Origin of the sequence: Faecalicoccus sp. LCP19S3_E2 (genome assembly GCF_052121255.1) — a bacterium.
GTDB lineage: Bacteria > Bacillota_I > Bacilli_A > Erysipelotrichales > Erysipelotrichaceae > Faecalicoccus.
The window spans coordinates 1-230686 of the sequence record NZ_JBQKEP010000001.1 but is presented as its reverse complement, the minus strand read 5'-3'; the positions used below and the strand labels follow the sequence as shown (position 1 = coordinate 230686).

The following is a 230686-nucleotide window of genomic DNA, read 5'->3' as shown; positions in this document are numbered from 1 at the left end:
TTTTGAACATCTATGGAGAAAAAGAACAGATTTTTAGTTAAAAAAATCGTTCTGTTCCTTTTCAAATCGTTTTTTGTACTTTCTTACCGTGTGATCAAAGCCAAATAACATGCCACCTTCAAAAATCAATGCACAGCCGATGATCTGTAAAATGAACGCAACCGACTGTAATGGACGAAGCCATAAGATAACGCCTACGATTAAAGCAAATACCGCAATACCTGCCGTAATCTTCCAGTTGTCAAATCCATAGTCTCGTAAAAGAAAGGCTTTTTGGAGTTGGATGATGGAGTTGATGATCAATAGAATTCCAGCCAGAATTGGTAGAATCGCAATGATGGATTCCGGAGATGCGATCATCAAGATCCCAATCAGGACACTGGGCAGTCCGGCAAACAAAGGGCTGGCGTCAACAGATAGACGTTTTCCGAAATAAGTATATAATAAAGTGCCGCCAATTGCGATCAAGATTACACCAAATATGCGTACCGCAATCATTAAAAAGTCATTATTTAAGATAAAGAGCAGAATTCCGGCAATAATATAGACCAGGGCCATGATTCTGACTTCTTTAGAATTGGGATTCATTAAGCGATTCATATTCATTTCCTTTCTTTAAAATGTAGGTATCAAATAAAGCCTGATTATATGCATCTGCACCATCTGTGTTACTGGAGCGAAATACAGGTGCATCCATACCATTTTCCTTTAGTTTTTCTACCATGCTTCCTATCATGCACTGGCTTAAAAAACAACCTGTGATCGTACTGACCGGTCCCATAGTTATGTTTTCGTCAATGGCTACGCCGGCATCTCCTAACGGAGCTTGATTATCTAAAACGATATCGGCCAGCTCAAACAAGCGTTTTTTACTTTTATGTCGGCTTTCTGTGTTTTGAGAATGTTTCAGCGAGGTAATCGCAATGATCTTTACGCCTTTTTTACGCAGTCGTAAAACATATTCGATTACTAAGGCGTTTCTTCCGGAGTTACTGGTTACGATTACGACATCGTCACATCGTACATCATATAAGTGCTCCAACACATTGGCATATTCAGCCATACGCTCGATTTGCGTGCTTTTTGTCGGATGTGTCGCAAGACTCAGTTCGATTTCATCAATCGGATAGATCTTGGCATAACCACCGGCGCGCGCATAAAGGTCTTGTCCGATCATATGGGAATGACCGGTGCCAAAAGTATAAATCGTATGGTTGTTACATTGTGTCTGATAGAGAAGATCGGCTGCTTCTTGAATGTGATCTTTATTGGATTGATACACATTTCGCAGCGTTTGTTCTAAAAAGTCATAATATCGTTTGGCAAAATCCATACAGAGTACCTCGGTTTTCTTTATTGTATCATTTTCTTGCGGATATGGAAATCTGTTCAAACAAATTGTCTATAGGAAGTCTTCGTTATATACTTTACCTGAGGTGATTACGATGAAAGTATGTGTTGTCATGGATAATGGTTTTGAAGAATTAGAAGCCATGGGTCCTATTGCGTTATTGCGCAGAGCCGGAATCGATGTCGATCTGGTTTGTATAGAAGGTCATGAAGTAACAGGTCGCTTTGGAGTTACGTATTCTCCGGCAATCCCGTTTGATTCTTATGATTTTGATCAGGCCGATTGTCTGGTGTTACCAGGTGGTCCACATTGGCAAAAGATAGAAAAAAATGAGAAGGTGTGTGAACAGTTAAAAGCTTTTGCGGCAGACAAGGTTTTGGCAGCTATCTGTGCTGCACCGACGATTTTAGGGAAACTGGGACTTTTAAAAGGAAAGAATTATACTTGTTTTCAGAGCATGAATGAAGATTTTGGTGGAACGTATCAATATGCTTATACGGTAACAGATGGCAATTTGATTACCGGAATCTCGGCAGCCGCCAGCATTGAATTTGCGTTTGCGATTATTGAAAAGCTGCTGGGACAGGAAAAAACAAAGGAAGTAAAGCAGTCAATTTATTATGATGCCGTTCACTGAATACTTTAAACAAGGTTGTAAGCCGAACCTGACCGGTTCGATTGGCTTGGAAGTGGAACATTTTTTGATTTCGCGCAACGATGGCCGTCCTATGCCTTATGATGGAGAAAATGGTATTGGACAATTGTTAGAATTTTTGCGCAAAGATTTTCCGCATGCTTATTATGAACAAGATTTACTGATCGCATTAGAATCTGAGGATGTGCTGATCACACTGGAGCCGGGATGCCAGCTTGAAATATCATTACGATGTATGAACAATCTTCAAGAGATGATGGAAATTTATCTGAGGACTGTTTCTTCGATCCTGGCGTATATTCATCCAAGAGGCTACGATCTGATCTATAGCGGCGGCCTTCCTACGATTGGACAGGAAGACGTTGTCCTGATTGATAAAGAACGCTATCGTCTGATGGCTCAATACTTTAAAAATGTGTCAACCAGAGGACTGGAGATGATGAAGGCTACGGCTGCCGTCCATGTCAGTGTGGATTATACAGATGAAAAAGATTTCATTCAAAAGTATCGCATGGCCAATATCTTACATCCATTGTTGGCATTTCTATCTAGTCATACGCCAATGTATGCCGGAAAGAAAAATGAGGATGTTTTGTTGCGAGATTCAATCTGGTCACATACCGATCCTGCACGCTGCGGTATCCTTCCATCGTTATTTGAAGAAAACTTTGGCTTTGATGCCTATGCTCGATTTTTAGAACAAGTGCCTTTGATCGTTATGAATGATCATGGAAATTTTATTGATGTAAAGGATCAAACTTGTGCCCAGGTAGCAGGGATATATGGATATGGTAAGACAGAAATCGCACATTATCTTTCCATGTTGTTTTTGGATGTGCGTTTAAAACAGTTTATAGAAATTCGCAGTGCCGACAGTATGCCGCCTATTTATACACAGGCTTATTGTGCATTAGTTAAAGGTCTTTTCTACCAACAGGAAAATATAGAAACTTATTCTTCTTTGACACATTCTATCGAAACGATTTTACAGGCAAAAGAAGCATTGCGTAAGGATCGTTATGATACGATCGTGTATGGAAAGCCGGTTCAGAATTTGTTGAAAGAAATGATTTTTGATGCCAAAAAAGGTTTGACGGAAAAAGAAAAATCTTATCTTCTTCCATTGGAGGAATTGGTCAATACAAAAAGTTTGATACCCAATCTTTCGATCGAAGAAACGTACCAGAAAGCTATTTTGATGCATCCGCTGGAATCTAAGGAGAGCGCATTGCGCATAACCGAAGCCATTCAAAAAAGCGAGTTGAATCTGGGTGGAAATATGTACACACGTACGCTGCATATCCCAAAGATCTTTACCCAGGAAGATAAACATCGTTTTGAAAAAATCGTAGATACGACATATTCGATTTTTACCAAAGTGATTCAGGCATATAAAACCGATGTGCAAATTCGCAAACTGTTTGGTTTTTCTCGTGAATTGGAAGAATTAATCTTATGTGAGCCGGCATATACAAGTCCGATTCCAATCTGTCGAGTGGATATCTTCTATAACGAACAAACCAAAGATTTCCATTTCTGTGAGTTTAATACCGATGGTACATCGGCTATGAACGAAAACAAACGGTTAAATGATTTCTTAGCTTTCAATAATATCTTCCAACGTGATCCGGAGGATTATGAGATTCCGGAACTGGTACAAAGCTGGGCGAATGCGTTTATCCAGACAATGAAAGAAGACCCTAAGGTTTGTGAAAAGGCAAGAATTGGAATTTGTGATTTTTTGGAGAATGCGTATTATACAGAGCTCTATGTTTTTGAGGATGTATTTAAACAAAAAGGGTACGACTGCGAAGTGGTTGATATTCGTGATTTAGACTATAAAGATGGAAAGCTGTATTCCCAAAAGACCGGTAAAGTCATCGATGTCATCTATCGAAGAGCGGTTACGCGGGATGTGATGGATCACTATGAGCAGGTTCAGCCTTTTATTCAGGCATATCTGCATCATGATGTTTGTTGTATCGGAGCCTTTCAGACACAGCTGGTACATCATAAACAAATTACCCAAGTATTGATGAATCCTGTTATGCAGAAGTATTTTACACCGGATGAAGTTTTTTTTATTGAAAAACATTGTCCGATCACGTACGATTTGACACAGGATGTCGTCGAGAAGATTCAGGATAAAGATCATTGGATCATCAAGCCGAAAGATTCCTATGCATCCAAAGGCGTATGGGCCGGCATTGATCTTCATCAGAATCAGTGGAATCAGGTTGTATCCCAACATTTAGATGCGAATTATATCGTACAAAAGTATATTACACCATATAAGACAAAGAATATTGATCTGGTCAATTTTGATGAACTTAAGGACTATTCCAATATGAGCGGTCTGTATGTATATAACGGACACTTTGCCGGTGTGTATTCACGCTGCAGCGATGGCGGAATCATATCGACCCAATATAATGAAAAAACGATTCCGACGTTGTTTCTTCGTTGACAAAGTGCGACACCTTTTTTAAAATATAGGAAATACAAAGAAAAGAAAGAGTACATAAAGAGGAAGGCTTAGAGAACTTCTGGCTGGTGAAAAGAAGAACGGAATCTTTATGGAATACGTCTTGGAGTAGGATGCCGAAATAAGTAGGTGGTTCCGGGTACACCCGTTATAGTGTTAGAGTATGTTGGTACTCGATAAGGAAGAAACTGTGAGGTTTCTTTGAACTAAGGTGGTAACGCGATCGTCCCTTTCGCCCTTATGGTGGAAGGGACTTTTTATATAGGAGGAAACACGATGATCATTGTATTTAAACAAAATGCGAAGGAAAATGAAGTAAAACGCGTATTAGACAAAGTTGAAAAGCTGGGATTAAAAACTCATATTTCTCAGGGAGAAGAGACTTTGATCGTGGGTTTAGTAGGCGATACGACACGTGTCGATCCAAAACGCATTGAAGTCGAAGAAAGCGTTGAGCGAATCATGAAGGTCAGTGAGCCTTATAAGCTGGCCAATCGCGCCTTTCATCCGGAAGACTCTGTGATCGATGTAGCCGGTATTCCGGTAGGCGGCAAGGCCTTGACTTTGATTGCCGGACCTTGCTCGGTAGAATCGAAAGAACAAGTATTAGAAGTGGCCAGACGAGTTAAAGCCAGTGGTGCCAATCTGTTAAGAGGCGGCGCTTTTAAGCCAAGAACATCACCATATTCTTTTCAGGGAATGGGATCTACCGCTTTAGACTTATTGGTAGAGGCAAAAGAAGAAACCGGATTGCCGATCGTTACGGAATTGATGTCCGAAAAACATATTGATGAGTTTAATGATAAAGTTGATCTGGTACAAATCGGGGCAAGAAACATGCAGAATTTTGATCTGTTAAAAGAAGTGGGACAACGTATTAAAAAACCGGTTCTTTTAAAACGCGGTTTATCCAATACGTATGAAGAATGGCTGATGTCTGCCGAATATATCATGGCCAACGGAAACCCAAATGTCATATTGTGTGAAAGAGGCATTCGTACCTTTGAAACATACACACGAAATACCCTGGATCTTCAGGCGATCCCGATCTTAAAACGATTGACCCATTTGCCGGTTATTATTGATCCCAGCCATGCTGGTGGTAAATGGTGGTTAGTAGAACCAATGGCCAAAGCGGCAGTTGTAGCCGGATGTGATGGTTTAATGATAGAGGTGCATAACGATCCGGAAAATGCCCTTTGTGATGGGCCACAGTCTTTAAAACCAGACCGCTATGATAACTTATTAAAAGATATTCGCAAGCTGGAGGCAGTACGATAAAAAAAGCAGGCATTTGAAGCGAACCCCAAAGTCTGGACACCAAACAAAAGGAGGTTCGCTTCAATTTGCCTACTTTAAGAAGAAATGTATCATTTTATCATAGATGCTTTTGTATGGTTGATAGCGCATAGGAAGATCGATCCATGTCTTTTTATCAACTATGCTTTTTTTATGCGAGAAAGTATCAAATCCGACTTTACCATGATAACTTCCCATGCCGCTGTCACCGACACCGCCAAATCCCATCTGTGTCGTAGCTAAATGTATGATCGTATCATTGATGCAGCCTCCGCCAAACTGACAGTGTTGTTTGATTTTTTCAATATTTGTCTTATTTTGCGAGAAAATGTACAGGGCTAAAGGATGCGGATGCGATTCGATCGTGCGGATTGCTTCGTTTATGTCATGATACGTCAGTATCGGCAACAATGGACCAAAGATTTCTTCCTGCATGATGGCATCTTTCCAGGTGATCGAATCAAAAACAGTGGGTTCGATCTGTAGCGTTTGATGATTGGTTTGCCCACCATATACGCACTTTTCTTCATCCATCAAAGAACAAAGACGATGAAAATGTTTCTCATTGATGATTTTTCCATAATGGGCATTTTCCAGTGGTTTTAAACCATATTGCCTTTGAATCTCACGGATCAATGCTTGAATCAGACGATCTTTTACTTTTTCATCACATAGAATATAGTCCGGTGCCACACAGGTTTGTCCGCAGTTTAGATATTTTCCAAAGATGATGCGCTTGGCGGCCAAATCAATTTTTGCACTGTCATCAACGATACAGGGACTTTTTCCACCTAATTCTAAGGTGACCGGCGTTAAATAGCGGCTTGCTTTTTCCATGACGGTACGACCGACATTTTTAGAACCTGTAAAGAAAATGTAATCGAACTTCTGCTCCAGTAAAGCCTGGTTTTCTTTTCTTCCACCGGTGATGCAGGTGACACATTCCGGATCAAAGGCAAAGCGAATGATCTTTTCGATGATGGCACTGGTGTGTGGAGAATATGCACTAGGTTTTAAAATGACAGTATTACCGGCGGCAATCGCATCCGCTAATGGATCGATTGTCAACATAAACGGATAATTCCATGGCGACATAATCAGTACGACTCCATAAGGAGAAGGCTTGATAAAGCTGCGGGATACATATTGTGATAGTGGGGTACGAACTCTTTTTTCACGAGCAAATTTTCGGGTGTGTCGTATCATATAGGTCAATTCGCTTAACGCAAGACCCACTTCACACATATAGCTTTCCGTATTGCTTTTTCCTAAATCTTTGCGCAGAGCTTCTTCAATTTTATCCTGATTGGCCAAAATGGTATTTTTTAATCGCTGCAGACTTTCAATACGCTTTTCTACCGGTAATGTGACACCGCTTTGAAAGTAAGCGCGTTGTTTTTGTAGTATGGCTTGAATTTCTTTAGTTTCCATGTCCGTCCTCCATCAATTTTCTACAATACTGTTCCAGCTCTTTGGCATTCATTTCCTTAGGGACCGGATAGAGTGGGTTTGCCTCATGGGCTGCCTGTTTGGCAAGCATAGGAATGTCCTCTTCACGAATCTCTTTGAAAGTATCCGGAATCGAGAATACGGATTTCATTTCTTTGATGGCTTGAATAAAGGCTTTGGCTCTTACTGCTGGATCGGGGTCTCTACTGGTACCGGAGACGATGGCCAGCTCAGCCAGCTTTTTGGTCGCATGTTCGCCATAAGCTTCCAGGATCATTGGCAGTATGACGGCATTGGCATACCCGTGGGGCACATTGTATTGTCCGCCCAGGGAATGTGCAATCGCATGTACATAACCAACATAAGATTGTGAAAACGCATTACCGGCTAAAAAGGCGGCTTCCAACATATTTTTTCGGGCATCCAGATCATTTCCGTCGTGTACCGCTTTGGCAAGATTCATAAAAATAAGCTCGATAGCTCGTTTGGCATCCGCCCTTGTTTCCTTTGTGGTCGAATTTCCAATATAAGCCTCTATGGCATGGGTTAAGGCATCCATTCCGGTTGTTGCGGTCAAAGAAGGCGGCAGTGTTTTTGTCAAATACGGGTCTAATACGGCATAACGAGGAATCAAAGGAAAGTCATTGATCGGATATTTATGACGCGTTTTAGAATCTACGATCACAGCCGCCAATGTGGTTTCACTACCAGTACCAGCGGTTGTCGGAATAGCTACCAGTAAAGGAATCCTTTTTAGTACCTTTAAGATGCCTTCCATTTTGGCCAAACTCTTTTTAGGTCGGGCAATTCTGGCGCCTACCGCTTTGGCACAGTCAATGGAGGAACCACTGCCAAAACCAATCAAGGCTTCACAGTGATGATCGATATAAAGCTTACGTGCTTCTTCTACATTGTCGCTGGTTGGATTAGGTACGGTGTCATCATAAATGATACATTCAATATCTTGATTTTTAAGCTCCTGTTCTAAAGGAAAGCTTAATCCAAAGGAGCGGATGCTTTTATCGGTGATCAATAAGACGGTCGAAATCTTTTTTTCATGAAATAAATCCGGCAAGGCAAAGATACTGGAAAGTATTTCCGGTTTTCGATACGGTAAAAACGGTAAAGCTAAATGCAGTACGTTTTGATATATACGACAGTAGAATTTCTGGATCGGATTCATAAGAACTTCCCTTCTTTGATATTCAAAGTTTCCAAACCACGTTTTATCACGAGCCATACATCGTGTCAATAAAAAAGATGTCGCAGGACACCTTTTAAGATTCTTCGTTGAGAAGATGAAGTTTTTCAAATGCGTAGAACAGTAATGACATCAACATTCCGGTAATGCAGGCAAGTACCATTCCGGATAAGGAGATACTTCCAATGGTGATGGTTACACCGCTTAAACCTACAACGAAGACAACGCTGGTCAATACCATGTTTACGCTCTTTCCATAATCGACTTTATTGTCAACAAGGATGCGAAGGCCACTGGTACCGATCATTCCATACAATAAGAAACTGATACCGCCGATAACAGGGTTGGGAATCGTCTGAATCAATGCGGCCAATGGTCCGATAAAGGAACATATGATGGAAAGAATGGCAGCACCGGCAATGACTTGAACGCTGTAAACACCGGTAATAGCCATAACGCCAATGTTTTCTCCATACGTTGTGGTAGGAACGGAACCAATTAAACCAGAAAGCATACTGGAAAAATTGTCGGCAAACAATGAACGATGCAAACCTGGATCTTTGATCAGATTGCGTCCGATGATCTTCCCGGTAACGATCTGATGCCCGATATGTTCACTGGCGATGACCAACAACACCGGAAGCATCATTAAGATCGCATTGATATCAAATTTTGGGAAAGAAAAGTTAGGCAGGGCAAAGAAGCTTGCCTCAACAACAGGTGTAAAGTCGATCATTCCCACGCAAACAGCTGTGATATAGCCGGCAACAACGGCAATCAAAATAGGAATGACACTTAGAAACTTCTTAAAGCAGACGCTTCCGATTACGGCAACGCCTAAAGTAACACCAAAAACCAGAACATTGTTGAATTGAATGACTTCATCCAATAATCCGGCGGTACTGGCAGCACTGGAAGAAAGTTCCAGACCGATCAATGCGACAACAGGTCCCATGGCAGCACTTGGCAGCACGACATCGATCCATTTTGTACCAAATTTATAAATGATACCGGCAAGCAAACAACCACAAAAACCAACCGCAACAAATCCTCCAAGGGCATACTCATATCCCATACTGGCAATGATGGCATTTCCCGGTGCGATAAAGGCAAAGCTGCTTCCCAAGTAAGCTGGCGCTTTTCCTTTCGTGATAAAGATGAATAGTAAAGTACCGATACCATTCATGAATAGAACAACTGCTGGGTTGATTCCAAACATAAACGGAACCAGCACACTGGCACCAAACATCGCAAACATATGTTGAATACTCAGTGGCAGCAATAACTTGCCGGGAACTTTTTCATCAACTTGTATAATTCTTTTGGCCATATATCCTCCTCTTAAAAATTTTCTTTTCCCAATATACCATAAAACAGAAGTGGAATTCTACTGATTTTGTTGTATAATGAATAGGCAAATGCGCCTGTAGCTCAATTGGATAGAGTACTTGATTCCGATTCAAGCGGTTGTAGGTTCGAGCCCTGTCAGGCGCGCCATAAAAGAAAAAGACATTCACTGGGTAGTGGATGTTTTTTTTGTCCTTAAAAAGAAAAATGTAAAACATAGTAAACAGGATCTCAACCACATGGATGAAATCCTTAATCTACTTTATTTGAAACAATTTAAGATGAAACATGTGTAGAACAACTCTATTTTGATTTCAATGTATAGTACTGAGTTGGATCACTTTTATTACTTCCATGCCATTCGATAATGTCTAATTCTTCTAAATGTTTTAACTGTTTTCTAGAGAAAGTGTCTCCCTTATGAAGAATATTTTTAGCAGTTTTTATTGTGATGGATTTGTTGTTGGTTAAAAACTGAATGATTGTCGTTTCAAATTCGTTTAATTGTCCTAATATTTCTTGATCAAACATTGAGGAGATTTTATCGTCTGTTCTTAACTGTCTAGAGGTAATGCTATTTTCCAAAACCAATAGTACAGAGTTCCCGTTAGGCTCTGAATAGGTTGGGGATTTAAGAAAGTACATTTGCATTTCATCATAAATTCTTTTTACTCCTTCATTAAGCTCTTTCACCCAACCAAATTCACCTAATACACGTGCTATTCTAGGATTCCTAGAATATCTAGTATTTAGCATGTTATCTAAAGTGACAATATTGGGAAGTTTACCGGGGCTTAATATTTCTAATCGATTATCGTATAAAGATACTCGAATATGATCACCCATAATAGAATAATTACGATGTGTCAAACTGTTAACTATACCTTCAAACCAAGCAAATTCAGGATATTCTGGGATTACTTTAAAAACTCCGTTTTCATCGAGATATTGAAATTCTCGTAATTGTAAGGTTATTGCATTTTTAACTTGCTGAATTATCTTAGGAATTGCATCTTCATAATTTATTTCTTTAATGATATTTAATCGTTGCCCTGTTTCGAAGCGCGTTCCATCAAATTTTAACAATCGTAATCGAGCATTTGGCAAAAATTTGGTAGGATGCTTTGCAAAAAGAAGAATACCTGCATTTGTTAGATGGCCTTTTTTTAACAAACCTCGTGCATCCAAGATTTCTTCATAAGATAATGATGTACCTAACTTTTCTTTGTACTGTTGAAGTAATTGTAAATCTACATCATCTATTGAAGAATCTTCAACAATAATGTCCTCAAATATTCTCTCACCTTTATCATATTCAAGTTGCGTTACTTGCTCATGATTTAAAAGTTTAGATTTGTCACCAACACGAAGGTACACTTTATCATCACTTGTTTTTATTACAGCATCTTCACTTGGTTCAATAAAAAGTAATAATATTGAGTCTTGTTTTGAATCAATAGTTACTTTTCGAATTTCATGTTCAACTTTTAATCTTCCTTTACATGAAGAAAATGGAACATTTAAAAAGTCATTTATTGACTTTGAGTCTTTATTGTTGAATCCGGTTATTTCTCCATTATCTTCAATGCCAATAGCAAGAACACCACCATTTGCATTTGCAAAAGCTACTATATGCCTCGCGATATCACTTGGTTTTATTCTTGCACTTTTTCTATCAAGATACTGTCCTTCTTTTTCATTTGATAAATACTCTAATGTTAAGATTTTTGGTAGCAAAATAGACACCTCTTTAGCTTTCTATGAATATTTTATCATTATGCATATTAGAAATACTACCCCGTTCTACCCCTCGCGAACCCCGTTCTACCCCTCGCGAACCCCGTTCTACCCCTCGCGTAATAAACTGTTCATAGGAGTAAGAGTGATTATACATCCTCTGTTTATTTAAGTTTTTTATAGAATAAGCTATTTTATTCGATATCCTCTATCATGCAAGATCAATTATAAAATGTCTTGTTTTCTATAATTTACGAATATCTTGAATTTATGTATAGAATCATTGCGGATTTTTAGAAGTTATTATCGAATATTGGGTTTAAACCAATGATGAATCTAGCCTATACTAAGTATAGAAACAAAACGTTTTGTCAAAAAGGATGAAAATTTAAATTCTATATGGAAACCGGTTCAAATATCATACATGCATGCAATTATTCCTATTCTTTACATGGAAAGGATAAATGAAATGTATGTAAACATTCACTTAAAAAACAAAGAAGGGAGATGTACAGTTAGAAATACTGTACAAATAAAATCATGAAAAAATTTGTGACATCATCAATTTTAGCAGCTTGTATGGCTTGTGCATTGGTTGGTTGTTCCGGACAGGAAGAAAAGGATAATACATTGGTTATCTATTCGCCGAATTCCGAAGGATTGATCGAAGCAGTCATTCCGGCATTTGAGGAAGAAACGGGTATCAAGGTTGAACTTCAACAAGTTGGTACGGGTGAATCGATCAAGAAGTTGGAAGCGGAAAAAGATGATCCGGTTGCGGATGTAATGTTTGGTGGACAAAATTCACATTATTTGACCAACAAAGATTTATTTGAGGAATATGTTGGTGAAAATGATGATCTGGTCATTGAAGAATATCAAAACAAATCCGGTATTGCTTCAAGCTACACACTGGATGGCAGTTGTTTAATTGTCAATACGAATTTAATTGGGGATATTAAAGTAGAATCTTATGAAGATTTATTAAATCCGGAACTAAAAGGAAAGATCGCAACGGCAGATCCATCCAATTCATCCAGTGCTTTTGCACAGTTGACAAATATCTTGTTGGCAAAAGGTGGTTATGAAAGTGATGAAGCTTGGAAGTTTGTAGAAGATTTGTTTAAGAATATTGACGGTAAAGTATTATCAAGTTCCAGTTCTGTTTATAAATCAGTAGCAGATGGAGAAATGGTCGTTGGTTTATCTTATGAAGACCTATGCGTAACGTTAGAAAAGGATGGAGCACCTGTTAATGTGGTTTATCCAAGTGAAGGAACGGTATATCTTCCAGCTAATGCCGGTATCATTAAAAATGCCAAACATATGGATAACGCAAAGAAATTCATCGATTATCTGCAATCACAGGATTGTCAGGATAATTTGGGATTGACCACAACCAACCGACCGGTATTAAAAGATGTTCAGATTGGAGATATCATGAAACCAATTTCTGAAATTAAAACATTGAAAGAAGATAGTGAGTATGTCATTGCGCATAAAGATGACATTGTAGATCACTATAAAGAAATCTATACAAGCATTTCTTCTGAGAAGTAAAGGAAAGTTGTTATGAGCAAGATTTCAATTCAATCAGCGGTTAAGAAATATGGGGATGTGACAATCATCCCCAATCTTAACTTGGAAATAAAAGATGGAGAATTCTTCACACTGTTAGGCCCTAGTGGTTGTGGGAAAACAACATTGCTGAGAATGATTGCGGGATTTAACAGTATCGAAGGTGGAAATTTTTACTTCAATGAAGAACGAATCAACGACAAAGATCCCAGCACACGAAATATCGGAATGGTATTTCAAAACTATGCGATATTTCCACATTTAACAGTTCGACAAAATGTAGAATTTGGTTTGAAACAAAGAAAGTTACCTAAAGAAGAAATCAAAAAATATACGGATAAATTTTTTAAATTGATGAAAATTGACACGTATCAAGATCGCATGCCGGAAAGATTGTCCGGTGGGCAGCAACAGCGTGTAGCTTTGGCTAGAGCTTTAGCCATTATGCCGGATGTATTATTGATGGATGAGCCACTTAGTAATTTGGATGCGAAATTGCGTGTGGAGATGCGTGAAGCGATTCGTGCCATCCAGGAAGAAGTAGGGATTACTACTGTTTATGTAACACATGACCAGGAAGAAGCCATGGCTGTCAGTGATCGTATTGCCATCATGAAGGAAGGTGTGATTCAACATATTGGAACACCGAAAGAAATCTACCATCGCCCAAACAATGTGTTTGTAGCTACTTTTATTGGAAGAACCAATATTTTAGAGGCTCATGTTCAAACCATTGGCAATGAAACCATGTTAAAGATCAATGACGATAACTGGATACCGATTACACTGGCTAAAATCATTCCAGATCAGGAAGTAAAGGTTTCCATTCGACCGGAAGAATTTGAGTTTACCACGGAACCGAATGGTATTCCGACAGCAATCGAAGATAGTATTTTCCTAGGGTTATATACTCACTACCATTGCCGTCTAAAAGATGGGACACAAGTGGAAGTGGTCAGAGAATCGGATCTAAAAGAGAACATTCAAAAAGGAAGTATAGTTCATTTGTCTATCAAAACGCATAAGATCAATGTGTATGATACAACAGGTGAAATCAACTATACGTTGGGAAATGAAGCATGAAATCAAAGAAGATAAAAATAGATCCGTGGAAGACCATTACGATTGTTGTCATTGCCCTATATACGTTGTTTCTGATTTATCCGGTGGGAAAACTATTACTGCAAGCTTTCTTTGAGTCGGGAACGCATCAGTTTACATTGGATTATTTCACTAAATTCTTTTCACAGTCGTATTACTTTGATACGTTGATGAACAGCTTTAAGGTTTCCATTTGTGCAACGATTTTATCTTTAATGATCGGTACACCGTTAGCTTATTTCTTTACTTTGTATCGAATCAGAGGCAAAAAGCTGCTGCAAATCTTAATTATCGTAGCTTCCATGTCTGCACCGTTTATCGGCGCTTATTCCTGGGTGCTTTTATTAGGAAGAAATGGTGTGATCCTGCGCTTTTTCCAGGATGTATTGAATATTCAACTTCCGGATATTTATGGATTTGGCGGTATTTTATTAGTATTTACACTCCAGTTATTTCCTCTTGTATTCTTATATGTACAAGGTGCATTAAGAAATGTAGATAATTCCTTATTAGAGGCAAGTGAAAACTTAGGCTGTACCGGAGCCAGACGATTTTTTAAAGTCATTATTCCTTTAATCGTTCCGACTTTACTGGCGGCAGCACTCTTAGTGTTTATGCGATCATTAGCCGATTTTGGTACGCCGATGTTGATTGGAGAAGGATATCGAACTTTCCCGGTATTGATTTATACAGAGTTTGTCGGGGAAGTCGGAGGAAGTGAGGGCTTTGCGGCTGCTATTGCGATCATTGCTATTTTGATTACAACAATCGTATTCTTAATTCAAAAATATATTGCGAATAAGAAAAGCTTTACAATGAATTCGCTGCATCCTATTGTAGAAAAAGAGGCCAAACCATTTGCCAAAGCAGGGATTTATATCTATAGCTATGGTGTTGTTGCCTTAGCTATATTGTCACAGCTTTATGTCATCTACACTTCTTTCTTAAATACACGAGGAAAGATCTTTGTGGATGGGTATTCGTTAAATTCCTATCAAACGGCATTTTCACGAGTAGGAAATTCTATACAAAATACCATTTTTATTCCGGCAGCTGCCCTAGTCATCATTATTTTGTTGGCTGTATTGATTTCCTATTTAACAGTACGTAGAAGAAATACCGCAACCGGATGTATTGATGTGCTCAGTATGATTCCTTATATCGTGCCAGGAACTGTTTTAGGTATTGCCCTTTTGACATCGTTTAATACAGGTATTGCCAATTCAGGAATCTTAGCGATTGCGGGAACTTCATTGATTATGATCATTGCGCTGGTCATTCGTCGTTTGCCTTACACGATACGATCTTCAACAGCAACGCTACAACAGATACCGATGAGTATTGAAGAAGCAGCGTTAAGCTTAGGTTGTACGAAGCTAAAAGCATTCTTTACCATTACTGTGCCTATGATGGCCAATGGAATCATTGCGGGTGCTATTTTGAGTTGGGTTACTATGATATCTGAACTGTCAACAGCCATCTTGTTATATACGGTAAAAACGCAAACATTGACAGTTTCGATCTACCAACAAGTATTGAGAGGAAATTATGGGGTGGCCGCTGCTCTATCGACCATCTTAACGATATTGACAATTATCTCACTGTTAATCTTTATGAAAGTATCAAAAAGTGATAATCTAGAAATATAATATGTATTATTGGTGATGTTACATTGAGAGCCAGATGTAAATAGAAAACTAAATTCATTAGAAACATAGCTTGTCTAGAGGTATAGAGGTCTATATCTCTAGTTTTTCATATGAAGGGAAGATATTTATGAGCAAATATAAGATGAAATTGTACCACTCGATGGAAAAACTGACCAAAATATACATTCTTATATTTGTAATGATCTTTATCATCATTCTTATCATCAGTATGTTTATCACACAAGTTCAAAAGAATGAGAGAGTCATACAAGATTATATAACGATCTTAGATACTATTTTTACAAGCTTTGAAGAGAATATATCGTTTCATAACCACAACAATAATTTATTAGCTTATCTTGCGCATCCGGAAAATGAAGAAAAAGTATTTCAAACGTATTATCATTATAAGTCCTCCGTTCCGATTGAATGTGAGATGTTGTTGTTTGATGATCAGGGTCATCTGATTTTTTCTTCCACCGGTGATATGCATAGTGTAAGGAAAACACCAAATTTCAATAGAGATGAATTAAAAGAAGGCGAATATATCACAAGTACGATTCGGGAAAAAGAAGAAAAGTCAAAATTAGTTTTAACGACAGGCGTTTTTCAGAATAATGTATTAAAGGGTTATGTCTCTTACTATTACGATCCCAATTCATTGAATTATGAATTGAGTTTATTGGAGGATAAAGGCTCCATTATCGATAAATTTGGCAATGTGATCGCAACAAGTACGCCGGAATATATTTCCGGATATTTAAAACGATTGGATCATGGATTAGATTCATCCGGTTATCATATCCGAAATGGTGATTTATTACGGATTCAAGTCAAAGGCTATAAAGACGGAATACAAATCGTATCCATTGTTTCTTTCCTGGATTATTTGATTTTATATCGGTCGGCGATTCTATTTATCCTATTGTTTTCCCTTGCGACTTATTTGATCAGTAAAAGAAATATTATGATGTTAGCCAAAAGCAACAGCAGCAGTATTGATAAGTTAGTGGAGCAAATGGAGATCATCAAAAAAGGAGATATCGATCATCTGGTGACCATTGATACCGATGATGAATTTCAGATGTTGTCAAAAGATATTAATAATGTTGTTGTGGCGATTGAAAAAGTAGGAAGACGGAATGGTGAATTGTATTATTTAAATAAGATCAGCGAGATGAAACGACTGGAAGCTCAGTTTAATCCGCATTTTCTCTATAATACGTTAGAAACGATTCGATCGGCAGTCCTATTTGATGCCAAAGCCGTAGATCGTTTGATCTTGAAACTAACTTCCATTCTCCGCTACAGCATGGATAATTCCATTTCACAAGTATATTTTATAGACGATTTAGAAATCATTCAGGAATATTTAGATATTCAGAATTATCGCTATAAAGATCGTTTACAAGTTACTTTTGATATTCAGGAAGAATGTGAAAATCAAATTATTCCACGTTTAATGATCGAACCACTTTTAGAAAACAGTATTAAAAACGGTTTTCGATATCACCAGACTTTGTGTATCCATGTAAAGGCTTATATCGAAGACGATAAAATGTATGTCAGCGTTCAGGATAATGGAAATGGAATCGCTCAGGATAAGCTGGAGGAAATCCGTTACAATTTAGAATCTGATCAAAACCAGATGAATCATCATGGGTTGTACAATTTAAATAGACAGTTAAGTTTGATGTATGGCATCGACAGTAAATTAAGAATTGAAAGTGTTCTTGGAGAAGGAACAACGGTAACGATCTGTATTCATCTAAAGGGGGCAAAATATCATGTATAGAGTAGTAGTCATTGAAGATGAAGAAGCAATTCGCAAGGGAATTATCATGTCCATTGATTTTTCCGCTTTGAACTGTATCTTAATCGGTGAGGCTAGTAATGGTGTAGAAGGCATAAAACTGATTCAAGAAAAGAAACCAGATATCGTAATAACCGATGTCACCATGCCTTTAATGAGTGGTATAGAAATGATTGAACAAACTCTAGAGTACAATTACACCTCGATCATCATTTCCGGTTATGATGAGTTTTCCTATGCGAAAAAGGCGATTAAATTAGGTGTATGTGATTATTTGATGAAACCTATTGATAAGGAAGAATTGAACAATGTGATTCAAAGTATCGTTTCCGGTTTTGATTTATCCAGTAAAATTAGCGGATTGTTGAAAGAAAAAAATCAGATCGAACATATTCAACTTCTAGAAACTTTAAATAAAGAAGATCATCTGGTTGATAAAATCATGGAATACATCCATCTTCATTACTCAGAAAAGATATTTTTATCCGATATAGCCGATGTTTTAAATTATAGCGAATCTTTATTATCAAAGCGATTTCGAAGAGTTACACAGATGACCTTTAATGAGTATTTAAATCGTTTCCGCATTCAAAAGTCTATTGAATATATGAAAAAAGGAACTTATGGTTTAACGGAAATTTCGGATATTTGCGGATTTAGTGACTATAAATATTTTAGTACGGTGTTTAAGAAGTACACTGGTTATACGCCGAGTCAGTTTACCAATATGATTGTATTGTAGATATAACTGAAAATTTATGAATCATAGAATAATAAAGAATGTTAAATAGATATCAGGAGATCGTGCAAGTTTCGTACACAACTTATATGATCTCTTTATTTTTTTATAGAAGCGTAAGTTTTACTGCGATTTTACCTATCTATTGCGATAAAACCAGAATTGATCGTTATACTGAATATAAACAATTTAGTAAATGTAAAGAGGTATGAATATGTATAAAACGATTGTCATAGACTATACACCAAAAGCGAATGATCTGGCACAAAAGATAGAAGAAAAGGCAAATGAGATGGCGCAAAAAGGTTATACGTTGATTACTTTTTCCATAACAGGTTCAGCTAAATCTATTTTGGTGTTTGAAACAAGTAAAACATGATGGGATATTCACAATCGAATATCAGAGAGAATGGAAGAAGAGGAAAACGAGTATGAACATCATTCTATATGGTTCTCGTTATGGAACAGCTCAAAGATATGCGGAAGAACTTTCTAAAAGAACAAATATAAATGCTGTTTCTTTTGAAAATGTTCAAGACATAAATATGTACGATAAGATCATTTATATAGGCAGTTTGTATGCAGGCAGTGTTTTAGGATTGGCTAAGACATTTAAAAAGATAAAAGATGCTTCCGGTAAAACAATTATTCTTGTCACGATTGGTTTATCAGATCCTTTAGATGATAAGAATATTCATGCTATAGAAAAGAATATGCACAATCAAATACCAAACGAAATTTTTAAGTCTATAAAAAAGATCTTTCATTTCAGAGGTGCCATTGACTATAACAAGTTAAGTTTTGGACATAAGACAATGATGAAATTGTTATATAATGCGATAAAAAACAAACCAAAGGAAGCATTAACGGCCGTCGATCGAGCCATAATAGAGACCTATAATAAAAAAGTGGACTTCACAAACTTTCAAGATCTCGAAAAAATAATTTGTGAAATGTAAGAAATAGAGCTTTTTTCTATATTTCTCATGCAACGAGAATGAATCTTGTGACATGTCATTTTATAACTCCGTTCCATAACTTATAGTTTTATCGAGAGGAAAGATCATGAACCAAAAAAAGATTGGTGATTTCTTAAGAAAATTAAGACATGAAAAAGAACTAACACAGATACAATTGGCAGATATTCTATTTGTATCCAATAAATCTATATCAAGATGGGAAAAAGGAAAAGGTTTACCGGATATTGATATTCTTATTGAGTTAGCTCGTTTTTATGGTGTGAGTCTTGAGGAATTGTTAGATGGTCAAAGAAATGAAATGACAGATAATGTGGAAAGTACAGTTTTAAAAGTTGCTGAATTAGAGAATGAAGAAAAGAAGAAAATGAAAAAAATTACGCAAATACTCGTTCTCTTTAGCATGGTGCTGATGATTATTAGTTATATTTTATCAAACTATCTGAATCAAAATGATATCATTGATTTTATTTATGGATTTTGTAATGGGGTAACTTTTGCGACATTAGCTTTAATTTTGATTGTTACAGGACGATGGGGATTAAAAATAAGAGAGTTTAAAGAGCGTATTACCAATAGAGACTAAGTTCAGAGAATACAATATAAAACGTGTAAAGAAAGAGCAAATAGCTCATCTTACACGTTTTATTTCTTCAGTATCCGATTAAAGGAACACACCTAAGTCACTAATAATTATTTTAATCTGTAATAGCAAATGTTTTTTCCAGCGCCCTCTCGTTTTAATTCTCCGGCAGCGACTAATTTCCGTAAAGCTCCTTCAATAGAGCTGATACTGAGAGAAGGGCAAAGTTCACGGATGTCCTGTTTGGTAAAACGACCGATTTTTTTCATTGTAGCCCGATGCACAGTTTCCAGTGCAGATAGTTTGGTTTCTACCAAGTCAAAGCGATCTTCAAAGTCTTTATAAGCAGAAAGAATGATTCCCAGCAAACACTTGATAAAAGGAACAATATCTTCAGTACCTTCATGCCATCCAGTCTGTACCTGACCTAGGACATCGTAATAGAGATCCTTATTTTTTGCGATTTTAGCCTCTAACGAGATATATTTACCTACATAAAAACCACAGCGATAGAGCAAAAGCGTGGTCAGAAGACGGCTCATTCTGCCATTTCCATCATTGAAAGGGTGAATACAGAGAAAGTCGTGGATGAACACAGGAATGATAATCAGTGGTTCTACTTCCATGTTTCCAATGACACGATTATACTCCTTGCAAATGCTGTCTAGTGCTTTTGGCGTTTCATAAGGGGCCAAAGGCGTGAACAAGGTTTCTACATGACCATCAGGATAGGTAGCGCTGATATAGTTCTGCACGCTTTTGGTTCTGCCTGCCATGGGATTGTTCATGTGGTTGTATAGAATCTTGTGGAGCTGCAGGATGTAATTTTGTGTGACAGGGATGGCATCAAAGTTCTCATAGATGAGGTTCAGTACATCTCGATAACCTGCAATTTCCTGCTCGTCTCGATTTCTTGGAGTTGTCTTCTCTTCTACTAATTGTCGGATACGGGTGTTTGTAGTTCTGATACCCTCAATGGCATTAGATGCTTCAGTGCTCTGTATTTTTGCAATCTCCACTAGCTTCTCCAATTCATCTGGTCTCTGCTTTAAATATAGCTCCTGTTTTCCGGCTTCTTTGTAGATTGCCGCAATCAGACCCAGAATATCTGAGTCCCACTTTTGTTCTTGAATTTTGGAATAATTAAATATACGCATTCCCTTATAATCTCCTTTATTCCCTTAAATATTAGCATAAAATAAGGGAAAATTAAATCTTTGGGAGAAAATCCCCTTATTTGTCAAGTAAATTTAAGGGATTTATGCAATTATAAGGGCAAATTACCACCTTTTTATTATAGGTTTTCATGAACAGGTGATAAAACTACCACTCTTCTTAGTTTGTCCAGTTTCTTTAGGCAGGTGCTTTCTGTGCATAATCTCTATTTTTCAAGCCGTGAGGCTGAAAGAAGCAAATAAAAACGCTGCCAACCAATAAACAATGGTTGGCAGCGATAATTTCTGGCGTCCTCGAATGGATTCGAACCATCAATCTACCGCTTAGGAGGCGATTGCATTATCCGTTATGCTACGAGGACAGAGGATGAATTGCTTTCTGATTATACCATGATATTTCATAATAAACAAAAAGCAAGTCTATAAGATCAGTTAGCCATGCGAAAGGATGATTCGTTCTTTATCGGAAGCTCTTCTTTTATCACAGAATCAATTTGAAATCGGGGTACTTGATATAAATGGTTGATCAGGTACTCTATTTTTTTGTTTGTACCCTGTACTTCACAAAGTACACTTCCATCCATTTCATTTCGAACCCATCCGGTCAATTTTAATTGAGTGGCAATCTGGTAAACTTCATAGCGAAATCCCACACCTTGCACGATGCCCTCAAAGCGAATTTTATAACGCAAAATGGTTCCATCTGCAAAAGAAGGAAGCTCTTTTCTTTGTGGGGAGTTGAATTGTTTGTGTAGTTTTTTGAAAAAGTTCATGGTTATACCTCTATTTTAATCGTAATCAATTTCATCAAAAAAAGCCAGTTGTTGTTATTTTACATTCTGTAAGTTATAAACATTTATTTTTCAATTTATAGCTTGATCATTAAGAAAACATAAAGAAAAGTTTTTCATAAAGCCGATATTTAAAGAATAATATTCATATGTCTATGAATAATGAACAATTTCTTTATAAAACCTTAATTTTACGCAGTCTTATCTTGATTCCTTTTATGAACGCGACTACAATGGATATACTGTTTGATTCGCAAGGAGATAGATATGAAAATTGCAATTGTAGGTGACGGAAAAGTTGGCTTTGCGCTAGCTTGTCAGTTGAACCAGGAAGGACACGATGTAACGATCATCGAAAATAAACAGAAGGTATTAGAAGATACAGTTAATCGGTTAGATATTATCGGTGTCTTGGGAAACGGTGCCAGTGTGGATGTTTTGGTGGAAGCCGGCGTCAAAGAGTGCGAGTTGTTGATTGCCGTAACCAGCCAGGATGAAATCAACATCATCTGTTGTATGATGGCAAAGAAGCTGGGAACGAAAAATACGATTGCACGAATTCGAAATCCGGAGTATGTCGCAGGTTTGAATATGATGAAAGAAGATCTGGGCTTGTCGATGCAGATCAATCCGGAAATGGCAGCCGCCCTGGAGATTGTTCGCTCTTTACGCTTTTCCAGTACGATCAAGGCAACCTCTTTTGCCAAAGGACGAGTAGAGCTGACGGAAATCAAGATTCGTGAAGGAAGTCCGTTGATTGGAAAAAACCTGATGGAAATCAGTTCTCGATATAAATCAAATGTTTTGTTCTGTGTCGTACAAAGAGGTTCACAGATCATCATACCGGATGGACAGACGATCATTCAGGAAAATGATAAAGTTTCATTGACGGGTTCTATGCGTGAGCTGGAACAATTCTTTAAAGAAATCAAGCTGTTAAAAGATAAAAAGGTTGAAGAAGTCATGATCGTCGGTGGGGGACGAATCAGTTTCTATCTGATACGTCTTTTACTGCATCTTGGCATTGAAGTCAAAGTTGTGGAAATGAATAAAGATGTCTGCCTGCAGCTGGTCGAGAAATTTCCATCGATTACAGTTATTCACGGCGATGGAACGGATCACGAGCTTTTACGGTCAGAAAATCTGGAGGACATGGATGGTTTTATCGCTTTAACGGATAACGATGAAGAAAATGTCATTATTTCCATGTTTGCTTCCAGCTTAGGTGTGCAAAACGTATTGCCGAAAGTGAATCGTGTATCGCTGGGCTTTTTATTAGAGAAACTTGGTTTGGAAAATGCGATCACACCTAAAAATATTACGGCCAACCAAATTTGTCAGTATGTCCGCGCTATGCAGAATAGTGTAGGTTCCAATATCGAGTCTTTGATCAAGATCGTAGATGATCAAGTAGAAGTGCTGGAATTTAGAGTGCGAAAGAACTGTAAGTTTATCGGGGTACCTTTAAAAGATCTGACCTTTAAGAAAGAAATGCTGGTGGCTTACATCACACGAAGAGGAAAACCACAAATTGCACAGGGCGATTCGTATGTAGAAATTGGCGATACATTGATCTTGATCAGTAAGATTGCCGGATTGAGGGATATCAACGATGTATTGGCTTAAACGAAAAATGAAGAAAGTCAATTGGCGCTTGATTGCCAATATGAACGGATATGTATTGATCTGTCTTGGATTGTTGATGGTATTGCCACTGATTTGTTCGTTGTTGTATAAGGAAAAAGTTGTTTATGACTTTTTGATCACGATTGCGAGTTGTCTTTTGGTTGGGTTTGCCCTATCACGGATTCGTCTGGATCGTAAAGATTATTTCGCAAGAGATGGTATGATTGCCGTAGGTCTTTGTTGGATTACCGCCAGTTTGTTTGGTTGTCTTCCTTATTTTATATCACAGGAGATTCCCAGCTTTGTAGATTGCTTCTTTGAGGCAGTTTCGGGGTTTACTACAACCGGTTCTTCTATCGTACCTTCGGTTGAAGAATTATCAAAAGGAATTCTTTTCTGGCGGAGCTTTACGCACTGGATCGGCGGTATGGGAATTCTGGTATTTATCTTAGCGTTTTTCCCGAAATCGAATGATCGATCAATGCACATCATGCGTGCCGAAGCACCCGGTCCTGTGATTGGTAAACTGGTGCCACGCATCCAACAAAGCGCTATGATCTTATATGTGATGTATATGGGGTTGACCTTGTTGTGTATCGTGTTTTTGTTGGCAGGAGGTATGCCTTTATTCGATACCCTTTGTTATACATTTGGAACAGCCGGTACCGGCGGCTTCAGTATTTCTTCTTTAGGGTTAGGTCTTTACAACAGCGTTTATTTTGAAGTCGTCATTACGGTTTTTATGTTGTTGTTTGGCATAAACTTTAACTTGTACTATTTTCTGTTTTTAAAAAACTTCAAACAGATTTTTAAAAATGAAGAATTACGCATGTATGTATTTATAGTTTTCAGCTGTATCATTTTGATTACCTTGAATATATCACATATGTATGGAGGCATTCTGGAAGGCTTACGCTATGCTTCTTTTCAAGTGGCTACGATCATTTCGACAACCGGTTATGCGACGACCGATTTCAACCTCTGGCCTATGTTCTCAAAGGGAATCTTGTTGCTGCTGATGGTATTGGGGGCCTGCGCCGGATCGACGGCTGGTGGTATTAAAGTCTCTCGTTTTGTGATCATCTTAAAAAAAATTCGTTTGGATATTCAACGACTGGTGCATCCGCAAAAGGTGGAAGCGATCACGATGGATGGCAAAGTCGTCGATGATAGTGTAGTATCGCAGATCATGGCTTATTTTGGCTGCTTTATGTTGATCTTGTTTTCCTGTATCTTCTTAGTTTCTTTAGATAATCTGGATTTTGAGACAACAGTCAGCTCGGTCTTTACCTGTATCGGTAATGTTGGGCCGGCCTTCGGTTTGGCAGGGCCGATGGGAAATTTTGCCATGTATTCGGATTTTTCCAAATTAGTATTAAGTTTCGCCATGCTGGTAGGACGATTGGAAATCTATCCGATTTTGATTTTCTTGTTTCCGTTGTTTAAATTACCGGATATGTGCCGCCGAAAAAAATTCAATAAAATGGACTAAAAGACGGGGAAACTCGTCTTTTTTGGTATAATGATAGAGCTATATGATTCTTGAGGGGACAAGGATCAAAAGGGGGATATAGAATGGCTATTTATGTATGCAGTGATATTCACGGCTTGCGTGAAAAATACGATGCTTTATTGGAAAATATAGATTTAGATCAAGATACTTTGATCATCTTAGGCGATGTGATCGATCGAGGGCCTGATGGATATTCTATCTTAAAAGATGTGCTTCAAAGAGAGAATGTGCATCTTTTGATGGGCAATCATGAATATATGATGTTAGAGCTGTTAGAGGAGTATCATGGCAAGATTCCTAATGATATCCATGTATTAAACTGGATTCTAAATGGTGGAGCACCGACTATGGCGGCTTACAATAAGGCCGATGTACAGGAACAAAGCTTCATCCTACACTCTCTACAAAAGCTTCCTTTTGCTTATACGAATTTCAAAGTAAATGAGCGTACATTTTATTTGTGTCATACGGCACCTGGAAAGGCCAAACGAAAGAATATCTTATATCGAGATGACATCATAGATCCTTTACATTTTGTATGGGATCGCATGGACCCGAATGGGCCTTTTTTTCGCAATAAGACGATCATCGCCGGTCATACCATTGTGTTAAACTATCATCCAGACCTGCAGGTGTATTCAGATACCGGCGATTTAAAAACGGCGCATTATATCGATATCGATTGTGGTTGTGCCATGCAGGACGAAAGAAGCAAGTTAGCTTGTTTATGCTTAGATACGATGGAAGTTTGTTATTATTAGTTTGTGCCATAAATAATGACTAAATATATGCTAGTTTGAAACCAGAGGTGATGGAGATGCTTATAAGTATCGATAAAAAGGAAACGGGGAAACAGATCCGACGTATCATGGAAGAAACAGGATATACCTGTAAAGATATTCAAAATTATTTATCTTTAAGCTGTGTACAGACCGTATATCGATGGTTGGATGGAACCAACTTGCCGACATTGGATAATTTGTATGCTTTATCCAAATTGATGGGAAAGCCATTGGATGCTTTTGTGGTTGGTGTGTATGCACCGGATTATCCATCGATTCATATCAAAGAGAAACAGATTCAATTTTATTACGCATAAGAAAAACCAAGGGTCGCCTTGGTTTTTTAGTGTAAATCTTTGATTTTGATATAACCGACACTGCTGCGATACGATGCGCTTACATCGATTTTCTGATCGGATACCGGTGCTTCACTGGCAATGGTGTACCAGTCATCCTCTTGTTTTTCAATGACAAAGCTGGCAATTTCCTTTGCCGGGATAGTGTACAAGATGGAACTTTCTTTTTTATCGGCATACACAGGAATATCGTTTTGCACAAATTGCGTTTGGATGGTTATGCTTTTTTGATCCTTTTGATGGCTTCTTGTATCTAACTGATAATAAAAATGAGCTGCTTTTTCACCCCAGTATGGATCACTGGCATATTGCACATTGATGCCGCTTGCCTTATTGCCAAACCAGGAGCCATGATAACGACTGTCATCAGGATTGGCATATCCATTCTGAATAAATCCATAGGCATGTTGATAGATACAGTCTTCTAAAGATTTGTAGGTTGTGGCACTGTCCGGATTTTCATCATAAGCCGCATGACCAAACAGATTATAGTTGGTCAAGGCATATTCACTTTGACCATAACCACTTTCATTTAAGGCTACCGCAAACATCATGGAAGCATTGACACCAGTCTGATTTTGTACATCGATAAAAGTCGATCCTAAATCATAAAGAACGCTTTCATTATCGGCACAAGGATAGGAGGTGGCTGTTTGCGTGATACCCATTTCTTCTAAATAAGCGTTATAGTTGGCGTTTGTCAGTTGTGTATTTGAACGATGCGGTATATATTGATAGAAATTAAAGTAAACATCTTCGTTTACGGCATTATCATGGTCCTGGTCCAGAATATCTTCCCGCATGGCTGAAAGATCGGTATAGAAGTAGTTTCCATCATACGAATAATAAGTAGTATCTTCTTTCATAAAATCCGGTGCCGGGCCAATCGACAATGGATTTACAACACCCTGAAGAAGATTGGCGGATATTGTATGAATCAAAGAATCATTTTGCACCGTATAGTGCGATAGGTAAAGCGAATCATCCAATAAGTAAAGCTGTATGTCTTCTACCGATACCCATCCCTTTACGCCGCTGATCTGCATTAACACCTGTGTTCCATCCATAGAAGTATCCAGATACAAGGCATCCGCACCATAGCTGCCATTGGTATAGCCTTGTTCATCGGTGCCATCTATCGTATATAAAGTATTTTCATTAACACTTTTCGTATTTAAATTGACGATTCCTTTTGATAACGCAACGACTTTTCCATCTTCTCGTTGAATATAGGCATCCTGTGCATCCAGACTGTTCATTTTAAGCTGGGCAAACCAAAAGTGTTTGTACACACCTTCCTCCAAAGTTCCATTTTCATTGACAGAAATAACAGTAAAAACACCATTTTCAGTAAGCTTTAATGCCAGAAATCCAAGAGCTATTATAAGTACAAATCCCATAAGGAATAACCGCAGCTTGTGTACTTTTCTTTTTCTTCGTCTTTTGTTTGTATAGGTTCTTCTTTTTCGTGCCATAGTAACAGTGTATCATAAGCATATTAAACTGTCATTTCATGGGGTTCTATGTTACACTGAATGGGTTGAAAGGATGTTGGAAATATGGCAAAAATGGAAGAAAGATTAGATTCGATCGTCAAGCGATATAATGAGATCAATGAAGAAATGATGAAATCGGATGTCGTATCCGATCGAAAGACTATGGCCAAGCTGGGCCGTGAACAAAACGAACTGACACCCATTGTAGAAACATATCAGGAATATAAACAGGCAAAGAGCGAATATGCAGATGCCCAAGAACTGTCTAAGGAAGAAGATAAAGAGTTAAGAGAATTGGGACAGGCCGAGATTGAAAGACTGGAGCCTTTGATGCAGGAATATTTGGATAAATTGGAATTGTTGCTGGTGCCAAAAGATCCAAACGATTCTCATAACTGTATCCTTGAAATACGAGGAGCTGCCGGCGGCGATGAAGGAAATATCTTTGCGGGTGATTTATTCCGTATGTATTCAAAATATTGTGAATCCAAAGGTTGGAAGATCGAAGTCATTGAAGCAGAAGACAGTGAAGCCGGAGGGTATTCATTGATTTCCTTTAAGGTTAATGGCGACGGTGCTTACGGAACGCTAAAATTCGAATCCGGATCCCATCGTGTACAACGTGTACCAAAGACAGAAGCACAGGGGCGTATCCATACCTCAACAGCTACAGTATTGTGTATGCCGGAAATCGAAGAGGAAGATTTTGACATTGATATGAATGATCTGGAAATCGAAACGATGCGTGCTTCCGGTGCCGGAGGACAGCATATCAATAAGACAGATAGTGCTGTACGTATCATTCATAAGCCGACAGGAATTATCGTAAAATGTCAGGATGGACGTTCGCAACATGAAAACCGTGCCACGGCTCTGATGACGATCCGTGCCCGTGTTTATGAAGAACACCAGAGAGAATTGGATGAGAAAAACGATGCGGAACGTCGTACCAAGATTGGTACCGGAGATCGTGCCGAAAAAATTCGTACCTATAACTATCCGCAAAATCGTGTGACTGATCATCGTATCGGTTATACTGTCAACCAGCTGGATCGTATCATGGATGGTCGTTTGGATGATTTGATGAATGCTTTACAGTTGGCCGATCAACAGGCTAAGCTGGCAGGAGAAAAGAGCTAATGCGTTATCGCGATTATATCCATGAAGGAAAAGAGCGATTGTATAAAGCCGGGCAGGGCGAACAGGCAGCACAACTTTTTATGGTAGAGCTATGCCGACAAAAGGGTATCAACCTCTATATGGACATGGATGAAGAAATCGACGATGAAATTCGTGTTGATTATCTGGAAGGCATCCATGACATGGAAAAAGGGAAACCATTAAGCTATGTACTAGGCTATGAATCCTTTTATGGTTACGATTTTATCGTAAATGAAGATGTTTTGATTCCTCGTCCGGAAACAGAAGAATTGGTTGGTTTAGTGCTGAGTTTATATGATGAACATTTTGGAAACAGAGAACATGTCAATGTGTTTGATGTGGCCACAGGTTCCGGAGCGATAGGAATCACATTAAATCTGGAAGAACCTAAACTTGATGTGATTGCCAGTGATATTTCAGAAAAGGCGGTGCAGGTTGCCTTAAAGAACAATGAAAAATTAGGTGCGCATGTGAATTTTATTATTGGGAATATGTTAGATCCTTTTATAGATAGAAATCTGCATTGTGATATTTGTGTGTGCAATCCACCCTATATTCCTTCGGATGAAAAAATGGAACATAGTGTTGTCGATTATGAACCACATGTAGCCTTGTTTGGAGGCGAAGATGGTTTAAAGTTTTACCGGGATGTTTTTGAGAAGGCCCATTTTGTACTAAAGGAGAAAGCTTTTTTAGCCTTCGAAATGGGATATGATCAAAGAGAAGCTTTAAGTGCTTTAGCTAAAGAGTATTTTCCGCAGGCTAAAATTTGTGTTCACAAAGATATGTCCGGAAAAGACAGAATGTTAACGATTGAAATTGGATTCTAAAACATATTTTACTTGTATGTATTGGAGCAAGTGTTATAATAAACATGGAAAAAGACAGGTCAACAAGAAGTCCTGGATTTGATAGTATATAGGAAGACTACCTAAGTTTCCGAGGCCCAGGTAGTCTTTTTATATGTCATTTACTTCGAATCATTTCAATCAGAAGTATCACGACTATATGAAGCATCATTAACATTATATACAATGTTTCAAATGATGTCATAGCGCTCACCTCCTTATAGGCCGTTAAAACAGGCCATCTATGTTAACGAGGTTTAACGCTCCCCGGTCTAACGACCAGGACTACCTGTGTTGATCTGTCCAGATTTATTTTAACATAAATCCTATACAACAACTATGAATTCAAAATTCAACTTTTTCCATTATTCTGAGGGATTATTTTCACTAAAATCAGTGAACACATCTAAACTTTTATCTTCTTTTTGTGCAATTTCATCTAATACAAATGTGTCTTTGTTTCGCAAAAAACGCCAATATTCAATAAATTCGCTGGGTTTGGTGGAACCTTCTTTTATCTCTCTTGTCTCCATATCCACTGTATAATCAATCATCTTTCCTTTAATATAAACCCAAAAACTATCTTTTTCATTTTCTTGAAAGTCGTGCACACTGACGATTTTGTGATCAAGTAATTGAATGTTTTTCAAAACGTTTTCTTCATGTCGAAGATCCATGAAATTTAATTTGATCAGCCATCGATCATATAGTGGAGGACTTAAATATTTCTGAAGCGTAGAAAGATCTTTTTTGCTCCAGGCTTTTTGTACGGAATAATAAGTCTCCTCTATGCGTTGATCTAGTTGATCTTGATTCCAGGATTGATCCAGATCATCGATCTTATTTAATAAGTTTTGCGATTTTCTCTTTTTCTTATAGAGATTTATCGAAAAGATGATACCGCCTGCTCCGGCAACCAGGCAAAATACTCCGGTTTGAATGACACTAGCCAAAGGGGAATAGGGGCCGGGCGATCTTTGTGAAGTCGATGAATGACCGGAAGAACCGCTTCCGCCTCCACCGCTGCTTCCGCCACCGCCACCTCCGGCACGTGCATATACGGGGGTTGGCAAAATGAAACAAAACAATAATAGAAAGATACACAGATTTCTTTTCTTCATAGAATTACACTTTCTATATGAATGCATAAGCATTGTTATGTATATTGTACGCAATTTTAGAGAAATGAGGTATTACTTTTGAATGATCGTTGAAAAAGTGTATAATGATTCAGTAAAACAAATAGGAAGTGATAGTGTGATTAGTAAAAATATGCCTTGCTGGTGTGGGTCCGGCAAAAAGTATAAACATTGCCATCAGGAATGGGATGACAATATCAATGTTTTAAAATTACAGGGGAAAATTGTACCTGGTCATGACTTGATCAAAAATGAGGAAGATATCAAGTGGATCAAAAAAGCGGCTAAGATCAATAATGAAATCTTGGATATGGTTGGTGAAAAGATCCATGCCGGTATGTCCACAGAAGAAATTGATCAGTTAGTCTATGATTATACGGTGAGTCATGGGGCCATTCCGGCCTGCTTGGATTATATGGGATTTCCGAAAAGCTGTTGTACATCCGTAAACAACGAAATCTGCCATGGTATTCCGGATAAAAATGTAATTTTAAAAGAAGGCGATATCGTCAATGTGGATTGCACAACGATCGTACATCGTCATTATGCCGATGCCAGTCGTATGTTTTGTATTGGGAAGGTTAGTGATGAGGCTAAACGATTGGTTGATGTGACAAAAGAGTGTTTACAAATCGGTATTGAAGCGGTACGGCCATGGGGTTATTTCGGTGATATCGGTGCTGCCATTCAAGAACATGCTCATAAAAACGGATACAGTGTGGTCACTGATTTCTGCGGTCACGGTGTAGGAAATGCCTTCCATGAGGATCCTTATGTGCATCATGTAGGAATCAAGAATACAGGCATGGTCATAGCGCCGGGCATGGTCTTTACGATCGAACCGATGATCAATCAAGGTGTCAGTACATTATATATCGATAAACAAAACGGATGGACAGCTTACACCAGTGATGGAAAGCTTTCTGCACAATGGGAACATACCATTTATGTAACAGAAAAAGGAGTGGAGATTCTAGCTTATTAGAATCTCTTTTTTAATTTATGTTGGTAAAACTATCGTATATAATTATTGTAACGGATAGGCTTGTTTTCACTTGATATTTATCATACAGATACGATTATTTAGGAATTCCATAAAGAGGTGATACTTATGTTGTTTGTGGCGGTTGTGATTTTGGCAATTTTAATCTTATTCATTCTTTGGCTGTGGTTATCATCGATCCGTGATGAGATTCGTAAAACAAATCAATTATTGGAAGCTTTACTTCAGGAAAGTAAGAAAACGAGTTAGTTTTCTTGTTTCTGAAGGAGGAATCTGCCATGGTTATAGAATAGCCTATCCATGGATCTTATTAGGATTGTTTGTGGCAATCTCCTGTGTATTTTTTCTGATAAAAGAAGGATTAAATCGTGATGTTTTTTGCCCGGTACTGTTTTCAGATGCCGGGCTTTTATAAAGCCGAGAAGTTCACATAGAACTCTTTTGAGAAGATCAAAAATACCTGTTATAATAAGAACTCGACAAGGAGAAAATATGGAACAAACAATTATTGAACAAATCGCTAAGGAACATCACCTGCAACCGGAACAAATCTATAATACATTGGAATTATTGGAAGAAGGCAGTACCGTTCCTTTTATTGCCCGTTATCGAAAAGAAAGAACAAAAGGACTGGATGAAGAACAAATTCGTGTGATTCAGGAACAGTATGAATATCAAGTGCATCTTCAAAAACGAAAGGAAGAGGTTTTGGAACGTATTGAAACCTTAGGTAAGTTGGATGATACGATCAAAAGCAGCGTTCTTTCCTGTACCAAACTGGCAGAAGTCGAGGAATTGTATCGCCCTTATAAACAGAAAAAGAAAACAAGAGCCGGTATTGCCATAGAAAATGGAATGCAGCCACTGGCTGATCTGCTTTTACGCTTTCCTCGTTCTTTTGATGAAGCTGGCGCAAGTCAATTCTTAAATGAAAAAGTGGTCGATGTAAAGGATGCCATACAACAGGCAAAAGATATCATTGCGGAAAAGATCAGTGAAGATCAAAAGATACGAAATAAGATTTATGACTCCATGGTACAATATGGAAGAATTCAAACGAGTGCCAGGAAGAATCATAACGATGAAACAAAAGTGTATCGCATGTATTATGATTATTCAGAAAAAGTATCAACCTTGGCGGCACATCGAATCATGGCTATCGATAGAGCCGAAGATCAAAAGGTTATTTCCGTTTCGATTGTATTTAATGAAGAATATATAGAAAACTGGGTATGTAAAAGAGTGATTCGATATCCTTCATCACCAACTGCCGTTTATGTGCAGGAAGCTGTGTTGGATGGCTTAACGCGTTTGGTCTATCCTTCGATAGAACGCCTGGTACGCTCGGAACTGACACAAAAAGCACAGGAAAGCAGCATGGATGTCTTTTCTATGAACCTGGAAAAACTCTTATTACAGCCACCTATGAAGGATAAGATCATCCTAGGATTTGACCCGGCTTTTCGAACGGGATGTAAATTAGCGGTGATCGATGCATCGGGAAAGAAGTTATATGTCGATGTGATCTATCCTCATCAACCTAATGCTCGCATACCGGAGGCAAAGAAAAAATTGGTGCAGCTATGTAAGGGCTATCATGTCGATCTGATTGCGATTGGCAATGGTACAGCCAGTCGTGAGAGTGAAGCCTTTGTGGCAGAAGTAATCAAAGAATATGATCTTTCGGTAGCTTATACGATCGTCTCGGAAGCGGGTGCCAGTGTATATAGTGCCAGTAAGCTGGCCATTGAAGAATTTCCGGATTTAAAAGTCGAACAACGAAGTGCCATATCGATTGCGAGAAGATTGTTGGATCCTTTATCAGAATTGATCAAAATCGATCCACAATCGATTGGGGTTGGTCAATACCAGCACGATCTTCCTAAGAAAAGACTAGGGGAACGCCTTTCCTTTGTCGTGGAGAAGGCTGTTAATCTTGTCGGAGTCAATATCAATACTGCCAGTCCGGTATTATTGACAAATGTATCAGGACTCACAACATCCATGGCTAACAGTATTGTTTCTTACCGTCAGGAGCATGGCAAAATCACATCCAGAGAAGAAATTAAAAAGATTCCCAAGATCGGTGCAAAATCGTTTGAACAGGCAGCCGGCTTTCTTCGCATTGAAGATGGTATCGAACCACTGGATCGCACGGGCATTCATCCGGAGTCTTATGAGATAGCTCGTCAGGTGCTGCAAATTTTAGATTTGCACCCAGAGGATATGGGCACAGACAAGGCCAAAAAAGCATTGGAACAAACATCCCTTCAAAAGATACAAGATCAGGTTTTGTGTGATACTTATACCTTAAAAGACATTTTAGATGCGATCAGCACACCTTTACGCGATTATCGCGATCAAAATGATGCGCCTTTATTACGTAAAGATATTCTTACCATGGAAGATTTGCATGTGCATGATCAACTGGAAGGAACTGTTCGAAATGTTGTGGATTTTGGTGCTTTTGTCGATATCGGCTTACATGAAGATGGACTGATCCATATTTCACAGATGTCAAAGAAGAGGATCCATCATCCTAGTGAACTTCTTTCCGTTGGTGATGTGATCACGGTTTGGGTATATAAGATCGATGAAGAAAAACAGAAAGTGCAGCTAACGCTGATTCCTTAATTGTATCTATGAAAAAACCAGAAGATTCTTCTGGTTTTAAATATAGCTTTTCTATTTCTTGTGTTGATTCACAGCTTGTTTCAAAATGTATTCAATTTGTGAATTGATGCTTCTTAAATCTTCTTCCGCCCAAATCGCAATATCTTGCCATAAGGAAGCTGGAAGTCGCAGGATGAGTTGTTTTTTCTGCTTTTCTTTGAGTTTTAATGCTTTCTCTTTTTCGAGAATTTCCTGTTCCAATTGCGCTAATCTTTGTTGTCGTTCCTGAAGCTTTTTTTCTTTTTGATCTAAATCCATTAGTAGATCGATCCGCTGTTGACGATAGGCTGTGTATCTTTATTGGAACAAAGAACGACTAACAGATTGGAAACCATTTGTGCTTTTCTTTCCTCATCTAAAAGAACGATTTCTTCTTCTCCTAATTTATCAATGGCCATTTTCACCATGCCGACGGCACCATCTACAATTTTCTGACGTGCAGCAATGATGGCATTGGCTTGTTGTCTTTGCAGCATGGCAGCTGCAATTTCTTCGGAATAAGCTAGATGTGTGATACGAATTTCTTCGATATCCAATCCGGCACAGGCCACACGACGATCTAATTCTTCTTTCATATCGTTGGCAATTGCCACAGAGCTGCCGCGCAGCGTTCTTTCTGTATTATCTGCATTTTCTTCCTGATCCAGATCATCATAAGGATACAATCTTGCGATATTACGAATCGTACTGTCCGCCTGAATGGATAAGAATTCGGCATAATCTTCTACGTTAAAGACGGCTTTGGTTGGATCGACAACTTTCCAAATCACAACGGCACCGATGATGATCGGATTTCCCTGTACATCATTAACTTTTTGAACACCGTTATCCAAGGTCATGCTTTTGAGGGAGACTGTCTTTTTCCCTAAAGTCATACCGCTAACTTCAATCGAGTTTTCCTTGATACCTACTTTTTTAGTTTGTGAAGTGATGTGGTTTTGATAAACCGGGTTGACGTAGGAAACAAATGGATTTACGAAAAAGAAACCAGGCTTTAAGATCGTACCATAATAGTTACCAAACAAAGTTAAGACCAGCGCTTCATTTGGTTTTACTACTTTTAGACCGCATAATACGATCAAAAATACGATAAACAGAATCACACCGCCAATGATAAAGGTCACACCGAGTCCGACATTGGTTTCTTCAGCAGCCATAATGCAGCCCCATACGAATAAGAAGATGCTTCCAATCATACCGACCAAACCAATAAACAACGTTATAAATCCGTTGATGGGATTTATTTCTTTTTGAACAACTTCCTGATGCATAACTTGTCCTCCATAAATATCTATTTGATATCATTATGATATCATAAAACGATGAAAAGTAAAGGATAATGCATAAAAATAGGACCTATGACCACATTGGTCAGTCCCCAAATCTTGTCTTATAGGGTGTTTAGGAGTAAAATGAAAACGAAAGGAAAGGAAGTATCAGCATGGAAAAATGGACTCAGGAACAGTATGCAGCCCGTTTACAGGAAATGAAACAAGAAGCACATGACAAGATGTGGTTGTACATTGAAGTCAATGCCAAGGAATTCATGAATGAATGTGAACCAGGTGTAAAAGGTAACACGACTACCTGCTGTAAAGCTATGTTAGATGCGATGTTAGAAGGGGACGGTTTTATCGTTGAACCAAAAGTTAAAACGAAAGTAGCAGGAACATTAACGATCCGCTATTATGTTGACAATCTGCATCCGGGACGTAGAAAATATTCAGAAGTTAATAACTAGTTATAGCATTACAAAACTCTTTGAAAGAGAAAGAGGGATCTTGAGCCTTTGTGCTTTGGATCCCTTTACTTTCCGTTTTTCCTGGTAGCTTTCCAGATAAATCATGTATAATATAAACAAAGGTGCATCATATGAATAAACATGTAATTATTACTATTTCTCGACAGTTTGGATCGAATGGAAGAGAGATAGGAAGACAATTGGCAGAGTATTTAGACATTGGCTATTATAATAAAGAAATCATGGAATTGATTGCCAATGATTTTGGAATCAATCCAGACTTTTTCCGTGAAGAAAACCGAAATGAACAAGGCTTATTTTCGGTAGCCGGAAGACATAAGATTTCAGCAATTACAGAGCTTTCTATAAATTCTGAAGTGTATGAAAAAGCCTGTGAATTGATTCAGGGGATTTCCCAGAGAGAAAGTGCAGTGATCGTAGGGCGCTGTGCTGATTATATCTTAAAAGATCATCCCAATACGATAAAACTGTTTATCTATTCAGATTTGGAAACACGAATCAATTGGAGCATCAGCGAATATAAGGTGCCGGCTCGAAAGGCAAGAAAGTTTGTTCATGATAAAGATGAAAGACGTGCCGGTTTCTATGAGTTTTATACCGGTCAGAAATGGGGCGCCAGTTCCAATTACGATATGATGATCAATACCTCTTATATGAATACGGAAGAAATTGTGAAAATGCTGGCCAAACTTTATGATATAAAAATAGGCACAACCAGTATTAAGGGGGCATATATGAATCAATATCTGGATCATAAAGATATTACGATTACAGAAGTGGAATAGGATTGAAGGATGTGATGGATGACATCCTTTTTTTGAATGTGTTAGTATCAATGATGTCGATTTATAGATGAAATTATGTCAAAATAAAAACATACAAAAAATGAACAGAAATATTCCTAATTTCTGATGAATGTGATATAACGATTTAAATGATTGGAGAGAAATATGGGAGTCTATAAGATAAAAAAAGGTTTTTTTGGAATGTCTTTAATCAAAGCTCTAGAAAATGCATCTTTAGATGATGTATTTGTTTTAGAGGAAAACTATTGTGAAAATATTGGTAAAGTAACGATTCGACAAGATATAACGATCATTGGAACGCCTGCCAGCATCCCCGGAGAAGAACAACAACGACTTACGAATACTTTAACTGGTCAAATTTTTGTTGCAGATGGGGCTAATGTTACATTACAAAACTTGACTTTGAATCATTTACAACGTGTTTCGGGAACCCAAAGCAATGCGATCAATGTGAAACAATCCACATTGAGATTTGATCATTGTATTCTAGTCTCGGATGTACCTGCATCAAACTATCCATTATTGTATATTGAAAATAGCGATTTAGAGATGTTACATTCTAAATTTAAATCGAATGGACAAGGAGATATTGAATTTTATATACCGAATTCAAACTTTGAAATCTCTAATTCTATCTTGGAAAATATACGCATACATAGCCTAAATTCGAACGGAATCATGATGGATACAAGTATGGAAAATGATTATAATTGTGTACATGCTGTTGATTCTACTTTGGAAATCTATAATGGTACCCTGAACGGCAAGACCATCGTAACCGAGGAAGGGACAGCTTATCCCACCGTGATGCTTGATCATGCAGAATTGACGAGTGAAAATTCGGCATATTATCAGGAAGTTGTATCAAAAAACTCTTAGGTTTTTATACAAGGGCATAATCATAAAACACAACAAAACCGAGCCAACCTACACTAAAACGTCGCTATTTCTTTGTGAAAAGCGACGTTTTTTTATGGCCCGGACTGAGAAAGGGGGGAATATTTTTAAGCTGGCCGGGCCGGGAGGTCTGGCCTTTTTTCATCTCATAAAAAAGGAGGTTAGCAAATGGCCGATGAAAAAGTGAATATGGGCCCGGAGGAAAACAAGGCCCAGGAAACCCTATCCCCACCCGGCCAGGGTGAGTTGCCCCCGCTGGAGGAAAATAATACACCTGCTGTTTCTGGCGAAGATAAAGCGGCCCCCGATCATGTGGAGCCCGATCCGCCGTCTGCCGACAAGCACACACAGCAGACTGTTCTTCCCGGCATGGGCGAAGATACACCCGCCCCGTCCGGCAAGGTGATCAACCTCTCGGACATCCAGGCCGCTGATAAGGGCGGCAAGGAGGCTCCTGCCCCCGCCCCGGAAAAGAAAGCGCCGGAGGCAGAACAGCCGAAAAAGCGCCGGGGCCGTCCCCCGAAAGAGCAAGCCGGGGTGCCTGCGGGAAAAAAGGAGAAAGTAGCGGAGCCCCGCGCAGGCCGCCCGTCCAAGGTTGACAAGGCGGCCCGTGAGGAGGCTCCGCCCTCTGTTCTGGACAAAGTGTCCAGAGGTAAGAAAGCAGACAAGGGCAAAGAAACGGGCTCCGGCGGTGCGCCTGCGTCTAAATCTGCTAAGGCTGTAAAGCCGGGCAAGGCCGCCCCTGTCAAGGAGGCTGCCGCCGTTCCGATGCCAGAGATCAAACTGCCGCCCACGCCGGAAGTCCCGCCCCGTCCTGTGGAAGAGGGAAAAATCGTCTATCTGAAAATGACGGAGCTTCATCCGTTTCACACATTCCGAGAGCACCCCTACAAGGTGCAGGACGATAAGGCGATGGACGATCTGGTGGGGACGATCAAGGAACACGGCATTATGACCCCCGCCACCGTCCGCCCGGAAAAAGACGGCAAGGGCTATGAGATTATCGCGGGCCACCGCCGACACCATGGCGGCACACGGGCCGGGCTGGAGGAAATGCCCTGTATCGTCCGGGAGATGACCGATCTTGAAGCTGTCCGGGAAATGCGGAACAGCAACAAGCAGCGCGGCGACCCTCTCCCCAGCGAACTGGCAAAGCTGTTGGATTTGGAGCTGGAGGCCATTAAACGCCAGGGAGCCCGGCCCAAAAATGACAAGGAGGCGGAGGCCCTGGGTAAGCTCTCGGTGGAGATTGTGGGCAAGGAGCATGACATGAACTATAAAAAGGTGCTCCGTTATGTCCGGCTCAACCGTCTTGTCCCGGAACTTCTGGAAAAGGTGGACGCAAAAAACATGGGCTTTATGCCCGCCGTGGAGCTGTCGTATATCAAGCCGGAAAACCAGCGGCTGATTGCCGTGTCCATTGACGGGGAGCAGTCCTCCCCCTCGGTCAAACAGGCAAAGCGGCTCCGGGAGCTGGATCAGGAGGGATTGCTCAACGGCGATGTGATTGATGGTATTTTGAGCGAAGAAAAAAGGGAGGTTGACAACGTGATTATCAGCACCGATGAACTCAACAAGTATTTCGGCAAGGAGGTCACTCCTGCCAAAATGAAAGAACAGATCATGGCCCTGCTGGACGAGTGGAAAGAGAAACAGCCGCCCGAACTGGCAAAGCCGGAGAAAAAGAACGAGCTCGACAAGTGACCGAGCCCCGCTTCTGGACACTTTGTCCAGAGGTAAACGCTCCCCGTTTGGGATGGGCTCGGTGGTGATATATCCCCCGTCGCCGGGTATTTTTTAGTACAGCCGGGAACGGGCCGTCAAGGGGCGGAACGCCCGCCGTATTATGCGGCGGCTTGCCCTTTACGGCCTGCCCCGGCTGTGCTATTCCCGGCAAGGCGGCGGGGGGTATATCCTCCAGAGCCGCCCCCTTTCCCATGAATGGGAAAGGGCGGGGGATAGGGTTGACCCTACCTTATTATATAGGGAAAAGAAACGGAGGTTTTGATTATGAAACGACCCCTTGCGTATGTGACCGCTGCATGGCGCGGCGATGCGTGCGAGGTTACGGAACAGGCAGCTAAATACTGTCGCATTGTTTATGACGCAGGCTATTCCCCCATCTGCCCTATGCTCTACCTGCCGTTGTTCCTCAATGACGCAGTGCCGGAAGAACATAAAAGCGGTATTGATATGGGGCGCGATCTGCTCCGGCGTTCCCGTGTGCTGGTGGTGTGCGGGAATTATGTCAATGAAGCAGTGAAGAATGACATCGCCGTTGCCCAGCGGCTGGGGATCACCGCCACCACCTTGGAGGGCATCCTGACCGTCAAAGGCCAGAGGCGCTGACATGGCAGTAATTGAGGCGTATGTAACCAACCTGGGGAAATATAACGAGGGCGAGCTGGCAAGCGCACTTCTGAAATTCCCCACCACCAGAGAGGCGGTGCAGGAAGTCCTAAAACAGATCGGCATTGATAATATCCGCTATGAGGAGATTTTTATTGCCGATTATGACGGCGACCTGTCGGAGCTTAACGCCTGCCTGGGGGAATATGAAAGCATTGACGAACTCAACCACTTGGCCTGTCTGCTCTCCGAGCTGGATAAAAGTGATTTGGAGAAGTTTGAGGCAGTTGTTGCCAGCGGCGAGCATACCTCCGGCGTGGGCGACCTCATAAACCTTGCGGAAAATCTGGATTGTTATGATTTCTATATCGGCGTGTCCGATGATGAAACCCTGGGCCGCATTTATGCGGAGGACATGGAAATGATCGACATTCCCGAAAACCTGCGGAATTATTTTGATTATGAGGCGTATGGCCGGGATATGCGGATCAATGAAGATGGCAGCTTTGTCAAAGGCGGTTTTCTTCTTCCCAACGGCAGCCAGTTTATCGAATACTACCACGGGCGGGAGGACATTCCCGACGAACACAAGGTTTTTGCCTATCCACAGCTCTCCATCCGGGAACAGATGGCGGCTTATAAAGAAGTCATTGACCGTTTTCCTCAGGCGGCGGAACGCCCACACCCAGAGCAAAGCCATACAGACCGATAGCGGCACTTCTGGACACTTTGTCCAGAAGTGCTTTTTTTCATGGAAGGGAGGGATTTGGCTGGTAGATGAAGATATTTCCAGAAGAACCATAGCGGTATCGATCAAGGCAAGCAAACTCACGGCGCGGGGGCTTGCCTATGTGCTGGGAGCGATTGCCCGGAAGATTGGCAAACACCACCGGGCCAAACAGACGCCCCACGGCAGGCAGACGGTGCGCCAGCTCATGGGCCACGGGGCCGCCACAAACAGTATTGAAGTGGAAGCCCCCGCCCTCTTTGACCGGGTAGCCCGGAAATGGAATGTGGACTATGCCTTTTATCAGGTCGCGCCGGATAAACACCTGCTGTTTTTCAAGGCGGGGCAGGCCGATGCGATTACCGCTTGTTTCTCCGAGTATTCCAAACGGCTGCTAAAGCGCACAAAATCCACAAAAGCACCGATCCGGCAGCAGCTCAAAGAGGCCGCCGCTGAACTGGCCCGCCAGCCGTCCCGCCAGAAAGAACGCGCAAAGGAGGCGGTGCATGAGGACAGATAGCGTCAAGAAATATGTAATACCAAACATCCCGTACCTGTTCATTGGCTGGGCCTGTCTGAAGCTGGGGACGGCCTACCGGCTGGCCCCCGGCGTGGATCTGCCCCATAAGCTCATGGGCCTGGGGCAAACGATAGGCCCGGCTTTTGCCGACTTTGCGCCGGGGCTTGATCCTCTCGATTGGCTCATCGGCATTGTGGGTGCGGTGGGATTCCGCCTGCTTATTTATGCCAAAAGCAAAAAGGCAAAAAAATACAGGCGGGATGAAGAATACGGGTCGGCCAGATGGGGCGGGCCGAAAGATATAGCCCCATTCGTCGATCCCGTCTTTGAAAACAATGTTATTCTCACCGGGACGGAATTTCTCACCATGAACACCCGCCCGAAAAACCCGGCCAACGCCCGCAATCTCAATGCCTGTGTGATCGGCTCGTCCGGCTCCGGCAAAACCCGGTTCTGGCTCACCCCACAGATTTTGCAGGCCAGCGCGAAGAAAAAGGACGGATGCAGCTATGTGGTGGTCGATCCCAAAGGCGGGGTGCTCTCCCAGGTGGGAGCCTTTCTACAACGCAGGGGGTATAAGATCAAGGTTTTTAACAGCATTGATTTTTCAAAATCCATGCACTATAACCCGTTGGCGTATATCCGCAGCGAGGCCGACATTTTGAAATTTGTGGACGCTTTAATCAGCAACACAAAGGGAGAGGGCAAAGAGGGCGATCCATTTTGGACGAAGGCGGAAACGCTTTTGTATTGCGCCCTGATTGCCTATATCATTTTCGAGGGCCCCGCCGAGGATCGGAATATGAATACATTGGTGGATATGATTTCCGGCATGGAGGTCAAAGAGGACAACGAAAACTTTATGAACGCGGTTGACTATATGTTTAAGGGGCTGGAAAAGCGAAAGCCGGATTGCTTTGCCGTGAAGCAGTACAAGAAATATAAGCTGGCAAGCGGCAAGACCGCGAAAAGCATTTTGATTTCCTGCGGCTCCCGGCTGGCCCCCTTTGACATCCCCCAGCTCCGGGAGATCATGGCCTACGATGAATTGCAGCTTGACCGTATCGGGGATCGGAAAACAGCGGTTTTCTTCACGATTTCCGACACCACGCCCACCTATAACTTTCTGGTGGCTCTGGCCTTTTCGCAGATGTTCAATCTGTTGTGTGAACGGGCGGACAATGTTCACGGGGGCCGCCTGCCCCATCATGTGCGGGTGCTGTGGGACGAGGCGGCCAATACGGGCCAGGTGCCCCAGCTTGAAAAGCTGGTGGCCGTCATTCGTTCCCGTGAAATATCGCTGACGCTCTTTTACCAGCAAATGGCGCAGTGCAAGGCCATTTATGACAAGCACGCGGAAACGATTTTAGGCAACATGGACAGCGTGATTTTCCTGGGCGGACGGGAAAGCTCCACCATCAAGGAGATTTCCGAGAACTGGCTGGGAAAAGCAACCATCTATATGCAGACGGACGGGCGCTCCAAAGGCCAGTCGGAAAGCTACAACCAAAACACCCAGCGGCTGGGCCGGGAACTGATGACCCCTGCCGAGCTTGCTACCATGCCCGGTGACAGGTGTATCTTGCAGCTCCGGGGCCTGCCCCCGTTCTATTCCCCAAAATACGATTTGAAGCAGCACCCGAACTACAAATATACGGCTGAGGCCGATAGAGTCAAAAACGCTTTTGACCTGGATAAGCTCATCAACCGCCGCAGGCGGCCTGGGCTGAACGAGGTTTGTGAAGTGTACGAGGCGGACGGGACAGATGCAGCGCCCATAAGCGAGGACGAGGACATCCTCAATTATGACGATGTGGACGACCCGGACGCCTTTGTATAAATCCCACTTCTGGACAAAGTGTCCAGAGGTCGTAACCTGCCGCCTGTATGGGCGGCTTTTTTTATGGCCGGGGAAAACCCCGGAGAAATGGAGGCTATATGCAGTTCTTTTCTTCCGCTATTGATACTTTGCAGACCCTTGTTGTGGCTCTCGGCGCTGGCCTGGGCGTGTGGGGTGTCGTAAACCTGCTGGAAGGTTATGGTTCCGACAATCCTGGCTCCAAAAGCCAGGGCATGAAGCAGCTCATGGCTGGCGGCGGCATCATCCTGCTGGGCACCACCCTGATCCCCCTGCTGTCCGGCCTGTTTTAAGGTAGCGGCCTATGGATTTTCTCACCGACTGGCTTACAGACTGGCTCAAAGAGCTGCTGATTGGCGGAATCATGGGGAACCTTGAGGGGCTCACCGATTACGTCAACGCCCAGGTCGGGGAGATCGCGGTACAAGTGGGGACTACCCCGGCGGCGTGGAACGCCGGGGTTTTCTCCCTTATACGCCAGCTTTCCGAAACGGTGATCTTACCGATAGCCGGTCTGGTGCTGACCTTTGTTGCCACCTATGAGCTGATACAGATGCTATTGGAAAAAAACAATATGCACGAGTTTGACGTGGCGAATATCTATAAATGGATGTTCAAAACCGCTTGTGCCATCCTCATTCTGTCCAACACCTTTAACATTGTGATGGCCGTTTTTGACGTGTCGCAGACGGTGATCGCCCAGGCGGGCGGGCTCATCCAGGGCTCTACGGACATCACGCCGGATATGCTGACAGAGCTGGAAACCACCCTGGAGGGGATGGATTTAGGGCCGCTTTTGGGCCTGTGGCTCCAATCCTCGCTTATCGGCGTTACCATGTGGGCGCTGGGCATTGTCATTTTTGTGTTGGTGTATGGCAGAATGCTGGAAATATATTTGCTCACCAGTTTGGCTCCCATCCCCATGGCGACGATCTCCCATCGGGAGGTTGGGCAAATGGGCCAGAATTATCTGCGCTCCCTGTTTGCCGTGGGCTTCCAGGGGCTGCTCATTCTGGTGTGTGTTGCCATTTATGCGGTGCTGATTCAGGGGATTGCCACAAGCGGCGACCCCATCGGCGCGATTTGGGGCATTGTAGGATATACCGTCCTGCTCTGCTTTATGTTGTTCAAAACGGGCTCGATTGCCCGCAGTATCTTTAACGCACATTGAGAAAGGGGTGTTATATGCCGAGAAGATATGGGCCGGATGGAACGGCCCTGTGGAATGGAAAAGCCCCGGAGGAATTTACCGAGGCGGATGTGTACCGCTTTATGGCAGAAACGGAGGACGTTTTGCAAAAGCGTGAATTGCTGGGCGGCAGGGTCGCTGCAAAAACGATTGCCCAGCAGTTAGCCGAGGGGCGGGCGCAGGCCGCCCGTGAAAACGCCGCCCGGCCCGCCCCGGTAAAGGGCAAGGAGGCCATGGATGACCGATAAGGGCACCTCTGGACAAAGTGTCCAGAAGTCCCCGGAGCTCCCGGAGGGCCTGTTCCTTATGGATGGCATCGAGGGCCTGCGCTCCCTGCCCCGTCATTCGGTGGATATGCTCTTGGCCGATCCGCCCTACGGCACCACACGGAACTTTTGGGATGTACCCCTGCCGCTCCCGGAGCTGTGGGAGGCGGTCAAGTGGGCTGTCAAGCCGGACGGCGCAGTGCTGTTCTTTGCACAATGCCCCTATGACAAGGTGCTGGGCGCGTCCAATCTCCCCATGCTCCGCTATGAGTGGATATGGTACAAAAGCCGCTGCACAGGCTTTCTCAATGCCCGCCGCGCTCCGCTGAAAAAGACGGAGAATATTCTGGTGTTTTATCAAAAACTCCCGCTTTACAATCCGCAGTTTGAGCAGGGCAAGCCCTACAAGAAAATTGCGGGCAATAACGGAAACAGCACCAACTACGGAAAGTTCACCCGTTCTGGCAGCGGATCGGAGGACGGCCTGCGCTTTCCCGGAAACGTGCTGGCCTTTCCAGCCGTCCAGCGCACCGTCCACCCCACGCAAAAGCCGGTGGAACTGTGCGAGTATTTCATCAAGACCTATACCCGGCCCGGCGAGGTGGTGGCGGACATCTGCGCGGGCTCTGCCACAATAGCGGTTGCCGCCCTCAATACAGGCCGCCGCTTTATTTGTTTTGAAACCGTCCCGGCCTACTATGCCGCCGCCACAGAGCGCGTCCGTCTGGCGCAGGCGGCGGTGGAGGCCGGGGAGAAAGGAGTGTAACTATCGAGAAGTATTCTATCATTTACGCCGACCCGCCCTGGCGGTATTCCGCAAAAAAGGTACAGGGGGCGGCGGAAAACCATTATCCCACCATGGGGATCGACGAGCTTTGCGCGTTGCCTGTGGCCGATCTTGCGGCCCCGGACAGCGCGCTTTTTTTGTGGGCCACATTCCCGCAGCTCCCGGAAGCCCTGCGGCTGATCCAGGCGTGGGGCTTTACCTACAAAAGCGTGGCGTTTGTGTGGCTCAAGAAAAACCGAAAGGCCGACAGTTGGTTCTATGGCCTGGGCTTTTGGACGCGGGGAAACGCGGAGATCTGCCTGCTGGCAACGCGAGGACACCCGAAACGGCAGGCGGCGAATATCCATCAATTTATCATTTCCCCCATTGAAGCCCACAGCAAAAAGCCGGACGAGGCCCGTGATAAGATCGTTGCCCTCATGGGCGATGTGCCCAGGGTGGAGCTGTTCGCCCGGCAGTCCCCGCCCGGCTGGGATGTGTGGGGGAACGAGGTGGAAAGCACCGTCCCGGACTTCTGGACAAAGTGTCCAGAGGTGGGCCTGTGAGCGCGATTACTCTGGGGAGCCTGTTCGATGGGATCGGCGTTTTCCCCCTGGCAGCGTCGCGGTGCGGTATCCGCCCACTGTGGGCCAGCGAGATCGAGGCTGCCTCTATCTCCATCACCCGGCGGCACTTCCCGGACATGGCCCACTTGGGGGACATCACCAAACTGGACGGCGGGGCCGTCCCGCCTGTCCATGTGCTGACCTTTGGCTCACCCTGCCAAAATCTTTCACAGATCGGCAGGCGGGAGGGGCTGGATGGGGCCAAATCCGGCCTGTTCTTTCACGCAATCCGTATCATTCAAGAAATGAGAAAGGCCACCAATGATCTATATCCAGTTATCACTATTTGGGAAAACGTCATGGGAGCGTTTTCTTCAAATGACCGGATGGACTTTAGAGCCGTGTTATCCGCTTTCACAGACGCCGAAATTCCAATGCCTGCTTCGGGAAGATGGGCAAACGCCGGAATGGTGCGAGGGGGATGCCCCGATCTCGCATGGCGGCTCATGGATGCCCAACACTGGGCAAGGCCCCGGCTGGCCCGGCGGCAGCGCGTCTTTCTCGTGGCAGATTTTAGAGGGCGGCGTGCTCCCGAAATATTGTTTAAGCCCCGGTCAATGCAGCCACTTTCTCCGTCTGGCGGAGAAAGCCGGGTGCCCGCCCCCGGCGGAGATCGAGGCCCTTTTCTTGAAGCAGGGGGGCGAATACCCATCGTCCGACCCTTTCAAGGATTCCGTATGCGGGGAGCCGCAAAAGGCGGGCAGCACACCGCGTTCCGAAACAGCTTTGGACTGCCAACTGACCCTTTTCCCACCCTGCTGGCTGGAACAGTAACGCCCTTTGCCTTTTGGTATGAGGACGATCCGGCAGGCGGCTGTGTGCGTTTTCCCACAGAATTGGAGTGTGAGTGGCTGATGGGCTTGCCGGAGGGCTGGACAAAATACGGCGCGGACGGCAAAGAGATCAGCGCCGCCAGCCGCTATAAAGCCCTGGGCAATGCCATCGCCTTGCCCTGTGCGGAGTACATTATGGCAGGGATCGCGGAAGTGCTGCGCTGAGATACCCCGGACTTCTGGACACTTTGTCCAGAAGTGGCCGGGCTGGAAAGGAAGTGAGCAAAATTCCCTATGTAAATGTCCCAAACGATTTGTCAAAGGTCAAGACAAAACTGGCCTTTAACCTGACGAAACGCCAGCTTGTGTGCTTCGGGATCGCGGCGGCGGTGGGCGTCCCCACCTATCTGCTGGCCCGGAGCACCATCGGCAATACCGGGGCCATGTTCCTGATGATGGCCGTGGCGCTCCCGGCGTTTTTGCTGGCGATGTATGAAAAAGACGGGCTCCCGCTGGAAAAGGTGGTGGGAAACATTATCCGGGCCCGTTTCCTGCGGCCTGGGATCAGGCCCTATCAGACGCAGAATATTTATGCCCCGTTTACCCAGCGGGGCGCTGCGGGAAAGGAGGATGCGATTGAAAACGGCAAAAGACCAAAAGCGCGGCCCCGGAAAGGCCGCTAAACGGAAAGCTGCGTTGTCTGCCCAGCAGACGATCCCCTATCTGGTGATGCACCCGGACGGGGTGTGCCAGCTCCCCGGTGGGCTCTACACAAAGACGGTGGAATACGAGGACATCAATTATTCCGTGGCTTCTACCGAGGATCAGACGGCCATTTTCGGAGGCTGGAGCTCATTCCTTAACTACTTTGATACCTCGCTGCCATTCCAGCTTTCCTTTATTAACCGGCGTTCCCGTTCCCGGAGTAAGTACCGGGTGAACATCCCCCCGGCCCAGGACAATTTCAACAGCGTCCGGGCCGAGTTTACCGGGATGCTGAAAAATCAGATTGCCAAAAGCAACAACGGCATCGAGCGGTCTAAATACATCACGTTTGGCCTGCCCGCCGAGGGGATCGCGGAGGCCCGGCCCCGCTTGGAACGGGTGGAGGCCGATGTGACAGGCAATCTGAAACGGCTGGGCGTTCCCTCTGCTCCGATGGATGGGCAGGAACGGCTGGCGCTGCTCCACAGCCAGATGCACCCCGGCAGCCGGGAGCCGTTCCGCTTCTCCTGGCAGGACATTCCCCGGACGGGCATGGGGACAAAGGACTTTATCGCTCCGGACAGCTTCGACTTCCGGCAATCCCGGACGTTCCGGGTGGGCCAGTATTGGGGCGCTGCGTCCTACTTGCAGATTTTGGCGTCCGAGCTCTCTGACAAGCTCCTGGCGGAAATTCTGGAGCTGGATGCGGAAATGACCGTTACCATGCACATCCAGACGGTGGATCAGCTCAAAGCCATTAAGACCATCAAGGGAAAACTCTCCGATATTGGCAAAATGAAAGTGGAGGAACAGCGCAAGGCGGTGCGGGCCGGGTATGATCCCGACATTCTGCCCCCTGACCTGATCACATTCAGTAAGGACGCAGCGGAGCTCCTGGCCGATCTCCAGTCCCGGAACGAGCGGATGTTCCTGCTCACGTTCACGGTCATCAATATCGCCCCCACCCGGCAGCGGCTGGAAAACGATGTGTTTACCGTGGGCGGTATCGCGCAGAAATATAACTGTGCCCTAAAGCGGCTGGACTGGCAGCAGGAGCAGGGCTTCGTTTCTTCCCTGGCTCTGGGCTATAACGAGGTGGAGATCCAGCGGGGCATGACAACCAGCTCCACGGCCATCTTCATTCCCTTTATGACCCGGGAGCTCCGCATGGCCGGGCCGTCCCTCTACTACGGCATGAACGCCCTTTCCCATAACGTCATCATGGCTGACCGCAAAAAGCTGAAATCAGCCAACGGCCTGTATCTTGGCTCAACCGGATCGGGAAAATCCTTTGCGGCAAAACGGGAGCTCTTAAACGTGTTCCTCACCATTCCCAAGGATCGGATTCTGATTGTCGATCCCATGGGCGAATATGCGCCGCTGGTGCGGCGGCTGGGCGGGCAGGTGATCGAGATCGCCCCCGGCTCTCCCAGCCATATCAACCCCATGGACATCCAGCTTGATCTGGACGAGGACGAAAGCCCGCTTTCCATGAAAGCGGATTTTTTGTTGTCCCTGTGTGAGCTGGTGGTAGGCGGCAAGGACGGCTTGCAGCCCATCGAAAAAACCGTGATTGACCGCTGTGTGCGGCTCATTTACCGGGATATGGCCCTGGGGATCGGGGACGGCAAGCCGCCCTTGCTCCAGGACTTGTACGAGGAGCTTTTGAAGCAGCCGGAGCCGGAGGCCCGCCGTGTGGCAACCGCCCTGGAGCTCTACTGCACCGGCTCCCTCAACCTCTTTAACCACCCCACCAACGTGGACTTGACCGCCCGCGTGGTGTGTATCGTGTTGAAAGGGCTGGGGGAAAACCTGCGGAAGATTGCCATGCACATCACCAACGATTTTGTCACTTCGGCGGTCAATGTGAACTTCCATAACGGCATTTCTACCTGGTGCTATTTTGACGAGTTTCATATTCTGCTCCGGGACGCGCTTACCGCCAGCTACTTTGTGGCCGTGTGGAAGATGCTCCGCAAAAAGGGTTGCGTCCCCTCGGCCCTGACGCAGAACGTCAAAGACCTTTTGGCCAGCCGGGAGATCGAGGCCATTCTGGACAACACGGATTTTATGATCCTGCTGTCCCAGGCCCAAAGTGATCGGGCAATTCTGGCAAAGCAGCTCGGCATTTCGGAGCACCAGCTCTCCTACATTACCCACAGCAATTCCGGCGAGGGCCTGCTGTTCTATGGGGATGTGACCATCCCCTTTGTGGATCGGTTCCCCAAAGGTGAGATTTATAACCTGCTGACTACCCGCCCGGAGGATTTGAAGAATGAAGCGAAAACCGAATAAGCCCAAACAGGAGCCCAGGGAGCGCCCCGGCTCCTGGGAGAGCGCCGCCGATCCCGGCGGGGCTGCTGGGGGCGGCTCCCCAGGGGGTGCCGGGGCTGCGGACAGCGGCACTTCTGGACAAAGTGTCCAGAAGTCAAAGTTCCGGCAGAAAAGCAAACAGGAGCAGGCCGCTGCGTCCAAGCTCCGCATGGAAAAGCGCGGGGAAAAGCTGGAACGGGCAAAGGATAAGCTGGCAAAACAGAAGCCCCCCAAAAAGCCCGGCCCGGTGCGGCGGATAGGCCGGGCCGCTGGCGGGGCCGCCCACGGTTTTGTGCATGGCAAGATTTATGAGAATGAACAGGAAAACGTGGGGGTCGAGGGGGCCCACCGCTCCGAGCTGGTGGGCGAGTCCGGCCTGCGGCATGGCAAGCGGTTTGTGCAAAAGAAAATCCGGCAGCGCCCGGCAAAGGCTGTCCAGCGGGCCGAGTCCAAATATGTCAAGGCCACGGCGGACTATCATTTCCGCATGGCCGCCCAGGAGCACCCGGAAATGTCCGGCAATTCTGTTTCCCAGATGTGGCGCAAGCACCGCCTAAAAAAGCAGTACCAAAAGCGGGCGCGGGAGGCGGCAAAGACGGGAGCGGCAAGCGCCGCCAAAAAGACCGCCGCCGCCACGGAAAAGGCCGGGGTAAAGATCGCGGGCTTTGTGAAGCGGCATCCCGTGGGGGTGTTGCTGGCCCTGGCCTGTGTGCTCCTGCTCTTTATGATGCAGTCCTGTTCGTCCTCTCTGGTGACGCTTGGCAACGCCGGGGCAGGCGCAGTGGGAGCGACCACCTACCCGTCCCAGGACGAGGAAATGCTGGCGGCGGAGGCGGCCTATTCCGGCATGGAGGCCGAGCTGCAAAACTATCTGGACAGCTACGAAAGCACCCACGACTATGACGAGTACCATTTTGACCTGGACGAAATTGAGCACGATCCCTATGTGCTGATCTCCATTCTGTCGGTGCTCCATGAGGGGGCGTGGACGGTGGACGAGGTACAGGGCACCCTGGAAACCCTCTTTGACCGCCAGTACATTCTCACCGAGGATGTGGTGGTGGAGGTTCGGTATCGGACAGAAAGCCGGACGGACAGTGAGGGCAATTCCTACACAGTGGAGGTGCCCTACAATTACTACATCTGCTATGTCACGCTGGAAAACAAAAACCTTTCCCATCTGCCCCTGGAAATAATGGGCGAGGAACAGATGGCCCGGTACTCCCTCTATATGTCCACCCTGGGGAACAGACCCGATCTGTTCCCGGAGTCAGCCTATGTGGGAAAATACATCACAAACCCGCCCGCTGACTATGACGTGCCGAAGGAATATCTGGACGATGAAACCTTTGCGGCCATTTTGGGCGAGGCGGAGAAATACCTGGGCTATCCCTATGTGTGGGGCGGCAGCTCTCCGGCCACGTCCTTTGACTGCTCCGGCTTTGTGTCCTGGGTGATCAATCATTCCGGCTGGAATGTAGGCCGCCTGGGAGCCCAGGGGCTCTATAACATCTGCACCCCCACCAGCGCACCTCGCCCCGGCGATCTGGTGTTCTTTGTCGGCACCTATGACACGGCGGGCGTGTCCCATTGTGGGATTTATGTTGGGGACAATATGATGATCCATTGTGGTGATCCCATCAGTTACGCGAACCTGAACACAAGCTACTGGCAATCTCATTTTTACGCCTACGGGCGTTTACCATGATTGGAGGTATTCTATGGCGGCAAGCAAGAGCCAAAAAATCCAGGCCGAGATTGATAAGGTCAAGGTCAAAATCAGCGAACAGCAGGCCCGGCTGAAAGAGCTGGAACAAAAGCACCGGGAGGCGGAAAACGAGGAGATCGTGGACATTGTGCGGGGCATGAGCGTTTCCCTGGAGGAGCTGCCCCTGGTACTCCAGCGGCTCCGGGACGGCGGCACCTCTGGACAAAGTGTCCAGAAGTCGGAGCCTGCGGAAAAGGAGGAAAATTGAATATGAAACGATGGAAGTCTTTGACGGCGGCGCTTTGCGCCGTCGTTCTTTTATGCGGTTTTAGCGTCCCGGCGTATGCTTACGCGGACGGCGGCGAGGGCGCGGACTACGGCGATCCCACCATGACAGAGGAAACTCCCGCCCCGGAGCCCACCATTGAGCCCGGCGAGGGCTTTTCCGAAGAGGGCAACCTTGTGACCCGCGATCTGCTCTATGACGAGCACACCAACAAGCAGTTCATTACCGTCCAGACCAGCGGCGGCAACACGTTCTATATCGTCATTGACTATGATAAGCCCGTGGACGAAGAGGGCGAGCAATACGAAACCTATTTTCTGAATGTGGTGGACGAGGCCGACCTGCTGGCTGCGGCGGAGGCTGCCGGGGTGGAACAAGCGGTGTGCTCCTGCTCTGAAAAATGCGCGGCGGGGGCCGTCAATACGGATTGTGCTGTCTGCTCTGTCAATATAAGCAAGTGCGTGGGCATTGAGCCGGAGCCCACAGAAACCGAGGAGCCCGCCCCGGAGGAGGCCGAGCCGGAAACGGGCGGCAACGCGGGGATGCTCCTAGCGGTGCTGGCCGTGGCCCTGGTGGGCGGCGGAGCGGCGTTTTATTTCAAGGTGCTGCGCCCCAAACAACAGCAGGCTGGCGAGCCGGAGGATGACTACGGCGAGGAGGACTATGAGGACGATGGCCCGCCCTGGGACGAGGACGAAGAAAACAGCGAGGAGGACGAGGAATGAATTTCACAAACAGCCCCTATGAAAAAATGATGAAGCAGCGCCCGCGGCCCATGGCTCCTTCTGTCCCGAAAGCGCCCAGGGGCTCCCGGTGTTCCGGGTGTCCCTACTGGCGGGGGATCGGCTGTGTGTCCTGTTACCGGGAACTTTTGAAAACCTCTGGCGGGAGGTGAAGCCGTGTCCCGTGAACTGACACGCGAGGAAAAAAAGAAAATCCGCACTCTGGTGACAAAATGGTGCGCCAACTATGACAAGGAATATGGATGCCTGCCCCTGGAGTGTGAGTGCTATATGTTCGGCAAATGTTGGACGGGCGCTTACTGCCGCTATTTCCGGGAGGCCGTCCTGCCCCTCGATCCGGCGTTGGAGGCCGCCCTTTTGACCGAGGGGCCCAGGCCGGAATTTAGGCCCTGCCCCATCTGCGGCGGGCCCGTCCCTATGGATGGGCGGTTGGCCTACTGCTCCGAGTCCTGTGCCCGGATCGCCCTGCGGCGGCAAAAGCGGGAGTATATGCGAAAAAAACGGAGGTGATGTGTGGAAAATTAGGCCCCGGAAAATGCCCATATTACAAGGCTTTCCGGGGCCGCTTTCGGGGTAGGCCGTAGTTTGATATGGCCTGCCCCCGTTTTGCCCCAATGCTTTCCACATCTTAAACCGTCACTTCTGGACACTTTGTCCAGAGGTGACGGGCTATTTAGGACAAGGAGGATTCTATGGAAGAAAAATATAACCCTATGAAAAGCGCGGAGATCGCCACCGAGCACAACTACAATATGCTGGACGGGGTACTGAATAACCAGGCCCCGCCCCCGGAACAGGAAAAGCCGCTGGACAAAGTAAAGGAGCCGCCCCGCCCCTATCGGAGCCGGGAGCGTGAGGAGCGGTGAACAAGAAGAAGCGCCGCCGCCCCATCCACCTGCACGTCATGGTGTCCGAGGAGGAGCTGGCGCTGATCCGGGAGCGCATGGCCGAGGCGGGCGTCCACAACCTGGGGGCCTATGTGCGGAAAATGGCCCTCAACGGCTATGTGCTCCATGTTGACCTTTCCGACGTGCGGGAGCTGGTATCGCTCCAGCGGCGGTGCTCTAACAATCTAAATCAGGTGGCGATCCAGGCCAACACCTACGGCGGTATTTACCCGGAGGAGATCAAGGCGTTGCAGCGGGACTATGAAACCCTGTGGGAACCGCTGTCCGATCTGCTCAAAAAGCTGTCGGCGGTGGTGGAGCTTTAACCCTTGCCGGGGAGCGCCAAGCTCCCCGGCTGCCCCGGCTTCTGGACACTTTGTCCAGAAGTGGGCGCAAAAAAATGGGGACAAGACGGAGGGCTGCTCTCCGTTTTGTCCCTGCTTTCTTGCATCGCACATGAGATTATTTATTGCCTACCATTTCTTTCACAATCGCCGCGATATGCTCCAGCGAGGCGGCGTCCAGCTTTTTCATATCCTCAACCAGATCGGCAAGCTGAACGGGATAGGCGCTGCCATCATCAAAAAATTGCTGTGGCGTGATACCAAAGTATTCACAGATATAGAACAAACCCTGTAAAGACGGCAGGGCTTTCTTGTTCTCGATCTGATTGATATAGCTGTTGTTCTGGCCCAGCGACAACGACATATCACGGGCCGAAACATTCTTTTGCATCCGCAACTGTGCGATACGGTTTTGAGTAAATTCCTCGTACACGGGAACAACCCTCCCTTCTCGCATTATTGTATATCGTGCTTACCCGGAAAATACGATATGCCATCCTGTGTGTTCCTTGACATACGATATTAAATCCTTTATCTTTGGGGTGTTCACAGGCTTAAATATTGCAGAAAGGAGAGGCTTTTTATGGCTGAAAAAACTTGTTGTGTTACAGGGCACCGGGATATTCCAGAGGCGCGGATCGCCTATGTGGAGCAGGAGTTCCGGCGTGAAGTGGAAGAAGCGATTGCGGAGGGCTATACCCGGTTTATTTCCGGTTTTGCCGAGGGGGTCGATCTCATGTTTGCGGCTATCGTGGCGGAACAGATGGAGCGCCGCCCGGAGCTGTTCCTGGAGGCGGCTATCCCCTATGCGGGCCGCTTAAAAACAAAAAATCAGCAGTTTCAAAAACTGCTGCGGGCCTGCAAGGGCGTTAAGGTGGTGTGTCAGGAATATGCCCCCTCATGCTTTATGCAGCGCAACCGTTACATGGCCGGGGAGTCCCAGCGGGTGATCGCCGTGTATGACGGGCGGGAGCGCGGCGGGACATTGTTCACCATGCGGTATGCTCACTCCATAGGACGGGAGGTGCGGGAAATCAGAATATAGGCCGGTAAGCGCCGGGCCGGAGTCATCCTTGTTGGCCCCCTCCTGCGGAGTTATAATATACATATAGAGGCAAGTATCAAACTTTTGTAGGAGGTATGAACCATGCGTATCATTTTGAAAATCATCGCGGCTCCCGTTGTTCTGGCGCTGATGCTCGTCGTGGCGGTGCTCTCGTTCCTCTCCTGCATAGCGGGGGCGGTGTGCTGGCTGGCGTGTACGGTTTTCGTCCTGCTGGCGGCCTGCGCCTTTTTCGCAGGGCTGCATACCGGGTGTATTGCGGCTCTGGTGCTGGCGTTCCTTGTTTCCCCCTTTGGGCTCCCGGCCATCGGGCTTTGGCTGCTGGATCGTCTGTACGGGGCAAAATACGCCTTGCAGGATTTTATGGTGAGCTGATGACCTCTGGACACTTTGTCCAGAAGTGCCGGGCGGCTGGGAAAATCCCAACCGCCCGATTTTCGTTTATGGGGAGGAGGTGAGCATACGGCCACAACGCGGTTAATGACCCATCATATCAGCAAGGGGGAAACCGTTGCCCAATCGCTGAAAGACCGTTTTGACTACGGACAGAACCCGGAGAAAACCCAGGGCGGCGAGTTGATTTCCGCCTATGAGTGCGACTACCGTACCGCCGACGCCGAGTTCCTGCTGGCAAAGGCAAAGTACAAGGCAACCACAGGCCGGGAGCAGCGCCGGGATGCGGATGTGCTGTGCTATCAGATCCGGCAGTCCTTTCGCCCTGGGGAGATCACCCCGGAGGAGGCAAACCGGGTGGGCTATGAAACGGCTATGCGCTGGACAAAGGGGAAACACGCCTTTTTCGTCGCCACCCACACAGACCGCCAGCACATCCACAATCACATTTACTACAATTCCACCACCCTGGACTATACCGGGAAATTCCGGGACTTTTTCAGATCGGCGGCAGCCCTGCGGCGGCTCTCTGACCGGGTATGCCTGGAGCATGACCTGTCCGTGATCCAAAACCCGAAGCTCCACAGCAAGGGTCGCTTTCTCCACTATGGACAATGGATCGGGGAGCGCCCGCCCTCGGCCCAGCAGCGGGTGCGGCTTGCCGTTGTGGAGGCCCTGGGGAAACGCCCCGCCGACTTTGCGGCGTTCCTGCGGCTCATGGAGGAGTCCGGCTTTGCGGTGAAGCGTGGCCGGGGCGGTGTCATTTCCTTTCTTGCCCCTGGGCAGGATAAGCCCACCCGCCTGCGCTCGTCCACCCTGGGCCCCGGCTTTGACCCGGAGGACATCCGGGCGGTGATCGCCGGGGAGCGTTCGATCCCGGAGCTGCCCCAGGAGGGCCCGTCCTCACCCCGGCGTGTCGATCTCATCATCGACATTCAAAACCGTCTGGCCCAGGGCAAGGGCCCGGCCTACGAGCGGTGGGCCAAGGTCTATAACCTAAAGCAGATGGCCGCCGCGCTCCTGTATCTCCGGGAGCATGGGCTGACGGACTATGCGGCGCTGTCGGCCAGCACCGAGGCGGCGGTGGATCGGGCTCACAAACTGGCCGGGGAACTGCGGGACACCGAGGCGGCACTCTCCCACATGGCCCAGCTCATGGGGGCGGTGGTGCAGTACGCAAAGACGCGCCCCGTATTTGACGGCTACAAGGCGGCCCGGTATTCTAAAAAATATCTGGCCCAGCATGAGGCGGAGCTTTCTGACTACCGGGCGGCAAAGGCCGCTATGAGCGACCTGCTGGGCGGGGCGAAGCTCCCGAAGATGGACGCGCTGAAAAAGCAGCGGCGGGAACTGGCGGAAAAGAAAAAAGCCCTCTATGCGGAATACCGCAAGGCCCAGGCGGATATGCGGGAGGCCGTGGCGGTCAAGGGGAACATCGACTGTCTGCTCGGCCACACGGACGAGCGGAACAAGGCCCAGGAGCGATAGCGCCGGGACCGCAGACAACAAGGACTTCTGGACAAAGTGTCCAGAAGTCCGGCGGGTTTGGGGAGCTCCCCAACAAGCATTTTTGCGGGGCCCCCGGCCACGCAAAAATAGCAGGTGTGGGCACACCTGCCCTGCTTGCCGTTTCGTGCAAGCCCGAAAATGGCGCAAAAACCGTGGAGTGCGCATTTACAGAATTTTGCTTTGACTGCTTGAAAAACAGCGGATTTTGTGATAATCTATTTATGTATAATTTTGCGAAAAGAGGTCTTGACAATGAGAACGAAAGGCGGGAAAATGACTAAGCAAGCAAGCAAGCAAGCAAGCAAGCAAGCAAGCAAGCAAGCAAGCAAGCAAGCAAGCAAGCAAGCATAGTGTAAGTCTGCCCTTTTTTCCTGTCAAGAGAAGAACTGCATATTTTTCAAGGCGTATTCTGCCCGTTTTTGTACGGGTGGGGTACGCCTTTTTTGCGTTGTTCTGCGGGCGGCGCAAAATTTTTTTCACGCAGGATTTACCGCCCGGTCAATCAAGTAAACGGGAGGTGATCTGCGTTGAATGACAGAGGGATTCCAGAACGGCGCATTGCGTTTCTGGAAACCTGCTTTGATGTTTTCTGCGAAAACGGGCTTGAAAACACCAGCCTGAAAATGCTGGCGGAAAGCTGCGGGGTGACAAACGGAAACCTGCTGTATTACTTCGGCAGCAAGGACGGTATCATCATTGAGGCCACCGCCCATTGTATGGCAAAGGTGGAGGATGACTTTATGGCAAATGCTCCAACGAGCTTTGCGGACATTGAGCGTTTCCTGCGGGAGATTCCCTATCTCACCGCAAAACTCCATGGGGCAAAGTACCGCTTCATGTATCAGGTGTATGCAAGCCCAAAATACCGGGAACACGGCAAGACGTTTTTCAGCGGCGTGAATATCCGCTACCGCAAATATGCCGAGCTGCTTTCCGGCAAGCTGGGGATGCCCGCTGATTTTATCCAGGGCATGACCTATCTGTTCGTCCGCGCCTGCGTGCATTACGCGCTGTTTGAGGACGAGGAATATTTGCAGTTACAGTTAAACGCAATGCGCGCTTCCCTGCGGGCATTTATCACCGCCAAAACGGAAAGTGCGGGAAATGTGGGAGGCGGATATGAGCAAGGTCAATCGCTATGAATTTGAGGGCGAAGTGATTAAAGTCCCCGTATATTGGGACGACCATCTCCAAAGAGAGGTGGAGGACTACGAGGACTACTGCAAACAGCCCGGTCATACCCCGTCAGGCCGTCCTGTTCTTTTGACTTTTGAGGATGCCTGCCCCTATGCGGACATGGTGGACGATGACCCCGCAAGCGTGGACTGCGGCTCCTGCCGCCATTACCACCAGTTCCCCGGCTCTCTGCTGGGGGTCTGCCGCAACGAAAAAATGCGTTCCGGCAGCGGATAATAGCACCGGAGCAAACACGGTCAACATGATGGCGCGCTGCGCCGCGAAAGGAGAATTTGATATGAGTGAAAACAAAAAACTGAACGAACAGATTGCACAGGATTTTTACAACAACTTCAAAGGAAAACTTGAGGACGAGCAACTGGATCAGGTGGTGCAGGAAATCAAATGCACCGAAAACAAGTACCACACACAGGGGTCTTTGATCTGTGCGGTTTTCTATTTCCGTGTGACGGTTGGCGGTTATGACGATGTGAAAAAGCAGTTCACCGGAAATGGCGGCGGCGGTGGTTTGCCCGGCGCACAGGCTTTGATCGGAGACCTTTATACAAGTGATCTGGAAAGATTGTACCGTGATACGGACAGCTTTCAGTTTACTGTTACCCCGGTATATACAAGCGTCCTGTTCTTTGACAAGAGTTCCCGTCTGCTGGGACACTTTCAGGCGGGGGCGGTTTCTACTCCAACCGGCGGTATTGGCGGCGGTAAAGGAAGCTGGAAATAAATGAAATATGAGGGACTTAACATTATGAAAAAACGATTTTTAGCCGCGCTGCTCTGCCTGTGCCTGCTGGTGGGGCTGGTGCCGGGCATGGGCACGACTGCTTTTGCCGCAGGCAGCTACAATATCGGCGACACCGTGACCTTTGCCGGGTATGACTGGTACATCATCGGCACCGAAAGCGATGGCGTAAAAGCCCCCTCTGGCTGCTACACCCTATTTGCGAAAAATAATGGCTTTGGCGATACAGCTTTTGGAAATAGTATAGATTACAAGGACAGCACCCTGCAACAAAAGATGGAGGAAATCGCAAACGACACTCTGTCAGCGTACAAAAATAGCATTGTTGCCCGCACCACGCTGGACGGTATTTCGGGCGAATCACCAACTGATCAGCTTTTGTGGCCGCTTAGTAAAGGTGAGGTGGAAATTTTAGATTTTTCCATGCGAAAATTTGGAAGCAATTACCTTACCCGCACTGGTAAAGTCGCTACATATACGACTGGTGTCACAAATTATGTAGTATATTACGTTAATGTGAATCAGACAGTACCTTTCGTAAATAGCGTTGAATTCGATACTGCCAATGGTTCCATCCGCCCTGCCCTGTATGTGAAAGCCGAGGCGCTGCCGGAAAAGGTTGAGGGAATCCAGGTGGCCTTCGGCGGCCAGTGGTGGTATGTGGTGGGCCAGGGGGAAAAGGGCTCTGTGCCCGGCCCGGAGAACACCGTCACCCTGTTTGAAAATCCGCGGGAAGCCATGGGCGCCCAAGTCATCCTGGCGCAAACTAGCTCGTCAAACTATCTTGGCAGCGATTTGCAACAAAAAATGGCAGATTTTAGCTCCAATCTTAATTTGGCCGGCAAAGAAAGTTCCCTCATCGTTCCCCGCACTCTCACTTCTGCGGACGGGATCAGCGGTGAAACGGCGCATGATCAGCCGTTTTGGCCTCTTTCCAAAGACGAAGCGGACAGAACCGACGCCGAGATTCTTAAGAGTGAACTTTATGATGATGTGACATTTGCAAGATTTTATTGGCTGCGTACGACATGTGATACTACGAGTTTGCCTACTGTCTATGCTGTGCAGGGAGATACTGGCGATGTGACGAGTGATTTCGCCTCGTATTATAATGGTGTGCGCCCAGCCTTCTATCTGGACATTTCCGATGCGTTCTACCTTGCAAAAGATGCCAAAAGGGTAACGATTGGCGGCAACCCCTACCCGTTGGTGCTGGAAGGCTTTGAGGAATATAAATATACCGTTTTTGACGACAGCCTGAAACTGTCCGTGACCGCCGATCCCACACAGGCGGCCCAGACCGGCGAAACCCTCTCCTTTGGCTATGTTGCCAACACCGGCGAAAATCAGTACCTTTCCTGCGTGCTGACCCCGGACGGCAGCACGGACGTTCTCTATTACAACAAGCTGGTCGAACTGAGCGATACCGCCGCCGCCAGCGGCACGGTCAATATTCCTCTGACCGGCGTTTCGGATGGGAACTACACTCTGCGGCTCTATACGGAGCAGGAAAACAATAGAAGCACCGACTTTGCCAGCCGCACGGTGGACGTTAAGATTACTGCGAAAGACGGCACAGCGTCCATCCGTGATCTGGGTAACATTCAGCTGGTGGGCGATTCCGGCGGTCAGGACGGGCGCGAGGTAGAACTGCGGAACAACGGCACACAAATTCAATGGAAATACACAGACGAGCCGGACACCGCCTGGCGTGACCTTGTGGCGCTGGATGCTATCACCGGCGGCGACGGCGCAGACGGTGCCGACGGCAGAGAAGTGGAACTGCAAGTAGCCAATGGCTATATCCAGTGGCGATACACCACCGGCGCAGACACCGATTGGAAAAACCTGATGCCCCTTTCCGACCTGAAAGGCGAGGACGGTGAAGATGGCCGCGAGGTAGAACTGAAAAACGACGGCAGCAGCATCCTTTGGCGCTATGTGGGCGAGGGCGATGACGCATGGCGGCCTTTGGTTGACCTCTCCGATATTACCGGCTCCGACGGTGCCGACGGCAAACAGGTGGAGCTTCGCGTGGAGGGCGGCTACATCCAATGGAAATATGACGCCGACAGCGACTGGCAAAACCTGATTGCCCTGTCTGCCCTGCAAGGTATCAAAGGCGACAAGGGTGACAAGGGCGACCCCGGCGAGGATGGCGATACCCCCTACATAGGCGACAACGGCAACTGGTGGATCGGCGGCGTTGACACCGGCATCAAGGCCGAGGGAAGCGACGGCTCGGACGGTTCCGATGGCTCCGATGGTAAAGACGGTCAGGACGGAAAGGATGGCCTGACCCCGTATATCGGCAGCAACGGCAACTGGTGGATTGGAACCACCGATACCGGCATTAAAGCCGCAGGCGTCAATGGCGCAGACGGCAAAGACGGTAAAGATGGTATCAACGGTAAAGACGGAGCCAACGGCAAGAATGGTGCGAACGGTAAAGACGGCGCGGACGGCGTTGGAATTGCCGACATCAAGCTGAACGAAAATGGTGAGCTGATCGTCACCCTCACCGATGGAACCGAGAAAAATCTCGGCAAGGTAAAGGGCGAGGACGGCGTTGGTATCTCCGGCGTTTCCATCAATGAAAACGGCGAGCTGATCGTTACCCTCACCGACGGGACAGAACTCAACGCCGGTGCTGTTCCCACCGCCGCAGCCGGGGATTCCAACCTAAAAACCATTGTCTATGTTTCGATGGGAACCGCCGGTATTTCTCTGGCTGGATTGATTGGCCTGCTGGCTTTCCTGCTGACAAAGCGCAAAAGCCTGATTGGGAAGTAAACTGGGCGGGCCACCTCTGGACAAAGTGTCCAGAGGTTGAAAGGAATGAGGTCATAGAGCGTTATTGATGAAGTAAATAGTTACAAAACCCTGCCCCGCCTGACGGGGAAAGAAAAAAACCGTTGCGGGGCAGGTGATTTTGTGCGCACAAAAGAGAGTTTCAGACAGAGCGGCGGTTTTGAAGTCATTTCAAGACCGCCGCTTTTTAGAGATATGGCGGCATTGAGGAGGTAGTGCCGTGTTTTCGTCCTCTGTCTGTACTACTCTTGCCATAAAACAGGAGCGGCCTTTGAACAAGGGCGAATAGATGCGCTCCTATCCCATTATGAACTAAGTCGCGTTTTCAAAAGATGCGTCCAGGTGGCTTTATGCCATTTGGACGCATTTTGCTTTTCTCCCTGGACACTGTGTCCAGAGGTGCGGGGCGGCTCCCCAGGGTGCCGCTCCCCGCCAGCCCTCCATTTTGTTTCCGATCAACCCATCAACCGAAACAAAATGGAGGACAAGCTATGACAACGATCAATCTGAAAGATTTTTATTATTGGTACTTAACGGACGAGCTGGTGGAGGTGCCTGACGAGGTAGCCGAGGAACTCATGGCCAGCAAGCGGCGCGAGGCCGCCCATGCGGAACGGGTGCGCTACAACAAGGCTTATTATTCCCTGGATTGTGACGATGGGATCGAATACTCCGCCTGCCTGCACGAGCCCAGCCCCCAGGAGCTCATGGATCGCAAGGAGCTGTTTTTCCGGCTGTGGAACGCCCTCAACTCCCTGCCGGAGATCCAGGGCCGCCGGGTGGACGCTCATTTGATTCTTGGAAAGAGCTACCGTCAGATCGCCCGCGAGGAGGGAGTGGACAAGAGCGCCGTCCGCTGCTCTGTGAAATGCGGGATTGACCGCATGAAAAAATATTTGCGAAAAAATTTCTAAGTTACCATCTCCATTTACCCCTCTTTTTCTGGTGGTATGTGAGAGGAAGTTCTCTCCGCAAAGGAGGCGCGGGGGCCGCAGGCCGCCGCCCCCTTTGTGGGGGAGCGCCGCTGCCGAGTATGGCTGTCTTATGACGGGGCAAGAAAATGAGCGCGGCGCTCCTAAAGCACACTAAACCTCTGGACATTTTGTCCAGAGGTGCAGACGGACAAGGGCCAGCACTTTTGCGGTGCTGGCCCTTGTTGTTTCCAACATTCTGTTTCTATATCGTATGGGAGGGATTTTATGCAGGCGCAGGTCAAATATGAAAGTGAAATCAAAACGGCTGTTCTTGGGGATCGGACGATCACCGTCAAAAATCTCACCCCCGTTTTTTCCCCGCAGGAACAGGACAAGCAGAGCCGTGAGGTTGAGCGGCGGCTGTTTGACGTGTTCCGCAAGTATGCCGGGCAGCGGGGGTAGGCCGGAGTCATCCTTGTTGTATGGGGGCGTAAGAGGTATAATATAATTGTAGGTTGGCTCCCAACAAACAGAAAGGGAGCTAATTATGGATAATAGAATTGATGCAATTTACGGGCGGCAGTCGATTGACAAAAAGGACAGTATCAGCATTGAAAGTCAATTTGAATTTTGCCGCTACGAACTTAAAGGCGGTGAGGCAAAGGAATACAAAGACAAAGGGTATTCCGGCAAGAACATTGAGCGCCCCGACTTCCAGCGGCTCTTGCAGGACATCCGGCTGGGTCTGATCAAGCGGGTGATCGTCTATAAGCTGGATCGGATCAGCCGCTCGATTGTGGACTTTGCAAAGCTCATGGAGCTGTTCAAGCAATACGATGTGGAGTTTGTTTCCTGTACGGAAAAATTTGATACTTCCACCCCAATGGGCCGGGCGATGCTCAACATCTGCATTGTCTTTGCCCAACTGGAACGCGAAAGCATCCAGATGCGTGTGCAGGACGCTTTCTATTCCCGGTGTGCCAAAGGCTACTATATGCGGGGCCGGACGCCATACGGCTTTGATACCGAGCCCATCGTTATGGACGGGATCAAGACAAAGAAGCTGGTGGAAAATGCGGAAATGGATTTTGCCGAGCTCATGTTTCAAATGTATGCGGAGCCGGGCAATTCCTACGGCGATATAACCCGGTACTTTGTCAAACACTCCATCAAGGTCTATGACAAGGCGCTGCAACGGGCCTTTATCTCTAAACTGCTGAGAAACCCCGTTTATGTCCAGGCTGATATGGACATCTACGAATACTTCAAGGCCCAGGGCGTAAAAATCGAAAGTCCCCCGGAAATGTTCACAGGGGACAATAGCTGTTATCTCTATCAGGGGCGCGAGGGCGAGGAACAAATCCTTGTGATTGCCCCACACCAGGGCCGTATTTCTTCCCAGCTCTGGCTGACTGTCCAGCGCAAGCTGTCACAGAACACCTCTTTCCAGAATGGCCGTAAATGCCATAATACCTGGCTGGCCGGGAAAATCAAGTGTGGGCGCTGTGGCTATGCGCTGGCAGCTCTGAGAGCCCAAAATGGCGTTACCTACCTGCGGTGCAAGCAGCGGGCCGAAAACGGGAGCTGTGAGGGAGCCGGTACACTAACGGCACAAAGCATGGAGACATTTGTGTACGGCGAGATGGTTAAGAAAATGCAGAAATTCCACACGCTGAAAGGCGGAAAGGAACAAAGCTATAACCCGAAACTGACCGCTGCCCGCGTTGCCCTTGCAAAGACAGAAAGCGAGATTGAGAAACTTCTGGACACTTTGTCCGGGGCAAACCCGCTGCTCCTGCAATACGCAAATAACCGTATTGAGGAACTGGACGCGGAACGTCAAAAGCAGCTCCGGCTGGTTGCAGACCTCACCGCTAATTCCGTTTCCGCTTCACAGATTGACAGCATTACGGGCTATCTGGATGATTGGGAGTCCGTAAGTTTTGACGATAAGCGCAAGGTGGTTGATATTCTCATATCACAAATTGACGCTACCAGTGAGAGTGTTACAATCCACTGGAAGATCTAAAACCTTTTCACTTGGCATTATGCCTTTGTAAAAAATAGTTTTGTATGCGAAAAATAATTCTATTTTTCGTTCTGTAAATGATTCCATAAAATGGATAGGGCTATTTGATTCGAAAGCCTATTTTAATGATACTGTTATTCAAGGACAACTTCATATGCATCGTTCCTATGCCTATGCGCAAAATCTTACATTTCAAGATGCTGTCGAAGACTACTATTATCTATTTGCGGAGGATTATTCAACCGTTTACGGATCGAGGATACATTTTTCAGATCATGCATATACCTTATTTAAAATGAGTTCATATTCCTCTTTTGTGATCGACGAAGTAGATCTTCCTTCACAGTATGAAAATGTACATCGATGTGATGAAAATTCAAGGGTTTGCGAATTTTCTACAGATTCAAAAACAGAAAATCAAAAGGAAGTTGCATCTTCTGTATCCGCCTACAAACAACTACAAAGCCTTGTAGGACTGACTCGAATTAAGGATGAAGTGGAAAATATACGTAAACTGGTCGGGTTTAATGAAAGCCGAAAGAAAGAAGGAAAAAAAGTACAGGAATTATCCCTACATAGTGTATTTATGGGAAATCCTGGTACTGGAAAAACGATGGTCGCAAGACTGATCGGCCAAATTATTTATGAACTCGGTGTATTTCATAGTGATGAATATAAGTTTGTTGAGGTAAAGGAAAGTGATTTAATTTCCAACCATGTAGGAGAAACGGCCATACAGACACAAAACATATTACAATCCGCATTAGGGGGTGTTTTGTTTATTGATGAAGCCTATACATTAAATAAAAAAGACGCAAGTGTTAACTTTGGACAGGAAGCGGTAGATACCATTCTTACTTTTATGGAAGAACATCGCGATAATATCATGATTATTTTTGCCGGGTATCCAAAAGAGATGGAAGAATTTTTACAGATGAATAGTGGCCTGGCCTCCAGAATTGCCAATACGTTTATATTTGATGATTATACAAGTGAAGAAATTGTTCAAATTGGATTGAATGACTTATCACAACGTGATTTTCTGTTAGAGGATGAATCCTATTATATACAAAAAGTCAAACAAGCTTATGAAAGAGCCTTAGAGCGAAGCAATGGACGATGGATACGAAATTTCAATGAAGGTTTGATTAAGATGTTTATCTCCAATTCCAGCGATAATGTAACGACAATTACCGCTTTGGATATCGATAATTATTTAAATAAAGATCAAAAGTATCGTCAATCGGATAATGAAGCTTATCAGAAACTACAGGATCTAATCGGAATCCATACGGTAAAAAAACAAGTCGATGCGTTCATTGCGCAGGTAGAATACAATCGTCAACGGATGGAACAAGGCTTTAAAGCGGATGATATTACTTTGCACTCCTTGTTTTTGGGAAATCCTGGTACAGGAAAGACTACCGTGGCCAGGCTTTTAGGAAATATTTTATATCATAAGGGCATCACAAAAACCAATAGCTTTGTAGAAACAAGCCGATCGGATTTGGTGGCCGGTTATGTAGGGCAAACGGCCATAAAGACCAAAGCCATCCTTCAGTCTGCTTTAGGTGGAATATTATTTATTGATGAAGCTTATACTTTATATCAGGGGGATAATGATTCTTTTGGACAGGAGGCCATTGATACAATATTGAAGTTTATGGAAGACTATCGCAAAGATATTGTGATTATTTTTGCAGGATATACAAAAGAAATGAATGATTTTCTTCAGAGCAATTCCGGTCTAAGAAGTCGTATTCCATTCACATTTAATTTTGAAGATTATACAATGGATGAACTGGTTCAAATCGGGTTGTTGGATCTTCACAAGAAACAATATGTTGTGGATGAAGCATTGTATAAAAGATATTTATCCGATGCCTATACATCCCAAAATGATGACAGCAATGGACGCTTTGTGCGCAATTTCAATGAGAAGATGATTTTAAATCTCTCGGTTCGAGTTTCAAAAAATCCGAATGTAGATATCAGTCAAATACTTGAAGAAGACTTTCCTAATGCAGAGCTACATAGTGTAGGAAATTGTCCTTATTGCCATGATGAAATCGTTGTAAAACATCGAAAAGACGGCGGATTATATTATGTTCATAAAATGAAAAAAGATTGTAACTTTAAATTGTATGAACATATGAAACGATATAAAGACAATCAGGATGATATCTATGTGGGAGAAAACGAAGCGAAAGCCCTCTTGCGTAATGAAAGTATAAAAGCAACCTTAGAAAGTAAAAATGGTACAATGTTTCGTGCACTAGTGCGAGTCAAAGAAAGTCCTAAAGGATACTGTGATTTTGAAATCGTAGATTTTTTAAATGAATGATGCAGGATTATCCATTTGCATTTATATGACTTAGGTGAAAATGAAAAATGAGGAATTCTAACAGCTTCCTCATTTTTTTATGTTCATTATTTAATTCTTTTTAGGTATCTATAGATAGTTGGAATGGAGACATGGAGTTGTGCTGCGACTTCCTGTATCGATCCCTTCGTATCTAAAATCGCATCGTCTTTTAATTTTTGAAGCACAGTCAGTTTATCCTCTATGCTCATATAGGCAACGGGTACTTTTTGACGGGCAATGATTTCTTGAATGCGAGATTTAGCAATATCAACAATCGAAGAGTCGAATTGTTCAGTGATATTTTCCTCTTGGTTCTGTATTAAATTATAGGACTTCAATAAGTTTTCTAAGGCAAACATTGTATGTTTTGCCGGGGTTAAATTTTTATTGATACAAAGCATACCGATAATCGTTTTTCCGTTTTTTATAAAAAAAGTAGAGGACAGGAAATCGTGATGTTTGCTCTGCCCATTGTAATTTGCAATAAAATCTTGATTATGGTAAAGACCTTGATCCAGGATTTCCTGTGCAAAGTGCGTTAACGCGTCTCCTTTTTTTCTTCCGGAAACAGGATTTTTTATTGCGATAATCGAAGCTTGTGGATTTGTTAAATCATGAATTACGATTTCGCATTCATTTCCTAAAACGGCTGCCAAGAATGGTAGAAGATCGATATATTGTTTAAATATTTGTTGGTCTTTCATGAGAATTCACCAGTCTTTCATACAGCTATTATACATGGAATCGGATAGATTTACATAGCAAAAGATAATATTTTTTTCATATTGATAAAATATGTATTGACTTCTTTAGGTAGATGGATGATAATGAAATTAACATAATGATAAAAAAATTATAAAGGAGGAAGTATGAAAAAGATCATTATTGCGACATCTGGTGCTCCCGAAGCCATTGGTCCTTATTCACAGGCTGTTAAGGCAAAAGGAGAAATGCTTTATGTTTCGGGGCAATTACCTATTGATCCCGTAAGCAAAAAACTTGTTGAAGATAATATTTCTTTACAGACACATCAATCGCTTAAAAACTTAAAAGCTATTTTAGAAGAAGCAAATATGGGCTTTGAGAATGTTGTCAAAACGACTGTTTTATTGAAAGATATTCAAGATTTCAACGCCATGAATGAAGTTTATGCTCAATACTTTGAAAAAGACTGTCCGGCACGTGCGGCTTTCCAGATAGCTGCCCTGCCTATGAACGCAAGAGTTGAAATTGAAGCTGTTGCCATAAAGGAATAGAAGTATGAAGGCAGAAGGTGGAAAAAAGATCGGTCTTTGGAATATTGTCGGTCTTGGGTTAGGTGGTGCGATTGGAACCGGAATTTTCGTTCTGTTAGGTTTTGGTATTGCCAATGCAGGCAGAGCTATTTTACCGGTTGTTATTGTTGGCTGTTTCTTTATGTTGTTGGCCTATTGGTATAATTTGGCTATGCCGAGTATGTTTGTAATAGAAGGTGGAGACTACAGCATGAAAGCTATGCTTTGCAGTCCTACAATGTCTGGCTTTGGAGCATTTTTGACTATTGTAAATGCCTTTGCATTAAGTGGTTATGCCATCGCGATGGTTGATTATGCGGCAATCGTATGGCCGGCACTGGACGGATTCAGAAGTATTGCTGCATTAGTTATCACTACGATATTTTTTGCCAGTTCGATCAAAGGATCTCGCTTTATTACCATTTTAGAAAATATTGTTACATTAGTCTTGATAGCGGCCTTAGTTTTATTTATTGGATTTGGCATAGGACAAGTAGATCCATCTGCCTTCTTTGAAAATACAAGCGGAAATCCATTCTTTTTAGGTGGTGTAGGCGGATTTGTATCGGCTTTGGCCATCATGGGGTGGGCTTGTCAGGGAACAACAATGGCACCGGTTTCTATGGCAGCCGTTACCAAAAATCCGAAAAGAAATATACCTCTTGGGATCGTGATCATTACTTTGTGTTTAGCTGTTATTTACGGCTTGATGGCTTATGTGGCCGGTGGGGTTTTACCATATGATCAAATCGCAGGGCAAAATATATCTGTTACCGCCAAAGCAATATTCCCACATGGTATCTACATGTTCTTTGTATTAGGCGGAGGTATAGGAGCCATTGCATCCAGTTATATTGGCGGACTTGGTATGTTCCGCTATCCTTTGATTCAGATTGCAGAGGATGGATGGTTGCCTGAATTCTTTAAAAAACAGACAAAATCGGGATATCCGTACATGACTTATTTAATGTTTTATTTAATCTCCGTTTTCCCAATAGTAACCGGAATGTCACTGGATGCAGTTGTATCTTTGGTCATGATTCCGGCGATGATTATGAACATCTATATGAACTTGGCATGTTTCAATTTACCTTCTAAATTTAAAGCGCAATGGGAAAATCGTTCCTTACGTATGCCAGTTTGGTTTTGGAAAGTATGCTGTGTATTAGGTGCATTCTGTGCCGGCGTAGTTACATATAACTTATTTAAAGGATTGAACGGCAGAGATATGATAATCTGTGTCATAATATGTGTAGTATTATTTGCTTTATCAGTATTGCGCTTGAAACAGGGCGCTGTTAGTCGAGAAGGCTTGGAAAAAAGTAAAGAAAGAATCATTGAGGAAGCCATTAATGCAGATGTAGAGGAAGAAAATCCAAAGAAAAGAGAGGTACTAGTAAATGAAATTTGATTTTGAAAGTATTATGGATCGCCATGGTAAAGATGCCATAGCGGTGGATGGTGTGGGGACGATGCCGGGCTTTGCTCCAGATTGTCCTAAAGAAGGATTCGATGTTATTCCTATGTGGGTAGCCGATATGAATTTTCCTACTGTTCCGACGATCCCGCAGGCTATTCAGGAACGAATAGAACATCCGGCTTTCGGATACTTTAGTCCAACAGATGAATATTTTAATTCCATTATTCAGTGGCATGAAAGAAGGAATGGAGTCAAAGGATTAACAAAAGAGCATATCGGTTATGAGAACGGTGTTTTAGGCGGCGTTATCTCTGCATTAAATTGTGTATGTTCCAAGGGTGATAAAGTCTTAGTTCATTCTCCGACTTATATCGGATTTACAATGGCTTTAGGTAATAATGGCTATGATTTAGTTCATTCTTCTTTGATGAAAGATGAACAAGGTATATATCGTATGGATTATGAGGATATGGAAGAAAAGTTAAAGAGTCAAAAAATACACGCCGCCATTCTTTGTAATCCACACAACCCTTGTGGTAGAGTCTGGGAAAAATGGGAACTCGAAAAAGCTATGGCGTTGTTTAAAAAATATGATGTTTATGTCGTATCTGATGAAATTTGGAGTGATATCATGTTGAATGGTCATAAACATACACCAACACAAAGTGTTTCGGAAGATGCAAGAAACCGCACAGCGGCTATGTATGCACCTAGTAAAACATTCAACTTGGCAGGACTTGTCGGATCGTATCACATCGTATATAACCGTTGGTGGCGCGAAAGAATCGAAAAAGAGTCTTCTTTACCACATTATAATGATATGAACGTATTGTCGATGCATGCCTTGATCGGAGCCTATAAACCGGAAGGATATCAATGGGTTGATGAGTTAAATGAAGTATTATCAAAAAATATTGATTTTGCGGTTGATTTTATACAACAAAACTTTAAAGGCCTTTCGGTCAGTAAACCGGAAGGGACATATATGTTGTTTATTGATTGTACAAAATATTGTCAGGATCATCATTTAACGATTCAGCAGTTGGAAAAGAAAATGTGGGATGTCGGTGTTGCGATTCAAGATGGAACTATGTTCCATGGCCCTTGCCATATTCGTATGAATTTGGCCTTACCACATTCTCGTGTTCAAGAAGCATTTCATAGATTGCATGAATACGTATTTAATCAAGAATAATAATTTAAAAAAGCCGTGTCTCAATGGGTTGAGCACGGCTTTATTCGTTTTTCCTTACATCATGTATGGTGTCGCAAAGTAGATGATAAAGATCACCATCAATACCCAGACTGTCGGATGAATTTGTTTGATTCGTCCGGCTGCACACATTCCAACAGTATAGACGATAAATCCGCAGGCAATACCGTTGGAGATGGAATACATCAAGACCATCATTAAGACTGTAATAAAAGAGCTTGTCGCATAGACCATATCATCCCAGTCGATACCTTTTAGCTGTTGTGCCATCATAACGCCGACAACGATCAAAGCCGGTGCCGTAACTGCGTTTGTGACAGCGCTTAAAATGATTGGTGAAATCAAGATCGATAGAAGGAATAAAACACCGGTCGTAACGGCTGTAAGACCCGTTCTTCCGCCTACGCCGACTCCGGAGCTGGATTCTACGAAGCTGGTCACGGTGCTGGTACCGATGGCAGCTCCAAATACCGTACCGATCGCATCAGCCAACAAGGCTTTTTCGGCATTTTCCAGTTCACCTTTTTCATTGACCAAACCGATGCGGTTTCCAATGGAAATCAAAGTTCCGGCTGTATCAAAGAAGTCCACGAACAAGAAAGAGAAGATGATCACAAAAGCAGCCATCGGATTACTGAAGAGTTCGCCAAAGCCATCCATGAAAGCGCCGGCTCCATGCATAGAAAGATTTAATGTGAAATCTGTTGGTAAAGATGGCATATTGGCAAGTCCCATCATACCGCCAATGATTCCTAAGATAGCGGTGATGACCATACCGACAAACACGGCTGCCGGCACATTTTTGATTACAAGGGCAATCGTTACCAACAATCCGACAACTGCTAAAAGTACTGCCGGGTCCGTCAGATTACCAATACCTACCGCTGTCGAAGTATTTGATACGATGATACCGGCATTTTTTAAACCGACAAACGCAATGAAGAATCCAATACCTGAACCAATCGCAAGCTTTAGCTGGATCGGTATGGCATTGATGATCATTTGACGAATACCGGTCACAGAGATCAACACAAAGATCACACCGGAAACGAATACGGCACATAAGGCAGCCTGCCAGCTGTATCCCATTCCCAAACAAACCGTATAAGAGAATAAAGCGTTTACCCCCATTCCTGCTGCTAACGCAACCGGATAGTTGGCCACAAGTCCCATGACAATACTGGCGAATGCTGCAGATATGGCTGTTGCCATAAATACAGAGCCTTGATCCATACCGGCATCTCCTAAAATAATAGGGTTGACACCAAGGATATAGGCCATTGCCAAAAATGTGGTGAGTCCTGCCAGAATTTCCGTTTTTACGGAAGTCCCTTTTTCTTTGAGCTTAAATAATTTTTCCATTTTCCTCTCCTTTGTCTTTTATGAAACAAAGACGCATCTATTGTAACTTGGAAATCAGATATGAACAAGATATTCGCTATAGAAAATATAGGAAATATCAAATAAAAAGAGCCTTTTCAGGCTTCTTTGTGAATGTCGATAAATTTTTTTAAGTAAAACGAATAGATTTTTGTATCGATCGACATATTCTCGATTTGTTTCATGGCGTTCTGATACGTTTCCAGCTGTTTATGATATTGCTCTATAAATTCTTCATCACTTTCTAAATGATCGGTTTTAAAATCGATGATCACGATTTTCTCTTTTTGCCAAACGACAAGGTCCATAAAGCCATGTACGATGTTTTGTTTTTCTTTGATGATATACGGACATTCAAAGCGATGTTTTTCCTGCATATACAAAGCGTATTCTGTATTTTGATTCAGTTCTTGAATAAGCTGCAGATCATAACGAGTTAAATCATAGTCATGTACTTTGGCAAACTGTGTCAAATCTTCTTTTTGATATGGATAAGCCAACTGTGCAACCATTTCATGAAACAAGGTTCCCCTTTGTGCTGATGTAGAAGGTTTAAGATCAACTTCCGGCCACTGAAGCAATTGCTTGTTTAGCGTTGCGGTCGCACTGGAAAAAGAAAGAGATTCTTTATTATATGTCGTATGCTCCATTTTTCGTTTTATGTTTTTCTTTGAAGTTGGTCGATCATAAAGCTTCTGGACTTTTTCAAAGTGAACTTCACTTGTGGTCGAATGATAATACGCATGAAAGATCCAGCTGGTATAGCTTTGTCTTTTCAAGAGTGTTTGTAAAGATAAAGGGGCTTCATAGTTTTTGGCGCTGGAAATGGAATCCAGTAAGATCAATTCTTTTTCTGCTCTTGTAGTGGCCACATAGAAAACGCGCATTTCTTCCTCCAGTTCATCCTGCAGTTTTTTGGTGCGGATCGCAAGATGGGCTTTACTGGGAAGCTTGATCCTTCCTGTGGTATCGAGCTGTAGAAAGCCTAAGCCCAGTTTTTCATCGATCAGGATTGGTTCGTTAGAAATACGATCTTTCGTTTCATGTTGTGAATAAATATACACGATCGGAAACTGCAACCCTTTGGAATGATGCATGGTCTTGATTGATACGACATCGGCTTCTCGTCCATAAGGATAGGCTTCTGATAAATTGTCAAAACGACTGGCCTGTACATGCTGCTGCAGAAAGCCATCCAGGTCCATGGGATCGTTTAACTGGCTGGCAAACTGTAAGAATAAATCTAAATTGGTTTTATCCTGTGCACTGGTATACGATTCATAAAAATCATGCCAGGCGTAGAGCTTGCGAATTAGTAAAGGAACCGGATCGTTCTTCCATTCTCGCATAGTGAAGTAATCCTGCATCAAATCAGTATCTTTTAACTGAACATATAGAGATGCTCCTTTTTCTTTTCCAAGGCAGGCTTGTGCCAGCTGGTCAGGTGTAATTTGACAAAACGGAGAGAATAAAGTAGCACATAAGGCGATATCGTTATAAGGATCTAAAATGGCCTGCAGGCAGGAAAGAACGATCTGAATGCTGGGATTGGTATAAAAACCATGATCGATCTCAGCCAGTACAGGTATATCATAGGCTTCCAATGCTTTTTTGATCTCTTCCTGAGGACCATGGCTTCTGGTCAAAATACAGATATCCTTGAAAGAAGCACCTTGTTCTTTATGTTTTAAGATATCGTGTGCTAAGATATCCAGCTTGTTTTCTTTGGCTTTTGTTTTTGCCTCCAGCTTAGAAATGTTGAGTTCATCTGCCAGTGCATCCGATTCCATATATAGAAAGCGAATCGGATATTGTTCTCTTTCGCTTTGGGCCCGGGTGCCAGGTTTTGCGACATCTTTTTGATCAAACTGTGCCGGCATTCCCGCTACATTCATGATTTTTTTATAAAAATGATTATTGAAATCAATGATTGAGGCATTGGAACGATAGTTTTCATCCAGCACCAATGTGCAGGAAAATTCATCCTGCTTTTCCATATGATGTTTCATGATCTCCGGCTTGGCATGACGAAATCCATAAATGCTTTGTTTGATGTCTCCTACACGAAAGACATTGTTTTTGCGGGCAAAACAAGACAAAATGCTTTCCTGCAGATCGTTGGTATCCTGAAATTCATCCACCAGGATCATTTTGTATTTATTCTGCACTTCTTTGGCAATATCACTTTGACTGAGAAGCTGATAGGCAAAGTGTTCCATATCACCAAAATCCATCACTTCTTTTTCTTTTTTGATCTGAGCATAGAATTTTTGTGTTGTCAGTGCCAAGGTACAAAACGTCTTTTTTAATGCCTGTGTTTCCTTGGTTTCTGTTTCATACAGATTCTTATCAAATAATACATCGGTGATTTTCTTTTCAAACTTTTTATAGGCATCATTATCATTTTTTGTATCGATATCATCATATTTGTTTTTAAGACGTACCGTGTTGGAAAGATAGACCAAAAAAGAACTCTTAAACAGGGCATAGTCTTTTCGATCCAGTTCTTCCAGACATGGGCGCAAGGCTTCTTTTTTGGTAATAAGATCTTGGTCTTCTGTCTTTAAGATCAACTCTTGAAGAATCTGCTCCATGGAAAGAACACATTGTTTAAAATATTGAAAGAACCAGCTTTCCATCAGGGAAGAAGTTTGTTTTGTCAGGGATTGAATCCACTCTTCCGGTTCCGGCTTGGACCATGCGGTTTGAATCAGGGCTTCCAAGCTTCTTTTGATGTCATCTTCTTTTTTTCCAAAGCCGGAAAAGAAAAGAGAAAGATTGGCCATCTCCTTTACAGGTAAGCTAAAGCAGGCTTGTTGATAGGCCTGATCAAAGGCCTGCTTTTGAATCGTGTCATCAATTGTTCGAGACATTTTATAGCTGATGGGAATTCGATAATAATAATTTTGTACAATGCCAAGACAAAAGCTGTCGATCGTACAGATGCTTGCGGTTTCCAAAAGCGCCAGCTGTTCTTCAATATATGGAGAAGAAGGTGCATTTTCCAAAGAGATTTTTAAACGACTTTTCATTTCATTGGCCGCATCATTGGTAAACGTCATGGCCAAAATCGAATCAATGGAAATTTTATCCTGTAGCACAAGCTGACAAAGCCTTTGGACAAGAACACTGGTCTTGCCGCTTCCGGCACTGGCAAACACCAGCACATTTTTATCGCGAATATCGATAGCTTGTTGTTGGGCAAAACTAAAGCGCATGTTCTTCCTCCTGTTCTAATCGATTGGCTTTTGTGACTTCATTGGCCGCGTTTCGACAAATCTCCTTATAGGCACAATAATCACAGGCACCTTTGGCATGATCGGGCTGAATCACACCATTTTTCATGTCTTCCAATAAGGAAAAGAGGATCGTTTGCCATTGTGTTTTGATTTCAGGATATTCCGGCTGTTCTTTTTTTCTGGCGAAATGCTCATGATCGCTGTATATGGATAGATCCTGAAACATCAGACCGGTAAATTTCCTGGATTGGGCAGCCTCCTGTGCCTGTTCTTTGATATCTAACGGTGTAGCCTCCGGAACCTTTTTTCGATAGTTGACCTTATAGGCCAGAGCGGTTTGCGGCGATGTCTTTAGTGAAATATAGTAACAGCCTGCCGGCAGACTGCCACTGGTTGTTTCATAGGCAATTGTATAAGTAATCAGCTGCAGGGCTAGTCCGGCATCAAAATCCTGCAGGGACAAATCTTTATCCGAACTTTTATAATCAAAGATCACAAAAGAGCTTTGCGAGGCATCAATACGATCGATATACCCATAGAGAAGAATCGGGGTACCTTGCCAGTCCAGCTGCATCTGCACCTTATACTCCTGATGCGAAGTACGCATATGCCAATCGTGTTCAAAATCATCTAACTGTTCTAAAATCTTTAAAATTTTATCGGTTGTCTCCAATACGTTTTTTTCAAAGAAAGGTGCCTGTTGCGGATAAACGTTACGAATAAAAGTAAATTCGTTTTGAACGAGGTTTTTGATTGTTTTTGTATCGGCCTTGGTATAGTCTTTTTGATACGTATCCATCAAGATTTCTAAAATATGGTGATAGATCGAACCCTGCATACGAATATCCATGGTGTCTCGTTTTTCTTTTAAGTACAACCCATGACGAAGAAAGTGTTGTAAAGGACAACGGGCAAAGGACTCTAGGCGAGAGATCGAACCGGTAAAACGATCCTCCGGGAAGAAAAGCGAGCTTGCCAAAGAAGTGTTTAGGGAAAACTGTGGTTTTTCGTACACAGAGCTTTCTTTGACATCCACAAACTGTGCTTTTTGGCCGATCCACTGTACAAGCTCATGACTTTCCGGATTTTCCTTTCCATCGTACGAAGCTTCCGGTACAAGGATATATAAAGTCTTTGGCAAAGAAAGGCATGTGAAAAGTTGATCACGCTGTTTTTTTAGCCTTGTGGCTAAGGATGGAACCGAAAGATCGGCTAAATAGGTTTCATCATAAATACCACTGTGCATAGAAAGGTCCGGGAAAGAGCGCGCATGGGCATCAGTCAGGAAACAAACTTTTCGCAATGCTGTGATCTCGCTGCGCTTTCCAATCAAAACGCCCTGGATTTGAGAAGCCGTTGAATAATTTGTTTTAGCGTTTAAATATTCACATAAAAACAAGAGATCTTCCCTGGTTTTCAAAGAAGGAAGGCACTTTCTTAACACGTCTTGTATTTGATGGAATGCACGAAGATTTTCCAGTGTGCAGGTATTTTGTGCCTGTATATACTGTAAGACATCTTCTATATCCTGTAATGTCCAATGACAGAGTGCCTCGTGTTCCTCTAGCCATGTCAATGTCGTTTCTATTTGTTTTTGTAAATGTTCAAAGCTATAACGATCCATAAAAACATTGTCCTGATATAGATCCGGAAGATGTGATTTTCTGGTCGTAAACAAATCCGGGAACTGTCGCAAGGTTGGCTGTATGCTTTCTTTGGTATCTGGATGCAGGGCATTGATCATCGTGATAAAGCTTTCGATATCTTGTAAGGCGATCCATTTTATGCAGCAAATCAACTGATACTGTAGCAAAGAAGGTGCATCTTCCGTTAAAAAGGTATAGGGAATCTGATAAGTCTCTAACATCTGTGCCAATACCTGCATTTGGCTTGCCTGTTGACAACAGATAAAAACATCGTCGGCATCGTATTGATCAACGATGGTCTGGGCAATCAAAGTTGCCTGCTTGCGGGCATTGGCCACGGATACATACTGCACATCTGTTTCTGCTGCCTCTTCCAATGTGTGCGCCCCATTTTGGAGTAAGAAGTCGATCCAAAGGCTTTCTTCTTCACTATATTCATACTGCAGGATATAAATATTCTCTGCATGGAATGGCTGCTTTAAAATTTCCGGGATTTGTTTTTCGCGTACATCCAAATTTTCCAGAAGACAAAGGATCTCTTTGAGATCTTTTTCTTTCTGGCTGTTTTCATGCAGTGTATGAAAATCGATGCCATAGGTTTTGGCATAACGTACAAATTGAAGAGTATCGCGGATAAAATCATAACTTTTCCGGCTGGAATAAAACACATTGGTCGAAGAACAAGCTTGACATTTTTTCATGGTTTCAAACAATAACGTCACTTCATCGACAGGTTGTCCCTGAAAGAATTGTTGTATGAAGGAATGTAGGCTGTACACTTCCAAACCGATCGTGTTTCCTTTGGCTTGATGTATAGCTTGGTATAAAGGCAGATGCAGACTGGCCGGTGCAATCAGTATGCCTTGTTCTGGAATTTTCAACATAGTTTCATTATATCGTAAAAACGAAGGAATAAAAATGTGCTGTAAGAAAACTGCTCGCAGGATTTAATTTTTTGGTAAAATGATGATATGAATCGAAAAAATAAGATGTATCATTTTTTAAATACAAAGAAAAATGTATTGTATAACTTATCGATGACACTTTTGATGTTGTTGGTGGTCAGCGGGATCGGCAGTTTGTTTTATCGAATGGGGTTAGACGATGCGACGATCATATTGTTGTATCTTTTGGGCGTGATGATCCTTGCGATACTGACAAGTCATCGTTTATATTGTGTGATTTTTTCTATTGTCAGCGTGTTGAGCTTTAATTATTTGTTCACTTATCCACAGTTTACTTTTCAGGCCTATAATAAGAATCACATCGCCACTTTTTTGATCTTTTTTGCGGCCTCCTTTTTAGCCGGTGCTTTGGCGATTCAGTTAAAGAATCATGCGCGTATGTATTCACAGGATGCTTACAGCGCACAGGTGTTATTTAATACCAGCCAACAGCTTTCCAAGGCTAAGGATGCTTCACAGGTTTTTTCCTGTACGGCGGTGCAGCTTCATAAGCTGATGAATGCAGGGATCATCATTTATCCAATACAGGATGGAAACCTGCAGCCTTCGATTACGTATGGGACGATCTCGCAGGATATGTTATATAAAAATGAGAAGAATGTCGTAGATAAGGTGCTGAAAAAGGGAGCCTATACCGGTTTGATCGCTTCTGAGCATGGTGTATATGCACCGATTCATATGGATGACAGTTATTTTGGAATTGCCGGGATAGAAATTTTAAAGGAGCAGATCGATTCCTTTGAAGAAAACATTTTATTGTCGATTTTGGGGGAATCGGCCATGGCTTTAAAGAATCTGAAGATTTTAAAAGAAAAAGAGGAAGCGGCCATATTGGCTGAAAATGAGCGCCTTCGTTCCAACTTATTGCGAATGATCTCGCATGATCTTAGAACACCGTTGACTTCGATCTACGGCAATGCCAGTAATCTTTTAAATCATGAGGTGCTTTTAGATGATTCCGTTCGCCATAATATTTATACGGATATTTATGATGATTCCAAATGGTTGATCGATTTAGTGGAAAACCTTTTGGCCATTACACGCTTGGAAGAGGGTGGTTTGGACCTTCATATTAGTGATGATGTGATCGAAGACGTGATTGATGAAGCGTTGAATCGGATCGACAGACATGAAAAAGAACATTCGATTGAATTTTTGACCAAGGATGCGATCACAGTAGCGAAGATGGATTCGCGTTTGATTGTGCAGGTCCTGGTGAACTTGATCAACAATGCGATCAAATATACACCACCTGGTTCCTGTATTCAAATCGAAACTTGTACCAACGATAAACAAGTTGAGGTAAGGATCAAAGATGATGGACCGGGCATTCCGGATGAAAAGAAAGAAAAGATTTTTGAAATGTTTTATACAGGGGCAGACAAAATTGCGGATTCAAGAAGAAGCTTAGGTCTTGGATTAGCACTTTGTCAAAATGTGATTCAGGCGCATCATGGAACGATCAAAGTGGAAGATAACGTGCCACATGGGGCCATATTCACATTTACATTGCCGGCAGGAGGAATACAATGAACAAGATGAAAATATTAGTAGTAGAAGATGATATATCTGTAAAGAATTTGATCGTGACGACCCTTCAGGCACACGGATATCAGTATTTGAGCGCCAAAGATGGGCAGGAGGCCATCTTAGAGGCTTCCAGTCATAATCCGGATGTGATCTTATTAGATTTGGGATTACCGGATGTGGATGGAGTGGAAATCATCAAAAAGGTGCGTTCCTGGTCCAATATGCCGATCATCGTTGTCAGTGCGCGAAGTGAAGACAGCGATAAGATCGAAGCGTTGGATGCCGGGGCTGATGATTATCTGACCAAGCCTTTTTCTGTGGAAGAATTATTGGCTCGACTTCGTGCCACACAAAGAAGACTTTCCATCCTGCAGAATGCATCGCTCAGTGAAGCCTCCAGCTTTACCAATGGAGATCTTCATATTGATTATGCGGCAGGATGTGCCTATTTAAAAGGCGAAGAGCTGCATTTGACGCCGATCGAATATAAACTGCTTTGCCTGTTATCACGAAACATGGGAAAAGTGTTGACTCATAAATATATTACCCAGGCAATATGGGGAACATGCTGGGAAAGTGATGTGGCCTCTTTACGTGTTTTTATGGCTACTTTGCGCAGAAAAATCGAACCCAAAGGTTCTTCCACACGTTATATTCAAACGCATATCGGCGTAGGCTATCGCATGTTGAAGGTAGATGAGGAATCTTAATTCAAAATTAACATAAATTTATAAAGCCTATAGAATTTCTTAACCTTAACTGTGCTACAATGAAATCAAAGTAGAGGAAAGCATATGAACCTGAATGGACAGTCCAGTAAAAACAAAGGAACGATTTTGAATGGGAAGCCACTCTATGGGTATGACAATGCCAAAAAGATGCGTTATCAAAGCCATATATTTAAGCATCGGACGACCGTTCAAAAATGGCGAAAGGATTCTCGAATGTCTGATAAAAACAAGCTGATCATGGTTTTGGCCATGGTAGTGATGATCTGCATTTTGAGTTTTCTGATTGTGTTCGTATTTGGAAATGGATAGAGAGGAGTTATTATGTTTATATTGATACCGATTTTGATCATTGTTGTCATTTGTATATTTTATACAGTGCGTATTGTGCCACAGACCGAAGAATATGTGATTGAATTTTTAGGAAGGTACAAGACGACATGGAGTGCAGGTATTCATTTCCTGATTCCATTCTTTGAAAGAGTTGCCTGTAAAGCCACTTCAAAGGAACAATGTGCGGATTTTGAACCACAGTCCGTTATCACAAAGGATAATGTTTCTATCTATGTAGATACGGTTGTTTATTTCAAAATCTTTGACTCAAAGCTTTTTGCCTATGGAGCAGCCAATCCTTTATTCGCCCTGGAAAATTTAGCGGCTACTACGCTTCGTAATTTGATTGGGGATATGACCTTGGATGAAGCTTTGACATCCCGTGATACGATCAATGTGAAGTTAAAAGACATCTTGGATGAAGCTACCGATCCATGGGGTATCAATGTCAGTCGTGTAGAATTAAAAAACATCGATCCGCCAACTGAAATCAAAAATGCCATGGAAAAGCAGATGAAGGCAGAACGAGAAAAACGTGAAAAGATCTTACAGGCTGAAGCTTTCCAGGAATCAGAGATCAAAAAAGCCGATGGAGAAGCTCAGGCTATGATCAAACGTGCTCAGGCCAAACGTGATGCGGACATTGCGATTGCCCAAGGTAAGGCCAAAGCTATCGAATTGACATATAATGCGGAATCAGAAGGTCTGAAACGGTTAAAAGAAGCTAATGTAGATGCACGCGTCGTTCAGTTGAAATCATTTGATGCCTTACAAAAAGTAGCAGATGGCAAGGCGACAAAGATCATTGTTCCAACATCGGTTGCCGAAAGCACGACAAGGCAATCTATCTTTGCGGAGATGTTAAAGACACCGATTGAAGAGAATCCAACAAAGTAGAGACCCCTTTTAAAATTGAGAAAAGAAAAGCGAGTAGAGTTTGTATACCTGATGAAATAAAAGGTTAAAAACTCTGCTTTTTTTGATGTTTAGACGATGAAGATTCAAATTATGTACAGAGCGTTTTTATACGATAACTAAAACTTTGAGATTGTTTTCTGTAACAAAATAATAACTTCTAGTTGACTTTTGCATACGGGGGGGGGGGTACTATTTATGTGACTTATATTAAATATAAGTCAAAAAGTTATTTTTTTTGTACAAAAAAAGCAAACTTGAAAAAATTAGGAGGTGTGAAAATGAAAAAAATAACGAAGACTGCATTGTCAGGACTTGTTGCCGTAACAATGATTCCTGCAGTAGCAGCACCTTTAGTGGCCAATGCGGAAGGAACACAGCCGGCTGTTGAAGAAAAACAGATTCCATTGCAGGTGGAGTTTGTACTGGCTGACAGTACCGTTGTTGGAACTTCCAATGTGAATTTGACCGTTGGGGCTCACAAATTCTCTGAATTGTCTTTACCACAAGGCTATGAACTGGTTAGAGATGATACCTTTACTGTTGCGAATTCCGCTGATATTTTTCAGGTTACTGTCCGGGCTACGGCTGCTGAAGAAGAAGTCACAACGGCTATCGCCAACGTACAGTTTGTTGATGCAGATGGAAATGCTGTAGGTGGTGGTTATTACACTTTACCTGCCGGTGTACAGAACATATCGATTTTAAGTCAATATGTACCAGAAGGCTATACATTAGCGGAAGCCGGTGATTTCTATGTTGCACCGGATGGATTCTATCAGGCAAAAGTAAAGAAAGAAGAAGCACAGACTGTGATCACAAACGTACAGTTTGTTGATGCTGCTGGAAATGCTGTAGGCGGAGGGTACTACACTTTACCTGCCGGTGTACAGAACTTATCTGTTTTGAATCAATATGTACCAGAAGGATACAAATTGGCGGAAGCCGGTGATTTCTATGTTGCCCCAGATGGATTCTATCAGGCAAAGGTAGCCAAAGCCGGAAGTTCTATTATTCATGTAACATTCAAAAGCACAGGCGGAAAAGCATTAGGCGGCGGTGACTATTTCGTAGATGAAGATGGTGACGGAATTGCCAACTATTCTGAACTGCAGTTGCCGGAAGGATACAATTTGACAGAAACCGGTGATTTCTTTGTGGATGCAAATAAAGACTATGAAATCACATTGAAGAAAGAAGTAGAAGGAACGATCATCAATGTTACATTCGTTGATGAAGAAGGAAACAACTTAGGTGGCGGAGACTATTTCGTTGACTTAGACGATGATGGAATTGCCAACTATTCCGAATTACAGTTGCCGGAAGGCTATGAATTGATTCAAACCGGAGATTTCTTTGTGGATGCCAATAACCCATATACTATTACATTACATAAAGTTCAGACTCATGAAGTAGAACAAGATACAGCCACATTGGTTGTCAAATATGTAAAAGAAGGTACAAATGAAGTTGTTGGCGAAGATGAGGCCTATACAGCTGACGGTGTAAAAGGTGAAGTGCATACTTTCACTGTTGACTTGAAAGCGCCTAAGGGTTATGAATTGGTTGAGGATGAAGATTCATTATCTTTAGATGTTGAATACGGTCAGAACGCTGAAGTCTTCGTTAAAGTAAAAGCTGTTGAAGACAAAAACGAAGGTAAAGAAGACGAAGAAAAGACAGATGCAAAGGAAGATTCCAAGAAAGAAGATAAAGGCGTTGATACAGGTGTTGCGATGCCATTAGCCGGAATCTTTGGAACAATGAGTGTTGCATTAGGTGGAATGATCGCATTACTTCGTCGTAAAAACAGAAAATAATTTTTACTCATTAAATGACTAAAAATTAAAATCAGTATAAAAAGCGTATTTATTAAGAATGCGCTTTTTATTATGGGCTGCCATGTAAAGCCTATGGTGCATATGTCTTTACTTTGTATGTTGTTCTTTGTATCTTATAAACATGAGTATTCAAATATTTACCGGCCTGATCTGGGGCTATGACAGCAAGGAGCAGTTTTTAAAAGATATGTCTGATTTTTACAAGGCATGTCATACGCAAGGTGAAGATGGATTCACAAAACGTGCCAATGAATTTGTAGAAGGGATGAAAAGGAAAAAACGGTATGAGTATTAAACGATTACAAAGTTTGGCTATGCAGTATGAATCCGAAGAAGAATTTTTGAAAGCTATGAGCAAGATTTACGATTTAGCCAAAGAAGACAATTTAAATATGCAAACACTGGTGGATGCGACAAACGGTAAGATTTACGGAAAACAAAACGATTAAAGTTTACTGTTTTTATTGCATGTATCCTGGATTGCAGTATAATCATTTTATAGCAGAGTAAAAATATGTGCGTTAAGTGTTTCAGACACGGGGAGTTGGCCTGAAAACGAAAAGAGTTCTTGCGATACATATTTTGCATCCCGCTGTTGTAATGGACAAACTATGCCTCTTTTTCCATTGCACGATGGGAAAGGAGGTATTTTTATATGAATCAATACTTTGTTATGTTTAAAGAAAATGCGAAATCTTTAAAAGATGTACGTGTTTTGGTTGGCGTGAGCTTATTTTGCGCTCTGAATGTGATCCTCAATATGTTTTCTATTCAATTAACACCGATGTTGAAGATCTCTTTTGGAAGTATTGCCGTCGCAGCCAGTTGTTATTTTTATGGGCCTTATCCCAATATGATTGCTGCATTTGTATTAGATACGATCAATTACATGCTTCGTCCGGTAGGGCCTTATCAGCCATGGTTTATGATCAGTGCGGTCGTGATTGCGGTGCTGTATTCTCTATTTTTCTATAAGCAGGAAAAGATAGGAATCATACGTTGTGCTTTGGCGCGTTTATCTGTCATACTGATCGTCAATCTTGTCTTAAACTCATTATGGCTTTCTATGATGTATGGCAATGCTTTCTGGGTGCTTGTCAGTGAACGTATCTTAAAAAATGTGCTTATGTTTCCTATCGAGGCATTCGTGTTGTATTTGACAATGAAATTGTGTCTTCGCATTAAAGATCAGGTGAAAATGTAACCTGATTTTTATTTTTTAGCACTTTTTACTTTACAGTGCTAAAAAGCGTGCTATAATACTAGCAGAGTTAGAAATAGAGTGCTAACTCGATAGAATATTCATTACGTTTAATGCGGAGGTGATATGTATGAAATTCTATCCAGGATATAGAGCATTTGATTTGTTTGATGACTTGTTTAATGATAATTATGCATCCAAGACACCGGCTAATTTATTGAAGACAGATATTACCGAAAAGAATGGATATTATGAATTGAATATGGAAGTGCCGGGCATTAATAAAGAAGACATTCAGTTAGAGTTAAAAGATGGTTATTTGAAAGTAACCGCAACAAGAAACTCTAATAATGAAGAAAAAGACGATCAGGGACGCATCGTTCGTCAGGAGCGTTTCAGCGGTTCTTGTTCACGTAGTTTCTATGTCGGAGATAATGTCAGACAACAGGATATCAAAGCCAGCTTTGAGAATGGTGAATTAAAGATCACAGTTCCAACGCAAGCTAAAAAAGAAGAGGAAGAAACAAAGTATATCCCCATTCTTTAATCAAATTCCCACAATGGGAACTTTTTTATTTCTTTTTTGTAGCTTTGGTGGTAAAATGAATACACGTCAAATGGTGCGCTGGAGAAATGGTTAACTCACAGCCCTCTCAAGGCTGCATTTACGGGTTCGAACCCCGTGCGCACTACCATAGTCAATAAAGTGCTTTATGTAAGGCACTTTTTTATACTTATTCGATCAATATATTGTTTATATACTGTTTTTTAAAATTTCATCTTCTACGGCCTTAAGGATTTCATCGCCATTAACATCTAATAAGTGCCCGTATCTGTCCAAAGTTGTAGATATAAAAGTATGTTTGTCCATAATTATATGTGGTAGCATAAAGAAGATTGTTTTTGTTTACATACTTTTCATTGCTGTATATAATGTGATTAGGTTAGGAAGTTCATTGTGCTAACCGAGATGATTGCTATTTGGTCATTCCATTAGGCCATTCATTAAGAAAAGAGGGAAGTGCTAGTTCCCTCTTTTCGTTTTACCACCATCAAACAGTCGATCCAGCATCTTCTTTATAAGATATAGTAAAGACTGTAGCAATAAAGTGATGATTGCATTTATTAATTTTTCCATTGGGCCATTCACCTCCTTCGGCCATAGGCTAAGGAATTGATGATGGTCTTTTTATTTTATATGATTTGTTAATTTGAAATGTTGCTTAAATACAGTATTGCCATGAAATCGGAACGAAAACTTTTATACATACCTTTATAGAAGATAAAGTGTTAGAAAAATTAAAGAATAAAATTACGAAGACTTTTCAACTTGTTTATAAAAATGTTGAAACCAGTGAAAATCAACAAAAAAACATTTGTGATAGAGATATAAATAGTAGTGGAAAAAAGTTATTTTATCCGTTTTCTTTTTATGCAATGAAAGAAATAGTTTAAAAAGAAATATTGTCAAAAATGATAAATTTTAGGATGGATTTTTTCATTTTACAATTGATAAAAACTTCACAACGTTTTACGTGCATTGTAGGACACTTTGTTTTATACTAGACACGAAAGAGGTTGTGAAAAATGATAATTAATGAACTAGAAGGAAAAGTAAAAGGAAAAGGAATCCGTATTGTATTTACAGAAGGATGGGATCCACGTGTACAAAGAGCTGTCATTGATTTGCAGGCTAACGATGTTGTACATCCGATTTTGTTAGGTTCTCCGGAACAAATCCAGAAATGTTCTGAAGAAAATGGACTGGATGTTTCTAACATCGAACAAATCAATCCATTAAACTATGATGGTATTGAAGAAATGGCTGTAAAAATGGTTGAACTTCGTCGTGGTAAAATGGATCTGGAACAGTGCCGTAAGGCATTACAGGCTTCCAACTACTTTGGAACTATGTTAGTGCAGATGGGAATTGCCGATGGTTTGTTAGGTGGTGCGACTTACTCTACAGCCGATACGATTCGTCCGGCATTGCAGCTTGTCAAAACAGCACCGGGACAGCCATTAGTAAGTTCTTGTTTCTTATTGGTCAAAGGTTCTGAACAGTACATCATGGGAGATTGTTCCATCAATATCAATCCTACACCGGATGAATTGGTTGAAATCACTGTACAGACAGCCCATACAGCTCGTCAGTTTGGTATCGAACCTAAAGTAGCCTTGTTGTCTTACTCCAGCATGGGTAGTGCCAAGGGTGAATGTGTTGCCAAAATGGCCGAAGCCGCTACACGTTTAAAACGTATGCCAATCGATTTTGAAGTTGATGGGGAAATGCAGTTTGACTGTGCCGTAGCACCGGAAGTTGCTGCTTTAAAGGCTCCAAATTCAAAGGTTGCCGGACATGCTAATACGTTTATCTTCCCAAATCTTTCCAGTGGAAACATTGGGTATAAGATTGCCGCTCGTTTAGGTGGATGGCAGGCCATTGGACCGGTATTACAGGGATTGAATGCACCGATCAATGACTTATCTCGTGGATGTACTTCACAGGAAATCTATAAAATGGCTATCGTTACCGCTGCTCAAAAAGCATTAGGTATTTAGTTAACCTCAAATTTGACTGTTGGTTCTTTTGAACCGACAGTTTTTTTGTTATACTGTGAATTATGAAAACAGTAGAAAAATTTCCTTATGATGTAGATTTTGGTGCCATTATGGATTATGTGGATGATCGTTTTATGCTGGTTATCAAAGATGAGTCCTGGAGCGATGAAGAAATTGCCCTTTTACAAAAAGGCGCAAAGCTTCATTTTTGTTACACAATGGATATCGTCATATTCATTTTTGAGGGTGGGGATATCGACAGCAGTGATTTTTATTTTAATGTACAGGACTGCGATGCCAAAGATTCGCTTTTGAATCAAGAAATCTTAGATGTGGAACTTCTTTTGGTCAATGCCGCTAATGAGGTATGCTTTAAGAGAAGAAAGACCTTGACCAAAGAACAGAGTGAAAAGATCTTGGATCGACTGCATCACCAAAATACTGTGACATTTATGCCGGATGAATTTGATGTCAATGTGCAGGGACTGCAGGATGCCTATGAACCATTTGAGCTGGAAAAGTATGCGGTAGTCAGCCTGCCGTTTTAGGAGGAGAGAACATGAAAGCAATTATTACCGTGATCGGAAAAGATAAAGTTGGCATTTTGGCAATGATCGCCAACGAATGTGCCAAAGCCAACATCAATGTATTGGATGTGAGTCAAACGATCGTAGATGGCTTTTTTACAATGACCATGAGCGTAGATTTAGAAAACATGGAAACTTCTTTGTCTTCTTTTAGTGATCATATGGATCAGTTAGGGAAAGAAAAAGATCTTGTGATCCGTGTTATGCATCAGGATATCTTTGATTCCATGCATAAAATCTAGGAGGGCTTATGCAGACAAAAGAAATACTAGAAACGATCAAGATGATCGATGAAGAATATTTGGATATTCGTACTATTACCATGGGGATCTCTTTGTTGGATTGTATGGATACCGACATTGATAAAAGCTGTGAAAAAATTAAAAAGAAAATCTGTTCCAAGGCAAAAGATCTTGTCAAGGTGGGCAATGAGTTCGGGAAGGAATATGGAATTCCGGTTGTTAATAAACGTATCAGTGTGACACCTATATCGATGTTAGTGGCAGTATCCGGTGGGGATCCGGTCAAATACGCACTGACACTGGAAGAATGTGCACAGGAGCTGGGTGTTGATTTTATCGGAGGATTCAGCGCTTTGGTGCAAAAGGGATATGCCAGTGGGGATAAAGAGCTGATTGAGGCCATTCCTGAAGCTTTAGCGAAAACACAGCACGTTTGTGCCAGTGTCAATGTGGGATCGACAAAGGCCGGTATCAATATGGATGCCGTAAAACAGATGGGACTGATTGTAAAAGAATGTGCCCAGTTGACCAAAGATGATCATTGTCTGGGTGCTGCCAAGCTTGTGGTTTTCTGTAATGCAGTTGAAGATAATCCGTTTATGGCCGGTGCCTTTCATGGTGTAGGAGAAGCGGACTGTGTAATCAATGTTGGTGTCAGCGGACCGGGTGTGGTTCGTGCCGTTCTTTCCAAAGCCGATAAAAACCTGCCTATGGATAAGATTGCCGATCTGATCAAGCGTACAGCCTTTAAGATTACTCGTATGGGGCAGCTTGTAGGTACGGTAGCTTCAGAAAAACTCGGTGTGCCTTTTGGTATTGTGGATCTATCTTTGGCGCCAACACCGGCTATCGGTGACAGTGTGGCATATATTTTGGAAGAAATGGGCTTGGAAACCTGTGGTGCCTATGGCACAACGGCATGTCTTGCCATGTTGAATGATGCGGTCAAAAAGGGTGGTGTCATGGCCACTTCCAATGTCGGCGGTTTATCCGGTGCTTTTATTCCCGTCAGCGAAGATGCCGGTATGATCCATGCGGCTAAAGCCGGTGTCTTATCTTTGGAGAAACTGGAAGCCATGACCGCAGTATGCAGCGTGGGTCTGGATATGATCGTTGTTCCGGGCGATACTTCGGCTTCGGTCATCAGCGGTGTGATTGCGGATGAAGCGGCCATCGGTATGGTCAACTCCAAAACGACAGCGGTTCGTATCATTCCGGCTATTGGAAAAGAGGTTGGGGAAGAGTTAGATTTCGGCGGTCTTTTAGGCTCCGGCCCGGTCATGCCGATTCGCCAGACCAAAAACGATGTCATGATCAATCGTGGGGGTCGTATTCCGGCACCGTTACAGTCTTTGAAAAACTAAATGTAAGCGATTTTCAGAAAATGTTTTCAAAACTTTTCAATTTTTTGTTGCAAAAAAGGATTTCGTGTGTATAATTATGTCCATAAAGACAAAGAAGAGAAGAAGTACAGATGGTTTTCTTTGCAGAGAGCGAATGGCCGGTGAAAATTCGCAGGAAGAAATCTGGAACGTGTCTTGGAGTCGCATTGTCGAAAGTGTGAGGCAATGATCGTGTATTCGCGTTAAGAATGAGGTGTCATCCGTATGGCGGATGGAATTAAGGTGGTACCGCGAGTCAATCGTCCTTTGTAAGAAGGGCGATTTTTTTTATAGAAAGGAAGATGCGAATGAGTAAAGAAGACCGACGACGATGCGATAGATTCGCATCCAAAAACAAGTAAACAAAAAAAGAAAAAAATAGAAGAGAGAAAGATGAGGAGAAAACATATGAGCAAATTATTAAAAATGGGATTAGCAGCTGCTATGGCTGCCACAATGGTTGGATGTTCAAACAGTGAACCAGCTACAGAAGACAAAGATACAAAAAAGATCACAATTGGTATTTCACCAGATTATGAACCATATGAAAGTCTGAATACAGAGAATGAGATGGTAGGATTTGATATCGACATGGTTGACTGGTTTGAAAACTACCTGAATGAAAACGAAGAAACTTCGTATAAGTTTGAGTTTAAACAGATGGACTTCGATAACATCGTTACACAGATTCAGGGTGATCAGATCGATTTGGGAATTTCCGGATTCACTTACGATGCAAACAGAAAAGTAGAATGGAGCGAGCCATATCTTGGTTCTGCACAGGTAGCCGTTGTACCGGCAGGTTCTGATATTACTTCCATCGATCAGCTGGCCGGAAAATCAATTGCGGCACAAACCGGGGCAACCGGAGAGCAGGCTGCCAAGGATGCCGGTGGAGAAGTAACAGGTTTGAAAAACGTACAGGATATCATGAATGCCTTGAGCGCTAATCAGTATGATGCGGCCGTTATCGACTCCGGTGTCGCCAAGAGCTATGTCGAAAGTGGAAACTTTACTGTATTAGATGGTGTCTTGATGGATGAAAAGAACTACATCATTGCCAAAGAAGGCAATACCGATATGATCGATTTGATCAATAAATGCATCGAAGCATTCATCGCCAGTGATGATTATGCCAAGATGTGTGAAGAATACGGTCTTACGGCAGTAGAATAAATGAAAGAAGAGGGATAGTATGTTTTCAGCCTTTGAGCAAGTATTTACACTTGAGACGGCGCTATACTTTGCGAAAGGAGCGTTAGTATCATTAGGGATGGCCATACTATCCCTATTTATTGGTTTGATACTCGGTGTTTTGGGAGCCAGTGCCAAGCGTTCTAAATATATCGTATTGCGTGCGATCGGTAACTTTTATGTAGAAGTGATTCGAGGAACACCAATGTTGTTACAGATTTTGATCATCTTCTCGGTGATTCCTTCGATCTATACCGCTATTACCGGCGAAGTATTGCGAATCAATGTGTATTTAATTGGTATCATTGCCATGAGTATTAACTCCGGTGCGTATTCAACGGAATTGATTCGAAGTGGGATCAACGGTGTGGATAAAGGACAATGGGAAGCCTGTGAAACCTTAGGATTAAGTTCATGGCAGACCATGCGTTTTGTCGTATTACCGCAAGCCTTTAAGTTGATCGTTCCACCAATCATCAGTGAGTTTGTCACTTTGATCAAAGACAGCTCTCTGACAAGTACCATTGGTGCTATTGAGTTATTAAAGAGTGCGCAGATCGTAGGTGCTGAATACTATGAAGTAATGTCGCCTTATTTTTTAGCGGCGATCTTCTATTTAGTAATGACGATCAGTATTTCTTATATTGGAAAACGTGTAGAAAAGAGGTTGGCTGTCAGTGATTAAAGTAGAACATATTCGCAAGAATTTCGGACAACTGCATGCGCTAAAAGATGTATCGCTGGAGGTCAATCAGGGAGAAATCGTATCTTTGATCGGCCCTTCCGGTTCCGGCAAGAGTACATTGTTGCGATGCATTCATGGTCTTGAAAAAGTAGATCAGGGAAAAATTTATATGAATGGGGAATTGATGGATCCCAAGGATGAAAAGAAATATCGTCAACAGCGCAATAAAATGGGCTTTGTGTTCCAGCACTTTAATTTGTTTCCCAATATGACCGTTTTGGAAAACTGTAATCTGGCACAAATTCAAGTATTGAATCGTTCTAAGGAAGAAGCGGAAAAAACATCTTTGACGTATTTGGAAAGAGTCGGACTGGCTGACAAGAAAGATGCCTATCCCAACAATCTTTCCGGGGGACAAAAACAGCGTGTGGCAATTGCCCGTGCTTTATGTATGAATCCGGAAATGATGTTGTTTGATGAACCAACCAGTGCTCTGGATCCGGAGATGATCAAGGAAGTGCTGGAAGTTATGAAAGATTTAGGAAAACAAGGAATGACGATGATCGTGGTCACACACGAAATGGGCTTTGCCCGCAAGGTGGGAAGTCGTGTTGTATTCTTAGATCATGGCGAGATTGTGGAAGATTCACCAAGTGAAGAGTTTTTCTCCAATCCACAATCCGATCGTGCTAAAGATTTCTTAAGTAAGGTATTCTACGAATGAAACTGGCAGATTTTAAAGTTGAACAATGGATGAATGAGAATGAAGGACAAGCTAAGTACAATTTGACGGACACTTGTGCTTCTTCTTTTTCTATGGAACAACTCTTACAAATGGTAAAGACAGATGTATCCAAACTGGTTCTGGATTATGGAGAGATTCAGGGAAGTTTGGCATTTCGGCAACAGATTTTATCTTTGTATAAAACCGGAAGTGTAGAAAATATTACCACCACCAATGGTTGTCTGGAGGCCAATGTGCTTGTGATGGAAACCCTTTTAGAGCCACAGGATCATGTGATTGCCTGTGTTCCGGGATATCAGCAGTTTGTCAGTTATCCCCAATCTTTAGGGTGTACAGTTTCTACGATTCAACTTCTTCCGGAAAGTCTGTGGCAGCCTAATCTGCAGGAATTTTTGGATGCGATCCAGGATCATACAAAATTGATCATTTTAAATAATCCGAATAATCCCACCGGTACACAATTTCAACTTCCTTTTTTAGAAGAATTGATCAAGGTTTGTGATCAAAGAGGAATCTATATTTTATGCGATGAAGTCTATCGGGATCCAAATCGTTTGCCAAGCATCAGTGATCTGTATCAAAGAGGAATCAGCACATCTTCTTTAAGTAAGATGTATGGTCTTGCGGGGCTTCGTTTAGGATGGATCAAGGCCGAACAGGATCTGATCACTAAGATCAACAGTCGAAGAGATTATACGATGATCTCAACGGGTCCTTTATTAGATGCCTTAGGTGCTGCGGCTTTAGAAAACAAAGAATTGATCCTGCAGAGAACAAATGCGATCCTGGATCAAAATCGGTCCTTTTTAAAAGAATGGTTAAAAGATCAAGATTTATTTGATTGTGTGATTCCCGAAAACGGAACTGTATGTTTTTTAGAGATCAAAGGGATGAAAGACAGCGTAAAAACAGCGCAATATTTATTAAAAGAGCACGGCATCTTTTTTGTGCCCGGCGCTTGTTTTGATCAGGAAGGCTTTATGCGTTTAGGTCTGGGGCAAGATCCAGATCAATTTAAAGAAGGCTTGATCCGCCTTTTTGATATCTTGAAATCTAAAAAAGGCTTATGATACACTGTAGGCGTTAAGGGGCTGATGAAATGAAAAAATTGGGGATGATCCTGGTATCGGTGGCATTGCTTAGCGGGTGTGCCAGATTAAGTGATTTTAATACGGACAATAGCCGTACACAAAAAAAACAGAAAGAAGATAAGACGCCGGCCACAATGACATGTACCAGTGATAAAAACGATACATTAACGTTTGAGGCAAAAGGAGATCAGATTCAAAATATGACACAGGTATTTACGATGTCTTTTGCGGATCTGGGAATACGAGAGGATCTGGATGCACAAAGCATTCAAGATAAGATCAATCAGTCGCTACAGTCTTTATATGACCTGAAAGGTGTTGAGGCAACCGGAAAGATAGTAGAAGATCATGTAGAGATCACATTGCGTGTAAATTATGAAATTGCCAATGACAAAGAACTTGTAGAAGCCGGTCTTTTACAGGAAGGAGAAAGGGATAGCGAGCATATCTCGTTAAAACAGACTCGTAAAAGTCAGGAAGCTTCTGGTTATACATGTACAGTAGAGTAAAGCGGCTTGACCGCTTTTTTTCATAAGGGAGGTGAGATCATGCGCTATTATATTGCGGACTGTCATTTTTTTCATCGTGCATTAAATGAACATATGGATCAAAGAGGTTTTGAATCGGTGGAGGCGATGAACGCTTATATGATTGAGCGGTGGAATGCGAAAGTGCGGAAAAATGATGAAGTTGTCATATTAGGTGATTTCAGTTGGGGAAAGGCCGATGAAACCCAGGAAGTTTTGAAGCAGCTTCATGGCCGTCTGTACTTGATCAAGGGAAACCATGACCGCTTTTTAAACGATAAGGACTTTGATGCCTCCCGCTTTTTATGGATCAAAGACTATGCGGAATTGAATGAAAATAAACGAAAGGTCGTTCTTTGTCATTATCCGATTGCCTGTTACAATGGACAATATAGAAAAGATGAAAGCGGCAATCCCAAAACGTTTATGCTGCATGGTCATATTCATAAAACGCAGGATCAAATGTACCTGGATGCGTATCAAAACTTTGTCCAAAAGCAGATGCATCGCAGTATTGCAGGGAGTATGGAACACGTACCATGTCAATTTATCAATTGTTTCTGCATGTATTCCGATTATCAGCCTATGACATTGGATGAATGGATCGAGATCGATCGACAGCGAAGAAAGAACGAGCAAGCTTTGGAAATGAAATAATTAAAGGAGAGAACGTATGAAGAATACAGTGACTTTAGTGGCAACTGATCTAGATGGAACTTTTTTGAACAGTCAAAAGGAAGTGTCCGATCTTAATCGTAAGGCCATTAGCGCTTTAAAACATCAGGGAATCTTATTCGGTATCGCTTCCGGACGTCCGGTAGAAACTGTGCATGCGATGCTTGAACAATGGAAGATTGCGGACAGTGTCAGCTTTATCATGGGGATGAATGGCGGTGTGATCTATGATATACGTCGTCGTACCAAAGAAGAATATCATTTATTGGATGGAGAGATCATACTGGATATCATACATTTTTATCAGGATATGGATGTCATTTTTCATGTGTTGGTTGGGGATATTCGCTATACCAGCAAGTCCACTCCGGAAACAAGGGCACACGCCAAATTGTTTGGGGAAACCGAAATTGAAATCGATCTGGAAAGCTTTTTAAAGGATCGAACGGTCAATAAGCTGATCATTTATTGTGATCCGGACTATATGCCTAAAGTTTTAGAGCGCTCTAAAAATTTTAAACGAGAAGACTGTGTTGGTTTTAATACGGCCAATAACTTATTTGAGTATTGTGATCCGGCTATCAATAAAGGGTATGGAATTCAAAAGCTGTGCAAGCACTTTGGTGTGAATCTGGAAAACTGTGTGGCCTTTGGCGATGAAGCCAATGATATTCAGATGTTAGAAAAGGTAGGCATGGGTGTCTGCATGAAAAATGGATCGGATGGGGCCAAAGCAGCTGCCAATGTGGTCAGTGAATATACAAATGATGAAAGTGCATTAGGACGTTTTTTGTTCGAACATGTATTAGAAATGGAATAAAGATCTTGTGATGAGATCTTTTTCTTTATTTTTGGATACAGGGAAAGTGAGAGGAAAAAAGATGCCTATTGAATACAAGGATACAAAGGAATTTAGCGCATCGCAGCTGCAAAGATTGTTTTTATCTGTAAACTGGGAGTCGGGCAATTATCCGGAAAAGCTGGTAAAAGCAATGCGAAACTCGACACATGTGATTTCAGCATGGGATCAAGATCGACTGGTAGGCTTGGTACGGGCTTTAGATGATGGTCAAACTGTTGCGTTTCTTCATTATCTTTTGGTTGATCCCGAATATCAGGGAATGCATATTGCGGATCAGATGATGAAACGGATCTTAAGCTTTTTTGATGAGCTGCTCTATATAAAAGTGATTCCTTCCGATCCATACACAAAGAGCTTTTACGCTCGCTATGGTTTTTGTGAATATGCGAATTATTCAGCTATGGTGCGTAAACAATTTTAAGGAAACTATAGGAAAAGGTCGATTTTTTCAGGGAAAGAACATTTTTCAAAATTTGTCAAGAAAATATGTTAATATAGAATTGACAGTTTGCATTCTATAAGCTAATATAATAAATTGCATAATAGTCTAAGGGGGTAGTGCGCCTTAGGCTACAACGCAAGACAAAAATCAACGAAAGGATGGCATGCATGGACACAAACAAAGCGTATCACATCCTCGAATGTGGCAAAAAAGCAACACGTCGAGATTATTCCAAAGTAAGTGGAAAACTGGAATTACCAAACCTTGTTGAGATTCAGACCAATTCATTTAAATGGTTTACCAGACAGGGGATTCAGGAAGTATTTGAAGAAATTTATCCGATTGAAAACTACGGAAAAAATATCAAGTTGAACTTTCTTCGCTATCATTTTGCACAGCCAAAATATAATGCGGAAGAATCCATGTACAGAGAGTGCAATTATGCGGCACCTTTGTATGCGGAAATGGAACTGGAAATTACCGATCCGGATACCGGAGAAGTCGTTACGAAAAACGAAGAAGTTTATTTAGGTGACTTCCCGTTAATGACGGAAACCGGAACATTTATCATCAATGGAGCGGAACGTGTTATCGTTTCGCAGATCGTGCGTAGCCCGGGGGCTTATTTCTCAGAAAGCTATGATGAAAAGACCGGAAAACAAAACTATGCCTGTGAATTGATTCCAAGCCGTGGAACATGGCTGGAATTCATGACCGAACAAAAGAAGACTTCAAACGGAAGAACGATCAATGTATCAATCGACCGTCGCCGTAAGATTTTATTTACGATCCTTTTTAAAGCAATCGGTATGTCTTTGAATCTGGAAGTGAACGAAAATACAACGGATACGACACAGATGGAAATCTTCTTAAAGGCCATGGGAAGAAACTGGGATGAAGTCGCAACCGATCCGGAAAATCGTGAATACATGAACTTGTATTTGTTGTTATATACGGCGTTCTTTGGAAAATATGAAGAAATTGAAAACACGTTGTTGAATGACAAAGTGAAGACGACACAGGAAGCTTTATTGTCTTTCTATGAAAACCAGAGAAGTGATGAAATTCCTACGTTAAATGGTTCCATTACGTTGATGCAGGCGAAGTTCTTTGATCATCGTCGTTATGATCTGACAAAAGCCGGACGTTATAAGCTGCGTAAAAAATTGAATGCGATTGCCAGAATGGATGGTACAACGCTTGCACATGATATCGTGGATGTTGATGGCAGTGTGTTTATGGAAAAGGGTACTGTGATTCATCGTGACCAGCGAAATGCACTACGTGAACAGCTTGCCAAAGGACCATATTGCACGCCTTATCCGTTCCGTTCTGAATTCCATGAAGAAGACATCGTCAGCGTTCCAACAAGCTATAACAGTGGCTTGATCGGACGAATCCTGGCAAAAGATGTAGAAGTGGATGGCGTATATTACGAACAGGGAACTGTATTGACAGCACAGGATGTTAAAGAACTGCAGGAAGTGGAAGAAATTGCCGTTTACGGTGGATTGATTGCTCGCCCGGTTGTTTTGACAGCTGAAAACAGTGAATCTGTATTTAACTACGGACAGCGTTTATATGCTTTGGGTCGTTTGACCAATGCCAAAGGACAGGATATTGTGGATGCGCAGATGGAACTAGTAGCACCACGCTATACCGTAGGGGTAGAACCGGATACTCTGGAAGAGGATGTTGTGAAGGCATTGCGTATTCGTGCCAACCAGGAAGAAATCACCGCATGGTTGATCGGTGCCTGTGTACAGGAAGTCTATGTCATTGATAAAGAAGGCGATGAGATCAAAATCTGCGGAAATGATCCATTGGCCAATAAGCACACGATCACTATGTCGGATATGTATGCCTTCTTCTCTTATAATATGAATGTTATGGAAGGTGTAGGCTCAACCGATGATATCGATATGTTGGGAAACCGTCGTATTCGTTCGGTTGGTGAACTGATCCAAAACCAGTTCCGTATCGGTCTATCTCGTATGGAACGTGTTGTCAAAGAGCGTATGTCCATTCAGGAATTGGAAAACCTGACACCAAGAAAGCTGACAAACATTCGTCCGTTAACAGCGGCCATCAAGGAATTCTTCTCGAGTTCACAGCTTTCTCAGTTCATGGACCAGCAGAACCCATTGGCTGAATTGACAAACAAACGTCGTATTTCTGCCTTAGGACCTGGTGGTTTGACACGTGATCGTGCCGGTTTCGAGGTTCGAGATGTTCATACTTCTCACTATGGTCGTATTTGTCCAATCGAAACCCCGGAAGGTCCAAACATTGGTTTGATTTCCAACCTGACATCGTATGCCAAGATCAACGAATATGGTTTCATCCAGACACCATATCGTATTGTTAATAAAGATGGTACCGTACAGGAAGAAGCGGTGTATTTAAGTGCCGATGAAGAAAGTGATTACCTGATTGCCCAGGCCAACGAGGTTCGTGATGGTCGTTTGATCAATGGACATGTCGTTGTGCGTAAAGGTGGGGAAACGATCATTGCCAATCGTGAAGATGTAGAACTGGCGGACGTTAGTCCAAAACAGATCGTATCGGTAGCAACAGCTTGTATTCCATTCCTGGAAAATGACGATGCTTCCCGTGCTCTGATGGGTGCCAACATGCAGCGTCAGGCCGTACCTTTGTTGCAGCCACATTCACCATATGTCGGAACCGGAATCGAACATAAGATTGCCAAAGACTCCGGTGTCGGTATCGTGGCCAAGGAAGATGGAACAATCAAGTATGTTGATAGTCTTCGTATCGTTGTAGAAACGGAAGACCATAAAGAACATACGTATCAGCTGCGTAAATTTGCCCGCAGTAATGCTTCTACCTGCATCAACCAGCGTCCCATCGTAGAAGTTGGTGAAAAAGTAGAAAAAGGCGATATTTTAGCCGACGGTCCTTCTATGGAAAACGGTGAGTTGGCCTTAGGACAAAACGTAACTATTGCCTACATGACCTGGTATGGTTATAACTATGAGGATGCCATCATCATGTCTGAACGTATGGTCAGTGATGATGTCTATACATCCATTCATATTGAAGAATATGATATTGACTGCCGTGATACAAAGTTAGGTCCGGAAGAAATCACTCGTGATATTCCAAACGTGGGTGAAAGTGCAGTTCGTAAACTGGATGAAAACGGAATTATCATGGTCGGTGCCGAAGTAAAAGAAGGCGATATCTTAGTTGGTAAGGTAACGCCAAAAGGACAGAGTGAAGTATCACCGGAAGAAAAACTGTTATTGGCGATCTTCGGTGAAAAATCACGTGAAGTTCGTGACAATTCCTTAAAGGTACCACATGGTGGAGCCGGTATCGTACATTCGATCCGTGTCTTTAAACGTGGTGATGGATCGGAGCTTCCACCGGGAGTTAACATGCGTGTTAAAGTCTATATCGTTCAGAAACGTAAGATCTCCGAAGGGGATAAAATGTCCGGACGACATGGAAACAAAGGTGTAATCTCCAAGATCCTTCCAATCGAGGATATGCCGTTTACGGCTGATGGAACACCAATTGATATCATCTTGAACCCATTTGGTGTACCTTCTCGTATGAATATCGGACAGATCCTGGAAATCCATCTGGGTTATGCTGCTAAGAAATTAGGCGTAAAATTTGCCACACCGGTATTCGATGGTGTATCCAATGAAGAATTGGCCGACATCATGAAAGAAGCACAGATGACCAGCGATGGGAAACAGGTATTGTACGATGGACAGACCGGTCAGCCATTTGATGAACGAATCAGTGTCGGTGTCATGTATATGATCAAGCTGGCACACATGGTTGACGATAAGCTGCATGCCCGTGCAACAGGACCATACTCATTAGTAACACAGCAGCCGTTAGGTGGTAAGGCACAGAACGGTGGTCAGCGTTTTGGAGAGATGGAAGTTTGGGCTTTGGAAGCTTATGGTGCCGCTCATACGCTGCAGGAAATCTTAACGATCAAATCCGATGATATTCAGGGACGTATCAAGACATATGAAGCCATCATCAAAGGTAAGGATATTCCGGAACCGGGTGTACCTGAATCCTTCCGTGTATTGGTACACGAGCTGCAAGGTTTGGCTATCGATGTTCGTCTGTTGGATGAAAACAACAATGAAGTCGATTTAAATCCGGATGATGACGATGATGTGCCAGTAGCACATCAACCGCTTCCAAAAGAAGAACTTGTCAACGATATGGAAGAAGAAAATACCGATGAAATAGAAGAAGAGGAGGCTGAGTAATACATGTCAATCAATAATTTTGCCTCAATTCAGGTACGTTTAGCTTCACCGGAAACCATTTTAAAGTGGTCACATGGTGAAGTCACAAAACCGGAAACTATTAACTACCGTTCACAAAAAGCAGAGCGTGACGGTTTATACTGTGAGCGCATTTTCGGTCCAACCAAGGACTGGGAATGTGCCTGTGGGAAATATAAAAAAGTGCGCTTTAAGGGTGTTGTCTGCGACCGTTGTGGGGTAGAAATCACAAAGGCCAGCGTTCGTCGTGAACGTATGGGACACATTCATTTGGCAGCACCTGTGGCTCATATCTGGTACTTGCGTGGAATCCCCAGCCGTATGGCTTTGTTGTTGGATGTGACACCAAAACAGCTGGAAGAAGTGGTATATTTTGTCAGCTATATCGTAACCGATCCAAAGGATACGGATTTAGCTTATAAACAGATTCTTTCGGAAAGAGAATATCGTGAAAATATCGCGATTTACGGAAGTCAGGCTTTTACGGCACAGACCGGAGCCGAAGCCGTACTTCGTTTGTTGCAGGATGTTGATCTGGAAGAAGAATATCAGAACGTACAGGAAGCTTTGGATAAAGCCCAGGGAGAAAAACGTAAAAAGTTGATCAAACGTTTGGATACGATCAATGCGTTCCGTCAAAGTGAAAACGAACCGGAATGGATGATTCTGACCAATATTCCGGTTATACCACCGGATCTGCGTCCTATGCTGCAGCTGGATGGTGGACGTTTCGCAACCAGCGATCTAAACGATTTATATCGTCGTGTCATTACGCGAAACAACCGTCTGCGTAAGTTGTTAGATTTAGGAACACCAAACATTATCGTCCAAAACGAAAAACGTATGTTACAGGAAGCAGTGGATGCGCTGATCGATAACGGACGTCGTTCCAAACCGATTACCGGTGCCGGTGGACGTGCCTTGAAATCTCTGTCTCATTCTTTGAAGGGTAAACAGGGACGTTTCCGTCAAAACCTGTTAGGAAAACGTGTTGACTTCTCCGGACGAAGCGTTATCGCTGTAGGACCGGATCTGAAGATGTATCAATGTGGTATTCCACGTGAAATGGCAGTCAACCTGTTTAAGCCATTCATCATCAATGAAATCGTAAATCAGGGATTGGCAGCCAACCCGAAAAATGCCGAAAAACTGATTGAACGCCGTGATCCTAAGATGTGGGATGTTGTGGAAAAGGTTATTGATGGCTATCCAGTATTGATGAACCGTGCGCCGACATTGCACCGTTTGGGTATTCAGGCCTTCTTACCAAAACTGGTTGAAGGACGTGCTATGCGTCTGCACCCATTAGTATGTACTGCCTTCAACGCCGACTTTGACGGTGACCAGATGGCCATTCACGTACCATTGAGTGAAGAAGCTCGTGCGGAAGCCCTGGTTATGATGTTAGGAAGCCATAATATCTTAGGTCCTAAGGATGGTAAACCAATCGTTACTCCGGGACAGGATATGGTTATGGGTAACTTCTATCTGACCATGGAAGAAACCAAACAAGAGTTAGAAGAAGAAGCCCAGCGTTATGAAGAAAAAGATTGTCCAAAAGAAGCCGCACAATGGAGAACCTATGCCGCTAATGAAGGACATGTTTACTTAGATGAAAAAGAAGTGATGATGGCCTACCAGACAGGACAGGTACATCTGCATTCACGTATTGCCTTGCCGGTACGTGGCTTAAAGAAAACAAGCTTCGATCTGATTCATGAAAATGATTATTTAGTGACAACGGTCGGAAAATTGATCTTTAACTCAATGTTCCCGGAAGACTTCCCATATTTGAATGAAGTCTCAAAGGAAAACTTTGAAAAAACACCGGATAAATATTTTGTACAGTCGGGAATGGATGTTAAGAAATACATCGCGAATTTAAAAATCACACCGGCTGTTAAGAAAAAAGATTTAGGAAAAGTCATTGCCGAAGTCTTCAACCGTTATTCTGTTGATCAGACAGCTGAAATTCTGGACCAGATCAAATCCATGGGATTTAAATATTCGACAGTTGCGGGTATTACGGTATCTTTAAGCGATATAGAGGTGGCACCAAACAAAGAAGAACATGTCGAATATGGTCGTAAGAAAGCCGAAGAACTAAAACGTCTGCAGAAAAAAGGTATGTTGACGATGGAAGAATGGGAACGCCATTTGAATAAGCTTTGGGAAAATGTAAAGGATGAAATTGCCGATGAATTGTTGGCTAATCTGCCTCGTAAAAACCCAATCAATATGATGGCTCGTTCCGGTGCCCGTGGTAACCGTTCTAACTTTACACAGTTGGCCGGTATGCGTGGATTGATGGCCAAACCGGGTCATGGTAAATCCAGCGGGGGCGAATATGTATCCTCTATTATCGAGGTACCGATCTACTCTTGTTTCCGTGAAGGATTGAACGTATCCGAATTCTTTACCAGTACACATGGTGTGCGTAAAGGTTTGACCGATACTGCCTTGAAAACAGCCGAGTCTGGATATCTGACTCGTCGTTTGGTTGACGTTGCCCAGGATGTCATCATCAAAGAAGACGACTGTGGAACCGACCGCGGTTATTGGGTAGAAGCATTAGTCGATCGCAAGAACAATACAGTGATCGAACCATTGATGGATCGTTTGATCGGACGTTACTCAAAACAAGATGTGACCGATCCAAAAACAGGCGAACTGATCATTGCCAGTGATGAGTTCATTACCGAAGAATTGGCAAAACGTATCGTCGATACAGGTATCGAAGGTATGTATATCCGTTCTGTATTTACTTGTAAATCTCGTTCCGGTGTATGTCGTAAGTGTTACGGACGTAACATGGCAACCGGAAAAGATGTTGAAGTGGGTGAAGCTATTGGTATCATGGCGGCACAAAGTATCGGTGAGCCAGGTACACAGCTGACCATGCGTACATTCCATACCGGTGGTGTTGCCGGTTCCGGAACCGGGGATATCACACAAGGTTTGCCTCGTGTTGAGGAGTTGTTTGAAGCCCGTTGTCCAAAAGGGGTAGCGGTTATTGCCCAGATCAGCGGTGAGATCACTTCAATTGAACGTATTGAAGGTACAATGCGTCAGGAAGTTATCATTACCAGTGAAAGCGAAAGCATTTCACACAAGATCAATGCCAACCAGACCATGCGTCCATGGGTACAGGTCGGTGAACATATCGAAGCCGGTACGGCTTTGACAGAAGGACCGCTAGATCCAAAAGAACTGCTTCGTGTAGCCGGTGTACGTGAAGTGCAGGACTACATCTTGAAGGAAGTTAAGAAAGTTTACCAGTCTCAGGGTATCGAAATTTCCGATAAGCACCTGGAAGTTATGATTAAACAGATGATGAAACGTGTCATCGTAACCGACAGTGGCGATACCGACTTGAATGTAGGTGTGCAGTTATCTTTGAACAACATCACTAAGATCAACCGTGATGCCTTGTTGACAGGAAAAACACCGGCACAGTTTAAACCGGTATTGTTAGGTATTTCCAAGGCCTCTGTAGAAACGGATTCTTTCCTTTCTGCGGCAAGTTTCCAGGAAACAACAAAAGTACTTACCGATGCGACCATCAAAGGTAAAGTCGATCATTTGATTGGTTTGAAGGAAAACGTTATTATCGGTAAACTGATTCCGGCAGGAACGGGATGTACCGGTAATCGACCTCAAAATGAACTGGTTAAAGAAAAGGCAAAAGAGCTTCGTGATAAACGTTTAGCTCGTATGCACGAAAATGAAGATGAAGAATTCGATAAGATCGTAGGGGCAAATTCTTTAGATGAAGAAGCAAGCCTGCATGAAGATGTCGCTGAGGCAGAAAGCATTCTTGGGGATGCAAGTCTGGATGCGGAATCAATCGATATTCATGAATCCGATTCAACATTAAGTGCTGAATAGATGTGAAAAAGAGGACTCAAAATTGAATCCTCTTTTTTCGTACCTATTAAAACCAAATGTATGCCAAACAAATATAGGCAACAGTATGGTACTATAAGGAGCTCTGGTTTTTTCTTTTTCATCAACAACGATTACCGGTCATGATCTCAATGATTTCTTTATCTGTTTCTTTCATACCTTCCTTGGCTAATAAAGAAATATTTCGGATCGTATTTTCTACACCTTTGGTCACAATACCTTCCCCATCTTTGAACTGCTGGCCGTTTTTATACATTTCATAGCCTAAATAACCGGCTTCCAAAGCGCTGGCAATCTTGGCCGCACAGCTCGGTTTAGCACCATCACAAACTGTACCGGAAATCATGGCAATTCCATTGACCAAAGTATGAGATATCGCATGTAAATCGCCACCTTCCAGATAACAGATACCACAGGCGGCTCCTACACCGGCACTGACAACACCACAATAGGCGCTTAACTTTCCAATGCCATATTTTAAATGCATGGTGATCAAATTGGAAATCAAAAGTGCTCGATATAATTTTTCCAAGCTTAGATTCTTTTCTCTGGCCCAGACGATAACAGGAATACTGGCAGTCATTCCCTGATTGCCGCTTCCGGAATTGATGATAACAGGCAACTCACATCCACTCATTCGCGCATCACTGCCAGCTGCCGCATAGGCTTTTGCCTTGTTGAGAAGATTATCAGGATTTCTTTCTAAAAGGATCTTACCAATATTTGCACCATAGCTTTCTGTTATTCCTTTTTGGGCAATCGCCATGTTGTAAGAAATCTGACGATCCAAGGTTTCTTTGACATCCTCTAAATTTGCGCAGTTGGCAAAATCAATGATATCTTTAACGCGCATAAAGGAATGATCAACAGTACTTGATTCAGAAATGGTTTTCCCATCAAAGATGAGCTCTCCATCTTTCTTGATCCATAGGATATGATCATGCCCACCGGCAATACGAACTGAAACAGAATGCGATTCACTATGCAGCGTCACAATCAGATCTAATGGAATTACAGAATCTAACGGCTTAACGGTAATAGGAACTGATTTCAAAAAAGAATGTATGTTTTCTTTTTGTTCTTTGGATACCTGACTGATGACTTCCAGCTTTTTATCGGCATCTCCCGCAACGATTCCGGCTGCGGCTGCCGCTTCAATTCCTTTAAGTCCATCCGTATTCGGTACTGTTACGCTTTTAACGTTCTTTATGATATTTCCACTGGCTTCAATAAGAACCCGAGCACAATTTTCACCTAAGTTTTTAAAGGCTGTGGCAGCGCAATAGGCGATAGCAATCGGCTCGGTGCATCCCATGGCAGGAACCAGTTCATTTTTTAATGCGTTCACATAATTTTGGTAATTGATATCGGATTGATTCATAGTTAAACACCCTTTCGCAAGAGATATTTTCCCATAGATTTTTAAGAGTTTCAATACGATTATACGAAACTTAAAAAGTGTCCAATTTTTATTAGACATTTTGTTTTATTTGTGTAATCGTTATCATTTTGTCTAAAAAGCATCTTTTCTAACGTTTTAAAGCGTTGTAAAATAGAAGATGAAGTTAAGGAGGTTCGGGTTTTATGGACCATAAAAAGACAAAAGCCTTTTTTGAAGGAAGAGAATTAAGAGCGTATAATATTTTCGGAGCGCATGTTAAACCAAAATCTGTTGAATTTAAAGTTTGGGCACCCCATGCTCAATCCATTTCCGTTATCGGAACATTTAACAACTGGGATGAAAAAAAGAATGTCATGAAGAAAGATGATCAGGGTATTTGGTCTTGTACGATACGAAATGCCAAAGAAAGAGATTCTTATAAATATCGTGTCGTGCGTGCAAATGGAGATACGATTGATAAAGTCGATCCCTATGCCTTTTATAGTGAGTTAAGACCCAATAATGCCAGTATCATTTCTTCTTTGAAATTTGATGAATGGGAAGATCAAGAATGGATGAAGAAACGAAACAAAGGTTTTGATTCACCGGTGAATATTTATGAAATGCACGTAGGAAGCTGGATCAAGGACGAAGATATGGAAGAATTCGTACATTATGACCAGATCATTGAAGAATTGATTATTCACTGTAAGCAAAAACATTATACTCATGTAGAAGTTATGCCTTTAAATGAATATCCGTTTGATGGTTCATGGGGCTATCAGTGTACAGGATATTTCTCCAGCACATCACGTTATGGAACAAATAAACAGCTGATGCGTTTTGTCAATGAACTGCATAAGGCGGGTATCGGTGTCATCATGGATTTTGTGCCGGTTCACTTTGTACGCGATGATTATGCACTTCGTCTGTTTGATGGAACACCAACGTATGAGTACGATCGAGAAGAAGATGCCAATTCCCAATGGGATACATTAAACTTTAACCTGTGGAAAGAAGAAGTGCGCTCTTTCTTGATGAGTGCTGCCAATTTCTGGCTGGAAGTCTATCATTTTGATGGATTGCGCATGGATGCGATTTCCAATGCGATCTATTGGCACGGCAATAAAAACAATGGTGTTAATGAAGGTGCCTGTGATTTCATGAAACGGATGAATTATATGTTGAATGAAGCACATAACGGAAGTATTATGTTGATTGCGGAAGATTCTACTGATTTTCCAAATGTCACAAAATCGACGTTGGATGGTGGACTTGGATTTGACTATAAATGGGATATGGGATGGATGAATGATACCTTAGCTTATTTAAAGAAAGATCCAATTTATCGCCAATGGCATCACTATGATGTGACTTTCTCTATGGCTTATTTCTATTCAGAACGTTTTATCTTGCCGTTTAGCCATGATGAAGTGGTACACGGAAAGTGTACGATCGTAGATAAGATGTGGGGAAGCTACGATGATAAATTTGCCCAGGCACGTGCTTTATATACGTATATGTTTACGCATCCTGGTAAGAAACTGAACTTTATGGGAAATGATATCGGACAGCTGCGTGAATGGGATGAACAAAAGAGCTGTGACTGGTTCTTGCGTGAATATCCGATGCATGATGCCTTTGAACATTTCTTTGAAGACTTAGGCAAGCTATATTACGAAAATGATGCCTTCTGGAATAAAGATTATGACTGGTCCAGTTTCCAATGGATCGATGCCGATAATCAATCGCAAAATATGTTCTCCTATATTCGTAGAGGGGAAAAGAAAGATTATGTCATTATTTTAAACTTCTCTACGAATGGTTATGATCACCAACAATTCGGTGTACCGGATAAAGGGGTCTATAAAGAAGTATTGAATACACAATGGAAGAAATATCATGGTACCTGGGATAATGAGACACCACAGACATGTCACTCTATCCGTATTCCTAGACATAATCAACCATTCATGATTGAAGTGAATGTACCGGCTTTAGGAGCTGTTGTCTTTGAAGTAGAAAAGTAAAGAAATTGCGCTGACTTAGTGTTGGCGCATTTTTATTTTCCAATGTATAATGGAAACATGAGTCAGTATTTTGAAAATGATAAGACCTTACAAGATAAGCCACAGATTCTTTCTTTTCAGATCAACGGAAAATCTTATAGACTTCATTCCAATTCCGGAGTTTTCAGTAAAAATAAATTGGATACCGGAACAAGGATCTTGTTGGAGACGGTGTTAAAAGAAGAGGATAGACCTTCTTCGATGTTGGATCTTGGATGTGGTATCGGGCCTGTTGGTATCGTTTGTCAAAGAGAATGGAATGCCCAAGTGACTATGATTGATATCAATGAAAAGGCTGTTGAACTCGCGAAGAAGAACATAGTCGAAAACCATGTACAAGCTAATATATATTGTCAGGATGGTGTGCACGAAGGGCAATTTGAATGTATTTTATTGAATCCACCGATTCGCACCGGAAAAAAAGTGATTTATCGCCTGTTTGATGAATGTCTGGAACATTTGGAAAATAATGGTCGATTTTGGCTGGTGATGCGTAAACAACACGGTGCTCAAAGCGCTATTCAGTATTTGGGAGAAAAAGAGTGTATGGTACGAAAAGTCAATCGTGATAAAGGCTTTTGGGTCTTTGTGGCACAAAAGAAAAGCATTGCGTAAGCAAGCAGGATTTAGTGATTCTGCTGCAGATGATGCAATGCTTTTTTGTTGATCGATAATGCCTGATTTTCTAGTTCTTTGCTGGACATACGACGCGCCCCGTTTGCCAAGATGGAATTTTGAATCAAGCCATCACTGGTGGCCACCGTAATGCGATATTTATCTTTTAGCTCATGAACCTTTCTTTCAATGTACTGATCGGCACTCTGCCCGGTTCTTGTATAGATGACATCCAATCCACCCTGTCGATAAGATGAACCATAATTATTAGGAACCCGATATCCATCAAACACCAACAAGATCTTAATTTGTCGATAGCCTTGATAATTAGAAATCGCATCGATCAGGGCATCACGAGCCGATTCTATATTGTGGGTAGCCAAAAGTTTTAAATTGTCCCAGCTGTAGATCATGTTATAGCCGTCAATGATCAAACAGTCTTCTTTTCTTTGCACAACTTCTTTTGGTTGTGTATCAAAATCAATTTTCTTTTTAGGCTTTCTCGGTTTCTTTTCTTCTTTTTTATTTCGTCCGCCAAGACTGTTGAAGACTTTTTTCAGTTCTTCTTCTTTGACGGTATGCTTAACTGTCTGATAAGAGGAAGTGTTTTGATTCTTGGTCTGGATATGCATATATTCCTGGACTTCATCATAAGGAACATAGAAGCCGGAGCCATGGGCACAGAAGACAGAGCCGGTTGGATTTCTGAGATCGGATTCGCTGTCATATCCAATTTCCTCAACGATTTTATCCTGCTCTTCACTGGGGTAATAGCCATCGAGTGCACAACTGAATTTTCCTAGTCCTTTTGTGTAGGCAATGACTTCATTTTGATAGTTCATCATGGTACGTACCGGGGCAATCCCTGTGATTTCCATCTGTTGTGAACTGACTTCTTTGATTTCTACCTTTGCCTTTCTTAGATCTAAATCATAGAGGGCTTTACTTAGACGCTGTGATGGTAAAGTCAATGTAAATCGATAATACGGCTCCAGCAGGATAGACTGTGCCATTTTTAATCCCTGGCGTACAGCGCGATATGTGGCTTGTCGAAAGTCACCGCCTTCGGTATGTTTTAAATGACTTTTACCGGCAATCAGTGTGATTTTCATGTCGGTGATCGGTGAACCGGTCAAAACCCCTCGATGTACTTTTTCCTGTAGATGGCTTAGGATCAATCTTTGCCAGTTTAAAGCTAAATCATCACTTTTGACTTCATTTTCAAACTGTAACCCTTTTCCACGAGGTAAGGGATCCAGTCGAACATGAACCTCGGCATAATGACGTAAAGGCTCAAAGTGCCCCATACCTATGACACTATCGGCAATCGTTTCTTTATAGAGCACATGATCCAAACCAAATCCGACAGTTACACCACTGAGTTCCTGAATTCTCTTTTGGAGGACCTCCATTTGTATTTCGCCCATAAGGCGTAAAGAAATCTGATGGGTATTTTCATTATATTCGATTTCAAGGCTGGGATCTTCTTTCATCAGTTGATCGCAGACTGGCATCATTTCAATCGGTTTTTTATCTGGCGGCAACAACAGACGATAATTTAAATAGGCAGATAGAGAAGGGACAAGACTGTCTTTTTCAAAACCAAGTCCCTGGCCAATAGAAAGGTTTTCTATTCCTTTTAAGCTAACGACCATACCGGCATGTGCTTGTGTCAGCAGCTGATAGCTTTGACCATTGTACAATCGAATTTGATCGACTTTTTCTGTTTCTGTAATCATTTGTTTTGGCTTTAGGCTTCCTCCGGTAATCTTGATGTGGGTTAAACGATTTCCCTGTTCATCTTTCGTGATCTTAAAGACGCGGGCACCAAATTCATCTGGATATTCTTTTTCCAGAGATAAATCAAGGATCGTATCCATCAATCGTTCAATGCCTTCATTTTTTAGAGCACTTCCAAAAAGAACCGGGAAAAATGTTCGTTTGGCAAAGCTGATTTGTAAGCTGTCTTTGGACAATGTGTTGTTCTCTAAATACTCATTCAATAACGCTTCATCACATAAAGAGATTTGTTCCTGGGCATCCTCTAAAGTTATATCAACGATATTCGATGATAAATGTGTCTGCAGATCGTGTAACAGATCGGTTTGCGATTGATAGGATATATCCATCTTATTGACAAAGATCAAGACAGGAACATGGTAGTGCTCTAAACATTCCCAGATGGTTTTGGTATGGGATTGTACTCCATCCTGCCCATTGATCAACAATACGGCCAGATCCAACACTTGTAAAGAACGCTCCATCTCACTGGAAAAATCAATATGGCCGGGTGTATCGATAATGGTGATATCGGTATCTTTATAGTGGAAAAAGGCCTGCTTGGAATAGATCGTGATCCCACGTGCTCTTTCCTGGGCATCGTAGTCTAAAAATGCATCCTGATGATCGACACGACCGGTCTTTTTCAGCTTTCCGGCTAGATACAACATACTTTCGATACTGGTGGTTTTTCCGGCATCGACATGGGCTAAAATACCTACGGTTACTTGTTTCATGGTTTCTATTTTATCATGGTTTCATATTGAATGAAGAAAAACTTGGTGGTAAGGTATTGAGCATGAAAACAAATGTAAAAATGAAAGCGTTGAAATGCGCTTTTCCCCATACCATTCCAATCATGACCGGTTTCTTATTCTTGGGGATGTCGTACGGAATTTATATGCATGTATCCGGTTTTAGTTTCTGGTATCCGATGTTGATGGCCATGACGATCTTTGCGGGAAGCGTGGAATTTGTCTGTGTCAATTTTTTGTTAGGGGCTTTTGATCCATTACAGGCATTTATCGTGACTTTGATCTTAAATGCGCGCCATATCTTTTATGGAATTTCCATGTTGGATCGATTTAAAGGAATGGGATGGAAAAAGATTTATTTGATCTTTGGTATGTGCGATGAGACTTTTTCTGTGAACTATACAGCTGATGTTCCCAAAGATGTAGATTCAGGCTGGTTCATGTTCTTTGTGACTTTGTTGAATCAGATTTATTGGGTATTGGGAGCTACGTTAGGTGGTTTGTTTGGTTCTTTGATCACGTTTAATACCGAAGGTTTAGACTTTGTGATGACCGCTATGTTTGTGGTGATCTTTTTGGAACAGTATCTAAAAGATAAGAATCATTTGAATTCGTATATTGGGTTGGGCGTTTCATTGTTGATGTTGCTGTTTTTTGGTGCGGATAATTTTATGATTCCTGCCATTGCCGGTATCTTAATTTGTTTAAGTGCTGCCAGAAAACGCATAGAAGAAAAGGAGGAGGATACAGTATGAGCCTTGTAAAACAGATCATAACGGTGGCCATGTGCGTCTTGGGAACGATGATTACCCGATTTCTTCCTTTTTTAGTCTTTCCGGCCCATAAAGAAACCCCAAAATATATTCAATATTTAGGGAAAGTGTTACCGGGAGCCTTATTTGGACTCTTGATTATTTACTGTTTACGAAATGTCAGTCTATGGAGTGGCAATCATGCGATTCCGGAGCTTTTGGCGATCTTTGTCGTGGTTGGTATTCATCTTTGGAAACGAAACATGTTGTTGTCGATTGCGGCAGGAACGGTATTTTATATGTTACTGGTACAAATGGTATTTTAGAAACATTGTGAGAAATCACAGTGTTTTCTTTTTGTAGATAGAATACTTGTTTTAATAGTCGGTCATTAAAAATGATATAATGATTCAATAGAAAGAGTAGAACATGACAGAAAACAGATCCCGTGCCAATATATTCATCGAACAAAATCGATTCTCTTACATAGATATCTTAAGAGGGATCGGCATTTTTTTCGTGGTGCTGGGTCATATTTACTATAATGATGTAACTTATCGATGGATTTATTCGTTTCATATGCCTTTATTTTTCTTTGCGGCCGGTTGGGTTTATAAAGAGAAACCAATCAGGGACGATATTAAAAAACGACTACAAACCATAGTGCGGCCGTATTTTTGTTTTGGCATGGCAACGATCTTATATTGGCAGTTATTTGAGAAAAGTTTTAGGAGTGCGGATATATCTTTTATACAAGCGATTGAAGGTCTGGTATCCGGTATGTATGAGCATCTGAGTTTTAATGTTCATTTATGGTTTTTACCTTGTTTTTTTATCGTGACCGTATTGTTCAATGCACTTGTAAGAATAGGAAAAAAGTATAGATATGATCTTAGTTTTCCTGTTGTTCTTTGTATGAGTGCAATCTATATCTTTGCCGGGCTGCCTTCTTTACCATGGGGAATAGACAAAGCGTTTGGATATATCCTATTTTATAAAATCGGTTCGTTTTTCTCTTTGTCCAAAGCGGATAAAAGACTACAAGCCCATCCTATTTCTTATCAAAGGGTTTGTATTGTCTTTTTATTGACGATGAGTTTTTTCTTTTCTTATTGTTCTATAAATCAAGGAATTATGTGGTATGTAACCGCAATGCTTGGTATTGTGTCGGCATGGATATTCTCGGTGCTCTTGCATAAAAATAGGATTTTAGAATACCTGGGTAAGATAAGTCTAGTCATTCTTTGTGTACATGGCCCGGTTTATCGAATACTGATTAAAGTTGTATCTATATTGTTATGTTGGAGCACAGATGCGGTTCGTGAAAATTTTATATTGTCGCTACTTCTTACGGTTCTCACATTAGCTCTATGTGGTATTTGTTTTCAAATCATAAAACGATTCTTTCCTTGGTGCATCGGAAGACAACGAAATAAAGCTGTTGTTTAAATCGCAACAGCTTTATTAAAGCTTCATGGTTTTCATTAACGCTTCTACTTCTTCTTTGGTGCATAAGTTTTCTGAGAAAGCACTGGCACTGCCACTACATACCCCTTTTAAAAACGCATATTCATAATCATAATTGGATTCGATACAACCGGAGATAAAACCGGCTACCATAGAATCACCGGCACCAACAGAATTGATCACATTTCCTCTCGGAGCCGGTAATCGATATTCTTTGCCACTCTCATCCAATAAAATGGCTCCTTTACCGGCCATGGATACTAAAATATTACGAGCATCCAGCTCCTGCAGCTTATGCGCATAGGGAATCACTTCTTCCTGCGTATTTAAGGTTACATCGAAGATTTCACCTAATTCAATATTATTGGGTTTGATTAGAAACGGATGATAGCGCAAAACTTTCATCAATAACGTATTCGTGGCATCGACTACAACCTTGCAGTGATTCGGCTGTACATATTCTATGATTTGTTCGTACATTGTATCGGGTAATGTACTAGGAATGCTGCCGGAGATAACTAAAATATCCTGGTCGGTTAAAACTTTAAGTTGATCAAACAGCTTTTCAATATCTTCCTGTTGGATAGCAGGTCCCATTCCGTTGATTTCGGTTTCTTCATCGGATTTCATTTTGACATTGATACGGGAAAATCCTTCTTTAACTTGGATAAAGGAAGAAGAGCAGCCAAAGTTTTCCAAACGATGTTCAATTTCTTTTCCGGTAAAACCGGCCATAAAGCCTAATGCTGTGCTTTCATGACCAAAATTTGCTAAAACGATGGCGACGTTGATGCCTTTTCCACCGGGCAGGATCTTTTCATAGGTGGTCTTATTGATTTGACCGGTCATAAAATGATCGACTTGGATAATGTAGTCTAGCGAGGGATTAAAAGTAACGGTATAGATCATAGTAAGTCTCCTTTTCTTTTGACAAAAACAGAATACCATCGAGATTGTTGAAAGTCAAATATAAATTGTTGTTTTAACAGTTGATAACCTATTTTTTTCGTGATAATATAAAGCTGTAACTTTTGAAACGACAATAAAAAGGGAAAGGAGTTGTTAAAATGAAAGTTAAGGCAGTACGCTTACATGGCGCGAATGATTTACGGTTAGATGAATTTGAGTTGCCGGAAATTAAAGAAGATGAAATCCTGGTCAAGGTTGTCTCCGACAGCATTTGTATGTCCACTTACAAATGTGCTATTCTAGGAACGAAACACAAGAGGGTGCATGAAGATGTAGCCGATCACCCGGCTATTATGGGACACGAAATGGCCGGTGATATCGTTAAGGTCGGTGCCAAACATCAGGACAAGTTTAAACCGGGTATGAAATTTACATTGCAGCCGGCATTAAACTACAAAGGAACGATGTGGTCACCGGGGTATTCTTATGAGTTTTTCGGAGGCGATGCGACATATTGTATCATTCCTGCCGAGGTCATGGAGTTAGGATGTCTGTTAGAGTATAAAGGAAAAGCGTATTACGAAGCTTCCTTGGCTGAACCGATGTCATGCAGTATTGGAGCATTTAATGCAGCCTATCATACAAAAATGGGAGTTTATACTCATGAGATGGGCATCAAAAAAGGTGGAAAGCTTGCCATCATGGCGGGGGCCGGACCGATGGGATTAGGCGCATTGACCTATGCTTTGCATCGGGATATTCGTCCTGGTATGATTGTGGTGACGGATGTAAACCAGGAACGTTTGGATCGGGTAGCCCATTTATTTCCAATCGAAGATGCCAAAAAAGACGGTATTGACTTGCACTTTGTGAATACAGGTAAATTAGAAGATCCAGTGGCATATTTACGCGAAATGACAGGTGGGACAGGCTTTGATGATGTATTCTGTTATGCACCGGTTGCGGCTGTTGTCGAACAATCCAGTGGCATATTAGGGCGAGATGGCTGTTTGAATTTCTTTGCCGGTCCAACGGATAATCAGTTTAGCGCAAAGATGAATTTCTATGATGTGCATTATAATTCCACGCATGTGATGGGAACAACCGGTGGAAATACAGCGGATATGATAGAATCTTTAGAGTTGACGGCACAAGGTCGAATCAACCCGGCTGTTATGGTAACGCATATTGGCGGTTTGGATGCGGCTGCCGAAACGACATTGAATTTGCCGAAGATCCCCGGAGGAAAGAAATTGATCTATACGCATATCTCTATGCCATTAATCGCATTGGAAGATCTGCGTTCCAAAGAGGCGCAGGATTCTCGTTATGGAAAGCTGGCGGATATTGTGGGAGCTAACAAAGGATTGTGGTGCCCAAAAGCCGAAGAATACCTGTTGAGTCATTTTAAAGAAGAAGCTTAGTCTGTCTGCTCCTGCAGACAGGCTGCAGGAGGTTTATATATGGAAGGTATGGAAAAGCGAAGAAATGATATCGTTCGCTATGTCAATGAACAAGGAAATGTAACGTTTAATCAATTGAAGGAACATTTTCCATCAGTTTCGGATATGACATTAAGGACCGATTTAAAAGCATTGGATGAGCAACAAAAGCTGGTTCGTATCCATGGAGGCGCGAAGTCTTTGGAAATCGTTACAGGAAATGATGATGTATTAAAGAAACGTTATATTCGAAATATAGAAGACAAGAAGATAATTGCCCATAAGGCGTTAGAACTGATGAAACCAAATCAAACAATTTTTATTGATTCTGGCAGTACAACAACCATGTTGTCGAATGTTTTAAAGGATCAGCCTTGTACCATCTTCACCAATTCGATTTCCTGTGCAGTAGAGCTGTCTCGCTTGAAACAGGCTCATTGTATGTTAGCTGGAGGCACCATCAATGTAAACTCTTTGTCACTGACAGGTGTTGATGCGGTTCAATTTTTGGAACATGTCAATTTTGATACTGTATTTATGGGTGTGACTTGTTTCAGTAAAAATTCTGGTTTTACGTGTGAATCGTATCAGGATGCACAGGTAAAAAGAATTGCGATTCAAAATGCCCGCAAGGTCGTGATCTTGATGGATTCTTCTAAAATCGATAAAGATGGATCTTATCAATTCTGTTCGATGAAAGAAGCCGATATCATAGTCAGTGATTTCCATCTTCCTGAATCATTTAAAGAAGAATGTGAAAGTATGGGGGTATCGATTTATTAATTTTTCCCTAAGATCTCTTTTACTTAATAATGGACAATTCAGTGCCTGGGACAAATTTACTGCGTGAATGTTTTATATTGTATCGTAAGAAAAACTAAAGACAGTTCATCTATAGTGTTTTATGTATAACTATATTCAATGTGCTTGCCACTAGTACCTGTAAAAGATAAAACATCTAATAAATGCAGCCACTTTTAGTGTATACTAAAACTGAGAAAAAGATAAAACGCAAGGAGGAAAATCATGGAAAATAAAATTGAGCGTTTAATTGCGTATGTAGATCAACTTTTAGTTACGGATGATAAAGTAACTTTATATGAATCCTATAAAGACACGATTGAATCCATTCAACCAAAAGACATTTTTCTAGTACAAAACCATCGCATCAAAAATGGATTATCTCATGAAGAAGCATTAAAACAAGTACCTATGTTAATGAATTTGTTTGGACAACATTTAGAAAAATATATCATACAAGATTTAGATGAAAATACCTTTCTTGGATCGTTATTACAAGAAAATGAATGTTTAGATCATTATTTATTACATCTCCAAAAAGTGATTATTCAATTACCAGAACCAAATGCCAAAAAACAATTAATAGAACGTGTTTGTCATCTGGACGATTATGATAAACACATGAAAAAATTAGAGAATATCTTGTTTCCATTTTTAGAAAAAACAGATCCATGTTTTGAAGGTGTAAGCCTGATGTGGTCTATGAATAATAAGGCTAGAGAAATATTAAAGAAGGTAAAACTAGATCTTGAACAAAATTGTGAAGAGTCCACAGTACAAAAGGATTTAGGTGAATTGTATGTCACTTATTCAAGCCTTATCGTTATGCAAAAACGGATATTAATCCCATGTGCAAAAGAAGAAATGGATGACAAAACGGATAAAAAATTACTTCAGGAAAGTTTTGAATATGGTTTTGCTTTTATGGATGAGCCGAATGTATCTTTTGATCAACATACAGAAGGAACTAAAGATTTACCACAAGGATATATTGATTTACAAACAGGAAGAATGAATGTAGAACAATTGATTGGAGTGTTTTCAAGCTTGCCGGTTGATATTACTTTTGTGGATGAGCATGATAAAGTGGCCTTCTTTTCAAAACCTAAAGATCGTATATTCGCTCGCTCTGTTTCTGTTATTGGAAGAAATGTACGCAATTGTCATCCATCAGCGAGTGTACATATTGTAGAAGATATTCTTGAAGGTTTTAAAAGTGGTAAAAGACAGAGTGAGTCGTTTTGGATTCAAATGCGCGGTCAGTTTATTTTGATACAATATTTTTCGGTCCGTAATGATCAAGGGAAATACTTAGGATGCTTAGAAGTAAGCCAGGAAATAAGTCATATTAAAAAACTGGAGGGTGAAAAGCGATTACTTGATCGATAGTATTCAAATGAGACTGTTCCAAATACTAAAGATTTATAATATAAAAACCAGGATTGTATTGATTAAACTATGCAGTCCTTTTATTTGTGGATATTTAAAAATGGATGAAGTATAAGTTATGTTTGAATACCCAGGATCTGTATGGAAAATGATTGAAATTATTGTGATTTGATTGAATGTAGCTTTCTGGCTTCTTCTATATTTGATGAATTTGAATCTAAGTTATTTTAAATATCATGATATCATGAATGTGTTTAAATTTCTTTTTCTAATTAGGGATGTGTTCCTTTGTTATGCTTGAAAGTAAAGTCTGAATTGGCTTGATGTACAGGTTTGGTTGTGTAGTGATTTTTGAGATATACAGTATGATAAGAAGTACTGGACTTACCATTTCTAATAGTTTGAATCGAAGTAAATTATTCATTTTTTAGGATAGAGTATTCCATTATTTCCACTATGGATTTGATTATAGCGTTAATTTAAGCTAGAAACAAAATGATGCGAAGCGGATGATCTGGTGGGAATGATGGATAAAAGACATGGAAAACGGATTATTTTGGATGGTAAAAAAGAGAAAAGCATAGTGTATTGGTTCATATTTTATTGTTTTGAAGCTAAAAAGCGATAAATTCCAAAAAATTCGATCAGATGATGGAAGGGCATATGCCTGCCGATTTCGAGATATTGATCAATAATTTCTCGGTCGGTATTTTTGGTATGATCCCGGCGATTTTCGGGTATTACCTGATCGGTCCGTTGATGGAAGCTATCTTAGCGATATTAATGATGGGGGTTAACATTCTCATCAATCATGCCCTTTTACCACTGGTAGCGATTTTTGTGGAACCGGCCAAAGTCTTGTTCTTAAATAATGCGATCAATCATGGCATTTTTACACCGATTGGTATTGAACAAGCTTCTCAAACCGGTCGCTCGATTATGTATATGCTGGAGGCCAATCCTGGGCCGGGACTCGGCGTGTTGTTAGCTTATTGGATCTTTTCCAAGGATCAGGCAACTAAAGATTCCGCACCGGGTGCGATCATCATTCATTTCTTTGGTGGAATTCATGAGATTTATTTCCCTTATATTTTAATGAATCCGATCGTGATCATTGCACCGATTTTAGGAAACATATGTGCGATTGCCTTCTATGCATTGATGGGATGTGGCTTGCAGGGGCCGGCTTCTCCGGGATCGATCATTGCGTTTATGTCGATGGCTCCCAAGGATGCGATCATTCCTACCGCAATAGGCGTTATTCTTGCCGCCGGTGTTTCTTTTGCGATTGCCAGTCCGATCATTAAAATGACAAGTACAAAATCACAGTCTTTGGAAGAGCCCAAAATCAAGTCAGTGGAATGAAAGCACAGGCAAAGGATTGATCAGTGCACAAAATATTTTCAATGCGCAGAAAATTGTCTTTGCCTGTGATGCCGGTATGGGATCCAGCGCAATGGGTGCAACAAAATTTAGAAATCGATTAAAAGCAGTTCGTCCGGATATTGTAGTGACAAATACTTCAGTCGATAATATACCTTCGGATGGTGACATTGCCGTTGTGCAAACGGTACTGCAGGACCGGGCAAAGGCATGTGCGCCACAGGCGGTTTTAGTAACAATCAAGAATTTATTGGCCGATCCGGCCCTTGATGAATTGTATTTCCAGCTTTCTACCGGAGATGCTTTAGTGACAGAGGCAACACCGGAAGAACCGGAAGAAGAAATAAGCTCTTTATTCGCATCGGATGTATTGATCAAAGATGGCATTCTGTTAGGACAAAAATCAGTTTCTAAAGAAGAAGCCATTACTGCTGCCGGCGAGCTGTTAGTTCAACTAGGCTATGTTACGGAAGATTATGTACCAGCCATGTTAGAGCGTGAAAAGATCGTCACGACCTATATCGGTATGGGACTAGCCATTCCGCATGGTACGACACATGGAGATGATACCATCAAGAAAACCGGTATTGTGCTGTTGCAGTATCCAGATGGTGTAATATTCGGTGAAGAAAAAGCGCAGCTTGTCATCGGCATTGCCGGCAAAGGCGGAGAACATATGGAAGTCTTATCCAAGGTTTGTACTGCACTGGAAGATGAAGTGGTCTTAGAAAAAATGAAAACCACACAGGATAAAGACTGGATCTTACAGATTTTAACAAAATAAGGATTTTAAACAATCAATCATAATATACACTTTAAGCCAGGATATCATAGAATTCTGGCTTTTATTCTACAAATATAGCACTTTTAGTGTATAATATTGATATAATTATACTATGAGGAGGAAGTTATGAACATTAGACCATCTGCAGCTATTCGCCAAAACTATAATGAAATTGCTGATCTTTGCCGGCAAACTAAAGAACCTGTTTTCTTGACGAAAAATGGTGAGGGAGATTTGGTTGTAATGGATTTGGAGACTTATGAGCAAAGAGAGAAAATGTTGAAATTACGGGAAGAGTTAGTCTCTGTTGAAGAAGAACGCCTCCTTGGCAACACTGGATATAGCGTAGATCAGGTATCCAAAATGATGAACGAGATAATTGAAGAGGTTGTTAAAAATGGAAGAAATGAATGAATATCAAGTCATTGTATCGCAGAAGGCAACAAAGATATTGGTATCTCATGCGGCTTTTTTGGCACAGGTTAGCCCAGAAGCAGCAAGGAAACTAACGAAGGACTTTCAAGAAACATCTTCTTCACTTTCATTTATGCCAACTCGTTATCCATGGTTGGACAGTGAGTATATTGCGAAATATAAATACCGCTATGTCATTTTTGGAAAAAGATATTTAATGATTTATCAAATCATTAATAAAAAGGTTTATGTGGATTATGTCGTAGATTGTCGTCAAGACTATGCTTGGTTAATTAAGTAAAGAAAACTAATCAGGGTGATTTTCATCCTGATTAGTTTTATACTCTTTTATAAAGGCTTGTTGAAAGGAAATAATTCAAATAAATGAAAAAAGTTTATGATCTTAATAGTGTTATACTATATATAGTCGATAGAAAATAAAGGTAATGATGATGGAATAAAATATTGCTCAAAATAGTATAAAATTAAAAAACATCGTGTGATATCTGAAGAAAAGTTAAAGATGTTAGTAAATTCGAATCACTTTAATTATGAATATGACAGGTTATATTAAGCTTAAAAAATGGTGTTGGATTGAGTAAGGCTTAAATTCTAGTTTATGAAATGTTTGAGGATATTTTAAAAGATTCAAACATATGAAGATTCATAAAGAACAGGTAGCAAGATGAAAACAAAAACAATAGTATTCAAAAACAACTTATTGAAATGATAGATTATATTGAATCAAACGGATTGAAAATGGGCAGAGATACTGTAAATTTCATTATTGATAAATATTATAAATCGATAGATGACTTGGAAACAAGGTTATCTGAAGCAGATCATCTTGCGGAAATGACGGATGAAAAATATACACATGATGAAGTTTTTGAGAGGATTAGAAAGAGATTAAAAGGAAAGAAAGATTTATTTTGACAGAAATGGAAGGAATTCAAAAAGTGTTCTAAAACTTAAAAAACGATAAATTACAATAATTTACCGTTCAAACTACTATATAGAATAATGGCGGAGACGGTGGGATTCGAACCCACGTGCCCGTGAAGGCAACTCGATTTCGAGTCGAGCTCGTTATGACCACTTCGATACGTCTCCGTGCCCAAGTATTGTACCATAAAAGTAAGAATAACGTAACTAAAATTGATTGAATGCTTTAAAGTGTTTTGATACAATCGCGGTATGGTAAATTTATTAGTCAAACGATTTGTAAAAGATTATCAAAACACGAAAGATTCAGGTGTTAGAAGTGCTGTAGGAAGACTATGCGGTTTTATCGGGATTTTAGCTAACCTGTTTTTATTTGTGATCAAATATGTTATCGGAGTGATTGTCAACAGCGTTTCCATTCGTGCTGATGCGATCAACAACTTGTCCGATGCCTGCAGTAATATCATCTCCATCGTCTCTTTTGTCGTATCCAATAAACCGGCTGACGAAGATCATCCTTTTGGCCATGAGCGAAGTGAAACCATTGCTTCCTTGTTTGTGGGATTGATCGTAGGATATATCGGTATTGAAATGGCTAAAGAAAGTATCGAAAAGATCCTGCATCCTTCAGCCATCGACTTTCGCATCGTCACACTTGTGATCTTAGGCATTTCCATCGTTGTTAAATTATGGATGTATGCTTACAATAAAAAGCTTTCTAAAGTGTATGATTCTTCTTTGTTGGAGGCAACGGCATTAGATTCGATCAGTGATGTCATGGGAACGGGCGCTGTCTTTTTATCAACGTTGATCTCTCCGTTAGTTGGATGGAATTTAGACGGGTACATGGGAATCATCGTTTCATTCATTATCTTATATAATGCTTATACCTTGATTCGTGAAGTTTTAAATGTGCTATTGGGAGAAGCGCCAGACCCGAACTTGGTGAATAAAATAGATCGCTTTATCTTAAAGAGCCCGGAAGTATTAGGCGTTCATGATTTGATGATTCATAATTATGGACCTAATCGTTTGTTTGCCAGTGCACATGTGGAAGTCGATGCTTCGGATAATATTTTTAAAGTGCATGATGCCATTGACAATATTGAAAGAGAAATCAAAAAAGAGATGGGTATTGAACTGGTTCTACATATGGATCCTGTCAAAGTCAATGATCCGTTGACTGAGCGTTATAAAAAGCTTGTCGCCGATGCGATACAAGCTTTGGGTGTTTCCTGGAATTTTCATGATTTTCGAATCGTATCCGGTCCAACACACGTAAATCTGGTCTTTGATCTGGTCATTCCGTATGATGAAACAATGACGCCTTCTCAAATTGAAGAGAATTTATTGGCACATATCAAATCGGATAAAAAAGTATATCTTGTATTAACAATTGATCATCCTATGGCTTAGACCTGGATGATCTTTTTTATATCTTTGACAAGGTTTAAATCATCCTGTGAAATCTCGTTGGTCACAAGCATATCAAATTCGCGGAATTTACAAAATGTGAAAGGGGCTTTGTCATGAAACTTGGAGCTGTCTGTGACCATGATCAACTTTTCAGTTTGATTCATGACATGTCGTTTAAATCCCAGTTCATTGATGTTGGTGGAAGTAAAGCCTTCACAGTCTTTAAAGCCGTCAGTTCCCATGATCGCAAGATCAATATGTACATGATCGATGATTTCAATGGCAAAGGTTCCGTAGGCGCGTAATCCGGCATTATAAATCATACCGCCGGTAAAGAGAATATCGAAATTAAAGGCAGCGCATTGTTGGGCTGACGGTAAAGAATTCGTTACGATGGTCAAGCTTTTTTTACCCTGCAAAGCAGGAATTCCCAGCAGAACGGTACTTCCGGAATCTAAAAAGACAACCGAACCATCCTGGATCTCGTTTAAAGCACGGATGCCGACTCGTTTTTTGGCTTCTGCATTTTCCTGATTTCGAAATAATAATGGGGTTTCCTGCATCGGATTTTGAATACGGGCATAGCCGTGTTCACGAATCAGTAAAGATTGTGCTTCCATTTCACTGATATCATTACGTAAGGTTTCCGGTGTGACTCCCAATCTTTTGGCAAGATCGATTACGCGTACTCGGCTTTCTTCTAATAAAATCTGACGAATCTTTGATTGACGAAGTTCTTTTTTTCTGGACATATCCATTCCTCTTTTCAAATGTATTATAGCGAAAGATTGAAAGAATAGAAAATTTTTGTTCAGAAGATTTGATATTTAAAAACTTTTTGAAAAACGATTTTAAATATTTTGTTTCATCGAAATAACAAGGATAAATTGTTTTTTTATGGGTTTTAGCTACAATGAGCTTGTCCATGAGGACCACTAATCATATCTGTATCCTCCTAATACGGATACAAATTATTCATCCTTTGCCTGAAAAGGCGTAAAAACCTCAATGCGAGGTTTTTTCTTTTATATAGCCATAGGTGAAATGTTCACCGCATTTAGGAAATTCCTTTAAACAATTGTTTCTGCGATAACTGAATCCATTGTCTATATCGGTTAGCGTATCGATGGAAGATAGATGAATGTTTTCTTTTGCGATACCGGCATTGATCAACATCTGGGCATTGATTCCCTGATTGTCTAATAAAGCTTTTTCGTTGGATAACCTGCGAATATATGAAGAAGTATCTATAGGCAGCTTCTGTATCTGTTCTATGACTTCCATACCTACTTCCAACGAATCAAACTGCAGGCTGGGACTAAAAAAAGCCTGTGTAGTTTTGGGATGGATAAGCTGATTTTGAATGAGGTGATCTATGGTTTTTGCGGTGATTTGTTGTACGGTACCTTTCCATCCGGAGTGGATCACACAAAGACAAGGCGTTGTTTCATCGACCAATAAGATACCAACACAATCGGCGGTAAAGACACCGATCAATACATTTGGCTCGGTTGTATAAAGGGCATCGACATCCATGATGCTGGTATATTTATCAAAGGCCCCCTTTCCTTTATCTTTTGATGTAACATGATAAAAATGATCGGTATGTTTTTGCCATGGCAAAGCCCAGTTTTCTAGCGGAATTGTGATCTTTTCCAACTCTTTTCGATTGGATAATACACCTTGTTCATCATTACATACGTGCAAAGCCATGTTGTTTTGATCGGGACGGGTCGCATCTTTTAGTGTTACAGCACCGTAAACGGTTGTGTTTATAAACTCTATTTGTTTCATATTTCTATTGTAGCAAACCAAAACGAGAAAAATCATTTAAAATTTCTTGAATTTTTAGCACTAAATCCTTGCGTTTGCTAAAGAATATGATATACTGTTAGCAGACAGAGAACAAGAGTGCTAGAAAGGGGCTTGGATATGGGACTGACACAACGTCAAAAAATCATCTTTAAAACGATCGTCGATGAATTTACACGATGTGCAGAACCGGTCGGCTCAAAGACTTTGATGCAGCTGTTGGATTTTCCGGTATCATCAGCTACGATTCGTAACGAGATGGCAGCCCTTGAAAAAGTGGGCCTGTTGGAAAAAACACATACATCCAGCGGTCGTGTTCCCAGTCAAAAAGGATATCGGTACTATGTAGAAAATCTGATGGAAACCAACCTGGATGCCAATGTGAAACATTCTTTGCAGCAGGTATTTTCCGAAAGACATTATTCATTGGATGAAGTCGTAGAAAAAAGTTGTGATATCTTAAGTCACATGACCAATCTAACGAGCATTGTCTTAGGGCCGGACAGTCGTTCACAAAAGCTTCAGCATGTACAACTGATTCCGATCAGTGAAAAAAGTGCAGTAGGCATTATCGTGACCGATCAGGGCCATACAGAGAATAAAGTCTTTGATTTTGGTACGGAAGTATCGGTACAGGATATTAAGACATGTACGGATTTGTTGAATGATCAGCTGGTAGGAACACCTATCAGTGAAGTCGTTGACAAGATGAAAGAAATCGAGCCTTTGATGGCAGCCAAGGTTGTTCGTCACGAAGTGCTGTTTGAAGCCTTTGTGACAGCATTTATGCGTTTTGCCACAGAAAAGGTCAAGGTTTCCGGAAGAAGCAATATGTTGTATCAACCGGAATTCAGCGATTTAAATAAGCTGAAAGAGCTGATGGCTGTATTGGAAAGCTCCAGCTTATTTCATCAGTGGACCGATCAAGAAGATAATGTGGCGATTCAGATTGATCAGCGAAATGAGTTGCTGCAGATTGGAGATTGTTCGGTCGTTACGACAAAATTTCATTACAACAACGATGAGGAAGGGCAGTTGATGGTCGTAGGGCCAAATCGAATGCAGTATTCCAAAGTGGTTGCCCTGATGGATTACATGTCCAGCGTGATTGAAGATGTCTTTGCACAAAAAGGAGGCGGAAATGACGATGAGCAAAAAGAATGAGAAAAAAGAAGAAAAAAAGATGGAAGAACAGCCGGAAATCAAAGAACAGAATGATGCGGACAAGGAAGCGAATGTCGAAGAAGTCAATCCTTTAGAAGCAGAGATCGAAAATTTGAAAGAAGAATTGGCAAAGGCTAAAAACGATGTAGCTCGTGCCTATGCCGATACAGAAAATATGAAAAAGCGTCTGCAGAATGAAGCGGATATGACAAAGAAATATCGTTTCCAGCAGGCCGGACTGGAACTTCTTCCGATCTTGGATGGTATGGAAAGAGCTTTGATGGTTCAAAGTGAAAATGAAGAAGTTTTAAATTATGTCAAAGGATTCGAAATGATTCATCAGCAGTTAGTCAATGTGCTGACAAATGAGGGAATCAAAGAAATTGAAGCAATGGGACAACCTTTTGATCACAATACGATGCAGGCTTTGATGCAGGAAGCCAAGGAAGGTGTAGAGCCGGGAATGGTCATCGAAGTGATGCAGAAAGGTTATATGTTAAAGGATCGTATATTAAGACCTGCCTTAGTGAAGGTAAGTGAGTAAAGGAGGAATCGACTATGGCAAAAATTATTGGTATTGACTTAGGTACAACAAACAGCTGTGTGGCTGTCATGGAAGGTAAGGATTCAAAAGTAATCCCTAACCCGGAAGGAAATCGTACAACACCAAGTGTTGTAGCATTTAAAAACGGAGAACGTATTATCGGTGATGCCGCTAAACGTCAGGCAGTTACCAACAAAAATACGATTTCATCCATTAAACGTTTGATGGGTACAAACCAGAAAGTAGAGGCCGAAGGAAAACAATACACACCACAGGAAATCAGTGCGATGATCCTGCAGTATTTGAAATCTTATGCAGAAGATTATTTAGGAGAACCTGTCACAAAAGCAGTTATCACTGTACCGGCTTACTTCAACGATGCTCAGCGTCAGGCTACTAAAGATGCCGGAAAGATCGCCGGATTGGAAGTAGAACGTATTATCAACGAACCAACAGCGGCTGCTTTGGCTTATGGGATTGATAAGACAGATAAAGAACAGAAAGTTTTGATCTACGACTTAGGTGGAGGAACATTCGATGTTAGTATCCTGGATTTGGCTGACGGTACTTTTGAAGTATTATCAACAAACGGTGATACCCACTTAGGTGGAGATGACTTCGATAACGTATTGGTTGATTGGATGGCTGATACTTTCAAGAAAGAAAACGGAATTGATTTGAAACAAGATACAATGGCTTTACAGCGTTTAAAAGAAGCTGCTGAAAAGGCAAAGAAAGATTTAAGTGGTGTTATGCAGACACAGATCAGCTTGCCATTTATCTCTGCCGGAGCCAGTGGTCCATTGCACTTTGAAGCTACATTAACACGTGCTAAATTTGATGAAATGACAAAATCTTTGGTAGATCGTACAATGATTCCGATTGAAAACGCATTGCGTGATGCCAAATTGTCTAAGAGTGATATCGACCAGGTATTGTTGGTTGGTGGATCCACTCGTATCCCGGCTGTACAGGAAGCTGTACGCAAGGCATTAGGTAAAGATCCTAACCATTCTGTTAACCCGGATGAAGCCGTTGCCATGGGTGCTGCCATTCAGGGTGGTGTTATCTCTGGTGATGTAAAAGACGTATTGTTGCTGGATGTTACACCATTGTCATTAGGTATCGAAACTATGGGTGGTGTTATGACTGTATTGATTCCACGTAATACAACGATCCCAACAAGTAAATCGCAGATCTTCTCAACAGCTGCAGATAACCAGCCGGCTGTAGATATCAAGGTATTGCAGGGTGAACGTCCAATGGCTGCCGATAACAAAGAATTAGGAAACTTCCAGTTGACAGGTATCGCACCGGCTCGTCGTGGTGTCCCTCAAATTGAAGTTACCTTTGATATCGATGCCAACGGTATCGTTCATGTCAGCGCTAAAGATAAGGGAACCGGAAAAGAACAGTCTATCACGATCCAGAACTCCAGCGGATTAAGTGATGATGAAATCGATCGTATGGTTCGTGAAGCCGAAGAACATAAGGCCGAAGATGAAAAACGTAAAGATGAAATCGATTTACGTAACCGTGCCGAAGGATTCATTGCACAGATCGATGCGATGTTAGAGGATGGCAAAGACAAAATTGATGCCAAACAGGCAGAAGAAACGAAAAAATTGCGTGATGACTTGCAGAAATCTCTGGATGAGAATAATATGGAAGATGTCCGCAATAAATTAGAAGCTTTGGAAAAGGCCGCACAGATGGCTGGTCAGCAGATGTATCAGCAGCAGGCTAACCAGGGCGGACAAGACAACACAACGCATACTAATGATGATGTTGTCGATGGTGAATTTACCGAAAAACACTAATTTTTAAAGTTCTAGCTGTTGCTAGAACTTTATCATGAGATAAGGAGGGAAATCATGGCTGAAAAAAGAGACTATTATGAAGTACTGGGCGTTGCCAAAGATGCCACAGAGGATCAGATCAAGAAAGCCTACCGAAAGTTGGCCATGAAGTATCACCCGGATGTAAATAAGGATCCAGGGGCTGAAGATAAATTTAAAGAGATCAATGAAGCCTACGAGGTCCTTAGCGATAAAGATAAACGTGCCCGTTATGATCAGTTTGGACATGCCGGTATGGACGGTGCCTTTGGTCAGGGCGGATTCCAGGGTGGATTCAGTGACTTCGGGGACTTGAATGATATTTTCGGTTCTTTCTTTGGAGGCTCCGGATTTGGCTTTGGAGGTTCCTCCCGAAGAAGTGCTAATCAGCCTCGTCAGGGGCAGGATCGCTATATGCAGATGCGTATCGATTTTATGGATGCGATCTTTGGCAAGACCGAAACCATTACTTTAGAAGTGGATGAACAATGTTCGCATTGTCATGGCAGTGGAGCCGAACATCCTGAAGATGTACAGACATGTCCGACATGTCATGGTAGCGGTTATGTTATGACACAACAAAGAAGTATGTTTGGTGTGATTCAGCAGCAGTCTGTTTGTCCGGATTGTCATGGAACGGGTAAAAAAGTTACGCATGTTTGTCACAAATGTCATGGCAAGGGCTATGAGCATAAACGTGTAAAGCTGGATATAAAGATTCCGGCTGGCATTTCTACCGGTCAACAGATTCGTATCGCAGGCAAAGGAGAACGTGGATCTAACGGTGGACCAAATGGTGATCTTTATATTGAAATCATCGTACAGCCACATTCTACTTTTAAACGAGAAGGAAATGATATTTACATCAAAGTACCAATCAGTGCTTTGGATGCGACAATCGGAACCAGTGTACAGGTACCGACCGTATATGGTGATGTCGAGTTGAAAATTCCGGAAGGAACACAGCCTAATACAAAATTTCGTTTGAAAGGGAAAGGTGTCAAAACTTCTCGTCAAACAGGTGATGAATTTGTTGAAGTGATGATTGAAATTCCAAGGAAGCTGACACGTAAAGAACGTGACTTATATGAACAGCTACGTAAAGGGCAAAAGGAAAGCCCGTTTGAACGTTTTAAAAATTCATTTAAATAGAATGAATCCCACCTCAGTTGTTGAGGTGGGATTTTATTTTGCATGGTCTTAATTTCCATCCAGAACTGTGTTTATTTTTTGAATGGCAGTCTTTACTGTTTCTTGATTGGGAACCATGACATAAGCTGTGTTTCCCAATTCGGCGCACATTAACTGCTCTCCGGTTCCATCGACCATGAATTGTTCGATAGTCCAGCTGGGATTTTGATCTAGTTGAAACTGCACCAGTGCAGCGATTTCATCTTTTGATAAGTTGGTTTGGAAAGAATCGCCCAGTGCATTTAATAAAGAAGCATAATTGACCAGAATCGACGGTGATTTGATTTGATTGATGATGCCCATCAGCACAATTTGTTGGTTACGAGTGCGCTGTCTGTCCCCGCTGGCATAGGCATACCGCTCTCTGGAAAAGCGTAAAGCCGTTTTTCCGTCGAGATGCTGCAGACCGGCCTCGATATGAAAACCATCATTTTGAACATTCTTGCCAACCGCTGCTTCCTGCGGAATATCTACATCAATACCACCCAATGCATCTACGACTTCCTGAACGCTTTCAAATCCGACTTTAAAAGAATAGTTGATTTTGATACCAAATAAGTTCTCAAGAGTCATTTTTGTTGTATTGGTTCCATTTAATCCGGTATGTGTCAATTTATCCATGGCGCCATTTTGACAGCCGTCATCCGCATCACAAACAGTTTTTACATAATAATCTCTGGGGATACTTGTCAATAAAATTTTGTGTGTAGTTGGATTGATAGTCACAATCATATTGACATCGGATCTTCCGGTATCTTGAATACCGGTTCTGGAATCACTTCCTGTAATCAGTACATTAAAGGGATTTTTTGTGACATCATCTACGGCATCGGACTGCATCGTATCTTTTAAGTCAACTTCTTTTTGAAAAATAACGCGTGTGTTTTGATTGAAATTCGCATATGCTTCCATATCTGTAACATTTGACCGGCTGGATTCCGGCAAAATCACAGACTCCACCTGCCCTGCATAAAAAGCCTGGAGAAGATTGACCAGAGAGTCATAGTTTTGTTCGTCAAAATCGACCTTTAATTCGCGTATGGCCTCTAGACATCGGTCGGTCTTGTTGCGGGATATTGTTCGCAATACTCCGATCGATCGCCCCTGCAGGTCTTGAATCTTCTGATAGCTGCTGCTTTCTTTGACAATCACAGAGACCATAGAAGCACTGTGAGAAATACCGGAAATTTGTTCTAACATTACCTGCGTGCTTTGTATAGAAAAGCCGATAAATCCGCTGCTGATGGCAACCAGTATTGCCGATACGGCACAAACCCATCTTTTCCATGTTTTTTGAAGAACTTTATGCTGAAGCAAAATCAATAAGGTATCTAATGTACAGAGAAAGGCTGTCAACAAAAACAAAAAGCGAGGTGGCAAAATCTTTAGTTGAATCAGCGTCATCATCAGATATCCTGTGCAAAGTACAAGCAAGATGGAAATGATCGTAAATAGTGTTCTGTCTTTTTTTGTCATAGAGGGCATTCCTTTCCGTTTCTATTGAACATTAGACTTGTCAAGCCATATTAGTAATAGCTATAATGAAACAGTTAATGACTATAGTATAATATAAGTCATAAAATAAAACTAGAAAGCAGGGTATCGAAATATGAGAAAAGATACGTATCAGGAGCAAGACGAGTATATTGATCTGGGTCGTTTGTTTATGACTCTGTGGCATCACGCAGGCATGATCTTACTGTGCGGTATACTCTGTGCTGTATTGGGGTTTCTATATTCTGTTGTTTTTATAACACCTCTATATGAATCCAAAGCGATGATGATCGTTAATCCGGGTCAAAGAGATATTGTGACATCCGATCAGATCAATTCAGCCGAAAAGCTGGTCGATACCTATAGTGTGATCATTACCAGTGATACAGTGATGGATCAGGTGATTTCCAATTTAAGCATGGAGCACAATTATAAGGAAGATGTGAAATTTGTAGGTGTAGAGCCGGTCAACGGCACACAGGTCATGGAAATTAGTGTATTGGCAACGGATCCGCAGGTGGCACAAAAAGTTTGCACACAAATTACTCAGGTTGCACCGGGTGTCATCGTACAAGCCGTTAAAGCCGGTTCCATGGAGTTGGTTTCGGCGGCTACGTTAAATGAGCATGCCGTATCCCCCAATCGATTGAAAAATGCTTTCTTTTCGTTTTTGGGAGGTTTCCTTTTATCTTCTGTGGTTATTTTGATATACAGTTTGTTGAACAGCCGCATCAAAGAGGGAAAGGATCTTCAACAGGATGGCCTGATTTTACTGGGAATTATTCCAGCATACAGAGGTGATTGAAATGTTGAATTTGAAAAACAGAAAAACGAAGAAATCCCCCATCAAACTTGTCAATCAGGAACAAGCTCCTTTTGCCTATGTGGAGGCTTATAAGTCGTTACGGACCAACTTAGATTTCCTGGCGGCCAAAAATGGATATCATTCAATTTTGGTTACGAGCGGATCTCCCAATGAAGGAAAGACAACTCTTTGTCTAAACCTGGTTTGTTCACTGACTGAAAGTGGAAAAAAGGTACTTTTGATGGATTGTGATTTACGAAAAAGCAGTGTAGCTGCTTATCTAAAAAAGAATCGTCGGAATTTTGGCGTGACCGATGTTTTAGCCGGGAAATGTACTTTAGATGATGCCATTTTTTTCAGTGATGTCATACGAAGTGATGTCTTGTTGTGTGGAACGATTCCCGATAATCCGGCAGAATTGATGGGTTCAGCAGAAATGGTACAACTCTTACAAAATGTTTCAGTATCGTATGATTATGTGATTATTGATACTCCACCGGTTTGTGTTGTGACCGATGCAGCTATTTTAAGCCGATATGTCGATGGGTGTGTTTTAGTAGCACGCTCAAATGTTTCCACAAAACAAAACTTTGTCCGCGCAAGACAGGCATTGGAGGATGTGCAGGCGAATTTAGTGGGTGCCGTTTTAAATGACTATGATTCGCAAAAAAGTGCGTATGGAAGATCGTATTATGCCTATCAGGAATATGGTTACGGCAAAGAAAAGTCAAAAGATGGAATGGTTGAGTGATCTGCATTGCCATATGCTTCCATGCATAGACGATGGAGCTTCTTCGATAGAGATGGCTTATGAGATGTTAGAAATGTCGGCTTTACAGGGCGTGAAACAGATTGTCTTTACACCTCACTTTGATGTGGACCGGCAGAATCTGCATGAATTTTTAAAGGCTCGACAACGATCCTTCGAAAGCATACAGGCGTGTATCGATCGTTTGGGAATCAAAGCACAGCTGGGTGCTGAGATATATTTTCGTTCTCATATGGCATGGGAAGAAGTGCAGCAGCTTTGTTTTGAAAACACACCGTATTTTTTAGTGGAATTATCTGTATTGAATGAACCGGTGGGATTGAATGAATGGATTCGGGAGGCCGTATCCAAAGGATGGATTCCCTTAATAGCACATGTAGAACGATATCGCTATATCAAAGAGAATCCGGAAATTTTAAAAGAATGGATACACTCCGGAGCTTATATACAAAGCAATGCCGGCTGGTTTTTAAAAAGTCGGCACAACAAAAAGATATTTAAAAAGTATATGGAAAATGGTTGGATAGATTCTATATCCAGTGATGCGCATGATATCCGGTATCGTATGCCCAATTTACAAAAGGCCTATCAAAAGCTGGATTCTGTGAGTAAAGAAAAGTTGCGTATACAAGGAAATATGATTTTTGAAGGAAAAACATGGAAGTGATTTTTTGAAGGTTAAATGACTCATTTTATAAAAGAGTCAAAAGGAGAACGATTTTGAAAGAAGATAATCCGATGTCTTCATCCATTTTTATGATCGAAAAACAGAATAAAACCAGCTATTTATTTTTAAAGCGTGTGCAGGATATTGTCTTTAGTTTGACAGCTTTGCTTCTTCTTTTACCCTTGTTTGTCCTGATTAGCCTTACGATCGTTTTGAATGATCCATCAGCAAGCCCTTTATATAAACAGGTGCGTATCGGTCAGGGCGGCAAACCGTTTGTGATGTATAAATTTCGGACGATGATCAAGGGTGCGGAGCAGATGAAAGACCAGATATCCGATCAGAATGAACGCCATGGACCGGTTTTTAAGATGAAAAGAGATCCACGTATTATTAGGGTAGGATATTTTCTGCGAAGTACATATTTGGATGAGTTGCCACAACTTTGGAATGTGTTGTTGGGAGATATGAGCCTTGTAGGGCCCAGACCGGCTTTACCGGCCGAGGTGGAACAGTACACAGCCTATCAAAGAAATCGGCTTTTGGTAACGCCCGGATTGACCTGTTTTTGGCAGGTATATCCTGATCAGAACGCTTTGTCCTTTGATGAATGGGTGGCCATGGATCTGGAATATATAGAACAGAGAGGTTTACTGCTGGACTGGATGCTGATCTTAAAAACGATCAAAGTAATGGTTTTTGCCCGGGGAGAATAAGCATGGCCTATGTCAAGAAGATACGTATCCTGCATGTGGCGCAGGCGGCCGGTGGAGTCGATCGATATCTTAAGATGTTGCTGAAATATTTGGATAAAAATCGTTTTGAAAATATTGTTATCGCATCCCATGACTATAAGCAGGAAGAATATCGAGACCTGGCCGATCACTTTGAATATTTGGATATGGAACGCTCAATCGGTTATCGTGATCTAAAGGCCGCTGTTTCGTTACGAAAACGAATCCGGTATTATCAGCCGGACAGCATCTATGCGCATTCCAGCAAAGCAGGCGCTTTATGCCGATTGGCCAATCTTGGCTTATCATCTCTATGTGTGTATAACCCTCATGGCTGGTCTTTTATGATGCAGGTGCCAAACCGAAAACGAAAGGTCTATGTCTTGTTAGAAAGAGGAATGGCATTTTTTACCGATCAAATAGTCTGCATTTCCGAAGCCGAAAAAAAAGCTGCGTTACAACACCATATCTGTAAAGCATCAAAGCTGCATGTTATCAAAAGCGGCGTGGATATTCAAACGTACCAGAAAAGAAAACCGTCAAATGTTCAAAAAAAAGATTTGCACATTCCCGAAACTTCCATTGTTGTAGGAATGGTTGGCAGATTGGAGCCTCAAAAAGGAGCCGATATCTTTTTGAAAATGGCAGAGCTTCTTCTGCAAAAACGAACGGATATTCATTTTCTATTGGTTGGCAGTGGCGCTCAGAAACAAGATCTTTTAAACTTTGCCGGGACACATGGTTTTCTGGAGAATGTACATATCACGGACTGGGTACAAGATCCATATGACTATATAGAACTTTTCGATATTGCGGTTTTGCTGAGCCGCTGGGAGGGCTTTGGTTTGGTCATTCCCGAGTATATGCTTTGTCAAAAACCAATCGTTGCCACATTTTGTGATGCGATTCCGGAGTTGATACAGAATGGACAGAATGGATTTTTAGTTCCTAAAGAAGATGCGAAAACAGCCTGTGATCGTGTTCTGGATCTATTGGATGACAAAGAACTTCAAACGAAATTTAAACAAAACGGTTTGAAAAAAGTGTATGAACAATATGATATACAACGCGTTTCAAAAGCGCATGAAGTGTTGTTTGAAATGATACAGAATCAGGGAAGGTGACATTATGCAGGTAGCTCTGATTACTTCCGGATATATGCCGGTACCAGCCTCCCTGGGTGGAGCGGTAGAAGCATTAGATACCTATCTGATCCGGGAAAATGAAAAACAGGGAATGTTAGCCTTAACAATTATATCGGCTTATGATGCAAAGGCAAAACTCCTGGCCGACAGATATCAACATACAAAAGTAAAATGGATTTATACGCCACTCTGGATTCGTATTGTGGATTGGCTGTTGTATCAAAGTGTGCGAATTCTAAGACCGCATGCGAAGACCATCTCGTATCGTTATATCTTGAAAAGACTTCATTTTATATCAAAAGCAGCCAAAGAAATACATGATCATTCTTATGATCGTGTCATTATTGAAAACCATGCCAGTTTACTAAGAGTGCTTAAAAAATATCACAATGATAAAACTTATGATCAAAAAGTCATCTGGCACGTCCATAATGAACAAAATAACTTATATGGATGTGAAACACTTTTACCAAAATTTCGAAAAATTGCCACAGTAAGTGACTATATCCTTCAATCATTAAAGACAGCTTGTCCTACGCTTTGTGATGAAAAATGGATGGTTTGGAAAAACTGTGTGGATACTTCAACGTTTTGTGCGGATATCGATCAAAATTTGGTGAACCAGAAGCGAAGAGAGCTTCAGATTCAAGAGAATGAACATGTTGTTTTATTTACAGGCAGACTTTCACCGGAAAAAGGGATCAAGGAATTGATAGAGGCTTTTTTATCCCTTGAAGATACTTCCATCAAACTGGTGATAGCAGGGAGTTATTTAAATGGGAATACCAAAGTAAAAAATGCGTACGAAGCACTGCTTCAAAAGAAAATCCAACAAGATAAAAAGAGAGTGATCTTAACCGGCTATATCGATCATGATCAACTTCCGGTGTTCTATGCGATGGCGGATGTTGTCGTGGTTCCTTCTTTATGTGAAGATGCTGCTCCCTTGAGCGTTATTGAAGCCATTACCTGCGGCAGGCCGTTAATTACTACGTATTCCGGAGGAATTACAGAATATGCCCATCCGGACTGCGCCATTCTTTTAAAAAGAGATTCCCATTTGGTAGAACAATTGGCACGATCCATTCAGAGAGTCTGTAAAGATCCTCAATTACAGAAGTCCATGTCAAAATCGGCTCTTGAAATCTCTAAAGATTGGACGACGAAAAGCTATTATGACCGCTTTTTGATGATTCTGGAGTGATATCTATGCAAGAATTACTATTTGAATTTTTTACCTTTACCTTTCCGAAAGCCGGCATTTTATTAGGCGGAATTCCCTTATCGGCAGCTCTTATTCTTTTGGCTTTGTATGTGATTATACACGCTCGAGGAGTCATACGGACTGTTGAATCGAAATCTATACTCGGTTGGCCTTACTTGATTTGGATATTTTTTTATGTTTTGGTCGTTTTCAACAATCTAAATGCCGAATCTTTTACCTTCCGGATGGCCGAAGGTTTTTTATATATGGTTTCGCCGCTTGCCATATTATTAGGAATGAAGGCTCATCCTGTAAAAGCGCTCAAAGTGATGTATATTGCGGTATGTATTGTATCGGTTTTTGCGATTCTTCAATTTTTTGTCGGTATTGAAGCCACAAAAATTCCGGGGCTTACAATTGCTCTTAATGATTCCTATGCTCGTAAAATGATTGGTTTTGGAATGAATGATGTGGAAGCCATCAAGATGCCTTCAACGTATCAGGAAGGGAATTCCATGGGTGTATTTCTCTTAGAGATGGTTCCTGTCTTGGTTTGGGATTTATACAAAAACAGGAGTTTTGATCGGTATCGATTTTTACGAATTCTGATTGTCGGACTTGGCTGCTTCGGAATTTTTTTAAGTGGATCTCGATCTGTGATTGCTTCTTCTCTTTTACTTGTGATTCCCTTTACGATTACTTTATTGCGGAATTTTAGTAAGAAACAACTTGTCAATCTTTTAATTCTGATACCGGCTTTTCTTTTCTTGTTGATCGTGCTGGATCAAAAACTGCAGTGGGGTTTATGGGAACGATTTTACCACCGTTATATCGAAATGACTTTTTTTTCTACCGGCGGCAGTTCCGGAACAGCCGGCAGGATAGATCAATGGATGACATTGGTCAATCGGATGACAGAAACCGATCCCGTGATGTTTTTAAAAACGATGCTTTTGGGCTTTTCCTGGAAAAACGCAGTGATCGTAGAAGGCTTTCTTTATATATTTTCTTGTTATGGCTTGTTTGGATTACTCAGCATTTTGATTTTGATGATTCGTCCTATACGAATTGGTTTTCAAGTACATCCGTTTTGGGGATTTTCCTTTTTAGCTGTATTTTTTGTACTCTGTGTGGATCGAACTTTTTGTTCTACACCGACCTTAATGAATTATTTTTTCATGGCAGGGCTGGCTTTGCAGCTTCGAAAAAAAAGGCAGGTTAAAGTATGAAATTGAGCATCATTGTGCCCGTTTATCAGGTAGAAGCCCATATCGATGAATGCATCACATCCATTTTAGATCAGACATTTCGTGATTTTGAGTTGATTCTTGTTGATGATGGCTCTTTGGATCGATGCCCTGCCATTTGCGATGTCTATGCTCAAAAAGATTCTCGAATTCGCGTGATCCATCAAAAAAATCAAGGGTTGTCTGCAGCACGAAACACAGGCTTACAAGCAGCCAGGGGGGACTATATCGGATTTGTCGATAGTGATGATTTCATCGAGGCATCTATGTATGAGAAACTGTTAGACAACCTGGAAAGAGAAAAGGCCGATATCTCCGTTTGTGGCCGTTATAAAGTATGGGGCGATAAGAAAATACAGGAGCAAAAATCCAATGTTTACAAGGTTATGGATAGTGCGCAGGCCTTGGCATTGATGAACACCAATGTCCTGGGGTATTTTGATGTCGCGGCATGGGACAAGATTTATAAACGAAGTTGTTTTAAAGGGATTGAATTTCCCGAAGGAAAACTTTGTGAAGACTGGTTTGTGATGTATAAGCTTTTCTTTAATGCCCATCGCATCGTATATGATTCGATACCTCTATACAATTATCGTCAGCGAACCGGCAGCATCACACATGGTAAAAAGGTAAATACGATGTCTTTAGCGGCAAGCCTTGAAGTTTTAAACTTTGTGCGGACGCAACAACCACGATATGTGCGGGAAGCACAATTCGCATACGTTTTTGCGGGAATCGGAGTCATAGACAATTATATTGAACAATCTTCCATCGACCGTAAATCAATCGATGCAGTATATAAGAAAATCAAACCCTATTTACAGACAACATATCGATATCCGGGATTAAAGGGAAAACGAAAAGTACAGTTGTTTATGGTGAAAAAGGCCATGCCACTTTATATTTGTTGTTTTAAATGGATAAAAAGAAGGATGAGAGGATAGTATGTCAGTTCAGAATGGAATCCGACGAATCGTTTTTGGCAAAAAAGGAACTTCGCAGTCCTATATAGACTATTTGCGACAAAAGGGTGTCTGGATTGGAGAAGGTACGACTTTCTTTTCCCCTCATCAAAGCTTTGTGGATGTGCAGTATCCATGGATGATCGAAATTGGCGAGAATGTACAGATTACAGCCGGCGTGCGCATCCTTACACATGATTATAGCTGGTCAGTAACCAAAAAGAAGTACGGTCCTGTCTTAGGATTGGCCGGTGAGGTCCATATAGGAAACAATGTTTTTATCGGTACTCAATCGATTCTTCTGCCTGGTACTTATATCGGAGATGATGTCATTATCGGTGCCGGCAGTGTGGTAAAAGGAAGGATACCCTCCCAGTGTGTTGCCGTGGGGAATCTATGTCACAAAGTGATGGATCTGGAAACCTATTATCAAAAATGCAGGGAAAAACAAATTCAAAGTGCTAAATTATTAGCGCAGTCATATTATCGACATACCCATCAAATTCCTCCGGAAGAGGTTTTCCATGAATACTTTTTTCTTTTTAAAGAGCAATCCACATTGACAAATAAGAATCGACAAAAGATGAAACTGACGGGAAATTATGAAAAAACACTCGATGTTTTTAAACGATGGAATAGACCTTATTTTGATTTTGAAGAATTTATAAAGGATGCCCTGAAAAAATGAACATAGAAAAGAATAAAAAATGTGTGCTGATTTTGCCGTACTTTGGAAAATTCAATAACTATTTCCCACTGTTTTTAAAGTCATGTGGTGCCAATCCGGAATATGACTGGCTGATCTTTACCGATGATCGATCAAGTTACAATTATCCTTTGAATGTGCATGTGATTTATACGACTCTGCAAAATATCAAAGCATTGGCCGAGCAAAAGTTTGGTTTTGAAGTTTGTTTACAAGAGCCACATAAGCTCTGTGATTATAAACCAAGTTATGGCTATTTGTTTGAAGAATATCTTGCACCATACGCCTACTGGGGGCATTGTGACTGTGACTTAATTTTCGGAAACTTGGAGGAAATCCTTACACCCTTGTTGAAACAAGGATATGATAAATTGTTTGCGGCCGGTCATTTAACATTGTATAAAAACACAAAAGAAAATAATCGGCGATTTATGCACATTTATAAAAATCGATACTTATACAAAGAAGCATTTACACAGGATGGGATATATGTCTTTGATGAAGATTATCGCCTTTTGCATGCTTCGGATTCTTATAACGTGCATTCGATCTTTTTAAACGAAGGTGCAAAGATCTATGCGGCCGATCTGGCAATGAACGCCAGTATCACTTCGGCAAAGCTGAAAAGAGATTATTATGATCCGCAAATGCGCTCTTTTGTAAAGGAGAACTATCAACCATCACGATATTTTTGGGACAATGGGAATTTGATTTCGGCAACTTGGGATAGATCCCATAAGAAAATGGTATATACTTCTTATTCCTATATGCATTTGCAGCTAAGAACGATGCGTATGGACGCCAAGCTCGTTGGTAAAACTTGTTTTGAAATCTTGCCGGATCGCTTTGTAGAAAGAAACAGAATCCCTCAAGGGTGGCAAGATATGCACATATTTACGATACGATGGCCTTATTGGTATTGGATCGATCGTTATAAAAAAAGATTCGACAGAATCTTTATAAACTGAACCATCAGCACAGGAAAGAAGGGTAGAAATGACTGTACAAAAAACAACAATTGCGGTTATTGGAATTGGCTATGTGGGACTGTCTGTATCCATTCTGCTGGCACGATCGAATACAGTCTATGCCATGGATCAGAATTTTGAAAAAATACAGAACCTGAATCAAAGGATCTCTCCTGTACAAGATCTTTATGCAGAGAAGTTTTTAAAGGAAGAAAAACTGGATCTGACAGGTACGATACATCTTGAAAACGCCATCAAGAATGCAAAGTATACACTTGTTTGTGTGCCTACGGATTATGATCAATCAACTCAGTGCTTTGATACATCAATCGTAGAAGATGTCATGTCACAAGTGATTCAAATCAATCCCGGGACTTGTATTGTGATTAAATCTACGGTACCGGTAGGATTTGTACAAAGTATTAAACAAAAACTTTCATTCGAGAAGATATTGTATGCCCCTGAATTTTTAAGAGAGTCCAAGGCTTTATATGACAATTTATATCCCTCCCGCATCGTAGTGGGATGTGATGTTCATACACAAAAGCAGGCGCGGGAGTTTTCAAATCTTTGTATGGAAAGTGCTTTAAAGAAGAATGTGCCAGTTTACATCATGGGATATTCGGAAGCGGAAGCCGTCAAATTGTTTTCGAATACATATTTGGCACTGCGAGTGGCTTTCTTTAATGAATTGGATACTTTTGCGCAAGTACATCATATGCAGACAAAAGATGTCATCGAAGGTGTTTGTGCCGATCCTCGTATTGGGCATGACTATAATAATCCGTCCTTTGGTTATGGAGGGTACTGCTTACCAAAAGATTCCAAACAGTTGCTTGCTAATTTTAAGCGTATTCCACAGAAAATGATCAGTGCAATCATTAGCAGCAACAAAACACGAAAAGATTTTATTGCCGAGGATGTGTTGCACTTTGCGCTCTCTCAAAAGAAAGGGGATTTACCCGTGATCGGAGTCTATCGACTGATCATGAAAAGCAATTCCGATAATTTCCGCCACTCTGCTATGCGAGGTGTGATACGAAGACTTTGTGAAAATGGGGCTGATGTCATCGTTTATGAGCCGCTTCTTCAAAAAAAGCCTGAAGATCTTGCACTTTCCTTTGTTTCGAATTTGAACGAACTCAAAGAAAAAAGCGATGTGATCATTACCAATCGTATGCATCCGGATCTGGAAGATGTAAAAGATAGGGTCTATACAAGAGATATCTTCCAAAAGGACTGAAAGAGGGATACTATGAATCAGCTGCAAGAAAGAATTTTCAAGATCTATCAGGAAGTTTCCAAGCTGTGTCAAAAACATGATATTCCGTATTTTGCGATTGGCGGAACGTGTTTAGGTGCGGTTCGACATCAAGGATTTATTCCCTGGGATGATGATCTGGATATTGCCATCCCCATTGAACATTATGAAGAGTTTTTAACTCTCGCAAGAAAAGAATTGCCTTCGTATTTAGAGGTTTATGATGGTTTTGATCGGCCACATCATCTTTGTTTATTTTCCAAGATCATCGATCAAAGAACGACGTATATTCATGAAACACAAAAGGATTATCCCGATTCTTATATGGGTATTTTTATCGATGTGATGCCGATTTCAGGAGTACCGTCCGATCGAAAGAAAAGAGAAAGATTTTATAAAAAGCTTCGATGGTATGCCATCTTGAATAACCATAGTCGCTTTCCGATTCGAAGCAGAAGTAAAGGGAGTCGTCAGCTTCTTTGTGCTTTCAGCCATGGGATGAATATTTTTTTACCCAAACAGTATTACTTGAAACAATATTTTCAACTGTTAAAGAAATACCCTTTTTTTTCATCACAATGGACCAGCTTTGTCTGGCTGGATTCATCATTAGATCGATTTACCATGCCTTCAAAATGGTTTCAAAAACAAGTGATGCTGCCATTTGAAAAAGACAGGATCCCTTGTCCAAAAGACTATGATGCCGTATTGAAAAAGCAATATCAAGACTATTGGATCTTGCCGCCTGTCCAAGATCGAGTGGCTCCGCATAAAAGCTTGATGGATCTACATCGTTCCTATCAGGAATATGCCAAACATCCGGAATGGGTCAATCTTTATTTTTCACAAAAATTATCGGACCCAAACGAGCCTTTAAAAGACAGCCAATAAAAATGGAAAGGAGCAAACATGAGAGTTTGTTTTCTAGTTACCAGTTTAGCCCATGTCAGTGGAATTAATCGTGTCATCAGTTTAGTGGGCAATACCCTAGTGGATCGATATGATATCTATATCGTGGCAACCGAACAGATCGATCCTGACACAGATCAGGCATTTGCACTCGATCCTCGTATACATGTTCTTTCCGCTGCTTCTTTGAAGATTCAGCCTTCCTTTATAGATCGGTGCCGGCGCTTTCTATCCAGACAGATTCAGACAAAACTTTTTCATGAGCCATCCTTTTTATTGTTGCCGGGTTCATTAAGTCGTCGAAGCCGCTTTTCTATGATTCATTATTTTAAAGAGATGAACTTTGATGTGATCGTTGGCGTCCATACTTTACAAAGTATACGACTGGCACAGATACGTAAACAAATTCCGAGTCGGTGTATCGGTTGGCAACATAGCGTATATCCCTCTTTATTTCAAAATCCGCATCGCAATTTCTGGAAACAAGAAAAATTTTTTAAAAAATATATAACGCAACTCGATGATTTTATTGTATTGAATGATCAAGATAAAGAAATGATGGATCAAGCTTTTTCTATTTCCAGTAAAGTCATTGCCAATCCTTTGAGTTTTTCTTCAAAAGAAAAGGCAGATCCGAAAAATCAGACATTTATTGCGGTGGGTTCCTTGATGTATGTCAAAGGCTTTGATCGCTTGATTGATGCGTTTGCCCTCTTTCATAAAAAACATAAAGAGTGGACATGTCATATACTTGGTGAAGGCCGGCAAAGAGCTAAACTCGAACAGCAGATTCGAGATCATGGGCTGCAGGATTTTATCTTTCTGGAAGGCAATCAAAAGGATGTTCAATCCTATTATCGACAAGCCTCCGTATTTTTATTACCATCCCGATGGGAAGGGCTGCCTATGGTCGCATTAGAAGCCATGGAAATGGGATTGCCAATGATTGCCTTTGATATTTTGGCGACAAAGGGTTTGATCGAGGATGGTGTAAATGGAAAGGTCGTTTGTGCATCAAAGGGAGTTGCAGGATATGCACAGGCTATGGATCAATTGGCATCGTCTTTGGATCTGCGAATACATATGCACAAGCAGGCGCTTCAAAAGGCTAAACAGTATGAAATGGAACGTATACTTCCACAATGGATTGCCTTATTAGAAAACAAAGAACAGGAAACAGAGTCATGAAAAACAATGATTTTTGGGCATCAAGATCGGCAACGCGCACTGAACATTCTGTACGCAACATGGTCTTTGCGATTTTCTCACAGGGAATCATCACTTTTTTATCGTTTGTATGTCGAACCGTTTTTATTCATCAGCTTGGGAAAACATACTTAGGATTTAATGGTTTATTTTCCGATATTTTCTCTTTACTGTCTCTGGCAGAATTAGGTATAGAATCTGTAATTCTCTATGAAATGTATCAGGCTGCCGGAAAAGAAAATCTACAAGAGCTGGCAGAACTTTTAAAACTTTTTAAAAAACTTTATTTTAGAGCAGGGGCTGTCATAGGAGGTTTATGCGTTTTATTTCTTCCTGTTTTATCGTTTGTCGTATCGGATATTCCAAAGGTTCCTTTATTACCTGTTTACTACTTGTTGTATGTATCAAACTCTGTCATGACATACTTTTTTTCCTATAACCGAAGTCTTTTGATCGTCTATCAGGAGCAATCGATTGAATCCATTTTAAATAGTATTTTTGGTATTTTGTTGAATGTCATACAGATGGTGTATCTCTATTTCTTTTCGGATTATATTGGATATTTAGTCTTAATGAATATTGCTACACTTCTTAATAATATCAGCTTACGCCAAATCGTTCGCAAACGCTATCCTCAAGTGTTCCAATGGGAAAAGAAAACATCTGAAAAGGTATATTTAGATGAACAGGTAAAAATAAAACTGAGAAAGAATGTCAAGGCAAGATTTGTTAGTAAGTTATCGACAGCCGTTGTAACATATACCGATAATTTGATGATTTCGGCTTTTGTCAGTACTGCCGTTTTAGGAATTTATTCCAATTATACCTTAATCGCCTATGTTTTTAAGAATCTGTTAAATACGATTTTTAATGCGTTAAAGGGAAGTATCGGTCAATTGGTCGCCACGGAATCCAATGAAAAAGTTTACCAGACTTTTAAGAATATCATGTTTCTTAATTTTTGGATGGTTTCTTATTTAACCGGAGCCTTTTATGTACTGGTAGATTCTTTTATTCGTTTATGGATCGGTGCCGATTATATACTGCCGGTTTCAACTGTACTTTTATTTTGTATCAATATGCATGTTCGTCTATTACGAAATCCATTGTTGTATTTTAATGATGTATGTGGTCATTTTGTTCAGCTGAAACGAAAAAATATCTGGGAAGCACTATTAAATATTGTTTTCTCTTCCTTCTTTTTGTTTGTATGTCATTGGGGAATTGCGGGAATTCTTCTAGGAACCTTTTGTAGTGATCTCTGTACAAATTTCTGGTTTGAACCTTTCCTTTTGTATACTCGTTTTCAAAAGGATGTCAAAGATTATTTTATTCGTTATTTTCTCTATATCGTAACGTGGATTCTGGGATCCTTGTTTTCGCTTTGGGTATGTCAATGTATTTCTGTAGAGAATGGGATTTTGAATTTCCTGATTCATGGTCTTGTATGTACACTGGTCTTAAATACATGTTTTTTTGTTCTTTGGGGGCGATGCAAAGAATTTCAATTCTTGAAATCTGTTCTGCTTCATTTTTTAAAAAAGAGAAGGGGATATTGAATTCATCCAATGATTAATCCAAAATTTCAAATCCATGTGCCAAAAGGAGCTCGTTAGTTTGATATAAATCATAGTGATGTTGCAAGGCGTAGATCAAAATGGCATCTTTTTTGACCTTGGCATATAAAAGACCATTGTTACTTAATGACAATAAATTGTTGGTATCGTGAAGATCAAGATGCATTGCTAAAGCGAGTTGGATGATCTTCTCTTTGCTTCCTTTCTTGGTACCATTGCAGATCTGATACGCATAGTTTTTCTGCAGATTTGTTTTTTCAATTACTTCGCTCTTTTTTAAATCTTTCTTTTCTAAACAAGCTTCCAAATAGGAAACGAAGTCTAAGTCAGGAAGAATTTCTAAAATGTCGTCTAATGGAGTATTTTGATTTAAAAGTGTGATTAATTGTGTTGTGGATATCATAATAAGAACCTCTCAAAAGTATGGTAAAATAAGAATTGAAATCAGGCAACAAAAATGGTTCCTTCTTTAGTTAAAATTGTGAGTACGTTTAAAGACACAGATACGAAGAAAATTTCTCTGATACAAAACAAAATGGATCAGACTTTTTTTGTGCAGCGAAAGATGAAGCATGCCGATTATTTTGTGTATAAAGCACTGCAGGAACATCCAATGCAAGGAATACCGAAAATATACGATGTACAAATTGAAGAAGAATGGTTAGTCATTACGGAAGAGTTTATCCAGGCAGATACTCTGGCCGAGCTTCTTCCGTTTTCAGAAAAGGAAGCGGTAAATATTGTGTGTCAGCTCTGTGATATTTTAATGCGTCTTCATCAACTCAAGCCACCGATCATTCATCGAGATATCAAACCGGAGAATATTTTTTATCAAGATGGAAAAATAATCTTATTTGATTTTGATATTGCCCGTTTTTACGATCCTTCAAAGACAAGAGATACGACTTTATTAGGAAGTGTCGGTTATGCGGCACCGGAACAGTTTGGATTTGCCCAAACCGGTGTGCAGAGTGATGTTTATTCCTGCGGGAGACTCTTACAAGTGCTTTTGACAGGACGGTTGGATCAAAGTGTAAAGGGACATTTTGAAAGAATTATTCGAAAAGCTTTGAGTATGGACCCTAAAGATCGATTTCAGAGTGTGGCACAGTTAAAAGCAGAGCTTCAGGAAATGAGATGGATATTTCCGGGTGTCAATAATCGAAGTCGCAAAGGAATCATTGGCTCCTGGATCGGATGGATTTTAAGTGTTTGTATCGTTTTATCGATTGATACACAAAAAAATACGTCTTTTGAGCATGACAACTTGTATTTAATCGCATGTTTTTTAGTCTTAGCTCTTTTAGAACTGGTAATCTGTAATCGCCATAAAGTACCGAAATATGATTTATCACTCGTACGATGGGGAATACTTTCCTTGACGTATTTTCTTCTTTTGGTGGGTGGAATCGGTATCCTGACTCTTTTCGACAGGATGCTGTCGGCATAACAATTTTACTTCTGTATTGCCTATAGTTAAGGCAGGCAGAAGTTTTTTTATTTTCATGCAGGAGGTTTGGTTATGAAGAAATTAGGATATGCTTTACTATGTAGTGCTATGGTGTTTGGAATTACGGCCTGTGGATCATCGGATACATCCAATAAAGATGATTCGACAGAGGAGAAAAAAGTAGAAGAACAAGAAACGAAATCAGAGTATGGAGTCAATGAAACCGCGGATGTAGATGGCGTAAAATACACGGTCACTGGTGTAGAAAGAAGTGCCGGTTTTAGCTATAACACGCCAGAATCTGGAAAAGAATACGTAATCGTTTCTGTAACAATTGAAAATGGATCGGATGAAAAAATTGATTATAACCCTTACTACTTTAAGATGTTAAATTCACAGGGTCAGGAAGAATCCACAACTTTTGTGGTTGATTTAGAAAACGAATTGAATTCCGGTGATTTGGCTTCCGGAGGAAATGTATCCGGTAAGTTATGTTTTGAAGAACCGGCAGGAGATACAGGTTTAAAACTAAATGTATATGCGGATATCTTCAGTGATGAGCCAACGTATGTATTTAATTTGAATGTGTAGAAAGTAGGAAGTATTATGAATGAACAATCATCAAATGGAAAAGCGATTGCGGGATTGGTTCTTGGAATCGTATCGATTGTATTGATTTTCTTTGGTGCGTATGGTGCTGTTTTCGGACTGATTTGCGGTGTGATTGGTATTATTCTTTCCATCAAGGCAAGAAATGAAAATCCAACAGGCATCGCCACTGCCGGATTTGTATGCTCCATTATCGGAACTGTATTATGTGCAGTAAGTTTTGTCGCCTGTGCTTGTCTGTTAGGCGGACTGGCCAGTGTAGGAGCTTCACTACAATAAGAGCCATTGTGCTCTTTTTTTATCTATGGCACAAATTCAATTGGGACCTTTGATGCTTTCTTCCTATGCTTTTTTTGCGCTATTTGGAGCCTTTGCCTGCTTAATATATGGTTGGCTTTGTATTCCTAAAGCACAAGTCTGTTTATCTTTTGTGCTATGCCGGAATCGGCGCATTGGCAGGAGCTAAACTTCTCTATATTCTAGTTTCTTTAACGGAAATATTAACCCATATGGGCCAATGGATATACTATGTTTTTTCCGGTTTTGTGTTTTATGGTGGCCTGTTGGGGGCCATCATAGGAAGTGTTTTCTATTGTCGTGAATTTCATAAAGATTTCTATAGACAGACAAACTGCTTAGTACCAATGATTCCTTTATTTCATGCTTTTGCCCGCATCGGCTGTTTTTTCAGTGGCTGTTGTTATGGCGTGGAAAGTGATATTCTCGGTATTCCTACTTTTTCCATCTATGCCAATCCAGTGGAAACAAACCGTATTCCGGTACAACTGATCGAAGCCGGCATGGAAACTTTATTTTTTCTTTTCCTTCATTCTTATAAAGGAAATCGTCTATATGCTTATTTGGCTTTTTATTCAATAGGGCGGTTTCTACTAGAATTTTGGCGAGGCGATCCACAAAGAGGCATATGGATTTTATCTATTTCCCAATGGATATCTATTGATATTTGGTTTTTCCTGGTTCTAAGATTTATACAGAATTATCATCATGCAAAATAGGGAATGTAAATACGGTAAAAAACACGAGTCAAATTTCTGGCTCGTGTTTCTTTTTAACGTGTTGCTAATACATCTTGATTATCCGGATTTGATTCTATGCGTTTTTTGGCATAGGAACAAGTCGGATGAAGGTGGATATGACGGCTTCGGGCTTCAGAAACAATTCGATCAACTAATTGACCGGCAATTCCTTTACCTCCATAGTGTGAATCAACAACTGTATGGTCAATTGTCCAAGTATCTGGAATTTCCGTTGTATAGGTACACTCTCCAATGCATTGTTCTTGATCATAAGCGGCACTACGATGTTTTTCGGGTTCAAATTGAATTTTAATCATGATTTCACCTCCTTCTTGTTTTGAAATTCTTTCTAAACGAAAATCCGGTATGATCCATAGAAGGGCGATTCCTACATAGATCAGATAAGAAATCCAAGGTATCCAGAACGCAAAGAGAGGGGCCAGTGCATACGCAATAAGCGAACCTTTGCCTTTCCAGTCCTTACCAATACTTTTGGCAATACTGGAGTCCTTCCCGTTGATATGAATTACAGCTGTCTGTAGCCAATAATAGGATAGAGCACAAAAAAGCAGGATCATTCCGTAAACGAAGACAGGGGCAAAAGCATCGGGATGATATCCAATCCATTCTGTTCCGAAGGGAATCAATGACATCCAAAAGATCCAGTGCAAGTTGATCCATAACAGTTTGCCATTGACACTCTGTACGGCACTAATCAAATGATGATGATTGGCCCAATAGATACCGACATAGACAAAGCTGAGCACATAGGCAATTAACGTCGGCAGAGTATCCGTTAATGCCTGTAACTCGATACGATTGGGCACCTCCAATTTCAAGACCATGATCGTGATAACAATGGCTAAAACGCCATCACTGAAGGCTTCCATTCTATTTTTTGTCATGATTGGATTTCCGTTCTATCTTTTATAAATGTTCCGGCATTTAGTTCATCAAAGGCTTCTTCCAGTTCTTGATGCGTATTCATGACAATTGGACCGGCCCATGCGACAGGTTCTTTTAAAGCTTTGCTTGACATATATAAAACTTGTGTATCATCTTCCAACGCCTGGATGTTTACATAGGTTCCCGGTAATAATTTCACGGCTGTTTTTTCAGGAATGATTTCATCACTGACTTTCATACTACCCAATAAACTAAACAACATGACAGAATCATCTTCCCTGCTGTCGATTTTAAGCCTGGCATCCTTGGTGAGCTCCAGCGCATAATAATCTAAAGGTAAATGTTGACTTTGATAGCCTTGTACATCTTTATAACTTCCTGCCAGTATTCTGATTTTTCCACCTTCAATTGGAACTTCCGGGATTTCATCTTTTTTAATACTACGATAGGTTGGCTTACTCATTTTTTGATCAGATGGCAGGTTTAACCACAATTGAACACCTAATAAACGATCAGCGGCCGGAACCTGTTCTTCATGAAGTATACCGGATCCCGCATTCATCCATTGAACTTCACCATCACCTACAGCTTCTTCATTTCCTAATGTATCCTTATGAACCATTTTTCCTTTGGCAATATAACTTATGGTTTCAATTCCACGATGAGGATGCATTGGAAATCCTGCGATATAATCATCTGGATTGGTGCTGTCAAAAGAATCTAACATCAAAATGGGATCAAATTCTTCTGTAGTATGATTTCCTAATACGCGAACTAAGCTTACACCGGCTCCATCGACGGTGCGATAACCTTGAATTTTAGTAGAGATCTTTCTTTCCATATTTATTTTCCTCCCAGTTTTTTTAATAAATGAATCAATTCTTCCTTTTCGTTCTCAGATAAAGTAGAACAATATTGTTCAATTCTCTCCAGATTCTCCGGTAAAATTTTCTCAACGACTTCTTTCCCTTTCTCTAACAGCTGCAATTTTGTCGCTCGTTTATCTTGTGGATCCGGAACTTTTTGAATGTACTGTTGACGTTCTAAGTTTTTTAAGATCGTTGGCATGGTTCCAGTGGAACTAAGAATTTTAGCCTGTACTTCACCGATACGAAGGGGTCCCTTACTGTATAGCACCTCTAAGACACCAAACTGGCTGAGTGTTACGTGATGTTGGTTTAATAATTGCGCAGTTTGATGATGTAAGGCGTGCAGATTACGGGATAGCCCAATCAGAATTTTTGCATTCTTATTTTCCAAAATCTCACCTCCGATATGACTTGTTTCAGAAACAAGTCATTATCTCGATATAGAGATAATAGGATATTTATCATCGATTGACAACAGAGATGCTCTTTTGATGAAAAAGACCGGACAAAACTCTATCCGGCCATTCATTTTTTTGTTGTAAGTGTCGCAAAAAGTTCTTCCCACTTTGCACAAATGACATCTATATCAAATTTCTGTGCTTTTTGAATCGCATTTTGATGGAACTGCCAACGTAGCTTTTCATCTTGAGAAATTTCCAGCATAGCTTTGGCGAAGGCTTTTTCATCTTGGATAGGGGATACAATCAAACCTTCTTTACCATCTTCGATCAAATCTTTCATGGCTTCTATAGCAAAGGCAATGACAGGACAGCCAAATTCTAAGGCTTCCAATACGACAAGGGGCATCCCTTCCCAGCGAGATGGCAATAAGAAAACAGAGGCTTTTTCAAAATAAGACTGAATATGATCGGTAAAAGGATGAAAAGAAATACGATCTTCTAAATGAGCGTTCTTAACTTGTTGGATGAGGTTTTCTTTTTGGTTTCCATCGCCTACAATCAAACAGTTCCAGTCTTTGTTTTGACAAGCAAAAATAGAAAAGGCACGAATTAAAGTGTCGATACCCTTAACGGCTTCAAGACGTCCTGCCACTAAGAATGTCGTATTTTTCATATTCGATTTAGTGATTGTCTGAAAACTTTTAGGGTTATGAATGACGATCGAATTCAAATCAAAAGCTTGATCTACCTTTTGTTTTGTCGTCTGGTTTAAGACAACATAGGAATCTATCGAATGGACGTTTGCCCGGTATAGGGCTTGTTGGTGCCAAAGATATTGGTGGGGTGTATGAAAATAGGCATCAAAACTGTTGTGCTGCCAGATGCAGGTTTTTGCGTCCAACTGGTCCGCCATTAAAGTGAGCCATAAACTGGGCGTAAAAGCTACACCGACAAGAACATCCGGTTGAATTGCTTGAAAAAAATCGAGGAGATTTTTCTTGGTATCTTTAGGAATCGTGGCCCATTTTAATAAATCGGCAGTAAGGGAGTGATTCAATAGACCGGTTTTACGATTAATGTGAGTAAAAATACGGTACCATAAAGGTCTGTTAAAAAGCGCACCGGGCATGGCTATAATCTGAATGTCTGAATTTAGATAGTAAGGAATGTTGTTGATTTTTTCCTTAGGATCCATGGTAACGATTGTAACTTCATGATGTTTTGCCAATGCATTGGCTACTACACTGGTTACTCTTTGTACACCGCCATAGCTTGCGATAGTGGCTATCCAGAAACAAAGTTTCATATATTTCCTTCTTTCTTCGATCATAAGGCTCTATGAATACATATTATGTGTTAGCAGAATAGAGGTGCTTTTTGATCGTGATTTTTAATAAATGATAATAGCCTCGAAAGGGCCAAAGTATATTATATCGAGAGAAAAACTTTACATGTAGGGCGCGCTTGTAATAAAGCCAGGCATTTTTAAAAGACTTCATGCGGATCATTCGGTATCCCTGAAGATTTAAACGATAGTTGTAAATGTTGGGAAACTGTTGATACAGGTGCTGATACTTTTGAATAAAAATGTTAAAACCTTGATTCGTCGCATGGATATTATTGGTGATGGAATCCCTTCGATCAAACTTTTTGATGCCTACAAAGGGTACGAATTGAATGGATGAACATTGGGCGATACGCATCCACAAGTCATAATCCTGACAGGATAAAAGACTTTCATCAAACACTCCGCAAATCTTTAAAATTTTTGAGCGAATCAATGTCATAGAACAACCGCCAATACAGTTGAACCAAAGAAGATCTTGCGTAAGATCTCCTGATTTTTGACAAGGAATGAATACTTTTTCACTACTTTGATCGGCAATATTGATATAGGGGCTGTAAACCATCCCGATGTCCTCATTGATAAAGCCTTCCAGCTGTTTTTCGATTTTTTGTGGCAGCCAGCAGTCATCATCATCCAAAAACGCAATAAAATCTCCGTTGGCATGTTGTATGCCAACATTACGCGCTTTACAGGCACCACCATGTTCTTTTAAACCGATATACGACAAACGAAGATCCTTATAGGCATGTATCGTTTCCTGGATTTGCTTCATGCGCTGACGGTCTTCAGGCTGATCATCCACAACAAAAATTTCTAAATTTGTATGCGTTTGTTTTAAAACACTTTCTATGGCTCGCTGTAGAATGAAAAGCGGTCGTTTATAAGTAGTGATCACTACACTTACCAGACAATCTTGATTATTCAAATGAAATCTCCTATCTAAAAATGTCTTTTTGACAAAAAGATATTTCGTTTCTTATCTTACAATAACATCTTCTTTTTTTCGATTGAAAGGCTTTGCGATGTCTAAAAATAGCGATATAAAAATGGCCGAATGATTCGGCCTTATGATTTAAAGTATTTTATATATGTGGAAATTAGAGAATAGATCAAACCGGCGATAGCCCAAATGATCCAAGTATATTCCCAGTTTCCTGTCCAGAAAGATAGGAGCAAATAGATTATCGTGATACTGATCCAAAACAAAGAAGCGATGGGTTGCATGATCTGATCGGCTTGTTTTTGATCGGTCGTATGTTCTCCGGTCTGTAAAAGAACATCAAATCCGGATTGAACGATGATAGCATATACGATCAGGGCTACACCGGCAGAAACAATCAAGAGCATCAATGCCGGTGCCAAGGAAACAAACAAACCTTGTGCCTGTGCTTCTACCTGTATAGAAACACCTTGAATTTCTATGAATGGTGCGAAGAAACCATCGGCAAAAATGGGTGGAAGAATGCTTAATATACATAACATGATCCCAAAAGCTAGACAGGCGGTGTAGGTGGAGTGAAATTCTTCCTTCTTCTTTTCCACGATGCCTTCAACACCATAAAGAAGTTCTAATTCTTCGTTTCTTAAATATTTGAATCGATTCATAGCTAAGTGCGATGTCACAAAAACAACGACCGCAATCGCAACGAAGATAAATAAGGATGCTGCTCCCAGTGCTTCACCGGCTTCCAGAGAAAGAGGTAATACTCTTTGTTGGGCCAGTGTGGAAATACAAACTACAGAAGAAAAGCCCAGAATACAAAGTACAACACCGATCATGAGATTAAAGGCATACTTACGTTGTGCTTTTAAAAATAGGTCAGCATCTTCTAAAGAAACTTTATGAACCTTTCTTTTTATTTCTGTCCCCCATTTGGAAAACTTCGGTGCCTCTTCTGAAGAGGGAGTAGAGCCATCTTCTTCCATTTCATCTTTTAATAAGTAATCGCAAGATACATCAAAGATCTGTGATAATTTGATGATCTTATCTAAATCTGGCAGCGAAGAACCGCTTTCCCATTTTGATATGGATTGACGGGAAACGCCTAATTGACTGGCTAGGTCTTCCTGCGACCAATTTTTTTCTTTTCTAAGTTGAATAATTTTATCGGCGAATATCATAATCTTGCCCTCCTTGGTGGCTTTATTACATCAAAAATTCCGGGTGCAGACCACCAAACAGGCTTGAAACTTTGTCAACCACTGGTTGCATCGTCTATTTTTGGGCATGTTCCTGTACTTTTTTTGCTTTGATTCGATCGGAATCTAAGAAGAACATCGTAAAGGTAGCACGGGATAAAAGTGTGTTTCTATCGTTAAAAATAAAGACTTCATACACACCGGTTGTTCTTCCGCGACTGATTTCCTGCGCAATCCCAATCAGTTTTCCGCCTTTTCCGGGTTTGATATAGTTGATCGTTCCGGTGAGCGTCACACTGTCTCTTCCACTGGCAAAGCTGGCAGCTCCGGCAACAGTATCAGCCAGTGAAAACAAAGCGCCGCCATGTACAAAGCCATGCACGTTTAAGATTTGTTCATCGATGATCATCTCCACTTTGGCATAGCCTTCTCTGACTTCGGTTACCCTCATATCGTTGCTTTGAAGATACATAGAGGAGCTGTTTAAACGATTCATGAGTTCTATATTATTTTCCGTTTCCATAAAGTTCCTTCTTTCTTTTACGCCATTGTAGCATATTTACTTTTCAAAATGATATAATGTCAGAAAAAGGAAGGAAGCAATATGGAAGGAAACAGTATTATAAGCATTATCGTCACCATATTATTTATTGGAATTTCATTGTTTACAATCTATGAAACCGCCAGGCGATTTCAACGCTATCAAAAAACATTGCAGGAGTTTCAAAGCGCTCATTCGAATCATGAGGATATCGATCTCTCATTATGGCCGATGGTTGGGATGATCGTTTTGGCTGTGTTGATCTTTATTGTATGCGGTGTTACCTTAACCACAGGTATCGAGGCATCTTATACAGTCATTTATGTTTGCCTGGGCATCTTATTTCTGGCTCTGGCCGTGGACAATCGCATTCGCTATCGATGCTCCTTTGCCAAAGACGGCTTCTTTTATGAAGATACGTTTTATCGGTTTAAGGCTTTACGCGATATACAGTTTAAAGATGGTTTATTTAAGAAAAGCTATCTGGTAATCAGTGCCGGCAGTCAGGAGATTCCCTGTACGTATAAGATCGGTAAGATCATTCAGGAAAAACAAATCCAGTGGAAAAAAGAGAAAAAGAGAAAGTAGGAAAGATTATGCGTAATATTGTATTGATCAGTCATGGTGAATTGGCGCAAGGTATGCATTCTGTTGTGAAAATGATTGCCGGTGATCGAAAAGAAGTGTATTCAATCTGTTTGAAGCAGGATATGGATGCCGGTCTTTTTATGGAAGAATGTGAAAAAGTATTTTCTTTAATTCCGGAAAACGATCAGATCATTTTACTGACGGATATCCTGAGCGGATCGCCGATCCTTAATGCCCTTTCGGTTTTAGAAAATAAAGGAAGACAAGATCAGACAATCGTCATAGGTGGCATGAACATGCCGATGGTTTTAGAAGCAGTGTTTAAAAAAGATCACATTGAAGATTTGCATTTGTTAAAGGAAACCTTGATTGAAGAGGCAAAAAAGGGAATCAGCGGGCTTGTAAAATAGTTTAATTTTCTATCACAAACTCTCACATATTCTGTCCATAACAATCTCAATATTGTTTTGTATAGTATAACCGAGCCAAGGATAGAGGCTCACTTCATAATCAAAATTCCCTTTCTTAAAAACTTTCCGGAGAAGCGCCTGTTTATTGTAGCGATAAATAGGCGCTTTTCCTTTCTAGGAGTTATTTGTTATAATAGGATAAACGAAAGCGAGTGTTACAGTGAAAAACGCAAAATTAAAACTGATTATGTATTCCAGTGCCGATAAAGTAGATGGGCAGGGCGTTGGTAGTGCGTATGAAGAACAGGTGGCCCTGATCAAAGAGGGCGCTGATGACTTGTTTGATGTGACCATCAATGACTGGACCACAAAACCGGATATCCAGCATTTTCATACGATTGATCCTACATTTTTTGTAAAGATGCAAGATAAAAAGGCTGTAAACATCGCCTATTGTCATTTTTTACCGGAAACGGTCGATGAAAGCTTGAAGATTCCTTCACCGTTCTTTAAGATCTTTGCCAATTATTTGGTGACTTTTTATAAGTCGGCCGATCGTTTAGTGGTTGTCAACCCTATTTTTATCGATGATCTTGTGAAGCTGGGAATCCCCAGAGAAAATGTGTACTATATTCCCAATTACGTCTCAAAAGAAAAGTTTCATCCTTTAGGTAAGGAAGCGCGGGATGCGTATCGTGAGAAACTGGGCATTGATAAGAATGCGTTTGTCGTACTGGGAGCCGGTCAGGTTCAAACCCGAAAAGGGGTATTGGATTTTGTGGAAGTGGCCAAAAAAATGCCAGATACAACCTTTGTATGGGCTGGTGGCTTTTCTTTTGGTGTGATTACGGAAGGCTATGAGGAATTACACAAGCTGCAAAAAAATCCGCCGGAAAATGTTAAGTTTTTAGGAATCGTCCCTCGTGAGGAAATGGTAGAGCTTTACAATATGTCCGATGTTTTGTTTGTGCCAAGCTATAACGAGTTATTCCCTATGACGATATTGGAAGCCATCAACTTTAAAACACCTTTGGTCTTACGAGATCTGGAGCTGTATAAAGACATTTTGCTTGGTCATCATATGCAGGCAAGCGATAACGATGGCTTTGTACAATGCTTGAACACGTTAAAAGACGATCCGGAAATCTATGCGAAGTATCAGTTGGAATCACAGATTTTAAGTGAGTTTTACTCAAAAGAGCATGTTCTTCAAATGTGGCGTGAGTTTTATTTAAGCGCTTATGGTGAAAAACAGTTTGCGCTTCGTCAAAAGAAGAGAAACAAGAATAAGACAAAGAAAGTAAAAAAAGAGAAACGATCATGAAAAAAAGTAAATACGTGCTGAACTTTCTGATTATCTTCTTATTAACGATTGGCGTTTTATGGTTTGCCTTAAAAGATAATTATCGGGAAGTTCTGGAAGCAATCTCACAAATCAATATCTTCTCTCTGGCAATTATTTTATGCTGGGGCGTCCTTTATACGGTCGTATGGGGGTTTGTGTATTTTGTTCTGGGAAGAAAATATGTTCATAAATATTCCGTAGGCAAAGGAATCTTAGTCGCATTTGTCGGTACTTTTTTTGCGGGCATTACCCCAAGCAGTACCGGAGGACAGTTTGCCCAGGCTTATATCATGAACAAACAAGGAATGAAGGTATCGGATGCGGCCAGTCTTCTCTGGGCTGACTTTATCATCTATCAGACGACGATGATGATCTATGTGACGATTTTGTTTCTGCTGCGGTTTGGCTATTACAGTGCCCAATCGGCATGGTTTAATGTGATCCTTTTGGGCTATGCGGTCAATGCGATCGTCATATTGGCGCTTTATACCATGGCGCTGTTTCCTAAGGTGTATATTCGCCTGGCCGGCTTTTTTGCCCGTCTGTTAGGAAAGCTGCACATCTTAAAGAATCCGGAAAAGACAAGAGATTCGTGGAATCTGCAGATGACTTCTTTCACAAAGGAGATCAAGAGCCTTTCTACGGATATCAAACGTATCATCATTTGTGCCCTGATCAATACAGTACGATTAACGCTGTTGTTTTCATTGCCGTATTTTATCGGCTTGGCCCTTCATATTCCGTTGGGAATCTCTTCGTTGTTGGATGTGATCGCATTAAGTAGCTTTGTTACCATGGCCAATAGCTTTATTCCGATTCCGGGTGCCAGTGGGGGAACCGAAGTTGTATTTAATTTATTGTTTACAGGTTTGATGGGCACTTTGACCAGTGCCGTGATGATACTGTGGCGTTTTTCGACATACCATATTGTTTTATTATTAGGTGGAATCAGTTTTATGGGTGCTAAAAACTATTACATCCGAAAAGAATCGAAAGGAAAAGAAGATTCCATTCAGATACATTAGGAGGGTTTATGCGCATAGGATTGTTTACAGATGCCTATTTGCCGGATATCAATGGCGTTGTCAGCAGTGTTGCGACGTTAAAAGAGGCTTTGGAGAAAAAAGGGCACACTGTTTATGTCGTATCCAATCATAAAGGAACAAATATTGTGATGGAGGACCATGTTCTTCGTTTGGGAGGACTGGAGCTTAAAAAGTTTTATGGATATAAGATGTCCAGTCCGATTCAGATCGGTGCGGAAAAATATATTCGCGATATGAATCTGGATGTGATTCATGTACAAACGGAAGCCGGTGTAGGCATCTTTGCCCGCCAGATGGCAAGACAACTACACATTCCGCTTGTTTATACGTATCATACGATGTATGAGGATTATACGCACTATGTCAATCCTCTGGATATCGAAACAATAGAAAAGATGGGACGTAAAGCCGTACAGTCCCTATCACGGATGCTGGGGAATGGGGCACAGGCTGTGATCGCTCCCAGTGAAAAGACAAAACAAGCTTTGATCCAATACGGTGTGACGACTCCTATTTACATCGTGCCTACCGGGTTGGATCTTTCTTTGTTTGAAAAAGACAACCTGGATCAAGAGCGTATCGAACATATTCGGGAAGAAATCGGTTTGCGAAAAGACGATCATGTCGTTGTCTTTGTCGGTCGTATCGCTAAAGAAAAATCCATTGATGTGCCGATTCGCGCCATCGCCAAAAGCAGCGATCCACATTTGCATCTGGTCATCGTTGGTGGAGGCACCGATGAAGACTACTACAAAGAAATTGTGGCACAATGTAATGTGGAAGACCGTGTTCATTTTTTAGGAAAGAAACCCAAAGAACAGATTGCCTATTACTATGCGGCTTTTGATTGTTTTGTTTCTGCTTCTTTGACCGAAACACAAGGTATGACGTATTTGGAGTCTTTGGCAACGGGATTGCCGATTTTCGGCCGTCGTGATGAGGTGTTAAGTGAATTGTTGGAAGAAGGGAATACCGGCTATTACTTTGATGATGAAGAAGAATTGTTGCGCAAATGGGAAACGTATTTTTCTTTATCAGATCAGGAAAAACAAGAAATGCAGGTACAATGCGTAGAAAAGACAAAGCCATATTCGACAAGCATGTTTGCCTCTAAGGCATTAGCTGTTTATGAACAGGCCATCGATTCGTATCATCGTGCCTTTACCGTTGAAAAGGTAAAGATGGTCGATGATTTTGTGAAGCTGACTTTAAAACGCGACAGTGATGAAGAACCAGTGACATTACGAATGCCGGTCGATGATTATTTTGATTTAAAAATTGCTTTGCGAACGGAACTGGATGCCTATATCGTAGAAGACTATCTGGCAATGCAGAACTACTATAAAGCGTACAGCATATTAAAAAAGAAGGTCTTTCAAAAAGATCATACAGCCTATCAAATCAAAAAAACGGCTATGCGAAAGCTGGATCTCAGTCAGGAAGAAGCTGAAAGTATCATAGAGGAATTTGAGAAACGTCATTGGATCGATGATCGTCAATATGCCTTGGATAAAGTACAGGCTTGGTCCACATATGGATATGGGAAGAAAAAAATGGCTTCCAAGCTCAAGGAAGCCGGTGTAGCACCGTCTTATATTGAGGAAGCCTGTGCGCAGGTGGAGCCGGAAGATGAGCTGAATGCGGCCATGAAAAGTGCCCAACGTATCATGGCTACGATCCGTGAACAAAGCGATCGCTTGAAGAGACAGACGATCATACAAAAATTGATCTCAAAGGGATATTCGGTCGATGTGGCCAAACAAGCCGGTGATTCCATTAAACTGGATGGGGATGAAAAGGAAGCTTTATATCTTAGTCTAAAAAAGGCAAAACGTATGTATGCCTCTTTGGAGGAGCCGAAAAGAACCAATAAAATTCGTATTTATTGTCTGCGTAAAGGTTTTTCTGTCATGCAGATCGATGAAGTATTAGAAAGTGAGTCAAAATGATAAAGGATATAGTAAAAGAAGGTCCGATTACTTTAGAGTGTTTGATTGCCCGATGTGAAAGAGGAAAGACAGCTAAGAATACACCATATCTTTCACTGGCTTTAGAAGATTCAAGTGGTACATTGGATGCTAAATTCTGGAATCTGACAGAGGAAATGATTGCACAATATACGACAGGGATGGTCGTAGAAGCGCATGGTGATATCTTATTTCATCGCAATGCGATTCAATTGCGTGTGCGTAAGTTGATTCCATTGGAAGGAAAAAATGTCAATGATTATGTACAAAATGCGCCCATGAGCAAAACAGAAATGGAAGAAGAAATCATGGAAGCGGTCTTAGCAATGAAAAATGAGACGCTTCAGAAGGTCGTTTTGCGTATTTTAGATCAAAAACAGGAAGAATTTTACAGCTATCCGGCAGCTACCAAGAATCATCATAATTTTGTGGGAGGACTTGCCTATCACACTTTATGCATGCTTCGTATGGCTAAACACGTAGTTAGCGAATATATATGGCTGGATGGTGATCTTTTATATGCGGGTGTCCTGCTTCATGATGTCGGTAAAACCGTTGAACTATCACAACCGGTTTTGCCGGAATATACGATGGAAGGGAATCTTCTGGGTCACATCAGTATCATGGCATCTTATATCGATCAGGTAGCCAGGGAAGAAGGCGTACAGGATGAAGAGTGTGTGACTTTGTTGAAACACATGATATTAAGTCATCATGGAAAGATGGAATTTGGATCACCGGTTTTGCCAATGATTCCGGAAGCAGAAGTCTTAAACTTGTTGGATAATCTGGATTCACGCTTATATATGATGAAACAGAGTCTGGAGCAGACAAAGCCGGGGCAGTTTGGGCCGCGTGTCTTTGCCTTGGAAAATCGTATGATTTATCGAAAGAAGGATGAAGAATGAAAATAGGATTTGTATCATTAGGATGTTGTAAAAATCTGGTGGATTCGGAAGAAATCATGGGAATGCTGCAGGCAAACGGGCATCAGATCATTTCCAATCCGGCACTGGCGGATGTGATCATCATCAATACATGTGGCTTTATTGAATCGGCTAAGGAAGAATCCATTTCGACGATTTTTGAAATGGCCAAATATAAAGAGAAGAGTTTAAAGAAGCTGATCGTTTGTGGCTGTCTGGCCCAGCGTTATACCCAAAGTCTGGAAGAGGAAATCCCGGAAATTGATGCGGTGATCCCGATTCGTGATTATGGACAGTTTGCCAAGCGTTTGGAAAAGGTACTGGATGGCTCTTTTGATAAAAATATAGAACCGGATCAAAGAGTGCTGACATCGCTGCCGTATCGTGCGTACTGTAAGATCAGTGATGGCTGCTCCAATCATTGTACGTATTGTGCCATTCCACTGATTCGTGGAGATCAAAGAAGTAAGTCGATCGAAGAAGTCATGGAAGAGGTCCGACATTTAGCTTCGATCGGTGTCAAAGAGCTGACATTGATTGCTCAGGATACGACTAAATATGGTTTGGATAACTATGGAAGCTTACAACTGGCCCATTTGATTCGGGAAGTCAATGCGGTAGAAGAACTGCACTGGATTCGTATCTTGTATATGTATCCGGATGAAATCGATGATGAACTGTTAGTGGCGATGAAGGAATGTGACAAGGTATTACCGTATTTTGATATTCCTATGCAGCATGCCAATGCGCGATTGTTAAAAGCGATGAACCGTCGCGGAACCAAGGAAGATGTCAAAGCACTGGTTGAGAAAATACGCTCGATGTTTGATCAACCTACACTTCGTACGACGATGATCGTTGGCTTTCCTGGCGAAACCGAGGAAGAATTTGAAGAGATGGTTTCCTTCATTCAGGATATTGAATGGGATCGTATGGGTGCTTTTACATACTCCAAAGAAGAAGACACACCGGCATATTCGATGGACGGACAAATCGATGAAGAGGTGGCCAACCGTCGTTTATCGAAACTGATGGCTATACAGGAAGAAATATCTCGTAAAAAAAGTCAGGAAAAAGTAGGATCTGTAATTGAAGTCCTTGTCGAAGAAAAAGAAGCGTTAAAGAACCGATATCGTGGACGTTCCAAAGCTGATGCACCGGATGAAGTGGATGGACAGGTCATTTTTACATCGGATCGAGAACTGGAAATCGGAAGCTTCGTATCTGTAGAGATCACAGAAGCTAAGACGTATGATTTGATTGGAATATGTCGCGAATCATAGGTTTTGATCCCATCACGCATCCAGACGATCGCGTATTGATTCTGGGCTCCATGCCAAGCGTGGAAAGTCTAAAACAATCGTTTTATTATGCCAATAAGACCAATCGCTTTTGGAAGATGTTAGAAGTGATCTTTGATCAGGAAGCAGACACAATTGAACAACGCTTACTTCTATTAGAACAAAATCAGATTGCCTTGTGGGATGTTTGTCATTCGTGTTTACGTAAGACCAGTGCGGATGCGGACATACGAGATGTGATGCCAAATGATATTGAACAACTCTTGAAAGAACACGATTCAATACAAAAAGTGATCTGTAACGGAAAAACGAGTGCGACATTCATGAAAAAGTTTTATAAGGATATACCGATCGTGGTATGTCCTTCTACATCAGCAGCCAATGCCAGATATCGTTTGAACGATTTAGTAGAGATCTATGGAAAGGAATTGAAAGACCATGAATAAAATTTATTGGGCAAAAGTAAAAGAACAGGCGATCATTCCGACAAAACGAGAAGAAGATGCCGGTTATGATCTGTATCCTTGTTTTGAAGAAGATTATATAGAGATTGCCCCTTTGACGACCAAGCTGGTACCTTTAGGGGTGGCCAGTGCCTTTGATGCGAATTATGTGCTGATTCTAAAGGAAAGAGGCTCTTCCGGTACTAAAGGTTTGGCACAGCGTAGCGGTGTTATTGATTCAGGCTATCGTGGCGAATATATGGCGCCGGTAACCAATGTCAATAATAAGCCGATTCGCATTGCGAAAAAAGAAGTAGTTGATACATGGAGCGACTATGAAAAAGAACAAATTTTGATCTATCCTTATGAAAAAGCCATTTGTCAAGGTGTGCTTTTAGTCATGCCTTCTTTAGAGAGCGAAGAGATTTCCTATAAAGCCTTACAACAGATAGAATCCCAGAGAGGGTCAGGTCGTTTAGGAAGTTCCGGTAAATAGTTTTGTTAAGAAGAGATTAAGGTTTGATTATCCTTTTGTAAAAATTTTTATTGCAATCCATAGCTTTGCCTTTTATTATGTAAGAGGATATGCGCACTGCGCTATCATACAATTTTATCAATTTAGACGTTGATGAGGAGAGAGTTATGGACATATCTTTGGTTTTGGGGTTACTAGGAGGACTGGCCCTGTTTTTGTATGGGATGCAGATGATGTCCGATGGTCTGGAAAAAGCAGCCGGTGACCGGTTGAAGACCATTTTGGAGAAGCTGACATCCAATCGTATACTTGGCGTTATCGTGGGGGCTGTGATCACAGCCATCATTCAATCCAGCAGTGCTACGACAGTCATGGTCGTGGGATTTGTAAATGCCCGTTTGATGACTTTGCAGCAGGCCGTATGGATCATTATGGGTGCCAATATCGGTACGACCATCACCGGACAGCTGGTGGCACTGAATGTCAGTGAGATTGCACCACTGATTGCCTTTGCCGGTGTTGTATTGATTGTTTTCTTGAAGAATCCAAAGTTTCATTACTTTGGTTCAATCATTGCCGGTTTAGGTATTCTGTTTATTGGTATGGATATGATGTCCACCGCAATGGAGCCATTACGTGAATCCGAAACCTTTATTTCACTGATTACGAATTTCTCCAATCCGGTCATCGGTATTTTGGTGGGTGCGGTATTTACCGCCATCATTCAAAGTTCTTCAGCTTCGGTCGGTATCTTACAGGCTTTGGCCCGGAGTGGTTTGATTGGACTAAATGGTGCAGTCTTTGTATTGTTTGGACAAAACATCGGTACTTGTATCACCGCTGTATTGGCATCGATTGGTACAGGCCGAGAAGCCAAGCAGACAACGATTATTCACTTGAGTTTTAATATCATCGGTACAATCATCTTTACTACGGTATGTTTATTGACACCACTCACTTCGATTGTGGCCGGCTGGTCACCGGATAATGCAGCTCAACAGATTGCCAATATGCATACGTTGTTTAATGTGGTCACCACCCTGTTGTTGTTGCCATTTGGAACTTATTTAGCAGCTTTTGCCCAGCACGTTCTTCCAAGTGAAAAGCTGTCTGTGGATTCCGAAGGTTTGATTTATCTGCAGCCACTACCAAAGAGCAATAAGTTGATTGGTTTATCGGCCATCAATGTGCAGCAGGTCAATGATGAAGTAATGCGTATGATGAAGCTTGCCTATACCAATGTATCGGATGCCTTTGATCAGTTGATCAACTATAAAGAAGATCGTTCCAAATCGATTCAGAAACGAGAAGCGGCTGTTAACTTCTTGAATAGTGCCATTTCCAAATATATTTCTGATGCCTTTGGAAATACCAATCTGAATATGGAAACATCCAAAGCACTGACGGCATATTATACGATGTTAGTTGATATTGAACGTATCAGTGATTATGCGATCAATATGGATCGTCAAGCTTTGGTGACGACAAAAGAACAGATGAGCGAAAACGAAAAACGTATTCTACGTAAGATGAAAAAACGTACATTTAAGATGTATGATTATATCTTTAATCTGCAGAAGGCAGATGACTACAACAACCAGATCGATGAGAACACACAAGAATGGAGAACGGCTCAGATTCAGGGCTTAAAAGACAAGAGCATTTCCAGTGAACTGGGAATTGCCTTCTCCAGAATCTTAACCGATTATGATCGAATCAATGATCATGCGGTCAATCTGGCTGAAGAAATCGATAAAATTGATGCCAGTCTTCATGAAACAATGATGGATGAAAAGATGATATCAAATCTGGCAGAAGAGAATGCATAAGGTCGTCAAGTACGACCTTTTTCTTTGTGCATTCAAGGCTTGTATATGATAGAATAGACATTGAAAATTTGAGGTGAAAAGATGAAAATTGGATTTGACAATCAGAAATATTTGGCAATGCAGTCTGAGCATATAAAAGAAAGAATCGGACAATTTGGTGATAAGTTGTATTTGGAATTTGGTGGTAAGTTATTTGATGATTATCATGCTTCCAGAGTATTACCGGGCTTTGAGCCAGACAGCAAGCTTCAGATGCTGATGCAGTTAAAAGATCAGGCGGAAATCGTTATCGTCATTTCGGCAAAAGATATCCAACAAAATAAAGTGCGTCAGGATCTGGGAATTACTTATCAGGAAGATGTACTTCGTCTGATCAAAGAATTTCGCAAGGTTGGCTTATTTGTAGGCAGTGTTGTCATTACGCAATATACCGGTCAGGATCTGGCAGACAGCTTTAAACAAAAGCTGAAACGTCGTAAGATCAACTGTTATTATCATTACTATATCGATGGCTATCCGACGAATACACAGAAGATCATTTCCAAAGATGGATTTGGTAAAAACGATTACATCAAGACAGAGCGCCCTTTGGTCGTTGTAACGGCACCGGGACCAGGTTCAGGAAAAATGGCTACCTGCCTTTCTCAGTTGTATCATGATCACGTACATGGTATTAAAGCCGGGTATGCGAAATATGAAACCTTCCCGATCTGGAATCTGCCTTTGACACATTCGGTCAACCTGGCTTATGAAGCAGCCACAGCGGATTTAAACGATGTGAATATGATCGATCCATTTCATTTGGAAGCGTATAATAAAGTAACGGTCAACTATAACCGTGATATTGAAATCTTCCCGGTATTACGCAATATCTTTGAAGCCATTTACGGAGAAAGTCCTTATAAATCGCCAACAGATATGGGCGTTAATATGGCCGGTTTCTGCATCAGTGATGATGAAGCCTGCCAGGATGCCAGCAAGCAAGAAATCATACGCCGATACTTTAATTCTAAAACACGATTTGTTCGTGAACAATGTAAGGAAGAAGAAGTACATAAACAGGAAATGGTCATGAAGCAGGCCGGCGTCACTGAAGAAGATCGAAAATGTGTTGTGGCGGCTCGTCAAAAAGAAAAGGAATCTCATTCTTTCAGTGGGGCCCTGGAATTGGCAGATGGTACGATCGTTACCGGAAAGACAACGCATTTGATGGGTGCCTGCTCTTCGGCATTGATGAATGCGATCAAGCATTTGGCCGGTATTGAGGATGAAGCTTTGTTGATTGAACCGGAAGCATTTGGTCCGATTCAGAAGTTAAAGACAAAATACTTAGGCAGTGTCAATCCAAGACTGCATACCAATGAAATTTTGATTGCGTTAAGCTTGAGTGCTCAATCCAATCCACTTGCCAAAAAGGCGATGGAGCAGCTAAAACAGTTAAAGGGAACACAGGCGCATATCACATGTGATGTAGCGCATGTCGATGCTTCGGTCTATTCCAATTTAGGAATTCAAATTACATTTGAAGCAGAAAAACATTAGGAGGTCAATATGTCAAAATCAATTCCATCCAGCGGTGCCGGTGCTATTCGGGTTATGTTAAAGAACAAGAAAGACCTGCACTTTGAACAACAGTCGAAAAAGGCCAATGAAGAAAGAACAAGCTATTTATATGACATATTCTATGAAAATGTGACAGGGACTTTAAATATGTCCGTTGTGGATGGTGACATCCGCATTGCGGCTTTAAATTTGAGTATGGGTAAGGTCATTACTTTAGAAAATGATCAGAACTTAAAAAAATTCTGTCGCTATATTTTGGAGCAGGATGGTCAATGTTAGTTCGTCTGCATGTGGTCATAGATACAGAAGATACAGGTATAGAGGAAGAAATTAAAGAACAGCTTCGTTCATATTGTCCGGATATTTCTTTTTCACCGTCTAGAGAACAGCCTTCTTTGATGCATTGTATGGAGTTCTATTCTACCGTACAATTGGAAAAAGAGCAGGCAGAAGTGCTTTGGCAAACGTTAAATAATGACTGGGATGGAAAATTTGATGATTGTGATGCCTATGGCTTTAATACCATCATGTTTCATCCTCATGTTTATTATCTTCAATTCCAAATACAGTAGGTGCATTTATGATCGATTATACACAAGGGGCCGGTGTGCAATATCATATCGGTGTCAATGAAGAAGAAATAGGAAGCTATGTCTTTTTGACCGGAGATCCCGGACGGGTAGAAGAGGTGGCAAAGTATTTACAGAATGCCCACTTTGTACAAAGAAATCGGGAATATGTTACTTATACAGGCTTTTTAGACGGTACAAAAGTTAGTGTAGTTTCCACCGGAATCGGTGGGCCTTCTACGGCCATTGCCATAGAAGAACTGGTTCGATGCAAGGCACATACGTTTTTACGTCTGGGCACCTGTGGCGGAATGGTTTTAGATGTCAAAGGCGGCGATCTATGTATTGCCAGTGGTGCGATAAGAGCTGAAGGATGTAGTCGGGAATATGCACCGATCGAGTTTCCGGCTGTACCTGATTTTTCTGTTTTACAGGCCCAGGTACAAAGTGCACAAAGGCTCTCTTTACCCTTTCATGTTGGGGTAGCGCATTGTAAGGACAGCTTTTATGGCCAGCATGAGCCGCTGAAGTCACCGGTTGGAAAGCGCCTTGTGGAAAACTGGCAGGCGTATTGTGCTTTAGGTACGATCTGTTCGGAGATGGAAAGCAGTACGTTGTTTATCGTTTCTTCCGCATTACATGTTCGTGCCGGTGCGATGTTTATGACGATTGCCAATCAGGAACGAGAAAAACAAGGGTTGTCCAATCCACAGGATCATGACCTTCATCCGATGTTTTCCTGTGCTGTGGAAGCGATGAAAGCTTTGATCGCAGAAGATAAAAAAAGGATCTCCAAACTTTAACGGGGTATTACCAAACTAGTTGGGTCCTTAACTGGGGTCTGTGAGTTATCCAAAGTTAGTTGGTGTGCTTAACCGGTGTCTGTGAACTTTGAAACCTCTGGATAATATACAATCCAGAGGTTTTTAATGTCCAGACATTGATGATAAATTTGAAATAAAGAGTATTAGAAATCTTCAGGAGCAATCAGGATAAACCCGTTCTCGATCAACTGCTTAGTCATGCATTCATTCAGATCTGGAAATGCTTCCAGATCGATACATCGAAGATAAATGGAGTTTCCTTTTTTGAAGGCTCTGTACATTTTAAATTCGGTGTCCAGAATATAAACGTCTTTACGTCCTCTGAATCACCGATTCCAGCTATGGATCCCGTGTGACTGTGAGCGCAGGGATAAGGGAATATTATTAAATGATTCCAGAGGATCGTTGGAAAGTCTTCTTAAAGCGGTATCTGTCATTTTATCATCCGGTATGTATGTGAATGATGCAACCTGATTTAGATTTGTACTATCAATGATAGTAAGAGGTAGATTTTCTATCTTTAGAAATTCATTTATCAATGAAGTTTTTAGCTCTTTGATTAATGCTTCAATGGCGGAGCCATGGGATACAACAAGAATGTCATTTGTGTAATCCTTTACATATTCTTGATAGCAGGAAACATCCTCTTTCTTATAATTTTATAAGATTCTTATCCAGAGGTATTCCCATGTGGGTAAGTGTCGTAACGTCTTGTTCCATTCTGCTTTTCCATGTCGAGTGATATTGATATCCACAACAACCTCTTTATAAGGTCTGAAAATCCTGCTGTTCTTATTTTAATGATTTAATCTGTTCCCTGGTAATTGTGATTTTTTCTCCATCTGTTGTGTTTTGACAATAAATATAAATAGAGTTCTCTAAAAGATAGGATATTTCCTCTGAAAAACGACTGAATAATTGATTAATAATCTGTTTTTTACTTAATCCACTTTCTAAAAGGTTTCCTCCAATTTGAATATTGTCGATTGGAAAATTTATTTTGTGTAAAGAAACGACAGCTTTTAGTGTTTTTATTAATATTAATATTCTTGCAGTTGAGGGTATATTACTTTTTTTGTTGATGTATTCTGACGCCTGTTTAACGGTAAAAATTTTTATGCGTACGTGAGGAGGTGTAGTTAAACGATATATCTGACAAAGAAATTCATTTTTTGCTAAATTATCATCAATGATATAAATAGTATTGATGTTGATCTTCTTAATCCAAAATATAATGATTTGAGCATGTATTAAGCGATCATCAACTCGAATTAATTTAATTTCTTTCATCAGTTGAACCTCCTTTTCCTTCTATTCGTTGTTTAAGATAATAATTGTATATTTTAATGAAACTACGATCTGATTTAGAATTAACAGGATCTATATCGAATTCATTTTTAATTTTTGTAAGCCTATACATCAATGTATTTTTATGTACGAAAAGTTCTTTGCTAGACCGAACAATATTATAGTTGTTGCGTATAAGTGCATCTGTAGTCACAATAAATTCTTTGGCGGTTTCTTTATCAAAAGTATAAGAAGAAAAAAGATTTTGAAGAATGTCAAACGGTATAGCTGCAATGCAATAAATATCTATATAATCGTTAAAAAATAAAGTCAGTGCACTTGGATTATGTGTACTTGCATATTTTTTAAGCCATGTTAAACTCTGATAAGCAAACTTCACTTTATCATATGTCTTTGATGTGTAAGCTACTAATGCTTTTCCTCTAAAAGATGTATTCTTGATTAGAAAATCAAGGTAAACTTTAATATAGTCTTTTTCACTTCCTGTGGCACGAGTCATGTCTTTTAGAACAATCAATTGCTGCCCTAATCTTCCGACAATATCTTCCTTTGAATCATAATAGAGATTCATATTTGCTAAAACATCAATTGAAGATAAGTCATCTGGGATGAGCATTATCATTTTTCTCTCAATTTCCATAGAATGATTACTTTGTTCACATAATTCAAAAATCTTGGATACTTGTATCGAATCAGAGACAAGTTCTTTTATGAGTTGTTCGTTAATGGTAAGAGTTTCTTTTTCTTCAGATTGAATCTGATCATATTTTAAACGAATTTCAAGGCTCATTTTTAAAGCAGTCGCGATAGGGAGTAAATTATTATCAACTCCGGCAATCGAAATAAAACATGAAGTGATATTGTCCTCATAAATTCTAACTAATACACAGTTTAAAGTTCCTTTTTTACATTCTGATACAGATTCTTGAGAATACAGAAAATTTTCAAGTTCGATGTTGGAAAAATATTTCTTCGTATTTGATGTACTGCAAATTTCTTTTGCATGGTTATCATAAATACTAATTTGATAATCAGGGAATTGTCCAAGTGTATCTATATATTCTTTTGCAATTGTTTTATTAATCATGATTTAATGATAAGCAAGATAAAATAGGAAAACAAGCCTTTCATATCAACTTTCGTGCATTATGTACAATCTATACAAAAGTTGACATTTTTTTTTGGAATATATGTCCGTATAAAAAAAGAAAACGCTTTCATATAATTTAGGTGAGCTTAAGTTAACAGAAAGGGGAATTATATGGCAGTAAGTATACTCATAATGACACATGGACATGCTGGAGAAGCTTTAGTTGAAAGTTCTAAGATGATTATCGGAGATAATGTAAAAGTAAAAACTCTCTCTTTATTACCAGGGATGTCAACGGAGGATTTAATGAATCAGGCTAAAGAGTTTATTCAAAATCAAGAGACTACGTTGTTTATGGTGGATTTATATGGAGGAACACCATCAAATGTAGCAATGGCATTAACAGGTGTTTTCAATGCAAAATGTGTAAGTGGATTAAACCTGGGCATGTTGATGGAAACTTTAATGGTTAAAGAAGCAAATTCGGATATTTCTTTAGATGAACTTCAACAAGTAGCTTTAAAAGCTGGGCACGAAGCTGTAAAAGTTTATGATTATTCAAATTTAGGAGGTTAAGATGGCAGTAGAAATTGTACATGCTCGTATTGATTATCGATTGATTCATGGGCAGGTTATTACAAAGTGGCTAAAACAATGTGGAGCCAATCGAATCATTATAATTGATGATGCTTTATCAAAAGATACATTTTTGGGACAGGTTTATAAAATGGCTGCTCCAACAGGTGTCCAGGTGGATATTGTCTCTGTTAAACAAGCAGCAAATCTATGGACGCCAAACAAAACAGTAAGAGGGAAAATATTTATTTTATTTAAGTCAGTTAATATGGCTAAGGAGGCAATTGATGCTGGCTTGAAGTTGTCTGAATTACAAATAGGTGGATTAGAAAATACAGCTACTCGAAAAGTGGTCCATGTAGGAATCTCTATGGACAAAGAGGATGGTGAAAAATTAAAAGTTATTCAAGATGGTGGAACTCGAGTTTTTTTTCAAACTATTCCTGGTGAAGAAGTTGAAGAGTTAGATGAAATTTTAAAGAAAATACATTAGAGGGGATGTAGATGAAAAATCGTTTTAGAGAGAAATTGACCAATAAGCAACCGATTATAGCTACTAGAATCAATAGTACATGGCCAATGATTGCAGAAGTAGCAGGTGCTACTGGATTATATGATTATGTCGAATTTCTAGGAGAATATGCACCTTATTCACAATTTGATTTAGAAAATATTGCTAGGGTTTGTGAATTGCATGATATGTCTTGCATTATCAAAGTTGACTATGCGAATAGGGCATATGTTGCTCAAAAGGCACTTGCATCAGGATTTCAGGGAATATTATTTACCGATCATACCACAGCACAAGAAGTGGAGGATACACTAAAAAATGTAAAACCTGCCACTCCTCAAATACAGGGAAGACTTGGATTTGTGAATCGTAGATTTTACAAAAATGAACATTTTTCGAATCAAATGACATATGCAAGTGAAGTTCAAAAGTGTGTAATGGGCTTTATGATTGAAAAAGTAGATGCAGTCAAAAACATTGAAGAAATCTGTCAAATTCCAGGCGTCGATTTTATTCAATTTGGTCCCGCTGATTTTTCCTTGAATAGCGGATTTAATGCAAAAGAAGAAGTAGAAAAAGTAAGAGTAGCAGAGGAAAAGGTGATTCAAACTGCATTGAAATACGGCGTTAGTCCTAGAGTGGAATTAAATTCTTCAGAGGAAGCAGACCGATATCTTGAAATGGGTGTCACGCATTTTGCACTAGGATCTGAACTTCGAATAGAACGAGTTTATTGGACAGAGCAAGGTCATGATTTATTAAAGAAAATAGGTCAAAAACAATGAAAATTGTAGTCTTGGACGGATATGCGTTAAATCCAGGGGATCTTGATTGGTCCTCACTTAAAAGATTAGGAGATACTAAAATTTATGATCGAACTTCGGAAAATGAAATACTTCAACGAGTTAAGAATGCAGACATTATTTTGACAAATAAAACACCGTTAACCAAAGAGATTATAAATAGTTGTAATCAATTGAAACTAATTTCTGTTCTTGCTACAGGATATGACATTATAGATGTTGATACAGCCAATCAAAGAGGAATCGTAGTTTGCAATGTTCCTAGCTATGGCACTTACTCAGTTTCACAATTTGCCATCGCTTTGTTATTAGAGATATGTTGCCAGGTAGGATATCATAGCCAAGAGATATTTCAGGGTAAATGGACTGAAAACAAAGAGTGGTGCTTTTGGGACAGACCTCTAATTGAGCTTTATCAAAAGACTATGGGTATTATAGGCTATGGGCGAATTGGACAAAGAACAGGAGAAATAGCTAGGGCCCTGGGAATGCATGTAATTGCAAATGATAAATATTTTGCTAAAGAGGATACGGAGTATGTTTGCCTGGATGAACTTTGCAAAAGATCTGATGTTATTGTACTGCATTGTTCATTAAATTCAGAGACATATCATCTAATCAATGAAACTAGACTGAAATCTATGAAAAGTACTGCGATTTTAATTAATAATTCCAGAGGGTCTTTGATTGATGAAATAGCATTGGCTGAAGCTTTGAATAAAGGAACCATTAGAGCAGCTGGATTAGATGTTGTTTCTTTAGAACCAATTCAAAAAAATAATCCATTGTTACACGCTAAAAATTGTTTTATAACACCACACATGTCATGGGGATCCTATGAAGCAAGACAACGAATAATGAATTGTACGATTAAAAATATAACTGGTTTTTTAGCAGGGTATTCGGTAAATCAAGTTAATTAGTAGGAATCCTGTAAATCATAATAAATAGTGGGAGGTGACAGATTTATACTAGATAGATTGCTTGCAAAAATAAGAATATAGAAAAGAGGAGAGAAAAGATGACTATTTTACAAGCGTTAATTATTGCTTTGTTGTATTGGATTTCACAAGCAAAAATCTGGTACGGTTTTTCAATTATGCGTATGCCATTGTCAATAGCACCATTTATTGGACTATTGTTTGGTGACATGAAAACTGCGTTGGAAGTTGGAGCAACATTACAAATGATTTACATTGGTTCTATCGCACCTGGTGGCAATCCTCCTGCCGACGAAGGTTTAGCTTCTTGTATTGCTATTCCTATTGCAATTACTGCTAATATTGATCCAACTGTTGCAATTTCTTTGGCTATTCCATTGGGATTGTTAGGGGTAGTGTTGGAAAATGTTCGAAAGACTTTGAATTCTGGTTTTGTGCATATGGCTGATCGTTATGCAGCAGATGGGAATGTGCGAGGAGTTCAATTGTGTGCAACTGTCTATCCTATTTTATTAGCTTTCCCGATGCGTTTTATTCCGGTATTTGTAGCTTGTTTGTTCGGCCCAGAAGCCATTCAGGCATTTGTTGATATGTTACCGGCATGGGCAACTAATGGATTATCAGTGGCAGGAAATATTCTACCAGCATTAGGATTTGCAATTACGATGATTGTCATTGGTAAGAAACAATACATTCCATTATTTGTTGCCGGCTTCTTCTTAGTAGCATATTCAGGAATCAGTACAATTGGTGTATCTATTTTTGGTGCATGTTTAGTATTAATGTTCATGCAACTGAAAAAGGACAATTCAGGGCAAACTGAAATAGTAGAAGAAAGTGGAGGTTTAGAATAATGGCAGAAAATAAAAATGCACAACAGACAGGATTAATTACAAAAAAAGATGTGCGTAACTCATTTATCTTGTGGCATGCGTTTGCAGAAACATCTCTAAACTTTGAACGTCTTCAGGCTTTAGCATTTTGCAACTCTTTAACAGGAATACTAAAAAAATTATATCCTGATAAAAAGGATTTATCAGCTGCTCTTCAAAGGCACTTAACTATGTATAATACAGAAGCTAACTGGGGAGCAGTGGTAAATGGTATTACGATTGCGTTAGAAGAGCAAGTTGCAACGACCACAGATGAAGAAACTAAAAAGAGTAGTACCGAGTTGATTACAGGTTTAAAAGCGGGTTTGATGGGGCCGATTGCTGGGATTGGTGATTCTTTAGATTTTGGTACTTTAAGACCTATTGTAATTGGTATCTGCGTTCCGTTTGTGATGAATGGTTCAGTGATTGCAGCGTTAATACCTTTGATTTATCAAGTATTATACATGTTTATCTGTAGTAATATTTTATCGCAAGCTGGATATGAAAAAGGTAAAAACTCTATTATGAATATTCTTCAATCTGGTAAAATTCATAAAATTATTGATGGATTTGGAATGTTTGGTCTATTTATGATGGGTGCTTTATCTGCTACTTATGTTAAGATCACAACGCCTTTAGTAATTACAACAGGTGGTGGCAACTCTATCAACATCCAAGAAACATTAGATGGTATTATCCCATGTATTATTCCAATTTTAGTGGTATTTGCGGTTTATTTCTATATTAAGAAATTTGGACCACATTATTTAAGAATTTTATTAGCGATTGTAATTGCCTCATTAGCATTATCTTTCTTTGGTGTACTATAAATGAGAACGATATTAATTACACCTAGGCCCTTTCATGAGAAAGGGTCTGAGCAAATTGAAAAGCTCGAGCAGCTAGGATATAAAGTCATAGTAAATGATACTGGAAAACGATATAGCAAAGAACAGTTGATGGATTTGGTGGCTAATGCAGATGCCATTTTAACAGGGAATGATCCTTTAGATAAAGAACTATTATCTCAGGCTAAGAATTTGAAGGTGATCTCTAAGTATGGTGTCGGCTTAGATAATATTGATTTGACATATGCAAATGAAAAAGGAATAAAGGTTTGCAAAGCCTTAGGTGCTAATTCAGTTTCAGTGGCAGAATCTGCAATGATGATGATTTTAACAAGTTTACGTCAATATAATTCTTTGTGTCATAATTCCAAATCAGGAATTGAAAAGCGATTGATGGGACGAGAAGCAAAAGGAAAGACACTAGGAATTTTAGGGTTAGGAGCCATTGGAAAGAATGTTGCTCAATTTGCTCATGCTTTTGAGATGAACATCATAGGCTATGATCCATATGTTACGCAGGATCAAGTAGAAGACTATGTCAGAATGGATACGTTTGAAGAACTATTAAAACAATCAGATGTTATTTCATTGCATCTTCCTCTGCTTGAATCCACAAAGTACATTATCGATGAATTAGCCATTTCTAAGATGAGAGAGGGAGCTATTGTCATTAATACAGCTCGTGGAGGATTAATCGATTCTCTAGCATTATTCAAAGCTTTACAGACAGATAAACTTTCTTTTGTATCAGAAGATGTCGAATTAAAGGAACGACCAGAAGAGTTAAAGCAAATGGAACGATACAATATCACGCCACATGCAGCTAGTTTCACATTGGAAGCAGATCAAAACACAATGAAAATAGCAGTACAGAATATTATTGATAATTTGGAGGAATAGATATGGAAATCAAAGGAATAATTACAGCGATGGTTACACCGTTTAATGAAGATGAAAGTTTAGACACTGATTCTGCTAAAAAAATGGCGGAATGGCTGATTCAAAAAGGTGTTAATGGATTATTTATTGCAGGTACAAATGGAGAATTCCATCTCTTGTCAGATGATGAGAAGGTTGAATTAACAAAGGCAGTTGTTGAAACTGCAAAGGGAAGAGTTCCTGTAATTGCAGGTGCAGGATGTTGCGGCACACAACACTCTATTGAATTGAGCAAAAGACTTGTTGAAGCTGGAGCCGATGCGTTATCGTTGGTTACACCATATTATTTAGTACCAAATCAGGAAGATCTATATGAACATTTTAAAACAATTGCTGAGAGTATAGATATTCCTTTCTTACTTTATAATATTCCGGGACAAACTGGATGTAAAATTGAACCAGAAACAGCACTTCACTTAGCAGATGTTAAAAATATTATTGGAATCAAAGATAGTGGAGGAGATTTTGATACACAATTAGCGTATATTGAGATTTCAAAAAAGAAAGACTTTATTGTTCTGAATGGTTCAGATTCTCTAATGCTTAAATCCTTTAAAGCTGGTGCTGTTGGAAGTGTGGCAGCTACATCGAATGTAATTCCTGAAATCGAAATAGAATTGTATAACGATTTCTTAAAAGGGGATTTAGAACGCGCCCAATATCAAAGAGATTTAATGGATACACTACGTATGGCCTTAAAGAAATGTGTGGCTCCAGCAGTCATGAAAAAGACTTTGAACATGATGGGAATTCGTGCTGGTATTACACGTAGACCTGTACGGATGCCCGAGGACGATGTGGTTGAAGTAATTAAAGAAATGTTAGATACATATAAGATACCTTATAAGGTGTAATTTAGGTACTAATTAAATGTTAAATACTTTCCACGAAATATTTAGTAAAATGAGTTTAATATATGTGTTAAATAAAACTATAAATCGTATAGCATTTAGATAGTTTAGGGGTCCGCCTAGACTTAAGCGAAGAAATCATGAAAAAAGAGCCTCCTTGCATTATAATTCGTATGTGGTCTACAAACTACAATAAAAAAAGGGAAGCTTAACCTTCCCGTAAAGATTGAAATACATTAGGAATTTGATGAATCAGATCCTCCGGCATAAAGCAGGCAGGATCTTTTTTCTGTTTGGCACAACAACTGTGAATATACGTACCGACGGCAGCTGCCTGAAAGGCGTTGCGGCATTGGCCATAGAGTCCGGCAATGATACCGCATAATATATCGCCGCTTCCTCCTTTTGCCAGGGCGGAGTTTGGCTGATGCAGTACATATATTTGATCTTTATGTCCGATCAATGTGATATCGGATTTTAAGACCAGCGTACAGTTAGGATAGCTGGCACAAAATTCCTGCACGGTTCCAAAGGGATCCTGCAGGATCTCAGATAAGCTTCGATGACAAAGATAAGTCATCTCTTTGATATGTGGTGTCAGGATGATCGAAAAGTCCTGCCGTAAAAGTTCAGGGTGTTCACGAATACCCCAACAGGCATCGGCATCGAAAAGAGTGCAGGTGGAAAGCTGTAATGCCTTTTGTACCAGTTTTTTGGTGCTTTCCTGCTGCCCCATACCATTGCCGATCGTCACGATATCGTATTTTCCGGTTTCTTTTGCCAAGGCTTCAATGGCTGTATTTGAAAAATAACCGTTTTTATCTTCTCCGCTTTTCAACATCGTAAATTCCATTTTCTGAGCCAGAATGTCATGAATACAATCCGGAACAAAGCAGGTCAGCGTTCCAATCCCGCTTTGATAACAGGCTCTGGCAGCCATGGTGATGGCACCATGCATGGAATAAGAACCGCCGATCATCAAGGCTTTGCCGAAGGTGCCTTTATGTCCGTCATCAGGACGTTGGGGAAGAAGGTGTTTGGCCTCCATCGGATCTAACAGGATGGCGGTTTTTGCATCTCTATGTATAGTTTGTGGAATTCCGATGGGAATACATTCCAGCTTGGAACAGACTTTTTTACCTTCGTTGATCAACTGTCCGGTCTTGATACAGTCTAAACAGATGGTCAAATCACTGATTATGTAGGCATTCAAGATCTTTCCGGATGTCGCATCCAGTCCACTGTTGATATCGATGGAGATCACATACGCATCAGAGGCATTGACCGCCTCCGTCAAGGTTTTATAGTCACCTTCAATATCTCGGGAAAGGCCGTTTCCAAACAGGGCATCAATTATAACATCAACGCTTTGAAGCAAAGATAAAGTTTCTTTGAAAGATGAAAAGTGCACCTGTTCATTCTTTTCCAGCATAGCCCACTGGATTCTTTCATCATTTGACATGGATGAAACTTTAGGGGCATAGACGATACAAGGTCGATGCAGTAAACGGGCAATGGCTAGACCATCACCGCCGTTATTTCCCGGACCACATAGTATAAGAACTTGATCACCGGGCTGCAGATGGTTTTGAATGATCTTTGTGCAGCCTAAGGCCGCATGTTCCATCAGGATCAAGGAAGGAATCTTATGTTCGTGAATGGCTGTCTTATCGGCCAGGCGAGCCTGTGCAGCCGTACAGATAGTTGTTTTCATAATTTTAGTATAGTGCAAAAGAGAAAAAAAAGCTTGTATTTTTCAAGCGTATGATATAATGAATTCTAATTGGGATGGAGGTGCATGGAATGCAGGAATCATCAAAGATCAAAAAGTCGATCATACTCAGTGGTTTGGTAGGCACCGGCGGTATGTTTATTGCCAAACTGATTGGGATCGTCTATGCCATTCCCTTTTCCAGCATTTTAGGATCGGATGTCTATATGGGCATTTACGGTCAGGCTTATAATATTTATTCCTATGTGCTAAGCGTATTTACGGCAGGCTTTCCTTTTGCGATTGCGACATTGGTAGCCCGTTATACGGTACTAAAAGATGCACATACGGTTTTATTGATTCGCAAGATTGCTTTTGTGGCGCTGGCATTGATGGGCTTTGCGGGAATGCTTTTAATGTTTGGATTATCCGGTGTACTGGCTCCTTTAATGGTAGCCCAAAGCAGCGATATTATGGCACGCTCTTTACAAATCTTATCACTGGCCATCTTCTTTGTGCCTGTTTTATCCGCTTTACGTGGCTTTTATCAGGGACGTAAAGAGATGGAACAATATGCGTTTTCGCAGGCTTTTGAACAATTGTTCCGTGTCGGCTTTTTATTATCGATTTCATGCTTATTTGTCTATGCTTTAGGCTTGGAGCGAAAATGGGCATTGTATGTTTCTGTTTTATCGACATCCGTGGCAGCCATTGCGGCCATCGCACAGTTTTTGGCTTTCGACAAACGCAAGAAACAGGAGATTGTTTTAGAAAGTCAGGAACAAAAAAAGATAGGAATTTCACAGAGTAAAATTGCCAAAGAAATGTTTATTTTGGCCATTCCTTATATGATCTCGGCAATTTTTGGTTATTCTCAACAAATCTTTAATGCGATTTTATTGCCGACCGGTCTTCATCTGCACCAGTATGATGAAGCTACGATTTCAACCATCATTTCGGCAACCAATTATGTCGGGGTAAAGATCACGGCCATTCCGATGATTTTGGCACCTGGTTTTACGGCGGCCATCATTCCGCATATCACGGAGGCTTTGACACGAAAAGACTGGGCCAAGACAAGAAAAAATGTCGTGGATTGTATAAATGTCGTTTTGACTATCGGTATTCCTGTATCCTTCTGTATCTTTTTATATGCAGGGCCGATCAACTATACTTTATTCTATACCGGAAACTTGGATATGAGTTCTTATGTTCTGGCCTGGCTTTCCATCGAAGGCTTTTTGGGGACGATTTCTCCGGTAACGACCAATCTGATGATGGCATTAGGTTTAAAGCGAACATCCTTACGACGGATGATGATCTCAACCATTATCAAAGGTGTTTTAATGGTACCTCTAACCGCAATTTTTGGCTTTGCGGGCAGTGTATTGACATCCATTGTCGGCGATGGGTATTTGATCTTGTTTAACTTAAAAGAAGTGCGTTCTGTGTATCGGATTCGCTTTCATAAAACATTACAGATCGTATCTCGACTTTTGTTGGTGATCGCATCGATGTTTATCGTTTGTACGCTTTTAAACTGGATTGGCCTTAATGGAGTCGATGGCTCAAAATGGATTGCCTTTATCAAGATGGCCTTTAATGGTCTTTTGACATTGGGAGCTGGTGTAGCGGTTGCCTGCTTTATGCATCTGCCGCAGGCTGTTTTTCACATTCGTATTCATTTACCACGTAGAAAAGGGGCATAGTCAATGTACGATATCATTGTAATAGGAGCTGGGCATGCCGGTATTGAAGCGGCCATGGCAGCTTGTCGAATGCATAAAAAAGTGGCATTGGTGACCTTGGATATTCAAATGGCAGGCTCTATGCCCTGTAATCCAAGCGTTGGTGGTCCGGCCAAGGGCATTGTTGTAAGAGAAATCGATGCTTTAGGTGGTTTAATGCCCATCGTTGCCGATCAGACCGCTTTACAGTTTAAAATGTTAAATACGACCAAAGGTCCGGGTGTTTGGTCTTTGCGCGTACAAAGTGATAAAGAAGAATATAAAAAACAGATGGCTTCAATTTTACAGAATACCAAAGGTCTAACGGTGATCGAAGATGCCTGTACGAATTTGTTGATTGAAAACCAGCGTGTAACCGGAGTGCATTTAAAGGCACGGGGCGATGTTTTTGCCAAAGCCGTTATTTTGACAACGGGAACCTATATGACATCAACGATCCTTCGCGGTCATACCGCAACGGTATCCGGGCCGGAAAATCAACCTACGATTCAATCATTGTCGGCCGGTCTGCAGGAACATGGAGTCCGTCTGTTTCGCTTAAAAACCGGAACGCCGCCACGTATCTTACGTGACAGTATTGATTTTTCCAAAGCCGAAAAACAACCCGGTACACCGGAGTTTTTCAGTTTTAGTGAGACCACGAAACCAGGAGATGTTTTACCTTTTGACAGACAGGAAATTTGTCATTTGATCTATACAACACCAAAAACACATGAAATCATTCGTGAGCACTTACAAGATTCGGCGATGTATTCCGGTCTTGTCAAAGGCGTAGGCCCTCGTTACTGCCCCAGCATAGAAGACAAGCTGGTACGCTTTGCGGATAAGGAAAGACATCAGCTGTTTCTGGAGCCGGAATCCAAAAGCCTGGAAACCATTTATTTACAGGGTTTTTCCACTTCTATGCCTATTGATGTGCAGGAACAAATGGTTCATTCTCTGCCGGGTCTGGAAAACGCAAAGATTGTAAAATACGCTTATGCGATCGAATACGATGCAATCGACCCTTTACAGATGAAACCAAGTATGGAAAACAAGGTCATTGAAAATTTATTTACGGCCGGGCAGGTCAATGGTACCAGCGGTTATGAAGAAGCAGCCGGACAAGGTCTGATGGCTGGAATCAATGCGGTTTTAAAAATTGATGGTAAAGAGCCGTTTGTCTTACGCAGAGATGAAGCTTATATCGGTGTTATGATCGATGATCTTTGTACCAAAGGAACCAAAGAACCCTATCGTCTGTTGACTTCCAGAGCCGAATATCGTCTGTTGTTGCGACACGATAATGCCGATCAGCGCTTGTTGGAAAAGGGATACCAGTTAGGTGTTGTATCCAAAGAGCGCTATGAGAAGTTTCAAAAAAAGATGGAGACGATTCAAAAAACGAAAGAATTGTTACAGGAAGTGCATATCAAACCGACGGAATCCATCAATGCGTATTTATCTTCTTTAGGCTTTGATCCTTTACAGCATGGATGCAGTGCTTTGGAGCTGTTAAAACGTCCACAGGTAACGATCAAAGGCCTGCAGTCCTGGATTGAACAGGATATTGATGCTTCTGTTGCCAGACAGATCGAGATTGAAGTGAAATATGCGGGGTATATTGAAAAGGCAAAACGCGATGCACGTCATTTACAGGCGATGGATCAAAAGAAGCTTCCAGAGGGTTTAGATTATCTGCATATGGATAATTTGCGCTTGGAAGCCCGACAAAAGCTGGATCAGATTCGTCCTTCTACGTTAGGGCAGGCTTCCAGAATTTCCGGTATCAACCCCAGTGATATTGCGATATTGTCATTATGTGTAAAACCACATAAAAAATGATATAATAGTAAGGGGATTCATATGAAAAGAGCATATAAAGTCAAACGAACCGAAAGACAAGTCAAAAAAGTGCCGATCTCAAAAGGAAAGGCTATGCGAAAAGCTGTTCTTTGTGCGTTCTTGTTAGGGGGAACCATCTATTTGACATGGAGTGGCATACAAGATCTACAGACAACGGCACAACTTCGGTTAAACATACAGGAGAATAAAGATCAGATTGCGGATTTGGAGAATGAAAAGAAAGATTTGGAGAAGACATATCAGAATCTAAGCAATCCGGATTATGCCCGCTATTTTGCCATGGGACGCTATCATGTGACCCAGGATGGAGAGCAGGTCTTTATCTTTCCAAGCGCAGATAAACAAGAGTAAAACAGTCATCTCAAGCCTATTGGGATGACTTTTTTCATGCCGAAAAGATCATGTTGTGCAGATTTTTGTCCTCTTGTACCGCTTTTCTTGTCAACACAATAAAAATCTGTTTATCTGAAGGCGGAGGTTATTATGAAAACTGATACAATTCAAATCTGTTTAGACGTAGAAGATGATGTTTGGAATGAATGGTGTCTATATCATGAAGTGCCCAAACAAACTCGTATCCATTCCAATACGATTTGTATTCCAGGCACCATCACCCGGCAAAATGCCTGCTTTCTTCAAAATAAGAAGATGTATGGACTTCATGGCTTCTGGATCGAAACCAAAACACTGGTCAGGCATCGATATTACTGCTCGCAAAATATTACTGTAGATCTTTTTACGCATAGAGTTTATGTAGCGGATAAAATGGTCAAGCTTAATCCCTCGGATTTTGATCTGCTGGTGCATTTTTTAAAACATCCGCATCAGGTATTATCCAGAGATATATTGATCGATTTATTGGAGATACGAAAAAATCGAGTGATGCAGGACAATGCGCTTTCTGTGCATATACGTCGGATTCGTAAGGCCATTCAAAATAAAACGCTCATTTTGACGGTTCCCATGGTGGGATATATGTGGACAAGTGACGTAACAAGCGATAAATAGGGCGTTTGAAAAGCGAAAGAATTTGAAAATCGAACGACAGATAGTTATAATAGACACAGTGTGGAGGGAAAACTATGTCAAATCGATTTGATTCAAAGGAAGTTTTTATCGAGCGGTATAAACAGGAAGTTTCTGAAACATATGGTCGAGATTTTGAAGAAACTTTCCCGGCAGAACGATATCAAGTATTAGGAAAGATGATTCGTGACTATGTCGGAATCAACTGGAAAGAAACAAAAAATGCGATTCGAAAATCACAGTCAAAACAGTTATATTATTTTTCCATGGAATTTTTGATGGGGCGCTTGTTGACAAGCAATCTGATGAACTTGGGAATTTACGATCTTGTCAAAGAAGGATTACAGGATCTGGGGATGGATCTTAATGATATGGAAGAAATGGAAAGCGATGCCGGTTTAGGAAACGGTGGTTTAGGACGTTTGGCAGCCTGCTTCATGGATTCTTTGGCTTCCCTGGATTTAGCCGGACATGGAAACTGTATTCGTTATCGTTATGGTCTTTTCAAACAGAAAATCGTTAATGATGAACAGGTAGAATTACCGGATTGTTGGTTAAAGAATGGTAACGTATGGGAAGTTTGGAAACCGCATCATGCGATGCAGGTGCCTTTTGGTGGACAATTGGATGCCTATATGGATCAAAACGGAAAATTCCGTTCCAACTATCATCCAGAATTTGTTGTGCGCGCCGTACCATATGATGAACCAATTATCGGTTATCATACGACAACGACCAATACATTGCGTTTATGGGATGCCGAAGTCGATGAAGACTTTGTGCAGGCCGGACAGTTGAATAAATATTTGAACGATGTTATGGCTATTACAGCCAATGTGTATCCGGATGATTCTACAGAAGAAGGAAAGCTGCTTCGTTTGAAACAGGAATATTTCTTCGTGTGTGCCGGTATCGATCAGATCATTCGTTCCCATTTACGTGCCTATCCAAGCCTGGATAATTTAGGCGAAAAAGCGGCCATTCAGTTAAACGATACCCATCCGGTATTAGTCATTCCGGAATTGATGCGTGTATTGTGTGATGATTATGATTATGAGTGGGATCACGCATGGGATATCGTGACAAAAACCGTAGCTTATACCAACCATACGGTCATGGCTGAGGCTTTGGAAAAATGGCCGCAGGAAATGATGCGTTCTTTATTGCCTCGTATTTATATGATCATCGAAGAAATCGATCGTCGCTTTAAATACGAAGTGGATCATAAGGGTATGGGCCATGTATGGAACAATGTGGCCATCTTAAAAGAAGGTCAGGTTCATATGGCGCATTTGGCCATTGTCGGCAGTCACAGCGTGAACGGGGTAGCTAAGCTGCATACAGAAATCTTGATTCATGATGTCATGAAGGATTTTGCGGATCTGTATCCAGGTCATTTCAACAATAAGACTAATGGAATTACGCATCGTCGCTGGTTGTTGTATTCGAACCCACAGCTGACAAAATTGTTGGAGGAAACCATTGGAGATTCCTTTAAGACGCATCCGGAAGATTTGGAAAAACTAATGGAACACGTCGATGATCCGATCCTGCAGCAGCGTTTTATGGATGTGAAGCTGGAACGTAAACAGATTCTTGCCGATTATGTAAAGAAGACATTGGGTATTGATGTCGATGTAAATTCGATCTTTGACTGTCAGGCTAAACGTTTACATGCCTATAAACGTCAGTTGTTGAACATTTTCCATGTGATGCATCTGTATTTGAGGATGAAAGAAGAACCAAGCTTTAGAATTTATCCGCGTACATTCTTCTTCTCGGCCAAGGCAGCACCTAGCTACATGCTGGCAAAAGAAATCATCAAGCTGATCAACATGGTAGCTGATAAGATCAATAACGATCCGGAAATCAATCAGTATATCAAAGTGGTCTTCATTCCAAACTATTCAGTTTCGGTAGCTGAAATCTTATTGAATGCCGCAGATGTCAGTGAACAGATTTCTACAGCCGGAAAAGAAGCCAGTGGTACGGGAAATATGAAATACATGATGAATGGAGCCATCACTTTAGGAACTTTGGATGGAGCCAATGTGGAAATCGTAGAACGTGTCGGCTATGAAAATGCAGAAATCTTCGGCCTGCGTGTGGAAGACATTGAAGAAGTAAAGAAAGAAAACTCTTATAACGCATGGCATATCTATCACAACAACTATCGTGTTCGTCGTGTGATCGATTCTTTGAAAAACGGAACATGGTCTTCCAATCCAGATGAATTCCAGCTGATCTACAATGATCTGTTGTTGCGAAATGATGAATTCTATGTTTTGGCAGATTTTGATGCCTATGTTTATGCACAACGTCAGGTAGAAGCTCGTTATCAGGATAAGACAAGCTGGGCTCGTACGATGTTGATCAACATTGCACAGAGCGGATATTTCTCCAGTGATCGTACGATTCGTGAATACGCCAAAGAGATTTGGGATCTGCATCCGATTCCTTTTGAAAAGTAAAATGTGAAGTGAGGTTGAAAAACTTCACTTTTTTTGTATAGTAATGTTGAAGAAACGAGGAAGAATATGAAACGTATAGTATTGTTAGGGGCGACAGGTTCCATCGGAAGACAAACTTTGGATGTACTTTCCAAGCATCCGGATGAATTTTCTCTGGTCGGTATCTGTGCCGGGCATAACGCAAAAGAGCTCAAAAAAATTGCGGAGGCTTTTCCATCGGTAGAAGCCATCGGTTTATTTGAAAACAAGGAAGGAATTACGTTTTCCTGTGAACATGTCTTTTATGGCGAAGAGAATATGGTGCAGTGTATCCAACATTGTGATTATGATCTTTTGGTCAATGCGGTTGTCGGCTTTCGTGGTTTGAAGCCTACTTTGGAGTCATTGCGCAAAGGAAAGGATGTGGCTCTGGCTAATAAAGAAAGTCTGGTGGCCGGCGGTGTTTTGGTCAAAAAAATGTTGGAAAAGACTAACACAAAATTATATCCGATTGATTCCGAGCATTCGGCTATCTTTCAATGTCTGCAGGCCGGAAAGAAAGAAGAAGTGCGGCGCTTGATCATTACCGCATCGGGCGGAAGTTTTCGTGATCATACCAGAGAACAGCTTCAGAATGTCAGTGTGGAAGAAGCGCTGGCACATCCAAACTGGAACATGGGCAAGCGTATCACGATCGACAGTGCTACCATGGTCAATAAGGGCTTTGAGGTCATAGAAGCGCATTATTTGTTTGATCTTCCTTATGAAAAGATCGACACGGTCTTACATGCCCAAAGCTTGATTCACTCCATGGTGGAATATAATGACAATGCCATCATGGCGCAGCTTGGTTCAGCCGATATGCGACTGCCGATACAATATGCTTTGATGTATCCAAACCGTCCATATTTAAAGGAAGAGCATCCGTTAGATATGACAAAGACGTTAAGTCTGGATTTTAAAGAAATGGATTATGAACGCTATCCGATGTTGAAATTGGCATATCAGATTGGAAAAAAAGAAGGAAATCTGGGTGCTTGTTTTAATGGAGCGGATGAAAAGGCCGTAGAGCTTTTTCTGGATAAAAAGATTACTTTTTTACAGATCGAAGAAAGTATTGAAAAAGCTGTAGAAGCAGCTACTTTTATTGCGAATCCGACTTTAGAGGAACTGGAAAGAACGGATCAAGAGGCACGAGAATTTGTCGTTCGATATTGGGGACTGGAAAACCAGTAAAAAATAAGGTAAAATACAAGTTGGTATAAGAAACGTGAGGAGTGATGGATCAATGAAAAAAAGGATCGCATACAGTCTTGCTTCTGTGGTGGCAGCTTCTGCCATAGGCTTTTCCGGCATGCCGATTTATGCACAAACGACTCCAACACAGACGACTGTAGTACAGACAAAGGAAATCAAAGATCCGCAGGATTTTGTTGATCTGTACTGTTCATTTAAAAAGGTAACGATCGATACCAAAAAACAGGAGATCGTTAGTTACACAGTCTATGAAACTGTAACAGAGAAAAACTATGAGCAGATCCTGAGCGGGAAAAAAGTATATGATACCTTAAGCAAGGATATGCAGAAGGCTGTAAAAGAGATTCTATGGAACACGAAGAATCCAGAAGGAAAGCTGCTGGAAAAAGACTATACGAAGTTGTATGAAGAAGCGCTTTTGATGCAGCAGACCGTCAAGGAAAAAGAAGAGGTCAAACCGGAGGAAAGTGAAGAAATCACAAAACCGGAACAGGAGGCCAACGAAAATAAGCCGCCTGTAACGGAGGAATCGACATCTTCGCAGGAACCGGAAAAGACAACGGAAGACAATAAAGAGGCAGAAGAAAACAAGGAAACGGAAACAACAGAAGTTTCTAAACCGGAAACGGAAGAAAATGTTCAGGATGAAACCGAAAGTAAACCGGAAGAGGAAAAAGAGCCTGTAGAAAATGAAGCTTTCGAAGAGATAGAGGCTCCGGTAATTGCACCGACAATATTTTTGTATAAGGCAGAGCCAACAGAAGAATCTTTACTGGTCAGTGCCACACAGTCTGTTTCTAAAACAGTAGAGCCACAAGTGGTTACACCTGTTGTACAGGAAACAAAACCGGTTGTTTCAGAAACAAAGGAAACAGTAAAGCCAGTCGTATCGAACACTTTAGAGTTAAACACACTGGATCCGGATGTACAAAATTTTATCAAAAATTATCTGATGGATGCCAATGGCAATCTTTATACTTCGGTAACGATGTATAACTATCGTCAGATCTTATCGGGTGTTGCCGGTTATTCGGATTTATCCACTGATAAGGTTTCACAGTTAAATTCTTATTTGTTGGCCAATGGAAGCCAGAGATATTTCTCTTTGGTCAATCAGTGCCAGCGTATTGAAAATCAGGGAAGTACATTGACAAAAAGACCGGTCGTAGATACATCGACTTCCAGCGGATTTGGATTATATGGAGCTTTAATGGCTTTATCTTCCGTTGGATTTGGCTTTTTGATCAAACGTAAGAAAGAAAAGAATCTGTAAGAGATCGTCAAAGCGGCGATCTTTTTTTCTGCCTTTCTTTGTATAAGGAATTTTTGTATAATAGAAGACAGGAAAGGTTTGTGATAGAACCATGGTCATCAAAGAGTATAGTTTAAAAGATTTGACTACAGCCTATTTTCAGAAAAAATCACAGCTGTATCGTTCCGGCGGATATCGTCATGCCAAGTATTTAAGGCGTAATTTTGAAGACTATCAGGCACATTTTTTTGCCTTTTTAATGGATATCAATGTATGCCTGTTGCCGGTATATATATGGGTCATTGAGTTTTTGTTGATTCTTTGTGGATTGATCCCACCTAATTTCTTTGATCTTTTGTTTTATATCATGTATGCCCTGTTGTTTGTTGTCAGCGTGTTATTGTTGCCGATATTTTCGGCTCGCTGTAAAGGGCAGTCGATCGGATATGTCTTTACTGATTTAAAGCTGGTAAAGAAAAACAAAGAAGAAGCATCAGCTTTAAAAGTCATCTTTCGACAGATGGTTGGCTTTGGGATTCCGCTTATGGTTTTCGGTTTCTTCTTCCAGACTTTTGGCATCGTATTATGGTGGCTTGTCAATGGCCTGGTAGCTCTGTTGACGCCTTGTCAACAGACGTTGGTCGATCTGTTCTTTAATACCGTTACTGTACGTGAGCCAATCACCAATATTCGCTTTGAACAGGAAGTAAAAGAAGAAATCAAAGCCGATGTAACGCCAATTGATTTGCATATTCGCTCAAATTACAGCGATGATGCATCGAATGATGTCGAAGAAATCTTTAAAGAAGCCAAACAGCTTGGCATGGAAACAATATCGATCACCGATCATAACTGTGCCAGAGCCAATGCGGCTGCCAGTCGATTTGCACCACTTTATGGCATACAATATATACCGGGAGTGGAAATCGATGCACAATATCGCAGTACTCGAATTCGTATTTTGGGATACTACATCGACTGGTCTCATGAAATCTTTGATGATTTGGAAAGAGAATCCTTGATGCGTGAAAAGAAGATGTCGATCGAACGTGTGCAGCGATTTGAAAAACTGGCAAAGGTAAAGATCGATACAAGATCCATCATGGAGAATTCAAGATTTCAGACGATTACACCAACGGATATCACAAACATGGTGTTTAATAATGCGCAGGTGCGTTCAATGCCGTTGGTAAAAAAATACGTGGATGCTTATGAACCAAAAGAAGCAATGCGTCGTTTCCGCAAGGATGTATTTGGTAAGAATGGTCCTTGTTACGTGCATTGTACCTATCCGGCAGCTAAAGAGATCATTCAAGCTATTCATGAAGCCGGAGGTATTGCGATTTTGGCAAGCTGGCATCTGGATTCCATCAGTGATGATCTGATTGAGGAAATCATGCGTTTAGGTATGGATGGTATCGAATGCTTCAGTCCGGATATTCGTGAAGAAACAATGGCTTCTGCCATTCGAATCGCTCAGAAGTATAAAGCGTTTATCTCCTGTGGAAGTGATTATCACGGAACGACAAAACCGGATCGTCATTTGGGTGTTACCAATTGTCCGGCCAAGGCTTTACCGTTGGTTCGCATTTTGACCAAAGCAGCTTAAAGAAGGTGTTTTCGCCTTCTTTTTTCTATGTACTTGTTTAAACAAAATTTCTATCGTATAATACAGGCATTAAAAGGCAAAGAAAAGTAGAGTACCATTTGGACTGTGCAAAGAGAGCAGAAGTTTGGTGAAATTCTGTGACAGAAAAGATGGGAACATGGACTTGGAGCCGTTCTTTTGAATAATGTAGAAAGAAACGTAGCCGGCGTTAACGGCCAATGAGGTATTTGTAATCTATACAGATACGAACTAAGGTGGTACCACGAAGCTTTCGTCCTTGGGAGGAAGGCTTTTTTTATTTTATAGGAGGACAATATGGAAAATAAAGGACCTTTTTATTTAACAACCGCAATCGCCTATACATCCGGAAGACCTCATATCGGAAATACGTATGAGATCATTTTAAGTGATGCGATTGCCCGCTTTAAAAGAGCACAGGGATACGATGTGTTCTTCCAGACCGGAACCGATGAACACGGTATCAAAATTGAAGAAAAGGCGAAGGAAGCCGGTGTATCCTGCCAGGAATTTGTCGATTCCATTTCGACAAAGATTCGCTCCAACTGGGATCTGATGAATACCAGCTATGATTACTTTATCCGTACTACGGACAAAGATCATATGAAGCGTGTACAGAAGATCTTTCGCAAGCTGTATGAACAGGGTGATATTTATAAAGGAGTGTATGAAGGATGGTATTGTACACCATGTGAGTCATTCTGGACGGAATCGCAGTTAGTGGACGGTAAATGTCCGGATTGTGGAAGACCGGTACAAAAAGCCAAAGAAGAAGCTTACTTCTTAAATTTACAGAAATATGCTGATCGCTTGATTCAATACATTGAAGAGCATCCGGATTTTATTCAGCCGGAATCTCGTAAAAACGAGATGTTGAATAACTTCTTACGCCCAGGATTACAAGATCTTTGTGTATCCAGAACTTCCTTTAAATGGGGAATTCCGGTTGATTTTGATGAAGGTCATATCGTTTATGTATGGATCGATGCGTTATCCAACTATATCACTTCATTAGGCTATGATGCCTATGGCAACAGTGATCCAAAGTATAAAAAATACTGGCCGGCTACCCACATCATCGGAAAAGACATACTGCGTTTCCATACAATCTACTGGCCGATTATCCTGATGGCTTTAGGAGAACCATTGCCAAAGAAAGTCTTCGGACATCCATGGCTTTTGATCGGGGATGGAAAAATGTCCAAATCTAAGGGAAATGTTATTTATGCCGAAGATTTGGTACGTCATTTTGGTGTGGATGCGGTGCGTTACTATTGCCTGCATGAAATGCCGTTTGCACAGGATGGAACGATCACATGGGAGTTGGTCGTAGAAAGAATCAATTCCGATCTGGCTAATATTTTAGGAAATCTGGTTTCTCGTACGGTAGCGATGTCCAATAAATATTTTGACGGACAGATTCTAAATCCAAATGTTGAAGAAGATGTTGATAAAGAATTGATCGAACTAGCCCAGAACACGTTATCTAAAGTGGAAGCCAAAATGGAAGAACTGCGTGTGGGGGATGCGTTAGATGAAATCTTTACGCTGCTTCGTCGCTCCAATAAATACATTGATCAGACGATGCCTTGGGCGCTGGCCAAGGAAGAAGATAAAAAAGATCGTTTGGCAACCGTATTGTATAATTTATTGGAATCCATTCGTATCAGTGCTGTTTTATTGAAGAGCTTCCTGCCGGAAACAGCGGATAAGATCTTAGATACATTACATACGAACCAACGTGATTTTGATTCGATTCAGACTTTCGGACAGTTAGAAACAGGCATCCAGGTAGAAAAGAAACCGGAAGTTCTGTTTGCCCGTATTGATGAAAAGAAATTCATGGAAGAACTGAATAAAGAATTGGAAGCGCAAAAAGAAGAAAAACCAAAGAAAGAAGAAATTAAAGAAGAAATCACGATCGATGATTTCTCCAAAGTGGAATTAAAGGTCGGGACGATCATTGAATGTGAAAAACATCCTAAAGCCGATCGTCTTCTGGTGGAAAAAATCGATATGGGTGAAGAGATTCGTCAGGTGGTCAGTGGGATTGCCAATACTTATAAACCGGAAGAGTTGATTGGAAAACAGGTTATTGTCGTGACCAATTTAAAACCGGTTAAACTGCGTGGTGTTGATAGTAACGGAATGATTCTTTGTGCAAGCTCTGAAAAGGGATTGTCGATTATCAGTCCGGTAACAGAGATGCCAAACGGTACAGTTGTACGTTAATATGAGTGATCGACAAAAGGTTTTGTTTCGACAGATGCAGCTGGTGATCTTAGGGCTTGTGATTTTGATTGGCGGTATCGTGGCCGATCATCAGGCATTTCGCATCATTGGGATCATCGTATTGATTCTGGGAATTGTTAGATGTTATTCCTTTTGGAAGCTGTTAAAGAAACTGGAACAGGAAGAAGATACAGAGGCTTGATGCCAACTGTATCTTTTTTTGTGCTACACTAAAGCTATGAAAAAAATCTTGGAGAATTTTGCCAGTGGAATCTATGATTCACTGAAAGAAAAAGAAGAAACCAATGTATTTCTCTATTCGGAAATAGAAGTGTATGTTATCGAACTGTTTCGCTCCTTTGTCAACAAAAGTGCTGTATTGATCGGTATCTTGATCGTATCTGTTTTTTTGATCGTGCAAAAGATTGATGCTTCCTGGTTCTTTTGTACCGCCCTGATTTTCTGGTTTGCATGGTTACTTTCAACCAGTGTTATACGACGTTTTTATATAGAGTTTCAAAGAAGACAGAAGAAAAAAGGAGAGTAGTATGATGACGGAAAAAGAAAAGATGTTGGCAGGTCAACTGTATGACTGCGGTGATACTGAGCTATTGGCTCAATGGCATAAAGCCAAAGATCTGGTGTGTGAATACAATCAAATTCCATCCAATGACGGTGTAAAAAAAGCAGAAATTTTAAAAGAGCTTTTAGGCGGTCAGGGGAAGAATTTATGGATCACACCACCTTTTTATGTTGATTATGGAGAAAATATATATTTTGGTGATAACTGTGAAGTGAATATGAACTGTACTTTTTTAGATGATAATGAGATTCATATCGGAGATAATGCTCTGATTGCACCGAATGTACAGATTTATACGGCTTTTCATCCTACAAATGCTTTGGATCGATTTGGTGAACCAAAGGAAGATGGCCCCTTTGCGTTTTGTAAGACACAGACGGCGCCGGTATATATTGGGAAGAATGTCTGGATCGGCGGTGGTGTTGTTATTTTACCAGGCGTACATATTGGAAATAATGTAGTGATTGGAGCTGGTAATGTTGTCACCAAAGATATACCCGATAACAGCGTTGCCTGCGGAAATCCATGTCGTGTGATTCGAGAAAATAAATGATGCTTTTGGTTGTCAAAGAGAATCCTTTGTGATTAAATAGTAATGCATTATCAAGAGATGGGTTAGAGAGTTAGCTCGTTGATCCCACGCCAACCTGATATCGGCAGATATTAAGGTGGTCCTGCTAACAGACGATAAGAAGTATCTTGATTTCGACATACTTCTTAGGAAGTATGTTTTTTTATGGAGGAACAGTATGAAAAACTATATCTTTACCAGTGAGAGTGTTACCGAAGGACATCCGGACAAGATTTGTGATCAGATTGCCGATCGTATCCTGGATGCCGCTTTAGAGCAGGATCCTTATTCCAATATGGCTGTGGAATGTACGATCAAGGATGATTTTGTGTTGATTTATGGAGAAGCCAATACCCAAGCTGATATTGACTATGAAGCCATTGCCTTAAAAGAAATTCGTCGTATCGGTTATACCGAAGATTACAAGGTGCATGTTGTTGTCAACCAACAGTCTCCGGAAATTCACAATGCGGTCAATCGAGATGAAATCTGTGCCGGTGACCAGGGAATCATGTTTGGATATGCCTGTGATGAAAGTCGCGAATACATGCCGTTGACGATTTATTATGCGCATAAGCTGGCTCGTCAGCTGACAAAGGTTCGCCGTGAAAATCCGATCTTGAAACCAGACGGAAAAACACAGGTTTCGGTTGAATATGAAAATGATGAGATCAAACGTATCGATACGATCGTTGTCTCCACCCAGCATGATGCCAGCGCGACACAGGAAGAAATTCGCGAGTTGATCATGAATGAGGTCATTAAACCGAGTATCAATGAAAAGTTTTTGGACGAAAACACAAAATACTTCATCAATCCAAGCGGAAGCTTTGTCGTAGGTGGTTCTTTTGGAGATTCCGGAACGACAGGCCGTAAGATCGTTTGCGATACCTATGGTGGAAGAGGCCGTATTGGAGGAGGCTGCTTCTCCAGTAAAGACCCGACAAAGGTCGATCGTAGTGCTGCTTATTATTGTCGGTATGTGGCCAAGAGCTTAGTAGCTAATAAACTGGCCAGAAGAGCGGAAGTGCAGGTCAGCTATGCCATCGGTAAGGCAGAACCGATTTCTTTATGCGTTGATACTTTTGGAACCGGCATCATGGATGATGAAAAACTGTTGGATGTGATCAAAACGAATTTTAACTTCGATGTCAACAACATCATCCAGGAACTGGATTTAAGAAAGCCAATCTATCATAAGACAAGTTGTTATGGACATTTTGGAGATCCACAGTTCACTTGGGAAAAAATCAAAAATCTAGTATATTAGGAGCATGGGAACATGCTCTTTTTTTGTGGAGGTGATGTTTTGAGTGTTCTTTTGATAGGTATTGGTGTTGTATTTATATTATGTATTTTATTAAACCATTTGTTGGCGAGACTTCCCATCCCTTCATTGGTAATCTTTTTGGTGTTGGGGATATTGTTTGGTGTAGATGGTTTGTTTCAAATTTCTTTTGACGATTATGCATTATCTGAAACGATTTGTTCTACTTGTCTTATTTTCATTATGTTTTATGGAGGCTTTGGAACCAATATTAAACAGGCAAAGAAAATATTGGCTCCAGCTATTCTATTGTCCAGTGTAGGCGTAGTTTTGATGGCTTTTCTTGTGGGTGGCTTTGTTTATTTTGTATTTGGGCTTCCTCTGTACGCCAGTCTTTTGATGGGTGCTGTGGTGTGTTCGACAGATGCAGCCAGTGTTTTTAATGTGCTGCGTTCTAAAAATCTGGCCTTAAAACAAAATACGGATTCCTTGTTGGAAGTGGAATCTGGTTCGAATGATCCTTTTTCCTACATGCTGACATTGATTCTTTCAGCTTTATGTCTTGGTGAATCGATCCATATTCCATGGATGTTGTTACAACAATTAGGGTTTGGTGTGCTAATTGGAGTTTTGGTGGCCAAAGGTGTTTTGTTCCTGCTTCATCAAATGGATCAGTTGTCTTCGGCAGAACGAACGATCCTTTTGTTTGCAGCTTCTCTATTGTCTTATGCTTTTGCTTATAAGGTAGGAGGAAATGGTTATTTAAGTGTTTACTTATGTGGTATCATCATGGGAAACAGTTATGTGCCTGATAAAAAAGATATGGTTCACTTCTTTGATGTATTGACAGAAAACTGTCAAATGATCATTTTCTTTTTACTGGGATTGTTGGTTACCCCTTCTTCCTTACCAAGTCAGTTTACATATGCTTTCTGGATTTCTTTGTTTATGATTTTGATCGCAAGACCATTGGTGTGTACTTTGTTGTTGAAACCGTTAGGTTTTTCCTGGAATAGAATCGCAGTCATTTCAATGGCCGGTTTACGTGGTGTGGCTTCAATCGTGTTTGCTATTATGGCAGTTACCAAAGGCGTGGAGTATCCGCTAAATTTATTTAACATTGTTTTTATTATCGTGTTGATTTCGTTGATTGTACAAGGTTCCTTGCTTCCTAAATTTACAGAGTGGATGAAAATGAAAGACCCTCAAGGAAATATCTTAAAGACATTTAATGATTACCAGGAGGAAGAAGAAATTCGTTTTATTCAAATCCACATGGATGAAAATCACACATATGTCAATAAGACTATTTCTCAGATCGCATTACCAGAACAGATGTTGGCGGTACTGGTTCTTAAAAAAGAAGAAACGATCATGCCAAATGGGAATACCTTTTTGGAAAAAGGGGATACATTAGTATTGGCGGCACATGCATTCGAAGAAACACAGAATTATCAGATGAAAGAAATTTATATTGATGAGCATCATAAATGGTGTCAAAAGAAGGTTTATCAGCTTCCACAAAATATGCCTTATTTAATTGTCATGATCAAACGACAAAAAGAAATCATTGTACCCAATGGGGATACAATGATTTGTGATGGGGATAAACTTGTGGTGTTAAAGCATGTTTAGTAGTTTACAAATAAGTAAAAATTAATCTTACTCTTTAGAAGAAATACCCTCATCTTTTAAAGAATCGTCACTTTTGGGTGCAAACCATTTGTAGTCGATCCATAAAGCTGGAATTAACAGAATAATCATAGCGATGACTCCATAAAATTGAAAGGATAAAAACTCTGCTCTGTCGATACCGGAAATTGAAGATATCACAGGCCATAAAACCAAATAGAAGGGGATTCAGAAATAGAAGCAGCTTCTTATGTTTCCAATTTCTTTTGATGGAAATATTTTTTATAATCAATAACATTATCAATAAAATAGCAACCAAAAGAATCTTTAGAAAGAAAGCATTGTTTAAAATAAAATTATTATTCATCAATACTCCGCCTTTCCTATTATTTCTATATACATTATAACATTAAATAATGAGGAAATTAGAGAACATGGCAATAAAAAATCGTATCTTGAAGCGATACGATTTAATAATTAGTAAGATCATCCGGGAAATCAACTTGATCCAGTGAATTAAAATCACTGATTTGACAATGAATCGTAAAATCAATATCTGATGAATCCGATACAATGCTTTGTTGTCCGGCGATACGCAAAGCAAACTCTTGAAGAATGTCATCTTCTATGACAGCTTCTAAAGTGGCTTCTTTTAACGTAACAGTTCCGTAAGAGTCTAACAGAGTTGAAATCATTTGTGAATTTAAAGTGTAGGAATATGTATTTCCGGAGCGACTGCTGGATTCCATAAAAGAAGCTAATTCTTCATCGCTAAAGTTCATAAAAGGATCTTTTACGGAAATCTTTTGATGGGTATCAAGACCTAAATTAGAAGCCACACTTTGTGAAGTAGTACCCATAGAATTTAGATACGTCTTTCCATCACGAATGTAGAAACATAAAAAATCATCCTGACGGTTTCCACCGGATTCTAAATCCACACGCAAAGCTAGTTGTAAATCATCGACTTGGCGATATTGCATGTGTAAATCAATGACCGAATTTTCAATGCTTGCCATTTCAATGCTTCCTTCAATCGTACCCGATTCTGTATCTAAGGTGTTGTGAAATGCGGAAAAAAAGGCAAGGATATCTTCATTGTTCTTTGATTGACACCCTGTTAGGGCAAGACAAAGACAGAATGTCATAAATAGTGCTATAATCTTTTTCATAGAAGTTTCCTCCTGTTGACAGTATTGTATATATTTTCAGGAGTGAAGTCAAAAGAGGAGTTCTTATATGATTTTGGTTTATTTTAAAGAAGGTTCACAACAAAAAGAAATCGTAGAAAATGTATTAAGCGATCTGCAGGAAGAATTTAAAGAAGTAGGGGATAATCATTTAGATTTGGTGATATCTAAAGTATTTTCCAGTGAAGAAAAACCGGTTTGTAATAAGCTTTATGAAGATTTCTTGTTTCTAGATACGATGAAACAAGATAAAATTCAGCTTTTTGCCAAGCTGTTGAAAGAAAAAGGGATTCGCCTTGGGCGTGTTGCAGTACGCACGGAAAATAATATTTCCTGGAAACTGAAAGATTTGATGGATGAAGTGGAAGAAGAATTTCAATATTTCTTATTGCGTGATAAGCTGTTTGAAATTGTGACCCATCCGGATAAAGAAAGACTAGATACGGATCCTGAATATTTAAAACAGATGTCTTTGGTGTATGCTATGTTAGAAGATTCAAATACGAAAATAGATGATCTAAAAGCAGCTTATATATTATTAACGAAAACGGAAGGAACAAGCATGTAATGAAATGCTTGTTCTTTTTTTTTGTAAAAATCCAGAATATTTTTTAAAAAAGTACTTGCGCATTAAAAAAACTCATGATAATATATGTGAGCACTTGCCAAAGAGGCAGGTTTAACATACATGGCGCGTTGGAGAAACGGTTAACTCACATGCCTTTCACGCATGCATTCACGGGTTCGAATCCCGTACGCGTCACCATATGATAAGCAAGTCCTGAAAAGGACTTTTTTTTGTTTATTCTCTAAAATAAAAAGAAATCAGCATGAACTGATTTCTGTTATAAGGTATGGATTAATGAGGAAAGAGAATGCAGGGAGAAATGATGATAGTGTTCCATTTTCTCTGTTGCGATTTGTTTGTAGATGAGCTCTTTTCGCTTTTCATAGAGCATATTGGCCCAATAGCCCCATAAGATGTCAGCCATAGCTTCAAACAAGCAGACTTTCGTATTTGATATCGGTAAATGATAGGCTTCATAAAATTGGCTTCTTGCCTCTGGATCCATGATCTGGTTTTCACTAAAGAAACTGGCAATATCAAAACGTCGGTCGTTCATGGCACCATATTCCCAATCAATCAAGTATTCTCTTTGTGGACTAAAAAGGATATTGCCTTGTACGACATCATTATGACAAAGTGTATCCGGTGTATAGATTTCTTTGACGGCATTTAAGATTTTTCCTTCTTGATCAAAATGGATAATAGGGGACTTAATAGCATTCTTATATTGTTCCAGTTTAAAAAAAGGATCAAAGGAAAAAGAAACCTGTACATTTTTTGTATGTAGCTTTTTCAATAATAAAGCGGCTTTGGCATACTTTTTTGGATCAGCACTTTCATGAAACTCGGATACGTTAGGAACATAACTGGTAATCTTTATGCCGTTAATCGTATCAAAATAAAGAGTTTCTACATCTAGATTTTTTACATGCAGGAGGACTTCCTTTTCTTTTTCAAATTGAAGATGAAGGGCAGAGTGCTCACTTTTAGGGGCGCGAACAATATATTTTTTTTGATCAACACACAGCAGATAATTATGATTGCTGATGCCTTTATCTAACTTTGTAAGGGAATATTGTGTGGTTTGAAATACATTTTGTATGGTCTGATCGATGATTTGCATATGTACATTGTACTCAAATTTCATTTATATGCAAAACGTGATAAAATAGAACCAATCAATAAGGAGATATGACTATGGAAAACAAGCAAATTCCACCTGTGGTCCCGACCGCAGAACCAAAAGAAGAAAGAAAACCGCATCCGCAGGTTCCAAAATCGAAAAAAAGTGAAGTAAATCCACCAGAAAGCCATGCGTCTATGGATTTCAAGACGGTATTGGCCATCGTATTTGGTGCAGGTTCTATGGCTTTAACAATTTTATCGCCATTTACATTTTTCTTTAATATTTTGGCAATCATTGCTGGCGCAGTAGCTGTTGTTTTGGCGCTGTTGTCCTTTGATATCACAAAAGTAAAGATACTGGCGATGATCATTTCCATCGTAGGATTGGCGATTTCCATTGTGATTGCCGGGTTCTTATTGTTTAGTGCAGCCAGGCTTTCCTGGAGCGTTCAGAACGCTTTCAACAATAGTTATAATTATGACTATAACTATGGTGATAGCTTCTGGGATGATGACGATGATTTCTGGGATTAGAAAAAAACAGGAAAAAATTTAGAAAAAGAGCGAAAAGTCCTTGCACTTTGCGCTCTTTTTTTATAATATAAGTAAGCATGCGTGGCAGAGTGCGCAACCACTCGTCGGACCACTGCATAAGAACAAACTATTTAGGAGGTATTGTCTTATGAGCAAAAAGAAAGTTGCTAAGGTTTGTAAGTTGCAATTCCCTGCTGGCGGAGCTAAACCGGGTCCTGCTTTGGCAAGTGCCGGTATCAACATGCCACAGTTCTGTACAGCATTCAACGATGCAACAAAAGACCGTAAAGGGGACTTGGTACCAGTTGTGATCACTGCGTACGAAGACAAGAGTTTTGATTTCATTTTGAAAACGACCCCTGCTGCCGTTATGTTGAAAAAAGCAGCAAACATTCAAAAAGCCAGCGGTGACCAGAAACAGGTAGCTGGAACGATCACAGTAGATCAGTTAAAAGAAATTGCTGAATACAAGATGCCAGATTTGAACGCTAACGATGTAGAAGCCGCTATGCGTATCGTTGCCGGTACAGCTCGCAACATGGGTATCAAAATCGAAGGATTTGAATAGGAGGTTTATCAATTATGGCAAAAGTAAGTAAACGCTATGCTGAAGTCAGCAAATTGGTAGATCGTAACAAAACGTATCCTATCGAAGAAGCTGTTGCTTTGGCAAAACAGACTGGAAAATGTGGATTTGACGCAAGTGTGGAAGTAAACTTCCGCTTAAATGTAGATCCTCGTCATGCGGATCAGCAGATTCGTGGTGCTATGGTTCTGCCTAACGGAACTGGTAAAACACAGAAGGTATGTGTTGTAGCACAGGGGGACAAGGAAAAAGAAGCTCAGGAAGCCGGAGCTGATTTTGTAGGTGGTGCTGATATCATCGAAAAGATCCAGAAAGGTTGGATGGATTTTGATGTATTGATCGCTACACCAGACATGATGGGTCAGTTAGGACGTTTAGGTCGTGTATTGGGGCCTAAAGGTTTAATGCCTAACCCTAAGACAGGTACGGTAACAATGGATGTTGCCAAAGCCGTGGACGAAGTTAAAAAAGGTAAAGTAACATATCGTGTAGATAAAGAAGGAAACATCAATGTTATGATTGGAAAAGTAAGCTTTGAAGATGATAAACTGATTGAAAATTTCCGTGCAATCTACAACACGATCGCCAAAGCTCGTCCAACAACTGTAAAAGGAACTTACATGAAAAACTTAGTTCTTTCTACAACAATGGGTCCTGGTATCCGTGTTACAATCGAAAGATAATTGACAAAAATACCAGAATCAGTAAAATTTAGATTGTTATCAATATTCCAAAGACAGTAACTGTTCATTGAACTTAATTTGTTACCGAGGGTTGATGCTAGTAGTTTTTGAAATGCATTCCATTGACCCGCGTCTTGTATGCGGGTTTTCTTTTGGATATTGTTACAATAAATAGAAAGAGGTGGAACGAATGAATCAACAAATCCTTGCTCAAAAGGAAGCCAACGTTAACGCCTTAGCTGACAAGATGAAGGATGCCAGCTCCATCGTATTGGTTGAATACCGTGGATTGACTGTTGCGGAAATCAATGAATTGCGTAGAGATCTTCGTAAAGAAGAAGTAGATTTCAAAGTCTATAAAAACGCAATTGCTCGTCGTGCATCTGAAAAATTAGGTTACGATGATTTCGCAAAAGACTTGATCGGACCAAACGCTTTAGCTTTTGGTAAAGATCCAGTGGCTCCTGCTCGTGTATTGGCTAAATTTGCCAAAGAACACGAAGCACTTGTATTAAAGACAGGTATCGTTGATGGCGACATGGTCGACACAGATACGATCAAAAAATTGTCTGCATTACCGAACAAAGAAGGTATGTTGGCTAAGTTCGCTTCTTGCCTGAATGCACCATTGATCAAGTTCGCTATGACTGTTAAGGCTGTAGCTGAAGCTAAAGAAAATGGTACATTTGAAGTAAAAGAGGTAGAAGCAAAAGAAGAAGCCGCTCCTGCACAGGCAGAAGAGGCAACAGAGGCTGCTGTAGAAGCTGCCCCAGCTGAATAACATAGGAGGAAAAAGAAAATGGCTAAATTAACTCAGGAAGATATTCTTGCTTACTTAGAAGAAGCTACAATTTTAGAACTGAATGACTTAGTAAGCGCAATCGAAGAAAAATTCGGTGTCGTTGCAGCTGCTGCTGTAGCTGCTGCTCCGGTTGAAGAAGCAGCTGCTGCTGGACCAAGCGAAGTAACTGTAACTTTGACAGATGTAGGTGGAACTAAAGTTGCTGTAATCAAAGCAGTACGTGAAATCACTGGTTTAGGATTAGTAGATGCTAAGAAACTGGTTGATGGTGCTCCAGCTGCTATTAAAGAAAACGTTAGCCCAGAAGAAGCAGAACAGATCAAAGAAAAATTGGTTGCTGCTGGTGCTACTGTTGAAGTTAAGTAATTTAACGAAGACAAAACATGTAAGAAAAAGCCTTTATCTAAAGCAGATAAGGGCTTTTCTTTTTGAATCGTGATACTGGTTTGATACTAAAAATTTTTAATTTTCTTGTCTTCTTCCAGACATTGGATATGAAATATTCATAAATAAAATTTATGACACACTAATTTATATGTATTGGTGTTTTTTTAATAATACGATTACAATAAGGAACGAATTAGTTATTTGGATACACTTGCCTTGTTACTTCGATCAAATGCTGCATGGCAGGTGTCATCTGCTTATACTGATTCCAGATCAAGTAAATTTGGATTGCTTGAAACTCTGTCACCGGAATCGATACATATTCTTGATCGTCCGGTAAAGTATGTTCAAAAAGAAGAGTAGCGGCAATTTTGTTGGTCACCAGTTGTTTGATAATAGAAATCTGGTTGGTTGTTAAGATGATATTGGGATCGATCTTATAGTGCATGCATTGGCTGATGGTTGCAGTAGTCAGAAAGGATTCCTCGGACAACATGACCAAAGGCTGCTCCTTGATTTCTTGTATCGATAACATATTCTTTTTGGACAAAGGATGTTCCTTATGAACAAACAGGCAAACTCTGGTATCTGCAATTTTATAGGAACCTAATGTAGAAGGTATGGGAGCATTTGAGGAAATGATGGCTAAATCCAGTTTTCCATCAATGATTTTTTGTCGGTTCAACATGCTTCCATTTTCCACAAGAATCGTTTGAATCTGTGGATATTGTTGATATAAAGCTTGCGCAATCAATGGAAAATATAAGGTGGAACTGGCTGGGGACAGGCCAAATTGCACCGCTTGATGCGTATGGCCTAAAAACTTCATTCGATTGGAAAAGGCATCTGCCTGTTCCAGTAATAGATTGGCTTCATTTAAAAAATCTTGTCCTTGCTTAGTTAAGACCAGACCTTTGTTCTGGCGCAGAAATAAAGTGATGCCAAATTCCTGCTCCAAGTCATGAATCACATGTGTTAATGTGGGTTGGGAAATGTGCAGAGCCTTGGCTGCTCGTGTTAAATTGTTGTATTTACAGATGGTTTTAAAATAGTGTAATTGAACCAAAGTCATAAAAAGCCTCTTTTCGATTTGAAATCATTATAACAGAACCTTTTAAAGTAGAGTAGAAAGGAACGGGAATATGAAACGATTATATCATTATTTACGCGCCTATCCATTGATCACGATCTTAGCGCCTTTGTTCAAGATGTTAGAAGCAACCTTCGAACTGTTTGTTCCGTTGGTAGTTGCCCAGATGATCGATGTGGGAATTGCCCAAAGGGATGCGATTTTTTTATGGAAGATGACAGCATTGCTGATTTTATTAGGAATCATCGGCTTTGCCTTTTCTTTAACGGCACAATACTTTGCCGCTAAATCGGCAGTCAGCTTAGGCCAGTCCATGCGTAAAGATTTGTTTGCTCATATCAACACATTTTCGTTCCAGGAAATCGACCGTATCGGTACATCGACCTTGATCAACCGAATGACCAATGATATCAATCTGGTACAAAATGGTTTGAATATGTTTTTGCGCCTATTTTTACGTTCTCCTTTTGTCGTATTGGGAGCTATGGTCATGGCTTTCAGTGTGAATGTAAAGGCGGCTTTGATCTTTGCGGTTGTTATTCCGGCTTTAATGATCGTTGTATTTGCGATTTTGTTGATAACAATGCCGCTATATAAAAAGGTACAACAGACATTAGATCGAGTATTGTTGAAGACAAGAGAGAATTTAACCGGTATTCGTGTAGTACGAGCCTTTGCCAGAGAAGACAAAGAAAAACAACAGTTTCATCAGGAAACGGATACACTGTATCAAAAACAAATCTTTGTCGGCAAGATTTCCGCTTTATTAAATCCTTTAACGTATATGATCGTTAATCTGGGTGTTATTGCCATTTTATATTTTGGTGGTCTGCAGGTAAATGCAGGAGAATTGACACAGGGAGAGGTCATTGCCTTGATCAACTACATGTTCCAAATTCTGACAGAGCTGGTAAAGCTGGCCAATCTGATCATTCTTTTATCCAGAGCTTTTGCGAGTCTGGGACGTGTAAATGCGATATTTGAAGTCCCTTCTTTTTTAGAAGAAGGAGACGATAGACAATGGGATTTAAATCCTTCAAAGGATGTCCCGGCCATTTCCTTTGACCATGTCAGCTTCCAGTATGCGAAATCTGGCAAAGAAGTGCTGCAGGATATCAGCTTTCAAGTACAACAGGGAGAAACGATTGGAATCATTGGGGCAACCGGTTCCGGAAAATCAACATTGGCTCAACTCTTGTGTCGCTTTTATGATCATACAAAAGGAAAGATTTATTTGTTTGGAAAAGAAATTGAGACGCTTTCGCCTTTTTCTCTTCGTGAACATATTGGATTTGTCGAACAAAAGGCGACCTTATTTTCCGGAACGCTCAGAAAAAACATGCAGTTAAAAAAGAAAGATGCTACAGATGAAGAAATATGGGAGGCTTTAGATATTGCACAGGCCAGAGAGTTTGTCGAGGAAAAGAAAGAAGGATTAAATCTGGAAATTCTACAAAAGGGAAGCAATCTTTCCGGTGGTCAAAGACAACGATTGAGTATTGCCCGGGCTCTGGTTGGAAATCCGGAAATTCTGATTTTGGACGACAGTGCTTCAGCGCTTGACTTTGCGACAGATGCCAAACTGCGCCATGCGATTCGTACACATACGAAAAATCAAACAGTTTTGATCATTTCGCAACGTGTATCTGCCATTTATGATGCCGATCACATTCTGGTCATGGAGGATGGAAGGCTTGCAGGCTACGGAAGACATGAAGATTTAATGCGAGATAATTTAATCTATCAGGAAATCTGTGCTTCCCAGTCCTTTGGAAAGGAGATGGCTTCGAATGCGTGAAAATAAAGAAACACTACAAAGAATCTTAACCTACTTAAAGCCCTATCGCGGATGGATATGTTTGTCGTTTCTTCTTTCGACTTTGGTTGTAGGCTTTACACTTTACGTTCCCATTATGACGGGGAAAGCGGTAGATAAGATCGTTAAAGCCGGACAGGTCGATTTTTCAGGCTTGATGGTCATCCTGTTTGGAATTTTCTTATCGATTTGTGTGACTTCTATGGCACAATGGCTGATGAACCACATCAATAATAAGATCACTTATCGCGTGGTCAAAGATTTACGAGTGCAGGCCTTTGATCATTTACAGGTATTACCGCTATCCTTTGTGGATCAGCACGCTTTCGGAGATTTGATCAGCCGCATCATAACGGACATCGATCAGTTATCAGATGGCTTGTTGCTTGGATTTACTCAGCTATTTTCCGGTGTATTGACCATTGCAGGTACGATTGTATTCATGGCCAGCTTAAATCTCTGGATCACGATGATTGTCGTGCTGTTAAGCCCGCTTTCATTTTTACTGGCAAATTTTATTGCGAAAAAATCGTATCAGATGTTTACGTATCAGTCACAGAGCAGAGGCCGGTTAACAGCTTTTACCAATGAAATGCTTGGTGGAATCAAAGTGGTGCACGCCTTTAACCATCAGGCCGAAGCACAAAAAGACTTTGATCAGATCAATGAAGAATTATCGAACTATTCTCTAAAGGCTACTTTTTATTCTTCTATTACCAATCCGGCAACTCGTTTGATGTATTCATCGATTTATGCCGGTGTGGCGATTGCGGGAAGTTTAGCTTGCACGGCTTCTATGATCAGCGTAGGGCAGCTGTCCAGCTTTTTAAGCTATACCAATCAATACACCAAGCCGTTTAATGAGATTACCGGTGTGATTACTGAGTTTCAAAACTCGATCGCATCGGCGGCTCGTGTCTTTGCCCTTATTGATGAACCGGCAGAAATTCCCGACAAAAAGGAAGCGTTGAATTTAGTGGATCCAAAAGGAGAGGTTATGCTGAAACATGTGGATTTTTCGTATAGTCCAAATAAATCATTGATTCAGGATTTGAACGTTTCGGTTAGACCGGGCCAGCGTATTGCCATTGTCGGACCTACCGGATGTGGAAAAACAACACTGATCAATCTTCTTATGCGCTTTTACGATGTGCAAAAAGGAGCTATCTGGTTTGATGGACATGATATTCGTGAAATTACCCGTCATTCTTTGCGTACAAGTTATGGTATGGTCTTACAGGATACATGGTTAAAAGCGGCAACGGTCAAAGAGAATATCGCCTATGGGAAGCCGGATGCCACAGATGAAGAAATCATAGAGGCAGCTAAAAAAGCGTATGCGCATAATTTTATTTTACAGATGCCAGAGGGCTATGACACGATTTTGGCCGAAGGAGGAGGTAATCTTTCGCAGGGACAAAAACAATTATTGTGCATTGCGCGAATTTTATTGTGTTCGCCATCGGTCTTGATTTTAGACGAAGCTACTTCTTCTATCGATACCATGACCGAATTACGTGTACAAAAAGCTTTTGAAACGCTGATGAAAGGAAGAACGAGTTTTATCGTAGCCCATCGATTATCAACGATTCAAAATGCCGATCGTATCTTAGTGATGAACCAGGGAAAGATCGTAGAACAGGGAAAACATCAGGATCTATTATCACAAAAAGGATTCTATTATCAGCTCTACAACAGCCAGTTTTCATCATCTGTGAATGGATAGAAATCGTAGAGTTTGGTACAATAAGTGCATGATTGAAATTTGTAATGTGACCAAAATTTATGAAAATGGCGTGGTTGCCCTGCGTGATGTTTCTATGCAGATTCCTGAAAAACAAAGAACTGTCTTTTTTGGACCAAGCGGCTGTGGAAAGACAACGCTATTAAGAATAATTGCCGGCTTAGAAAGTATTACAAGCGGAAATATCATCATGCCAACATCCTGGAAGATATCGTTCATGTTTCAAAATGATCGATTGTTGGATGCACTTTCTGTCAAAGATAATATTGCGTATGGCATCGATCAAAGAACCATCTCTAAAAGTGACTTGGCAAGAAAGGTAGAGGATACCGCCAGGCTTGTAGGTGTGGCTTCTGTTTTAGAACAAAAGTGTAAGACACTCTCCGGCGGACAAAGGCAGCGTATCTCTCTGGCAAGATCTTTGATCAAAGAACCGGATTTGTTGTTGATTGATGAAGGTTTAAATTCGTTGGATCAAAGTTCGAAATATGAATTGATCGATATCTTGATCAAACTGCAGGAAACAAAACAATTTACCTTATTATATGTGACGCATGATGCCCAAGAAGCCAAGAAGGTGGGTCAAAACTTTATAGAATTTAAAAAGGAAGGGGATTAATTATCCTCTTCCTTTAGTATTTTGGCGACGGCATTAAAGATACCATTTTCATAGGTGCTGGTTGTGGACCAGTTGGCAAAACTTTTGACATAATCTGTTGCACTTCCCATTGCCACTCCGATATCTGCCTTTTCCAACATGCCAATATCATTGGTGCTGTCTCCAATACAGATCGCATCCTTCCATGTCATGTTGTTTTTATTTAATACCAGCTCTATTCCCTTGGATTTATCATTATCGGCATTAAAGATATCAAAACAGAAGCCGTCGGTTTTAACGTTGATCAAATCCGAACGAAGATTTGGGTGTTCCTTCATAAAAGCATCCAAACTTGTTTTATCCTTTGTCATGATCACAGCATTAAAGACACGGTGACGTTTATGGAAAGTTTCTGTTTGATCGTAAAATAAAGAATCCAATACATTACAATATTTACAGAAATAGTACATCGGATAAAAATCGTTGTAGATATATGTCGCATCACCGAAATGAAACATCAATCCGAATTTATGATCCTTACAAAGCTGTACCAGTTCTTCTACGGTTTCTTTTTCAATAGGGTAGGCGCCGATCTCATTGAAATCTTTATCAAGAATATAGCTTCCGTTGATCAGCACATAATCATCAAACTGCACTCGTTCCAAGATTAACTTCATTTGGTTTAAAGGTCTTCCGGTAGCGGCACATACCTTATATCCTTTATCTTTTAACATCTGGATCGCATCCAGTGCACTATCTTGTATGATATCATTTTCTGTCTGATACAAAGTTCCGTCCATATCAAGAAAGACAATTTTGTGTTTCATGTTCATTCCTCTTTTCTGTCCTCAGTACTTATTATAATAAAAAAGTAGAAAAATTTGGATGATGTTTTGTCTTTTTAAACGATAAAATTATTTTGTGGCTAAAAATAAAAATGAGTATAATAAAAGAAAAGGAGAAGGAAAATGAGGGTTTGTAAGTCTTGTAATATACGTTATGAAAATGGTAAATATTGTGCAAAATGCGGTTGGGAATTAGAATAAGAGAATCCAGAAAACAATGGGAAGCCCAAGCCTAAGAAGATACTGATTCTCTTGTTGGTCGTTTTGATCCTGGGGGTACTGACAACAGGAAGTTATTGTTTCTTCTTTGCGAAAACAGATGTGTCCTTGATGGATGAAAAGGATTGTACGGTAACTTTTTCTGGTACTAATGGTAAAGGAAAAGCGAATGTAGCTTGTATGATGGACCAGGGGAATTATAATGATTTTTTCACAACGGTCAAATATACAGTAAAGCCCAATGAAAATTTAAAGAATGGACAAACCGTTTATGTCGAAGCAAGATATGATGAAGAGTCAGCTAGACATTATCGGATTCATCCCGTAAATACTTCGTTTAAAACAGAGGTAGAAGGATTGGAAGAACCGGTGGAAAAATTAGTTCAAGAAGATACAACATTACAGTTTTCAAATTTGGAATCCGTCAAACAAATGATCGATTTTTTAAAGGAGCAGGGCCTTCCTATATCCAATGTCTTTTATTATGATCAGGCAACTATAGTCGATGAAGAGCTGGAGCAGGTTGTTGATAAAGCTTATTTTGAAGATCAAACCATTGCGGGCAAGTCTTCCAAAGCCAATGCCCATTTAAGTGGAGGTACGATTGAAATCTGTACATCAAAACAAGCAGCCTATGATCGCTTAAATAAAGTCAACAGTATCGATCATCATCAATATATGTATAATTATGTATTTGGTAAAGTCTATGTTCGTTTGGATAAAGCTTTGTCTTTAGAACAAGTGCAGGCTTATGAAGCCGTTTTTGATCAGATGAATAATAGGCAGACAGGAAGTGCCAAAGCAATGCGGGATGCGAATTTTTAGTACAGAAAATTCATTTATAAGTAGGCTTTTAGAGAAGATAAAATATTTTGGGCACTAAAATTTGGCGTTTTCAATGAAAAAAATAAAAAAGTATTTGACATTGAAGTTTAAAAAATGTAATCTATTCGTGCATGCGTAAATGAGGGATTCGAAAGAATCCCATATAAAACGGATGAAAAAGACACACCCGGAAACGTGTGTTAAGAAGTTTTTGAAAGGAGGGTACTTATGCCTACAATCAACCAGTTGATTCGTAAAGGTCGTAAGGCCAGTCAGAACGTTTCAAAGTCACCAGCTTTGAACCGTGGGTACAACTCACTGAAGTCAAGACCAACTAACTTGTCAAGCCCACAGAAACGTGGAGTATGTACACGTGTTGGTACCATGACACCAAAGAAACCAAACTCAGCACTTCGTAAATATGCCCGTGTTCGTTTGAGCAACGGAATGGAAGTTACAGCTTACATTCCAGGTATCGGACACAACTTGCAGGAGCACAGTGTTGTATTGATTCGTGGTGGTCGTGTTAAGGACTTACCAGGTGTTCGTTACCACATCGTTCGTGGAACATTAGACTGTGCCGGTGTAAATGACCGTAAACAATCTCGTTCTTTATATGGAACTAAGAAACCGAAGAAGTAGTCAATCGTGAAAGGAGGAAATTAAATGCCTAGAAAAGGACACATTGCCAAACGTGATGTATTAGTGGACCCTATGTATAACTCCAAATTGGTCACTCGTCTGATCAATAAAATCATGATTGATGGTAAAAGAGGGGTTGCACAGACAATTCTGTACAACGCGTTTGAAATCGTTGAAGTAAAAACAGGAAAACAGCCAATGGAAGTTTTCGAACAAGCATTGGAAAACGTTATGCCTCAGTTAGAGCTGAAGGTTAGACGTGTTGGTGGTGCCAACTATCAGGTACCGGTAGAAGTAAGTGACGAACGTCGTTTGACATTAGGTCTGCGCTGGATCGTTAACTATGCACGTTTAAGAAATGAAAAAACTATGGAACAGCGTTTAGCTGCAGAAATCATTGATGCATCTAACGGAACGGGTGCCAGCGTTAAGAAACGTGAAGACACTCATAAAATGGCGGAAGCAAATAAAGCCTTTGCTCACTACCGCTGGTAAGAAAGGAGAAAAGTTTAGTTTATGCCTAGAGAATATAGTCTGGAAAATACTCGTAACATTGGTATCATGGCGCACATCGATGCCGGTAAAACGACAACAACTGAACGTATCCTTTATTACTCTGGTGTTAACCATAAAATTGGGGAAACACATGAAGGTGCCAGTACAATGGACTGGATGGAACAGGAACAGGAACGTGGTATCACGATCACTTCTGCTGCCACAACTTGTCACTGGAAAAAATTAGATGGAACCGGACCGGAATGCCGTATCAATATCATCGATACACCAGGTCACGTTGACTTCACCGTAGAAGTTGAACGCTCTTTGCGTGTATTGGATGGTGCCGTAACCGTTCTGGATGCCAAAGCCGGTGTTGAACCGCAGACAGAAACTGTATGGCGTCAGGCGACGACATATGGTGTACCTCGTATCGTATTTGTCAACAAAATGGATGCGACAGGTGCAGACTTCATCATGTCCTGTAACACGATCATTGATCGTTTAGGAGCTAAGTCCTGCCCAATTCAGTTGCCAATTGGTGCTGAAAGTGACTTTGAAGGTATTATCGATATCATCGAACGTAAAGCTTATACATTCAGTGGTGACTATGGACGTATTATTACGGAAGTTGCCATTCCTGAAGAAAGCCAGGATTTAGTCGAAGAATACCGTGCTAAATTATTGGAATACTTAGCCGATTATGATGAAGATTTCATGATGATGGTTCTGGAAGGTGAAGAACCTGAAATCAGTGAAATCAAACGTGTATTGCGTATTGCCGTATGTGCCGGTGATTTCTTCCCGGTATTGTGTGGTTCCGCATACAAAAACAAAGGTGTTCAGCTGGTCCTGGATGCAGTTGTTGATTATCTGCCTAGCCCATTAGATGTACCGGCTATCAAAGGTACAACTTTGGACGGTGAAGAAGATGAACGTCATCCGAGTGATGATGAACCATTCTCTGCATTGGCATTTAAGATCGCAACAGACCCATTTGTAGGAAAATTAAGCTTCTTCCGTGTGTACTCCGGTAGTGCAACTGCAGGAAGCTATGTATTGAACTCTACAAAGGATAAGAAAGAACGTTTCGGACGTATCGTACAGATGCACGCCAACCATCGTAAAGAAATCGATCAGGTTTGGGCCGGAGATATCGCTGCTGCCGTAGGTCTAAAGGTTACGACAACAGGGGATACGCTGTGTGATGAAAAACATCCGATCATTCTGGAATCTATGGAATTCCCTGAACCAGTTATCGAATTGTCTTTGGAACCAAAAACAAAAGCCGATCAGGATAAAATGGGCTTGGCTTTAAGTAAATTGGCTGAAGAAGACCCAACTTTCAAAACATATACAAACGAAGAAACAGGACAGACGATCATTGCCGGTGTTGGTGAACTTCACCTGGATATCATCGTTGACCGTCTGCGTCGTGAATTTAAGGTAGAAGCCAACGTAGGACAGCCTCAGGTTGCCTACCGTGAAACAATTCGTGCCACTGCTGACTGTGAAGGTAAATACATTCGTCAGTCTGGTGGTCGTGGACAATACGGTCATGTATGGATCAAATTCGAACCAAATGAAGAAGGTAAAGGATTTGAATTCGTGGATGCGATCGTTGGTGGTTCCGTACCGAGAGAGTACATCAAACCAACAGAAGAAGGTTTGAAGGATGCCTTAAATAATGGTATGATCGCCGGTTATCCGGTTATCGATATCAAAGCTACACTGTTCGATGGTTCTTACCATGATGTCGATTCCAGTGAAATGGCCTATAAGATTGCCGCCAGTATGGCACTTCGTGAAGCTGCCAAAAAGTGTAATCCGGTATTGTTGGAGCCAATCATGTTTGTTGAGGTAACAGCACCGGCTGAATACTTAGGTAGCGTTATGGGTGACGTTTCCAGTCGTCGTGGTTCTATCACAGAACAGGAAGAGCGCGGAAATGCCGTAATCGTACGTGCTCACATTCCATTGTCAGAAATGTTTGGTTACGTAACTGACTTGCGTAGCTTTACACAGGGACGTGGAACTTACTCCATGAAATTTGATCACTACTCTGAAGTTCCTAAGAGCATTGCAGAGAAGATCATTAAAGAGAATTCAAGCGAAAACTAGTTGCTTTTCGCTTGGTTCTAAAGTACAATGTTTTTGCATGAATTTTAATTTTTAATTAGGAGGAAAACTAAAATGGCAAAGGAAAAATTTGACAGAAGTAAAACCCATGTTAATATTGGTACAATCGGTCACGTTGACCATGGTAAAACAACATTAACAGCTGCTATTACGAATGTATTGGCTCAGAAAGGTCAGGCCAAAGCAACTGCTTACGATCAGATCGACGGTGCTCCAGAAGAAAAAGAACGTGGAATCACAATCAACACAGCTCACGTTGAATACGAAACTGACAAACGTCACTATGCACATGTTGACTGTCCAGGCCATGCCGACTACGTTAAGAACATGATCACTGGTGCTGCTCAGATGGATGGTGCTATCCTTGTAGTAGCTGCATCTGATGGTCCTATGCCTCAGACTCGTGAACACATCTTGTTGGCTCGTCAGGTAGGTGTACCTTACATCGTTGTTTACTTGAACAAATGTGACATGGTTGATGACGAAGAATTGGTTGACTTAGTAGAAATGGAAGTTCGTGAACTTCTTAACGAATATGGATTCGACGGAGATGAAACTCCAGTTATCCGTGGTTCTGCATTGAAGGCTTTGGAAGGCGATCCAAAATATGTTGAATCTATCAACGAATTGATGGATGCTGTTGACAGCTGGATTCCAGATCCTGAACGTGACATCGATAAACCATTCTTGATGGCTGTAGAAGACGTTATGACTATTTCTGGTCGTGGTACTGTTGCTACAGGACGTGTTGAACGTGGACAGGCTCACTTGAACGACGAAGTTGAAATCGTTGGTATCAAAGAAACTCGTAAGACAGTATTAACTGGTTTGGAAATGTTCCACAAACAGTTGGACGTTGCTCAGGCTGGTGACAACATCGGTGCTTTGCTTCGTGGTATCGCACGTGATGAAATTCAGCGTGGACAGGTTTTAGCTAAACCAGGAAGTGTACACCCACACACTACTTTCAAGGCTCAGGTTTACGTACTGACTAAAGAAGAAGGTGGACGTCACACTCCATTCGTTTCTAACTACCGTCCTCAGTTCTACTTCCGTACAACTGACGTAACTGGTGTTATCACTCTTCCAGAAGGAACTGACATGGTAATGCCTGGTGACAACGTTGAAATGTCTGTAGAATTGATTCACCCAATCGCTATCGAAAACGGAACTAAGTTCTCTATTCGTGAAGGTGGACACACTGTAGGTGCCGGAAACGTTACTGAAATCATCGGATAATTTCGATTAAACAATGATTGTAAACCGCTGGAAACAGCGGTTTTTTTAATAAAGGGGGAATTATGGATTTAGAAAAATGTAAAGCGCTGGTACAGGTCATTGATACGAAAAGTCTATCCAAAGCAGCTAAAAAACTAGGTTATACACCCAGTGGTCTTTCTCGAATGATTTCCAGTTTAGAAAAAGAAATGGGATTTACCTTGTTGCGAAGAAATCATGATGGTATGTTTCCAACCAATGAGTGTCGTCATCTTTTAAGCGGTATACGAGAGCTTTTATATCAAGATCAATTATTGGAACAAAAAGTATCTGACATCAATGAATTATATGTTGGTGAAATCGAAATCGGTGTTTCACATCGTTATTATTATGATACATTTGCCCTGGCTATGAAGAATTTCAGTAAGGTTTATCCAGATGTCGATTTAAAGATACGTCATGGATATAGTTCTTATCTGGTGCAGGAGCTGAAACAACATCGATTGGATCTATGTATTGTATCCAAACGAGAATTGGGAGATTTTCAATGGATACCGATCACAAAAGATGAGATGTTGGCATGGATTCCCAAGAATCATAAATTAGCAAGTGAAGACAAAATATCGGTCAAGGAATTTGAAAAAGAAAATGTGATCTTTACCTATCCCGGAGAAGATACGGATAATCAACGAGTTTTTCAGAAATACAAAATATATCCACATCGTCAGTTTTCTACTTTGGAGCCCTATGCCAGCTTTGCGATGGTCAAACAGGGGTTGGGAATATCTATGGATAATCGTTTATCAGCCTGGGGTATGGAAGAAGGAATATTATATAAGTCTCTAGACCCTCAAGAATATATAGAAATCGGTATTGCGCTGCAGTCCAACCCTTCCCCGGCGGTACAGGAATTCATGAAATATTTATTGCCACTATTAAAAAAATAAAGTAAATTCTCTTTAAAAAACTGTAGGAATATTGTATATATATTGCGAAAAAGTCAAACCCTCTTTGACAATTACGCAAAAATATGTGATTATATATGTACTTGTTTACTTTGGGAAAGGAGTTGTAAATAGTGGATAATTCTCAAAAGAAAATCAAGTGGTATATGTTATCGTTCATGTGCTTCTCCACATTATGGGGATTTGGTAACGTAGTTAACGGTTTCATGTACTTCAACGGGATCCAGGTTATCTTCTCATGGATCTGGATGTTCGCTTTGTTCTTCTTACCTTATGCATTGATGGTAGGAGAATTAGGATCAGCATTTAAAGATCTAGGTGGAGGCGTTACCTCTTGGGTTCAGGAAACAGCTGGTTTTAAAGTAGGTTATTATGCAGGTTGGACGTATTGGGCATGTCACGTAACGTACATTGCTTCCAAGGGGTCCGGTGGTTTAAAAGCCTTAAGCTGGATGGTGTTCCAGAATGCGGAAACGTATGACACATTCCCTACATTGTATGTACAGTTGGCAACGTTGGTTGTATTCTTGTTCTTCTGCTGGGTGGCAAGCCGTGGTTTGAACCCATTGAAGAAACTGGCTACACTGGCTGGTTCCAGTATGTTTGTCATGAGTATTCTGTATATCTTATTGATGTTTGCGGCACCGGTTATCAATCCAAATGGTGGCTTTGCAAGCATTGACTGGAGCTGGGATTCTTTTATTCCGACATTTGATGTAAGCTACTTCACAAACTTATCAATCTTAGTATTTGCGGTTGGCGGTATCGAAAAAATTTCTCCATACGTAAATAAAATGGATGGTGATCCGGCACGTCAATTCCCTAAGAGTATGATGTTTGCTGCCGGAATGGTTGTGATTTGTGCTATCTTTGGTACATTTGCGATGGCTATGATGTTTGATCCGGCTGTTGTATTCGCAAGTGCTGAATCACAAACGGCATATATTGCCAATGGTGCTTACTGGGCATTCCAGAAATTAGGTGAATACTATGGCGTTGGTAATGTATTGATGATCATCTATGCATTGTGTAATGCCATTGGTCAGTTCTCTACATTGGTAGTAAGTATCGATGCTCCTTTGCGTATGTTGTTGGAAGACCCTATCACAAGCCAGAGTGTTCCGAAACAATTGTTGAAACAAAACAAATACGGTGCTTATGTCAATGGTATTTGGATGGTTGTTATCTTGTCTGGTGCCATTATCGTTGCACAGACAGTCGTTCCAGGGGCCGCTTCGGTATTGGCACAGTTGAATAAATTGAACTCTGTTTGTATGCCACTTCGTTATTTGTGGGTATTCTTTGCGTACTTCATGCTTCGTAAAGCAGCAGATGAAAAATTTCCGCGTGCCTATAAGTTTGTTAAGAGCAGAGGAATTGGTAAATTCTTTGGTATTCTATGTTTCTTAATTGTATTGGTGTTCTCTGTATTAGGCATGTATTCGCCAGATCCATTTACAATGGTATTAAACGTTGTAACACCAATTGTCTTAACATTGTTAGGTTTGATCTTCCCTGTTATCCGTAAGAAACAGGACGAAAGAGACGGTACGGTTAACGCTTAATGAAAATTGAGAAACGATTCCTTCGGGAGTCGTTTTCTTTTGAGTTTTTAGTGTCTATAGTTTAGAATAGTCTAAGGAGGATACTATTATGAACAATATTGAAATTTCAAATGAATTGATGGATTTTATTCAAAGCAGTCCAAGCATGTTCCATTCAGTAAAAACCGTGCGTGATTATTTGGAACAGGCTGGATTCACATATTTACCGGAAGGTAAACCATGGCACCTGGAAAAAGGAGAAGGGTACTACACGATTCGTAACCACTCCAGCATCATTGCCTTTAAATTGGGAAGTGTGCTGGACGATTATCATTTCCAAATGACGGCTGCTCATTCCGATTCGCCAACATATAAGATCAAGAGCGTTCCGGAATTAGAAGGACCAAATGAATATTTGCGCTTAGATGTAGAAGCTTATGGTGGTATGATCGATTCTACATGGTTTGATCGTCCGTTAACGATTGCCGGACGTGTATTGGTACAGGAAAGAAACAAAATAGAAAGTCGCTTATTATATATTGATAAAGACTTGTTGTTGATTCCTAATGTAGCCATTCACTTCAACCGTAACATCAACGATGGTTATAAATATAATCGTCAGGTTGATCTTTGTCCTCTATTCTCAACCGGTGAGTTGAAGAAGGGTGACTTTGATAAGATGGTTGCGGATGAATTAGGTGTAGAAGTCGAACGGATCTTAGCTAAAGACTTATTCTTAGTCAATCGTCAAAAACCGGTGATCTGGGGTTACAAAAATGAATTTGTTTCTACACCAAAACTGGATGACTTACAATGTGCCTTTGTTTCTTTAAAAGCATTTATTGAGTCTGAAAACAAACATGCGATCAATGTCTGCTGCGTATTCGATAATGAAGAAGTTGGATCGAATACAAAGCAGGGAGCTATGTCCACTTTCTTATATGATACATTACAGCGTATCAACTTAGGTTTGGGAAAGGATGCGGAAGAATATTATCAGGCCATCAGCAAATCCTTCCTGGTAAGCTGTGATAATGCGCATGCGGTGCATCCAAACCATCCGGAAAAAACGGATGCGGTCAACTGTTCGATGATGAACAAAGGACCGGTTATCAAAGAAAGTGCAAACCAGAAATATACGACAGATGCCTTTAGCCGTGCCTTATTTACTTGTATCTGTAAAGAAGCCGGTGTACCGGTACAGACTTTTGCCAACCGTAGCGATGTGGTCGGTGGATCTACATTAGGAAACTTGTCCAATACACAAGTCAGCGTACATGCCGTAGATATCGGACTTCCGCAGCTGGCTATGCATTCCAGCTATGAAACGGCCGGTATCAAAGATACAGGCTATGCGATTGAGGCATTAAAAGCCTACTTTGGAACAAATGTAGAGATCGATGAGGCGCAGAAAGTAGTTTTTGAATGATCGATCTGACAAAATATACTTGGCTGAAACCTCATCTTCCTCTACCGGAAACGTTAGAGGAACAAGAGGACTTTCAAGACATCTTAAAAGCAATTGAGAAAAAGGAATCTAATCTGGGATTGCGCAATTTATATGCCAATTATTATTTAGATCAGCTTCAGAAGGCAAAGGAAGAAGGACGCAGCCTGCACTATGAAGGAAATTTAGGCAAGGAAATTCGCTCCTGGGCGAAATCACAATCGTTTAAGAAATTTAAGGAAACGTATTTAAAAGAAGACAAGGCAAAGTTTCAGTTATCGGGTATTGTGATTGTAATAACCGGTACTTTGATTCTTTTCTTTCTTCGAGCTATTCTGGCACAGGAATTTGTTGTGAATTTCAGTGTAGATGCGATCGTCGGAGCTATTGCGCTGGTCTTCTTCTATCGGAATATGAAGCTGAAAATACAACTGATCAAAAGCTATACACCGGTACGTGATTATTTGTACATGGATATTGCCAGCTTTGTGATGTGTATTTTATTAAAAATGTGGCTTCCTCCGGCTTTTGATGTTTCGATTATTGTCCTGGTCATCGCTTATTATGTACAAAGGCGAAAGTTTGAAAATTTTTTAAAGACCGTTTAGAATGACTACAGAGAATTTCTCTGTAGTTTTTTTTTGAAGGGAAGCGAAAGATATGCTTGATTTACAACTGGAAATCTTTTTGTTGATCTTAGCTGGTTTTGTTTTAGCAAAGCTGGGCTATTTTTCCAAGCAGACCCGAAAACAGTTGACCAATATTGTCTTATGTCTGGTCTTGCCCTGCGCAACGATCCAATCTTTTGAAATCAAGGTCGATCAACAGCTGCTTGTATCCATGATCCTGATTTTTATGATTTCTGTGGGCATTCAGCTTTTGTATTTGATCTTTTGTAAAAGCTGTTGGAATGGAATCAAAGATGATCGTAAACCTTCTTTACAATATGGAACTATGGTTTCCAATGCCGGGTTTATGGGAATGCCGGTAGCACAAAGTGCGTTTGGTCCGACAGGATTGTTGTATGCATCGATCTTTTTGATTCCTCAAAGAGTTTGTATGTGGAGCTATGGTGTATCGCTTTATGAAAAAGGAACGAGACAGGAAGTGATTCGAAAGGTTGCCACCAATCCTTGTATTGTGGCAATCTATATAGGAATCGTGCTCATGGTTTTGGGGATGTTTGATATTCACCTGCCAAAGTTTATCGATGATACGATTGGCGCAATCGGAGATTGTAATACGGCTTTAAGCATGATCGTGATTGGCGGGATCTTAAGCGATGTGCCAAAAGAAAAGATATTTGATCATATTTCTATTTTATATAGTGTCCTGCGTTTATTGGTTTTGCCGCTTTTGATTTTTGCGATCCTTTTATTCCTGCCAGTTGAATCCATGGTTCGCAACGTCTGTGTTCTTTTATCGGCTATGCCGGCTGCCAGTACAACGGCTATGTTGGCACAGCGCTATGAAAAAGATCCTGAATTTGCATCCAGGATCATCTTCGTATCAACCTTATTGAGTATGTTGACTTTACCATTGATTTTTCTTTTACTGGAATGGCTTTAGCCATTCTTTTTTGTAGGCACAACTACAGCTAAACCGCCTAAGGCACTTTCCTTTAATTCCAAAGGAAGTTTGCTTCCGGTCAGATTCATCGTTTTGACGACCATATCAAAGCTGACACGGTTTTTCTTAACGTTGCGTAAATATTTTGCCAGACGAGCGGCGTCCAGACTGCGAAGGCTGGCAACGGCATTTCTTTCGATGCATGGAATCATGACATAACCGCCGACCGGATCACAGGTCAAGCCTAAGTGATGCTCCAGTCCGATCTCGGCAGCACATTCGATCTGCGCGTTGTTTTCAAAGTTACAGGAGCTGACAAAGGCGGCTCCCATACTGCAGGCAGCACCGACTTCCGCCTGACAGCCGGCCTTGGCCCCGGATATCGTAGCGTTATGCTGAATGAGATTGCCGATCAGACCGGCTACTTTAAGGCCCTGGATCAGAGTATCTTTGGGATAGTTTTCATCCTTATAAAAATGATAGAGAAGACTTGGTAAGACACCGCAGCTGCCCATAGTTGGTGCGGTAACAACCATACCGCCGCTGGCATTTTGTTCACTGGCCGCATAAGCATAGCTGGAGAGTAAAAGACTTTTTCTTTCAATCAGATCATCACAGCTGTTAGCACTCTGGTACAATGCACTGGCTACCCTGTCGATTTCTAAGGAGCCTGGCAGCTTACCGATCGTATTTAATCCTTTGTCAACACATTCGATCATCGCATCAAAGATCTTATCCATATAGCTGTTTAACGATTCATCTTCAAACTGATCGATATACTTATCTAAGCGAAGATGATGTTGTTTACAATAGCCTTGAATATCATCCATAGAATTATGTGGATAGACATGTGTTTCTTCCGATTCCTGCTCCTGATCTTTTAAAATTTTACCGCCGCCTATAGATATATAGGTATGTTTTCCTAAAGCATCGTGTTCTTTAAAGGCTTCAATGGTCATCGTGTTTGGATGCTCGCATTGTGTTTTTAAATCAAATGTGATCGTACAATGCGTAGGAAAAAAGGTCTTTTCGATAATTTTATCAGTGAGATGGCCTTTTCCGGTCAAAGCCAGAGAGCCAAATAATGTAACTTTGAATTCATCGGCATCGGGGTAATGTTCCAGCATGTCCTGACTGGCGCGCATAGGGCCAAAGGTATGAGAGCTGCTGGGACCCGGACCGATCTTATAAATATTTTGAATACTTTGCATAGTGTGTATCTCCTTGATCAAAACGGTCTTATTTATCCATACAAAAGAGTAGCATAACCCTTGCGAAAAGCATAGTAGTGAATCGTGAAAATGTGCATGGAAAAAAGTGAAAAAAGCACTTGAATGTCGCTTATAGATATGGTATCATCATTGCGCACTGCGTAGAAGTGCGAGGTTGCTGACCCACTGAGAAGCGTTGTCATGGGTGGTGTCAGGGAATTCGCATGGAGCATGTATATCTCGAATATACGAAAGGAGTTAAACATGGCAAAAAACACAATTCGAATTCGCTTAAAAGCGTATGAGCACCGCATCTTAGATGACAGTGCCAAGAAAATCGTCGAAACAGTGACGAAACACGGAGCTAAAAAAGTTGTTGGTCCCGTTCCGTTACCAACGGAAAAACAAGTTGTAACAATTCTACGTGCCGTTCACAAATACAAAGATTCTCGTGAACAGTTTGAAATGCGTACGCACAAGCGTTTGATTGAGATTGTTGCACCGACAAAGGAAACGATGGATTCTTTACAGAGACTGGAACTTCCTAGTGGTGTAGACATCGAAATTAAACTTTAATGGAGGTGTCGAAGATGAAAGGATTATTAGGAAGAAAATTAGGAATGACACAGGTCTTCACTGAAGATGGTGTATTGATTCCGGTAACCGTTGTTGAAGCAACTCCAAATGTTGTTCTTCAGAAGAAAACAGTGGAGAGTGACGGATACAATGCGATTCAGTTAGGATTTGAAGAAATCAAAGAAAAACGTACAACAAAGGCAAATGTAGGACATTGTGCTAAAGCAAACACGAGTCCGAAACGTCGTATTCAGGAAGTACGTGACTGTGAATTGGATGTAAACGTTGGCGATTTGGTTGACGTTACGATCTTCGAAGCTGGTGAAACAGTGGATGTGATCGGTACCAGCAAAGGTAAAGGTTACAATGGTACAATCGTTCGTAACAATGCACACCAGGGTCCAAAGAGCCACGGTGGTTCTAAAAACATTCGCCATATCGGTTCTTTAGCTACAAACGGTATTACATCTCGCCAGGGACGTATCATGAAGGGTACGATCATGGCTGGTCAGGAAGGTGGATACAGAACAACAAACCAGAACCTGACAGTGATCAAAGTAGATAAAGAAAACAACTACTTGTTGATTAAAGGAAACGTGCCGGGACCTAAAAAAGGATTTGTGATGGTTCGCACCGCAAAGACTTCTAAGGGAAACAAAGCACCGGTTACTTTAGTTGACTATAGTGCAAATAAGGAGGTTCAGGAATAATGGCAAAGATTGATGTGATCAACCAGGAAGGAAAAGTAGTTTCTTCTCTTGAACTGAACGATGCCGTATTTGGTATCGAACCAAATCAGCAGGCTTTATTTGATGCGTTAAAGATGCAGTTGGCAGGTCGTCGTCAGGGTACGGCTTCCACAAAAGGACGCAGCGAAGTCAGCGGTGGTGGACGTAAGCCATACCGTCAGAAGGGTACAGGTCGTGCTCGTCAGGGTTCCATTCGTGCTACACAGTTCCGTGGCGGTGGAACAGTATTCGGAGCAACACCACGTAATTACAGCTACCGTATCAACAAAAAAGTACGTCGCCTGGCTTTAAAATCTGCCTTGAGTGAAAAAGTGGCAGAAACAGCCTTCAGCGTATTAGATAAGTTCGAAGTTGCAGAACCTAAGACAAAGACATTTGTTTCTATCATGGAAGCAATTCAGGCGCCTAAGAAAACGTTATTTGTTGTTGGACAGAACGAAGATGTACAGAATGCTTACTTATCAAGTCGCAACGTTCCAGATTGCACAATGATGAGAAGTGATCTGATCAACGTATTTGATCTGGTACATGCCAACAAGATCGTTATGACAAGCGCTGCAGTAAAAGAAGTTGAGGAGGCACTTGCATAATGACTGATTACAGAGATATCATTCTTCGCCCGATCATCACAGAAAAAACAATGAAGATGATGGCAGAAGATAACAAAGTGACATTCGAAGTTGCCAAAGGTGCAAACAAAGTATTAGTTCGTCAGGCTGTGGAAGCTTTGTTCAAAGTTGAAGTTGTAAAAGTCAACATGCAGAACACAAAGCCTAAGACAAAACGTGTTGGAAGATACACAGGAAAAATGAGTGCGGTTCATAAAGCAATCGTTAAGATCAAAGAAGGTCAGTCAATCGATTTATTCGGTGAGGCTGAATAATCAGGGAGAAGACGCTATTTCCTGAATAAACATTGCGATAAGGAGGAAAAAGAAAGTTTATGCCAATTAAGACGTATAAACCAACGACACCAGGACGTCGTGGGATGACATCTTTGACATTTGAAGAAATCACAACTTCAAAACCAGAGAAAAGTCTGTTAGCTCCATTGAAGTCTAAAGGTGGACGTAATAACACAGGACGTATCACAACACGTCATAAAGGTTCCGGACATAAGAGAGCCTACCGTATCATCGATTTCAAACGTAACAAGGACAACATCCCTGCTCGCGTTAAAACGATCGAATACGATCCAAACCGCAGCGCTAACATTGCCTTGTTAGTATATGCCGATGGAGAAAAACGTTACATTCTTGCACCAAAGGATTTACAGGTAGGAATGAGCGTAATTTCCGGTGTTGAAGCAGATATCAAAACTGGAAACGCTATGGAATTGAAGAATATGCCAGAAGGTACATTCGTTCATAACGTTGAATTAAAACCTGGTAAAGGTGGACAGATGGCTCGTAGTGCCGGATGTTCTGCTCAGATTCTGGGTATTGAAGAAAAATACGTTACTTTGCGTTTGACTTCCGGAGAAGTTCGTAAAGTGTTAGCAAACTGCCGTGCTACAGTTGGTATCGTTGGAAACGAAGATTACAGCTTGGTAAACATCGGTAAGGCCGGACGTAATCGTCATAAAGGTATTCGTCCTACCGTACGTGGTTCTGTTATGAACCCTAACGATCACCCTCATGGTGGTGGTGAAGGTCGTACACCGATCGGACGTAAATCTCCAATGACTCCTTGGGGTAAAAAAGCTCTGGGTGTTAAGACACGTCGTACTAAGAAAGCCAGCACTAAATTGATCGTGCGCCGTCGTAACGGTAAATAGGAAAAGGAGGAAAGAACATGAGTCGTAGTTTGAAAAAAGGACCTTTCTGTGATGAACATCTGATGAAAAAGGTCGAAGCATTAAATGCCTCAAACAAAAAAGAAGTTATTAAAACATGGAGTCGTCGTTCTACTATCTTCCCTCAGTTTGTTGAACACACATTTGCGGTTTACAACGGTAAGGAACACGTACCAGTTTATGTAACAGAAGATATGGTTGGTCACAAATTAGGTGAATTTGTTCCAACTCGTAAATATGCAAGTCATGGATCAGATGACAAGAAATCACGTTAATTAGGAGGATATCATGGAAGTAAAAGCAACAGCGAAAACTCTACGTATTCAGCCTCGTAAAGCAAGACTTGTCTTAGACTTGATCCGCGGCAAAGACGTAGAAGAAGCAAAAGCAATTTGCAAGTTCACTCCCAACAAAGGTGGATATCTGGTTGGAAAAGTTTTGAACTCTGCCATTGCCAATGCGGTAAACAACAATGATTTAGATGAAGAAAAGCTTTATGTTAAAGCTTGCTGGGCCAATGAAGGTATTACTTTAAAACGTTATATGCCTCGTGCAAAAGGTAGTGCCAGCCCAATTATGAAACGTACAAGCCACATCACAGTTGTAGTGGCTGAGAAAGAGTAGGAGGTTCGCCATGGGACAGAAAGTAAGCCCGATCGGGATGCGTGTTGGTATCATTCGTGACTGGCAGTCAAGATGGTACGCAGACGATAAAGAATTCGGATCCCTTCTGATCGAAGATGTTAAGATTCGTGAATTCATCGAAAACTATTATGAAAAATTGTCGAACGCAGCACAGGATAAGAGAAAAGCGGATCCTCAGATCTCTCGTATTGAAATCGAACGTACTAAAAATCGTGTAACGATCATCGTTCGTACGGCTCATCCAGGTGTTGTGATCGGACAGGATGGAAAATCTATCGAAGGTCTGAAAAAACAACTGGAAAAAATGGTTAACGCCGGTGTTAAAAAAGATTCTAAAAACAAAAAGACGATCCAGATCAACGTTGTCGAAGTAGCCAATCCAAACTTGGATGCTCGTTTGGTTGCTCGTTGGATCGCTAATGAATTGGAACAGCGTAAAAGCTTCCGTGCCACACAGAAAAAAGCAATCCATAACTCTATGCGTGCTGGTGCCAAGGGTATCAAAACAGCTGTATCTGGTCGTTTAGGTGGTGCTGATATGGCTCGTACAGAAGGATACTCTGAAGGTGTTGTACCGTTGCATACATTGCGTTCTGACATCGATTATGCATGGGAAGAAGCTGCTACAACATATGGACGTTTAGGTGTTAAAGTATGGATCTGTCGTGGTGAAGTACTGCCTGGAGAAATGGTAAAAGAACCAGAAGCTCCAAAACAGCGTCCAATGCGCGGAAGAAACCGCAACAACCGTAATCGTCGTCCAAACGGACGTGCTCCTCAGCAGAATGCGGCTCCTGCAAAGGAACAGGCTCCTGTTGAAAACAAAGGAGGTAACGAATAATGTTGATGCCTAAGCGTACAAAGTATAGACGTCCACATCGTTTGAGCTATGAAGGTCGTAGTAAAGCTGGTCGTTCTATTGACTTTGGTGAATTTGGTTTGGTTGCCGAAAGTGGAAACTATGTCAGCAACCGTCAGATCGAAGCTGCCCGTATTGCCATGACACATTATATGAAACGTGGAGGAAAAGTATGGATTCGTATTTTCCCTCACATGGCAAGAACTAAAAAACCTTTGGAAGTACGTATGGGTTCCGGTAAAGGTGCTCCAGAAGGATGGGTTGCTGTAGTACAGCCTGGACGAGTAATGTTTGAAGTTGGTGGAGTAAGTGAAGAAGTAGCTCGTGAAGCGCTTCGTCTTGCCAGCCACAAGCTTCCTGTTAAGACTCGTTTTGCGAGAAAAGGAGAAGTGAAATAATGTTAGCTAAAGAAATTCGTGAAAAGACAAATGAAGAACTTCTTGCTCAGATCGATGCTTTAAAAGAAGAGTTATTCAATCTCCGCTTCCAGCAGGCTACAGGACAGCTGGAAAACACGGCACGTTTAAAAACTGTTAAGAAGACGATTGCCCGTATCAAAACAGTGATGACAGAGCGTGAAAATGCGCAAGGTCAAGAGTAGGAGGGTATGACGATGGAAAGAAACGTACGTAAAGTATATCGTGGTACTGTCGTAAGTGATGCGATGGATAAAACAATCACGGTTGTAGTAGAAACTAAGAAAACACACCCTTTATACGGTAAACGTGTTAAATATTCAAAGAAATTCAAAGCGCATGATGAAAAGAATGAAGCTCATGTAGGAGATCGTGTAGAGATCATGGAAACTCGTCCATTGTCTGCTACAAAGCGTTTCCGCTTGGTAAGCATCATTGAGAAAGCGCGTGTATAGGACTAGGAGGGCGAAACAATGATTCAAAACGAGAGTCGTTTACGCGTCGCTGACAACACCGGAGCTAAAGAAGTGTTAGTTATTCGTTGTTTAGGCGGAAGCGTAAGAAAATTTGCAAACATCGGTGATATCGTTGTGTGTACTGTAAAACAGGCCACTCCTGGTGGAACCGTTAAAAAAGGTGATGTAGTCAAAGGTGTTATCGTTCGTACAAGACGTGGTGTTCGCCGTGAAAACGGTACTTACATCCGTTTTGATGACAATGCCGTTGTATTGATCAAAGATGATAAGACGCCTAGAGGAACACGTATTTTCGGCCCTGTTGCTCGTGAATTACGTGATAACGATTTCATGAAGATCGTATCTCTGGCTCCGGAAGTATTATAGGAGGTGTGCCAAGTGAGAATTAAAAAAGGTGATAGAGTCAAAGTTATTACTGGTGCTTACAAGGGCACAATCGGTGAAGTAACTTCTGTATATCCAAAAGAAGATAAGGTTATTGTGGAAGGTGTAAACATGGTGAAAAAACACCAGAAACCGACACAGGCCAATCCAGATGGCGGAATTATTGAAAAAGAAGCTAAGATTCACGTTTCCAATGTAATGCTTTGGGATGAAAAGAGCAAAAAAGCTTCCCGTATTAAAATGGAAGTAAAAGAAGACGGAACTAAGTTGCGTGTCTACAAGACAAGCGGAAAAGAAGTTAAGGTTAAATAAGGAGGATAAGACATGAACCGTTTACAGGAAAAATATAAAAACGAAGTCGTTCCTCAGCTTATGAAAGACTTCAACTACAAATCCGTAATGCAGGTACCGCAGATCGAAAAAGTGGTCGTAAACATCGGTGTTGGAGATGCCATCCAAAATGCGAAATTGTTGGATGAAGCTGTTGAGGAATTGGCAGCCATTACTGGACAGGCTCCGGTAATCACAAAAGCAAAGAAATCCATTGCCAACTTCAAATTGCGTGAAGGTATGTCAATCGGATGTAAAGTTACATTGCGTAAAGAAAAAATGTATGACTTCTTAGATAAGTTGTTCAACATTTCTTTGCCACGTGTTCGTGACTTCCGTGGAGTTTCTGACACTAGCTTTGATGGTCGTGGAAACTATACACTGGGTATTAAAGAACAGATCATTTTCCCGGAAATTGATTTTGATAAAGTAAACCGTACACGCGGAATGGATGTTGTCATCGTAACAACCGCAGAAACAAATGAAGAGGCTAAAGCCCTGCTTGAAAAAATGGGTATGCCTTTCAAGAAGTAGGAGGAACGTAAAATGGCTAAGAAATCAATGATCAATAAACAGCAACGTCCTCAGAAATTTAAAGTTCGTGAATATACACGCTGCGAAAGATGTGGACGTCCACACTCAGTATTGAGAAAGTATAAATTATGTCGTATTTGCTTCAGAGAATTGGCTTATAAAGGTCAGATTCCTGGTGTAAAAAAGGCAAGCTGGTAAGAAGGAGGCATATAACAATGATTATGACTGATCCAATTGCGGACATGCTGACAAGGATCCGCAACGCATTGCAACAAAAACATGAAACTGTTAGTATGCCTGTCAGCAAAGAAAAGAAAGCTATTGCTGAAATCTTAAAAGAAGAAGGATACATTACAGACTATAAAGTGGAAGGTGAAGGTGTTCATAAAGACCTGACGATCACTTTAAAGTACACAGAAGATAACAAGAAGATCATCTCTGGTCTTCGTCGTATCTCTAAACCTGGACTTCGTGTTTATGCACAGGTTGAAAATCTGCCTCGTGTATTAAACGGTTTAGGAATTGCCATTATCTCTACAAGTAATGGTATGATGACCGATAAAAACGCAAGAAAGAACCACTTAGGTGGCGAAGTCATTGCGTATATCTGGTAATAGGAGGATAAAGAATGTCACGTATCGGGAATAAACTGATTACCATTCCTGCTGGCGTAAGTGTGGAAGTCGCTACAGGTAATGAGGTGACTGTAAAAGGTCCTAAGGGAACTTTATCTCGTAAGTTCTCTGACTTGATGCAGATCAACGTTGAGGGAACTGAGGTCACTGTAGTACGTCCAAATGACGAAAAACACACTAAACAATTACATGGTACGACTCGTGCTTTGTTACATAACATGGTCGTAGGAGTTTCTGAAGGATTTACGAAAGGACTGGAACTGGTTGGTATCGGTTTCCGTACCGCTGTAAAAGGAAATACCTTAACGATGAATGTTGGTTATTCTCATCAGGTAGAAATGCAAATTCCGGAAGGTTTGGAAGTAACTTGTCCAAGTGCTACTGAAATCAGTGTATCTGGAATTGATAAACAACTTGTTGGTGAATTTGCTGCTAATGTTCGTGCTGTTCGTAAGCCAGAACCTTACAAAGGAAAAGGTATTCGCTATAAAGGTGAACATATCCGTCGTAAGGAAGGTAAGACAGCTGGTAAGAAGTAGTGGGAAGGAGATCTTAAGATATGATTAAAAAACAATCACGCAATGCACAGCGTCTTCGTCGTCACGCTCGTGTACGTACAAAAATCAGCGGAACTCCTGAATGCCCACGTTTGAGTGTATTTAGAAGTAACGCACACATTCATGTTCAGCTTATTGATGATGTAAACATGAAGACTTTGGCATCTGCCAGCAGCTTGGCTATGAAACTTGAAAATGGTGGTAATGTGGAAGCCGCTAAACAAGTGGGTGCTGAAATCGCAAAACGCGCTAAAGAAGCTAACATCACAAAGGTTGTATTCGACCGTGGTGGATATATTTACGCAGGACGTGTAAAAGCTCTTGCCGATGCAGCTCGTGAAGCTGGCTTGGAATTTTAGGAGGTCGCACACATGGCAGAAAGAAAACAACCTAGAAGAGAGCAGAAAGAATTCGAAGAACAAGTTGTTGCAATTAACCGTGTAACAAAAGTTGTTAAAGGTGGACGTCGTTTCCGTTTCTCTTGTCTTGTAGTTATCGGTGACCGTAAAGGTCGCGTAGGTATGGGAACAGGAAAGGCAAACGAAGTACCGGATGCAATTCGTAAAGCGGTTGAAGATGCTAAGAAAAACTTGTTCACCGTTCCAATCGTAGGAACAACTATTCCACATGATACAATCGGTAACTATGGTGCAGGAAGCGTATTTATGCGTCCGGCCAGCGAAGGTACCGGTGTTATCGCCGGTGGTGCTGCCCGTTCTGTATTAGAATTGGCCGGTATCTCCGATATCTTAACAAAATGTTTAGGTTCTCGTACGAAGATCAACGTTGTTCGCGCAACGGTTGAAGGATTGAAATCTCTGACAACTTTAGAAGAAGTTGCTCGTCTTCGTGGAAAGAAACCAGAAGAAATTCGCGGGTAAGCAGGAGGTTGAAGTATGAAATTACATGAAATGACACAGACGGAAGCTTCCAAAACAAGAAACCGCGTAGGTCGTGGACCTGGAAGCGGAAATGGTAAAACTTCCGGACGCGGACAAAAAGGTCAAAAAGCCAGAAGTGGTGGAGGAGTTCGTCTTGGATTTGAAGGTGGACAGACACCATTGGCAAGACGTTTACCAAAAAGAGGATTTACAAACTTTAATCGCAAAGAATATGCTATAGTTAATGTAGAAACTCTGAATCAGTTTGATGAAGGTACTGAAATCAATGCAGCTTTACTGCTTGATAAGAAGATTATTCGTAAAGAACTTGCTGGTTTAAAAGTTTTAGGTGATGGAGAGTTAACTAAGAAATTGGTTGTAAAAGCAAACAAATTCTCTGCATCAGCCAAAGAAGCAATAGAAAAAGCAGGCGGAACAGCCGAGGAGATCTAAAATGATATCGAGCTTTAAGGCAATTATTAAAAATAAAGATATTCGTAATCGAATTCTCTTTACTTTATTTGCCTTTCTTGTATATCGTTTAGGATCTGCAATTACTGTTCCGGATGTAAATACAACCGATTTAGTAGCCGGTTTAGAGGATAATTCCCTCTTCGCAATGCTGAATCTTTTAGGAGGTGGAGGTCTGGAACAGTTCTCCATCTTTGCCTTAGGTGTTACACCTTATATCACGGCTTCAATCATTATTCAGCTTTTGAGCATGGATGTGATTCCGCCGCTATCAGAGTTGGCTAAGTCCGGTGCTAAAGGGCGTAAGCAGTTGGATAAGTACACACGTTATCTGGCTGTGATCTTTGGCTTCGTTCAATCATTCTCTTTAGTATATGGTTTCTCAAGTACCTATACAGGACTGATTGAGGGCGGAGCCACAATGAGTAAGATTCTGTATATCGCAACGATCTTTACAGCAGGAACGATGTTTCTTGTATGGATCGGTGACCAAATCTCGACCAAAGGAATTGGAAATGGTATTTCTATGGTCATCATGGCCGGTATCGTGGGAAGATTGCCAAGACAGTTTAGTTCTGCATGGACTTCACTGATTGGAGAAGATCCAACGGGACAGGGCATTGGTTTGTTTATCGGGTATATCGTTGTTTATTTGATCATTATTGTATTTGTTACATTGATCAATACGGCCGAAAGACGTATTCCTATTCAATATACGTCTAGTTCCATCAGTTTATCAAAGCAGAGTAAATCAAATTATTTACCGTTAAAACTGAATTCGGCCAGTGTAATCCCTGTCATCTTCGCATCGTCGTTGATGATGGCACCATTACAGATTGCCAGTTTCTTCGCTTCCAATAAAGTAACAAGTGTTATGACGGATTGGCTGGGAATGAGAACTTGGTACTCTTTGGTTATCTATGTACTGTTGATCTTGTTCTTTACCTTCTTCTATACAAAGATGCAGGTTAATCCGGAAAAGATTGCGGAGAACTTGGGGAAATCAGGTGCTTATATTCCAAGCGTGCGTCCGGGAAAAGAAACAGAAAACTATGTCAACCGTGTTTTATCTCGATTGACGACATTGGGTTCTGTTGCGTTGGCACTGGTTGCCGTTCTTCCACATTTGATGCCGTTAATCTGGTCAGAAATGAACACATCAATGGCACTTGGTGGAACTGGAATGATCATCGTAGTTGGTGTTGCGATCGAGACTGTAAGGCAAATACAGGGATTGATTACGCAGAAATCGTATAAGAATTATTTTGAAGACGAATAAAATCGTCTAGGGAGCTGAAGTATGAACATCTTTATCATGGGTGCCCCAGGTAGCGGAAAAGGGACATTCTCAAGCCGTATCAAAGAGGAATTCGATTTGAATCATATCAGTACCGGTGATATCTTCCGGGCAAACATTGCCGGAGGCACTGAATTGGGTATGCAGGCAAAAGCATATACTGAAAAAGGTCTGCTGGTACCGGATGAGATTACCAATAACATGGTTAAAGAGTACTTGAGCCAATTATCGGATAAAAAGAACGGATATTTATTAGATGGATATCCTAGAACGTTGGATCAGGCCAAAGCATTTGAAAAAATGACAGAGGGAACAGATCTGATGGTTGACGAAATCGTTGTGATGGATGTTCCATTTGATGAATTAACACGTCGTATAACAGGACGACGCAGTTGTAAAAACTGTGGAGAAATCTACAACATTTATTCAAAACCGCCGGTAAAGGAAGGGATTTGTGATAAATGTGGTTCTGAATTATCACAGAGAAAAGATGATAATGAAGAAAGTTTAAAAACTCGTTTAGAGGAATATGCGAAGAACACAGAGCCTGTTATCGCATACTATGAAGAAAAAGGAATGGTCAAGAGAATTGATGCGACCGCTTGCATTGAAGAAATCTGGCCTGTTTTAAAAGAAGCTTTAAGCAAATAAATTGCGCATCTTTATGCGCAATTTACTTGCGTTATATTTTTTGAACTACGTTACTGTTAAAATCCGCATAGAACTATACGCATTTTAACAGGAATATACGTAGAGAAAGGATTAGACAAATGAAAGTAAGACCATCCGTAAAACCGATGTGCGACAAGTGCCGAGTAATACGACGCAAGGGTCGCGTCATGGTAATTTGTGAAAACCCAAAACACAAAC

234 protein-coding genes, 5 tRNA genes, 1 riboswitch and 4 other annotated features are annotated in these 230686 nt (G+C 41.3%); of the genes, 197 read left to right on the top strand and 42 right to left on the bottom strand.

Annotated features, from left to right (window positions below):
* Nucleotides 1-33: 33 nt before the first annotated feature.
* Both ACTQX6_RS01195 and ACTQX6_RS01190 read right to left on the bottom strand, forming a co-directional pair.
* Nucleotides 34-600 carry an HdeD family acid-resistance protein gene (locus ACTQX6_RS01195; protein ID WP_168965337.1) on the bottom strand — a complete coding sequence of 189 codons (567 nt, stop codon included), beginning with the start codon at nucleotides 598-600 and terminating at the stop codon, nucleotides 34-36.
* Nucleotides 572-1393: an SIS domain-containing protein gene (locus tag ACTQX6_RS01190; protein WP_259295323.1), complete on the bottom strand. Its 822-nt coding sequence runs from the start codon at nucleotides 1391-1393 to the stop codon at nucleotides 572-574. The genes ACTQX6_RS01195 and ACTQX6_RS01190 overlap by 29 nt, the downstream gene beginning before the upstream one ends.
* A gap of 52 nt (nucleotides 1394-1445) precedes the next feature.
* Here ACTQX6_RS01190 and ACTQX6_RS01185 point away from each other — a divergent pair, with 52 nt between their 5' ends.
* The 3 genes from ACTQX6_RS01185 (at nucleotide 1446) to aroF (ending at nucleotide 5772) form a co-directional block, all read left to right on the top strand.
* On the top strand, nucleotides 1446-1988 hold the full coding sequence (locus ACTQX6_RS01185; RefSeq protein ID WP_117445917.1) for a DJ-1/PfpI family protein: 543 nt from the start codon (nucleotides 1446-1448) through the stop codon (nucleotides 1986-1988).
* On the top strand, nucleotides 1972-4473 hold the full coding sequence (locus tag ACTQX6_RS01180; RefSeq protein WP_320863133.1) for a glutamate-cysteine ligase family protein: 2502 nt from the start codon (nucleotides 1972-1974) through the stop codon (nucleotides 4471-4473). Before ACTQX6_RS01185 ends, ACTQX6_RS01180 begins: the two co-directional genes overlap by 17 nt.
* A gap of 28 nt (nucleotides 4474-4501) precedes the next feature.
* Nucleotides 4502-4734, top strand: a binding site (T-box leader).
* 33 nt (nucleotides 4735-4767) lie between these two features.
* Nucleotides 4768-5772 carry a 3-deoxy-7-phosphoheptulonate synthase gene (gene aroF, locus ACTQX6_RS01175; RefSeq protein ID WP_294687945.1) on the top strand — a complete coding sequence of 335 codons (1005 nt, stop codon included), beginning with the start codon at nucleotides 4768-4770 and terminating at the stop codon, nucleotides 5770-5772.
* A 69-nt stretch (nucleotides 5773-5841) separates the two neighbouring features.
* On the opposite strand, the gene ACTQX6_RS01170 is transcribed toward aroF, so the two are convergent.
* Genes ACTQX6_RS01170 through uraA form a run of 3 tightly spaced genes read right to left on the bottom strand, consistent with a single transcriptional unit; the run spans nucleotide 5842 to nucleotide 9770 of the window.
* Nucleotides 5842-7221, bottom strand: a complete 1380-nt coding sequence (locus ACTQX6_RS01170; RefSeq protein WP_294687941.1) for an aldehyde dehydrogenase — start codon at nucleotides 7219-7221, stop codon at nucleotides 5842-5844.
* The gene (locus ACTQX6_RS01165; RefSeq protein WP_320863134.1) at nucleotides 7211-8479 is read right to left on the bottom strand and encodes an iron-containing alcohol dehydrogenase; all 1269 of its coding nucleotides are present in this window, start codon (nucleotides 8477-8479) and stop codon (nucleotides 7211-7213) included. Before ACTQX6_RS01165 ends, ACTQX6_RS01170 begins: the two co-directional genes overlap by 11 nt.
* A 37-nt stretch (nucleotides 8480-8516) precedes the next feature.
* Nucleotides 8517-9770, bottom strand: coding sequence for a uracil permease (uraA, locus tag ACTQX6_RS01160; RefSeq protein WP_168965349.1), 1254 nt, complete (start codon nucleotides 9768-9770; stop codon nucleotides 8517-8519).
* 90 nt (nucleotides 9771-9860) lie between these two features.
* Between uraA and ACTQX6_RS01155 the strand changes: the two genes are divergently transcribed.
* Nucleotides 9861-9937, top strand: a tRNA-Arg gene (locus ACTQX6_RS01155).
* A gap of 153 nt (nucleotides 9938-10090) precedes the next feature.
* Here ACTQX6_RS01155 and ACTQX6_RS01150 read toward each other — a convergent pair.
* A complete protein-coding gene (locus ACTQX6_RS01150) occupies nucleotides 10091-11524 on the bottom strand; it encodes an ATP-binding protein (protein ID WP_294687934.1) in 1434 nt (477 codons plus the stop codon).
* Between the two features lie 540 nt (nucleotides 11525-12064).
* Here ACTQX6_RS01150 and ACTQX6_RS01145 point away from each other — a divergent pair.
* The 8 genes from ACTQX6_RS01145 to ACTQX6_RS01110 all read left to right on the top strand — a co-directional run bounded on the left by ACTQX6_RS01145 (nucleotide 12065) and on the right by ACTQX6_RS01110 (nucleotide 19967).
* On the top strand, nucleotides 12065-13084 hold the full coding sequence (locus tag ACTQX6_RS01145) for an extracellular solute-binding protein (protein ID WP_294687082.1): 1020 nt from the start codon (nucleotides 12065-12067) through the stop codon (nucleotides 13082-13084).
* A gap of 12 nt (nucleotides 13085-13096) precedes the next feature.
* Nucleotides 13097-14185 (top strand): ABC transporter ATP-binding protein, encoded by a 1089-nt coding sequence (locus ACTQX6_RS01140; protein WP_441657219.1) that lies wholly within the window; start codon nucleotides 13097-13099, stop codon nucleotides 14183-14185.
* Complete coding sequence (locus ACTQX6_RS01135; protein WP_294687079.1) at nucleotides 14182-15852, top strand: ABC transporter permease; 1671 nt, start codon at nucleotides 14182-14184, stop codon at nucleotides 15850-15852. Before ACTQX6_RS01140 ends, ACTQX6_RS01135 begins: the two co-directional genes overlap by 4 nt.
* 127 nt (nucleotides 15853-15979) lie before the next feature.
* Nucleotides 15980-17647, top strand: coding sequence for a sensor histidine kinase (locus ACTQX6_RS01130; protein WP_320802032.1), 1668 nt, complete (start codon nucleotides 15980-15982; stop codon nucleotides 17645-17647).
* A complete protein-coding gene (locus tag ACTQX6_RS01125) occupies nucleotides 17640-18407 on the top strand; it encodes a response regulator transcription factor (RefSeq protein WP_272007848.1) in 768 nt (255 codons plus the stop codon). Before ACTQX6_RS01130 ends, ACTQX6_RS01125 begins: the two co-directional genes overlap by 8 nt.
* 211 nt (nucleotides 18408-18618) lie before the next feature.
* Nucleotides 18619-18783, top strand: a complete 165-nt coding sequence (locus ACTQX6_RS01120) for a hypothetical protein (RefSeq protein ID WP_168965357.1) — start codon at nucleotides 18619-18621, stop codon at nucleotides 18781-18783.
* A gap of 52 nt (nucleotides 18784-18835) precedes the next feature.
* Complete coding sequence (locus ACTQX6_RS01115) at nucleotides 18836-19363, top strand: flavodoxin domain-containing protein (protein WP_294687073.1); 528 nt, start codon at nucleotides 18836-18838, stop codon at nucleotides 19361-19363.
* 106 nt (nucleotides 19364-19469) lie between these two features.
* Nucleotides 19470-19967 carry a helix-turn-helix domain-containing protein gene (locus ACTQX6_RS01110; RefSeq protein WP_117447159.1) on the top strand — a complete coding sequence of 166 codons (498 nt, stop codon included), beginning with the start codon at nucleotides 19470-19472 and terminating at the stop codon, nucleotides 19965-19967.
* A gap of 107 nt (nucleotides 19968-20074) precedes the next feature.
* Here the strand turns inward: ACTQX6_RS01110 and ACTQX6_RS01105 are convergent, their stop codons facing one another.
* The 3 genes from ACTQX6_RS01105 to ACTQX6_RS01095 all read right to left on the bottom strand — a co-directional run bounded on the left by ACTQX6_RS01105 (nucleotide 20075) and on the right by ACTQX6_RS01095 (nucleotide 21912).
* Nucleotides 20075-21121, bottom strand: coding sequence for a Fic family protein (locus tag ACTQX6_RS01105; RefSeq protein WP_294687071.1), 1047 nt, complete (start codon nucleotides 21119-21121; stop codon nucleotides 20075-20077).
* Nucleotides 21122-21425: 304 nt separating this feature from the next.
* Nucleotides 21426-21501 (bottom strand) — tRNA-Arg (locus ACTQX6_RS01100).
* A gap of 66 nt (nucleotides 21502-21567) precedes the next feature.
* Nucleotides 21568-21912 carry an acylphosphatase gene (locus ACTQX6_RS01095; RefSeq protein WP_294687070.1) on the bottom strand — a complete coding sequence of 115 codons (345 nt, stop codon included), beginning with the start codon at nucleotides 21910-21912 and terminating at the stop codon, nucleotides 21568-21570.
* A 285-nt stretch (nucleotides 21913-22197) separates the two neighbouring features.
* Here ACTQX6_RS01095 and trkA point away from each other — a divergent pair, with 285 nt between their 5' ends.
* The 4 genes from trkA to ACTQX6_RS01075 all read left to right on the top strand — a co-directional run bounded on the left by trkA (nucleotide 22198) and on the right by ACTQX6_RS01075 (nucleotide 26168).
* Complete coding sequence (gene trkA, locus ACTQX6_RS01090) at nucleotides 22198-23556, top strand: Trk system potassium transporter TrkA (RefSeq protein ID WP_294687069.1); 1359 nt, start codon at nucleotides 22198-22200, stop codon at nucleotides 23554-23556.
* A 7-nt stretch (nucleotides 23557-23563) separates the two neighbouring features.
* Nucleotides 23564-25048: a TrkH family potassium uptake protein gene (locus tag ACTQX6_RS01085; protein ID WP_300398886.1), complete on the top strand. Its 1485-nt coding sequence runs from the start codon at nucleotides 23564-23566 to the stop codon at nucleotides 25046-25048.
* An 83-nt stretch (nucleotides 25049-25131) separates the two neighbouring features.
* On the top strand, nucleotides 25132-25830 hold the full coding sequence (locus ACTQX6_RS01080; RefSeq protein ID WP_320863136.1) for a metallophosphoesterase: 699 nt from the start codon (nucleotides 25132-25134) through the stop codon (nucleotides 25828-25830).
* 56 nt (nucleotides 25831-25886) lie between these two features.
* The gene (locus ACTQX6_RS01075; RefSeq protein ID WP_117445447.1) at nucleotides 25887-26168 is read left to right on the top strand and encodes a helix-turn-helix domain-containing protein; all 282 of its coding nucleotides are present in this window, start codon (nucleotides 25887-25889) and stop codon (nucleotides 26166-26168) included.
* 26 nt (nucleotides 26169-26194) lie between these two features.
* Here the strand turns inward: ACTQX6_RS01075 and ACTQX6_RS01070 are convergent, their stop codons facing one another.
* Nucleotides 26195-27682, bottom strand: coding sequence for a glucosaminidase domain-containing protein (locus tag ACTQX6_RS01070; RefSeq protein ID WP_320863137.1), 1488 nt, complete (start codon nucleotides 27680-27682; stop codon nucleotides 26195-26197).
* A gap of 84 nt (nucleotides 27683-27766) precedes the next feature.
* Between ACTQX6_RS01070 and prfA the strand changes: the two genes are divergently transcribed.
* Nucleotides 27767-28843: a peptide chain release factor 1 gene (gene prfA, locus ACTQX6_RS01065; protein ID WP_117445449.1), complete on the top strand. Its 1077-nt coding sequence runs from the start codon at nucleotides 27767-27769 to the stop codon at nucleotides 28841-28843.
* Nucleotides 28843-29694, top strand: coding sequence for a peptide chain release factor N(5)-glutamine methyltransferase (gene prmC, locus ACTQX6_RS01060; RefSeq protein WP_320802381.1), 852 nt, complete (start codon nucleotides 28843-28845; stop codon nucleotides 29692-29694). The genes prfA and prmC overlap by 1 nt, the downstream gene beginning before the upstream one ends.
* A 383-nt stretch (nucleotides 29695-30077) precedes the next feature.
* On the opposite strand, the gene ACTQX6_RS01055 is transcribed toward prmC, so the two are convergent.
* Nucleotides 30078-30785, bottom strand: coding sequence for a Tim44 domain-containing protein (locus ACTQX6_RS01055; protein ID WP_320863138.1), 708 nt, complete (start codon nucleotides 30783-30785; stop codon nucleotides 30078-30080).
* 199 nt (nucleotides 30786-30984) lie between these two features.
* Between ACTQX6_RS01055 and map the strand changes: the two genes are divergently transcribed.
* The 3 genes from map (at nucleotide 30985) to ACTQX6_RS01040 (ending at nucleotide 34488) form a co-directional block, all read left to right on the top strand.
* Nucleotides 30985-31836 (top strand): type I methionyl aminopeptidase, encoded by an 852-nt coding sequence (map, locus tag ACTQX6_RS01050; protein ID WP_272013720.1) that lies wholly within the window; start codon nucleotides 30985-30987, stop codon nucleotides 31834-31836.
* A gap of 126 nt (nucleotides 31837-31962) precedes the next feature.
* Nucleotides 31963-32103, top strand: a complete 141-nt coding sequence (locus tag ACTQX6_RS01045; RefSeq protein WP_168964677.1) for a hypothetical protein — start codon at nucleotides 31963-31965, stop codon at nucleotides 32101-32103.
* 243 nt (nucleotides 32104-32346) lie between these two features.
* Entirely contained in the window at nucleotides 32347-34488 is a 2142-nt protein-coding gene (locus tag ACTQX6_RS01040) for a Tex family protein (RefSeq protein WP_441657217.1), read from the top strand.
* Between the two features lie 51 nt (nucleotides 34489-34539).
* Here the strand turns inward: ACTQX6_RS01040 and ACTQX6_RS01035 are convergent, their stop codons facing one another.
* Together ACTQX6_RS01035 and ACTQX6_RS01030 are read right to left on the bottom strand one after the other, a co-directional pair.
* Nucleotides 34540-34785 (bottom strand): Arc family DNA-binding protein, encoded by a 246-nt coding sequence (locus tag ACTQX6_RS01035; RefSeq protein ID WP_022789511.1) that lies wholly within the window; start codon nucleotides 34783-34785, stop codon nucleotides 34540-34542.
* Complete coding sequence (locus ACTQX6_RS01030) at nucleotides 34785-35798, bottom strand: SPFH domain-containing protein (protein ID WP_320863140.1); 1014 nt, start codon at nucleotides 35796-35798, stop codon at nucleotides 34785-34787. The genes ACTQX6_RS01035 and ACTQX6_RS01030 overlap by 1 nt, the downstream gene beginning before the upstream one ends.
* A gap of 170 nt (nucleotides 35799-35968) precedes the next feature.
* On the opposite strand from ACTQX6_RS01030, the gene ACTQX6_RS01025 reads away from it, so the two are divergent.
* The 22 genes from ACTQX6_RS01025 (at nucleotide 35969) to ACTQX6_RS00920 (ending at nucleotide 54034) form a co-directional block, all read left to right on the top strand.
* A complete protein-coding gene (locus tag ACTQX6_RS01025; protein WP_022789509.1) occupies nucleotides 35969-36268 on the top strand; it encodes a hypothetical protein in 300 nt (99 codons plus the stop codon).
* A 131-nt stretch (nucleotides 36269-36399) separates the two neighbouring features.
* Nucleotides 36400-37074, top strand: coding sequence for an AAA family ATPase (locus tag ACTQX6_RS01020; RefSeq protein WP_117445454.1), 675 nt, complete (start codon nucleotides 36400-36402; stop codon nucleotides 37072-37074).
* Between the two features lie 165 nt (nucleotides 37075-37239).
* Nucleotides 37240-37974 carry a hypothetical protein gene (locus ACTQX6_RS01015; RefSeq protein ID WP_441657216.1) on the top strand — a complete coding sequence of 245 codons (735 nt, stop codon included), beginning with the start codon at nucleotides 37240-37242 and terminating at the stop codon, nucleotides 37972-37974.
* Between the two features lie 186 nt (nucleotides 37975-38160).
* A complete protein-coding gene (locus ACTQX6_RS01010) occupies nucleotides 38161-39696 on the top strand; it encodes a ParB/RepB/Spo0J family partition protein (RefSeq protein WP_441657215.1) in 1536 nt (511 codons plus the stop codon).
* 306 nt (nucleotides 39697-40002) lie between these two features.
* A complete protein-coding gene (locus ACTQX6_RS01005) occupies nucleotides 40003-40341 on the top strand; it encodes a DUF7768 domain-containing protein (RefSeq protein WP_155151149.1) in 339 nt (112 codons plus the stop codon).
* A gap of 1 nt (nucleotide 40342) precedes the next feature.
* A complete protein-coding gene (locus ACTQX6_RS01000; protein WP_441657214.1) occupies nucleotides 40343-41053 on the top strand; it encodes an antirestriction protein ArdA in 711 nt (236 codons plus the stop codon).
* Nucleotides 40992-41588 (top strand): PcfB family protein, encoded by a 597-nt coding sequence (locus ACTQX6_RS00995; RefSeq protein ID WP_441657697.1) that lies wholly within the window; start codon nucleotides 40992-40994, stop codon nucleotides 41586-41588. Before ACTQX6_RS01000 ends, ACTQX6_RS00995 begins: the two co-directional genes overlap by 62 nt.
* Complete coding sequence (locus tag ACTQX6_RS00990; protein WP_441657213.1) at nucleotides 41575-43428, top strand: VirD4-like conjugal transfer protein, CD1115 family; 1854 nt, start codon at nucleotides 41575-41577, stop codon at nucleotides 43426-43428. The genes ACTQX6_RS00995 and ACTQX6_RS00990 overlap by 14 nt, the downstream gene beginning before the upstream one ends.
* A gap of 98 nt (nucleotides 43429-43526) precedes the next feature.
* Nucleotides 43527-43739 carry a Maff2 family protein gene (locus tag ACTQX6_RS00985; protein ID WP_002578752.1) on the top strand — a complete coding sequence of 71 codons (213 nt, stop codon included), beginning with the start codon at nucleotides 43527-43529 and terminating at the stop codon, nucleotides 43737-43739.
* Between the two features lie 11 nt (nucleotides 43740-43750).
* Nucleotides 43751-44617 carry a VirB6/TrbL-like conjugal transfer protein, CD1112 family gene (locus ACTQX6_RS00980; RefSeq protein WP_441657212.1) on the top strand — a complete coding sequence of 289 codons (867 nt, stop codon included), beginning with the start codon at nucleotides 43751-43753 and terminating at the stop codon, nucleotides 44615-44617.
* A 14-nt stretch (nucleotides 44618-44631) separates the two neighbouring features.
* On the top strand, nucleotides 44632-44883 hold the full coding sequence (locus ACTQX6_RS00975; RefSeq protein WP_441657211.1) for a hypothetical protein: 252 nt from the start codon (nucleotides 44632-44634) through the stop codon (nucleotides 44881-44883).
* Nucleotides 44873-45667, top strand: coding sequence for a DNA-methyltransferase (locus ACTQX6_RS00970; protein ID WP_441657210.1), 795 nt, complete (start codon nucleotides 44873-44875; stop codon nucleotides 45665-45667). The genes ACTQX6_RS00975 and ACTQX6_RS00970 overlap by 11 nt, the downstream gene beginning before the upstream one ends.
* 2 nt (nucleotides 45668-45669) lie before the next feature.
* Nucleotides 45670-46233 (top strand): MT-A70 family methyltransferase, encoded by a 564-nt coding sequence (locus tag ACTQX6_RS00965; protein WP_441657224.1) that lies wholly within the window; start codon nucleotides 45670-45672, stop codon nucleotides 46231-46233.
* The gene (locus tag ACTQX6_RS00960) at nucleotides 46230-47291 is read left to right on the top strand and encodes a DNA cytosine methyltransferase (protein WP_441657209.1); all 1062 of its coding nucleotides are present in this window, start codon (nucleotides 46230-46232) and stop codon (nucleotides 47289-47291) included. The genes ACTQX6_RS00965 and ACTQX6_RS00960 overlap by 4 nt, the downstream gene beginning before the upstream one ends.
* 53 nt (nucleotides 47292-47344) lie before the next feature.
* Nucleotides 47345-47749, top strand: a complete 405-nt coding sequence (locus tag ACTQX6_RS00955) for a PrgI family protein (protein ID WP_441657208.1) — start codon at nucleotides 47345-47347, stop codon at nucleotides 47747-47749.
* Nucleotides 47697-50066, top strand: a complete 2370-nt coding sequence (locus tag ACTQX6_RS00950) for a VirB4-like conjugal transfer ATPase, CD1110 family (RefSeq protein ID WP_441657207.1) — start codon at nucleotides 47697-47699, stop codon at nucleotides 50064-50066. The genes ACTQX6_RS00955 and ACTQX6_RS00950 overlap by 53 nt, the downstream gene beginning before the upstream one ends.
* Nucleotides 50047-51792, top strand: coding sequence for a C40 family peptidase (locus ACTQX6_RS00945; protein WP_441657206.1), 1746 nt, complete (start codon nucleotides 50047-50049; stop codon nucleotides 51790-51792). The genes ACTQX6_RS00950 and ACTQX6_RS00945 overlap by 20 nt, the downstream gene beginning before the upstream one ends.
* Before the next feature lie 13 nt (nucleotides 51793-51805).
* Entirely contained in the window at nucleotides 51806-52060 is a 255-nt protein-coding gene (locus ACTQX6_RS00940; RefSeq protein WP_347161009.1) for a DUF4315 family protein, read from the top strand.
* Nucleotides 52061-52062: 2 nt separating this feature from the next.
* On the top strand, nucleotides 52063-52803 hold the full coding sequence (locus tag ACTQX6_RS00935) for a DUF4366 domain-containing protein (RefSeq protein ID WP_441657205.1): 741 nt from the start codon (nucleotides 52063-52065) through the stop codon (nucleotides 52801-52803).
* 174 nt (nucleotides 52804-52977) lie between these two features.
* A complete protein-coding gene (locus ACTQX6_RS00930) occupies nucleotides 52978-53331 on the top strand; it encodes a cysteine-rich VLP protein (RefSeq protein WP_441657204.1) in 354 nt (117 codons plus the stop codon).
* Nucleotides 53332-53513: 182 nt separating this feature from the next.
* Nucleotides 53514-53687: a DUF4316 domain-containing protein gene (locus ACTQX6_RS00925; RefSeq protein WP_441657203.1), complete on the top strand. Its 174-nt coding sequence runs from the start codon at nucleotides 53514-53516 to the stop codon at nucleotides 53685-53687.
* Nucleotides 53684-54034, top strand: coding sequence for a plasmid mobilization protein (locus tag ACTQX6_RS00920; protein WP_441657202.1), 351 nt, complete (start codon nucleotides 53684-53686; stop codon nucleotides 54032-54034). The genes ACTQX6_RS00925 and ACTQX6_RS00920 overlap by 4 nt, the downstream gene beginning before the upstream one ends.
* Nucleotides 54035-54170: 136 nt before the next feature.
* Here the strand turns inward: ACTQX6_RS00920 and ACTQX6_RS00915 are convergent, their stop codons facing one another.
* Nucleotides 54171-54485 carry a helix-turn-helix domain-containing protein gene (locus ACTQX6_RS00915; RefSeq protein ID WP_227733823.1) on the bottom strand — a complete coding sequence of 105 codons (315 nt, stop codon included), beginning with the start codon at nucleotides 54483-54485 and terminating at the stop codon, nucleotides 54171-54173.
* Nucleotides 54486-54635: 150 nt separating this feature from the next.
* On the opposite strand from ACTQX6_RS00915, the gene ACTQX6_RS00910 reads away from it, so the two are divergent.
* The 11 genes from ACTQX6_RS00910 (at nucleotide 54636) to ACTQX6_RS00860 (ending at nucleotide 67051) form a co-directional block, all read left to right on the top strand.
* Complete coding sequence (locus ACTQX6_RS00910; protein WP_441657201.1) at nucleotides 54636-55097, top strand: SLOG family protein; 462 nt, start codon at nucleotides 54636-54638, stop codon at nucleotides 55095-55097.
* A 102-nt stretch (nucleotides 55098-55199) separates the two neighbouring features.
* On the top strand, nucleotides 55200-55490 hold the full coding sequence (locus tag ACTQX6_RS00905; protein WP_441657200.1) for a CD1845 family protein: 291 nt from the start codon (nucleotides 55200-55202) through the stop codon (nucleotides 55488-55490).
* Nucleotides 55491-55595: 105 nt separating this feature from the next.
* Complete coding sequence (locus ACTQX6_RS00900; protein ID WP_441657199.1) at nucleotides 55596-56996, top strand: relaxase/mobilization nuclease domain-containing protein; 1401 nt, start codon at nucleotides 55596-55598, stop codon at nucleotides 56994-56996.
* A 548-nt stretch (nucleotides 56997-57544) separates the two neighbouring features.
* Entirely contained in the window at nucleotides 57545-58159 is a 615-nt protein-coding gene (locus ACTQX6_RS00895; protein WP_441657198.1) for a TetR/AcrR family transcriptional regulator, read from the top strand.
* The gene (locus tag ACTQX6_RS00890; RefSeq protein ID WP_441657197.1) at nucleotides 58137-58430 is read left to right on the top strand and encodes a hypothetical protein; all 294 of its coding nucleotides are present in this window, start codon (nucleotides 58137-58139) and stop codon (nucleotides 58428-58430) included. The genes ACTQX6_RS00895 and ACTQX6_RS00890 overlap by 23 nt, the downstream gene beginning before the upstream one ends.
* Before the next feature lie 25 nt (nucleotides 58431-58455).
* On the top strand, nucleotides 58456-58935 hold the full coding sequence (locus tag ACTQX6_RS00885) for a VapA/VapB family virulence-associated protein (RefSeq protein ID WP_441657196.1): 480 nt from the start codon (nucleotides 58456-58458) through the stop codon (nucleotides 58933-58935).
* A 24-nt stretch (nucleotides 58936-58959) separates the two neighbouring features.
* Nucleotides 58960-61746 carry a hypothetical protein gene (locus ACTQX6_RS00880; RefSeq protein ID WP_441657195.1) on the top strand — a complete coding sequence of 929 codons (2787 nt, stop codon included), beginning with the start codon at nucleotides 58960-58962 and terminating at the stop codon, nucleotides 61744-61746.
* 509 nt (nucleotides 61747-62255) lie between these two features.
* Entirely contained in the window at nucleotides 62256-62678 is a 423-nt protein-coding gene (locus ACTQX6_RS00875; RefSeq protein WP_441657194.1) for a hypothetical protein, read from the top strand.
* A 285-nt stretch (nucleotides 62679-62963) separates the two neighbouring features.
* Nucleotides 62964-63140, top strand: a complete 177-nt coding sequence (locus ACTQX6_RS00870; protein WP_441657193.1) for a hypothetical protein — start codon at nucleotides 62964-62966, stop codon at nucleotides 63138-63140.
* A gap of 85 nt (nucleotides 63141-63225) precedes the next feature.
* A complete protein-coding gene (locus ACTQX6_RS00865; RefSeq protein ID WP_441657192.1) occupies nucleotides 63226-64707 on the top strand; it encodes a recombinase family protein in 1482 nt (493 codons plus the stop codon).
* 154 nt (nucleotides 64708-64861) lie between these two features.
* Nucleotides 64862-67051, top strand: coding sequence for an AAA family ATPase (locus ACTQX6_RS00860; protein WP_441657191.1), 2190 nt, complete (start codon nucleotides 64862-64864; stop codon nucleotides 67049-67051).
* Between the two features lie 86 nt (nucleotides 67052-67137).
* Here the strand turns inward: ACTQX6_RS00860 and ACTQX6_RS00855 are convergent, their stop codons facing one another.
* The gene (locus ACTQX6_RS00855; protein ID WP_117445456.1) at nucleotides 67138-67776 is read right to left on the bottom strand and encodes a helix-turn-helix transcriptional regulator; all 639 of its coding nucleotides are present in this window, start codon (nucleotides 67774-67776) and stop codon (nucleotides 67138-67140) included.
* Between the two features lie 165 nt (nucleotides 67777-67941).
* Between ACTQX6_RS00855 and ACTQX6_RS00850 the strand changes: the two genes are divergently transcribed.
* The 3 genes from ACTQX6_RS00850 to ACTQX6_RS00840 are packed head-to-tail and all read left to right on the top strand — an operon-like array spanning nucleotide 67942 to nucleotide 70961.
* Nucleotides 67942-68328 carry a RidA family protein gene (locus ACTQX6_RS00850; RefSeq protein ID WP_168964670.1) on the top strand — a complete coding sequence of 129 codons (387 nt, stop codon included), beginning with the start codon at nucleotides 67942-67944 and terminating at the stop codon, nucleotides 68326-68328.
* A gap of 4 nt (nucleotides 68329-68332) precedes the next feature.
* Nucleotides 68333-69757 (top strand): APC family permease, encoded by a 1425-nt coding sequence (locus tag ACTQX6_RS00845; protein WP_272000758.1) that lies wholly within the window; start codon nucleotides 68333-68335, stop codon nucleotides 69755-69757.
* Nucleotides 69747-70961, top strand: a complete 1215-nt coding sequence (locus tag ACTQX6_RS00840) for a MalY/PatB family protein (RefSeq protein WP_272000760.1) — start codon at nucleotides 69747-69749, stop codon at nucleotides 70959-70961. The genes ACTQX6_RS00845 and ACTQX6_RS00840 overlap by 11 nt, the downstream gene beginning before the upstream one ends.
* Nucleotides 70962-71015: 54 nt before the next feature.
* Here ACTQX6_RS00840 and ACTQX6_RS00835 read toward each other — a convergent pair whose 3' ends face one another.
* From ACTQX6_RS00835 to ACTQX6_RS00825, 3 genes are all read right to left on the bottom strand, one after another.
* The gene (locus tag ACTQX6_RS00835) at nucleotides 71016-72341 is read right to left on the bottom strand and encodes an NCS2 family permease (protein ID WP_117445460.1); all 1326 of its coding nucleotides are present in this window, start codon (nucleotides 72339-72341) and stop codon (nucleotides 71016-71018) included.
* Between the two features lie 116 nt (nucleotides 72342-72457).
* The gene (locus ACTQX6_RS00830) at nucleotides 72458-75577 is read right to left on the bottom strand and encodes a UvrD-helicase domain-containing protein (RefSeq protein ID WP_320863368.1); all 3120 of its coding nucleotides are present in this window, start codon (nucleotides 75575-75577) and stop codon (nucleotides 72458-72460) included.
* Complete coding sequence (locus ACTQX6_RS00825) at nucleotides 75567-78128, bottom strand: PD-(D/E)XK nuclease family protein (protein WP_441657190.1); 2562 nt, start codon at nucleotides 78126-78128, stop codon at nucleotides 75567-75569. Before ACTQX6_RS00825 ends, ACTQX6_RS00830 begins: the two co-directional genes overlap by 11 nt.
* 87 nt (nucleotides 78129-78215) lie before the next feature.
* Here ACTQX6_RS00825 and ACTQX6_RS00820 point away from each other — a divergent pair, with 87 nt between their 5' ends.
* The 25 genes from ACTQX6_RS00820 to rpoC all read left to right on the top strand — a co-directional run bounded on the left by ACTQX6_RS00820 (nucleotide 78216) and on the right by rpoC (nucleotide 103919).
* A complete protein-coding gene (locus ACTQX6_RS00820) occupies nucleotides 78216-79742 on the top strand; it encodes a sensor histidine kinase (protein WP_441657189.1) in 1527 nt (508 codons plus the stop codon).
* Nucleotides 79739-80449, top strand: a complete 711-nt coding sequence (locus ACTQX6_RS00815) for a response regulator transcription factor (RefSeq protein WP_117445464.1) — start codon at nucleotides 79739-79741, stop codon at nucleotides 80447-80449. The genes ACTQX6_RS00820 and ACTQX6_RS00815 overlap by 4 nt, the downstream gene beginning before the upstream one ends.
* Before the next feature lie 84 nt (nucleotides 80450-80533).
* Nucleotides 80534-80779, top strand: a complete 246-nt coding sequence (locus tag ACTQX6_RS00810) for a hypothetical protein (protein WP_117445465.1) — start codon at nucleotides 80534-80536, stop codon at nucleotides 80777-80779.
* Nucleotides 80780-80791: 12 nt separating this feature from the next.
* Nucleotides 80792-81697 (top strand): SPFH domain-containing protein, encoded by a 906-nt coding sequence (locus tag ACTQX6_RS00805; protein ID WP_272000771.1) that lies wholly within the window; start codon nucleotides 80792-80794, stop codon nucleotides 81695-81697.
* A gap of 299 nt (nucleotides 81698-81996) precedes the next feature.
* Nucleotides 81997-83535, top strand: a complete 1539-nt coding sequence (locus tag ACTQX6_RS00800) for a hypothetical protein (protein WP_320863365.1) — start codon at nucleotides 81997-81999, stop codon at nucleotides 83533-83535.
* A 142-nt stretch (nucleotides 83536-83677) separates the two neighbouring features.
* Complete coding sequence (locus tag ACTQX6_RS00795; RefSeq protein ID WP_168964662.1) at nucleotides 83678-83851, top strand: hypothetical protein; 174 nt, start codon at nucleotides 83678-83680, stop codon at nucleotides 83849-83851.
* Entirely contained in the window at nucleotides 83841-84005 is a 165-nt protein-coding gene (locus ACTQX6_RS00790; protein ID WP_022789498.1) for a hypothetical protein, read from the top strand. Before ACTQX6_RS00795 ends, ACTQX6_RS00790 begins: the two co-directional genes overlap by 11 nt.
* A 51-nt stretch (nucleotides 84006-84056) precedes the next feature.
* Nucleotides 84057-84153, top strand: a riboswitch (THF riboswitch).
* A gap of 58 nt (nucleotides 84154-84211) precedes the next feature.
* Complete coding sequence (locus ACTQX6_RS00785; RefSeq protein ID WP_022789497.1) at nucleotides 84212-84760, top strand: folate family ECF transporter S component; 549 nt, start codon at nucleotides 84212-84214, stop codon at nucleotides 84758-84760.
* A gap of 127 nt (nucleotides 84761-84887) precedes the next feature.
* A complete protein-coding gene (locus ACTQX6_RS00780; protein ID WP_167699039.1) occupies nucleotides 84888-85304 on the top strand; it encodes an Hsp20/alpha crystallin family protein in 417 nt (138 codons plus the stop codon).
* A gap of 72 nt (nucleotides 85305-85376) precedes the next feature.
* Nucleotides 85377-85452 (top strand) — tRNA-Glu (locus ACTQX6_RS00775).
* A gap of 592 nt (nucleotides 85453-86044) precedes the next feature.
* The gene (locus ACTQX6_RS00770) at nucleotides 86045-86212 is read left to right on the top strand and encodes a hypothetical protein (RefSeq protein ID WP_181965550.1); all 168 of its coding nucleotides are present in this window, start codon (nucleotides 86045-86047) and stop codon (nucleotides 86210-86212) included.
* A gap of 132 nt (nucleotides 86213-86344) precedes the next feature.
* Nucleotides 86345-87319, top strand: coding sequence for a phosphate acetyltransferase (gene pta, locus ACTQX6_RS00765; protein WP_206198193.1), 975 nt, complete (start codon nucleotides 86345-86347; stop codon nucleotides 87317-87319).
* 62 nt (nucleotides 87320-87381) lie between these two features.
* A complete protein-coding gene (locus tag ACTQX6_RS00760) occupies nucleotides 87382-87867 on the top strand; it encodes a hypothetical protein (protein ID WP_168964660.1) in 486 nt (161 codons plus the stop codon).
* Nucleotides 87868-87878: 11 nt separating this feature from the next.
* Nucleotides 87879-88148, top strand: a complete 270-nt coding sequence (locus tag ACTQX6_RS00755; RefSeq protein ID WP_022789492.1) for an ACT domain-containing protein — start codon at nucleotides 87879-87881, stop codon at nucleotides 88146-88148.
* 8 nt (nucleotides 88149-88156) lie between these two features.
* Nucleotides 88157-89512 (top strand): PFL family protein, encoded by a 1356-nt coding sequence (locus ACTQX6_RS00750; protein ID WP_168964659.1) that lies wholly within the window; start codon nucleotides 88157-88159, stop codon nucleotides 89510-89512.
* A gap of 82 nt (nucleotides 89513-89594) precedes the next feature.
* Nucleotides 89595-89801: a binding site (T-box leader), on the top strand.
* 137 nt (nucleotides 89802-89938) lie between these two features.
* Complete coding sequence (locus ACTQX6_RS00745) at nucleotides 89939-90706, top strand: substrate-binding periplasmic protein (RefSeq protein WP_294687608.1); 768 nt, start codon at nucleotides 89939-89941, stop codon at nucleotides 90704-90706.
* 19 nt (nucleotides 90707-90725) lie between these two features.
* Nucleotides 90726-91409, top strand: coding sequence for an amino acid ABC transporter permease (locus ACTQX6_RS00740; protein WP_022789489.1), 684 nt, complete (start codon nucleotides 90726-90728; stop codon nucleotides 91407-91409).
* Nucleotides 91402-92133 (top strand): amino acid ABC transporter ATP-binding protein, encoded by a 732-nt coding sequence (locus tag ACTQX6_RS00735; RefSeq protein WP_022789488.1) that lies wholly within the window; start codon nucleotides 91402-91404, stop codon nucleotides 92131-92133. Before ACTQX6_RS00740 ends, ACTQX6_RS00735 begins: the two co-directional genes overlap by 8 nt.
* Complete coding sequence (locus ACTQX6_RS00730; protein WP_294687602.1) at nucleotides 92130-93224, top strand: aminotransferase class I/II-fold pyridoxal phosphate-dependent enzyme; 1095 nt, start codon at nucleotides 92130-92132, stop codon at nucleotides 93222-93224. Before ACTQX6_RS00735 ends, ACTQX6_RS00730 begins: the two co-directional genes overlap by 4 nt.
* A gap of 29 nt (nucleotides 93225-93253) precedes the next feature.
* The gene (locus ACTQX6_RS00725) at nucleotides 93254-93754 is read left to right on the top strand and encodes a DUF1307 domain-containing protein (protein ID WP_294687599.1); all 501 of its coding nucleotides are present in this window, start codon (nucleotides 93254-93256) and stop codon (nucleotides 93752-93754) included.
* Between the two features lie 39 nt (nucleotides 93755-93793).
* Nucleotides 93794-94429: a metallophosphoesterase family protein gene (locus ACTQX6_RS00720; protein ID WP_168964655.1), complete on the top strand. Its 636-nt coding sequence runs from the start codon at nucleotides 93794-93796 to the stop codon at nucleotides 94427-94429.
* Nucleotides 94430-94445: 16 nt separating this feature from the next.
* Nucleotides 94446-95267: a Cof-type HAD-IIB family hydrolase gene (locus ACTQX6_RS00715; protein WP_294687597.1), complete on the top strand. Its 822-nt coding sequence runs from the start codon at nucleotides 94446-94448 to the stop codon at nucleotides 95265-95267.
* 61 nt (nucleotides 95268-95328) lie between these two features.
* A complete protein-coding gene (locus ACTQX6_RS00710; RefSeq protein ID WP_294687595.1) occupies nucleotides 95329-95730 on the top strand; it encodes a GNAT family N-acetyltransferase in 402 nt (133 codons plus the stop codon).
* 188 nt (nucleotides 95731-95918) lie between these two features.
* A complete protein-coding gene (gene rpoB / locus ACTQX6_RS00705) occupies nucleotides 95919-100013 on the top strand; it encodes a DNA-directed RNA polymerase subunit beta (protein ID WP_294687594.1) in 4095 nt (1364 codons plus the stop codon).
* A 3-nt stretch (nucleotides 100014-100016) separates the two neighbouring features.
* Nucleotides 100017-103919 carry a DNA-directed RNA polymerase subunit beta' gene (gene rpoC / locus ACTQX6_RS00700; protein WP_294687592.1) on the top strand — a complete coding sequence of 1301 codons (3903 nt, stop codon included), beginning with the start codon at nucleotides 100017-100019 and terminating at the stop codon, nucleotides 103917-103919.
* Nucleotides 103920-104040: 121 nt separating this feature from the next.
* Here the strand turns inward: rpoC and ACTQX6_RS00695 are convergent, their stop codons facing one another.
* Nucleotides 104041-105318 carry an L-cysteine desulfidase family protein gene (locus tag ACTQX6_RS00695; RefSeq protein ID WP_294687589.1) on the bottom strand — a complete coding sequence of 426 codons (1278 nt, stop codon included), beginning with the start codon at nucleotides 105316-105318 and terminating at the stop codon, nucleotides 104041-104043.
* Between the two features lie 203 nt (nucleotides 105319-105521).
* On the opposite strand from ACTQX6_RS00695, the gene glgB reads away from it, so the two are divergent.
* Nucleotides 105522-107348: a 1,4-alpha-glucan branching protein GlgB gene (gene glgB, locus ACTQX6_RS00690; protein ID WP_294687587.1), complete on the top strand. Its 1827-nt coding sequence runs from the start codon at nucleotides 105522-105524 to the stop codon at nucleotides 107346-107348.
* A gap of 57 nt (nucleotides 107349-107405) precedes the next feature.
* On the top strand, nucleotides 107406-108002 hold the full coding sequence (locus ACTQX6_RS00685; RefSeq protein ID WP_294687584.1) for a class I SAM-dependent methyltransferase: 597 nt from the start codon (nucleotides 107406-107408) through the stop codon (nucleotides 108000-108002).
* 11 nt (nucleotides 108003-108013) lie between these two features.
* Here ACTQX6_RS00685 and ACTQX6_RS00680 read toward each other — a convergent pair whose 3' ends face one another.
* Complete coding sequence (locus ACTQX6_RS00680) at nucleotides 108014-110518, bottom strand: translation factor GTPase family protein (RefSeq protein ID WP_294687580.1); 2505 nt, start codon at nucleotides 110516-110518, stop codon at nucleotides 108014-108016.
* 62 nt (nucleotides 110519-110580) lie between these two features.
* Here ACTQX6_RS00680 and ACTQX6_RS00675 point away from each other — a divergent pair, with 62 nt between their 5' ends.
* The 3 genes from ACTQX6_RS00675 to ACTQX6_RS00665 all read left to right on the top strand — a co-directional run bounded on the left by ACTQX6_RS00675 (nucleotide 110581) and on the right by ACTQX6_RS00665 (nucleotide 112737).
* On the top strand, nucleotides 110581-111291 hold the full coding sequence (locus ACTQX6_RS00675; RefSeq protein ID WP_441657188.1) for an AzlC family ABC transporter permease: 711 nt from the start codon (nucleotides 110581-110583) through the stop codon (nucleotides 111289-111291).
* A complete protein-coding gene (locus ACTQX6_RS00670; protein WP_294687576.1) occupies nucleotides 111288-111614 on the top strand; it encodes a branched-chain amino acid transporter permease in 327 nt (108 codons plus the stop codon). The genes ACTQX6_RS00675 and ACTQX6_RS00670 overlap by 4 nt, the downstream gene beginning before the upstream one ends.
* 103 nt (nucleotides 111615-111717) lie before the next feature.
* Nucleotides 111718-112737, top strand: coding sequence for an acyltransferase family protein (locus tag ACTQX6_RS00665; RefSeq protein WP_294687573.1), 1020 nt, complete (start codon nucleotides 111718-111720; stop codon nucleotides 112735-112737).
* Between the two features lie 15 nt (nucleotides 112738-112752).
* On the opposite strand, the gene pfkB is transcribed toward ACTQX6_RS00665, so the two are convergent.
* Nucleotides 112753-113664, bottom strand: a complete 912-nt coding sequence (gene pfkB / locus ACTQX6_RS00660; protein ID WP_441657187.1) for a 1-phosphofructokinase — start codon at nucleotides 113662-113664, stop codon at nucleotides 112753-112755.
* Between the two features lie 158 nt (nucleotides 113665-113822).
* Between pfkB and ACTQX6_RS00655 the strand changes: the two genes are divergently transcribed.
* The 8 genes from ACTQX6_RS00655 to ACTQX6_RS00620 all read left to right on the top strand — a co-directional run bounded on the left by ACTQX6_RS00655 (nucleotide 113823) and on the right by ACTQX6_RS00620 (nucleotide 120813).
* Nucleotides 113823-115088 carry a zinc-binding dehydrogenase gene (locus ACTQX6_RS00655; protein ID WP_272006355.1) on the top strand — a complete coding sequence of 422 codons (1266 nt, stop codon included), beginning with the start codon at nucleotides 113823-113825 and terminating at the stop codon, nucleotides 115086-115088.
* Between the two features lie 39 nt (nucleotides 115089-115127).
* Entirely contained in the window at nucleotides 115128-115889 is a 762-nt protein-coding gene (locus ACTQX6_RS00650) for a DeoR/GlpR family DNA-binding transcription regulator (protein WP_259295300.1), read from the top strand.
* Nucleotides 115890-116132: 243 nt separating this feature from the next.
* Nucleotides 116133-117296 carry a PAS domain-containing protein gene (locus ACTQX6_RS00645; protein WP_294687563.1) on the top strand — a complete coding sequence of 388 codons (1164 nt, stop codon included), beginning with the start codon at nucleotides 116133-116135 and terminating at the stop codon, nucleotides 117294-117296.
* Between the two features lie 663 nt (nucleotides 117297-117959).
* Nucleotides 117960-118661 carry a hypothetical protein gene (locus tag ACTQX6_RS00640; RefSeq protein WP_294687560.1) on the top strand — a complete coding sequence of 234 codons (702 nt, stop codon included), beginning with the start codon at nucleotides 117960-117962 and terminating at the stop codon, nucleotides 118659-118661.
* 16 nt (nucleotides 118662-118677) lie between these two features.
* A complete protein-coding gene (locus ACTQX6_RS00635; protein ID WP_294687557.1) occupies nucleotides 118678-119463 on the top strand; it encodes a PTS sugar transporter subunit IIA in 786 nt (261 codons plus the stop codon).
* Nucleotides 119464-119589: 126 nt separating this feature from the next.
* Nucleotides 119590-119877 carry a type II toxin-antitoxin system prevent-host-death family antitoxin gene (locus ACTQX6_RS00630; protein WP_117445489.1) on the top strand — a complete coding sequence of 96 codons (288 nt, stop codon included), beginning with the start codon at nucleotides 119590-119592 and terminating at the stop codon, nucleotides 119875-119877.
* Nucleotides 119861-120178 (top strand): type II toxin-antitoxin system RelE/ParE family toxin, encoded by a 318-nt coding sequence (locus ACTQX6_RS00625; protein ID WP_294687554.1) that lies wholly within the window; start codon nucleotides 119861-119863, stop codon nucleotides 120176-120178. The genes ACTQX6_RS00630 and ACTQX6_RS00625 overlap by 17 nt, the downstream gene beginning before the upstream one ends.
* A 425-nt stretch (nucleotides 120179-120603) precedes the next feature.
* Nucleotides 120604-120813: a hypothetical protein gene (locus ACTQX6_RS00620; protein ID WP_117445491.1), complete on the top strand. Its 210-nt coding sequence runs from the start codon at nucleotides 120604-120606 to the stop codon at nucleotides 120811-120813.
* Nucleotides 120814-120901: 88 nt separating this feature from the next.
* Here the strand turns inward: ACTQX6_RS00620 and ACTQX6_RS00615 are convergent.
* Nucleotides 120902-120990: transfer RNA gene (locus ACTQX6_RS00615), tRNA-Ser, on the bottom strand.
* Between the two features lie 84 nt (nucleotides 120991-121074).
* On the opposite strand from ACTQX6_RS00615, the gene ACTQX6_RS00610 reads away from it, so the two are divergent.
* Nucleotides 121075-122238, top strand: a complete 1164-nt coding sequence (locus tag ACTQX6_RS00610) for a cation diffusion facilitator family transporter (protein ID WP_117445492.1) — start codon at nucleotides 121075-121077, stop codon at nucleotides 122236-122238.
* On the opposite strand, the gene ACTQX6_RS00605 is transcribed toward ACTQX6_RS00610, so the two are convergent.
* Nucleotides 122235-122990 carry a DeoR/GlpR family DNA-binding transcription regulator gene (locus ACTQX6_RS00605; RefSeq protein ID WP_441657186.1) on the bottom strand — a complete coding sequence of 252 codons (756 nt, stop codon included), beginning with the start codon at nucleotides 122988-122990 and terminating at the stop codon, nucleotides 122235-122237. The genes ACTQX6_RS00610 and ACTQX6_RS00605 overlap by 4 nt on opposite strands.
* Nucleotides 122991-123243: 253 nt before the next feature.
* Nucleotides 123244-124032, bottom strand: a complete 789-nt coding sequence (locus tag ACTQX6_RS00600) for a polyphenol oxidase family protein (RefSeq protein ID WP_195222891.1) — start codon at nucleotides 124030-124032, stop codon at nucleotides 123244-123246.
* A 138-nt stretch (nucleotides 124033-124170) separates the two neighbouring features.
* Between ACTQX6_RS00600 and hrcA the strand changes: the two genes are divergently transcribed.
* The 4 genes from hrcA to dnaJ are packed head-to-tail and all read left to right on the top strand — an operon-like array spanning nucleotide 124171 to nucleotide 128748.
* Nucleotides 124171-125214 (top strand): heat-inducible transcriptional repressor HrcA, encoded by a 1044-nt coding sequence (hrcA, locus tag ACTQX6_RS00595; RefSeq protein ID WP_294687544.1) that lies wholly within the window; start codon nucleotides 124171-124173, stop codon nucleotides 125212-125214.
* Nucleotides 125192-125758: a nucleotide exchange factor GrpE gene (grpE, locus tag ACTQX6_RS00590; RefSeq protein WP_022789460.1), complete on the top strand. Its 567-nt coding sequence runs from the start codon at nucleotides 125192-125194 to the stop codon at nucleotides 125756-125758. The genes hrcA and grpE overlap by 23 nt, the downstream gene beginning before the upstream one ends.
* 14 nt (nucleotides 125759-125772) lie before the next feature.
* Entirely contained in the window at nucleotides 125773-127578 is a 1806-nt protein-coding gene (gene dnaK, locus ACTQX6_RS00585) for a molecular chaperone DnaK (protein ID WP_022789459.1), read from the top strand.
* 54 nt (nucleotides 127579-127632) lie between these two features.
* A complete protein-coding gene (dnaJ, locus tag ACTQX6_RS00580; protein WP_168964624.1) occupies nucleotides 127633-128748 on the top strand; it encodes a molecular chaperone DnaJ in 1116 nt (371 codons plus the stop codon).
* A gap of 48 nt (nucleotides 128749-128796) precedes the next feature.
* Here the strand turns inward: dnaJ and ACTQX6_RS00575 are convergent, their stop codons facing one another.
* Nucleotides 128797-130263 carry an LCP family protein gene (locus ACTQX6_RS00575; protein ID WP_294687540.1) on the bottom strand — a complete coding sequence of 489 codons (1467 nt, stop codon included), beginning with the start codon at nucleotides 130261-130263 and terminating at the stop codon, nucleotides 128797-128799.
* Between the two features lie 133 nt (nucleotides 130264-130396).
* Here ACTQX6_RS00575 and ACTQX6_RS00570 point away from each other — a divergent pair, with 133 nt between their 5' ends.
* From ACTQX6_RS00570 to ACTQX6_RS00505, 14 genes are read left to right on the top strand one after another with little or no spacing between them, the layout of a single operon-like run.
* Nucleotides 130397-131086, top strand: a complete 690-nt coding sequence (locus ACTQX6_RS00570; protein ID WP_117445497.1) for a YveK family protein — start codon at nucleotides 130397-130399, stop codon at nucleotides 131084-131086.
* A 1-nt stretch (nucleotide 131087) separates the two neighbouring features.
* Nucleotides 131088-131837 carry a CpsD/CapB family tyrosine-protein kinase gene (locus ACTQX6_RS00565; RefSeq protein ID WP_441657696.1) on the top strand — a complete coding sequence of 250 codons (750 nt, stop codon included), beginning with the start codon at nucleotides 131088-131090 and terminating at the stop codon, nucleotides 131835-131837.
* Nucleotides 131743-132522, top strand: a complete 780-nt coding sequence (locus ACTQX6_RS00560; protein WP_441657695.1) for a tyrosine-protein phosphatase — start codon at nucleotides 131743-131745, stop codon at nucleotides 132520-132522. The genes ACTQX6_RS00565 and ACTQX6_RS00560 overlap by 95 nt, the downstream gene beginning before the upstream one ends.
* A 53-nt stretch (nucleotides 132523-132575) precedes the next feature.
* Nucleotides 132576-133238, top strand: coding sequence for a sugar transferase (locus ACTQX6_RS00555; RefSeq protein ID WP_294687531.1), 663 nt, complete (start codon nucleotides 132576-132578; stop codon nucleotides 133236-133238).
* Nucleotides 133239-133240: 2 nt separating this feature from the next.
* Nucleotides 133241-134380, top strand: coding sequence for a glycosyltransferase family 4 protein (locus ACTQX6_RS00550; protein WP_294687528.1), 1140 nt, complete (start codon nucleotides 133241-133243; stop codon nucleotides 134378-134380).
* A 4-nt stretch (nucleotides 134381-134384) separates the two neighbouring features.
* On the top strand, nucleotides 134385-135605 hold the full coding sequence (locus ACTQX6_RS00545; protein WP_294687526.1) for a glycosyltransferase family 4 protein: 1221 nt from the start codon (nucleotides 134385-134387) through the stop codon (nucleotides 135603-135605).
* A 5-nt stretch (nucleotides 135606-135610) separates the two neighbouring features.
* Nucleotides 135611-136834 (top strand): O-antigen ligase family protein, encoded by a 1224-nt coding sequence (locus ACTQX6_RS00540; RefSeq protein WP_272006388.1) that lies wholly within the window; start codon nucleotides 135611-135613, stop codon nucleotides 136832-136834.
* Nucleotides 136831-137796, top strand: a complete 966-nt coding sequence (locus ACTQX6_RS00535; protein ID WP_117445503.1) for a glycosyltransferase family 2 protein — start codon at nucleotides 136831-136833, stop codon at nucleotides 137794-137796. The genes ACTQX6_RS00540 and ACTQX6_RS00535 overlap by 4 nt, the downstream gene beginning before the upstream one ends.
* A gap of 1 nt (nucleotide 137797) precedes the next feature.
* Nucleotides 137798-138502: an acyltransferase gene (locus tag ACTQX6_RS00530; protein WP_117445504.1), complete on the top strand. Its 705-nt coding sequence runs from the start codon at nucleotides 137798-137800 to the stop codon at nucleotides 138500-138502.
* Nucleotides 138499-139488: a DUF6625 family protein gene (locus tag ACTQX6_RS00525; protein WP_294689138.1), complete on the top strand. Its 990-nt coding sequence runs from the start codon at nucleotides 138499-138501 to the stop codon at nucleotides 139486-139488. Before ACTQX6_RS00530 ends, ACTQX6_RS00525 begins: the two co-directional genes overlap by 4 nt.
* Before the next feature lie 28 nt (nucleotides 139489-139516).
* Nucleotides 139517-140731 carry a nucleotide sugar dehydrogenase gene (locus tag ACTQX6_RS00520; RefSeq protein WP_294689135.1) on the top strand — a complete coding sequence of 405 codons (1215 nt, stop codon included), beginning with the start codon at nucleotides 139517-139519 and terminating at the stop codon, nucleotides 140729-140731.
* A gap of 12 nt (nucleotides 140732-140743) precedes the next feature.
* Nucleotides 140744-141640 (top strand): LicD family protein, encoded by an 897-nt coding sequence (locus ACTQX6_RS00515; protein ID WP_117445507.1) that lies wholly within the window; start codon nucleotides 140744-140746, stop codon nucleotides 141638-141640.
* Nucleotides 141641-141658: 18 nt separating this feature from the next.
* Nucleotides 141659-142846, top strand: a complete 1188-nt coding sequence (locus tag ACTQX6_RS00510; protein ID WP_294689133.1) for a glycosyltransferase family 4 protein — start codon at nucleotides 141659-141661, stop codon at nucleotides 142844-142846.
* Nucleotides 142843-144423, top strand: coding sequence for a lipopolysaccharide biosynthesis protein (locus ACTQX6_RS00505; RefSeq protein ID WP_117445509.1), 1581 nt, complete (start codon nucleotides 142843-142845; stop codon nucleotides 144421-144423). Before ACTQX6_RS00510 ends, ACTQX6_RS00505 begins: the two co-directional genes overlap by 4 nt.
* Before the next feature lie 13 nt (nucleotides 144424-144436).
* Here ACTQX6_RS00505 and ACTQX6_RS00500 read toward each other — a convergent pair whose 3' ends face one another.
* A complete protein-coding gene (locus tag ACTQX6_RS00500) occupies nucleotides 144437-144844 on the bottom strand; it encodes a hypothetical protein (protein WP_117445510.1) in 408 nt (135 codons plus the stop codon).
* Between the two features lie 132 nt (nucleotides 144845-144976).
* On the opposite strand from ACTQX6_RS00500, the gene ACTQX6_RS00495 reads away from it, so the two are divergent.
* The 4 genes from ACTQX6_RS00495 to ACTQX6_RS00480 all read left to right on the top strand — a co-directional run bounded on the left by ACTQX6_RS00495 (nucleotide 144977) and on the right by ACTQX6_RS00480 (nucleotide 147516).
* A complete protein-coding gene (locus ACTQX6_RS00495; protein ID WP_294689128.1) occupies nucleotides 144977-145891 on the top strand; it encodes a serine/threonine protein kinase in 915 nt (304 codons plus the stop codon).
* Between the two features lie 72 nt (nucleotides 145892-145963).
* Nucleotides 145964-146482, top strand: a complete 519-nt coding sequence (locus tag ACTQX6_RS00490) for a DUF4352 domain-containing protein (protein WP_117445512.1) — start codon at nucleotides 145964-145966, stop codon at nucleotides 146480-146482.
* A gap of 15 nt (nucleotides 146483-146497) precedes the next feature.
* Nucleotides 146498-146779: a hypothetical protein gene (locus ACTQX6_RS00485; RefSeq protein ID WP_168964609.1), complete on the top strand. Its 282-nt coding sequence runs from the start codon at nucleotides 146498-146500 to the stop codon at nucleotides 146777-146779.
* A gap of 107 nt (nucleotides 146780-146886) precedes the next feature.
* Complete coding sequence (locus tag ACTQX6_RS00480) at nucleotides 146887-147516, top strand: prolipoprotein diacylglyceryl transferase (RefSeq protein WP_294689125.1); 630 nt, start codon at nucleotides 146887-146889, stop codon at nucleotides 147514-147516.
* 53 nt (nucleotides 147517-147569) lie between these two features.
* Here ACTQX6_RS00480 and ACTQX6_RS00475 read toward each other — a convergent pair whose 3' ends face one another.
* From ACTQX6_RS00475 to ACTQX6_RS00445, 7 genes are all read right to left on the bottom strand, one after another.
* The gene (locus tag ACTQX6_RS00475) at nucleotides 147570-148442 is read right to left on the bottom strand and encodes a GNAT family N-acetyltransferase (protein ID WP_294689123.1); all 873 of its coding nucleotides are present in this window, start codon (nucleotides 148440-148442) and stop codon (nucleotides 147570-147572) included.
* A complete protein-coding gene (locus tag ACTQX6_RS00470) occupies nucleotides 148439-149284 on the bottom strand; it encodes a pirin family protein (protein WP_168964606.1) in 846 nt (281 codons plus the stop codon). Before ACTQX6_RS00470 ends, ACTQX6_RS00475 begins: the two co-directional genes overlap by 4 nt.
* 2 nt (nucleotides 149285-149286) lie before the next feature.
* Nucleotides 149287-149703 carry a MarR family winged helix-turn-helix transcriptional regulator gene (locus ACTQX6_RS00465; protein ID WP_168964605.1) on the bottom strand — a complete coding sequence of 139 codons (417 nt, stop codon included), beginning with the start codon at nucleotides 149701-149703 and terminating at the stop codon, nucleotides 149287-149289.
* Between the two features lie 134 nt (nucleotides 149704-149837).
* Nucleotides 149838-151019: a glycosyltransferase family 4 protein gene (locus ACTQX6_RS00460; RefSeq protein ID WP_294689122.1), complete on the bottom strand. Its 1182-nt coding sequence runs from the start codon at nucleotides 151017-151019 to the stop codon at nucleotides 149838-149840.
* 43 nt (nucleotides 151020-151062) lie between these two features.
* Nucleotides 151063-151986, bottom strand: a complete 924-nt coding sequence (locus tag ACTQX6_RS00455; protein WP_441657185.1) for a glycosyltransferase family 2 protein — start codon at nucleotides 151984-151986, stop codon at nucleotides 151063-151065.
* A 140-nt stretch (nucleotides 151987-152126) separates the two neighbouring features.
* A complete protein-coding gene (locus ACTQX6_RS00450; RefSeq protein ID WP_294689118.1) occupies nucleotides 152127-153182 on the bottom strand; it encodes a helix-turn-helix domain-containing protein in 1056 nt (351 codons plus the stop codon).
* A 94-nt stretch (nucleotides 153183-153276) separates the two neighbouring features.
* Nucleotides 153277-153723 carry a PaaI family thioesterase gene (locus ACTQX6_RS00445; RefSeq protein ID WP_294689116.1) on the bottom strand — a complete coding sequence of 149 codons (447 nt, stop codon included), beginning with the start codon at nucleotides 153721-153723 and terminating at the stop codon, nucleotides 153277-153279.
* 81 nt (nucleotides 153724-153804) lie between these two features.
* Between ACTQX6_RS00445 and ACTQX6_RS00440 the strand changes: the two genes are divergently transcribed.
* From ACTQX6_RS00440 to ACTQX6_RS00375, 14 genes are all read left to right on the top strand, one after another.
* The gene (locus ACTQX6_RS00440) at nucleotides 153805-154329 is read left to right on the top strand and encodes a hypothetical protein (RefSeq protein WP_294689115.1); all 525 of its coding nucleotides are present in this window, start codon (nucleotides 153805-153807) and stop codon (nucleotides 154327-154329) included.
* Between the two features lie 8 nt (nucleotides 154330-154337).
* On the top strand, nucleotides 154338-154739 hold the full coding sequence (locus ACTQX6_RS00435; protein ID WP_147321515.1) for a PTS sugar transporter subunit IIA: 402 nt from the start codon (nucleotides 154338-154340) through the stop codon (nucleotides 154737-154739).
* 220 nt (nucleotides 154740-154959) lie between these two features.
* Nucleotides 154960-156063 carry a glycosyltransferase family 4 protein gene (locus tag ACTQX6_RS00430; protein WP_320863221.1) on the top strand — a complete coding sequence of 368 codons (1104 nt, stop codon included), beginning with the start codon at nucleotides 154960-154962 and terminating at the stop codon, nucleotides 156061-156063.
* Nucleotides 156060-157109 carry a lysylphosphatidylglycerol synthase transmembrane domain-containing protein gene (locus ACTQX6_RS00425; RefSeq protein ID WP_294689111.1) on the top strand — a complete coding sequence of 350 codons (1050 nt, stop codon included), beginning with the start codon at nucleotides 156060-156062 and terminating at the stop codon, nucleotides 157107-157109. Before ACTQX6_RS00430 ends, ACTQX6_RS00425 begins: the two co-directional genes overlap by 4 nt.
* An 8-nt stretch (nucleotides 157110-157117) precedes the next feature.
* The gene (locus ACTQX6_RS00420; protein WP_294689109.1) at nucleotides 157118-159079 is read left to right on the top strand and encodes a glycosyltransferase; all 1962 of its coding nucleotides are present in this window, start codon (nucleotides 157118-157120) and stop codon (nucleotides 159077-159079) included.
* Entirely contained in the window at nucleotides 159076-160005 is a 930-nt protein-coding gene (locus tag ACTQX6_RS00415; RefSeq protein ID WP_294689108.1) for a 3'-5' exoribonuclease YhaM family protein, read from the top strand. Before ACTQX6_RS00420 ends, ACTQX6_RS00415 begins: the two co-directional genes overlap by 4 nt.
* Nucleotides 160002-161306, top strand: a complete 1305-nt coding sequence (gene rimO, locus ACTQX6_RS00410) for a 30S ribosomal protein S12 methylthiotransferase RimO (protein WP_294689105.1) — start codon at nucleotides 160002-160004, stop codon at nucleotides 161304-161306. The genes ACTQX6_RS00415 and rimO overlap by 4 nt, the downstream gene beginning before the upstream one ends.
* Nucleotides 161291-161770 (top strand): DNA-deoxyinosine glycosylase, encoded by a 480-nt coding sequence (locus ACTQX6_RS00405; RefSeq protein WP_272000891.1) that lies wholly within the window; start codon nucleotides 161291-161293, stop codon nucleotides 161768-161770. Before rimO ends, ACTQX6_RS00405 begins: the two co-directional genes overlap by 16 nt.
* Nucleotides 161763-162263, top strand: a complete 501-nt coding sequence (locus tag ACTQX6_RS00400; RefSeq protein ID WP_195222157.1) for a dUTP pyrophosphatase — start codon at nucleotides 161763-161765, stop codon at nucleotides 162261-162263. Before ACTQX6_RS00405 ends, ACTQX6_RS00400 begins: the two co-directional genes overlap by 8 nt.
* Nucleotides 162264-162409: 146 nt before the next feature.
* Nucleotides 162410-164071, top strand: a complete 1662-nt coding sequence (locus tag ACTQX6_RS00395) for a Na/Pi cotransporter family protein (RefSeq protein WP_294689102.1) — start codon at nucleotides 162410-162412, stop codon at nucleotides 164069-164071.
* Nucleotides 164072-164152: 81 nt separating this feature from the next.
* Nucleotides 164153-165613 carry a DUF1846 domain-containing protein gene (locus tag ACTQX6_RS00390; RefSeq protein WP_117446343.1) on the top strand — a complete coding sequence of 487 codons (1461 nt, stop codon included), beginning with the start codon at nucleotides 164153-164155 and terminating at the stop codon, nucleotides 165611-165613.
* 9 nt (nucleotides 165614-165622) lie between these two features.
* A complete protein-coding gene (locus ACTQX6_RS00385; RefSeq protein WP_117446342.1) occupies nucleotides 165623-165913 on the top strand; it encodes a hypothetical protein in 291 nt (96 codons plus the stop codon).
* Nucleotides 165907-166206, top strand: coding sequence for a hypothetical protein (locus tag ACTQX6_RS00380; protein ID WP_320863220.1), 300 nt, complete (start codon nucleotides 165907-165909; stop codon nucleotides 166204-166206). The genes ACTQX6_RS00385 and ACTQX6_RS00380 overlap by 7 nt, the downstream gene beginning before the upstream one ends.
* Nucleotides 166207-166214: 8 nt before the next feature.
* Nucleotides 166215-167006: a nucleoside phosphorylase gene (locus tag ACTQX6_RS00375; protein ID WP_294689100.1), complete on the top strand. Its 792-nt coding sequence runs from the start codon at nucleotides 166215-166217 to the stop codon at nucleotides 167004-167006.
* 164 nt (nucleotides 167007-167170) lie between these two features.
* Here the strand turns inward: ACTQX6_RS00375 and ACTQX6_RS00370 are convergent, their stop codons facing one another.
* The 3 genes from ACTQX6_RS00370 to ACTQX6_RS00360 all read right to left on the bottom strand — a co-directional run bounded on the left by ACTQX6_RS00370 (nucleotide 167171) and on the right by ACTQX6_RS00360 (nucleotide 169422).
* A complete protein-coding gene (locus ACTQX6_RS00370; protein ID WP_441657694.1) occupies nucleotides 167171-167308 on the bottom strand; it encodes a hypothetical protein in 138 nt (45 codons plus the stop codon).
* A 511-nt stretch (nucleotides 167309-167819) separates the two neighbouring features.
* The gene (locus ACTQX6_RS00365) at nucleotides 167820-168317 is read right to left on the bottom strand and encodes a PTS sugar transporter subunit IIB (protein ID WP_272006527.1); all 498 of its coding nucleotides are present in this window, start codon (nucleotides 168315-168317) and stop codon (nucleotides 167820-167822) included.
* Nucleotides 168304-169422, bottom strand: coding sequence for a PucR family transcriptional regulator (locus ACTQX6_RS00360; protein WP_294689099.1), 1119 nt, complete (start codon nucleotides 169420-169422; stop codon nucleotides 168304-168306). The genes ACTQX6_RS00365 and ACTQX6_RS00360 overlap by 14 nt, the downstream gene beginning before the upstream one ends.
* A 174-nt stretch (nucleotides 169423-169596) precedes the next feature.
* Here ACTQX6_RS00360 and ACTQX6_RS00355 point away from each other — a divergent pair, with 174 nt between their 5' ends.
* The 8 genes from ACTQX6_RS00355 (at nucleotide 169597) to dapA (ending at nucleotide 175772) form a co-directional block, all read left to right on the top strand.
* The gene (locus tag ACTQX6_RS00355; RefSeq protein WP_272006521.1) at nucleotides 169597-170001 is read left to right on the top strand and encodes a PTS sugar transporter subunit IIA; all 405 of its coding nucleotides are present in this window, start codon (nucleotides 169597-169599) and stop codon (nucleotides 169999-170001) included.
* Between the two features lies 1 nt (nucleotide 170002).
* Entirely contained in the window at nucleotides 170003-170494 is a 492-nt protein-coding gene (locus ACTQX6_RS00350; protein ID WP_294689097.1) for a PTS sugar transporter subunit IIB, read from the top strand.
* 11 nt (nucleotides 170495-170505) lie between these two features.
* On the top strand, nucleotides 170506-171297 hold the full coding sequence (locus ACTQX6_RS00345; protein WP_272006515.1) for an HpcH/HpaI aldolase family protein: 792 nt from the start codon (nucleotides 170506-170508) through the stop codon (nucleotides 171295-171297).
* On the top strand, nucleotides 171294-172238 hold the full coding sequence (locus ACTQX6_RS00340; protein ID WP_294689096.1) for a D-2-hydroxyacid dehydrogenase: 945 nt from the start codon (nucleotides 171294-171296) through the stop codon (nucleotides 172236-172238). Before ACTQX6_RS00345 ends, ACTQX6_RS00340 begins: the two co-directional genes overlap by 4 nt.
* A gap of 98 nt (nucleotides 172239-172336) precedes the next feature.
* On the top strand, nucleotides 172337-173110 hold the full coding sequence (locus tag ACTQX6_RS00335) for a PTS mannose/fructose/sorbose/N-acetylgalactosamine transporter subunit IIC (protein WP_272006508.1): 774 nt from the start codon (nucleotides 172337-172339) through the stop codon (nucleotides 173108-173110).
* Entirely contained in the window at nucleotides 173110-173961 is an 852-nt protein-coding gene (locus ACTQX6_RS00330) for a PTS system mannose/fructose/sorbose family transporter subunit IID (protein WP_294689093.1), read from the top strand. The genes ACTQX6_RS00335 and ACTQX6_RS00330 overlap by 1 nt, the downstream gene beginning before the upstream one ends.
* Nucleotides 173962-174879: a phosphoglycerate dehydrogenase gene (locus tag ACTQX6_RS00325; RefSeq protein WP_294689091.1), complete on the top strand. Its 918-nt coding sequence runs from the start codon at nucleotides 173962-173964 to the stop codon at nucleotides 174877-174879.
* A gap of 2 nt (nucleotides 174880-174881) precedes the next feature.
* Entirely contained in the window at nucleotides 174882-175772 is an 891-nt protein-coding gene (gene dapA, locus ACTQX6_RS00320; RefSeq protein ID WP_294689089.1) for a 4-hydroxy-tetrahydrodipicolinate synthase, read from the top strand.
* A 205-nt stretch (nucleotides 175773-175977) separates the two neighbouring features.
* Here dapA and ACTQX6_RS00315 read toward each other — a convergent pair whose 3' ends face one another.
* On the bottom strand, nucleotides 175978-177483 hold the full coding sequence (locus tag ACTQX6_RS00315; protein ID WP_320863219.1) for an NAD(P)H-hydrate dehydratase: 1506 nt from the start codon (nucleotides 177481-177483) through the stop codon (nucleotides 175978-175980).
* Nucleotides 177484-177572: 89 nt separating this feature from the next.
* On the opposite strand from ACTQX6_RS00315, the gene ACTQX6_RS00310 reads away from it, so the two are divergent.
* The 14 genes from ACTQX6_RS00310 to ACTQX6_RS00245 all read left to right on the top strand — a co-directional run bounded on the left by ACTQX6_RS00310 (nucleotide 177573) and on the right by ACTQX6_RS00245 (nucleotide 194973).
* The gene (locus tag ACTQX6_RS00310) at nucleotides 177573-179189 is read left to right on the top strand and encodes an oligosaccharide flippase family protein (RefSeq protein WP_294689085.1); all 1617 of its coding nucleotides are present in this window, start codon (nucleotides 177573-177575) and stop codon (nucleotides 179187-179189) included.
* 3 nt (nucleotides 179190-179192) lie between these two features.
* Nucleotides 179193-181052: a tRNA uridine-5-carboxymethylaminomethyl(34) synthesis enzyme MnmG gene (mnmG, locus tag ACTQX6_RS00305; protein WP_294689084.1), complete on the top strand. Its 1860-nt coding sequence runs from the start codon at nucleotides 179193-179195 to the stop codon at nucleotides 181050-181052.
* A 21-nt stretch (nucleotides 181053-181073) separates the two neighbouring features.
* Complete coding sequence (locus tag ACTQX6_RS00300; RefSeq protein ID WP_229035580.1) at nucleotides 181074-181424, top strand: FtsB family cell division protein; 351 nt, start codon at nucleotides 181074-181076, stop codon at nucleotides 181422-181424.
* Nucleotides 181425-181556: 132 nt separating this feature from the next.
* Complete coding sequence (locus ACTQX6_RS00295) at nucleotides 181557-182081, top strand: winged helix-turn-helix domain-containing protein (protein WP_117446336.1); 525 nt, start codon at nucleotides 181557-181559, stop codon at nucleotides 182079-182081.
* A gap of 74 nt (nucleotides 182082-182155) precedes the next feature.
* On the top strand, nucleotides 182156-184570 hold the full coding sequence (locus ACTQX6_RS00290) for a glycogen/starch/alpha-glucan phosphorylase (protein ID WP_168964581.1): 2415 nt from the start codon (nucleotides 182156-182158) through the stop codon (nucleotides 184568-184570).
* Between the two features lie 66 nt (nucleotides 184571-184636).
* Nucleotides 184637-185785, top strand: coding sequence for a 1-deoxy-D-xylulose-5-phosphate reductoisomerase (gene dxr / locus ACTQX6_RS00285; RefSeq protein ID WP_294689081.1), 1149 nt, complete (start codon nucleotides 184637-184639; stop codon nucleotides 185783-185785).
* Nucleotides 185786-185837: 52 nt separating this feature from the next.
* Nucleotides 185838-187079 carry a hypothetical protein gene (locus tag ACTQX6_RS00280; RefSeq protein WP_294689079.1) on the top strand — a complete coding sequence of 414 codons (1242 nt, stop codon included), beginning with the start codon at nucleotides 185838-185840 and terminating at the stop codon, nucleotides 187077-187079.
* Nucleotides 187080-187170: 91 nt separating this feature from the next.
* Entirely contained in the window at nucleotides 187171-188667 is a 1497-nt protein-coding gene (locus tag ACTQX6_RS00275) for a PHP domain-containing protein (RefSeq protein ID WP_195222167.1), read from the top strand.
* Between the two features lie 70 nt (nucleotides 188668-188737).
* Nucleotides 188738-188949, top strand: a binding site (T-box leader).
* A gap of 33 nt (nucleotides 188950-188982) precedes the next feature.
* Nucleotides 188983-190917 (top strand): methionine--tRNA ligase, encoded by a 1935-nt coding sequence (gene metG, locus ACTQX6_RS00270; protein WP_294689076.1) that lies wholly within the window; start codon nucleotides 188983-188985, stop codon nucleotides 190915-190917.
* A gap of 1 nt (nucleotide 190918) precedes the next feature.
* On the top strand, nucleotides 190919-191119 hold the full coding sequence (locus tag ACTQX6_RS00265; protein ID WP_117446330.1) for a hypothetical protein: 201 nt from the start codon (nucleotides 190919-190921) through the stop codon (nucleotides 191117-191119).
* Nucleotides 191120-191155: 36 nt separating this feature from the next.
* Nucleotides 191156-191464 (top strand): hypothetical protein, encoded by a 309-nt coding sequence (locus tag ACTQX6_RS00260; protein ID WP_294689074.1) that lies wholly within the window; start codon nucleotides 191156-191158, stop codon nucleotides 191462-191464.
* Between the two features lie 4 nt (nucleotides 191465-191468).
* The gene (locus ACTQX6_RS00255; protein ID WP_294689141.1) at nucleotides 191469-192053 is read left to right on the top strand and encodes a sugar O-acetyltransferase; all 585 of its coding nucleotides are present in this window, start codon (nucleotides 191469-191471) and stop codon (nucleotides 192051-192053) included.
* Nucleotides 192054-192249: 196 nt separating this feature from the next.
* Nucleotides 192250-193341: a methionine adenosyltransferase gene (gene metK, locus ACTQX6_RS00250; RefSeq protein ID WP_117446328.1), complete on the top strand. Its 1092-nt coding sequence runs from the start codon at nucleotides 192250-192252 to the stop codon at nucleotides 193339-193341.
* A gap of 12 nt (nucleotides 193342-193353) precedes the next feature.
* Complete coding sequence (locus ACTQX6_RS00245) at nucleotides 193354-194973, top strand: potassium/proton antiporter (protein WP_220412080.1); 1620 nt, start codon at nucleotides 193354-193356, stop codon at nucleotides 194971-194973.
* 467 nt (nucleotides 194974-195440) lie between these two features.
* Here ACTQX6_RS00245 and ACTQX6_RS00240 read toward each other — a convergent pair whose 3' ends face one another.
* Nucleotides 195441-196142, bottom strand: coding sequence for a hypothetical protein (locus tag ACTQX6_RS00240; protein WP_294689069.1), 702 nt, complete (start codon nucleotides 196140-196142; stop codon nucleotides 195441-195443).
* Between the two features lie 67 nt (nucleotides 196143-196209).
* Here ACTQX6_RS00240 and ACTQX6_RS00235 point away from each other — a divergent pair, with 67 nt between their 5' ends.
* On the top strand, nucleotides 196210-196728 hold the full coding sequence (locus tag ACTQX6_RS00235; protein WP_294689068.1) for a DUF3783 domain-containing protein: 519 nt from the start codon (nucleotides 196210-196212) through the stop codon (nucleotides 196726-196728).
* A 122-nt stretch (nucleotides 196729-196850) separates the two neighbouring features.
* Nucleotides 196851-196926: transfer RNA gene (locus tag ACTQX6_RS00230), tRNA-Glu, on the top strand.
* A gap of 79 nt (nucleotides 196927-197005) precedes the next feature.
* Here ACTQX6_RS00230 and ACTQX6_RS00225 read toward each other — a convergent pair.
* The gene (locus ACTQX6_RS00225; protein ID WP_441657693.1) at nucleotides 197006-197875 is read right to left on the bottom strand and encodes a choline/ethanolamine kinase family protein; all 870 of its coding nucleotides are present in this window, start codon (nucleotides 197873-197875) and stop codon (nucleotides 197006-197008) included.
* A gap of 50 nt (nucleotides 197876-197925) precedes the next feature.
* On the opposite strand from ACTQX6_RS00225, the gene ACTQX6_RS00220 reads away from it, so the two are divergent.
* The 5 genes from ACTQX6_RS00220 (at nucleotide 197926) to rplL (ending at nucleotide 200824) form a co-directional block, all read left to right on the top strand.
* Nucleotides 197926-198387, top strand: coding sequence for a hypothetical protein (locus tag ACTQX6_RS00220; RefSeq protein WP_294689064.1), 462 nt, complete (start codon nucleotides 197926-197928; stop codon nucleotides 198385-198387).
* 148 nt (nucleotides 198388-198535) lie between these two features.
* On the top strand, nucleotides 198536-198955 hold the full coding sequence (rplK, locus tag ACTQX6_RS00215) for a 50S ribosomal protein L11 (RefSeq protein ID WP_022789393.1): 420 nt from the start codon (nucleotides 198536-198538) through the stop codon (nucleotides 198953-198955).
* Nucleotides 198956-198969: 14 nt separating this feature from the next.
* Entirely contained in the window at nucleotides 198970-199656 is a 687-nt protein-coding gene (gene rplA / locus ACTQX6_RS00210) for a 50S ribosomal protein L1 (RefSeq protein ID WP_117446985.1), read from the top strand.
* A gap of 29 nt (nucleotides 199657-199685) precedes the next feature.
* Nucleotides 199686-199816: a sequence feature (ribosomal protein L10 leader region), on the top strand.
* Nucleotides 199817-199846: 30 nt separating this feature from the next.
* Nucleotides 199847-200437 (top strand): 50S ribosomal protein L10, encoded by a 591-nt coding sequence (gene rplJ, locus ACTQX6_RS00205; RefSeq protein WP_117446984.1) that lies wholly within the window; start codon nucleotides 199847-199849, stop codon nucleotides 200435-200437.
* 18 nt (nucleotides 200438-200455) lie between these two features.
* The gene (gene rplL, locus ACTQX6_RS00200; RefSeq protein WP_022789390.1) at nucleotides 200456-200824 is read left to right on the top strand and encodes a 50S ribosomal protein L7/L12; all 369 of its coding nucleotides are present in this window, start codon (nucleotides 200456-200458) and stop codon (nucleotides 200822-200824) included.
* Nucleotides 200825-201038: 214 nt separating this feature from the next.
* On the opposite strand, the gene ACTQX6_RS00195 is transcribed toward rplL, so the two are convergent.
* Nucleotides 201039-201917, bottom strand: a complete 879-nt coding sequence (locus tag ACTQX6_RS00195; protein WP_117446983.1) for a LysR family transcriptional regulator — start codon at nucleotides 201915-201917, stop codon at nucleotides 201039-201041.
* A 70-nt stretch (nucleotides 201918-201987) separates the two neighbouring features.
* Between ACTQX6_RS00195 and ACTQX6_RS00190 the strand changes: the two genes are divergently transcribed.
* From ACTQX6_RS00190 to ACTQX6_RS00180, 3 genes are read left to right on the top strand one after another with little or no spacing between them, the layout of a single operon-like run.
* Nucleotides 201988-203733, top strand: a complete 1746-nt coding sequence (locus ACTQX6_RS00190; protein ID WP_294689059.1) for an ABC transporter ATP-binding protein — start codon at nucleotides 201988-201990, stop codon at nucleotides 203731-203733.
* Nucleotides 203726-205477 carry an ABC transporter ATP-binding protein gene (locus ACTQX6_RS00185; RefSeq protein ID WP_294689057.1) on the top strand — a complete coding sequence of 584 codons (1752 nt, stop codon included), beginning with the start codon at nucleotides 203726-203728 and terminating at the stop codon, nucleotides 205475-205477. The genes ACTQX6_RS00190 and ACTQX6_RS00185 overlap by 8 nt, the downstream gene beginning before the upstream one ends.
* 28 nt (nucleotides 205478-205505) lie before the next feature.
* Nucleotides 205506-206114, top strand: coding sequence for an ATP-binding cassette domain-containing protein (locus tag ACTQX6_RS00180; protein ID WP_294689055.1), 609 nt, complete (start codon nucleotides 205506-205508; stop codon nucleotides 206112-206114).
* Here ACTQX6_RS00180 and ACTQX6_RS00175 read toward each other — a convergent pair.
* A complete protein-coding gene (locus ACTQX6_RS00175; protein WP_294689052.1) occupies nucleotides 206111-206920 on the bottom strand; it encodes an HAD family hydrolase in 810 nt (269 codons plus the stop codon). The genes ACTQX6_RS00180 and ACTQX6_RS00175 overlap by 4 nt on opposite strands.
* Nucleotides 206921-207190: 270 nt before the next feature.
* Between ACTQX6_RS00175 and ACTQX6_RS00170 the strand changes: the two genes are divergently transcribed.
* The 10 genes from ACTQX6_RS00170 to ACTQX6_RS00125 all read left to right on the top strand — a co-directional run bounded on the left by ACTQX6_RS00170 (nucleotide 207191) and on the right by ACTQX6_RS00125 (nucleotide 218001).
* Entirely contained in the window at nucleotides 207191-207982 is a 792-nt protein-coding gene (locus tag ACTQX6_RS00170; protein WP_294689050.1) for a hypothetical protein, read from the top strand.
* Between the two features lie 228 nt (nucleotides 207983-208210).
* Nucleotides 208211-208624: a 30S ribosomal protein S12 gene (rpsL, locus tag ACTQX6_RS00165; RefSeq protein WP_022789368.1), complete on the top strand. Its 414-nt coding sequence runs from the start codon at nucleotides 208211-208213 to the stop codon at nucleotides 208622-208624.
* Nucleotides 208625-208648: 24 nt separating this feature from the next.
* Entirely contained in the window at nucleotides 208649-209119 is a 471-nt protein-coding gene (rpsG, locus tag ACTQX6_RS00160; RefSeq protein ID WP_022789367.1) for a 30S ribosomal protein S7, read from the top strand.
* A 21-nt stretch (nucleotides 209120-209140) separates the two neighbouring features.
* Complete coding sequence (fusA, locus tag ACTQX6_RS00155; protein WP_168964568.1) at nucleotides 209141-211240, top strand: elongation factor G; 2100 nt, start codon at nucleotides 209141-209143, stop codon at nucleotides 211238-211240.
* A 72-nt stretch (nucleotides 211241-211312) separates the two neighbouring features.
* Entirely contained in the window at nucleotides 211313-212497 is a 1185-nt protein-coding gene (gene tuf / locus ACTQX6_RS00150) for an elongation factor Tu (protein WP_168964567.1), read from the top strand.
* A 62-nt stretch (nucleotides 212498-212559) separates the two neighbouring features.
* Entirely contained in the window at nucleotides 212560-213423 is an 864-nt protein-coding gene (locus ACTQX6_RS00145) for a LysR family transcriptional regulator (RefSeq protein WP_294689047.1), read from the top strand.
* Nucleotides 213424-213587: 164 nt separating this feature from the next.
* Entirely contained in the window at nucleotides 213588-215006 is a 1419-nt protein-coding gene (locus tag ACTQX6_RS00140) for an APC family permease (protein ID WP_294689140.1), read from the top strand.
* Nucleotides 215007-215094: 88 nt separating this feature from the next.
* The gene (locus tag ACTQX6_RS00135; RefSeq protein WP_294689046.1) at nucleotides 215095-216414 is read left to right on the top strand and encodes a M18 family aminopeptidase; all 1320 of its coding nucleotides are present in this window, start codon (nucleotides 215095-215097) and stop codon (nucleotides 216412-216414) included.
* Nucleotides 216411-217040: a hypothetical protein gene (locus ACTQX6_RS00130; protein ID WP_117446973.1), complete on the top strand. Its 630-nt coding sequence runs from the start codon at nucleotides 216411-216413 to the stop codon at nucleotides 217038-217040. The genes ACTQX6_RS00135 and ACTQX6_RS00130 overlap by 4 nt, the downstream gene beginning before the upstream one ends.
* Before the next feature lie 52 nt (nucleotides 217041-217092).
* Nucleotides 217093-218001, top strand: a complete 909-nt coding sequence (locus tag ACTQX6_RS00125; RefSeq protein WP_117446972.1) for an AEC family transporter — start codon at nucleotides 217093-217095, stop codon at nucleotides 217999-218001.
* Here the strand turns inward: ACTQX6_RS00125 and ACTQX6_RS00120 are convergent.
* Nucleotides 217998-219212, bottom strand: a complete 1215-nt coding sequence (locus ACTQX6_RS00120; RefSeq protein WP_117446971.1) for an L-serine ammonia-lyase, iron-sulfur-dependent, subunit alpha — start codon at nucleotides 219210-219212, stop codon at nucleotides 217998-218000. The two genes, ACTQX6_RS00125 and ACTQX6_RS00120, sit on opposite strands and share 4 nt — an antisense overlap.
* A 264-nt stretch (nucleotides 219213-219476) precedes the next feature.
* Here ACTQX6_RS00120 and rpsJ point away from each other — a divergent pair, with 264 nt between their 5' ends.
* The 23 genes from rpsJ to rpmJ all read left to right on the top strand — a co-directional run.
* Nucleotides 219477-219788 carry a 30S ribosomal protein S10 gene (rpsJ, locus tag ACTQX6_RS00115; RefSeq protein ID WP_022789358.1) on the top strand — a complete coding sequence of 104 codons (312 nt, stop codon included), beginning with the start codon at nucleotides 219477-219479 and terminating at the stop codon, nucleotides 219786-219788.
* Between the two features lie 14 nt (nucleotides 219789-219802).
* Nucleotides 219803-220498, top strand: a complete 696-nt coding sequence (rplC, locus tag ACTQX6_RS00110) for a 50S ribosomal protein L3 (protein WP_117446970.1) — start codon at nucleotides 219803-219805, stop codon at nucleotides 220496-220498.
* Nucleotides 220498-221127, top strand: coding sequence for a 50S ribosomal protein L4 (gene rplD / locus ACTQX6_RS00105; RefSeq protein ID WP_167698607.1), 630 nt, complete (start codon nucleotides 220498-220500; stop codon nucleotides 221125-221127). The genes rplC and rplD overlap by 1 nt, the downstream gene beginning before the upstream one ends.
* Nucleotides 221127-221420: a 50S ribosomal protein L23 gene (gene rplW / locus ACTQX6_RS00100; protein ID WP_320863207.1), complete on the top strand. Its 294-nt coding sequence runs from the start codon at nucleotides 221127-221129 to the stop codon at nucleotides 221418-221420. Before rplD ends, rplW begins: the two co-directional genes overlap by 1 nt.
* A gap of 59 nt (nucleotides 221421-221479) precedes the next feature.
* Complete coding sequence (gene rplB / locus ACTQX6_RS00095; protein WP_320863206.1) at nucleotides 221480-222313, top strand: 50S ribosomal protein L2; 834 nt, start codon at nucleotides 221480-221482, stop codon at nucleotides 222311-222313.
* Between the two features lie 17 nt (nucleotides 222314-222330).
* Nucleotides 222331-222606, top strand: coding sequence for a 30S ribosomal protein S19 (gene rpsS, locus ACTQX6_RS00090; RefSeq protein WP_022789353.1), 276 nt, complete (start codon nucleotides 222331-222333; stop codon nucleotides 222604-222606).
* Nucleotides 222607-222619: 13 nt separating this feature from the next.
* Nucleotides 222620-222955: a 50S ribosomal protein L22 gene (gene rplV, locus ACTQX6_RS00085; RefSeq protein ID WP_022789352.1), complete on the top strand. Its 336-nt coding sequence runs from the start codon at nucleotides 222620-222622 to the stop codon at nucleotides 222953-222955.
* Nucleotides 222956-222965: 10 nt separating this feature from the next.
* On the top strand, nucleotides 222966-223817 hold the full coding sequence (gene rpsC / locus ACTQX6_RS00080; protein WP_441657184.1) for a 30S ribosomal protein S3: 852 nt from the start codon (nucleotides 222966-222968) through the stop codon (nucleotides 223815-223817).
* Nucleotides 223817-224233, top strand: a complete 417-nt coding sequence (gene rplP, locus ACTQX6_RS00075) for a 50S ribosomal protein L16 (RefSeq protein ID WP_279069229.1) — start codon at nucleotides 223817-223819, stop codon at nucleotides 224231-224233. Before rpsC ends, rplP begins: the two co-directional genes overlap by 1 nt.
* Nucleotides 224233-224436 carry a 50S ribosomal protein L29 gene (gene rpmC / locus ACTQX6_RS00070; RefSeq protein ID WP_022789349.1) on the top strand — a complete coding sequence of 68 codons (204 nt, stop codon included), beginning with the start codon at nucleotides 224233-224235 and terminating at the stop codon, nucleotides 224434-224436. The genes rplP and rpmC overlap by 1 nt, the downstream gene beginning before the upstream one ends.
* 12 nt (nucleotides 224437-224448) lie before the next feature.
* On the top strand, nucleotides 224449-224706 hold the full coding sequence (rpsQ, locus tag ACTQX6_RS00065; RefSeq protein ID WP_022789348.1) for a 30S ribosomal protein S17: 258 nt from the start codon (nucleotides 224449-224451) through the stop codon (nucleotides 224704-224706).
* 18 nt (nucleotides 224707-224724) lie between these two features.
* Nucleotides 224725-225093, top strand: coding sequence for a 50S ribosomal protein L14 (gene rplN / locus ACTQX6_RS00060; RefSeq protein WP_022789347.1), 369 nt, complete (start codon nucleotides 224725-224727; stop codon nucleotides 225091-225093).
* Between the two features lie 12 nt (nucleotides 225094-225105).
* On the top strand, nucleotides 225106-225423 hold the full coding sequence (rplX, locus tag ACTQX6_RS00055) for a 50S ribosomal protein L24 (protein ID WP_320863205.1): 318 nt from the start codon (nucleotides 225106-225108) through the stop codon (nucleotides 225421-225423).
* Nucleotides 225424-225435: 12 nt separating this feature from the next.
* Nucleotides 225436-225975: a 50S ribosomal protein L5 gene (gene rplE / locus ACTQX6_RS00050; protein ID WP_117446967.1), complete on the top strand. Its 540-nt coding sequence runs from the start codon at nucleotides 225436-225438 to the stop codon at nucleotides 225973-225975.
* Nucleotides 225976-225987: 12 nt separating this feature from the next.
* Entirely contained in the window at nucleotides 225988-226173 is a 186-nt protein-coding gene (locus ACTQX6_RS00045; RefSeq protein WP_003864831.1) for a type Z 30S ribosomal protein S14, read from the top strand.
* A 17-nt stretch (nucleotides 226174-226190) separates the two neighbouring features.
* Nucleotides 226191-226589: a 30S ribosomal protein S8 gene (gene rpsH / locus ACTQX6_RS00040; RefSeq protein ID WP_022789344.1), complete on the top strand. Its 399-nt coding sequence runs from the start codon at nucleotides 226191-226193 to the stop codon at nucleotides 226587-226589.
* Nucleotides 226590-226603: 14 nt separating this feature from the next.
* Nucleotides 226604-227149: a 50S ribosomal protein L6 gene (gene rplF / locus ACTQX6_RS00035; protein ID WP_117446965.1), complete on the top strand. Its 546-nt coding sequence runs from the start codon at nucleotides 226604-226606 to the stop codon at nucleotides 227147-227149.
* 20 nt (nucleotides 227150-227169) lie between these two features.
* Complete coding sequence (gene rplR, locus ACTQX6_RS00030) at nucleotides 227170-227526, top strand: 50S ribosomal protein L18 (RefSeq protein WP_022789342.1); 357 nt, start codon at nucleotides 227170-227172, stop codon at nucleotides 227524-227526.
* A gap of 12 nt (nucleotides 227527-227538) precedes the next feature.
* On the top strand, nucleotides 227539-228048 hold the full coding sequence (gene rpsE, locus ACTQX6_RS00025; protein WP_022789341.1) for a 30S ribosomal protein S5: 510 nt from the start codon (nucleotides 227539-227541) through the stop codon (nucleotides 228046-228048).
* 15 nt (nucleotides 228049-228063) lie between these two features.
* Nucleotides 228064-228501, top strand: coding sequence for a 50S ribosomal protein L15 (gene rplO / locus ACTQX6_RS00020; RefSeq protein ID WP_022789340.1), 438 nt, complete (start codon nucleotides 228064-228066; stop codon nucleotides 228499-228501).
* A 1-nt stretch (nucleotide 228502) separates the two neighbouring features.
* Nucleotides 228503-229798 carry a preprotein translocase subunit SecY gene (gene secY, locus ACTQX6_RS00015; protein ID WP_117446964.1) on the top strand — a complete coding sequence of 432 codons (1296 nt, stop codon included), beginning with the start codon at nucleotides 228503-228505 and terminating at the stop codon, nucleotides 229796-229798.
* 21 nt (nucleotides 229799-229819) lie between these two features.
* Complete coding sequence (locus ACTQX6_RS00010; RefSeq protein WP_117446963.1) at nucleotides 229820-230467, top strand: adenylate kinase; 648 nt, start codon at nucleotides 229820-229822, stop codon at nucleotides 230465-230467.
* 119 nt (nucleotides 230468-230586) lie between these two features.
* The coding region (rpmJ, locus tag ACTQX6_RS00005; protein ID WP_173446955.1) for a 50S ribosomal protein L36 at nucleotides 230587-230686 on the top strand (100 nt) is incomplete at its 3' end.

What these genes read in the sequence shown, in the direction of transcription:
- ACTQX6_RS01195 (WP_168965337.1), bottom strand. Translation starts at nt 600, where the DNA reads ATGAATCGCTTAATGAATCCCAATTCTAAAGAAGTCAGAATCATGGCC.
- ACTQX6_RS01185 (WP_117445917.1), top strand. Translation starts at nt 1,446, where the DNA reads ATGAAAGTATGTGTTGTCATGGATAATGGTTTTGAAGAATTAGAAGCC.
- ACTQX6_RS01180 (WP_320863133.1), top strand. Translation starts at nt 1,972, where the DNA reads ATGATGCCGTTCACTGAATACTTTAAACAAGGTTGTAAGCCGAACCTG.
- aroF (WP_294687945.1), top strand. Translation starts at nt 4,768, where the DNA reads ATGATCATTGTATTTAAACAAAATGCGAAGGAAAATGAAGTAAAACGC.
- ACTQX6_RS01170 (WP_294687941.1), bottom strand. Translation starts at nt 7,221, where the DNA reads ATGGAAACTAAAGAAATTCAAGCCATACTACAAAAACAACGCGCTTAC.
- ACTQX6_RS01165 (WP_320863134.1), bottom strand. Translation starts at nt 8,479, where the DNA reads ATGGCTCGTGATAAAACGTGGTTTGGAAACTTTGAATATCAAAGAAGG.
- uraA (WP_168965349.1), bottom strand. Translation starts at nt 9,770, where the DNA reads ATGGCCAAAAGAATTATACAAGTTGATGAAAAAGTTCCCGGCAAGTTA.
- ACTQX6_RS01145 (WP_294687082.1), top strand. Translation starts at nt 12,065, where the DNA reads ATGAAAAAATTTGTGACATCATCAATTTTAGCAGCTTGTATGGCTTGT.
- ACTQX6_RS01140 (WP_441657219.1), top strand. Translation starts at nt 13,097, where the DNA reads ATGAGCAAGATTTCAATTCAATCAGCGGTTAAGAAATATGGGGATGTG.
- ACTQX6_RS01135 (WP_294687079.1), top strand. Translation starts at nt 14,182, where the DNA reads ATGAAATCAAAGAAGATAAAAATAGATCCGTGGAAGACCATTACGATT.
- ACTQX6_RS01130 (WP_320802032.1), top strand. Translation starts at nt 15,980, where the DNA reads ATGAGCAAATATAAGATGAAATTGTACCACTCGATGGAAAAACTGACC.
- ACTQX6_RS01125 (WP_272007848.1), top strand. Translation starts at nt 17,640, where the DNA reads ATGTATAGAGTAGTAGTCATTGAAGATGAAGAAGCAATTCGCAAGGGA.
- ACTQX6_RS01120 (WP_168965357.1), top strand. Translation starts at nt 18,619, where the DNA reads ATGTATAAAACGATTGTCATAGACTATACACCAAAAGCGAATGATCTG.
- ACTQX6_RS01115 (WP_294687073.1), top strand. Translation starts at nt 18,836, where the DNA reads ATGAACATCATTCTATATGGTTCTCGTTATGGAACAGCTCAAAGATAT.
- ACTQX6_RS01110 (WP_117447159.1), top strand. Translation starts at nt 19,470, where the DNA reads ATGAACCAAAAAAAGATTGGTGATTTCTTAAGAAAATTAAGACATGAA.
- ACTQX6_RS01105 (WP_294687071.1), bottom strand. Translation starts at nt 21,121, where the DNA reads ATGCGTATATTTAATTATTCCAAAATTCAAGAACAAAAGTGGGACTCA.
- ACTQX6_RS01095 (WP_294687070.1), bottom strand. Translation starts at nt 21,912, where the DNA reads ATGAACTTTTTCAAAAAACTACACAAACAATTCAACTCCCCACAAAGA.
- trkA (WP_294687069.1), top strand. Translation starts at nt 22,198, where the DNA reads ATGAAAATTGCAATTGTAGGTGACGGAAAAGTTGGCTTTGCGCTAGCT.
- ACTQX6_RS01085 (WP_300398886.1), top strand. Translation starts at nt 23,564, where the DNA reads ATGAAGAAAGTCAATTGGCGCTTGATTGCCAATATGAACGGATATGTA.
- ACTQX6_RS01080 (WP_320863136.1), top strand. Translation starts at nt 25,132, where the DNA reads ATGGCTATTTATGTATGCAGTGATATTCACGGCTTGCGTGAAAAATAC.
- ACTQX6_RS01075 (WP_117445447.1), top strand. Translation starts at nt 25,887, where the DNA reads ATGCTTATAAGTATCGATAAAAAGGAAACGGGGAAACAGATCCGACGT.
- ACTQX6_RS01070 (WP_320863137.1), bottom strand. Translation starts at nt 27,682, where the DNA reads ATGGCACGAAAAAGAAGAACCTATACAAACAAAAGACGAAGAAAAAGA.
- prfA (WP_117445449.1), top strand. Translation starts at nt 27,767, where the DNA reads ATGGCAAAAATGGAAGAAAGATTAGATTCGATCGTCAAGCGATATAAT.
- prmC (WP_320802381.1), top strand. Translation starts at nt 28,843, where the DNA reads ATGCGTTATCGCGATTATATCCATGAAGGAAAAGAGCGATTGTATAAA.
- map (WP_272013720.1), top strand. Translation starts at nt 30,985, where the DNA reads ATGCCTTGCTGGTGTGGGTCCGGCAAAAAGTATAAACATTGCCATCAG.
- ACTQX6_RS01045 (WP_168964677.1), top strand. Translation starts at nt 31,963, where the DNA reads ATGTTGTTTGTGGCGGTTGTGATTTTGGCAATTTTAATCTTATTCATT.
- ACTQX6_RS01040 (WP_441657217.1), top strand. Translation starts at nt 32,347, where the DNA reads ATGGAACAAACAATTATTGAACAAATCGCTAAGGAACATCACCTGCAA.
- ACTQX6_RS01035 (WP_022789511.1), bottom strand. Translation starts at nt 34,785, where the DNA reads ATGGATTTAGATCAAAAAGAAAAAAAGCTTCAGGAACGACAACAAAGA.
- ACTQX6_RS01030 (WP_320863140.1), bottom strand. Translation starts at nt 35,798, where the DNA reads ATGCATCAGGAAGTTGTTCAAAAAGAAATAAATCCCATCAACGGATTT.
- ACTQX6_RS01025 (WP_022789509.1), top strand. Translation starts at nt 35,969, where the DNA reads ATGGAAAAATGGACTCAGGAACAGTATGCAGCCCGTTTACAGGAAATG.
- ACTQX6_RS01020 (WP_117445454.1), top strand. Translation starts at nt 36,400, where the DNA reads ATGAATAAACATGTAATTATTACTATTTCTCGACAGTTTGGATCGAAT.
- ACTQX6_RS01015 (WP_441657216.1), top strand. Translation starts at nt 37,240, where the DNA reads ATGGGAGTCTATAAGATAAAAAAAGGTTTTTTTGGAATGTCTTTAATC.
- ACTQX6_RS01010 (WP_441657215.1), top strand. Translation starts at nt 38,161, where the DNA reads ATGGCCGATGAAAAAGTGAATATGGGCCCGGAGGAAAACAAGGCCCAG.
- ACTQX6_RS01005 (WP_155151149.1), top strand. Translation starts at nt 40,003, where the DNA reads ATGAAACGACCCCTTGCGTATGTGACCGCTGCATGGCGCGGCGATGCG.
- ACTQX6_RS01000 (WP_441657214.1), top strand. Translation starts at nt 40,343, where the DNA reads ATGGCAGTAATTGAGGCGTATGTAACCAACCTGGGGAAATATAACGAG.
- ACTQX6_RS00990 (WP_441657213.1), top strand. Translation starts at nt 41,575, where the DNA reads ATGAGGACAGATAGCGTCAAGAAATATGTAATACCAAACATCCCGTAC.
- ACTQX6_RS00985 (WP_002578752.1), top strand. Translation starts at nt 43,527, where the DNA reads ATGCAGTTCTTTTCTTCCGCTATTGATACTTTGCAGACCCTTGTTGTG.
- ACTQX6_RS00980 (WP_441657212.1), top strand. Translation starts at nt 43,751, where the DNA reads ATGGATTTTCTCACCGACTGGCTTACAGACTGGCTCAAAGAGCTGCTG.
- ACTQX6_RS00975 (WP_441657211.1), top strand. Translation starts at nt 44,632, where the DNA reads ATGCCGAGAAGATATGGGCCGGATGGAACGGCCCTGTGGAATGGAAAA.
- ACTQX6_RS00970 (WP_441657210.1), top strand. Translation starts at nt 44,873, where the DNA reads ATGACCGATAAGGGCACCTCTGGACAAAGTGTCCAGAAGTCCCCGGAG.
- ACTQX6_RS00950 (WP_441657207.1), top strand. Translation starts at nt 47,697, where the DNA reads ATGCGATTGAAAACGGCAAAAGACCAAAAGCGCGGCCCCGGAAAGGCC.
- ACTQX6_RS00945 (WP_441657206.1), top strand. Translation starts at nt 50,047, where the DNA reads ATGAAGCGAAAACCGAATAAGCCCAAACAGGAGCCCAGGGAGCGCCCC.
- ACTQX6_RS00940 (WP_347161009.1), top strand. Translation starts at nt 51,806, where the DNA reads ATGGCGGCAAGCAAGAGCCAAAAAATCCAGGCCGAGATTGATAAGGTC.
- ACTQX6_RS00935 (WP_441657205.1), top strand. Translation starts at nt 52,063, where the DNA reads ATGAAACGATGGAAGTCTTTGACGGCGGCGCTTTGCGCCGTCGTTCTT.
- ACTQX6_RS00925 (WP_441657203.1), top strand. Translation starts at nt 53,514, where the DNA reads ATGGAAGAAAAATATAACCCTATGAAAAGCGCGGAGATCGCCACCGAG.
- ACTQX6_RS00910 (WP_441657201.1), top strand. Translation starts at nt 54,636, where the DNA reads ATGGCTGAAAAAACTTGTTGTGTTACAGGGCACCGGGATATTCCAGAG.
- ACTQX6_RS00905 (WP_441657200.1), top strand. Translation starts at nt 55,200, where the DNA reads ATGCGTATCATTTTGAAAATCATCGCGGCTCCCGTTGTTCTGGCGCTG.
- ACTQX6_RS00900 (WP_441657199.1), top strand. Translation starts at nt 55,596, where the DNA reads ATGACCCATCATATCAGCAAGGGGGAAACCGTTGCCCAATCGCTGAAA.
- ACTQX6_RS00890 (WP_441657197.1), top strand. Translation starts at nt 58,137, where the DNA reads ATGAGCAAGGTCAATCGCTATGAATTTGAGGGCGAAGTGATTAAAGTC.
- ACTQX6_RS00885 (WP_441657196.1), top strand. Translation starts at nt 58,456, where the DNA reads ATGATGGCGCGCTGCGCCGCGAAAGGAGAATTTGATATGAGTGAAAAC.
- ACTQX6_RS00880 (WP_441657195.1), top strand. Translation starts at nt 58,960, where the DNA reads ATGAAAAAACGATTTTTAGCCGCGCTGCTCTGCCTGTGCCTGCTGGTG.
- ACTQX6_RS00875 (WP_441657194.1), top strand. Translation starts at nt 62,256, where the DNA reads ATGACAACGATCAATCTGAAAGATTTTTATTATTGGTACTTAACGGAC.
- ACTQX6_RS00870 (WP_441657193.1), top strand. Translation starts at nt 62,964, where the DNA reads ATGCAGGCGCAGGTCAAATATGAAAGTGAAATCAAAACGGCTGTTCTT.
- ACTQX6_RS00865 (WP_441657192.1), top strand. Translation starts at nt 63,226, where the DNA reads ATGGATAATAGAATTGATGCAATTTACGGGCGGCAGTCGATTGACAAA.
- ACTQX6_RS00860 (WP_441657191.1), top strand. Translation starts at nt 64,862, where the DNA reads ATGCATCGTTCCTATGCCTATGCGCAAAATCTTACATTTCAAGATGCT.
- ACTQX6_RS00855 (WP_117445456.1), bottom strand. Translation starts at nt 67,776, where the DNA reads ATGAAAGACCAACAAATATTTAAACAATATATCGATCTTCTACCATTC.
- ACTQX6_RS00850 (WP_168964670.1), top strand. Translation starts at nt 67,942, where the DNA reads ATGAAAAAGATCATTATTGCGACATCTGGTGCTCCCGAAGCCATTGGT.
- ACTQX6_RS00845 (WP_272000758.1), top strand. Translation starts at nt 68,333, where the DNA reads ATGAAGGCAGAAGGTGGAAAAAAGATCGGTCTTTGGAATATTGTCGGT.
- ACTQX6_RS00840 (WP_272000760.1), top strand. Translation starts at nt 69,747, where the DNA reads ATGAAATTTGATTTTGAAAGTATTATGGATCGCCATGGTAAAGATGCC.
- ACTQX6_RS00835 (WP_117445460.1), bottom strand. Translation starts at nt 72,341, where the DNA reads ATGGAAAAATTATTTAAGCTCAAAGAAAAAGGGACTTCCGTAAAAACG.
- ACTQX6_RS00830 (WP_320863368.1), bottom strand. Translation starts at nt 75,577, where the DNA reads ATGCGCTTTAGTTTTGCCCAACAACAAGCTATCGATATTCGCGATAAA.
- ACTQX6_RS00825 (WP_441657190.1), bottom strand. Translation starts at nt 78,128, where the DNA reads ATGTTGAAAATTCCAGAACAAGGCATACTGATTGCACCGGCCAGTCTG.
- ACTQX6_RS00820 (WP_441657189.1), top strand. Translation starts at nt 78,216, where the DNA reads ATGAATCGAAAAAATAAGATGTATCATTTTTTAAATACAAAGAAAAAT.
- ACTQX6_RS00815 (WP_117445464.1), top strand. Translation starts at nt 79,739, where the DNA reads ATGAACAAGATGAAAATATTAGTAGTAGAAGATGATATATCTGTAAAG.
- ACTQX6_RS00810 (WP_117445465.1), top strand. Translation starts at nt 80,534, where the DNA reads ATGAACCTGAATGGACAGTCCAGTAAAAACAAAGGAACGATTTTGAAT.
- ACTQX6_RS00805 (WP_272000771.1), top strand. Translation starts at nt 80,792, where the DNA reads ATGTTTATATTGATACCGATTTTGATCATTGTTGTCATTTGTATATTT.
- ACTQX6_RS00800 (WP_320863365.1), top strand. Translation starts at nt 81,997, where the DNA reads ATGAAAAAAATAACGAAGACTGCATTGTCAGGACTTGTTGCCGTAACA.
- ACTQX6_RS00795 (WP_168964662.1), top strand. Translation starts at nt 83,678, where the DNA reads ATGAGTATTCAAATATTTACCGGCCTGATCTGGGGCTATGACAGCAAG.
- ACTQX6_RS00790 (WP_022789498.1), top strand. Translation starts at nt 83,841, where the DNA reads ATGAGTATTAAACGATTACAAAGTTTGGCTATGCAGTATGAATCCGAA.
- ACTQX6_RS00785 (WP_022789497.1), top strand. Translation starts at nt 84,212, where the DNA reads ATGAATCAATACTTTGTTATGTTTAAAGAAAATGCGAAATCTTTAAAA.
- ACTQX6_RS00780 (WP_167699039.1), top strand. Translation starts at nt 84,888, where the DNA reads ATGAAATTCTATCCAGGATATAGAGCATTTGATTTGTTTGATGACTTG.
- pta (WP_206198193.1), top strand. Translation starts at nt 86,345, where the DNA reads ATGATAATTAATGAACTAGAAGGAAAAGTAAAAGGAAAAGGAATCCGT.
- ACTQX6_RS00760 (WP_168964660.1), top strand. Translation starts at nt 87,382, where the DNA reads ATGAAAACAGTAGAAAAATTTCCTTATGATGTAGATTTTGGTGCCATT.
- ACTQX6_RS00755 (WP_022789492.1), top strand. Translation starts at nt 87,879, where the DNA reads ATGAAAGCAATTATTACCGTGATCGGAAAAGATAAAGTTGGCATTTTG.
- ACTQX6_RS00750 (WP_168964659.1), top strand. Translation starts at nt 88,157, where the DNA reads ATGCAGACAAAAGAAATACTAGAAACGATCAAGATGATCGATGAAGAA.
- ACTQX6_RS00745 (WP_294687608.1), top strand. Translation starts at nt 89,939, where the DNA reads ATGAGCAAATTATTAAAAATGGGATTAGCAGCTGCTATGGCTGCCACA.
- ACTQX6_RS00740 (WP_022789489.1), top strand. Translation starts at nt 90,726, where the DNA reads ATGTTTTCAGCCTTTGAGCAAGTATTTACACTTGAGACGGCGCTATAC.
- ACTQX6_RS00730 (WP_294687602.1), top strand. Translation starts at nt 92,130, where the DNA reads ATGAAACTGGCAGATTTTAAAGTTGAACAATGGATGAATGAGAATGAA.
- ACTQX6_RS00725 (WP_294687599.1), top strand. Translation starts at nt 93,254, where the DNA reads ATGAAAAAATTGGGGATGATCCTGGTATCGGTGGCATTGCTTAGCGGG.
- ACTQX6_RS00720 (WP_168964655.1), top strand. Translation starts at nt 93,794, where the DNA reads ATGCGCTATTATATTGCGGACTGTCATTTTTTTCATCGTGCATTAAAT.
- ACTQX6_RS00715 (WP_294687597.1), top strand. Translation starts at nt 94,446, where the DNA reads ATGAAGAATACAGTGACTTTAGTGGCAACTGATCTAGATGGAACTTTT.
- ACTQX6_RS00710 (WP_294687595.1), top strand. Translation starts at nt 95,329, where the DNA reads ATGCCTATTGAATACAAGGATACAAAGGAATTTAGCGCATCGCAGCTG.
- rpoB (WP_294687594.1), top strand. Translation starts at nt 95,919, where the DNA reads ATGGACACAAACAAAGCGTATCACATCCTCGAATGTGGCAAAAAAGCA.
- rpoC (WP_294687592.1), top strand. Translation starts at nt 100,017, where the DNA reads ATGTCAATCAATAATTTTGCCTCAATTCAGGTACGTTTAGCTTCACCG.
- ACTQX6_RS00695 (WP_294687589.1), bottom strand. Translation starts at nt 105,318, where the DNA reads ATGAATCAATCCGATATCAATTACCAAAATTATGTGAACGCATTAAAA.
- glgB (WP_294687587.1), top strand. Translation starts at nt 105,522, where the DNA reads ATGGACCATAAAAAGACAAAAGCCTTTTTTGAAGGAAGAGAATTAAGA.
- ACTQX6_RS00685 (WP_294687584.1), top strand. Translation starts at nt 107,406, where the DNA reads ATGAGTCAGTATTTTGAAAATGATAAGACCTTACAAGATAAGCCACAG.
- ACTQX6_RS00680 (WP_294687580.1), bottom strand. Translation starts at nt 110,518, where the DNA reads ATGAAACAAGTAACCGTAGGTATTTTAGCCCATGTCGATGCCGGAAAA.
- ACTQX6_RS00675 (WP_441657188.1), top strand. Translation starts at nt 110,581, where the DNA reads ATGAAAACAAATGTAAAAATGAAAGCGTTGAAATGCGCTTTTCCCCAT.
- ACTQX6_RS00670 (WP_294687576.1), top strand. Translation starts at nt 111,288, where the DNA reads ATGAGCCTTGTAAAACAGATCATAACGGTGGCCATGTGCGTCTTGGGA.
- ACTQX6_RS00665 (WP_294687573.1), top strand. Translation starts at nt 111,718, where the DNA reads ATGACAGAAAACAGATCCCGTGCCAATATATTCATCGAACAAAATCGA.
- pfkB (WP_441657187.1), bottom strand. Translation starts at nt 113,664, where the DNA reads ATGATCTATACCGTTACTTTTAATCCCTCGCTAGACTACATTATCCAA.
- ACTQX6_RS00655 (WP_272006355.1), top strand. Translation starts at nt 113,823, where the DNA reads ATGAAAGTTAAGGCAGTACGCTTACATGGCGCGAATGATTTACGGTTA.
- ACTQX6_RS00650 (WP_259295300.1), top strand. Translation starts at nt 115,128, where the DNA reads ATGGAAGGTATGGAAAAGCGAAGAAATGATATCGTTCGCTATGTCAAT.
- ACTQX6_RS00645 (WP_294687563.1), top strand. Translation starts at nt 116,133, where the DNA reads ATGGAAAATAAAATTGAGCGTTTAATTGCGTATGTAGATCAACTTTTA.
- ACTQX6_RS00640 (WP_294687560.1), top strand. Translation starts at nt 117,960, where the DNA reads ATGCCTGCCGATTTCGAGATATTGATCAATAATTTCTCGGTCGGTATT.
- ACTQX6_RS00630 (WP_117445489.1), top strand. Translation starts at nt 119,590, where the DNA reads ATGAACATTAGACCATCTGCAGCTATTCGCCAAAACTATAATGAAATT.
- ACTQX6_RS00625 (WP_294687554.1), top strand. Translation starts at nt 119,861, where the DNA reads ATGGAAGAAATGAATGAATATCAAGTCATTGTATCGCAGAAGGCAACA.
- ACTQX6_RS00620 (WP_117445491.1), top strand. Translation starts at nt 120,604, where the DNA reads ATGATAGATTATATTGAATCAAACGGATTGAAAATGGGCAGAGATACT.
- ACTQX6_RS00610 (WP_117445492.1), top strand. Translation starts at nt 121,075, where the DNA reads ATGGTAAATTTATTAGTCAAACGATTTGTAAAAGATTATCAAAACACG.
- ACTQX6_RS00605 (WP_441657186.1), bottom strand. Translation starts at nt 122,990, where the DNA reads ATGTCCAGAAAAAAAGAACTTCGTCAATCAAAGATTCGTCAGATTTTA.
- ACTQX6_RS00600 (WP_195222891.1), bottom strand. Translation starts at nt 124,032, where the DNA reads ATGAAACAAATAGAGTTTATAAACACAACCGTTTACGGTGCTGTAACA.
- hrcA (WP_294687544.1), top strand. Translation starts at nt 124,171, where the DNA reads ATGGGACTGACACAACGTCAAAAAATCATCTTTAAAACGATCGTCGAT.
- grpE (WP_022789460.1), top strand. Translation starts at nt 125,192, where the DNA reads ATGACGATGAGCAAAAAGAATGAGAAAAAAGAAGAAAAAAAGATGGAA.
- dnaK (WP_022789459.1), top strand. Translation starts at nt 125,773, where the DNA reads ATGGCAAAAATTATTGGTATTGACTTAGGTACAACAAACAGCTGTGTG.
- dnaJ (WP_168964624.1), top strand. Translation starts at nt 127,633, where the DNA reads ATGGCTGAAAAAAGAGACTATTATGAAGTACTGGGCGTTGCCAAAGAT.
- ACTQX6_RS00575 (WP_294687540.1), bottom strand. Translation starts at nt 130,263, where the DNA reads ATGACAAAAAAAGACAGAACACTATTTACGATCATTTCCATCTTGCTT.
- ACTQX6_RS00570 (WP_117445497.1), top strand. Translation starts at nt 130,397, where the DNA reads ATGAGAAAAGATACGTATCAGGAGCAAGACGAGTATATTGATCTGGGT.
- ACTQX6_RS00565 (WP_441657696.1), top strand. Translation starts at nt 131,088, where the DNA reads ATGTTGAATTTGAAAAACAGAAAAACGAAGAAATCCCCCATCAAACTT.
- ACTQX6_RS00560 (WP_441657695.1), top strand. Translation starts at nt 131,743, where the DNA reads ATGATTCGCAAAAAAGTGCGTATGGAAGATCGTATTATGCCTATCAGG.
- ACTQX6_RS00550 (WP_294687528.1), top strand. Translation starts at nt 133,241, where the DNA reads ATGGCCTATGTCAAGAAGATACGTATCCTGCATGTGGCGCAGGCGGCC.
- ACTQX6_RS00545 (WP_294687526.1), top strand. Translation starts at nt 134,385, where the DNA reads ATGCAGGTAGCTCTGATTACTTCCGGATATATGCCGGTACCAGCCTCC.
- ACTQX6_RS00540 (WP_272006388.1), top strand. Translation starts at nt 135,611, where the DNA reads ATGCAAGAATTACTATTTGAATTTTTTACCTTTACCTTTCCGAAAGCC.
- ACTQX6_RS00535 (WP_117445503.1), top strand. Translation starts at nt 136,831, where the DNA reads ATGAAATTGAGCATCATTGTGCCCGTTTATCAGGTAGAAGCCCATATC.
- ACTQX6_RS00530 (WP_117445504.1), top strand. Translation starts at nt 137,798, where the DNA reads ATGTCAGTTCAGAATGGAATCCGACGAATCGTTTTTGGCAAAAAAGGA.
- ACTQX6_RS00525 (WP_294689138.1), top strand. Translation starts at nt 138,499, where the DNA reads ATGAACATAGAAAAGAATAAAAAATGTGTGCTGATTTTGCCGTACTTT.
- ACTQX6_RS00520 (WP_294689135.1), top strand. Translation starts at nt 139,517, where the DNA reads ATGACTGTACAAAAAACAACAATTGCGGTTATTGGAATTGGCTATGTG.
- ACTQX6_RS00515 (WP_117445507.1), top strand. Translation starts at nt 140,744, where the DNA reads ATGAATCAGCTGCAAGAAAGAATTTTCAAGATCTATCAGGAAGTTTCC.
- ACTQX6_RS00510 (WP_294689133.1), top strand. Translation starts at nt 141,659, where the DNA reads ATGAGAGTTTGTTTTCTAGTTACCAGTTTAGCCCATGTCAGTGGAATT.
- ACTQX6_RS00505 (WP_117445509.1), top strand. Translation starts at nt 142,843, where the DNA reads ATGAAAAACAATGATTTTTGGGCATCAAGATCGGCAACGCGCACTGAA.
- ACTQX6_RS00500 (WP_117445510.1), bottom strand. Translation starts at nt 144,844, where the DNA reads ATGATATCCACAACACAATTAATCACACTTTTAAATCAAAATACTCCA.
- ACTQX6_RS00495 (WP_294689128.1), top strand. Translation starts at nt 144,977, where the DNA reads ATGGATCAGACTTTTTTTGTGCAGCGAAAGATGAAGCATGCCGATTAT.
- ACTQX6_RS00490 (WP_117445512.1), top strand. Translation starts at nt 145,964, where the DNA reads ATGAAGAAATTAGGATATGCTTTACTATGTAGTGCTATGGTGTTTGGA.
- ACTQX6_RS00485 (WP_168964609.1), top strand. Translation starts at nt 146,498, where the DNA reads ATGAATGAACAATCATCAAATGGAAAAGCGATTGCGGGATTGGTTCTT.
- ACTQX6_RS00480 (WP_294689125.1), top strand. Translation starts at nt 146,887, where the DNA reads ATGGTTGGCTTTGTATTCCTAAAGCACAAGTCTGTTTATCTTTTGTGC.
- ACTQX6_RS00475 (WP_294689123.1), bottom strand. Translation starts at nt 148,442, where the DNA reads ATGACAAAAAATAGAATGGAAGCCTTCAGTGATGGCGTTTTAGCCATT.
- ACTQX6_RS00470 (WP_168964606.1), bottom strand. Translation starts at nt 149,284, where the DNA reads ATGGAAAGAAAGATCTCTACTAAAATTCAAGGTTATCGCACCGTCGAT.
- ACTQX6_RS00460 (WP_294689122.1), bottom strand. Translation starts at nt 151,019, where the DNA reads ATGAAACTTTGTTTCTGGATAGCCACTATCGCAAGCTATGGCGGTGTA.
- ACTQX6_RS00450 (WP_294689118.1), bottom strand. Translation starts at nt 153,182, where the DNA reads ATGATATTCGCCGATAAAATTATTCAACTTAGAAAAGAAAAAAATTGG.
- ACTQX6_RS00445 (WP_294689116.1), bottom strand. Translation starts at nt 153,723, where the DNA reads ATGGAAACGGAAAATAATATAGAACTCATGAATCGTTTAAACAGCTCC.
- ACTQX6_RS00440 (WP_294689115.1), top strand. Translation starts at nt 153,805, where the DNA reads ATGGAAGGAAACAGTATTATAAGCATTATCGTCACCATATTATTTATT.
- ACTQX6_RS00435 (WP_147321515.1), top strand. Translation starts at nt 154,338, where the DNA reads ATGCGTAATATTGTATTGATCAGTCATGGTGAATTGGCGCAAGGTATG.
- ACTQX6_RS00425 (WP_294689111.1), top strand. Translation starts at nt 156,060, where the DNA reads ATGAAAAAAAGTAAATACGTGCTGAACTTTCTGATTATCTTCTTATTA.
- ACTQX6_RS00420 (WP_294689109.1), top strand. Translation starts at nt 157,118, where the DNA reads ATGCGCATAGGATTGTTTACAGATGCCTATTTGCCGGATATCAATGGC.
- ACTQX6_RS00415 (WP_294689108.1), top strand. Translation starts at nt 159,076, where the DNA reads ATGATAAAGGATATAGTAAAAGAAGGTCCGATTACTTTAGAGTGTTTG.
- rimO (WP_294689105.1), top strand. Translation starts at nt 160,002, where the DNA reads ATGAAAATAGGATTTGTATCATTAGGATGTTGTAAAAATCTGGTGGAT.
- ACTQX6_RS00405 (WP_272000891.1), top strand. Translation starts at nt 161,291, where the DNA reads ATGTCGCGAATCATAGGTTTTGATCCCATCACGCATCCAGACGATCGC.
- ACTQX6_RS00400 (WP_195222157.1), top strand. Translation starts at nt 161,763, where the DNA reads ATGAATAAAATTTATTGGGCAAAAGTAAAAGAACAGGCGATCATTCCG.
- ACTQX6_RS00395 (WP_294689102.1), top strand. Translation starts at nt 162,410, where the DNA reads ATGGACATATCTTTGGTTTTGGGGTTACTAGGAGGACTGGCCCTGTTT.
- ACTQX6_RS00390 (WP_117446343.1), top strand. Translation starts at nt 164,153, where the DNA reads ATGAAAATTGGATTTGACAATCAGAAATATTTGGCAATGCAGTCTGAG.
- ACTQX6_RS00385 (WP_117446342.1), top strand. Translation starts at nt 165,623, where the DNA reads ATGTCAAAATCAATTCCATCCAGCGGTGCCGGTGCTATTCGGGTTATG.
- ACTQX6_RS00380 (WP_320863220.1), top strand. Translation starts at nt 165,907, where the DNA reads ATGTTAGTTCGTCTGCATGTGGTCATAGATACAGAAGATACAGGTATA.
- ACTQX6_RS00375 (WP_294689100.1), top strand. Translation starts at nt 166,215, where the DNA reads ATGATCGATTATACACAAGGGGCCGGTGTGCAATATCATATCGGTGTC.
- ACTQX6_RS00370 (WP_441657694.1), bottom strand. Translation starts at nt 167,308, where the DNA reads ATGTACAGAGCCTTCAAAAAAGGAAACTCCATTTATCTTCGATGTATC.
- ACTQX6_RS00365 (WP_272006527.1), bottom strand. Translation starts at nt 168,317, where the DNA reads ATGAAAGAAATTAAATTAATTCGAGTTGATGATCGCTTAATACATGCT.
- ACTQX6_RS00360 (WP_294689099.1), bottom strand. Translation starts at nt 169,422, where the DNA reads ATGATTAATAAAACAATTGCAAAAGAATATATAGATACACTTGGACAA.
- ACTQX6_RS00355 (WP_272006521.1), top strand. Translation starts at nt 169,597, where the DNA reads ATGGCAGTAAGTATACTCATAATGACACATGGACATGCTGGAGAAGCT.
- ACTQX6_RS00350 (WP_294689097.1), top strand. Translation starts at nt 170,003, where the DNA reads ATGGCAGTAGAAATTGTACATGCTCGTATTGATTATCGATTGATTCAT.
- ACTQX6_RS00345 (WP_272006515.1), top strand. Translation starts at nt 170,506, where the DNA reads ATGAAAAATCGTTTTAGAGAGAAATTGACCAATAAGCAACCGATTATA.
- ACTQX6_RS00340 (WP_294689096.1), top strand. Translation starts at nt 171,294, where the DNA reads ATGAAAATTGTAGTCTTGGACGGATATGCGTTAAATCCAGGGGATCTT.
- ACTQX6_RS00335 (WP_272006508.1), top strand. Translation starts at nt 172,337, where the DNA reads ATGACTATTTTACAAGCGTTAATTATTGCTTTGTTGTATTGGATTTCA.
- ACTQX6_RS00330 (WP_294689093.1), top strand. Translation starts at nt 173,110, where the DNA reads ATGGCAGAAAATAAAAATGCACAACAGACAGGATTAATTACAAAAAAA.
- ACTQX6_RS00325 (WP_294689091.1), top strand. Translation starts at nt 173,962, where the DNA reads ATGAGAACGATATTAATTACACCTAGGCCCTTTCATGAGAAAGGGTCT.
- dapA (WP_294689089.1), top strand. Translation starts at nt 174,882, where the DNA reads ATGGAAATCAAAGGAATAATTACAGCGATGGTTACACCGTTTAATGAA.
- ACTQX6_RS00315 (WP_320863219.1), bottom strand. Translation starts at nt 177,483, where the DNA reads ATGAAAACAACTATCTGTACGGCTGCACAGGCTCGCCTGGCCGATAAG.
- ACTQX6_RS00310 (WP_294689085.1), top strand. Translation starts at nt 177,573, where the DNA reads ATGCAGGAATCATCAAAGATCAAAAAGTCGATCATACTCAGTGGTTTG.
- mnmG (WP_294689084.1), top strand. Translation starts at nt 179,193, where the DNA reads ATGTACGATATCATTGTAATAGGAGCTGGGCATGCCGGTATTGAAGCG.
- ACTQX6_RS00300 (WP_229035580.1), top strand. Translation starts at nt 181,074, where the DNA reads ATGAAAAGAGCATATAAAGTCAAACGAACCGAAAGACAAGTCAAAAAA.
- ACTQX6_RS00295 (WP_117446336.1), top strand. Translation starts at nt 181,557, where the DNA reads ATGAAAACTGATACAATTCAAATCTGTTTAGACGTAGAAGATGATGTT.
- ACTQX6_RS00290 (WP_168964581.1), top strand. Translation starts at nt 182,156, where the DNA reads ATGTCAAATCGATTTGATTCAAAGGAAGTTTTTATCGAGCGGTATAAA.
- dxr (WP_294689081.1), top strand. Translation starts at nt 184,637, where the DNA reads ATGAAACGTATAGTATTGTTAGGGGCGACAGGTTCCATCGGAAGACAA.
- ACTQX6_RS00280 (WP_294689079.1), top strand. Translation starts at nt 185,838, where the DNA reads ATGAAAAAAAGGATCGCATACAGTCTTGCTTCTGTGGTGGCAGCTTCT.
- ACTQX6_RS00275 (WP_195222167.1), top strand. Translation starts at nt 187,171, where the DNA reads ATGGTCATCAAAGAGTATAGTTTAAAAGATTTGACTACAGCCTATTTT.
- metG (WP_294689076.1), top strand. Translation starts at nt 188,983, where the DNA reads ATGGAAAATAAAGGACCTTTTTATTTAACAACCGCAATCGCCTATACA.
- ACTQX6_RS00265 (WP_117446330.1), top strand. Translation starts at nt 190,919, where the DNA reads ATGAGTGATCGACAAAAGGTTTTGTTTCGACAGATGCAGCTGGTGATC.
- ACTQX6_RS00260 (WP_294689074.1), top strand. Translation starts at nt 191,156, where the DNA reads ATGAAAAAAATCTTGGAGAATTTTGCCAGTGGAATCTATGATTCACTG.
- ACTQX6_RS00255 (WP_294689141.1), top strand. Translation starts at nt 191,469, where the DNA reads ATGACGGAAAAAGAAAAGATGTTGGCAGGTCAACTGTATGACTGCGGT.
- metK (WP_117446328.1), top strand. Translation starts at nt 192,250, where the DNA reads ATGAAAAACTATATCTTTACCAGTGAGAGTGTTACCGAAGGACATCCG.
- ACTQX6_RS00245 (WP_220412080.1), top strand. Translation starts at nt 193,354, where the DNA reads ATGCTCTTTTTTTGTGGAGGTGATGTTTTGAGTGTTCTTTTGATAGGT.
- ACTQX6_RS00240 (WP_294689069.1), bottom strand. Translation starts at nt 196,142, where the DNA reads ATGAAAAAGATTATAGCACTATTTATGACATTCTGTCTTTGTCTTGCC.
- ACTQX6_RS00235 (WP_294689068.1), top strand. Translation starts at nt 196,210, where the DNA reads ATGATTTTGGTTTATTTTAAAGAAGGTTCACAACAAAAAGAAATCGTA.
- ACTQX6_RS00225 (WP_441657693.1), bottom strand. Translation starts at nt 197,875, where the DNA reads ATGAAATTTGAGTACAATGTACATATGCAAATCATCGATCAGACCATA.
- ACTQX6_RS00220 (WP_294689064.1), top strand. Translation starts at nt 197,926, where the DNA reads ATGGAAAACAAGCAAATTCCACCTGTGGTCCCGACCGCAGAACCAAAA.
- rplK (WP_022789393.1), top strand. Translation starts at nt 198,536, where the DNA reads ATGAGCAAAAAGAAAGTTGCTAAGGTTTGTAAGTTGCAATTCCCTGCT.
- rplA (WP_117446985.1), top strand. Translation starts at nt 198,970, where the DNA reads ATGGCAAAAGTAAGTAAACGCTATGCTGAAGTCAGCAAATTGGTAGAT.
- rplJ (WP_117446984.1), top strand. Translation starts at nt 199,847, where the DNA reads ATGAATCAACAAATCCTTGCTCAAAAGGAAGCCAACGTTAACGCCTTA.
- rplL (WP_022789390.1), top strand. Translation starts at nt 200,456, where the DNA reads ATGGCTAAATTAACTCAGGAAGATATTCTTGCTTACTTAGAAGAAGCT.
- ACTQX6_RS00195 (WP_117446983.1), bottom strand. Translation starts at nt 201,917, where the DNA reads ATGACTTTGGTTCAATTACACTATTTTAAAACCATCTGTAAATACAAC.
- ACTQX6_RS00190 (WP_294689059.1), top strand. Translation starts at nt 201,988, where the DNA reads ATGAAACGATTATATCATTATTTACGCGCCTATCCATTGATCACGATC.
- ACTQX6_RS00185 (WP_294689057.1), top strand. Translation starts at nt 203,726, where the DNA reads ATGCGTGAAAATAAAGAAACACTACAAAGAATCTTAACCTACTTAAAG.
- ACTQX6_RS00180 (WP_294689055.1), top strand. Translation starts at nt 205,506, where the DNA reads ATGATTGAAATTTGTAATGTGACCAAAATTTATGAAAATGGCGTGGTT.
- ACTQX6_RS00175 (WP_294689052.1), bottom strand. Translation starts at nt 206,920, where the DNA reads ATGAAACACAAAATTGTCTTTCTTGATATGGACGGAACTTTGTATCAG.
- rpsL (WP_022789368.1), top strand. Translation starts at nt 208,211, where the DNA reads ATGCCTACAATCAACCAGTTGATTCGTAAAGGTCGTAAGGCCAGTCAG.
- rpsG (WP_022789367.1), top strand. Translation starts at nt 208,649, where the DNA reads ATGCCTAGAAAAGGACACATTGCCAAACGTGATGTATTAGTGGACCCT.
- fusA (WP_168964568.1), top strand. Translation starts at nt 209,141, where the DNA reads ATGCCTAGAGAATATAGTCTGGAAAATACTCGTAACATTGGTATCATG.
- tuf (WP_168964567.1), top strand. Translation starts at nt 211,313, where the DNA reads ATGGCAAAGGAAAAATTTGACAGAAGTAAAACCCATGTTAATATTGGT.
- ACTQX6_RS00145 (WP_294689047.1), top strand. Translation starts at nt 212,560, where the DNA reads ATGGATTTAGAAAAATGTAAAGCGCTGGTACAGGTCATTGATACGAAA.
- ACTQX6_RS00140 (WP_294689140.1), top strand. Translation starts at nt 213,588, where the DNA reads ATGTTATCGTTCATGTGCTTCTCCACATTATGGGGATTTGGTAACGTA.
- ACTQX6_RS00135 (WP_294689046.1), top strand. Translation starts at nt 215,095, where the DNA reads ATGAACAATATTGAAATTTCAAATGAATTGATGGATTTTATTCAAAGC.
- ACTQX6_RS00130 (WP_117446973.1), top strand. Translation starts at nt 216,411, where the DNA reads ATGATCGATCTGACAAAATATACTTGGCTGAAACCTCATCTTCCTCTA.
- ACTQX6_RS00125 (WP_117446972.1), top strand. Translation starts at nt 217,093, where the DNA reads ATGCTTGATTTACAACTGGAAATCTTTTTGTTGATCTTAGCTGGTTTT.
- ACTQX6_RS00120 (WP_117446971.1), bottom strand. Translation starts at nt 219,212, where the DNA reads ATGCAAAGTATTCAAAATATTTATAAGATCGGTCCGGGTCCCAGCAGC.
- rpsJ (WP_022789358.1), top strand. Translation starts at nt 219,477, where the DNA reads ATGGCAAAAAACACAATTCGAATTCGCTTAAAAGCGTATGAGCACCGC.
- rplC (WP_117446970.1), top strand. Translation starts at nt 219,803, where the DNA reads ATGAAAGGATTATTAGGAAGAAAATTAGGAATGACACAGGTCTTCACT.
- rplD (WP_167698607.1), top strand. Translation starts at nt 220,498, where the DNA reads ATGGCAAAGATTGATGTGATCAACCAGGAAGGAAAAGTAGTTTCTTCT.
- rplW (WP_320863207.1), top strand. Translation starts at nt 221,127, where the DNA reads ATGACTGATTACAGAGATATCATTCTTCGCCCGATCATCACAGAAAAA.
- rplB (WP_320863206.1), top strand. Translation starts at nt 221,480, where the DNA reads ATGCCAATTAAGACGTATAAACCAACGACACCAGGACGTCGTGGGATG.
- rpsS (WP_022789353.1), top strand. Translation starts at nt 222,331, where the DNA reads ATGAGTCGTAGTTTGAAAAAAGGACCTTTCTGTGATGAACATCTGATG.
- rplV (WP_022789352.1), top strand. Translation starts at nt 222,620, where the DNA reads ATGGAAGTAAAAGCAACAGCGAAAACTCTACGTATTCAGCCTCGTAAA.
- rpsC (WP_441657184.1), top strand. Translation starts at nt 222,966, where the DNA reads ATGGGACAGAAAGTAAGCCCGATCGGGATGCGTGTTGGTATCATTCGT.
- rplP (WP_279069229.1), top strand. Translation starts at nt 223,817, where the DNA reads ATGTTGATGCCTAAGCGTACAAAGTATAGACGTCCACATCGTTTGAGC.
- rpmC (WP_022789349.1), top strand. Translation starts at nt 224,233, where the DNA reads ATGTTAGCTAAAGAAATTCGTGAAAAGACAAATGAAGAACTTCTTGCT.
- rpsQ (WP_022789348.1), top strand. Translation starts at nt 224,449, where the DNA reads ATGGAAAGAAACGTACGTAAAGTATATCGTGGTACTGTCGTAAGTGAT.
- rplN (WP_022789347.1), top strand. Translation starts at nt 224,725, where the DNA reads ATGATTCAAAACGAGAGTCGTTTACGCGTCGCTGACAACACCGGAGCT.
- rplE (WP_117446967.1), top strand. Translation starts at nt 225,436, where the DNA reads ATGAACCGTTTACAGGAAAAATATAAAAACGAAGTCGTTCCTCAGCTT.
- ACTQX6_RS00045 (WP_003864831.1), top strand. Translation starts at nt 225,988, where the DNA reads ATGGCTAAGAAATCAATGATCAATAAACAGCAACGTCCTCAGAAATTT.
- rpsH (WP_022789344.1), top strand. Translation starts at nt 226,191, where the DNA reads ATGATTATGACTGATCCAATTGCGGACATGCTGACAAGGATCCGCAAC.
- rplF (WP_117446965.1), top strand. Translation starts at nt 226,604, where the DNA reads ATGTCACGTATCGGGAATAAACTGATTACCATTCCTGCTGGCGTAAGT.
- rplR (WP_022789342.1), top strand. Translation starts at nt 227,170, where the DNA reads ATGATTAAAAAACAATCACGCAATGCACAGCGTCTTCGTCGTCACGCT.
- rpsE (WP_022789341.1), top strand. Translation starts at nt 227,539, where the DNA reads ATGGCAGAAAGAAAACAACCTAGAAGAGAGCAGAAAGAATTCGAAGAA.
- rplO (WP_022789340.1), top strand. Translation starts at nt 228,064, where the DNA reads ATGAAATTACATGAAATGACACAGACGGAAGCTTCCAAAACAAGAAAC.
- secY (WP_117446964.1), top strand. Translation starts at nt 228,503, where the DNA reads ATGATATCGAGCTTTAAGGCAATTATTAAAAATAAAGATATTCGTAAT.
- ACTQX6_RS00010 (WP_117446963.1), top strand. Translation starts at nt 229,820, where the DNA reads ATGAACATCTTTATCATGGGTGCCCCAGGTAGCGGAAAAGGGACATTC.